Genomic DNA, 228947 nt, shown 5'->3' on the forward strand with positions numbered 1-228947 from the left:
ACGAGGCGACCGGGATCGCGGCGAACGGGCGGCGGTGACTCCGCCTCCGCGAGATGGCGGCGTACGCGTGCAGCTCGCGGCCGGACGGCGGCTCACGGCCCGAGGTGGTCACGACGGCGACCAGCGGTCCCTGTCCCGGAGGCATCTCCACCTCGATGGCCCACCCCAGCACCCGGACAGCCAGCTCGAGGTTCTCCAAGGCCGCTCCGCAGGAGATGAGCCGGTCGCGACCGGTCGGGTCGTGCTCGGGCAAGGAGAGATCGGTCCGTTCGCTCAGTTCCGCGCGCATACCGGGCAGGTTCAGCGACCATGGCTGGATGTTGTGCACCGACGGCGCACGGATGACGGCTCGTGCCAGGATCTCGACCTCGCTGTCGGACCACACGCGCTCATCCTGGTTCGGCATGTGCCTTCCCTTTCTCACGGAACGCGTCGACGACGCTGGGCAGCGTCGGGTACAGCGAGCCGGAACCGATGAGCCCGAGAAGGTCCGCGGCTTCCAGATCTTCGCGTAGCTCCTGTTTCACTCTGGCGAGCGCGAACGTGATCCCGCGGTGGCGCAGCTCGTCACAGATCCCCCGCAAGGCGTCAGCCGCGGTGATGTCAAGCTCGACGTTGGCTTCGGCGTTGAGGACGAACCACTCGACCTGCTTTTCGCCGTCCAGGACCGCGAGCGCTCGCCGCCGGAAGTCGTCGGCGTTGGCGAAGCACAAGGGCGCGTCGTACCGGTAGATCACCAGGCCCGGCTCGGTCGTCGCGTCGGGATAGTCGCCGACATCGTGCATCCCGGGCACGCCCGGAACAAAACCGAGCACCGCGCCGTGTGGCCGCGCCAGCCGGCGCAGAAGATCCAAAATGGACAACCCGACCGCGGCCAGCACACCGTACAGGACACCCAGTCCGACGACAGCGAGCAAGGTCGACAGGGACAGGACGAACTCGCTGCGGCGGAACCGCGCGATGCGCCGGAATTCCCGGGGATCGATCAGCTTCAACGCCGCGTAGACGACGATCGCCGCCAACGCCGCCTTGGGAAAGCCTTCCAACAACGGTCCCACGAAAAGAACCGTCAGCACGACCGTCGCGAGCGCGGTCAGGGAGTACAGCTGGGTCCGGGCACCCATCGCGGATGCCAGCGCGGTCCGGCTGCCGCTCGAACTGACCGGGAATCCGTGAAGGAGTCCCGACGAGAGATTCGACGCGGCCAGCGCGCGCAACTCGCGATTGGAATCGACCCGCTCGCCGTATCTGCCCGCGAAGGCGCGGGCGGTCAGGACATTGTCGGAGAAGCCGACAAGGGCGATCCCGAGCGCGGGCAGCAGCAGGTTCGCGAGATCCGCACCGTTCACCGCAGGGACCCCAGGTACCGGCAGTGAATCCGGGACCGGTCCGATCACTCGGATTCCTTTTTCGGTCAGGGAAAAGCCGGCGACGACGGCGGCCGCCACCAGCATGACGGCCAACGGTCCGGGAAACCGCGGCAGCCAGTGCTGTGACGCCAGCAGGCCGGCCAGCACGAGACCGCCGAGGGCCAAGGTCGGCCAGTGCGGGTGCCCGATGTTCATGACGAACGAACCCAGTTCCGCGAGCATGCCGTCGCCTGTGACGGGGACACCGGTCAGCTTGCCCAGCTGGCTCACGATCATCAGGACCGCGATCCCGGCCATGTAGCCGGTCAATACCGGCTTCGACAGCAGGTCCGCCAGCACGCCGAGCCGGGCCAGGCCGCCCAGCAGGCACAGGCCCCCGACCATGAGCGCCAGTATGGCCGCGAGCGCACCGTAGCGGGCGGGGTCTCCGGCGGCGAGCGGGCCGAGCGCGACGGCCGTCATCAAAGCCGTCGTCGATTCCGGGCCCACCGAAAGCAGCTTCGAGGAGCCCAGTACCGCGTAGACCGCCAAAGGCCCGATCACCGCCCACAGACCGGCCTCCGCGGGCAGTCCCGCGACCTCCGCGTACGCCATCACCTGCGGCACCAGATACGCGGCGACGGTCACCCCGGCCAAGAGATCACCTCGTAGCCAAGCCCGCCGATAGCGGGTGAAGGAGAGCTTCATCGATGCCTCCGGCTCACCGCTGAGTACAACGAAGGCGGCAAGCCCGCGAACAGCTTCCCCTCCTGCGGGAGGGAGCTTTCCTCGTCGAGAAAGCGCAGTACCGGCTCGGCCGAGGACCGGTCGAACAATGCCGCGAAGACCCGTTCGAGCTGAGCCGGGTCCCGGGCCACGACGCCGAGGAGCGTGGCGTCGAACAACAGGTGCCTCGCTTTGGGTTTCGGCAGATCGAAAGGATGACCGTGGACCGCCAATGACCTCGCGATCGCCGCGCTGTCGGCTTGGATGCGTTGGAAGGCGTAGCCGGTCGACGCCTTGACCAGGCCGGCTTTGGTCCCGATGGCGAGGATCGAGCCGCGTCTGCGGTCGACGGCGGAAGCGGAGAGCGGCAGGGAGGCAGACTCCTCACGGGTGACCGTGTACTCCCGCACGCCGAGAATCGTGGCGAGGTATTCACGCAAAGCGCTTCGCTGCTCCATGGGATACGCCACTCCCCGTGATCGGGGCGGCGCGAAGGACGTGTACTCGACCAGAGCTTCTTGCGGACCTCGTGGCAAGACATAGACGAAGCTTGCGGCGTGGCCCTGGGACGTACGGAAGTCGAAGAAGGTGGGCACGGCCGAGTCGAACGCCGGGGCGGCCGTGCGCACGTGCCAACCGCGGAAGATCAGCCAGCCGTCCACCCGGGCCGGGCCGGGTCCGAAAACGCTGTCGAACACCCAATCCGCACGGAGGGATTCTCCGTCCACAAGGGCTTCCGCACCCTGACCCGCCTGCCGGATCTCGGAGATCCGCCCGCGGCGGAAGACGACATCACCACGCCTCTCCGCGGCCTTGCCGACCGCCGCCGCCAGATCATCGCCACGGACGAAGCGGTACTTGTACCGGCCGAGGCCGACGATCCGGCTACGTCCGGCCGCGTGCACGCGGAACCGATCAAAGGTTCGCGACACCGCCTCGTCGAGAAGTCCCGGCTCAGCGGACCAGAACGCCCAACCCGCGGTCGCGAGCTGACGGCGGCCGTCGTCCACGACGACGATCGGGCCCACGGATTCCGGTCGTGCCACCAGATGTGCCACGAGGCTGAGGCCGCTGAGTCCTCCGCCGGCGATGAGGATCGTCATCGATCGAGTGAACCGGCTCCGCGCGCACACGCACCAGTGACCTGAGGCGCACCCGAGGTCCCCGGAATCCGGGACCAACGGCACCGGACCGCGCACGCCCGGCCGCTTAGCTTTGGCCGCGTAGGGCCGTAGCGAGTGGAAGGGCCGATGATGAACCGAACCCTCCGGCCGGCCGGGCCGATCGTGGTCGGCGCCGACGGATCCACCGGCGCCCGTGCCGCCGCCACCTGGGGCATGCAGGCCGCCGACCGTCACGAAACCTCCCTCGAACTCTGGCACGCGCTCGGAATTCCGGACTACTACCTCGGTAGTGTGCCGCCGTCCGATGAGCTCCTGCGCAAGATCAAGAACCGCGGAGAAACGATCCTTCGCGAAGCAGCGGACACTGTGGAACACGCATCCGGCCCAGCCGTCACGACACATATCGCGGACGACTCCGCAGCCCCGGCGCTGATCGAGGCTTCCGGCACCGCCCGGCTGATCGTCCTCGGTTCCACCGAGCACAGCCGCTTCACCGCCCTGTTCGGCGGATCGGTGACGACCACGCTCGTCGGGCACGCGCACTGTCCTGTCGTGTCGGTACGAGGCCGTACCTGGGACCTGCCCGTGGCGTGGAAACAACCTGTCGTGGTCGGTGTCGACGGAAGCCCCGCGGCCGAGATCGCGCTCGCCGTCGCCTTCGACGAGGCTCACGCCCGGGGAGCGGATCTGATCGCGGTGCACGCCTGGGAGGACGTCTCGGCTTCCCGCTCCTTCGGTGATCCCGCGGGCAACTACGGCTGGAGTGCCTTCACCGAGTCCGCTCGACGGATGCTCAGCCAGCAGGTCTCGAAGGTTCGCGACAGCTATCCCGACGTCGAAGTCCAGCAGGTCGTCGTGCACGACGAACCCCGCCAGGAACTCCTGCGCTGGAGCGTCAAGGCGCAACTGGTCGTGGTCGGCAGCCGGGGCCGCGGCGGGTTCCGCGGTCTCCTGCTCGGCTCGACCGGGCAGAGCCTGATCCATCACGCCGCCTGTCCGGTGCTGATCGCCCGCACCGCGGATCACTGAGAACGAAGGAGCGACCCATGTGCACCACTGTTTCCGAGGTCATGACCATCGACCCGTTCGCGGTCGCGCCGGACGCGGGCTACAAGCAGGTCGCCGCGCTGATGGCGAGGCGGCGGATCAGCGCGGTGCCCGTCGTCGACGACTCCGGTGCGCCGATCGGCGTGGTCTCCGAGGCTGATCTCCTTGCCCGGTTTCGTGATCCCCGGCCTGTCTTGTTCGCCGGTCACCACGCCAAGGACGAGTCACGCAAAGCGAAAGCCTTGCTCGCCAAGGACCTGATGACCGCACCCGTCGTGACGATCGAAGCAGGCGCCTCACTCGCCGCCGCGGCGATCCGGCTGGCCAGGAAGAACGTGCGCCGGCTGTTCGTCGTCGAGGACGCGAAGTTGGTCGGTGTCGTGTCGCGCCGGGATCTGCTGTCCACGTTCCGGCGTCCCGACGAGGATATCCGTGGTGAGATCGAACGCGACATCCTCGCCGGCACCCTGCGGGTGGCACCCGGACAGGCATCGGTCACGGTCGCCGACGGTGTGGTGACGCTTCTCGGCAGGCTGGACAACCGCGGCGCGGTCGAACGCGCGGGCACCCTCGCGGGCGAGGTCCCCGGCGTGGTCGACGTCCGGAACCGGCTCGATTTCGTTTGGGACGACGACGTCATCCGGCCCGCTTCCCTCGGCATCTGAGCGGCGGGGCCTTCGGCCTTCTTCCGAAGGGATCCGAGCGGACCGAAGGGCCACCTCGCCCGGGGCGTCCGCCTCTCTTACGTCGCCGACGGGCCGAGCACGATGGGTGTACAGGTCAGCAACCCGCGGATCGGAAGCGAGGGCCCTCCCATGTCGGCCACGCACACCCAGCAGGAGCACACTCCCCTCGCTCGCTACGCGGATCTGAAGGATCGGCGGCTCGCGATCACCTTGGCGCGGGAAGATCTCGAAGAAGACAACGATCGTGATCCTCTCGAGCGGATCACGTGCCGGACCCATCGACGCTGGCTGCACCAATGCGTGTCCTCGCCGCTCCACGTCATCATCGTGACCGGCCACCGCTGGTGCCGCTCCTGCTCTCTCGCGCTCTCTGTCGCGGTCGACGAACTGGCTGGGGACGTCGCCTTCTCTTGCCCGGGATGCGGGCGAGCAGCGCCGACCCGGGCGACCCGCCAGCTGATTCGCGCATGCCGCGCGAGTCTCGCCGCGGCGCATGACGATGGCCTCGTGTACCCGGGCCTTTCGGCCCCAGAGCCGGCGTGCCGTGTCGTAACACACTCGAATCGACCGTGAACTGCCGACCAGAGGAGAATTCCATGGCCACCACCGAAAGCGGACACCGGCACAACGTTCCCGTCCAGCATCAGGAAGACCATGCCGTCCGGTCGGCCGGTGCCATGAGCCTCGCCGTGCTCCGTATCGCCACCGGTCTGCTGTTCCTGTGGGCGTTCGTCGACAAGACCTTCGGCCTCGGCTACGCCACCGCTTCCGGCAACGCCTGGATCAACGGCGGCTCGCCGACGAAGGGCTTCTTGAGCCGGGTCGACGTCGGCCCGTTCGCCGAAACCCTGCGCTCCTGGGGCGGAACCTGGTGGGCGGACTGGCTGTTCATGGCGGGCCTGCTCGGCATCGGTCTCGCCGTCACCCTGGGGGTCGGGATGCGGATCTCCGCCATCACCGGCACCCTGATGATGGTGCTGATGTGGGTCGCCGAATGGCCGCTCGACCGGACGAACGCCGCGGGCGAGCCGACCATGTCGACGAACCCGATCATCGAGTACCACGTGATCTACGCCCTCGTGCTCATCGCGCTCGCCGCGACCGCCGCCGGGAACACCTGGGGGCTCGGAGAGCGCTGGACTCGACTGTCCATCGTGGACCGGAACCCTTGGCTCCGGTGACCGTCCGGACACCGAAGCCCCGGCACCGTTTTCCGGTGCCGGGACTTCGTCCTTCTCACAGCCGTCGAAGGTAGTGATCGGCCCACGGCCGCTGCCGGACGAGCACCCGGACGGCGCCCGCGGCAGCCCCTTCCGCCGACACGAAGACCGGGTCGAGGTCGACATCGACGACCTCCGGCACCAGCTCCATGATCCGGTCCGTTCGCAGGAGCAGTTCAGCGAGCGCGGATCGGTCGAGAGCGCTGTTCCCGCCGAACAGCGCCTTGCTCGCGCGCAGGCTGTCGATGAGCGCTTCGGCGTCGTTGGCGCTGAGTGGCCCCAGCCCGGTCGATCTGTCGTCGAGCAAGGCTCCGTCGATACCGCCGCGCCCCAGGACGACGACCGGACCGAACACGTCGTCGGATTGGCCGCGTACCAACAGCTCGCGATCACCGAATCGGCGCCGGGTCACCCGTATCCCGAAACAGGCGAGCAGATCCTCACTGTCCTTCCTGGACAACCAGCCACCGCTCGGATGCGACGAGAGGTACTCGCCCACGAGCCGGGTCGCCGTCGCGAGATCGATACCGGAGAGATCGGGCAGGCCGCCCTTCCCCGCCTCGAGCCAGTGGGTTCGCTCGGACAGTTTCGCCATGACGGCCGCGGCCTCCTCGACATCGGCGTAGCAAGGAATCCCGTGATACGCGGCGACCGACTCCAACTGGCCGAGACGCACGGCGAGGACGGTCTTGCTCTCCGGCGCCGCGGCCAGCCCGGCCAGCGGATCGCCGACACCGGTAGGTACGCCGGCGGCGATCACCGCGTCCACCCCTTCATCAGCCAGGACCTCGGTCACGCACGAGGCGAAAGTGTCCGCCGTGATCGCGGCGCTCGTGTCGAGCGGGTTGCCCACGCTCGCGTGCTCGGGCAACAGCCGCCGGAGTGTGTCCTGGGTCTTCCGGCTCAGCTCGGGCAGGAGCAGACCGTTGCGAACACAGGCCTCCGCCCCCAGGACCGCGGCGCCCCCTGCGTTGCTCACGACGACCACCCGTGACCCCGCCGGCAGCGGCTGCCACGAGAGCGCGGCGAGCAGGCCCAGGACTTCGGTCACCGTGTCGACGACGAGGACACCCGCTTGGCCGAACAACGCGAGTTTGGTCGCGGCCGGGACCGGCTGTGCGGCGGTGTGCGCGGCCGCGGCCCGCTGCGCCGCCGGGGCGGAGGCCCCGCGGATGGCCACAACCGGCTTCTCCGTCGCGAGAGCGCGGGCGAGCCTGCTGAACTTCCGCGGGTTGCCGAAGGACTCCAGGTACAGCACTGCGATGTCGGTCTCCCCGTCGCCGCGCCACCACCGCAGGAGATCATTGCCGCTCACATCGTACTTGTCACCGGTGGACACCAACGTGGACAGACCGAGCCCCAGCCCGGCGAGTGCGTCCATCAGCGCGATCCCGAAACCACCGGACTGGGTCACCACCCCGATCCGGCCTGCCCGGGCGGCGCGGCGAGCGAACGTCGTGTCGAGACGGGTCGCCGGAGCGCTGTTGACGACGCCGAAGCAATTGGGGCCGACCAGCCGGATCCCGTATCTGGCGACGAGTTCGCGGACACGATGCTCCAGCGGCGTCGTGGTCAGCCCCGCCGTGACGAGCACGATCGAGCGCACACCCGCCCGTCCGCAGTCTTCGACGACGTCGGGTACGGATTCCGCGGGCACGCAGATCACGGCCAGCTCGACCGCGGCGTCCAAAGAGGACACCGAGGGAGCACAGGGGACGCCGAGAATCTCCGTGGCGTTCGGGTTGACGGCGTACGCGACGCCGGTATAGCCCGCGTCGAGAAGGTTCCGCAGGATCGCCCTGCCCACCGAGTCGTCACGCCTGCCGGCCCCCACGACGGCCACCGAGGCCGGGGCCAGCACCGTGCGGAGACTCGCCACGTCGGCGAGCCGTTCCCGCTCCTCGATGCGCTCGAGGTACCGGTCGGGCTCACCGAGTTCGATCTCGACGTCGAGCTCCGGCCCTCCCCTGCCGATGACGCAGGGAAGGCCGAGGTCGGAGAACACCTTGATCATCCGAGTGTTCTCCGCGAGCACCAGCGCGACGAAACGGTGGATTCCCTGCGCCAAGGCCAAGGACACGAGATGTTCGAGCAACAGGGTGCCGACCCCGTGGGCCTGAGCCGCGTGGTCGACGACCAGGGCGACTTCGGCCGCGTCGTCCGCCGACCATGGGCGATAGTGCGCGATCCCGATGAGTTCGTCCCCTCGAAAAGCTCCGATCCCCGGGCCTTCGATCGCCAACCGGCTCAGCAGATCCAGCCTCCCCGGATGAGCGGTGAAGAAGCGCAGATAGCGGTCACGCTCGTCCAGCCGCTGATGCAGTCCCAGGACAGCGTCGAAGTCCTCCGCACGCAAGCGGCGGACGGTGACCATGTCGCCGTCCGCCAGCAAGGCGCTCGTCCCGGCCGTCATGTCGCCGCCGGATTCCCGGTGACCAGTACGACGGCGACCACGCCCGGCACCGTCCGGGCGAGCGCGTCGAGCACCCGCTGTTCGGCCTCGTCCCGGAACTCACCAGCGATGTTCACGTAGCCGCCATCGACCTTGACTGTCCATATCGGACGATGTCCGGCGTAGTCACTGATCAGGCCGTGCACCTGTGCGGCGATCGCGTCGTCGGGCCGGACGAGCGGGCGGAGCAGATCGCGCCTGCTCACCACACCGACCAGGACGCCCTCCTCGACGACCGGCAGGCACCGCAGCCGGTCGGCCAGCATCCGCCTGCCGATCTCCGTGACGTCGGTGGACGGCGAGATCACCTCCACCGGCGTGGACATCAACGCGCCGACCGTGATCCCGTCACCGCCCGCCCGGATTCCCCGCAGCGCGTCGAATTCGGTGAACGTCCCCAGCACCCGACCATCGTGGTCGACGACCGGAAGACCGGCGAATCCCTTCTCTGTCAGCACTGCCACCGCCTCGCGAAGGGATGTCGCGGGCGTGGTCGCCACCGCCGGACTGGTCATGATCTCCGAAGCACGCATCGGAGCCTCCTTGTGATCGTTCTCGGTCAAGCGCGTGTGCGCAGGAAGCCCCTGCACGCTTCGAAGAGATCCTCCGGCGGACAAGCCGTGACACGGTCTTCGAGTCCCGGTGGGACGGCGGGGCCACTCGTGTCCCCCGCCGTGGTCATCACGACCGGAACCCTCTCCCGGAGCGCGCACACCACACCGAATTCGCGTGATGTCAACCCGGGCTCGGTGCAGCGGACGTCGACGGCGAGATCCGGCCGGTCCTCCTCGTCCAGCGGACAGGTCCCACCTGGCGCGAGAGCTCGGCACACGCCAGCCCGGACATGACACGGGCTGACCCGGCAACCCAGGTCCCGCAACGCGACCGCGATCTCTCGGGACTCGTCGAAGGTGGCCTCTGTCAACAGGATTCTCATCTTTTCTCCTTCCAGGCCAGCTGTTCCCATTCGCGCGCCCACTCGGCGGCACGGCTGCGGCCGAGCGCCGCACGGCACGCCAGGAAGACCGTCGCGACCAAAGTGAGCCAGCCCAGCCACAGCCCCGTGCCGACACCGATGGCCTGGCTCAGGGCATCGGTATCGGTGACCGGCGCCTCGACGGGATGGCCGCGCGCGTCGAGCCAGATCCGCACCTCGTTCCCGGTCACCATCCCGGTGTCGACGGTCACCACGCCTTCACGAATCAGGCCGCCAGGCCCCGTCCAACGAGCGGCGACCTCGGCCTTCTCCTCAAGCGGCACACCGTCGAGGCGCACGTGTACGGGCGGGGCGTCGGCGAGCAGCACGGCGGTCGTCTCCTGACGATTCGCCGCCTGTTCCGCCGCGCGCTCCCGTCCTTCGGCGTAGGCCCCGGATCCGGCGGCCGCGGCGAACGGGATCGCCAGCAGTGCCAGCAGGACGGCGCCGATCATCAGCGCGGCTTCGAGCCGGTCGGACCACCGGACGAGTGGATTCCGCCGCGTGAACGAGAGTCCGGGCCGCGCTTTCATCGGCTGTCTCCTGTCCGGCTTCGCTCAGAGAATCGGACCGGGCTCGTACGCGACAGAGTTCAGCAGCCGGCCGAGCCTGCCTTCCGGAGCCGCGGCGGGCGGCGGGATCACCACCACCGGGCAGGTCGCGTGCCGTAGTGCCGTCTTGCACACCGAGCCGACCAGCAGTTCACGGATCTTGCCGGTGCCATGGCTGCCCAGCACGAGGAGCGCGGCACCTTTCGAACGCTCGACCAGCGTTTCGCCGGGATCTCCCTGGGGCACGTCGTAGGTGATGTCGAGCCCTTCATGGGCATCGAGGACTTTGGCGGTAGCGGCTTCCAGCGCCTTCAAATGGACGTCTCTCGCCTGGGCCACGGTCCTGCCTGCCGACGCGTCGTCCAGCATCTCGTCGTGGACCCACACGGTGACCACCTGCAAGGCGGCGCCCTGCCTGACCGCTTGGTCGGCTGCCCAGCGCACGGCCGCGGCAGAACCCGCCGAACCGTCCATGCCGACGACGATCCGGTTCTCCGTCGCACTTTCCGTCATGGTGTTCTTCCCTTCTGTGCCGGTGTTTTCCGAGGTTCTTCGACCACGACGACCGCCTGAGGGAACCCGGGGACATCGTCGGTACCGACGAGCGCCCCGCGAACAGCCGGGGCGTCGAACGGCTCAGTGAAAGCGGTGCCCGCCAGGCCGTACTCGGTGGACGCGAGCAACAATCGCTGTGCGACCACGCCGGCCCGGACGAGCTGTTCCCGGCTTTCGGTCGCGGTGGTGACGAGGAACGCGATCCAGGAGACGTCCCGGGTCGCCTTCCTGGTGATCTGCCCGCCGACCTTGGGCAGATCGACGACATGGGACGGCATGAGCAGCCGGACCCGGATGCCGTCGCCCTCGTTCGCCTCGGCGATGTCTCGTCCCCACGTCGCCTCCGAGGACGGAGCCGGCTTGGTCCGTCGCCCGGACAGAGCGGCGAAACGAGCGAAATCGACCGCCACGGGGCGGGCCCGACGCCGCGCTGCGAGCTTGGCCACCCGATCCAAGGCGAGGGCGTCACAGGTCAGGTCGGCCAGCGGCGCCCAGCCCAGCATCCTGATCCCACAGTCGAGATTCGCCAGTACCGCGCCGCAGACGATCAGTCGCGCACGTCCACCCCGGTCCCGCACCCAATGGTTGTTCGCGAGACGTTCGTACAAGTCGAGCGAGTCGTCATTGACCGACAGCGTCCAGACATCGTCGATCCATCGCTTCGGGACCTGTCGTGCGGCCGCCACGAGGATTCGCTTCTCCTCAGTCGACCAGACATGCGCGGGAATCCCGGTGAACGTCGTCATGGCCGCTCCCCCGTGTCCCTGTCGCGGGCGACCTCTTCGATCGGGCGGCGTGGCGTCTTCACGCCCGGATAGCCGTAACCGAGCCTGAATACGGTCTGGGGATGGACGGTGCCCCCGAGCAGGTCACGCAGTTCGGCGCGGATGGCAGTGATCTCGACCGGCTGGGAATAGAACGAAGCGCTCAGGCCGGCGTCCGTGGCGGTGAGCAGGACCCGCTGCATCGCGCATCCCGCGCGGACCTGGGAGATCGGCGCGTCGTTCGGCGTGGTCAGCACCGCGACCAGCGGGTCCTGCTCGAAGACGCGGGGAGCACCGCCCTCGTTGACGTACCGCCCCGCGAGCAGCCCGCCCGCTGAACGAGGCCCGCCCGCGTAGGTGGGTACACCGTCGTCCTCGGCGGTCTGCCGGGTCCACGCCCGGAGTTCTCGTTGGAAGGCCGTGTCCAGACCTTGGACGTGGTCGGCGCGGCGGATGAGTCCCGCGGTCGCCTCCAGCAGACCGGCTTCGTCGACCAGGACCAGCCGTGCTCCCTCCTCACGAGCTGCCTCGCGGACGGCGGTCCGGAGGCGAAGTGGCACCGGCTCGTCCGTGAAAGGGTGGCGATTGCTGTATCGCCGAGGAATCGCGGCAGCGAGCCGTCGTTCGGCTGCGGTGGGGCGGTGACGGGGACCAAGCGTGACCCGCGCAAGCAAGGAAGGCCTCGCCCTTTCAGGCGCTAGCTCGACTTCGCTGACTCGACCCGCGGCGGCGATGGCGAGCCGCAGGTTCAGCAACGCCGCGCCACAGGCCAGCCGCGCCTCACGCGCGTCCGGATCGCAGGCGTCGAGGATCCGGCTTTCGTCGAGCACGACATCGACCGTGTCCGGCCCCAGCTCGAAGATCCACGGCTGGGAGTTGTGCGGTGACGGCGCGCGCACCGCGGCGCGCAGCGCCTCCGTGACGACCGGCGAACGAGTGAGGACCATCGTGCTGCACCTGCCTTTCGACGATCTCAGCGTCTCGCGTGGCGAGCGAGGACGGCAGTGGCCGTGGGCCCGGTCTGCCGGGACCTTCGGCACCGCTAGTGCGACGCGAACTCGCGCCATTCCTCCTGCCATCGCGCCCATCGAGCCCTGTCGAGCAGCACTCGGCCACAGCCGTAGCCGGCCAGCACGACCACGATGAAGGCCAGCCAAAGGCCGACTCCTGTCCCGGTACCGAGGAGGCGGGCGTCGAGAACGGTGAGAGGTGCGGCAACCGGGGACCCCGACTCGTCGAGCCAGACTGGGACCTTCGCGCCGGCTCGGCTCCCGCGCGTCGCCTGGACCTCGCCGACGCGGCTGTCCCCGTCACGAGTGACCCACGTCGCCTCGGCAGGCGAGGTGTCATCGACGACACCCGACCGGCCTCCGATGGCGATGGGCGCGCCGTCTTCGAGCAGGGTCGCTTCCGCGCGATATCTGGTGGCCTGCTCGGTCGCCGCCTGGTCGGCGCGGGCCGCGAACACACCGGAAGCCACCGCCGCGGCGACCGGCAGGGCGAGGACCACGAGGGCGACCGCGAGAAGCACCGTGAACGCTTCGATGCGATCTTCGCGGCGAGCGAGCGGGTTTCGCCCTGGATGGAGCATGTGCCAGGCTCGCGACCAGCGAGACGACGTGTTCATGACCTGGACCTCCGCTGCGGATCGCCGGAACGTGTTGTCGCCACCATCACTCGGCAGTACCGCCTGGCAAGAGAGGCGACGGTCCCGCCAGGCCGGGACCTCCAGCCGTATTCCAGGCTCACCGGTGGATCGAGACTGGATTCATGCGAGTACGTGATGTCATGACCACCCCGGTCATCGCGGTGACGCCAGCGGCCACGATCAGCGAGGCGATCGCCGTGCTGACCGGCAAGGGAATCACCTCGCTCCCGGTCGTCGGCGACACCGGCGAGCTGCTCGGCGTGCTGGTCGAAGAGGACCTGCTCCGGGCGCGTTACCTTTCCGACGGCGATCCGGACAGCGGTGTGATGCTCAGCGGGCGTACCAAAGTGAGCGCGCTGATGCGGCGACCGGCGGCCGGTGCCCATCCCGATGGCGACCTGACCGATCTGACGGCGAAGATGCTGGAGCGCCGGCTCCGATCCGTCCCGGTCCTCGAACACGGCCGCGTGATCGGCGTCATCACCTGGCAGGACCTTCTCCGTGCCGGGCCATCCGCGCAAAGGAATCAGCCATGAACACGAATCCCGACACCACCCGCCACCTTCTCGTGGGCGCCGACGGCTCGGCCGAGAGCGAAGAAGCGATCCGGTGGGCCATCACCGAAGCCACCGCCGTCGGCGACAAGGTCGAGGTCCTGATGGTTCTGCCGAGGGAAGAACTTCTGCCCGGCACGTCGTTCGCCCTCCAGCCACACGGCAGGGTTCCGGTGAGGAAGAACTACTCGCTCGACGACGCGGTCGCACGGATCCAGAGCGAGCTTCACGCGGACATCGAGGTGAAAACCTTGCTGCGGCAAGGGAACCCAACGTCGGAACTGCTCGCGGCGGCGCGCGACGCAGACCTGCTCGTGCTCGGCACGGGCAGGAAGAGCGCGGTCGGCAGACTCGTCTTCGGCAGTGTGTCCACGGCCTGTATCAGGCACGCGACATGTCCCGTCGCGCTGGTGTCGACGCAGGCGGTTCATCGGTTCAGCCCGACCGCTTCCTGATCTTTTGGGCGGGTCCGCCCTATACGTGTTCCACCGAGAGAACCGCCTCGGCATCCCGCGCCAGTTCGACGTCCTCACCTGTTCCCATGGCGAACACGGTCACTGGCGCGTCGTCCGGGCTGATGACCCGGTCACCGTCCCCGAGGCAACGGGCCGGATCGACAGAGATCCCGAAGACGCCCAGCCGCCCGGCGAGTCGCGCGATCAGCTCCGGCTGATGCTCGGTGACCCCGCCGGTGAACACGACGGCGTCGATCCGGTCGAGGCTCGCCGCCATCGCGCCGATCTCTCGGCGGATCCGGTGCAGGTAAACGGCGACAGCCGACATCGCGTCAGGATCCCCGGCCGCTTCGCGGGCCAGGACGGCGCGAAGGTCCCCGTCCGTCCCGGTCATCCCGGCGAGACCGGAACGGTGATACAGCGCGTCTTCCATCGCTTCGACCGACATCGGCGCCGTTCGCATGACGTGCAGCACCAGCCCGGGATCCACCGAGCCGGACCTTGTCGCCATCGCCGGCCCTTCCAACGGGGTGAAGCCCATACTCGTGTCCACGCTCCGGTCACCACGGATCGCGGTCACCGAGACACCGGCGCCAAGGTGGCAGCACAGGAGCCGCGGCTCCTCGACACCGAAGAGTTCCGTCACACGGCGCGCCGCGTGACGGCACGAAAGGCCGTGGAAACCGTAGCGCCGCAAGCGCCCTTGACTGGTCCATTCCCGTGGTAGCGCGTACCTCGACGCTTCTTCGGGGAGGCGCGAGTGGAAGGCCGTGTCGAACGACGCGATCACCGGCAGGCCAGGACGCAGCCGGAACACCTCCCGCGCGAGGCGGACGGCCTGTGGCTGGTGAAGCGGCGCGAACGGGCTGAGCTTTTCGAGCGCGTCGACGACGTCCGGGGTGAGCCGGACCGGACCGGTCCTGGAACCCCCGTGCACGAACCTGACGGCCACGGTGTCCACGGTGGACCACCGATCGAGAGCCTGTCGCGCCGCGTCGTGTGCGTCGTCCAGGCTCACGGCGGCCCAGCCGACCGGCCTGCCGTCGGCGACCAAGGACGATTTGAGGCTCGAAGAGCCGGGATTCAACGACAGGACACGCATGAAGACTCCTTCGGGCACAAGGTTGCCGGGCGGGTGCGCGCTGGGGGTCGGCGCGCCCGCCCGGCCGGGGATGGTCAGCCCTTGCCGACCTCGATCTTGACCTGCTTCTCGTGCGGCTTGTCCTCGACCGGCATGGAGACTTCGAGGATTCCGTCCTTGTAGGACGCGGTGACCTTCGCCGTCTTCGCACCGGAAGGCAGGGAGACGGTCCGGCTGAACTTGCCGTAGTAGAACTCACTGCGGCCGTGCTCCGCGGTCGTCGCCTCGCGTTCGGCGGTGATCGTCAGCAGACCCTCGTGCGCGGTGACCGAGATGTTCTTCTCCGGGTCGAATCCGGGAAGCTCGGCCCGGACGAGATACTTGCCGTCTCCGACGGACTCTTCGATCCGCACTGGGTTGTGTTCGGCGAACGGCCACGGGTTCTCCAGCCAGGCCGCGATACTGGGCAGGGTCATGCGCGAACCGGGTACGAGAGTTGTCATATCCGTACTTCCTTCCTTGTCATGCTTCCCAAGTCCAGTCACGGATTTCGGGAAGATCCTCACCGTGTTCGACGATCCACCTGTGGTGCCTTTCACGCGCGTCCGTCATCCGTTGCCGTACAGCGCCGGCACGGGCGACCAGGCCGGGCACCCGGTCGATCACGTCGGTCACGAGCTGGAAGCGGTCCATGTCGTTGCGCACCAGCATGTCGAACGGTGTCGTCGTGGTTCCGTGCTCGATATAGCCACGCACGTGCATGTCGTCATGGTTCGCCCGCCGGTAGGCCAGCCGGTGGATCAGCCAGGGATAGCCGTGATAGGCGAAAATCACCGGCCGGTCGGTGGTGAACAACGCGTCGAATTCGCGGTCGGTCATGCCGTGCGGGTGTTCCGCGGTGGGCTGCAGGCGCATGAGATCGACCACGTTCACCACCCGGACCGCCAGTTCGGGCAGGTACTCCCGCAGCAGCTTCGCCACCGCGAGCACCTCGACCGTCGGTGCGTCGCCGGCACAAGCGAGTACCACGTCGGGTTCCCGATCCGGATGCGTGCCCGCCCACTCCCAGATCCCGGCACCTCGTGCACAGTGCACTGCCGCCTCTTCGCCGTCGAGCCAGACGGGGCTGTCGTTCTTCCCCGCGACGATCACGTTGACGTAGTCCCGGCTGCGCAGGCAGTGGTCCGCGACCCACAGCAGGGTGTTCGCGTCCGGCGGCAGGTATACCCGGACGACCTCCGGGCTCTTGTTGGCGACATGGTCGACGAACCCCGGATCCTGGTGGGAGAACCCGTTGTGATCCTGCCGCCAGACGTGCGAAGTCAGCAGATACGTCAGCGAAGCGACCGGCCGCCGCCACGGGATCTCCCGATGCACCTTGAGCCACTTGACATGCTGGTTGAGCATCGAGTCGACGATGTGCACGAACGCCTCATAGCAGGAGAAAAGCCCGTGCCTGCCCGAGAGCAGGTAGCCTTCGAGCCAGCCCTGGCAGAGGTGTTCCGAGAGCACCTCCATGACCCGGCCGTCCGCGGCGAGATGCTCGTCGACGGGTTCGATCTCGCACAGCCAGGTCTTGGCCGTCACGTCGAACACCGCTTCGAGCCGGTTGGAGGCGGTCTCGTCCGGTCCGAACAACCGGAAGTTCGCCGCCTTCCGGTTCAACGCGAACACGTCCCGCAGCCAGCGACCGAGCACGCGCGTCGGTTCCGCGGTCGCGCCGCCCGGCCGGACGAGCGGGATCGTGTGCGGCGGCACCGCCGGCAGCTCCAAGGGCCGAAGCACGAGGCCGCCGTTGGCGTGCGGTGACGAGCCCATCCGGAGATCGCCGCGCGGGATCAGCGCGGTGACCTCGGACGTCGGCCTGCCGTCCTCGTCGAAAAGCAGCTCCGGCCGATAGGAACGCAGCCATTCCTCCAGCTGCCGGAGATGCTCGGGGTTTCCGCGTGCGTCCGGGATCGGCACCTGGTGCGAACGCCAGGTGCCTTCGACCAGCACTCCGTCCACAAGGGATGGTCCGGTCCAGCCCTTGGGGCTGCGCAGCACGATCATCGGCCAGCTCGCCGAACCGGTCGGCCCGCCCGCGGACCGGGCCCGCACCTGGATTCCGTCGATCTCGTCCAGCACGCCGTCCACCGCCGCGGCCATGACCTGGTGCATGACAGCCGGATCATCGCCCTCGACGTAACGCGGGGCATACCCGTACCCGCGCAGCAGCTCGTCGAGCTCGGTTCCACTGATTCGCGAGAGCACGGTGGGATTGGCGATCTTGTAGCCGTTCAGGTGCAGGATGGGCAGCACCGCGCCATCGCGGGCCGGATTGAGGAACTTGCCCGAGTGCCAGCTGGTGGCCAGCGGCCCGGTTTCCGCCTCACCGTCGCCGACGACGCAGCCGACGACGAGGTGCGGATTGTCGAAAGCGGCACCGAAAGCGTGCGCGAGGGAGTAGCCGAGTTCGCCACCCTCGTGAATCGAGCCCGGAACCTGTGGAGCGACGTGACTGGGCACCCCACCAGGGAAGGAGAACTGCCGGAACAGCGTACGCAGACCGCTCTTGTCGTAGGGAACCTCCGGCCACGCCTCCGAGTAGCTGCCTTCGAGCCACGTGTTCGCGTAAAGAGCCGGGCCACCGTGACCGGGTCCGGTCACGAACATCGCGTTCAGGTTCCGCCGCACGATGGCCCGGTTCAGGTGGGCGTAGACGAAATTCAGTCCTGGAGAGGTACCCCAGTGTCCGAGCAGACGTGGTTTGACGTGCTCGGCCTTCAGCGGGGATTCCAGCAGCGGATTGTCCGTGAGGTAGATCTGGCAGGCGGCGAGATAGTTCGCCGCCCGCCACTGAGCGTCCACTTGGGACAACTCGGTCGGGGTCAGCACCGCGGGCGCGGCGGGAGCTCCGAGAACTGTCACCGCGACTTCTCCGGCCGGACCACCATCACCGGGCACTCCGCGTGGTGCGCGAGCGCCTGGCTGGTCGAGCCGAGCAACTGCCCGGTGAATCCGCCCCGGCCCCGGCTGCCCACGACCACCAGCTGCGCTCGGGCACTCCACTCCAGCAGGGCATGCCGCGGCCGGTCCTGGACGAGAACCGGCTCGATCTTGACGTCGGGATACTTCTCCTGCCAGCCGGCGAGCCGCTGCGCCAGCAGACGGCGTTCCTCGTCCTCGATCGACTCCCACTGCACGACAAGGCGTGCCATACCGTAGGCGTCGTCATAGGTGACGTCCCGCCACGCGTGGACCACGACCAGGTCGGCCTTCCGCCACGCGGCCTCTTCGAAGGCGATCTCCAGTGCGCGCTCGCTCAGCGGGCTGCCGTCGATGCCGACCACGATCGGCCCCTCGGCCGGATACGCGGTGGTGTTCTTCCTGCCCCGCATGACCACCACGGGACAGTGGGCGTGGGCGACGACCGCCGACGCCGTCGAACCGATCGTCATCTCGCCGAAGAAGCCCTTCCCGGTACCGCCGACGACCACCATCGCCGCCGACTCCGACGCGTCGATCAAGGTGGGCACCGGGGAGTCCGGCGGCATTCGCGTGTCCACGTCCACCCCGGGTGCCACCGAATGCGCTTGCCCGACGGCCTCCTCGAGAACTCGCTGACCTTCCTCGGCGAGGAGGTCGTACCAGGGCGTGGGGCCCGCCAATCCGGCTCCGTAAGCCAGCTTGTCGACGCGCAGCGCGTGCACGATGAGCATCTTCAGCAGTCGTTCTTCGGCGACGGCGGCGGCCCACCGTACGGCCGCCCTTCCCGGCTCCGTCCCGTCCACTCCGACGACGATCTTCCGGTCCGCCGCGTTCATCGTTCGTCCTCCTGGTAGGTGACTTTCGCTTCCACGACACCGGGAACCGCCTCGGCCAGCAGTTTGGCCACGTGGCGATCGGTGTCGCTGTCGTAGGCATCGCCCACCCGGACGACGCCGTCTCGTACTTCGACCGTCCATCGGCCCGGTCCGCCGTAGATCGCCAAGTGATGGCGGACGTCCGCCGCGATCGCCTCGTCGGAACGGGCGAAGGCACGCACGAAGTCACCTCGCGTGAGGATTCCGACCACCTTCGCGCCGTCCACGATGGGCATCGCACGGATCCGTCCGTCCAGCAGAGCCCTGCCGACGTCGGCCGCGTCCGCGCCGGTGCTCATTCCCGTGGCCGGCGTCGTCATCACCTGAGCCACGGTCAGCCCCGGCCTCGGCCTCGCCTCGTGATCCGGGCCCGAGCGAACGTCGTGCGGGAACCGGTTCCTGATCAGATCGGCCTCGGTCACGATGCCGATCAGCCGATCGTCCTCGTCGATCACCGGCAACGCGGTGAATCCCTTTTCCGCCAGCAGCTCGGCGGCGTGTTTCGCGGTGGTCCCCGGCGTCACCGTGACGACCGGGGCGGACATCAGGTCCCGTGCTCGCATGCTGAGCTCCTCACTCGTTTTCCCGTCCGGTCAAAGCCGGACGAACGACCGCCACCGGGCATTCCGAGTGCGCGACGAGTGCCTGGCTCGTGGAACCGAGCAACATCCCCCGGAACCCGCCGCGGCCTCGCGACCCGACGACGAGCAGCTGGGCGTGCCCGCCGAATCCGAGCAGCGCGCGGACCGGTCGCCCGCGGGCGACCACCGTCTCCACGCGCAGGTCCGGGAACTTGGCCCGCCAAGGCGCGAGTTGTTCGTCCAACGCCTGTCGCTCCGCCGACTCGATCGTGTCCGGGTCGACCGTCAAGGCGTGCGCCCTGGCCGATTCGTGGTCGGTGACCTCGTTCCACACCCTGACCACGATCAGCTCCGTGCCGCGCAGCGACGCTTCGTCGAAAGCGAAGGCCAAGGCCACTTCGCTCGACTCGGAACCGTCCGTGCCCACCACGACGGGCCCGGTCTCCGGTGGAACGTCTTCCGGGTGCTTCCCCCTCGCGACGACGATCGGGCAATGCCCGTGCTGCGCCAACGCCACCGCCGTCGAACCGACCAGCAGACCGGTGAAACCACCGAGGCCGCGGGAACCCAGCACGACCAGGCTCGCCGCCTGCGATTCCTGGATCAGTGCGGCCACCGGGGCCCATTCCCGCGCGGCGGTCTCGACGACCAGATCCGGGTAGCGCTCGGCCACGGCGTCACAGGCTTCGGCGAGCCACCGCGCCCCTTGAGCCTCGAACGCCGACCGGACCGCCTCGGCCGACGGCAGTACGCCGGGCATCCTCACCTGAGGAACCGTGTACACGTGGACCAGCCGGAGCCGCTTCCCCCTCTTGACGGCCTCGGCCGCCGCCCATACCCCCGCCCGCCGGGCGGATCCCGAACCGTCGATCCCCACGACGACCGCGCCTTCAGCCACGCTCGGCATGACCGCTCACCTCCTCCGTCCGAGCAGTGGTCACAGTGGCGGCGATTTCGCCCGCCCAAGCCCGCACTGTTGGCCAATCCCGGAAGTCCCCGTCCTTGACCCGGAGTGCCGTCACGACCGCCCGTTCGGCGAACCGCAGCAGACTCCGGTCGATCCGGCCCGGGAACACGACGTGCCCGCGTGCCCCCGACGACACCATCAGCCGAGCGACGTCCACGGAGTCCTCCGCTGGCTTCGGCGGTGTCCCCACCGGGCCGCTGGAGAACAACCACACGTTCTTGGTCCTGAGGACGTCGGCATGCTCGCCGACGAGGTCTCTGGCCTGCTCGATCCATTGCCCCAGATACACACCGCTGCCCACCAGCACGACGTCGAACTCGTCGACCGACGTGACGTCCTCGGCCCGTGACACCCGCACGGTCGCGTGACCGGCAAGCTCCGATGCGAGGGCTCGGCCGATCTCCTCCGCGATCTCCCAGGTCCCGCCGTGGCGGCTGGCCGCCGCTACGAGGATCTTCATTTCGTTCTCCCGTCTGGTCTCTTCCCAGCTTCGACCAGTGAGGAGTTCAGGAGGAGAGACGGAAGTCCCGGCGGGCCGGGCCCACAGTCCCGGCTTGATCGCCCAAGCAGCCCGGCGGTCATTCGCCGGGCAGGCGAAGGACCTTCGTCTCTACGGGCCCCTCGTCGCCGAGCAGATCATCGGTGGACCGAAGGACGACAAGGGAGACGATCATGACGGTACGGCTCGGGATCAACGGCTTCGGCAGGATCGGGCGGGACATCCTCCGCTGCGTACTGGAGTCGCCGGACAGTCCGATCGAGGTGGTGGCGGTCAACGACATCACCTCACCCGAGATGCTGGCGCACCTCCTGGTCCACGATTCCACTTACGGCAGGCTCCGGACACCGGTCGACATCATCGACGGCGAGGCACTCCGCGTCGGCGACCACCTGATCCAGGTGACCGCGGAGGCCGATCCGGCTCGACTGCCGTGGGACGAGCACGGCGTCGACGTCGTCATCGAGGCCACCGGCAAGTTCCGGACTCGTGAAGCCGCCGGCGTGCACCTCGCCGCCGGCGCCAGGAAGGTCGTGATCTCCGCGCCGGGCAAGGACGTCGACGCGACCATCGTGCTGGGTGTCAACGAAGGCGACTACGACGCCGCGAACCACCACATCATTTCCAACGCGTCGTGCACGACCAACTGTGTCGCGCCAATGGTGAAGGTGCTGCACTCGGCTTTCGGTCTCCGGCGTGGCCTGCTCACCACCATCCACAGTTACACCGGCGATCAAGCCTTGCTGGATCGTCCGCACAAGGATCCGCGCCGGGCCCGGTCCGCGGCGGTCAACGTGGTGCCCACCAGCACCGGCGCCGCCAAGGCGATCGGGCTGGTGATCCCCGAGCTGGTGGGCAAGCTCGACGGGGTCGCCGTGCGCGTGCCGGTCGAGGACGGCTCGCTGACCGACCTGACCGTCGAACTCGAGCACCCGGTGACCGCGGAGCAGGTCAAGCACGCGTTCGCCGAGGCCTCGGACGGTGTGCTCAGGGGGATTCTGCGCTACTCCGAAGCGCCCATCGTGTCCCGCGACATCATCGGAGACCCCGCCTCGTGCGTGTTCGACGCTCCGCTGACCAAGGCCGACTCGCATTTGGCGAAGGTCTTCGGCTGGTATGACAACGAATGGGGTTACGCGACCCGAACGGTGGAACTGGTCGAGCTGATCGCGCGAAGCTTGCCGCCGCGATGAAGCGGCTGGGTGCCGGCCCAGTTGCGGCCCGGTGGCCGCGCTGATGTGCTGGTTCTCGATGAGGTCATCCGGCTCCCACCGGGGAACACTGGTCGATCGTCAGGCGCCGGCGTCGAGCCGGACGAAGGAAAGAGGCCGATCCTCGTGAAGAAGTCCTGGTGGATCCCGTCGACGGCAGGGGCAGTGGTGCTCGTCGTCGCAGTTGTCCTGGTCGCGCGAGAACTGTCCGGCCCGACGAACGGGACCGACCTGGATCCGGCTCCGTCGTCCAGCGAGGCCGCCGCGCCTGATCGCCGGTCGGTACTGGCGGTCAAGATCGACAACGTGGCTGCCGCCCGCCCGCAGACCGGTCTGAGCGCCGCGGACCTCGTGTACGTGGAACCTGTCGAGGGCGGCCTGACCAGGCTGCTCGCGCTCTACCAGGGCCGCCCGCCGGGGGTGATCGGACCGGTGCGCAGCGCGCGAGCCACCGACCTCGGCCTGCTGGCCCAATTCGGACGACCCGCTCTCGCCTACTCCGGCGCCGCGCCGGAGCTGCTGCCAGCTCTGCGTTCGGCATCGCTGACGAGCGCCTCGCCCACGGAAATCCCGGACGCGTACTTCCGCGACGACTCCCGGCCGTCACCGCACAACCTCTACCTTCGCCCGAGTCAGGTCCCTGACGGTGAGGTCGTGCCAGAAGGCGCGTTTCCCGCGGCGGGAGCCGCACCGGGATCCGGCGCGGCGGCCGCCACCGCGGCGATCCGCTATCCGGCGGCCGCTTTCACGTTCACCTGGTCGGTGGAAATCGGCAGCTACCTGATCGGTCTGGACGGCTCGCCACTCACCTCGGTGGACGGCGGACAGGCCGCCGCGGCGACGATCGTCGAACAGCGGGTCGCCGTCCGGCTCGGTGAGCGTGGGGAGACCGGCACGGTGCCCGACTCCCCTATCGCCCAGACGGTCGGCACCGGGAAGGCGACGATGTGGCGGGACGGGCAGCGGTTCGCGGCAACCTGGGCCCGTGCGACGGCAACGGCGCCGACCCGGTTCACGACCACGTCCGGACAGCCACTTCCGGTGTCCGGCGGTCCTTTGTGGATCCTGCTCGTTCCCGCGTGAACGCCGCGGTGGTCAGCTCACCCGCAGCACGGCCGCGCCGTTGACCCGGTCCGCCGCCAGATCCGTGAGCGCCCGATCCGCCCCGTCCAGCGGGTACGGCACCGTGCTCACCTCGAGGTGGTGGGTCCCCGCGAAGGCCAGGAACTCCCGCGCCTCGGCGCGCGTGTTCGCCGTGACGCTGCGCAGCTGACGTTCCTGGAAGAGGTGCCGTTGATAGTTCAGTGACGGGATGTCGGAGAGATGGATCCCGGCGAGTGCCAGTGTCCCGCCACGATCGAGAGCCTCGAGGGCGGGTGGAACCAGTTCTCCGGCAGGCGCGAACAGGATCGCCGAGTCCAGAGGTTCAGGCGGCGGCTCGGCGGCCGCGACAGCCGAGGCCGCTCCGAGAGCCAAAGCCAGCTTCCTGGCTTCCTCGCTGCGGGTCATCACGTGCACGGTGGCGCCACGCGCGATCGCCACCTGAGCGGTCAGGTGGGCACTTCCGCCGAACCCGTAAATCCCCAGCCGACCACCCTCGGGTACCTGCGCCCGCTCCAGCGCGTGGTAGCCGATCAGCCCGGCGCACAACAAGGGCGCGAGCTCGTCGTCGGTGTACCCCTCGGGCAGCGGAAGAGCGTAGTCGGCCGGTACGACCGCGAATTCGGCGTATCCCCCGTCTTCGTCCCAACCGGTGTAACGCGACTCCGGACACAGGTTCTCCCGGCCTCGAAAGCAGTATCGGCACCGGCCGCAGGTTTCCCGTAACCAAGCGATTCCGACCCGGTCGCCCGTCCTCAAGCCGGAGACGCCGTCCCCCACGGCGACCACCTCGCCGACCACCTCGTGGCCCGGAATCACCCCCGCCCGATGTACCGGCAGGTCACCCTCGGCGACGTGCAGATCGGTGCGGCAGACCCCGCACACCAGCACTTTGACCAGCACTTCGTCGGCGGTCGGCCGCGAGACCGGGACCTCCACCCACTCGAGCGGGCACGAAGCCATCGGCCCGGGCCGGGTGACCCGCCATGCGCGCATCTTCACGAACGGCCTCCTCCGTCGGAAAGTCCTCCGTCCAGGATCGTGCGCCTTTCGGCCACGGGGAAGGACCGAAGGTCACTGCCGCGCGGCGGGTCGAGGCCTCACCGTGGAAGCGGAAGGGAGAGGAAACCATGACTGTGCAGAAAGAAGATCAGCAAGTGACCGAATCCGCGGCGCCGAAGAAGCCGAGCGAAGTGTTCACTGAGAAGGTGCACCGGCTCGTCCGCGAGGGCAACGTCCGGCGCATCGTCGTCAAGGACACCCAGGAGCGGGTGATCATCGATGTCCCCGTGAACGCCGGCCTCGTCGCCGCGGTTTTCGCCCCGGTCGTGACCGCGGCCGGCGCGATCACCGCGCTCGCGGGCCCCTGGTCCATCGCGGTAGAACGCCGCGGCGACCCGGCGCCGGAAGAGAAACCGTCGTGAAACCCGTTCGCTTCTGGGTCGGGCTGGTCCTGGTCGCCCTGGGCGTGCTGGGAATCCTCGACGCGACCGGTGTCCTCGAAACCGGCGGCTTGCTCAGCGCGTGGTGGCCGGCCTCCTTGGTCGGCCTCGGCATCGTCGCGATGCTGTCCCAGCGGCGGATGTCGATCGGACCGGCCGCCGTGACGGTGATCGGGCTCATCCTGCTCGCGGGCACCCTGGACCTGGCGGAAGGCGGCCTGTGGTGGCCTGCCCTGCTGGCGGCGGCGGGATTCGCCGTGCTCGCCGGACTGCGCCGGGAGCACGGCACCAGGACACCGCTCGTGATGTTCGGTGGAGCGACCACCAGGGAACAGTCCCGCCACCTGCGGCACACCGACGTCTCGGCGATCTTCGGCGGTTCGACGCTCGACCTTCGTCAAGCCAGGATCGACGAGGGAGCGACGGTGGACGCCTTCGCCTTGTTCGGCGGTGTCAAGGTGCTGGTGCCGCGGGGCTGGCGGGTCTCGCTCGGCGGTCTGCCGTTCATGGGCGGACTGGAGGACAAGACCGACGGGACCGGTGATCTCCCGGCGGACGCTCCCGTGCTCGCCGTGAACGGGACCGCGATCTTCGGAGGCGTTGAGGTCACGAACACACCGGAGAAATGACGAAGTGACTGCGCGGTGCCGTCGCGGCCCAGATGTCGCGCCGGTACCGCAGCAGCCGAGCCCTCACATCGTCGCGATCGGCTCGCGGCTCCGGCGGGACAGGGCTGGTGGACGCGCCACCGGCGGCTTGGACCGCGGTCACGAACCGGCCGACCGTGTCCGGCGAGGGCACGAGTTCGCCCCCGAGGTAGGCGAGCACCAGCAGGTCCTCTCCGGAATGTGTCTCCATGGCGAAAGCCCAGCCGTGGCGCTCGTCCCACAGCAAGGCTGTGTCCCGCCGCGGCTGGCGGGGCAACCGCTGGTCCAGGGCGATGTAGGCCGATGTGGGGTGATCGAGATCCATGGCGCAGGACTCTTCCCCCACGCCCACCGCGGCGCTCACCGCGACCAGGTAGCCCGCCAGCCCACACCGCAGGTCGTGATCGAGTTCGATTCCGGTCAGCAGGGAAATCACCCTCCGTCGAGTCTGAGCTTCACCGGCCACTTCGGACCGGCCTCGCCAGACCGTACGAGTTCGCCTCGTTCGAGGGATGGCGGCATTAGGCCCCTCGGCGAAGGACTTTCGTCCCTCGCGACGTCGGCGCTAAGTCCATAACGGACGAAGGGCACGGCGGAGATCACGCCAGGCATCCGGCAGCGCGTCGACGCATCGATCGGCGTTGGCCGTCTCCTGCGCCCGCACCGCCGCCAAGGTACCGTCCGCGACCTCCAAGGCACTCACGAGCTCGCGGGCGACGACCGCGTCTTGGAATTCCCCGAGAAGGTCCTGGAAGGCACGCACTGTCTGCTTGGCGTCGACCGGCAGCGCCTCGGCTCCGGCCTCCAGCGCGTACCGCAGCCGCTTGGCCGCTTTCCGTACACCGTGAACGGCGCGGTCACGTTCCGGACCAACCGGCCGCGCGGCGACCCCGGACACGCGAGCGTCGACTTTCTCGGCCGCCGCACGAGCCAGGTGAGGAAGTACCCGTGTGGCAGGACGCCGGGCCACTTTGGGCCACTGCTGCCGGGGCTTCTCGCTCAGCACCACCTCGAGGACGTCCAAGGCGGTCAGCAACTGCAGATACCGACGGCCGTCGAGCGCGCACCGCGCCCGCTCACGCGCCTCCTCCGAGAGAACGGCGAAGCAGGCATCCGTCCGCTCTCCGGCCCAAGGCCGTGAACGTGCCCACTGGACCTCGATGTCCCGCGCCGGGCCGAGTTCCCCACCGAGCCAGCGCAACTCGTCACCCAGTGCCTTGAGGAGTCTCCGGCCGCCCAGCACTGGGGCATAGGCGGAGAAGACACCTCGCAGCCGCCGGGTGGCCACCCGCATCCGATGCACCGCGTCCGGCTTGTCCTGCCGCGCGGCCAGATCCGCGGCGGCGAGGGCCGCGATCTGCGTACACACGTAGCGAAGGACGACTCCTCGTGCGGAGTCGTCGGGAGGTCGAGGCGATCGCGCGATCCGGTGATCGAGCACCGCGTGAAGTTCGGTCGTCCCGCCGTCGCCGACGCGCGCGACGGCCACCAGGTCGTCATCACGGGTATACGCACGAACCAGCCGGGAAAGGGTCGGTGGGACGGTCAGGTCCGAACCGGCGAAGTGGATCGGACCGTCCGGCGTTTCGAGGCACCACGATCCGTTGTCGACACTCAACGTCAGGTCATTTCTGAGCAGGCGCAGCGAAGCCGTGTCGAAGTACACGGTATCGGGTGCGGTCGCGACGGTCGCGCTCATGGACTTGCCTCCTTCAAGGTCGCCGCGTGGTCCGGGACGTAGGTCTGCAGCAGCCGGTCGGGGCGGCAGTAGCCGTTTGATTCCGGACGCGAGGGGAGCGAAACCGCCTCATGGACGACGTCGTGGTAGGGCACGCTGGAGAGAAGGTGCGCGATCATGTTGAGCCGCCCGCGCCGTTTCTCCTCGCTTTCGACCACGTACCAAGGAGATTCGGCGGTATCGGTATGCACGAACATGTCGTCCTTCGCCCGCGAGTACTCCTCCCATTGCGTCACGGACCGCAGGTCCATCGCGGAGAGTTTCCAGCGGCGCATCGGATCGTCGATCCGGCTTCGGAACCTCCGCTCCTGTTCGTCCCTGCTGACCGAGAACCAGTACTTGCGCAAAAGGATGCCGTCGTCGACGAGCAGCCGCTCGAAGATGGGGCACTGCTGAAGGAACCGCCTGTGCTCTTCGGGAGTGCAGAAACCCATCACCCGCTCGACGCCGGCACGGTTGTACCAGCTGCGGTCGAACAGCACGATCTCACCGGCCGCGGGTAAGCACTCGATATAGCGCTGGAAATACCACTGTGTCCGTTCACGGTCGGTGGGCCTCGGCAGAGCCGCGATCCGCACGACGCGCGGGTTCAGATGTTCAATCACCCGCTTGATCGTGCTGCCCTTCCCCGCCGCGTCCCTGCCCTCGAACACCACCACCAGCCGGGCGCCCTCGTGCCGCACCCACTCCTGAAGCTTGACCAGCTCGGCTTGCAGGCGCAGCAGTTCCCGTTCGTACACCACGCGCGGGATCCGCGCCTTGCCCTTGCCTGCCATGCCCTCGACGGTACGAATCCAGGCGGCATCGGGATTCGGCCGTACGTCCACGGCGGAGAGGTCTTTGGTCATGAGCGACCAGAGACAGCGGGAGGGTCGAAGGACCCTCGGCTCCGTCACGCCCAGTGGGGCCGTTCGCCCCTGTGACCGCGACTCGGAGACGGCGAGCATGAGACCGGTCCGATCCGAGGAGGAAAAGCGATGGACCAGAACCTGCCCGACGCGTACACGGTGAGGGCGGCCATCGCACTGGCTGTACGCGCACCTTCGGTGCACAACAGCCAACCTTGGGACTGGCGGTTCCGCGGTCGCACGATCGAGCTGCGCGCGGACACGGGCCGCAGGTTGCGGCAGGCCGACCCCGAGGGCCGCGATCTGCTCATCAGCTGCGGGTGCGTGCTCCATCACTTCACGATCGCGGCCGCCGCGCTCGGCTGGGCCACCCGTGTCGACCGGATGCCCGATCCTGGCGTGCTGGCCCGGATCGAACTCTTTCCTCGTGAGCCGCGTGAAGAGGACATCGCGCTGGCCACGGCGATACCTCGACGCCGATCGGATCGCCGCCGGTTTGCCACTCGGCCATTGACGGCCTGGGAGGAGAACCGTCTCGTAAGAAGCGCGACAGACCACGACGCGACGTTGCGCTTCGTGGACGGTGCCCCACAGCGTTCGGCGTTGACGGCGGCGGCGGTGGAGGCTCGGGGCCTGCACCGGGCCGACCCGGACTACGGGATCGAACTCGCGTCCTGGAGCGGACGGCGGTACGCGGCAGACGGCGTACCCGCACGAAACGCCGTCCTGACCACCGCGGCACCGCTGGTACGAGACTTCTCCGACGCCCTGCTCGCCGACACCGACGCCCAGGATGGCGCCGCGCTGACCATCCTGTCGACCGCGGACGACACTCCGCTCGACAGGCTACGGGCAGGCGAAGCCGCCAGCGCCGTGGCGCTGACGGCGACCCGGCTGAACCTCGCGTCCTGCCTGGTCACGGAGCCACTGGAGCTGACCTGCACCCGTGGGCTGGTCCGCGATTGCGTCGTCACCGAGGGAGCCGAGCCTCAGCTCGTCGTGCGAATCGGCCACCTACCCGACGGCACTCCCCCGCTCCCCCACGACGGCCGATCGCGGAAGTCCTGCGGCCACTCGGCCACTACGGGATCGGCCTGCCGATACCTCCACGAACCCGTGGACCGCGTTGAGCGGGCTCCAGACGGAAGCGAGACCAAGGAACGGCGAATGCATGCCTTTGCAAGCGGCCCAGAATCTCCCCAAGGATCCACTATGGACGTTTGCGACAGCTAACGCAGCAGGTAACGGTGACACCGAGGCGACGGCCTGCGCCCAACTTCGCTCTGTGCGACATGATCCCCAACGCCGAACACTGGCGGGTCTCCGTGCACGAGGCGCAAGAACTCCAGCACGCGATCATGGGCTACCTGCCCGGCTACGCCACTCCGCGGATCGTCTGCGACGTGCCCTACGTCGGGAAGCGGTGGGTCCACCAGCTCGCCGAGTACGACCGTGAGCTCGGCATCTCCTACTGGACCAAGAACTACCGTACCGGGATCGAGCACGAGGACCCGGAGGCCTTGCAGCGCAAATACCCGTACTACGACCCGATCTCCACGCTGCCGGAAGCCGGCCAGCGCTGGTGGCGCGACCAGCCCCGGACGGACTGACCGGCCGGCCCGTCAGATACGTCCCGAGGGGGCGTTCAGGCTCGTGTGCGAGCTTTGAACGCCCCCTCCGTCGTACCGGCTGTTTGTGCCGGTCAGGACCGGACGTCGACCGGCCCGGAAGTTGACCGGAGTGATCCCCGGGAGGGTGATCGCGACCGACGAGGCCGGCGTGGCGGGCACACCGTCCTCATGGTTAGAGATCACTAACAGGTGCGTCTACCGTTGTGACCATTGTTCTTCGGCTGCGCCGCAACTGATGGTTTTCGCTCCACCGAAAACATCTAGTCCCGGTCCCGGCAGACTCATATTCTCCGATTGCACGGCACCGGACCAATTCGGGTGCCAGATCAACTGGAGGAATCGTATGATCAGCAAGACCGCTATACGCCTGACCACAATGGCCGCCGCTCTCGGGATCGCCGTTTTCGCTCCGGCGACGGCCTCGGCGGCGTCATCCGTAAAGGATGAGACAATCAGGGCATATATGCACGATGGGCACGCCACGTTCAAGGGACACGGGGAACACCTTTACGCCTGCGACGAAGCGTTTGATGGTGACACCATCGTCGCCAAGCTGTGGGTCGATGGAAAGCTTCGCGCCAAGGTCGAAGACGAAAACGGGGCGGCTGCAGGTTGCGGGCATTTCGACGACGCGATCAAGGACGGCACCAAGGTGGCTGTCCAGGTATGCCACAAGGAAGACGGCAGCTGCTCTGGCCGCGTATATGGAACAGCGTGATTTGATCACATAACCGGAAGCCGGTTTTCTTGCGGTTCGAGTTGGCGTGCCCGGATTTCGGGCACGCCGACTTCCGCGAAAGAGCGCTGGTCAATTTCGTCAGCTCTGTCCCGCCGGAGTTCTAGTGGCGGTGCCACCGGGTGGGGGTGCGCTTGACTGAACCGGAGCCATGGTCTGCCTCGGCGGAGTCGGCAGCCTCGTCGCCGAACCGCTCGCGCGGCTCGGCGTTGGCCATCTCGTCCTATCGGAGCCGACCAAGGCGACAGCTGAACGTCAATCGGTTCACGCGAACGAGTGAAAGCTCGTCAGGCTCTGTGCGGCTGCCTGGAGTATGGCGGCATCTTTGGCTGAGTGACGTGATCTGGGGAGGTTTCGTGTCGCCTGATGCGCTGCATCGCACTGTTCTGGTTGTGGACGTGGAGCGATTCAGCGGCCGGAAGAACCCGGAACAAAGGAATGTGCGCTCCGGCGTCTACACGGCCTTGGCTCATGCGCTCGGCTCGCACTGGAGCGCCTGCCATCGCGAAGACCGGGGTGACGGTGTGCTTCTTCTGGTGCCGGCGGATGTCCCGAAGCAGCTGTTCGTCGAGCAGGTACCCGGTCGCCTGGTGAAAGCGTTGAACAGGCACAACCGGGCGCACAGGACCGGCGAGCAGATCCGATTGAGGATGGCGGTGCACGCCGGGGAGGTTCTGCTCGACGCGCACGGCGCGGCCGGCGTCGCGATCAACCACACGTTCCGGTTGCTCGACGCGGCGCCGTTGAAGGACGCCCTCGCCGGGTCGGCCGGTGTGCTCGCGGTGATCACCTCCGACTGGCTGTTCCGTGAAGTGGTGTGGCACAGCGCTGCCGATGAGACCTGCTATCGGCCCAAGCGCATCCGGGTCAAGGAAACGGAGACGGTGGGGTGGATCTGCCTGCCGGACGACCCGTACCCGCCCGACGTCAGCCAGGCGGAGTGGCCGGAGGACGTCTGCCCCTATCCGGGGCTACGGGCGTTTCAACCTGACCAAGCGCGGTGGTTCTTCGGCCGCGAGGAGACCTTGTCGGTGTTGATGGACAAGATCCATCACCGCAGCGGGCCGGTCTTCGTCGTCGCACCGTCCGGTGCAGGCAAGTCGTCGCTGCTTCGAGCAGGCGTGATAGCCGCGGTCGCCGACAGCGGACGCCCATGGCTGTTGCTCACGCCGGGAAAGGAGCCCTGCGAGACACTGGCGCAGCAGGTCGCGCAGCTCATCGACGGCAGCGTGGACGACGTGCTCTCAGCAGTCGGCTCGGATCTTGCCCTGCTGGCAAGCATGGTGCCTGACGGGACCGTCATCGTGGTGGACCAGTTCGAAGAGGTGTTCACCCTGTGTGCCGGCGAGGCCGAGCGGCGGCGTTTCATCGCCGCACTGATCGCGATGCGCGCGGTTCTCGGGGTGCGGGGCGACTTCTACGACCACTGCCTCGCTGACGATCAGCTCGCGACGTTCCTGCCGGCGAGCCAGTTCAACCTCCAGGCGATGACTCCGGCCGGGTTGCGAGCGGCCATCGAGCGGCCGGCTCGGCAGATCGGGGTCGACGTCGAGCCGAGTCTGGTCGAGGTCCTCCTGCACGAGATCGGGACGGATGCGGGAGGGCTCCCACTGCTGGCCCATGCATTGGCCGCCACCTGGCAGCGGCGCACGGGCGACAAGCTGACCTTGGCGGATTATGACCGGACCGGGCGGATCCAAGGCGCGATCGCGGCTACCGCGGACGAGGCCTACGCGCGTTGTTCCACGGCCGAGCAGCGCATGATTTTCCGGCACATCCTCCTGCACTTGGTCGTGGTCAGGCACGACGCGCCGCCTGCCAGGCGGCGCGCGGATCCGGCCGACCTCGTCAAGGGTTTCGAAGCACCGCGGACCGCTGAGACGGTTCTCGGCTGGCTGATCGAGAAACGTCTGGTCACGCTGGACGACAACGCCGTCGAGCTTTCCCACGAAGTGTTGCTGCGGGCGTGGCCGCAGCTCGGCGCCTGGATCGAGGCGGGCCGCAACGATCAGGTCGTCCGGCAGCAGTTGATCGAGGCCGCCGAACAGTGGGAGAGAGAAGGGAAACCGGTCGGATCGCTCTATCGTGGCGATCGGCTGGCCATCGCAAGGGGGTGGCAGTCCAGGAGTGAGCACCGCGCCGACCTCACGCCGCTCGGAGCGGCCTTCCTCAGCGCGTCGATCCGGCACGAAAGCCGGCGGGCCAGAGTTCGCCGGACCGCGGTCACCATGCTGGCCGTTCTCGGCCTTGTCGCGTCCAGTGCCGCTGTCTACGCCTTCCAGCAACGCGACATCGCCCAGGAACAACGTGACGCCGCGATCTTCAACAAGGTCACCGCCGAGGCGAACCGGATACGGACCATCGACGTGTCGCTGGCGGCCCAGCTCGATCTCGTCGCCCACCGCATGCGCCCGGCCGATCCGGACACGCGCACCCACTTGCTCGTCGACGCGAACGCGCCGCTGTCCGCCACGTTGCCCTCGGGCGCCAAGGACGTCAGCGTGGTGGCGTTCAGTCCCGATGGGCGAACGCTGGCCACCGGCAGCGGCAGCGGTGACAGACTCGTGCGATTGTGGAACGTCGCTGATCTGGCCCGCCCGGTGCTCCTGAACGAAACCATCAGTCACGGCGAAGCGACTCGTGCGCTGGCGTTCAGCCCGGACGGACGCACTCTGGGCACTGGCGGCGCAGACAACACAGTGCGGCTGTGGAACGTCACCGACCCCGCCCGCCCTGAGGCGTTCGGCCTGCCGATCACGGGGCACACCAAGACGATCCGGTCGTTGGCGTTCAGTCCTGACGGGCGGACGTTGGCCGGCGCGGGCGAGGATCGGACCGTACGGCTGTGGAACGTCACCGACCTCGCTCAGCCCACGGCACTCGGCCCACCGATGGTCATGCACACCGACACCATCCACTCCGTGGCGTTCAGTCCTGATGGCCGGACGCTGGCCACCGGCGGCGATGACTACACCGTGCGGCTGTGGGACATCGCCGCGCCGGACCGAGCCAAACCCTTCGGGCCACCGTTGACCGGACACACCGGGGCCGTCCATTCGGTGGCGTTCAGTCCCGATGGACGGACGCTGGCCAGTGCGAGCAACGACCGGACAGTACGGCTGTGGGGCGTTGCCGACCCGGCTCGTCCGGTGGCGCTGGGCCGGCCGATCACGGGGCATGCCAGCGCAATCCGGACATTGGCGTTCGGGCCAGACGGGCGGACGCTGGCCACCGGCGGCGATGACCACACCGTGCGGCTGTGGAACGTCACCGATCCGGCCCGCCCCACGCGCATCGGCGCGCCGATCACCGGGCACGCCGACGCGGTCCGTTCGATGGCGTTCAGCCCGGATGGCCGCGTCCTGGCCACCGCCAGTGGCGACCGGGCGGTAAGGCTGTGGAACATACCCGACACTGTCCTAACTGGACATACGGGGGAAGTCAACGCGGTGGCGTTCAGCCCTGACGGCCGCATCCTGGCCACCGGCGGCGGCGACCGGACCGTCCGGTTGTGGACGCCGGCCGATCGGCGGCAGCTGGGCCGGCCGCTCACCGGCCACCAAGACGACATCAAGGCCTTGGCGTTCAGTCCGGACGGCCGCGTGCTGGCCACCGGCGGCGGCGACCAGACCGTGCGACTGTGGAACGTCACCGATCCGACCCGCCCGGCGCCCATCGGCGCGCCGATCACCGGGCACGCCGACGCGGTCCGTTCGCTGGCGTTCAGCCCGGATGGCCGCATCCTGGTCACTGGCGGCGATGTGAAGGACGAGAACACCGCGCGGCTGTGGAACGTCACCGACCCGGCCAAACCCGTGCTGCTGGCCCAGATCGTGATCGGACCGGACGCCAACGCCTTGGCGGTGGCGTTCAGCCCGGACGGAAGAACTCTGGCGACGGGCACCGAATACAGCGACGTCGCGGTGTGGCTGTGGAACATTTCCGATCCGGCCAAGCCCACGTTGCTGGCCGGCCCCCTCAAAGGGCACCAGGACGATATACGCCAGGTCGCGTTCAGCCCGGATGGGCGGACATTGGCCAGCGGCAGCGACGACGAGCAGTTGCGGCTGTGGGACGTCACCGATCCTGCTCACGCCACACCGCTCGGCGAACCCCTTGCCGGCCACACCAACCCCGTCTCGGGGGTGGCGTTCAGCCCAGATGGGCACACGGTGGCCAGCAGCAGCGGCGACAACACCGTGCGGCTCTGGCGGACTGCCGACCGGACGCAGTCGGGTCAGCCGCTCACCGGCCACCAGGCCGACGTCAACACGGTGGCGTTCAGCCCCGATGGCGCCACCCTCGCCACCGGCAGCCATGACCACACCGTGCGGCTGTGGGATCTGACCGTGCCCCAAGCCATGCACAGGATCTGCGCCATCACGGGGAACTCCCTCACTCGCGAGATGTGGGACGAGTTCGTGTCGGCTGAGCTGCCGTACAGTCCTCCGTGTTCTTGAGATGGGGTTGGGATCCCGCGTGCGTCACGGGATTGCGCAGGTCAACGATGGTCACGATGCCGGTTTGTCCGCCAGCTGCTCGAGGCGGGCCATCTCCACGTCGAGGGCGGTTTGCGCCCGGCTCAACGTCTCCGAGCTGTATCCGCCGCTCGACCGGGCTCGCTGAAGGCGTTCGGACTGTTCGGTGAGGACACGTAAGCGCAGCCGCAGGTAGTGGTGCACGTCTTCGACCTGTTCCGGGGCGGGACGATCCGGGACACGTATGTCCGAGCGCACCCGGTCCAGGACCGCCTGGCTGAACGGCTCGTTGCCGGGATCGTCCAAAACGGACTTCGCCGCGTCGGCGAGTTCGGTCTTGAGCCGGATGTACTCCTGGCGCGCCCGGTCCGGATCCTCCGCGGGCACACGCGCCGCGCGGATGACCGCCGGGAGGGTCATTCCTTGGACGAGCAGCGTCGTGGTCGCCACCACATAGGCGATCAGGACCAGCAGGGCGCGGTCCGGGGTGTCCTGCGGGAGGGTCTGCGCCGCCGCGAGGGTGATCGCGCCGCGCATCCCGGCCCAGCCGAGCACCACACCGCCGCGCCAGCCCAGGGTCTCGGTGAGCCGGAACTCGACGTCGGCGGCGGCGCGGTCGAGCCGTTTCCGGAAATGTGCCACCCGTCTCGGTGACGCTTTGTCCAGTCGTTCGGTGACGGCGGGGTTCGACTCGTCGCCCCGCAGTACCGCCTGTGTCGTTTCCAGCCGCGGTTTGAATCGCGCGGCTTTTCGCTGCTCGCGGTACAGGCCGGCGACCAGCGGTCCGACGAAGATGACGCGCGCGACGATGACGAGCGCCGACGCGGCAAGGCCGATGGCGAGCGCGCGCCAGACGCTCGAACCGTCCTCGTGCGCCTCGTCGATGAGGGTTTTCACGCTGAGTCCCATGAGCAGGAACATCCCGCTCTCCAGCAGGAACGCCGCGGTGCGCCAGTTGACGGTCTCGGCGAGGCGGTCCGTCGCGCGCAGGTGCCGTGGGGCGAGATGACCGGTCACCAGGCCGGCGACGACGACGGCGAGCACGCCCGAGGCGCCGGCCTCTTCCGCGGGCAGGAAGGCGATGAACGGGACCACGAACGAGATGGCGGTGTTGAGCACGGCGTTGCCCAGCAGGGCGCGCACCCGGACGTTGACGATCCCGACCAGGATCCCGATCCCGACCGCCACGACGACCGAGAAGGCGAACTCGCCCACGACGCCCCAGACGGACACCGACCCGGCGACCGCGGCGACGGCGGACCGCAACAGCACCAGCGCCGAGGCGTCGTTGACCAGACCTTCGCCTTCGAGGACGGTCAGCAGCCGCGGTGGCAGACCGAGCCGCCGTCCCACGGACGTCGCCGCGACCGCGTCGGTGGGGCTGATGACCGCGCCGAGCGCGAACGCGGCAGGCCACCCGATCCCCGGCACCAGCCAGTGGAACAGCCAGCCCGCACCGAGGGTCGTCCCCACCACGAGCAGGACCGCCAGGCCGGTGATCGGCCGGATGTTCCGCCGGAAGTCGACCATCGGCATGTTCACCGCCGCCGAATACAGCAGCGGAGGGAGCACCCCGGCGAGGATCAGCTCGGGTTCGATCTCCGGATGTGGGACGCCCGGCAGAAAGCTCAGCCCGATACCGGCCACCACGAGGCTCAGTGGAGCGGCCAGGTTCAGCCGTTCCGAGAACGCGGCCACCAGCACGATGATGACGACGCCGAGCACGGCGACAAGAGTCAGGTTCACAGGCTGCACGAGTCCTCTCGCCGTTCGCGGCACTCCGAACGTGTCCATTCGTGACACGACGGCGCCGGACCCGCAAGTCGGAGCCTCAGTTCCCGAAGAGCTCGGTCAGCCAGTCGTGCAACGCGGTCGCGGCCGCCTCCGCGTGTTCGGTGAGCAGCGTGTAGTGGTTGCCCGGCAGGTCGACGGTCCGTGCGCAGAGCGCGGTCGGGAACTGTTCGTCCGCGGTGAAGGACGGCAACCCGGGTAGGGACTCCGCGGCCCGCAGATGCAGGGTCGGCGTGCGGATCGGGACCGGCTCCCAGGTGTCGAAGAGCGTGACGTACCGGCCCATCGCGCCGAGCTGGCTCGCCATCGAACCCGTTTTCCCGCCGGCGAACAGTTCCTGTCGTCCGGCCTGTTCCTGCATGAAGCGCCCGCGTACCTCGTTGCGGTCCGAAGCGGGCAGGTAGATGTCCACCAGCACGACGGCGTCCGCGGGGCGGTTCCGTTCCTCCAGGTACTCGGCGAACGCGCGGGCGACCCAGCCGCCCGCGGAGTAGCCGACGAGCACCAGCGGTCCGGTGCCCACGTGCTCGTCGAGGGCGCGGCGCTGGGCTTCGAACAGGCTGGGCAGGTCCGGTGGCAACGGCTGGCCGTCGGTGAACCCCGGCGGCCACATCGTCCACAGGTCACGGGGCCGCTGCATCGCGGGCGCGATGAACGAATACGCGGCGTCGGTGATCGGCGAGACCGGCGGCACCGCGCAGACCAGCGCTGGACCGCCCGAACCGACGGAAAGCCGCGAGATCCCCACCAAGGAAGCCGCGTCCGTCGAGTCGTCGAAGGACGCCCTCAACAGTCCGGCCATCCTGGCCAGGCCCATCGCGTCGTGCGGTCGTCCCTGCTCGACACCCCGCAGGTACAGCGAGACCAGGCTGTCCGAATCGGACTCGTCCGTCGTGGCCCCGCCGGATCCGTTCTCGGGTACCTCGTCCGACAGGAATTCCGCCAGCTCCTCGACCGTCGGATAGTTGAGCACGTCGGTCAGCTGGAGGTCGACGCCGGTCGCACCCGCGATCCGGTTGCGCAGTTCCACGGCGGTGAGTGATTCGAAGCCGAGGTCGCGGAAGGTGTCGTCCAGCGGGACTTCACGCCCTCGCGGGTACTTCAGCACCGCGGCGACGTGTCCACGGACCAGCCGGACCAGCCGTTCCCGCCGCTCTGCCGGCGACAGGGCGGCCAGGTCGGTGTCCGGCCCTGCGTGCTCCTCCCCCGCCGTTCCGCCGTCGCCGAATTCCGGCAGGATCGGGTCGAGCCAGTACCGGTCGCGTTGGAACCGGTAGGGCGGAAGATCCACCCGGCGTGCCCCGCTGCCTTCGAAAACGACCTGCCAGTCCACTTCGACCCCGGCGACGTGGGCTTCGGCGAGGGCGCGCAGGAACCGGTCCGGGCCGCCTTCGCCCCGATGCAGCGTCCCGAGCACGGAGGCGGTCGCACCACTCGCGTCCAGGGTCTCGCGCATCGCGCCGGCCAGCACCGGATGCGGGCTCACCTCGAGCAGCACGCGGTGACCGTCGCGCAGCAGCGTGCTGGTCACCTCGTCGAACCGGACCGTTTCCCGCAGGCCGCGGTACCAGTACCCGGCGTCCAGCGGTTCGCCGTCGAGCCACCGGCCGGTCCGGCCGGAAACGAACGGCAGTACCGGGTCGGCGGGCACCAGCGGCGCCAGCTCGCGCAGGACGGTGTCCCGGATCCGTTCGACGTGGGCCGAATGTGACGCGTAGTCGACCGGGACGCGGCGCGCCCGCAGGCCTCGCTTCCCGCATTCGTCGAGCAGTTCCGTCAGCGCGGCCGGGATACCGGAGACCACTGTGGACAGTGCGCCGTTGACCGCGGCGACGGTGAGGTCACCAGCCACGCCGTCGAGGAGTTCGGCCGTCGCCTCGGCGCCGAGGGCGACCGAGATCATCCCGCCGGTTCCCGACAGCGCCGTAAGCGCACGGCTGCGCAGTGCGGCCACCCGCATGGCGTCGGAAAGGCTCAGTCCACCGGCGATCCAGGCCGCCGGGATCTCGCCCTGCGAGTGACCGGCGACGGCGGCCGGCTCCACCCCGTGATGCCGCCAGAGCCGCGCGAGCGAGATCATCACGGCGGCCAGCACGGGCTGGACCACGTCGACGCGTTCGAGCGAAGGTGAGCCCTCGGTCCGGCGCAGGACGTCGACCAGGGACCAGTCGACGAACGGGGTCAACGCCTTCTCGCACTCGACGATCTGCTCGGCGAACACGGGCGACGTGTCCAGCAGGTCCACCGCCATTCCCTGCCATTGCGCGCCCTGCCCCGGGCAGATGAACACCGCACCGGCGTCCGGGATCGCGGTGCCTTCGACCACGAACGGCGACGGTTCCCCGGAGGCGAGCGCGGAAAGGCCGGAGACGAGTTCCTCGCGATCGGCGCCCAGCACCACGGCGCGGTGTCGGTGGTGGGTTCGTGTCGTGGCGAGCGAATACGCGATGTCGGCCGGGTCGGCGTCACCGAGTTCGTCGAGCAGCTTCTGCGCCTGGGCCGCCACGCCGGCCGCCGTGGCCGCGGAAATCGCCCACGGCAGCAGCGGCAGCGGGGTGCCGGCTTCGGCCTCCGCCGGTGGCTCGCCCTGCTCGAGGACGAGGTGCGCGTTCGTTCCGCTCATCCCGAACGAGGACACGGCGGCGCGGCGGGGGCGGCCGGTCTCCGGCCAGGGAACGGTTTCGGTGGTCAGGCCGATCCCGCCGCCGTCCCAGTCGACGTGCGGCGTCGGCCGGTCGAGATGCGGCGTCAGGGGCACGAGTCCGTGGCGCATCGCCATGAGCATCTTCAGCACCCCGGCGATCCCGGCGGCGGCCTGGGTGTGCCCCACGTTGGCCTTGGCCGAACCGACGAGCACCGGCTCGGCCCGACCCTTCCCGTAGGTGGCCTGCAGCGCCTGCGCCTCGATCGGATCGCCCAGTTTCGTGCCCGTGCCGTGGGCTTCGACCACGTCGATGTCCTGTGTGGACAGTTTGGCGTCGGCGAGCGCGTCGGTGATCACCCGCTGCTGCGCCCGCCCGCTGGGCGCGGTGAGACCGTTGGAGGCCCCGTCCTGGTTGACCGCCGACCCCTTGAGCACGGCGAGCACCCGGTGCCCGTTGCGTCGCGCGTCGGAGAGCTTCTCCAGGACGACGATCCCGGCGCCTTCCGCCCAGGCGGTGCCGTCCGCGGCTGCGGCGAAGGGTTTGCACCGGCCGTCCGGCGCGAGGCCGCGCTGCTGGGAGAACTCGATGAACCGGATGGGGCTGGGGATGAGGGTCGCGCCACCGGCGAGCGCGAGGTCGCATTCGCCGTTCCGCAGCGATCGGGCGGCCAGGTGCATCGCGACGAGCGAGGACGAACACGCCGTGTCCAGCGTGATCGCCGGGCCTTCGAACCCGAAGAGGTACGACACCCGCCCGGAGGCGACGCTGGCCGCGTTGGCGATCGAGACCTGCCCGACCAGGTCGACCGGCACCTCCTCCACCCGGGAGGCGTAGTCGCCGCCGACCAGCCCGGTGAACACCCCGGTCCGGCTGCCGCGGAGGCGGGCCGGGTCGACCCCGGCGGACTCGAGCGCGTGCCAGGAGACCTCCAGCAGCAGCCGGTGCTGCGGGTCCATCACCAGCGCTTCCCGCGGCGAGACACCGAAGAATCCCGCGTCGAACTCCGTCGCCGATTCGATGAAACCGCCATGGCGGACATACGACTTACCCGGTGCCTCGGGGTCGGGATCGTAGATCTCCGCCAGGTTCCAGCCCCGCTCGTCGGGGAACTCCGAGATCAGGTCCCGCCCCTGGACGAATACGTCCCACAGCTGGTCGACCGATTCGACGCCGCCCGGGAACCGGCAGCCGGCGCCCACGATCACCACCGGGTCGGCGTCGGCGTTTTCGAGGCGGTTCAACCGCTTCTTGGTCTCGTACAGCTCCGCCGTCACCCGCTTGAAGTACTCGACGAGCTTCGGGTCATCGGACATGGCTGGGCCCCCACGGTTTCGTCGTCACTGGCACGGCAGGTTCACGCACGGCCGAACTCCCGGTCGACGAAGTCGTAGAGCTCGTCGACGGAGGCGGACCGCAACGTGTCCTCCGCGTCGTCGGAACTGTCGCCTTCCAGCTGCGTCAGCAGGGCTCGCACACGAGCCTCCAGCGTCGCGCGCACTTCGGCGTCCTCGTCCAGTTCGGCGACCGTCCGTTCGAGGGCGGTCAACTGAGCCAATGCGGGCGAAGGCGCCGGAGCGGCGGGAGCACCGGAATCGGCGATCTCCGTGCCGAGGTACCCGGCCAGGGCGTTCGCCGTCGGGTGGTCGAAAACGAGGGTCGGCGGCAGCCTGAGGCCCGTGGCCGCGGTGAGCCGGTTGCGGAGCTCGACCGAGGTCAGGGAGTCGAAACCCAGTTCACGGAAGGGGGTTTCGGTGGGCACCTCGTCACCCGACGCGTAGCCGAGGACGGCCGCCAGGTGACTTCGCACGAGCGACACCAGCTGTCGTTCGCGCTGGGCCTCCGGCAACGAACCCAGTCTCCGCATGAGCGCGTCCGGCGCTTCGGTGGGCGTGTCCTGACGGCGACCGGCCGCCACCCGCCGGGCGGAGCCGCGCACGATGTCCCGAAGCAACGGCGGGATGCCTTCGCCCAGCCCGGAGATCGTGCCGAGGTCGAGACCGAGCGGGGCGAGCAGCGCCCGGTCGGACTCCTGCGCGGCGTCCCAGAGGGCGAGGCCCTGCGTCGCGGTCAGCCCGCGGACACCGGTTCGCCCCATCCGGGCCCAGTCCGCGGCGCTGAGGCCGCCGGCCATCCCGCCGCGCTCGGCGGACTCGTCGCCTGGCGCCCAGAGCCCCCACGCGAGCGACGTGCCGGGCAGTCCGGCGTCGCGCCGCCACTTCATCAACGCGTCGGCGAAGGAGTTCGCGGCGGCGTAGGCGCCCTGCCCCGCGGCCCCGAAGATGCCCGCCGCGGACGAGAAGCAGACGAAAGCGGCGAGGTCGAGGTCCTTGGTGAGTTCGTGCAGATGCCAGGTCCCGTCGAGTTTCGGCCGGAGGGTGGCGTCGAGTTGCTCTTCGGTCAGCGTGGCGACGACGCCGTCCGCGAGCACCCCGGCCGCGTGCACGACCGCGGTCAGCGGGTGTTCCGGTGCCGCGGCGGCCAGCGCGGCTTCGACGTCACCGCGGTCCGCGACGTCACCCTTGACGACCGTGACCTCGGCGCCGAGACCGGACAGCTTGTCGATCAGATCGCCGACACCGGGGGTGTCGTCACCGCGACGGCTGAGCAGCATCAGGTGCCGCGCGCCCCGGCGGGCGAGGTGCTCGGCGATCAGGCCGCCGAGCCAGCCCGTACCGCCGGTGATCAGGATAGTTCCGTCAGACTCGGGTTTCCGGGGAACGGTGAGGACCACCTTGCCGACGTGCTTCGCCTGGCTGACGTGCCGGAGCGCCTCTCCCGCGCGCCGGAGGTCGTAGTCGCGGCGCGGCGGCGTGGTGAGGACGCCGTGGCCGAACAGCACGGAGACCTCGGTCAGCATCTCGCGGACCCGGTCTTCGCCGGCGGACGCGACGAGGTCGTACGAGTGGTAGCGGACGCCGGGATGGGCCGTGGCCACCGCTTCGGGATCGCGGACGTCGGCCTTGCCGATCTCCAGGAACCGTCCTCCCGGAGCGAGCAGGCGCAACGAGGCCTCCAGGAACTCGCCGGTCAGCGAATTCAGCACCACGTCGACGCCGCGGCCGCCGGTCGTCTCCCGGAACCGGGTTTCGAAGTCGACCGTCCGCGAGGAAGCGATGTGCGCGTCGTCCAGCCCGAGCCCCCGGAGCGTGTCCCACTTGCCTTCGCTGGCCGTGGCGAACACCTCCGCCCCGAGATGCTTCGCGAGCTGGATCGCCGCGATGCCGACACCGCCCGCGCCGGAGTGGATCAGCACGGACTCGCCCCGCCGGAGTCCGGCGAGATCGGTGAGGCCGTAGTACGCGGTGAGGAACGTGATCGGGACGGAAGCCGCGGCTTCGTACGACCAGTCCGGGGGAATCGGTGCGAGCAGCCGGTGATCGGTGACCGCCACCGGACCCATCGCACCGGTGAACACGCCGAACACGGCGTCACCGGGACTGAGATCGGACACGCCGTCGCCCGTTTCCAGGACCACCCCGGCGGCTTCCGCTCCCGGTACCGCCTTCCCGGGGTACATGCCGAGTGCGACCAAGACGTCGCGGAAGTTGACCCCCGCTGCCCGGATCTCGACCCGGACGTCGAGCGGCCCGAGTGGGCCGAGCACCTCCGGACAAGGCAGGAGGGCCAGGTTGTCGAGCGTGCCGTGCCCGGTGCTGTCGAGGCGCCAAGCCGGTTCGGCCGGGACCGGCAGGAGCCCGTCCGCCGCGACCGGATGCAACCGCGGGATCAGCGCCGTCCCGGCCCGGACGGCGATCTGTGCCTCACCGGTCGCGAGCGCGGCCGGGATCGCGCCGGCCACCGGTCCGTCGGTGTCGAGCAGCACGATCCGGCCGGGATGTTCCGCTTGGGCCGACCGCGCCACTCCCCAGACACCGGCGACCGTCAGGTCGATCCGGTCCCCGGCCACCGCGGCGACGGCCCCGCGAGTGGAAAGCACCAGTTTCGCGTCCGCGAACCGTTCCGCGGCGAGCCAGACGCGCAGGACTTCGGCGACCTCGGCCAGCGCCGCCCGTGCCGACGGCACCACCGAATCGTCCTTTGTGGACACCGGGACTACCACGGTCTCGGGGACCGGCCCGCCCGCGGCGATCAGCGTGGAGAGCCCGGCGGATCCCGAATCGAGCAGGACGTGTCCGCCGACGCCCGCCGCAGCCGGTCCGCGGGCGGGCACCCAGTCCAGCCCGTACAGGGAGTCGTCGACATCCGGGGCGCCGAGGGCCGACCGTTCGGCGACCGGCCGCCACGCGAGGTTTTCGATCGAGGCCACCGGTGCGCCCGCACCGTCGGCGAGGGTCAGCGCCACGTGCCCGTCGGCGCCGGTGACGCGCACCCGGAGCATCGACGCGCCCGCCGCGTGCAGGGTCAGCCCGGACCAGGCGAACGGCATGCTGCCGGAGCCTTGGTTGATCGAATCCAGGAACGGGCCGAGCCCGACGGCCTGGAGCGCGGCGTCGAGCAACGCCGGATGCAGACCGTAGCCGTCGGTCAGCGACCGGTCTCCGGGCAGTTCGATCTCCGCGAACAGCTCCGCGTCTCCGCGCAACCAGACCTTGCGAAGGCCGCGGAACACCCCTTCGTACCCGAACGCCAGGACGACCTCCGGGTCGTCGTAATAGCTGCCGTCGAACGGAATCGGCTCCGCACCGGCAGGAGGCCATTCGGTCAGCCCGTCGCTGTCGGGCGCGGTGCGGGCGCCCAGCAACCCGGTGGCATGGGACCGCCAGCCTCCGATATCGGCGCCGTCGGGCCGGGAGAACACCCGGACCGGACGGCTACCGGAATCCAGCGGCTCACCGACCAGCACCTGGATCCGCACCCCGCCTTCGTCCGGCAGGGTCAGCGGGGTCTCCATCGTGAGTTCTTCGAGCACGTCGCAGCCGACCTGTTCGCCGGCCGACAGCGCGAGTTCCACGAACGCCGTACCCGGCAGGATCACGGTGTCGTGGGCGCGGTGCCCGGCCAGCCAGGGCTGTGCCCGCAACGAGATCCGGCCGGTGAGCACGACTCCGCCGCCGTCGGCGAGGGTGAGGGCGGCGCCCAGCAGCGGATGTCCCGACGGGAGCAGGCCCGCCGCCTGGACGTCGGCGGTGTCCGCCTCCGGCGCGATCCAGTAGTGCTCGCGCTGGAAGGCGTAGGTCGGCAGTTCGACGGGCGAAGGTGCGACGGGGGCGAGGATCGCTGTCCAGTCCACCGATACGCCTCGGGCGTGCAGTGCGCCCACCGCGCGCAGGACGGATTCGGCCTCGTCCCGGTCGGTGCGCACGGCCGGGATCGCGATCATTCCGGGTTCACCGTCGGCGGGCACCATCGCGGAAAGCACCGCGGCCGGGCCGAGTTCCAGCAGGGTGGTGATCTTCGCTTCCCGCAACGTGGCAAGGCCATCGTGGAACCGGACCGCCGCCCTCGCGTGCTCGACCCAGTACCGGGGCGAACGCAGCAGTTCGGCCGTCGCCGGTTCCCCGGTCACGTCGGACACGATCGGGATGGACGGCGGGTGGTACACGAGTTCACCGAGCAGGGCTTCGAATTCGGCGAGCATCGGCTCCATGAGCGGCGAATGGAAGGCATGGCTGACGCGAAGCCGCTTGGATCGGCGACCGCGGTGTTCCCAGAGTCGTTCGAGACCGGCCAGCGCGTCCTCGTCCCCGGACAGCACCACGGACTCCGCGGTATTGATCGCCGCGATCGAAACCCGGTCCTCGAGACCGGCCAGCTCGGGCAGCACCTCCGACTCGGTCGCCTCCACCGAGACCATCGCCCCACCCTCGGGCAACGCCTGCATCAGACGTCCTCTGGCGGCGATCACCCGGCACGCGTCGGGCAGTGACCAGACACCGGCGACGTGCGCGGCGGCGATCTCCCCCACCGAATGCCCGAGCAGGTGATCCGGGCGCACTCCCCACGACTCGACGAGCCGGAACAGGGCGACTTCGAAGGCGAACAACGCGGGCTGGGTGAATTCGGTGCGGTACAGCAGTTCCGCTTCCGCCGAGCCGGTTTCGGCGAACATGATCTCGCGCAGTGGCCCGGGCAGATGCTGGTCGAGTTCGGCGCAGACGGCGTCGAGCGCGGCGGCGAACGCGGGATACTCGGCCGCGAGCCGGCGTCCCATCCCCGGCCGCTGCGCGCCCTGACCGGTGAACACGAAGGCGAGCGAACCGTTGCCGGTCACGTCTTCGACGACGGCGCCGGTCGCCGCGCCGTCCGCGTAGGCCTTCAGCGCCGTGGCGAAATCTTCGGCGGTCCTGCCGAACGCCACCGCGCGATGCCGGAATCCGACCCGTGTGCCGGCCAGCGCGCCCGCGACGTCGGCGGGAGCGTGGTCTTCGGCGAAGGACGCCAGCCGGGCCGCCTGGCCGCGCAGGGCCGCCCCGGTCTTGGCGGAGATCACCCACGGCAGCACCGGAAGCGACCCGGTCGCCGCAGCCTGAGGCACCTCCTGGGCGGGTGCTTCCTCGATCAGCAGATGGGCGTTGGTGCCGCTGATACCGAAGGACGACACGCCACCTCGCCGCGGTGACGTCGTCTCAGGCCACGGGGTCGCTTCGGTGAGGAGCTCGACCGCACCCTTCGTCCAGTCCACTTTGGACGAGGGAGCGTCCACGTGCAGGGTCTTGGGCAGTTCACCGTGCCGCATGGCCATGATCAGCTTGATCGCACCGGCGACCCCCGCCGCGCCCTGGGTGTGCCCGATGTTCGACTTCAGCGAACCGAGCCGCAGCGGGCGGTCCGGAGACCGGTCCTTGCCGTAGGTCGCGATCAGCGCGTTGGCCTCGATCGGATCACCCAAGGTGGTGCCGGTGCCGTGCGCGTCCACCACGTCGACGTCCTGCGCGGACAGTCCGGCGTCGGCGAGCGCGGCCCGGATCACCCGCTGCTGCGCGGGTCCGCTGGGGGCCGAGAGACCATTGCTCGTCCCGTCCTGGTTCACCGCGGAACCCCGCAGCAGTGCCAGCACCGGATGCCCGGCACGACGGGCGTCGGACAGCCGTTCGAGCAGGAGGAGACCGGCGCCTTCGGCCCAGATCGCCCCGTCCGCCCCGTCGGCGAAGGATTTGCACCTGGCGTCGATCGAGGTCACGCCCTGTCCGCAGAACTCGGTGAAGGTGTCCGGCGTGGCCATCACGGTGATCCCGCCCGCCAGCGCCATCCCGCACGCACCCTCACGCAGCGCGCGAATCGCTTCGTGAATCGCCACCAGCGAGGAGGAACAGGCGGTGTCGACGGTCACCGCGGGGCCTTCCAGCCCGAAGCAGTAGGAGATCCGGCCCGAGATGACACTCGAACTGTTGCCGGTGATGCCGTGCGGGGAGTACTCCTTCGAGCCCTTCCACACCAGCTCGTAGTCGTTACCGGTGGAGCCGACGTAGACACCGGTCCGGCTGCCGCGCAGCTCGTCCGGGTCGATCCCGGCGGACTCAAAGGTCGCCCACGCGACTTCCAGCAGCACCCTCTGCTGGGGATCCATCACGAGCGCTTCACGAGGGGAAATACCGAAGAAGCCGGCGTCGAAGAGCGCCGCGTCGTGCAGGAAACCGCCTTCGCGGACATAGGAGCGGCCCGATCTTCCCGCGTCCGGATCCGGGTCGTAGAGCTCCTCGAGATCCCAGTGACGATCGTCCGGGAACGGCGTGATCGCGTCACCCCCGTCCCGGACGAGTTCCCACAACCCGGACGGGGAGTCGATACCACCGGGAAGGCGGCAACCCATCCCGACCACGGCGATGGGCTCGTGCGCCCGGCCCTCCACCTCGCGAAGCCTGTCCTGGGTACGCCGCAGTTCGGCCGTGACCTTCTTCAGGTACTGGCGGGTCTTGTCCTCTGTAGACATCAAAGCTCCAGGTTTCGGCGCGAGACGCGGACGGTCATCTTCCGCAGGCCGCGGACGACCACGTGGCGGCGGTACTCCAGCGAACCCTCGTCGACCTCGAAATCGGCGAACCGTTCGGCGACGGCACGGAAGGCGAGCTCGGCTTCGAGCTTGGTGAGACTGGAACCGATGCAGAAATGCGGGCCGGCGCCGAAGGCCAGTTGCATACGCTTGGTGGTACGGGAGATCAGGAACCGGTCCGCCTCGGCGAACTCGGCCTCGTCCCGGTTGGCGGCGGCGAGCAGGAGGATCACCACGGTTCCGGCGTCGACGTCGAGTCCGGCGACCGTGGTCGGGCTCAGCGCGACCCTGGCGGTCAGCTGAACGGGAGCGTCGTAGCGGAGCACCTCGTCGGCCATCGGCGCGGCCAGCGACGGGTCGGCCCGCAGCAGCGCCAGCTGGTCGCGGTTGCGGTGCAGGGCGAGGATCCCGTTCGTGATCAGGTTCGTGACCGACTCGTGCGCCGCGGCGAACAACGTGACGAGCACGTTCGTCACCTCGTGCCGGGCGAGGGTCTGCCCGCGATCCTCCGTGCGGATGAGGCTGGACACGAGGTCCTCGCCGGGAGCGCGGCGGCGTTTGAAGATCAGGTCGGCGAAGTAGGCGTGCATCGACGCGCACGTGCGGTCGACCACGGCCAGTTCCTCCGGTGACAGCAGGCCCAGCCGCCGGAACCCGGCGACCAGCGTCGGGAGTTCGGTCGCGAGCGCGAGGTCGTCCGACCACTCCTTGAGAATGTCCACATCGGACATCGGGACGTCGAGCAGCTCACAGATGATCCGGATGGACAGCAGATTGGCGAATTCACCGACCGCGTCGAATTCGTCCGCACCGGCGATTTCCGCGAACAATTCGTCGACGATGTTCTCGATCCACGGGCGATAGCGCGCGGTGATCCTCGGGGTGAAGGCCTTGGAGATCAGCCGCCGCTGCCTGCCGTGGTCGCCGCCGTCCATGAAGAAGATCGAGTCGAGAACCTGTTTCGCGCCGCTGTTCGGCACCAGCCCACGCAGGCCGGGCGAGTCGAGGGTGTCGTTGCCCATCGCCGGATTCCGCATCACGTCGAGACAACTCGCGTAGTCCCCGACGACCACCGTGCCGTCCGGCGTGACGAGCGGACTCGCGGCCCGCAGCCTGGCCAGGGTCGGATGCGGGTCGATCCGCATGGCGGGGTCGAGCAGGACGTGGAGCGGATTCCCCGGTTCCGCCACCCGTTCGCGTTCGTCGAGCGAAGTCATTCTCAGCCCCCGTGGTCGAGTCGATGGACGCCACTCTGCCCGCCGCGCCGCCGGCCGCACACCTCCGTGTTTGCTCCGCTCTCATGCTCATGACCTGGTAATACATCTGTTCTTCCGATGTGCCCGATGCACTCGGCGACCTGGCTCGCGCTTCGGCGGCGGCCGTAGTTTCGGAGCCATGTCTGGTGGGGAAGATTTCGCGCGGTCCGGATCGGTCGCGATCGTCGGCATGGCCTGCCGGGTCGCGGGAGCGGCGGACGTTTCCGAGTTCTGGGACGTCCTGCGCGCGGCGAGGGACATGGTCACCGAGGTCCCGGACGACCGCTGGGATTCCGGCGGTGACGCCGGTTCGCGGTACGGGTCGTTCGTGGCCGACGTCGAAGGTTTCGACGCGGCTTTCTTCGGCGTGTCACCGCGCGAGGCGGCGGTACTCGACCCGCAGCAACGGCTCGCGCTCGAACTGGCGTGGGAGGCGATGGAAGACGCCCGCCTGGTCCCCGCGACCCTGCGCGGCCAGGACTGCGGCATGTTCCTCGGCGCGATGCGGGACGACTACGCCCGGCTGGCCCAGGAACTCGGCGTCACCACGCAGCACAGTTTCACCGGCCTCCAACGCGGTCTGATCGCCAACCGGGTGTCCTACTTCTGCGGACTGCGCGGCCCGAGTATCACTGTCGACAGTGGACAGTCCTCCTCGCTGGTCGCCGTCCACCTGGCCGCGCGGAGCCTGCTCTGCGGCGAATCCACCATCGCGCTCGCGGGCGGCGTGAACCTGAATCTGGTCCCGGCGAGCGCGCGCGAAGCCGAGAAATTCGGTGGCCTGTCCGCCGGCGGACGTTGCCGCACCTTCGACGCGGCGGCGGACGGTTTCGTGCGGGGCGAAGGCGGCGGCATCGTCGTGCTCAAACCGCTGGACGCCGCGATCGCCGACGGCGACCGGATCTACGCGGTGATCACGGGCAGCGCGGTCAACAACGACGGCGGCGGCGCCGGTCTCACCGTGCCGGATCGGGCAGCGCAGGAACAGGTCCTGACCCAGGCCCTCGAAGGCGGCGGCATCTCTCCGGCCGACGTCGGCTACGTCGAACTTCACGGGACCGGGACCAAGGTCGGCGACCCGATCGAGGCCGCGGCGCTGGGTGCCGTGTACGGCCGTCACCGGTCGGCGCCGTTGCCCGTGGGCTCGGTGAAGACGAACCTCGGGCATCTCGAAGCCGCGGCCGGGGTGGTCGGGCTGATCAAAGCCACCCTCGCCGTCCACCACGGGGAAATCCCGCCCAGCCTGCACTTCCGCGAGCCGAATCCGCGGATTCCGCTGGAAGAACTGAAGTTGCGCGTCTGTTCCGAGGGGACGGTCTGGGACGAAGCCGAACGCGCCGCCGGTGTCACCTCGCTCGGGATGGGCGGCACGAACTGCCACGTCGTGCTCACCACGGCTCCAGAGCCCGCACCGTGCGCCGCCGTCGCGGCACCGCCGTCCGCGGCTTGCGTGATCTCCGGCCGGACGCCGTCCGCGCTGCGCGCCCAGGCCGACCGGCTGCGAGCCCATCTCATCGCGCGTCCAGAACAGGCTTTCGCGGAGATCGCCTGGTCCCTCGCCACCACGCGGACCGCGTTCGAGTACCGGGCCGCCGTCGTCGCGGGTGATCGGGCCGAACTGCTGGCCGCGCTGGACGAAGTGAGCACCGAGGTACCGGAAGCCGTCCCCGGCTGGTCCGCGGAACTGCGGTTCGGATCGGCACCCGGGGACTTCGGCGACTTGCGCGACGCGTTCCCTTCGTTCGGCACGGCGTTCGCCGAAGCGCTCGCGCTCTTCGGCGAAGGAAACGACAACGCGGCGGCGCGGACGTTCGCCGCCCAGGTCGCGATCCACCGCCTGCTGAGCGCTTCGGGGATCGCGCCGGAAACGGTTTCCGGGGAAGGGATCGGCGAGTTCGCGGCGGCGTATGTGACCCGGACGATCCCGGCGGGTGAGCTGATCGAGGCGGTGCTCGCCGCCCCGGCGGCGGAACACGCTGGAGAAACCGCCGCGCTCCTGTCGTCGAACGGACAGGAGACCCCGCTTCGGTCCGGCGTCAGGGACTTCCTCGCCGCCGTGGCTTCCGCGTACGTCGAAGGTGCCTCCGTCGACTGGAACGCGCTTTTCCCGGGCGGGCGGCCGTCGACAGTGGACCTTCCCGGGTACGCCTTCCAGCGCGAACGCCACTGGCTCGACACCCTCCCGGCCGCCGAGGCACCGTCCACAGCGGACACCGAGCGCACGATCACCGGAGCCGTCCTCGGCCACGCGGCGGCGGTACTCGGGCTCGACGACGCGCCGCCCGGCCGCCTGTTCACCGAACTGGGTTTCGACTCGATCATGGGCGCGGAACTGGCCAGGCGGCTCACCGAGGCGCTGGGCGTGACCGTGCCCGAAACCGTGATCTTCGACCACCCCACCCCCGAAGACCTCATCCGCCACCTGAGTTCACTGTTGTCCGGCGAGGAGCCGGAGCGCCGTCCCCCCGCGACAGTGTCGGAACCCGCCGAGGCGCACGAGCCGATCGCGATCATCGGCATGGCCTGCACCTTCCCCGGCGGGGTCAGCGATCCGGAAGGGCTCTGGCGGCTGGCTGCCGACGGCATCGACGCGATCGGGGAACTCCCCCGCGACCGCGGGTGGGACATCGACTCGCTCTACGACCCCGACCCGGGCAGGCAAGGGCATTCCGTCACCCGCAACGGCGGCTTCCTTCATGACGCGGCCGAATTCGACGCGGGGTTCTTCGGCATCTCACCGCGGGAGGCGCTGACCACCGACCCGCAGCAGCGTCTGTTGCTGTCCGCGGCGTGGGAGGCGTTCGAGGACGCGGGCATCGTCCCGGCGAGCCTGCGCGGCAGCCGGACCGCGGTGTTCGCAGGCGTCATGCACCACGACTACGCGCCGCGGGTGCACACCGTGCCGGACGGTCTCGAAGGGCACATGATCACCGGGAACACCTCCAGCGTGGTCTCCGGGCGACTGTCCTATGTGTTCGGGCTGCACGGTCCTTCGGTGACGGTGGACACCGCCTGCTCCTCGTCGCTCACCGCACTTCACCTCGCGGCGCGGTCACTCCGCTCGGGGGACAGCGATCTGGCGCTCGCCGGCGGTGTCACCGTGATGGCGACGCCGGAGATGTTCGTCGAATTCTCCCGGCTGCGGGGCCTCGCCCCGGACGGCCGCTGCAAGTCCTTCGCCGCGTCGGCGGACGGCACGGCGTGGGCGGAAGGCGTCGGCGTGCTCGTGGTCGAGCGGCTGTCCGACGCACGGCGGAACGGGCACCGGGTACTGGCCCTGCTGCGGGGCTCGGCGGTCAACTCCGACGGCGCGTCGAACGGGCTCTCCGCTCCGAGCGGACCGGCGCAGGAACGGGTGATCCTGGACGCGCTCGCCGACGCCGGTCTTCGCGCCTCGGACGTGGACGCCGTCGAGGCGCACGGCACGGGTACCACCCTCGGCGACCCGATCGAGGCGCAGGCGCTGCTCGCCACCTACGGCCAGGCACGGCCGGCGGACCATCCGCTGCTGCTCGGTTCGCTCAAGTCGAACCTCGGCCACGCCCAGGCCGCGGCCGGGGTCGGCGGCGTGATCAAGATGGTCCAGGCGATGCGGTACGGAATGCTGCCGAAGCTGCTGCACCTGGACGAACCGTCCCGGCACGTGGACTGGTCGACCGGCCGGGTCGAGCTGCTCGCGGAGCACACGCCCTGGCCGGACACCGGCCGCAAACGCCGCGCGGCGGTGTCGTCGTTCGGGATCAGCGGGACCAACGCCCACGTCGTACTCGAAGAGGCCCCGGACGAGCCCGAAACGGTCCCGGAAACCGCTCCGGTCGTGCCGCTGATCCTCTCGGCGAACAGCGAAGAAGCGCTGAGGGACCAAGCGGATCGGCTGCGCGAGCGCATCGAGTCCGACCCCGCGCTCGACGTCCACGACGCCGGCTTCACCTTGGCGAGCGCGAGGACCCGCTTCGCCCATCGGGCGGCCGTGCTGGGAGGCGATCGCGAGGAACTCCTCCACGGTCTCGCCGCGCTCGCCGCCGGGGAGTCGGCGGCGGAGGTCCTCGCCGGTGAGGACAAGGCGGATCCGCACCCGGTGTTCGTCTTCCCGGGCCAGGGCAGCCAATGGGTCGGTATGGCCAAGGAACTGCTGGACACCAGCCCGGTGTTCGCCGAACGCATGGCCGACTGCGGACGGGCGCTCGAACCACACGTGGACTGGCTCCTGCCGGAGGCCCTGGCCGACAAGGAGGCGCTGGAGCGGGTCGACGTCGTCCAGCCGGTGCTGTGGGCGGTGATGGTCTCGATCGCCGCGCTGTGGGAGTCGCACGGGGTGCGGCCCGCCGCCGTCGTCGGCCATTCGCAGGGCGAGATCGCGGCGGCGACCGCGGCGGGCGCGTTGTCCCTGGAGGACGGCGCGCGAGTGGTCGCGTTGCGCAGCAAGGCGATCCGCGCGATCTCCGGCCGAGGCGGGATGCTCTCGGTCGCGCTGCCCAGAGCGGAGGCCGGGCGTCGGATCGAACGCTGGAACGGCAGGGTCTCGATCGCGGCGGCGAACGGGCCGTCGGCGACGGTGCTGTCGGGTGATCCAGCGGCGCTGGACGAACTGACCGCGGAACTCCGGGACACGGGCGTCCGGACCAGGCGGCTTCCGGTCGATTACGCGTCCCACTCGGCCCATGTCGAGGAGCTCCACGCTCCCCTGCTCGAACTGCTGGCCGAATTGGCTCCCCGGACAAGCGAAGTACCGTTCCTTTCGACGCTCACCGGCGGCCTGATCGACACCGCCTGCCTGGACGCCGAGTACTGGTACCGGAACCTCCGGAACCCGGTCGAATTCGACCGCGTGATCCGGCGGCTGGCGGACGACGGACACGCGCTGTTCGTCGAATGCAGCCCCCACCCCGTGCTCACCGTGGGGCTGCAGGAGATCCTGGACGAGTCCGCACGTGAGGGCGTCGCGCTCGGCACGTTGAGGCGAGGCGAAGGCGGCCTCCCCCGGTTCCGGCGCTCGCTCGCCGAAGCCGCCGTGCACGGGGCCGGAGTCGAGTGGGACACCGTCTTCCCCGGCGGCAGGCTCGTCTCGCTGCCCACCTATCCCTTCCAGACCGAGCGTTTCTGGCTCACGCCGTCCACGGGCGCCGCCGGGTCGGCGTCACTGGGCCTGCGAGACGCCGGCCATCCTCTGCTAGGCGCGATGGTCACCCTCGCGGACGGCGACGGATCACTGTGGACCGGCAGGCTTTCGCTGTCGACCCATCCCTGGCTGGCCGACCACGCCGTCAATGGCACGGTCCTCCTGCCCGGAGCGGCCTTCGCGGAGCTGGCCCTGCACGCCGGTGACCGGATCGGCTGCCGACGGGTGGACGAGCTGGCCCTGGAGAACCCCCTGATCATCCCGGCCGACGGCGCCGTCGAACTGCAGCTCACGGTCACCGCGGGCGAACCGGGACGGCGAGGTTTCACCGTCCACTCACGACCCGCGGATTCCGACGGCGAATCCGGCTGGAACCGCCACGCGACCGGATCCCTCACCACGCCCGCCGCACCAGGCCGGGGACTACGGGAGTGGCCACCCTCGGGCGCGGAAGCCGTCGACCTCGACGGCTCCTACGCGCGTCTCGCCGACATCGGTTACGAATACGGTCCCGCCTTCCAGGGACTTCGCGCCTTGTGGCGGCTCGGCGAGGAGTTGTACGCGGAGGTCGCGCTGCCCGCGGAAGCGGATGGAACGGGTTTCGGCATCCATCCCGCGTTGCTCGACGCAGCACTGCACGCGATCCTCGCCGGGAGAACCGGAGACGACACCGTACGGCTTCCCTTCGCCTGGACGTCGATCGATCTTCACTCGACCGGGTCGACAGTCCTCCGGGTGCACGTCGCTCCGGCGGGCGACGACGCGGTCGCCCTGACCCTGTCCGACGGAGCGGGCGAACCCGTCGCGACGATCGACTCCCTCACCCTCCGGCAGGTCGACCTCACCAAGCTCGCCGGACGGCGGGTGAACCGCACCCTGCAGCACGTGGACTGGATCCCGGCGGCGCCGGCCGAAACGCCGTCGTTCGCCGTCTTCGACGATCTGGCCGCGCTGCGCGCGTCGCTCGGCGAGGGCGGACAGCTGCCCGATCTCGTCGGCGTCCCTTGTGGACCGGAGGACGGCTCGGCCGATCCCCGCGCGGTCACGATCGAGGCGCTGGAACTGGTGCGGGACTGGATCACCGACGAGACCTTCGCCGCCGCGAAGCTCGTCGTGCTCACCCGGCGGGCGATCGCGACCACGGTGGACGACGATTCGCCCGAAACCGCCGGTTCCCCGGTGTGGGGGCTGGTCCGCGCCGCGCAGTCGGAAGCACCGGACCGCGTGCTGATCGCCGACCTCGATCACGAAAGCACACCGGAGCAGGCATTCGCCGCGGGCGAACCACAGTCGGCGGTCCGCGGCGGCCGGGTGCTCGTGCCCCGGCTCGTCAGGGTGACCGAACCCGCCGACCGGCGGGAAAAGGCGCTCGATCCGGACGGGACGGTGCTCGTCACCGGCGGTGTCGGCAGCCTTGGCGGACTGATCGCCCGGCATCTCGTCGCCGAACACGGCGCCCGTCACCTGCTGCTCACCGGCCGACGGGGCATGGAGACCGAGGGCGCCGGTGAACTGGTCGCCGAGCTGACCAGGGCGGGCGCGCGGGTGACGGTGACCGCTTGTGACGTCGCCGACCGGGACCGGCTGGCCGAGGTGCTCGACGCCGTCCCCGCCGAACACCCGTTGACCGCGGTCGTCCACGCCGCCGGTGTACTCGACGACGGCACGGTCGAATCGCTCACCGAGTCCAATGTGGACACCGTCTTCCGGTCGAAGGTCGACGGCGCGCGGAATCTGCACGAGCTCACCGACGGACTGGACCTCGCGGCGTTCGTGCTGTTCTCCTCGATCGCGGGCATCATCGGCAACGCGGGCCAGGCGAACTACGCGGCGGCCAACAGTTACCTCGACGCCCTCGCCCACCATCGCCGCGCGCTCGGTCTGCCCGCGACGTCGCTCGCCTGGGGACTGTGGGCGCTCGACACGGGGATGACCGGGCATCTGTCCGAGACCGACGTCGCCAGGATGGCCCGCCGCGGCCTGCTGCCCCTGTCCACCGAGCAAGGGCTCGCGGCGTTCGACGCCGCGCTCGTCGGCGCTCCCGCCCTGCTGGTACCCGCGCGCCTCGACGTCACCGCGCTGCGCGACCAGCGTTCGCCACTGTTCTCCGCGCTGGCCGCACCGTCGCGGCGTGTCGCGGCCGCCGTGCGGGAAGCGAGCGCGGCCGGGCCCTCGTTGCCGCCAGAACGGGACGAGGCGGCGATGATCGAACTCGTCCGGCGTACCGTCGCGGCGGTACTCGGCCACACCACGAAGGATTCGGTCGTGAGCGACCGGGCGTTCCAGGACCTCGGTTTCGACTCCCTCACCGGCCTGGAACTGCGCAACCGGCTCGGAGAGGCGGTCGGGCTGCGCCTGCCGGCGACCCTGGTCTTCGACCATCCGACCCCCGGCGCGCTGGCCGAGTACCTCGCGGACAGGTTCTGGGGAGACCTGGCACCGCGAGCAGCCGCAAACACTCCCGCGCCGGTCCGCGCCGTCGACGACGACCCCATCGTGATCGTCGGTGCAGGATGCCGTTATCCGGGCGGCGTGGAATCGGCGCGGGACTTGTGGGAGGTCTTCGCCCAGGGACGCGACGTCGTTTCGGAGTTCCCCACCGACCGGGGCTGGGATCTGGCCGGGATCTACGACCCGGATCCCGAGACACCGGGCAAGTCCTACGTCCGGCACGGCGGTTTCCTCACCACGGCCACGGAATTCGACGCGGAGTTCTTCGGGTTGTCACCGCGCGAGGCCCTCGTGATGGATCCTCAGCAGCGGTTGCTCCTGGAGGTCTCCTGGCACGCGCTGGAATCGGCGGGGATCGATCCGGCCACGCTGCGCGGCAGCAGGACCGGTGTCTTCACGGGCATCATGGGCGGGGACTACGCGCTCCCGCTCGCCGAGCTGCCCGAGGACCTCGTCGGCCAGGTGTCGGTGGCCAACGCCGGCAGTGTCGCCTCCGGCCGGGTGTCGTATGTGTTCGGTTTCGAGGGACCGGCGATCACGCTGGACACGGCCTGTTCCTCGTCGCTGGTGGCGATGCACCTGGCCGCGCAGTCCCTGCGTAACGGCGAAAGCGAACTCGCCCTCGCCGGTGGCGCCACGGTGATGGCCACCCCGAAGCTGTTCGTGGAGTTCTCCGAGCAACGCGGCCTCGCGCCGGACGGACGCTGCAAGCCCTTCTCCGCCGACGCCGACGGCACCGCCTGGGCCGAGGGCGCCGGGATCGTCGTCATGGAGAAGCTGTCCGACGCCCGGCGCAACGGCCACCCTGTCCTGGCGATCCTCAAGGGCTCCGCGATCAATTCCGACGGCGCCTCGAATGGTCTCACCGCGCCCAGCGGACGGGCACAGCAACGTGTCATCACCGGCGCCCTCGCCGACGCCGGACTGTCCACACAGGACATCGACGTGGTCGAAGCGCACGGCACCGGGACCACCCTCGGCGACCCCATCGAGGCGGGAGCGCTGCAAGCCGCCTACGGAAAGGACAGGCGCCACCCGCTGCTCGTCGGGTCCGCGAAGGCCAATCTCGGCCACGCCCAGGCCGCCGCGGGAATCGCGGGTGTGCTCAAGATGATCGAGGCGATGCGCCACGGCACCCTGCCCGGGCTGCTCCACGACCGGCCCAGCGCCCACCTCGACTGGAACGACGGCGGCATCGCGCTGATCACCGAACCGACGCCCTGGCCGGAGACGGACCGGCCGCGCCGCGCCGCCGTGTCCGCGTTCGGGATCAGCGGCACCAACGCGCACGTCATCCTGGAACGACCAGAGCCGGAAACCCCCGAACCCGCCCCAGCGCGAGGAGGTCCGCTGGTCCCGTGGATCTTCTCCGCGGCCTCACCCGGCGCGCTGACGGAGCAGGCCCGGCGGTTGGCGCGGCACATCACGCCTGGCAGCGATCCGCTCGATTTGGCGTACTCCTTGGCCACGACGCGTGCCCGGCACCGGTACCGCGCGGTGGTGCTCGGCCGCGACACCGACGACCTGACGACCGCGCTTGCCGACGCCGCCCTCGTCACCGGCGAGGTCACCGACGGACCGGTCGCGGTGGTCTTCCCCGGGCAAGGCAGCCAGTACCCGGGGATGGCCGGGCGGCTGCGCGAGGATCTGCCCGGCTTCGCCGAGGCTTTCGACGAGGTGTGCGCGGAACTGGACCCGCACCTGGAACGCCCGCTAGCGGACGTCGTGTTCGCCGCGCCGGGTACACCGGAGGCGGCACTGCTGGATCGCACCGACTTCACCCAGCCCGCCGTCTTCGCCGTCGAAGTGGCCGTGTTCCGGGTTCTCACCGGTTTCGGGGTACGGCCGGGGCTGCTCGCCGGGCATTCGGTCGGCGAGATCGCCGCCGCGTACGCCGCGGGAGTGCTCTCGCTTTCCGACGCCGCAGCGCTGGTGGCCGCGCGAGGAAGGCTCATGCAGGCACTGCCCGGCGGCGCGATGGTCGCCTTGCGTGCGGGAGAGCACGAACTCGAAGACCTGCTCGCGGAGTATCCCGGCCGGGTCGGGATCGCGGCCGTGAACGGGCCCGGTTCCGTAGTGATCTCCGGTGACGAGGACGCCGTTCTGGCGCTCTCGGCGACCGTCACCGCCGCCGGTGGCCGGGTGACACGGCTCGCGGTGAGCCACGCGTTCCACTCGCCGCATATGGATCCGATGCTGGCCGGTTTCCGGCGGGTTCTGGACACGCTGGACTTCCGCCCGGCGGAGGTGCCGATCGTCTCGTGCGTGACCGGGGAACGGCTCGAACCGTCGGAAGCGAGCACCCCGGAGTACTGGGTACGGCACGCCAGGGACACCGTCCGGTTCGGCGACGCCCTGCGCACGATCGCCGCCCAAGGCGCTCGCACCATCGTCGAAACCGGACCCGGCAACGCCCTCACCACGCTGGGGCAGCAGGCCCTCGCCGACCACGCGATCGAACTCGTGTCCTGTCTCCGGCGTGGCAGGCACGAGACCGAGACGCTGGGCGCGGCGCTCGCGACGCTGTACACGCGCGGGTCCGACGTGGACTTCTCGCCGTGGTACGAGGGCGGCCGCCGGGTGGACCTGCCCGGCTACGCCTTCCAGCGCAGGCGCTACTGGATCCACCGGCGACAGTCCACAAAGGATCCGGTCGCGACCGAACCCGCCTGGCGGCTCAGGAATCCCCGGGTGCACCCCCTGCCGACCGGGAACTGGCTGGTGATCGCCCCGCCGGAGACCGGCCTCGACGAACGGGTCACCAAGGCGGAGCGGGCCTTGAGCGAACGCGGCTGCACGGTGCGGCTCGTCCGGCACACCGGCTCCGACGGCTGGGCGGAACGGCTCACGGAGACCGCTCCCGACGGCATCCTCTGGCTGGCGGGCACGACGGCGGACGTGCTCGCGCTCGTCCAGGCCTTGGAGCGGACCTCGATCGCAGCACCGGTCTGGGCGGTGACCACCGGCGCGGTCGCGACCGGGCCCGCCGACGCGCCGCCGGATCCCTGCCAGGCGGCCGTTTGGGGGCTCGGCCGGGTGGTCGCGCTCGAAGCCCCGCACCGCTGGGGCGGCCTCGTCGACCTGCCACCGGAACCCGGCGACACCGACTGGGCCCACGTCTGCGAGGCACTGACCTGCGACGACGGTGAAGACCACTTCGCGGTGCGGGCGAGCGGGCTCCACGTGCGACGGCTGAGGACGCTCGAGTTCCCGGAGACCGGGGCGGGCTGGCGGCCGTCGGGCCCGGTCCTGGTCACCGGCGGGCTCGGCGCGCTGGGTAAGCGGGTCGCTCGATGGCTGGCCGCCCGCGGCGCACCACATCTGATCCTCGCCGGCCGTCGTGGCGCGGAGACGCCTGGAGCCGAAGAACTGCGCGCCGAACTGACCGCGCTGGGTACCGCCGTGACGATCTCAGCCTGCGACGTCGCCGACCGGGAAGCGCTGCGAGCCCTGCTCGCCGAGCATCCGGTGACCGGTGTGGTGCACGCGGCCGGACTCCTCGACGACGGCGTACTGGACGCCCAATCCGCGCGACGGCTGGAGACCGTGTTCGAGGTGAAGGCAGGCGCCGCCTGGCGGCTGCACGAGCTGACCAGGGACCTGCCGCTCGAACAGTTCGTCCTGTTCTCCTCGATGGCGGGCACTTTCGGCGCTCCCGGCCAGGCCAACTACGCCGCGGCGAACGCCGCCGTCGACGCGATCGCCCAGCATCGGGCGGCGCTCGGGCTGCCCGCCACCGCGGTGGCCTGGGGGCCGTGGGCGGACGAAGGCATGGGGACCGCGGTCCCCGGCCAGAGCCAGCACGAAGGTGTGTCGGGTATGAGCACGGAGACCGCGCTGGCGGCGCTGGACCGCGCGCTCGCCCGCCCGGTGGCCGTGCAGGCGCTCGGTGACGTCGATTGGACCCGGTTCGCCCCTGCCCACACCGCGACCCGGGCCAGCCGGATGTTCGACGAGCTGGTGGAAGGACCGCAGGTGGTCACGACGGCCGAGACATCGCTGAGTGACCGGCTCGCCGGGGTATCGGCCGAGGAACGCCGGACCGTCCTGCTCGACCTGGTGGTGCGCGCGGTCTCCGCGGTCTCCGGTCACGACGACGACGTGATCGGCGTGCACCAGCCGTTCCGCGACCTCGGGATGGACTCGCTCGCCGCCATCCAGCTCCGCAACCGGCTCAACGCCGAGACCGGGCTCCGGCTCGCCACCACCGTCGTCTACGAACAGCCGACCCCGGCCGGTCTCGCCGGGCACCTCGACGAGTGCCTGGGCGACGACCGGGCTGACGCGACACGGGCCGTGCTCGCGAAACTCCGTGAACTCGAAACCACCCTGTCCACTGTGGACATCGATGCCGAGATCGCCGAGAGACTCGAAGCGATGGCGCTCAAGGCGCGCCCGGCACTTCCCGGCGACGACGACCTCGACTCGGCGTCGGAAGACGAACTGTTCGACATCATCGACGACGTCCTCGCCTTCGACGACGACGCGTCGGCCGCCTGAGAGAAGGAAAGCAGGGAAAATGAGCGCTGGTATCCGAGAACCGCTGAAGGCAGGCCGCCCGCACATGCCCGGTTACGGCACCGAACAGGATGAATCCGGGCTGCTGCCCTGGTCGTGGGCCGACGACAAACTGCGCGCCACGATGAACTACTGGGTCGCGACCGTCCGGCCCGACGGCAGGCCGCACGTGATGCCGGTGTGGGCGGCCTGGGACGGTGAGGCGCTCTGGTTCGGCAGCACCCACACTTCGCGCAAAATGCGCAACCTGCGCGCGGATCCCCGCTGCACCGTCACCATCGACGACGCGCTCGACCCGGTCGTCCTCGACGGCGTCGCGGAGTTCGTCACGGATCCCGAAGCCATCGCCACGTTCGTCGAAACGGCCAACGCGAAGTACTCGTCGGCCTACAGCTACGACCCGGACGTCAACGCCGTCGTGGCGATCCAGCCGGCGTGGGCGTTCGGCATGCGGGCCGAGAACTTCACCGGGACGCCCACCCGGTGGCAGTGGTAGCCGGCTTGCCAACGCGTAGTGAAGGCCTCCTTCCCTACCTTCAGAGTAAGGAAGGAGGCCTTCACTACCGCCTGGGCCGCAACCCTGCCACCTTTGCTGTTCAGCGCAGGTTCAGCAGTAGCCGGGACGGCCGCTTGAAGGCGCTGTCGGTCCACTCGACCTCATCCGGGTTCTCCGCGAGCGAGAGCCGCGGATGCCGGTCGACGAAGGCGGCGATCAGCTCCTGCATCTCCATCCGCGCCAGGTTCGCCCCGAGGCAGAAGTGCACCCCGCGGCCGAAGGTCAGATGGGCCTTCTCGTCACGGTCGAGGCGCAGCTCCCGCGGGGCGTCGTAGATCGACGGGTCGTAGTTCGGGCCGACGAAGGACGCGACGACCGCTTCGCCCTTGCGGATCGTCCCAGACGCCAGCTCGACGTCTTCCAGCGCGACCCGGAGCGGGGCACCGTCCCCCGGTACCTCGACGCGCAGCAGTTCCTCGACCGCGCCGGGGATCAGGCCGGGCTCGGCGACCAGGCGGTCGTAATGCTCACGCGGGGCCAAAAGCCGCAGGAACGCACGGGAGAGCACCGATCCGGTCGTCTCGTGCCCGGCGAGGAACATCCCGATCGTGTTGCGCACCAGCTCGTCGTCGGTGAGCCGGTCGCCTTCGTACCGCGCTTGGATCATCGTCTGGAGCACGCCGTCACCCGGCAGGTGGCGGACCTGTTCGATCAGTTCGACGCAGTACGCCGCGAACTCCATCAGCGCCGCGGTCTGCTCTTCGATCCCGAGGCCGCCGGACGGGAGCAGGAGATCCGACCAGTGCCGGATCCGCTCGGCGTCGATCCCCGGTACCCCCATCACCTCGCTGATCACCTCGACGGCGAACGGGAACGCGATCGTGCTCACCACGTCGACGACGGGGCCTTCGAGTCCGTCGATCATCTTGTTGGCCATGGTGCGCACCCTGGGCCGCCACTCCTCGACCTTGCGCGGGGTCAGGGTTCCCGCCAGCAGGCGGCGCAGCCGGGTGTGGCGGGGCGGGTCCATGTTCATGATGATGTCGGGGTCGACGGTGAAATCGAGACCGTCGGCCTGCCTCGGCGCCCCCTCGTACGTGAGGTTCCGGCTGAACCGCTGGTCGCTGAGCACCTTGACGACGTCGTCGTAGCGGACCGCGAGCCTGGCCACGTCGCCGCTCTGCAGCCGTACGTTGCCGAGCGGGCATTCCCGCAAACGGCGTTCGTAGTCGTCGACAGGACGACCACGCGGGCCCAGGGGGAACGGGAAACTTTCGAGTTCTTCAGCCATGGTCTTCCATCCTCACCGTGGGTTCCGGTGCCGCGGCCTTCGCGGAAGCCGGTTCTTGCCGATACAGAACGAGTTTCGGTCTGCGCCGTAGGGAGAACCGCCGCATGACGGGTCGTTCCACGCCCGCGTGGAGCAGCCACGCCAAAGCGAGCGTCACGCCGAACAGCAGGGCGGCCACTCCCAACGCCGCCGGTGTGCCCCACTGGTCTCCGAGCCAGCGCACGCCGAAGGTGAGCACCAGCCAATGCACCATGTAGAAGGCAAAGGAGACTTCACCGAGCCACACCATCCGGGGGCCGGCCAAGAAGGTTCGCCGTCCTTCACGGTCGGCCACCGCGCCCGCCGCGATGAGCAGGCCGAGGGGCACCACCGTGACCGCCGTCAGCTTGTAAGTCATCGGGAACAACGGCGCCACCGCGTAGGCGGCCACCGAAAGGACCGCGGCCCAGCCGAGCCCCATCGGCAGGCGGCGCCCTTCCAGCACGACACGGGCCAGCAGGATCCCGAACACGAAATCGAGCAGCCGTACAGGAGCGAACGCGTAGACGAACCAGAACCGCGGCACCGAGGTCTCGGCGTACCAGAGGTAGGGCTCGTTCGGCAGCGAGGTCGCGGCGAGCGGGACCAGCAGGATCACCGCGACGACCACGCCGGTCCAAAGCCACAGCCGGTCCGGCCGGATCCGGCGGATGTACCGGAACAGCAAGGGGAACGACAGGTAGAACAGCACTTCGCAGGAGAGGGACCACGAGACGATGTTGAAGCCGCCGTCGACCGGCGCCCAGGCCTGCAACAGCGACAGGTTCAGCGCCGCCGTCCCGAGGTCGAAGGTCTCGTTCGCGACGAACCCCAGCAGCAACGCCGCCGCGACGAAGGTGACGACGTGGTTCGGGTAGATCTTGAAGAACCGCCGTCGCCAGAAGGTCCGCGCGGTGTCCTTCTCCCGCGCGGACCAGGCCAGCACGAAACCGCTGAGCACGAAGAAGAATCCGACCCCGGTGAAGCCGCCTTGGATGAACGTCGCCGTCATCGATCTCTGGACGCCGTCGTCGGCGAACAGGTCCTCCAGGGTGAGATGGGAGAGAAAGACCGTGAACGCGGCGACGAAGCGCATCCCTGTCAGCGACGGCAGGCGCGGGACCCGCGCGTTTCGCGCCGCCCGACGGCCCGAAACGGCCGCGGACGCGGGGGGAATGTCCATGTCCCCATCGTCAGCGGCCGCTCCTCGGCAGGGCATCTCCGCCGGTGCGGACCTGATCTAGGGCTTTCGCAACGTCGGTGGAGGTGGACGATTCCGGTGCTGTCGGGACACGTCGCGAAAGCCACTTTCGCGACGTCAGACGTCTCGAAAGTGGCTTTCGCGGCATGCGGACCCGCCCCGCTCACGAGCGACGTGCCACCGGCAACCGATCAGGACGACGACACCGAGTAGCTGTTCGCCGAGAAGTTCATGCCGCCGCTGGAAGACGTGATCTCGAAGCCGAACTGCACTTCGCCGACCGTCACGTCGCCGTACCAGCCGCGGTTCTTGATCCAGTTCAGCACGGCGAGCACGTCGACCGAACCCGCGTTCGTGTTGGAGGTGCGCAGGAAGGAGAACACCGCGTTGGCGCCGTTGCTCCCCCGGTAGACGTCCCAGGTGTGGCCGCCGACGGACACCGTGGTCTCCTTCGACCCGATCGCGCCCACGGCACCCTGCTTGTTCATCCACAGCATGATCTCGTAGGCGTTGTTGTTCGCCCAGATGTCGTACGCCGTCGCGTAGGCGCCACCACCCGGCCGGGAGACGGTGAAACTGCTGGAAAGGCTCCGCAGTCCGCTCAACTGGCGGCCGACGTTCTTCGCCGAATGCGGATATGACTTCACTCCGCCGGTGTTCGGGTGGTTCGCCCAGACACCGAAATTGCTGTAGGAATTCGCCCAGATCGACTGCGGGCCTGCACCGCCGCCCCAGACGTTGTTGCGGACGGTGTAGCCGCCGTTCGACCAGCTCCCCCATTTGTCCGAAGAGCTCCAGGTGGCGGCCTGCGCTGTCCCTCCTATCACCAGGGTGGCGATCAGCGCCAGGACGACACCGCTCGTCAAGGATCGTGCTTGCCTACGCATAGCCGGGTTCCTTCCGTGTCATTTCACCAATGGACCGCTACCGCAGAGAAAACGTGCTGATTCTCGAGTCGGAGGTGAAGACGAGGTAGACGTCGTGCCGCCCGCTCACTCCGGACAACGTCGCGGTGGTCGTCGAGTACGTGTACTTGTCGCCGGTGCTGGCGATCTTGGCGGTTCCGGCCAGCCTGCCGCGTGGGCCGCCGAGCCGGATTTCCACAGTGGACGTCCCCGGTTCGGCGCGGGCCGTTCTCGCGGCGAATGTCCTTGCCCCGGAACGGAAATCCACGTCGCCGAAGCGCAGCCAGTCTCCCGCGCCGACGCCGACCGCGTCACCGCGGACCTTGCTTTCGTCGACCAGCTCGACGCCCGAGTAGTCGTCGAAGTCGATCGCCCTGGTGTCCCGCGTCAGATCGCGCGGCGGGATCTGCTCGCCACGCACGGGCAGCGCCGAGCGCAGCCGGATGTCGGCAGCGGACGCACCGACCATCACCTCGTGGACGGAAGATTCCAACACCCACTTGCCCCGGGTGACGTCCCAATGCCGGAGGTCGGGCACGGACAGGCGCACCGTCTTGGTCTGCCCCGGCTCCAGGTGCACTCGCTCGAAGTCTCGGAGCAGCTTGTTCGGCTGCTTGTCGCGGGAGACCAGCTGATGGGTGTAGAGCTGCACCACCTCGTCACCGGCACGTTTCCCGGTGTTGGTCACCTTCACCGTCGCTTCGAACGTCCCTTGTGGACCCGGCTTGCCGAGGCGCAGGTCGCTGTAGCGGAAGTTCGTGTAGGACAGGCCGTGTCCGAAGGCGTAGAGCGGATCACCGGTGAAGTACTGGTAGGTGCTGCCGCGTTTCATGATGTCGTAGTCGAGGATGTCCGGGAGCTCGGCGTCCGAGCGGTACCAGGTCTGGGTTAGCCGGCCCGCCGGGTTCACGTCGCCGTACAGCACGTCGGCGAGCGCGTTGCCGGTCTCCTGGCCGGCATGTGATGTCCACACGATCGCCGGGATGTTCTCCTGCTCCCAGTTCAAGGTCGTGGGATAACTGTTCTCGACCACGACGACGGTGTTCGGATTCGCCGCGCGCACGGCCTTGATCAGCTCGCTCTGGCTCCCCGCCAGCGCCGTCGAAGTGCGGTCGTGGTCTTCCCGGCCGTTGATGAACGGCATGCTGCCCACGACCACGACCGCCGTTTCGGCCGAGCGTGCCGCCTTCACCGCGCTGTCGATCCCCGAGATGATCTGCTCCTTGCGGAACTTGGTCGCTCTCGCCGCGTTCGGCGAGCCCAAGGTCAGCGTGCCGTCGGCGGCGACGGTCAGGTAGCTGTTCGGCCCGTCCCAGTCGTTCGGGAGCTCGTAACCGGCGTACCTGATCACGACCGTGCCGTCACCCGCGTCCTCGAGCTTGAATTGCTGGTGGACGAACCAGTCCCGCGGCTGCGGTGCCTGGTTGAGGAACGGGCTTGTGGCGTCGGCGAGGTTCTGCCGCTCGACGTACTTCCCGTTCGCGACGCTGCGCAAGGTCAGCACGCCGTCGCCCCACTCGAACGCGTCGAACTGTTCCGTGGCCCCGACGCTGGTGGCGCCGGTCTTGAGCACCGCGCCCGCATCGCCCGCACCACCGCTGAGGTACTTGCCGGTGGCGGCATCGCGCAAGGCGATCCGGTCGACGGCCTCGGTGTCGGTGACCTGTGCCCCGCCGCCGAGCCGCGCGCGGATCCCGTCGACCGGGGTCACCTTGTACGGCAATCCGCCGGAGTACCAGTCGGTGTACAGGGTCTTCTCCAGCGGACCGATGACCGCGACACCGCGCTTCGGATCCAGCGGCAGGGCGCCGCGGTCGTTCTTCAGCAGCACCATGGCCTCGCCCGCCGACTTGCGGGCGAGTTGCCGGTGCGCCGGGCTGTTGACCACGTCCTTGCCGATCTTGGCGTACGGGCCGCCGTCCGGATCGAAGTCGCCGAGTCGGAAGCGCACGCTCAGGACGTGCTTCACCGCCCGGTCGATGTCGGCCTCGGCGAGCAGCCCCTTGGCCAGCGCGGATGTGATGATCTTGATGGTCGGACCGGGGTTCTGGTTGTCGACGGTGAAGCCGTCCAGACCGGCTTTGAGAGTGGCCGCGAAACCCTCTTCGTTGGTCGCGTAGTACTTCTCGGAGCCTGTCAGGTTGTACGGGGCGGAGGCGTCGCTGACGTTGTAGAGCGTCTTGCCGGTCCACGTCCGCACGACGTCGTGAAGGTCGGGGTTGACCGTCGCGGGCCGTCCGTTGACGAGGTTGTACGACCCCATCACGCCGGTCGCCGCGTCGGCCGCGATAGCCGGTTTGAACGCCTGTTCGTCGTATTCGCGCAGCACTCGCGGGCGCAGGTTGGACGACGTGGTGTCGCGGCGGATCTCGTTGTTGTTGGCCAGGTAGTGCTTCAGTACCGGAGCGGTCTTGAGGTACTCGGGATGGTCGCCGGTCATCCCCTTGCCGTACGCCGTCGAGATCGCCCCGGTCAGGAAGGGATCTTCGGAGTAACCCTCCTCGTTGCGTCCCCATCGCGGATCACGCAGCAGGTTCACCACCGGCGCCCACAACTGGAGTCCCCAGAAGCCGGGATCCTGCGAGTGGTAGCCCCGCGCCTCGTCACCGACGACCGCGCCGACCTGCTTGATCAACGCCGGGTCCCACGTCGATGCGAGCCCGATCGCCTGCGGGAAGACGGTGGCGTTCGCGGTCACGACGGCGCCGTTGTTGCGCTCGGTCGTCCAGCCGAGACCGTGCAATGCCTCGGTTCCCGTTTTGAACTCGGGAATGCCCAGCCGCGGGATCGCCGGCTGGAACTGGTGCAGCAACGACACCTTCTCCGCGAGGGTCAGCCGCCGCACGAGATCGTCCACGCGCGTGGTCAACGGGAGGCCCGGATCGCGAAACGGATGAGCGTTCAGCTCGTCCGCGACCGCGGGTGAGGCGAGGCCCAGCACCAGGGTGATCGTCGTGGCGACCATGCCGAGCCGGCGGAGGCGGGCGGGGAGAGCTGCTCTGCTCATGAAGACTCCATCGCGAGTAATCGAAGCGCTTCGACGAAACGGGCGGCGATATTCAGCGAGTTTCGAGCGGTGGTGATCGGGTGGCGATCGAGCGGGAGATCCGAGTGTCGAAACGATTCGACAGTCGCGTTACGGCGATGTTAGCGGACAGGACACGACGAGACAATGCTCTTCGGCGGCGCCGTGCCACCGGTGTATCCGTCTGGCACTCTCGAACACAGTGGACAGTTGCCGGCCGGAAGGAATCCCGTTGACCTCCCAGATCGAACCCGTCGGCCTCACGCTCGAACAGAAGGCGTCGCTGCTGTCCGGCCGCGACTTCTGGCACACCGAGCCGATCGAGGCCGCGGGAATCCCGTCGATCCTGTTCTCCGACGGCCCGCACGGCCTGCGACGGCAGGACGACGAGGCCGACAATCTCGGCGTGCACGACAGCGTGTCCGCCACCTGTTTCCCGCCGTCGGTCGCGGTGGGATCCAGCTGGGATCCCGAGGTCGCCGCGCGGATCGGCGCGGCCATCGGCAGGGAGGCCCGCGCGGCAGGGGTCTCGGTGGTACTCGGCCCTGGCGTGAACATCAAGCGTTCCCCGTTGTGCGGTCGCAACTTCGAGTACTACTCGGAGGACCCGTTGCTGAGCGGCGTCCTCGCCAGTGCCTATGTGCGGGCCATGCAGTCCGAAGGCGTGGGCGCGTCGGTGAAGCATTTCGCGGCCAACAACCAGGAGACCGACCGGATGCGGGTCAGCGTGGAGGTCGACGAACGGACCCTGCGCGAGATCTACTTCCCGGCGTTCGAACGTGTCGTGACCGAAGCACACCCCGCGACAGTGATGTGCTCGTACAACCGCGTCAACGGTGTCTACGCCTCTCAGAACCGCCGCCTGCTCACCGACGTCCTGCGGGACGAATGGGGTTTCGACGGTCTGGTCGTCTCGGACTGGGGCGCGGTGAACGACCGGGTCGCCGCGCTCGCGGCCGGGCTGGACCTCGAGATGCCGGGCACCGGCGGCAGCGGCGACGCCGAGATCGTGGCGGCGGTCCGGAGCGGGGAATTGGACGAAGCCGTCGTCGACAGGAGTGTCCGCCGCGTCCTCGACCTCATCGGCCGGGCGTTGCCGCCGAGTGGCGACGTGGATCCCGACGAGCAGCACCGGGTGGCGAAGGAGGTCGCCGCCGACTGCGCCGTCCTGCTGAAGAACGACCGGGACACGTTGCCCCTGACCTCGCGATCGGCGGTCGCGGTCATCGGTGAGTTCGCCGCGAACCCCCGCTTTCAGGGCGGCGGCAGCTCCCACGTCAATCCCACCAGGGTCGATACCGCGCTCGACGCGATCCGCGAACTCGGTGAATCCGTGACCTACGCGAGCGGCCTGGCCGACAACGCCGTCGAGATCGCCCGTGAGGCCGACGTCGCGGTGGTGTTCACCGGTCTGGGCGAAAAGGACGAATCCGAAGGCTTCGACCGGGACACCATCGACCTGCCCGCGGCACAGGTCGAACTCATCAAGGCGGTCGCGGCGGCGAGCAGGCGCACCGTGGTCGTCCTCTCCCACGGCGGCGTGGTGTCGCTGGAGAGCTGGCACGACGACGTCGACGCCATTCTCGACGGCTGGCTGCTCGGTCAGGCCGGCGGCAGCGCGCTCGCCGACCTCCTCTTCGGCGTCACCAACCCGTCGGGTCACCTCGCCGAGAGCATTCCGCTTCGTTTGCAGGACAACCCCAGCTATCTCAACTTCCCCGGCGAGTCGGGCCGCGTCCGATACGGCGAGGGAGTAATGGCCGGCTACCGGTACTACGAAACCGCCGAGGTCGCGGTCCGCTATCCGTTCGGCCACGGCCTGTCCTACACGACCTTCGAGACCGGCGACCTGACGGTCACGGCGACGGGCGACGACTCCGCCACCGTCGCGGTGAACGTCACCAACACCGGAACCCGCGCCGGCAAACACGTCGTTCAGGTCTACGTCGCCACCAACGCCGCTCCCGTTCGCAGCCCGGCCCGGGAACTCCGCGCGTTCGCCAAGATCTCGCTCGAACCGGGCGAGACCCGCCGCGTCGAGCTCACCCTCGATCGCCGAGCTTTCGCCTGGTACGACGTCGAACTGAGCCGTTGGGTGGTCTCGCCCGGCGACTACATCGTCCAGATCGGCCGGAGCGCCGCGCAGATCGTCGCCGAAGCGCCGGTCACGCTCGCCGGCGACGTCATCATCCCGGTCCTGTCGATCGACTCGACGGTCGAGGAGTGGTTCGGTCACCCGATCGTGGGTCCGGAGCTCGGCAAGTTGCTCGCCGGCCAGAGCAATCGGGCAGAGAGTGGCGTGGACTGGATGCGCATGGTCGCTTCGATGCCGATGCGCCAGTTCACCAAACTCATGGCCTACCGGGGTGTCGAGCTGCCCACCGACGCGTTGCCCAGGTTGATCGAACTGAGCAAGGGCTGAGCCCGTCGAATCGATTCGACTCCCTCTATCATCGGCTGATGGTCACCATCGCAGATGTCGCCCGGGCGGCCGGGGTCTCCCCGAGCACCGTGTCCTACGTGCTGTCCGGACGGCGTTCGATCTCGGAGGACACCCGCCGCCGCGTCCAGCACAGCATCAGCGAACTCGGTTACCACCCGAACGCGGGCGCCCGCGCGCTGGCCAGCAGCCGCACCAACGTGCTCGCGCTCGTCGTCCCGCTGCGGACGGACCTGAACGTCCCGGTGGTCATGCAGTTCGTCGCGGCCACCGTCACCGAGGCACGCACCTACGACCACGACGTCCTCCTGCTGACCAAGAACGAAGGCCCGGACGGCCTGCGCCGGATCGCCGCGTCCGCCATCGCGGACGCGCTGATCGTGATGGACGTCGAAACCTCCGAGCCGCGTCTCCCGGTGCTGAGATCCCTGCACCGGCCGGTGGTACTGATCGGAGTTCCCGCCGACCCCGGCGACCTGACCTGCGTCGATCTCGACTTCACCGCGGCAGGCGCCGCGAGCGTCACGCATCTGGCCGACCTCGGCCATCGCGAGGTCGCGCTGATCGGCCCCTCTCCCGCGGTCTACAAACGCGGCACGAGCTACGCGGGCCGCTTCCTGCGCGGATTCCGTCAGACGGCCACGAAACGCAAGATGCGCGCCGGTTCGTTCCCGTGCGCGCCTTCCTACGACGCCCTGCGCGCCTGCCTCGACGACGTGTTCGCCGAACACCCCGGCGTCACCGGGCTGGTCGTGCACAACGAGGCCATCCTCGGCCCGCTGCTGTCCGAGCTGAACCGTCGCGGCAAGCAGGTTCCCCAGGACATCTCGGTACTGGCCGTCTGCCCGGAGGACATGGCCGAGGCGCAGTCGGTCCAGCTCACGTCGATCGCCATCCCCGCCGCCGAACTCGGCAGCCTCGCCGTCGAGATGGCGATGCGCCGCCTCGACGACGGAGGCCAGGCCGAGGTCCGGCTGCTTTCACCCCGCCTGACCGAACGGGGCAGCACGGGCCTCGCGCCTTCCTAGGCCCGACCGGCTCGACACCTGAGTACATGAAGGCCCCCTTCCTGTACCTAGGCGCAAGGATGGGGGCCTTCATGTACTCAGGAAGGTGTGAAGGCCCCCTTCCCTCGGCTGAGCCGAGGGAAGGGGGCCTTCACGCGCAGCCGTTGCGCCTGCTGATGCACATGGGGTGCACGTGGGGATTGCCGTGGCCTGGGACCAACTGCGCCCGGAATCCACGGAGTCTTGGCGGCGCTCAGGCTGGCGACCCAGCACCGCGAATCGTCAACGCGCTTCCCGTCGCCACGATCGTCTCGTCACCCCCCGCGAACTCCACCCGCCAGCCATCAGGCGCGGAGTCGACCTCGATGTGGACGTCGTCGCCCTCCCGGCGCGTGCGGAACGTCGAGCCGTCGACGGCAGTGGTGATCCGGGTGCCGTCCTCCAGCCGGTACAGCCGCAGCGTGACTCCGTCGGCGTAGTCGTAGTCCGGTCGGTCGTCGACGGCGCCCAGCGGCAGAACGGTGTCGGGACGCACCAGCAGCGGGACGGTGAGCATGTCGCAGACGGTGGTCACCCATCGCGGACCCTGGATCTCGTCGCCGGTGAAGAAGTCGGTCCACACGCCGTCCGGCACGTAGTAGGTCACTTCGCCTTCGTCTGAGAAAACCGGCGCCACCAGGAGCGAGTCGCCGAGCATGTACTGCCGCTCCAGGTGGGCGCACGCCGGATCCGCCGGGAACTCCAGCGCCATCGCCCGCATCATCGGTGTGCCCTCGGCCGCCGCCTGTGCCGCCGCTTGCCACAGGTATGGCATCAGCCGAGCCTTGAGCTTGGAGAACACCCGCAGGACGTCGACGGCCTCCTCGTCGAACAGCCACGGCACCCGGTAGGACGAACTGCCGTGCAACCTGCTGTGCGACGACAACATCCCGAACGCGATCCACCGTTTGAACAGCGCCGGATCCGGAGTGCCTTCGAAGCCGCCGATGTCGTGGCTCCAATACCCGAAACCGGACAGGCCGAGGGAAAGGCCGCCCCGCAGGCTCTCGGCCATCGACTCGTACGTCGACTCGCAGTCGCCGCCCCAGTGCACCGGGAACTGCTGCGACCCCGCGGTCGCGGAGCGCGCGAACACCACGGCTTCGCCCTCCCCGCGCCGTTTGCGGAGCACGTCGAAGACGGTCTGGTTGTAGAGGTAGGTGTAGTAGTTGTGCATCCGCTCGGGATCGGATCCGTCGAAGTAGACGACGTCCGTCGGCACCCGCTCGCCGAAGTCGGTCTTGAAACAGTCCACGCCTTGTGCGAGCAGGGCGTCCAGTTTGGCCGCGTACCACTCACGCGCGGCCGGGTTGGTGAAGTCGACCAGCGCCATCCCCGGCTGCCAGAGATCCCACTGCCACACGTCACCGTTCGGCTTCCGCAGCAGGTACCCGCCGGCGACGCCCTCGGCGAACAACGGTGACCGTTGCGCCACATACGGGTTGATCCACACCGAGATACGCAGGTCCCGCGCTTTGAGCCGCTCCAGCATGCCGACGGGGTCCGGGAACGTCCGCGGATCCCATTCGAAGTCGCACCAGTTGAACTCGCGCATCCAGAAGCAGTCGAAATGGAACACGCTCAGCGGCAGGTCACGTTCGATCATGCCGTCGACGAATCCCGAGACGGTCTTCTCGTCGTAGGACGTGGTGAACGACGTCGACAGCCACAGCCCGAAGGACCACGCGGGCGGGAGCGCCGGTCTGCCGGTCAGCGCCGTGTATTTGCGCAGGATCTCCTTCGGGCTCGGGCCGTAGATGACGAAGTACTCCAGCGACTGGCCCACGACGCTGAACTGCACCCGCGACACCGCCTCCGAGGCGACCTCGAAGGACACGTGCCCCGGATGGTTGACGAACACGCCGTAACCGGCATTGGTCAGGTAGAACGGCACGTTCTTGTAGGCCTGTTCGCTGCTCGTGCCGGCGTCGGCGTTCCAGATGTCGACGACCTGCCCGTTGCGCACCAGCGGCCCGAATCGCTCGCCGAGCCCGTAGACCTGGGCTCCCACGCCGAGGTCCAGCTGGTCGCGGACATGGTGCTCGCCGTCGAGGCTCATGAAGCCCATACCCTTGGCGCCGCTGGTGGTGAGCACCTTGCCGCCCGCGACGAAGTCGACCTTCCACCCTTCGCCGCGGTGGAGCCGGACCGACAACGCGCCGGCGGTGAGCGTGTGCCCGTCCTCGGAGACTTTCGCCTCGTCATCGGCGGCCGACAGCTCGAAGCGGGGTTCTCGCGGCAGCCCGCCCTCGAAATGCGTGACGCTCACCTTGATCACGTCCGGCATCGGCGAGGAGAACCCGACCGTCGCCACCGGTCCCTTCAACAGGTCGCCGCGGTGGCGGATGCGATGGGTCGGCGCGTGGACCACGATCCGGCCGCCCCCCGCGGTGAGGTCGTACACCTCCACCGGATGCGCCGCCTGCACTCCGTCGCGCAACAGCCAGTATCCGTTGCTGAACTTCATTTGACCGCCCCTGCCGTGATGCCACGTGTCAACGTCCGCTGGAAGATCAGGAAGAAGGCGATCGCCGGGATGACCCCGAGCAACGCCGAGGCACTGGTCATGGTCGCGTCCATCATCCGCTGGCCCTGCAGCACACCCAGTGCGACCGGGACGGTCTGGGTGTCGTTGGAGATCAGCAGGATCAGCGGCAGGAAGAACTCGTTCCACGTCCAGATGAAGAAGAACACGAACAGCACACCCAGCGTCGGCCTGCTGATCGGCACCACGATCCGCACCAGGGTCTGCCATTTGTTCGCGCCGTCGAGATAGGCGGCCTCGAGCAGCTCGTGCGGGAATCCGACGAAGGTCGAGGACAGCAGATAGGTGCCGAACGCGGCCTGGATGATCGTGAAGATGATGATCACGCCGAGCTGGGTGTCGTAGAGGCCGGTTTCGTTGGCGAGGAAGTACAGCGGGTACGCCAGTGCTTCCTGCGGCAGCGTGTTCGCGATGAGGAACGCGACCAGGATCCACGTCCTGCCGCGGATCCGGCCGATGCCCAGCGCGTAGGCGTTCAGCACCGAGATCACCACCGCGAGGACCGCGACCGACCCGCTGATCACGACGCTGTTGAGCAGTTTCTGCCCGAACCCGACCCGGACCCAGAAGTCGATCAGCCCCTGCAGGTACACGCCGTCCGGAAAGGACAGCGGGCCGTCGGCCGCGTATTCGGCCGGGGACTTCAGCGCGTTCAGCGCCACGACCAGGAACGGCGCCAGCATCACGATCGCGAGAACGATCAACGACCAGAGCGTCACGTGCCGTTTCACGCGTGCTCACCCCGCCTCTGGATACGGAGGAACACCGTGGTGAGCACGAGGATCAGGACCGTGAGCACGGTCGCGATCGCCGCGCCGTAGCCGACCTGCGTCTTCTCGAAGAAGTTCTGGAACGAGTAGTACGACGGCACGTTGGTGGACCCTCCCGGGCCTCCCCTGGTCAGCACGTAGATCGGCCCGAAAACCTTCAGCGCGGCGATGGTGCAGGTCAGCAGGACCACGAAGACTTCGGGCCGCAGCTGAGGCACCGTCACATGCCAGAACCGGCCCCACCACGACGCGCCGTCCAGCTCCGCCGCCTCGTGCAGCGACGGGTCGGCACGCTGCATCCCGGCCATGAAGATGACCACCGGATAGCCGACCTGGATCCACACCATCACGCCCATCACGCTCCACAGCGCGACGTCCGGATCGCCAAGCCAGTTCTGGGCGAGCGAGCCGAGCCCGACGGCGGAGAGGAGTTCGTTGACCGCGCCCTCGGGCGCCAGGATCCAGCTCCACACGATGCCGGCGACCGCGATCGGCAGCACCTGCGGCAGGTAGACACAGGCCCGCAACACACTGGCCGCCCGCGTCCCGAATCGTTTGGCCACGAAATCGAACAGCGCGGCCGCGATCACCAGTCCCACCACGGTCGGCACGATGGCCATCGCCACCACGAGCCCGAGGTTGTGGCGGAACGACGCCCAGAAGACGTCGTCCGCGAACAACCGCCGGTAGTTGTCCAGCCCTGTCCACTTCGGATCACCGGCACCGGACCACTGGGTGAAGCTGATGCCGATGTTCATCGCGAACGGCACCAGGATCACCGCGATCAGCAGCACCGCGCCGGGGATCAGGAAGAGCAGGTAGTTTCCCCGTCCCCTGGTCATTTGCCGACGTTCGCCAGATTCTCTTCGTAGGGCTTGGCGAGTTCGTCGAGCACCTGCGACGGCTGGGCGCTCGAGGTGATGAGCTTCTGCGTCGCCGAGACGTGGACGTCGTAGTACCCGGGAGCGGGCCAGTCGGGGTAGAACGCCAGCTTGTCCTGTGTGGACAGAGTGGTGAAGTCCTCCACCAGATCCTTCAGCCGCGGCTCGGCCGGTGGCGTGGGGCCGTTCACCACCGGGACACCGCCTGCCTCACGCAGCTTGTCCTGGATGGGCTGGGACATCGTGATCGCGATGAAGTCGAGCGCGAGGTCGCGGTTCTTCGCCCCCTTGGGGATGACCCACATGTTGCCCGCGGATCCCGAGGTCATCCCCGGCCACGGGACCGAACCCCACTGGAAGTCCTTGATGCTCCGCACCAGCCTGCCGTACCACCAGCTGCCGCTGATCATGATCGGGTACTTGCCCTGCATGAACGACATGCCCATGCCCTCGGCGTCGACTCCCGCGGAATCCTTGCTGATGTAGCCCTTTCGCACCCAGTCGGCGAAGGTCGTCGCGCCGTAGGTCCACGCGGCGTCGTGGAAGTCCACCTTGCCGGTGTAGCGCTGGTAGCGGTCCACCCAGCCGCGGTCGGCCTTGGTGAGCGCGAGCTGGTACAGGACCTGGTGCGCCGGGTACTCCGAACCACCGACGGCCAGCGGGGTGACCCCGGCACCGGCGAACTTGGCCATGGCCGCGGTCAGCTGCTCGAAGGTCCTCGGCTCTTCGAGGCCCTGCTGCGCGAACATGTCCTTGTTGTAGAAGATCTTCACGTACTCGGCGTAGTTCGGGACGCCGTACCAGTTCCCGGATCCCATCACGCCGTTCTCGTCGTAACGGGCGGTGGTCTGGAGCGCCGGGGTGAGCTGCTTGTCCCAGCCGCGTTTGGCGACCTCTTCGCTGATGTCGGTCAGAAGTCCCTGCTTCGACAGCAGTCCCGCGGTGGCGTTGCCCTTGTTGTACTCCAGGACGTCCGGCGCGTCGCCCGAATTGAGCACCATCGGTGCCGTCTTCTGGATCTGCTCGAAGCCCTTCTCCTCGAAGGCGACCTTGACGCCGGGATGGCTCGCTTCGAACTGCTTGATCGCCTCGGCCCAGGCCACGCCCATCGCGCTGTCCGGCGGCTCGTAGTGCCACAGCTTCAGGGTCTTCGGGTCGCCGCTGCCGGATCCGGACCCGCAGCCCGCGATGGCCAGCATGGCGACCATCGCGGCGGCCAGTACACGCTTCGACATCAAGGGTTCCCTCCAGAGAAGTCGGTGATACTCCCCGGCCATCGTGGCTCTCTCGGAATCCGCGGTGACCCGAACTGTCGAAGCGCTTCGATGGACACGATAGGACCGCGCGCCCGGTCAGCACAACGTCTTGACCGGACGCGCTCCCACCTCTACTGTCAGGCTCTTTTCGCCTGAGCCTTCACGGAATGTCGGGACCGAAGCGGATGGGGTGGCTCGCGACGGGAGTGGCGTCGACGATGCCGGTGCGGGCGAAGGTCGCCCAGACGGCGCGGAGGGCGACGCCGAAGGCATCGACCTCGGGCCATGGGACCTTGCCGAGCATCGGGCTGTCCTGCCAGGCTCGCTCGGTGCCGAGCAGCAGCGGCAGCTCGACACAGTGGGTGGCGCCGAACTCGGACCCCTCGGGCCGCCAGTCCAGGCGATATGAGAAGACACCGGCCCCGGCCGAGCGCAGCCCGTCACCGAAAGCGGCCAGCGGTTCGACGTAGATCTCGTCGGTGCCGGCGGCGCCGGGGAACGCGGTCATGTCGTCGGCGTTCCAGCCGTACAGCACGTCGAGATCACGCACGTTGTCCGCGAAGAACGCCTTGTCCGACGTGTCTACCGGAAGGAACGCGGGCTCCATCGGGTCGCCACTGAGCCGGAGGTTGGTCAGCGCGGTTTCCCTCTGCGCCGCAAGGATCTCCGAGATTCCGGCGGTACGCGGGTCGGCGCCGAGCGCGTCGGCGAACACCTGGCCCAGTTTCTCCGCCTGCCCGGGCGGCCGGGCGCCGAGGCCGAGCGGCGCGCTCTGCAGGATCGCCCGCCGGAACAGCCCGCGTGCCTCCGGCAGATCCATCAGCAGCCGGATGGAGATGCCGCCCGCCGACTGCCCGGCGACCGTCACGTTGTCCGGGTCACCGCCGTAGGCCGCGATGTTGGCCCGCACCCAGCGCAGCGCCTCCAGCTGGTCGGCCAGCCCGAGGTTGCCTGGGCTGACGCCGTCCAGATACAGGTAACCGAGCGCGCCGAGCCGGTAGTTGACGCCGACCACCACCAAGTCGCCTTCGGCCGCCAGCGCACCGCCGTCGTACCAGTCCAGCAACCCGCCGCCGCTGGAGAATCCGCCGCCGTGCAGCCACACGAGCACCGGCCTGCGTCCGTCATCGAGGCCTGGGGTGCTGATCGTCAGGTTGAGACAGTCCTCGCCCTGCGGCAGGCGATCGCGCGGCGGCCCCATCACCCGGTCCAGCCGGGACGGCGGTTGCGGGCTGATCTGCCCGCTGGACGGCGTCCGCTCCGAAACGGCGACCGGCGGCGCGAACCGCGCCGCTGTGGCATAGCGAATCGGTCCGGTTCGGACAATCGTGGTCATACACACCTCGCGGGTAGGATCGGCTGGTGATCTTGCCTCGCCTGCTGGACGGCCGACTGAAGTTCCGCCATCTCGTCCTGCTCGACGCGCTGGCCAGGCAGGGCACCGTGGTCGGGGCCGCCGCCGAGTTGCACGTGACGCAGCCGGTGGCGACCCGAAGTCTGCACGAACTCGAAGAGATCCTCGACGTGCGGTTGTTCGAACGCGGCCCGCGCGGTATCACCCCGACCGTGTTCGGCGAGGCGTTCACCGGCCACGCCCGCGCGGTGCTCGCCCAGCTCGAGCAGGCCGGGCGGCACGTCGCCGAACTGGCCGACGCCGAACGCGGCACGGTGGTGGTCGGCACCCATCTCGCGGGGTCGAACATGCTGCTGCCGCGTGCCATCGCGGCGATCAAGACCGAGCGGCCGTACCTGACCATCGTGGTCCGGGAGGGTTCTCCGGAAGCACTGCTGGTCGAACTGGAGGCGGGCCGGGTCGACCTGATCATCGGCAGGCTGACCGCGCCGTCGGACGAGCGGATCGAGCGGCGCAAGCTGTACGACGAGTCGGTGGACCTGGTGGTCCGCACCGCGCATCCGCTGGCGGGCGCGACCGGCGTCGAGCTGGCCGACCTCGCGGAGTATCCGTGGATACTGCCCGGAGCGGAAACCGCGTTGCGCCGTGAGCTGGAGCAGTTGTTCACCCGCAACGGCTTCCCGCTGCCCGCGAACCGGGTGGAGACCACCTCGTTCCTCACGGTGCGGCAACTGCTGCTGGAGACCGACGTGATCGCCGCGCTGCCCAGCCTGATCACCAAGGACGACCCGAGGATCACCAGGGTCGCGCTGGCACTGGAGCCCATCGGGCACAGCGTCGGACTCACCCTGCCCGCCCAGCGCACCCTCAGCCCGTCGGTGGACGCGCTGATCCGCAGCCTCACCGACGTCGCCACTGGAATGTCCCCTTAGGACGGTCACGACAAGGACAGGAAGCGTTCGGCGTTTCCGCTGGTGATCAGCTGCCGGTCGGTCTCGCTCAGGAAACCGCTCTTGCGCACCACCTCGCCGACCGGACGTTCGCCGAGCGGGTACGGGTAGTCGCTGCCGACCATCACCCGTTCGGCGCCGAGCGTGTCCACGAGCAGTCGCAGTGCCCGCTCGTCGAAGACCACCGAGTCGACGTGGAAACGGTCGAGGTAGTGCGACGGCGGGAACTCCGAGGTGCCGATGACGTCGTTCCGCCGATGCCAGGCGTTCTCCATCCGGCCGAGCCAGAACGCGAACGACCCGCCGCCGTGGGCGAAGCAGATCTTCAGGCTCGCGTCGATCCGGTCGAAGACCCCGCCGAGCACCAGCGCCAGGATCGACAGATGCGTTTCCGCGGGCATCGCGGTCAGCCACCGCGCCATCCACCGGTCCAGCCGGGGCGAATCGGCCATGTCCCACGGGTGCACGAACACCGGAACCCCGAGTGACGCGCAGTGCTGCAGGAAGGTCTCCACCCCGGCGCTGTCCAGATCCTGGTCGCCGACGTGGTTGCCGATCTCGACCCCGCGATGCCCCGCCGCCAGGCAGCGTTCCAATTCACGGCATGCCGCGTCGGTGTCCTGCAACGGAACCTGGCAGAACGGGATCAGGCGATCCGGCGCCGGTGCGACGATCTCCAGCGCCAGGTCGTTGAAGATCCGGGCGATCCGGCCCGCCTGCTCGCCGGTCCGGCCGTAGTTGAAGAACGCGGGCGTCGGGGAGACCACCTGGGTGCGCACACCGTCGGCGTCCATGTCCAGCAGCCGGGTCTCCGCGTTCCAGCAGTCCGCGGCGATCCGGCGGAACTCCTTGTCCCCCATCATGATCATCGCCTCGGACTCGGTTTCCGCGCGCAGCCACGGCGCGTCCGGTCCGGCGTCCGCGCGCAGATCCGGCCAGCCGTTCGGCACGTAATGCGTGTGGATGTCGATCAGGCCGGTCATCTCAGCCCTTCCCGGGGTGAAGGGCTCCGCAGTTCCCGCAAGTGCGGGCCTGCTCGTCGCCGTAGAAGGCGGTGAAGACCGGCGGCAGGTCCTCGACGATGTCGCGCACCTGGAGTTCCACCTCGTGCACCAGCGCGGCGCATTCGAGGCAGTACCACTGGAACTTCTCCAGCGTTCCCTCTTCACGGACACGCTCGATGACCAGGCCGATCGAGTCGGCCTCCGGGCGCTGCGGCGAGTGTGGGATATCGCCCGGCAGCAACCAGGTGTCGCCTTCGGAGATGCGGATGGTCTTCTGGCCTTCGTCGGTCATGATGTTCACGTGCATGTTGCCCTTGAGCTGGTAGAACCATTCCTCGTAGGGGTCGACGTGGAAGTCGGTGCGCTGGTTCGGCCCGCCGACGATCTGCACGATGAAATCGTTGCCGAGCGCCATGGTCCGGTTGTTCACCGGCGGCTTGAGCAGATGCTCGTGCTCGGCGATCCAGGCCTGGAAATTGACGACGTCGGGAATGCGGGTCATCGCGGGACCTCCGTGTCTTTCGGTAGATGAGCGATCGCCTGGATTTCGATCAGCAGATGCGGATGCGGCAGCTGATGCACGGCGACCGTGGTGCGGGCAGGGCCGGTTTCGTCGAAGTATTCGCCGTAGATCTCGTTGTAGCCGCCGAAATCGTTCATCGAAACCAGGAAGGTGGTGATCTGGGTGATGTCGGTGAGGTCGGCGCCGACCTCGTGCAGGATGCCGCGGATGTTCTCGATCACCGCACGGGTCTGCGCCCGGATGTCCAGGTTCGTGGTGCCGAGTTCGTCCACCTCGACGCCGGCGAACGTGTTGTCCGGGCGGCGGGAACTCGTCCCGGACACGAAGATCAGGTCTCCCGCGACCTTCACATGCGGGAACCGGCCCCTCGGCTTGGCCAGCCCGGAGATCACTCGTCCGCTCATGCCAGCCCCCGCACCGAAACTCGGCCGAGTCCGGCGATGTCCGCCTCGGCGACGCCGGGCGCGAACGGCACCGCTTCGGTCGCCGCCCCGGCCAGCACCACCTGCCCGGCCCGCAACGGGATGTCCCGTTTCCGGCACAGCTCGACCAGCGCGTGGAGCGCGCGCACCGGATCGCCGAGGATCGCCGCCGTCGAGCCGATCACCTCGCGGTCCCCGGAGCGCAGCCGCACCGCCCGGTTCGCCACCTCGCCGAACGCGCGCCACGGGCCGAGCACGAACCCGGCGGCGGAAGTGTTGTCCGCGACCACGTCGGTGTGGGTGAACCGGAAATCCCGGTACCGGGAGTCGATGATCTCGATCGCGGGCGCCATCGCGTCCACAGCGGACTCCACGTCGAACGCGGGGTCGGCGAGGTCGATGTCCCTGGCCAGGCGGTAGGCGACCTCCGGCTCCACCTTGGGGTGGATGAAGCCCGCCAGCGAGACCTCGCCGCCGTCGGCGACCCGCATCGCGTCGGTGAGCCTGCCCACGATCACTTCGGACACGCCCATCTGAGCCATCTTCGCCTTGCTGGTCAGCCCCAGCTTGACCCCGAGCACCCGCTCGCCACGCGCTTCGCGGCGGGCGACCAGCGCGGCCTGGATCGCGTACGCGTCGGCGATGTCGAACGCGTGGTCGTCGGCGAGGCTGGGGGTGTCCGCGCACGTGGTCTGCGCGGCGTCCAGCCGATCGGCGAGCGCCGAGATCTCCTCGGTGGTCATCATGTGCTGCTCCGTACCAGGTCGAGTGCGATGTCCACGATCATGTCCTCCTGCCCGCCGACCAGCTTCCGCCTGCCGACCTCGGTGAGAATCCGCCGGGTGTCCAGCCCGTAGCGGGCGGCCGCGCGCTCGGCGTGCAGCAGGAAACTCGAGTACACCCCGGCGTAACCGAGGGTCAGCGTCTCGCGGTCCACCTGGACCGGCCGTTCCCGCAACGGGCGGACCAGGTCGTCCGCCGCGTCCTGCAACGCGAACAGGTCCGCGCCGTGCTCCCAGCCGAGCAGGTCGGCGACCGCGACGAACGGCTCGGCCGGGCAGTTGCCCGCCCCCGCGCCCTGTCCGGCCAGCGCGACGTCCACCCGGTACGCGCCGTGCTCGACCGCGGTCACGCTGTTCGCCACCGAAAGGGAAAGGTTCTCGTGCGCGTGGATGCCGATTTCGGTCTGTGGGTCGAGCACCTGCCGGTACGCGTCGATCCGCTCGGCGACCCCGTTCATCGTCAACCGCCCGCCGGAATCGGTGACGTACACGCAGTGCGCGCCGTAGGACTCCATCAGCCGGGCTTGTTCGGCGAGCGCGGCGGGCGGGGAAAGGTGGCTCATCATCAGGAATCCGGACACGTCCATGCCCTGCTCGCGGGCCCAGGCGATGTGCTGCGCGGCCACGTCGGCCTCGGTGCAGTGCGTGGCGATCCGCACACTGCGCACCCCGAGGTCGCGGGCGCGACGCAGCTGTCCGATGGTGCCGATACCGGGCAGCAGCAACGTGGTCAGCGTGGCGTTCTCGATCACCTCCGCGGCCGCGGTGATCCACTCTTCGTCGGTGTGCGCGCCGAATCCGTACGTTGCGCTGGACCCGCCGATCCCGTCGCCGTGCGCGACCTCGATCGCCGCCACCCCGGCCTTGTCCACAGCGGACACGATCCGCCGGACCTGGTCCACTGTGTACGCGTGCCCCATCGCGTGCATGCCGTCGCGCAAGGTCACGTCCTGAAGGTAGACCTTCATCCGAGCCACCCCCTCAGTTCGGCGATCCGCTCGGCCGTGCGCAGCGCCGCCGAGGTCATGATGTCGAGATTTCCCGCGTAGTCAGGCAGATAGTGGGCCGCGCCGAGCACTTCGAGGAACACCGAGACCTTGAGCCCGGTGATCTCCCGGCCGAGTTCGGGCACCCACTGCCGGCGCACCGGGTCGAACTGCACTTCCTGTTTCAGGGTGTAACCGGGCACGTACTCGCGCACCCGCTCGGCCATCTGGCGGACCGACGCCGCGATCTTCTCCTGGTCCGGCTCGCCCTCGACCAGGCAGTACACCGTGTCCCGCATGACGATCGGCGGGTCGGCCGGGTTCAACACGATGATCGCCTTGCCCAGCGCGGCGCCGCCGACCTCGCGGATCGCGGCCGCGGTGGTCTCGGTGAATTCGTCGATGTTCGCCCTGGTCCCGGGTCCGGCCGAGCGGGACGAAATCGACGCGACGATCTCCGCGTACGCGACCGGGACGACCGAGGACACCGCGGCCACGATCGGGATCGTGGCCTGTCCGCCGCAGGTCACCATGTTCACGTTCGGCGCGGCGAGATGCTCGTCCAGGTTCACCGGCGGCACCACGAACGGGCCGAGCGCGGCCGGGGTCAGGTCGATCATCAGCTTGCCGTGCGCTTCGGCCACCTCGGCGTGCCGACGGTGCGCACCGGCCGACGTCGCATCAAAGATCACCCGCACATCGGCGAACTCCGGCAGCGCGGCGAGGCCGTCGATACCGTCATGGGTGGTGGCCACCTTGAGCCTGGCCGCCCTGGCCAGCCCGTCCGAGGCCGGGTCGATACCCGCCATCGCGGCCATCCGCAGGGTCTTCGACAACCGCAGCACCTTGATCATCAGATCGGTACCGATGTTGCCGGAGCCGATGACGGCGACCGGAACCGTTGCTGTCACTGAGTTTCCTCCTCGATCACCGCGTCGACCTCGCCGAGTCCGTCGAGCCGCAGCCGGAACCGGCCCGCTCCCGTGACCGGCACCATCGGGCCGAGCGCCCCGGACATCACCACATCGCCCGCGCGCAACGGCTGCTCGCGGGCTGCCAGCTCGCGAGCCAGCCACGCGACCGCGACCACCGGCGAGCCGAGGCAGGCGTGGCCCGCACCGAACGACACCGGTTCCCCGTCCAGTTCCAACGTCATCCCCGTCGCGGCGAGATCCCGGCCGGTCAACGAGAGCGGGGTGCATCCCAGCACCACCGCGCCACTGGACGCGTTGTCCGCGACCGTGTCCACGATGGACAGATCCCAGGCGTCGATCCGGGAGTCCACGATCTCGATCGCCGGCAGAACAAACTCCGTCGCCCGCAACACGTCCGCGACCGAGGCGCCCGGCTCGTCCAGATCGCGGCCGAGCACGAACGCGATCTCGCCCTCGGCGCGGGGTTGCAGGAACCGCCGGTACGGAACGGGTTCGGTGTGCGCGTACAACATGTCGTCGAAGAGCACGCCGAAGTCCGGCTGGTAGACGCCGAACTGCCGCTGCACCGAGGGTGCGGTCAGCCCGATCTTCGCCCCGGCCACCCTGGCGCCCGCCGCGAGCCGCTCGTCACGCAGCCTGCGCTGCACCGCGTAGGCCGCGTCGACATCTTGCGTGCCCAGAAATTCCCGCACCGGCGGGCAGGTGGTCGCGGTGCTCGCCGCGGTCGTGAGCCGGGCGGCTGCCGCCTCGATCGCCGCGGTCACAGCCGCACGCACACATTCGTCGGCTCGGTGTAGAAGTGCAGCGAAGACGCGCCACCCTCCCTGCCGATGCCGGAAAGCCCCATCCCGCCGAACGGCGAGCGCAGGTCGCGCAGGAACCAGGTGTTCACCCAGGACATGCCGACGTGCATGGCCTGCGCGACACGGTGTCCCCGGCGCAGGTCTTGTGTCCACACAGAGGACGCGAGCCCGTACTCGGTGTCGTTGGCCAACGCGATCGCCTCGTCCTCGGTGTCGAACGGGATCAGCGCGGCGACCGGGCCGAAGATCTCCTCTCGCACCGGCCGGTCCTTGTTGGTCAGGCCGGTCCACAAGGTCGGCTCCAGCCACGAGCCGCCGTCGAGTTCCGGGCCGAGCTCGGGAATCCCGCCGCCGGTCAGGGTTTTGGCGCCGGCCTCCTCGGCCAGCGCGAGGTAGTCCAGCACCTTGCGGCGGTGCTCCGGCGAGATCAGCGGGCCGGTGGTGGTCCGCTCCGCCGACGGGTCGCCGAGCCGCAACCCGCGCGCCCGCTCCACCAGCCCGGCCGCCACGTCGTCGAATACCGAGCGCTGCACGTACACCCGCTCGGTGCACAGGCACACCTGCCCGGTGTTCGCGAACACCGACCGGGCCAGCCCGGCGAGCGTCTCGTCGAGATCGGCGTCCTCGAACACGATGGCGGCGTTCTTCCCACCGAGTTCGAACGACACCGGCCGGACCCGGGGCGCGACCGTGCGCATCACCTGGGTTCCGGTGGCCGACGAGCCGGTGAACGTCACCCCGTCGATACCGGGATGCTCGGTCAGGTACTGCCCCGCCGAATCTCCACCGAACCCGTGCACCACGTTGTAGGCGCCCGCGGGCAAGCCGACCTCGGTCAGCACCTCGGCCAGCAGGGTCGCGGTGGACGGCGTCTGGTCGCTCGGCTTGACCACGACCGCGTTGCCGCAGCCCAGAGCGGGCGCGACCTTCCAGGTCAGCAACAGCAGCGGCAGGTTCCACGGCACGATCACCGCGACCACACCGAGCGGCTTGCGCACCGCGTAGTTCAGCGCCTGCGCCCCACCGGGCAGATCGGTGACGAACGACTCCTGGCCGGCGGCCGCGATCACGTCGGCGAAGGTGCGGAAGTTCGCCACCGCGCGGGCCACGTCGAGTTCGCGGGCCTGGGTGATCGGCTTTCCGGTGTCCGCGACCTCGGCCGCGACGAACTCCTCGAACCGGGCCTCGATCCGGTCGGCCGCGCGGCGCAGCAACGCGGTCCGCTCCCGTACCGGAGTGTCGGCCCAGCCGTTGTGCAACGCGGCGCGTGCGCCGGTGACCGCGCGGTGCACCAGCTCCCGGTCGGCCTCGTGCACGCGGGCGAACTCCGCGCCGGTCGCCGGATCGACCGCCGGGAACCCCGGCCCGTCCGGCTCGGCGAACTCACCGTCCACGAAGTTGCGGATCCACCGCACTGACTGCGTCATGCCGTTCACTCTGGCGGGCGCTGCCATGCGGAACAAATGCGTATCTGCTCGTTAGCTATACCTTCACGGACATACCGCAGCGTTGGGTTCCAGGGGGATGGACGACACACGAACGTCACCCCGGGCCTGGTCCGTGAAGGCCCCCTTCCCTCGGCTCAGCCGAGGGAACTCGACCTTCACACCTTGCCCAGTACATAAAGGCCCCCTTCCTTGCGCCTAGGTACAGGAAGGGGGCCTTCACGTACTTCGGGCGGGCACGGGTACCGAGCCCGCCGAACACACCGGTCCAGCGAGCGTGTTGCGGGACCGGCCTCCAGAGCTATACCAGTCCAGGCATGGCAGACCGACAATTCGGCATTTGTGGCCTATGCCTCACGGTGTCAGGCTTCTGCCCAATCGCCAGCAGCCGCGCTCGGCTGTCGCCCGAGTCGATTGGGTTTTCGCAGATGAACACACCCGCGCCCCGCAGAATCGCCGCCGCCACGCTCGCCGGGACCACCCTCGAGTGGTACGACTTCTTCCTCTACGGCACCGCGTCCGCACTGATCTTCAACAAGCAGTTCTTCCCCTCGCTGAGCCCCACGGTCGGCACCCTTGCCGCGTTCAGCACCTTCGCCGTCGGCTTCATCGCCCGCCCGCTCGGCGGCCTCGTGTTCGGCCACTTCGGCGACCGGATCGGCCGCAAGTCCACGCTGGTGGTATCGCTGATGTTGATGGGCGTCGGCTCCACGTTGATCGGCTTGATCCCGAACTACGAGGCGATCGGCATCTGGGCGCCGATCCTGCTGGTCGCGATGCGGATCGTGCAGGGCATCGGGCTCGGCGGCGAAGGCGCGGGAGCGACGCTGATGTCGATGGAACACGCGCCCGCCGATCGACGGAACCGGTACGCCGGGTTCCCGCAGATGGGCACGCCTGCCGGTCTGGTGCTGGCGAATCTCCTGTTCCTCGGCAGCAGTGCGCTGATGCCCGCGAGCGCGTTCGCCTCGTGGGGCTGGCGGATCCCGTTCCTCCTGAGCTTCGTGCTGGTCGCGATCGGCCTGATGATCCGGCTGCGGATCACCGAATCACCGTCGTTCACCCGGGCGGCTCAGAACGACAAGGTGGTCCGGTTCCCGCTCGGTGCGGCGCTCAAGGTCGGCTTCGGCAGGCTCGCGCTGACCCTGCTGGTCGGCGTCGCGAACTCGGCGGTCGCCTACGTGTTCATGGTCTTCACCCTGTCCTACGGAACCCAGAGCCTCCACTACGACCGGCAGTTCCTGATCCTGTCGGTGACCGGATCGGCCGTGCTGTGGTTCGCCACCATCCCGATCTGGACGCGGATCGCCGACCGTCACGGCAGGCGCACCATGTTCGTCGCCGGCTCGGCCGCGCTCCTGTTGTGGTGCCTCGCGTTCTTCCCGTTGCTGAACACCGGGAACACCGTGCTCGCGATGCTCGCGCTGGCCGGCATGGGCCTGGTCGTCCCGATCACCCACTGTGTGCAGGGCGCGATCATCGCGGACACGTTCCCGGTCAACGTCCGGTTCTCCGGGATGTCGCTGCTGCTGCAGGGCGGCGCGATCCTCGGCGGCGGGCTCGCCCCGATGATCGCCACCGCGGTGCTCAACGCCACCGGTTCGACCACCGGCATCACCTGGTACCTGGCGGCGATCTGCGGGGTCAGCATGGTCAGCGCGATGGCCTTGTTCCGGCTGATTCCGTCCCTGCCCGTGGAATCCACAGTGGACGGACCGCGCGACGCGGTTCCGCTGTCCGTGAACACCCGCCCGGCCGGTCTCGACGATCATTAGAGTCCGGTTCATGCCGGTCACCACACGCACGGTCGAGTACCCCGCCGACGGACTGACGATGGTCGGGCACCTCGCGCTCCCCGAAGGTGCCGACCGCCGTCCCGCGGTCCTGATCGGGCCGGAAGGGCCGGGACTGAACGATTTCCAGCGACGCCGGGCCGACGCCCTCGCCGAGCTGGGGTACGTGGCGCTGGCCTTCGACATCAACGGCGGGCGCTGGTACTCGGACCCCGACGAGATGCTGGCGTACGCGATGCCCCTGCTCGCCGACCCGGACCGGATGCGGGAGATCGGTCACGCGGCCCTCGACGTACTGCGCGGCGAGCCGCGGACCGACCCGGACCGGATCGGTGCCATCGGCTACGGCACCGGCGGCGCGATCGCGCTGGAACTCGGCCGGGACGGCGTCGACCTGCGCGTGATCGGCACGATCAACGCGCTGACCACGGGCCGTCCAGGCGAAGCGGCGCGTATCCGCTGCCCGGTCTGGGCCGGCGTCGGGTCCGAAGACCCGATCATGCCGCCCGAGCAGCGAGAGGCGTTCACCGCCGAAATGCAGCAGGCCGGCGTCGACTGGCGGCTCGTGGTCTACGGCGGCGCCCAGCACGCCTTCCATCACCCCACGGTCGACCATACCGTGCTCCCGGGCGTCGCCTACCACGCGCGGCACGCGGAACGGGCGTGGCGCGACGTCGTCGACCTGCTCGACGAATGCCTTCCCGTGGTCAGCCCAGTTTGAGCCAGCCCAGCGCCAGCGCGACGACGAACCCGCTCGCCAGGACGACGAGAACGCCGATGAGGATCAGCCAGGCGACTGGCATCGCCTTGGACGGCATCGGTTGCGGGTGCGAAAGCCCGGACGTCTGAGCCGAGTCGGGCGGCGTGGCACCCGGCGAAACACCACCTCCTGGTTCGCGGCGGGTTTTCTCGGGTTCCGGGTCGGGTGGCTGGGCTGTCATCGCCGGTGCTCCTTCGGTCGGTCTCACCGTCCGGATACCCGAACGCCGACGACGAAACCCTGTCAGCCGAGTTGCGGAACGTCGTCCGGGAATCCGATGGGCAGCTGGTACATCCCACGGGCGGTGCGGCCACCCCCGAGCCAGCCGTGGAAGTGGATCCGGCCGTCGACGACGTCGGCCCCACCCGGTGCGTCGACCTTGCCGCCGAGCAGATCGGTGGACAGGAACGGGGTACCGGCTTTCACGAACGGCCCGCTCAGCGCGGGCGCGGAGGCATATCCCGTGTGGTAGCCGGAACTCTGGAACGTGTCGGCGGAGTAGAACAGGAAGTACCGGCTCGCCGTCTTCACCACCGACGGCGCCTCGACGACCGCGTTCTCCGACGCGAGATCGGCGCGCAGGAGCTCGATCCGCGGGCCGTCCGGTGTCCGCCCGTCGGCGAGCAGCTTCTGCGACCAGATCGCGGCCGGAGGCCCCACCGCCGCGCCGTCGCTCTTGTAGATCAGGTACCGCGAACCGTCCGAGTCCACAAAGGTCTGCGGGTCGATGTCACCGCCGTCGCCGGGGACGCAGATCAGTGGACCGTCTCCGGCAGGCGTGTACGGCCCTTCGACCTTCGCGGCGGTCGCGACGCCGATGCACATCTCTCCGCCGGGCGCCACCGCCGCCGAAAAGTAGAGCAGGAACGTGCCGTCGGAAAGCCGGGTCACGTCGGGGGCCCAGAACCCCCCGTCCGGTTTAGCCCACTTCGGTGCGGCCGCGAGAGCGTCGCCCGCCACCCGCCATGGACCTTCCGGCGCCGGAGCGTGCGCATAGGGCACTTTCACCGCGCCGGTGCTCGTCGAGAAGGCGAAGTAGCCGGAGTCGGTCTTGACGATGTCGGGGTCCGGGAAGTCCTGCCCGATGAGCAGCCTCGGGGTACCGATGGCGGAGGCCGGAGGCGAGGTCATGAGTGTCGTGGCCATGACCACGGCGAGCGTCATGAGGCGGTGCATGAATTTCATGACCGATGATGTCGACGGGACGACGCGGTCGGCAGCGTCACCGGGGCCCTGCCACCGGGAAGCGTGTACTTGGCCGTTCACCCGGTCCCGAGGGATTCATCCGCGCGTCTTCGGGTAGTCGACACAATCGTAAGCATGTGCGTATCATAAGCGCACGTGATCAAAAGTAAGTGGATCCCCGGCCAGGACGCGGACTTCTCCGGAGACGTGCTGGTCAGCGTCACCGCGTTGCCCCTCGACGACTTCCTGAGCACACCGGGCGCCTACCGGGCGGGTTACCTGCTCAGCCGCGAGTGGCCCCGGCTACCCGGCGCGGTCGGCCAGTGGCTGTGGGCCGAACCGCTGCGCCGGCGGCTGGGCTCGGTCTCCGTCTGGCTCGACCACGACGGCTTGCGCGGTTTCGTCGGGTTGCCGGCACACGTCGCGATCATGCGTAAGTACCGCGAGCTCGGTACCACACGCGCCACCACCTGGAACACGACCGGCGTCGACGCTCGGCTCATCTGGCAGCGGGCCGACCGCTGGTTGAGCGCTATTCCGCGAACGGATACGTCTCCAGTTCACCGTCGGCAGGCTCCAGCCGATGGAGCGGACGGACCGCGTCGGTGTGGTCGCAGTGAATGAACACGTCGTATCGGCGACCGAGGATCGTCGGTACGTAGTTGCCTGCCCGTTCTTTGTTCGGGTGGTAGACGACGCCGATCGAAAACCGCGTCGTCGTCCGGAACAGCTTGATGCAACAAGTCCTCGACGCTCCCGTCACGGGCTTCCGGAACCGGCATACGACGTACGGGTCCGCCCCAGAAGTCCGACGCGATCACCCTCCCCCGATGGGTGCCGAACCCGATGAGCGCGACGTCTCCGGCGGGGTGCTCGTCGCGGACCAGTTGCCCGAGATTCACCATTCCCGCGGCCGCCATGTCGGTCGCCCTGGCATCACCGACATGGGTGTTGTGCGCCCACACCACGGCTTTCGCCTTCGGCCCGTAGGCGGCCATCAGGCGGTCGAGCGTGTCGGCCATATGGTGATCACGGACGTTCCAGGACCGCCCGCCCCCGCGCATCATCTCCCGGTAGTACCGCTCCGCGCCGGCGACCACTTCGGCGTTCTGCCGGGCGACGAAGGACTCGTCCAGTCCAGGCAGCGAGCTCGCGTCGAGAGCGGGACGCAACTCGGCGAGCATGCGGGCGACGTCGCGTTCACAGGTCTCGGGCACGACCCTGGTCGCGAACGCGTACTCCTGGGGGTCGGCGTACGGCTCGAAACACCGGAGCGCCGCCAACGCGGTGTCCACGCTGTCGGGTTCGTGGGCTCGCAGGTAGTCCAGCACGGCGTGCAGCGAGTCCCACAGGCTGTAGACGTCGAGACCGTGAAAGCCGGCCGGTCGCGGGCGTGAAGCGTTGAACCCGCGCAACCACCGGGCGAATCCGGCCACTTCTTCGTTCGCCCACATCCACCGGGGCCACCGCTCGAACTCCCCCACTACCTCGGCCGGATCGTCCGCGGTACCCGGTGCGCCTGCCGTGCAACAGTGCAGCCGATGACAGTCCGGCCAGTCCCCTTCCACGGCCACGAAAGAGAAATCCTGTTCGGCCAGAAGCCGTTTCGTCAGTTCGGCTCGCCACGAGTAGAACTCCGAAGTCCCGTGCGACGCCTCGCCGATCAGCACACACCGAGCTGACGAGGTCCGCTCCAAGACCACGTCCAGATCTCGCGGATCACGCAGTGGCCGCGCCGCTCGCCTTGCCTCCGACACCGGATCCATACCATTCGGCTACCCGGAAGCCGGCGCCGCGAATCGGCCCGTTTGCCCCGGGCCTCGGCGGGTAAGCGCGGTACACGACGACAAAGGAGGCATCGTGCTACGCCGAGACCGCCGCGTCCTGCAGAAGATCGAGGAAGACCTGACCGCGAGCGATCCCGACCTCGTGGCCGCGTTCGACCAGGTGAAGCCTCCCGCGAGCGTCCAGACCTGGTGGATCGTGCTCGTCGTCGCCGACATCACCGCGATCCTCATGATCATGGTGGGTCTCTTCAGCGACAGGGGTCTCGTGTTCCTGGGCGGAGTCGCCGCCGCGAGTGCGCTCGTGTGGACGCACAACACCTTCCGGGCGAAGCCGGCCGTGGATCGAAGTGGTTCCCAGACCTGACGCCGGTCTCAGCCCTTGTGGTGGCGGACCACGGCGACGGGACAGGGCGCGTGGTGGACCATGGCCCGGCTGACCGATCCGAGCAGAGCCCGGCGTAGCGGGCCGCGTCCATGACTGCCGACGACCAGCAGGGCGGCACCCTCGGCTTGCTCCGCCAGCGCATGGGCCGGCCGGTCGACGGCGATCACCCGGTGGACGGGGACGTCCGGATACCGTTCCCGATACCCGGCCAGCGATTCGTCGATCAGGGGCTTGCCCCGTTCCTCGATGATCTCCCTGTCGTGTTCGGTGGGAGTCACCGCCATCGCTTCGAGCGGAAGATCGGACCAGACGTGCAACGCCACCAGCACACACTCGTGCCGGTCGGCGAACTCGTAGGCGAACCCGATGGCTTCCCTGCTGGTCTCGGATCCGTCGACGCCGACCACGACCTTGCGATCGCCGTCCGCCGACGGTTCGTCGCCGGCGCGCACCACCACGATGGGCCGGTGGTAGTCGTGCAGGAGTTCGTTGGCCGTCGAGCCGACCAGGAGCCTGGGCAGCGCGGTGAGCCCCGACGACCCGATGACCAGCAGGTCCGCGTTTTCCGCGGCGCCGGCCAGCGCGTCGGGTGCGCGGCCGGACAACAGCCGGGTCGAAACGGCCAGATCCGGCCATTCCCGGCGGCATTCCTGCGCGATGTCGCCGAGCATGGCTTCGGCATGCCGCTGCGCTGTCTCCTGACCGGCTTCGAGAAACCCCGGCCGCGGCCACGCCCCGCCCGGGATCGCCTCGGGCACGGGCGGGAACCCGACTACGTGGGCGATGACCATGCCGCGGCCGCGGGCGGCGGCTTCTCCCGCGGCCCAGCGCACGGCCTTCCGTGCTTCTTCGGAGCCGTCATAGCCCGTAACGACGGCTCCCCTGTCCATTGTGGATTCCGGTGATGACATCACTGCTCACGTCCTGCCGGTCGCCCCGGCAAGTGCCGGTCGAACCAGTCCGTCGCCAGTCTCGCCACTTCGGCCAGCGCTCCCGGTTCTTCGAACAAATGGGTGGCCCCGGCCACGACCTCGATGCGGTTCGGCGCGACGAGTCGCCCGGCGGCGAGCCGGTTCAGCTCCAGGACCGGATGGTCGAGGCCGCCCACTATCAGCAGTGTCGGAGCCCGCACCTCGGTCAAGGCGCCGCTCGCCAGATCCGGCCTGCCACCACGGGACACCACGGCGCGAACGGACTTCTCCCTTGCCGCGGTGATCAACGCCGCCGCCGCACCCGTACTGGCACCGAACAATCCGATCGGCAGACCGCGGACCACCTCGTGGTTCCCGATCTCGTGCACCGCGGTGACCACCCGGTCGGCGAGCAGCGGGATGTCGAAGCGCAACTCCCCGGTGCTCCGGTCGGCGCGTTCCTCGTCCTCGGTCAGCAATCCCGCGGGGGTCGCCGGGGACCACCAGGTCACCGGACAACCCGACCCCGGCGGAATCGATGACGACCGGAACGGTCATGGCGTCACTCCCCAACTGCGCGGGCCTTGACAACGCCAGGACTACCACGTGCGTCGGTCGCCGAAACCTCCCAGCAGCGAGACGACTTCCTCGTCGCTTGTCTGGGAGAAATCCACGTACCACTGGCCGACGGCCCTGAACTCCTCAGGTTCGACCAAGCAGAGGACGTCGTCCGCCTCGTCGCGCAGCATCTCGGGCGCCCGTACGGCGCACACCGGAGTGGCGAACACCAACCTTCGCGGCTCCGCCTGACGCAGAGCTCGCAGCGCGGCTGTCGCCGTGACACCGGTGGCCAGCCCGTCGTCCACCAGCAGCACGTCCCGGCCGCTCGACGCGACGGGCTCCCGATCGCCGTGATAGCGACGAAGCCGTCTGCGGGCCTCCGCTCGCTCGGCTTCGCACGTCTGCTCCAGGTCGGCCGGGCTCAGCCCGAGCCTGCGCAGTGTGTCCACGTCGTAGTAGGGCGGCCCGTCCGCCGTCACCGCGCCCACCCCGAACTCCGGGTGGCCGGGTGCGCCGATCTTGCGGGACACGGCGACATCCAGCGGCGCGCCGAGTTCGCGGGCGACTTCCGCGGCGACCGGCACACCGCCCCTCGCCAGCCCGAGCACCACCGGATCGGGCCACTCCGGCCGCCCGATCAGGCGGGCCAACTGCCGACCGGCCCTACCGGTCGGCGAACGCGCGATACGTGACTGAAGACATGACTTCGCCTGCCCGCGCGACTTCGTGACGTCGATACCGGAAGTGCGGGGCCAGGCATCGAACACCTCCTCCACCAGGGCGTACCCGCGAGAGGACCGGGCAAACTCTTTCAGGCGAGTGCCGCGATCAGCCCGATCGCCAGCGCCGTCCGTTCCGGGATGTGCCGCACGAGGATGTGTTCGTCGCGTGCGTGGGCGCCGCCTCCGACGGCGCCGAGCCCGTCGAGCACCGGGCGGCCCAGCGCGGACACGAAGTTGCCGTCGCTCGCACCTCCCACGGACGTCTCCTCCAGCTCCCAGCCCTCGTCGGCGGCCACCTTGCACGCGGTCGCGAACAGCGCCCGCGACGGGTCGTTCGGTGTCATCGGCGGTCGGTTCCACTCGCCTTCGACCGAGACGGTTACGCGAGGATCGGCGGTTTCCAGCCCTGCGAACACCTTGTCGATCCGGTCCATTTCGGACGGTTCGACGACGCGGACGTCGACGCCGCAGCTCGCTCCGCCCGCGGTGACGTTGCGACCGGTACCACCGGAGATGGTGCCGACGTTGACCGTGGTCCCGAGTTCGCGCGAGCCCGCGGCCGCCAGCTGTCCGACGATCTCGGCGAGGGCGTGGATCGCGCTCGCTCCCGCGTACGGGTCCAGTCCCGCGTGCGCCTCGACGCCGGCGGCGGTCACGTCGAACAGGCCGACCCCCTTGCGCGCGGTCTTCAGCTTGCCGTCCAGCGAGGCCTCGAAGACGAGGGTGGCCAGCGCGCCTTCACTGGCCGCTTCGATGTACGGCCGTGAGTGGGGGCTGCCGATCTCCTCGTCGCCGTTGAAGAGGAACTTGACCGACGGATGCGGAAGGCCGAGTTCACGGAGGCCTCGCAGCGCCCAGACCGACTGCACCAGACCGAGTTTCATGTCGAACGCGCCCGGCCCGGTGACGCGGCCGTCCTCGTCGGTGTAGGGCCAGCCGGCGAGCGTGCCGGTCGGCCAGACGGTGTCGTAGTGGCTCAGCAGCAGCACCGTTCCCGGCGCCGTCCCCGCATAGCTCAGTTCCAGCACGTCGCCACGAACCGCGTCGGTGTGCCGGGCCTCGGTGTCGGGGGTGCCGAGGCGGTCGAAGACCCAGGCCCGGAGGGTGTCGAGGCCTTTGTCCAGCATCGGCTTGTCGTAGCTGTGCGTCTCCAGTTCGACGATGGTCCGCAGATCGTCGAGCATGGCGGGCAGTACCTGCCGGGACCAATCCGTGTGTGACAAGAGAATTCCTTCCTAGCGAACGGGGGCACCGGGGCCGAGCGGGATGCCGAACACCCAGAACACGAAGAACAGCAACGTCCACACCACCAGCAGGCTGAACGCGAGCGGGACCGTCATCGAGAACAGCGTGCCGATCCCCGCCGAACGCCGGTAGCGCTGCAGGAAACCCAGCGCCATCACGAAGTACGGGCTCATCGGGGTGATCGCGTTCGTGCACGAGTCCGCGATGCGGTACAGCGCCTGTGTGGTCTCCGGCGGAATGTCCAGCAGCATCAGCATCGGCACGAACACCGGACCGATCAGGGCCCATTGGGCGGAGCCGCTGGTGACGATCAGGTTCACCAGGGTCACCACGACGAGGATGCCCAGCATGATGACCGGCCCGGAGACGCCGGCGGATTTGAGCAGGCCGGCGCCGTTGATCGCGGTGATCTCGCCGATACCGGTCCATTTGAAGTAGGCCAGGAACTGCGAGATGGCGAAGAACAGCACCAGGATCGGCGCCATCTCGCGGAATCCGTGTGCCATGAACCCCGGGATGTCGCGGCTGCTGGTCACCGTCCCGGCGACCTTGCCGTAGGCCCAGCCCGCCGCCAGGAAGCCGAGCGCGAGGAAGATCGAGATGGAGGTCAGCAGCGGTGACTCGATGATGCTTCCGCCCTTGCCGCGTAACGGCGACGACGCGGGCAGCACCGCCAGCACCAGGGCGACCACGAAGACGGCCAGCGCGATGAGCGCGGCGAGCAGGCCCCGTCGTTCCTGACGGCTGAGCTGGAGCGAGCCGAGATCGTCCTCCTGCGCGTCGTCGTCGACGGGCATCGCCTCGGCGCGCCGCGCGAGGACCTTCTCGGTCACGAGTGTGATCACGGCGGCCAGCACGACCGACGAAGCGAGCGAGAAGAAGTAGTTGGCCAGCGGGGTGACCGAATAGGCCGGATCGATCGTCTGTGCCGCCGCCGTGGTCAGCCCGGACAGGATGGCGTCGGTCGGCGTGATCAGCGGGCTCGCGTCGTATCCGGCGGAGATGGACACGAACGCGACCACGATGCCGAGGATCGGGCTGCGCCCCACCGCGCGGAAAGCCAAGGCCCCCAACGGGATCAGCACCACATAGGCCGCGTCGGACGCGACGTGGGACACCATTCCGGTGAACGCCAGCGCGAAGGTCACCCACCGCGGCGAAACCTTCGAAACGCCGGAGCGGAGCACGGCCGCGAGCAGACCGGCCCGTTCGGCGACCGCGACCCCGAGCATCACCACGAGGATCGTGCCCAGCGGCGGGAACGACGTGTAGCTCTTGACCGCGTCGGTCACCATCATCCGCACGCCGTCGGCGGACAGCAGGTTCTTCGCCTCGACCGGTTTGCCCGTGGCGGGGTTCACCGCCGACACGTCGGCCGCGCTGAGCCCCCAGCTGGCCAGAGCCAGCACTCCGCTCAGGATGACGAAGAGCCAGAACGGATGCGGCAGCTTGTTGCCGAGCCGCTCGACACCGTCGAGCGCGCGCAGCAGGAGGTTCATCGGACGTGAGGTCGTTCTGGCCTGGCTGGAACTCACCGGCGCGGCTCCTTCCTGATCGGAGGCCCATTACAAACTCAAGCGAACGAATAGTGCAACCCTGAACTGAATTCTGCACGGATCAGTCACATGGACATCTTTGATGACTGATACATTCAGACAATGCTGACCGAACCCGACCTCGACCTGATCGCGGCGCTCCAGATCGCCCCGCGCGCCTCGGTCGCGACGCTGGCCGAGGCGCTCGACGTGTCCGCCAGCACGGTGGGACGGCGGCTGGTCCGCCTCGAGGAGCAGCGGATCCTCCGGGTGATCGGCCAGGTCGAGTGGACGGCGAGGGCGCGCGGGAACCCGCGGCATGTCTGGGTCACGACCGAACCGGGCGCGTCCGGTTCGGCGGCGAAGGCGCTCGCACGGTTTCCCGAGGTCCAGCTCGCGGCGGAGACGGCCGGCCGGTCGGACGTCTACCTGGCCGTGCACGTTCCGGACCGGGCCGAGGCGCGCGAGCTGCTCGCCGAGCGCATCCCCGGGGTGCCGGGTGTGGCGGGGACCCATTCGGAGCTGGTGCTGCGGGCGCTGACCAGGGCCGATTCCTGGCGACTGCACCGGCTGACCGAAGACCAGCAGAGGATCCTGTCCCGCGAACAGGTGGTGCCGGCCGCGCCGGACGGATTCGACGCCGACGAAGTGGGTTCGGACGAGCGGCGGCTCATCGGGATGTTGGCCGGGAACGGGCGGATCACCGCGGCCGAAGCGGGCCGGAGCCTCGGGCTCAGCCAGTCCACCGCGTACCGGCTGATCCAGTCGACGTTGCGGCGCGGCATCGTCCGGCCCCGCGTCGAGGTCGAACCCGCGCAGCTCGGCTACGAACTGGAAGCGGTCATCGCGCTGACCATCACCCCGGGTGCCATCCAGGCCGTGGCCCGGGAACTGGCGCGGCATCCGTCGGCGCGGTACGTGTCGATCGTCGCCGGCACCGCTTCGGTCATCCACCAGGGAGTGTTCCGGAACGAGGACGAAATGGCCGACTTCCTCACCAGGGACCTCGCTCCCTTACCCGGGATCACCGCCTTGCAGGTCTCCGTGGTGTTGCGCATGCTGCGCCGGTACTGGCTGTACCGGGAGGACGGGAGATTCGCCGTTATCGACGAGCCGTCGTGACCGACGGCGACGACGCCAGGGGGACCAGCAGGCGCGGCGATCCGGTGCCGTCGGCGGGCACGGACCAGATGTCGCTTTCCTTCCCGTCCGCGCGCGGCAGGCCGTAGGCGATCGTGTCGTTGTCGAGCCAGACCACCTGGTCGTCGACACTGCGTGCCTCCGCGAGCGGGATCTCCCGCATCGTGGTCAGGTCCAGCACGTGCTCCCGCCAGGGTCGGACGTCGCCGCCGGCCACGCGTTTCTTGAACGCAAGTTTCGTGCCGTCCGGGGACAACGACGGGCATTCCGCGTTCTCCCGCAGGGTGCGCGCCTTCCACGCCTCGTTGTCGCCCTGCACCAGGAAGGTCCGCCCGCCGGTGGCGACCGTGGCGAAGAACGTCCGCTCGTCGGTGGCGAACGTGACGCCCCAGTAGTTGACGTCCTCGCCGCGGTGGACCTCGTCCCCGATCCGCAGCGGGATGCCCTCGATGTTGCTCGAGAGCTCGTTCCGTTCGCGGTCCATGATGGCCGTACGCGTCGAGAAGGTGCCGGGCGTCGAGTACGAGTCACCGGTGACGAACGTGGTCCAGCTCCCCATCCGGCCACCGGGTGAGAGTTTCGCGCGGTTCGGGATGCCGGGGACGTCGACGCGCTTGACCTCGCCGAGCGCGGAGTCGACGAATTTGGCGACCGCGCCCGGCAACGGAGTCGGTTCCTTCGCCAGGCACAATCCGCCGTCCGTCGCCGTGTAGAACCGTTCGCAGCCGAGCGAACTGATCCGCCGCGGGCCCCCGGGTTCGAAAACGGGGACCGACGCGACGTTCCCGTACCCCGGACCCGGCGCGCCGTTGCGGAACAGCAGCCTCCCCGGCTCCCCCAGTACGACCGGCGCCGAGGAATCCACCGCGACCGCCGCGTCGGCCGTCCGCCGCTCAGGGCTGTTCGCCTTGGCCTGCACCACGTACACCACCGACGCGGCGGCGAGCGCGGCGACACCCGCCAGCGCCACGACGAACTTCACCGGGAGCTTCACGCCGTCCCCTTTCGTTGTCACCGGCAGGTGTACGGGCCCGCTTTGTCGAGCAGTTCCCCGTTGGTGCCGATGATCTCCCAGGAATAGGTCTTCCCCTTGAGCACCAGCTTCATCACCCCGTGCTTGCCCAGGATCTTTTCGACGCCTTCGCGGGCCTTGTAATCGAGATAGAGGCTGTCGCCGCCGATGCCGGCGATGACCGAGCGCACACCGTTGGCCTCGTCGATGTGCCCGTTGACGTCCAGCGGCTTCGTCCGCTCGTAATGATGATCGTGACCGGCGAACACGACGTCCGCCTTCGCCCTGGCCAGCTCGTTCCACAACGGCGCCACGCTCTTCGCGTCGCCGGAGTTCCCCGAGTTGAAGCGCGGGTGGTGCCAGTACCCGGCGATACAGGACTTCTTCGTTTTCGCGAGGTCCTTGCGCAGCCACGCCACCTGCTCGGCGCCGCCGCCGTTGTACACCGGGTCCGAATCGAGCGCGACGAAATGGAAGGCGCCGACGTCGAAGCTGTAGTACGGCTTGCCCTTCGGTGTCGCGATCTTCCCGAAGTACTGCTTGTATCCCGCCAGCTCGTTGTTCCACTCGTGGTTGCCCGGAGTGGGTTTGGTGATCTTCTTGAACTTGCCCCAGGTCTTGTCGTAGTAGGTCCGGAACTCCTCGATCGTGCCGTCGACGTATTGGTTGTCGCCGACCGTCAGCACGTACCTCGGGTTGATCTTGCCGACCAGCTCCGCCGTCCGCTGATGCTCGGACGGCAGTTCGGCCTTGGCGATGTCACCGGCGAGCGCGATGACGATGCCGTCGGACGCCGTCGGCCGGGTGGACGCCTTCACCGGCGCGGTCGATCCGGACAGGTTCCCCGCCGCGTCCCGTGCCCGCACCGCGTACTGGAAGTCGAAACCCGACGCCAGCGACGTGTCGGTGTAGGAGGGTGTCGCGGACCGGCCGATCACGTTGCCGTTGCGCAGGACTTCGTACTCGGTGACCCCGACGTTGTCGGTGGACGCGGTCCAGCCGAGCGTGATGCTCTCGGTGGTGGACGACGCCTGCCGGAGCCCGGTCGGCACCGAAGGCGGCTGGATGTCGCCGTCACCGGTCCGGACGCCGTAGACCTCCAGCTCCCACAGTGAGTACCCGTAGACGGTCGCCCGTGCGGTGCCGAAGATCCGGACGTGCCTGGCGGAGGTGTTCAGCCCGGCGAACTCGTCGAGGCCACCATCGCTGCCCACGACGGTTTTCACGTCCCGCCAGTTCTGGCCGTCGTCGGACGCCTGGACCTGGTAGGCCTTCGCGTGGGCCGATTCCCAGAAGACCTTGATCCGGCTGATGTCCGCCGGACCGCCGAGGTCGACCGCGATCCACTGTGGATCTCCTTCCAGACTCGCCCATCGGGTCGTCGAATCGCCGTCGACCGCGAGCGCGCCACTGAAACCCTCGCTCTCCACGGTGGAGGTCGCGGTCCGCTTGTTGACCGACAGCAAGGATTCCGCCGTGGCGCCGGAAGCCGTCACGGGCTGAGCGAGCAGGACGATCGCCGCGATCGCGGCGGTGCCCGGCTTCACCATTCGATTCACCTGTACTCCTGGATGGGCCTACGTCGTGTTCATGGTGAGGGGCAAGCAATGTGTCATGTCTTGACTAACGGCTACCGATGAGCGAGTCGGCGGCCAAACGTGTCTTGTCGGGCGGGGCGTCCTGAAGGCCACCTTGGGGAGGTTGGATGTCTCGACGTTGACCTTCAGGACATCGCTTCTGTCCAGGACCACACGGCGGCTGTGTCGCGCCACCTTTGCCTTACCTCCCAATAACCCGAATCGCCACTCACGACACCGGGTCCGGTGCCGCGTACGGCACCGGACCACGGCGGTCAGCGGCAGGTGTACGGACCCGCCTTGTCGAGCACATTCCCGTTGGTGTCGTGGATTTCCCAGGAGTAGGACTTCCCGTTCAGCATCAGCTTCATCACCCCGTGCTTGGCGAGGATCTTCTCCACCCCTTCACGCGCCTTGTAGTCCGTGTAGAGGTAGTCGCCGCCGATACCGGCGATGACCGAGCGCACGCCGTTGGCCTCGTCGATGTGCCCGTTGACGTCCAGCGGCTTCGTCCGCTCGTAATGGTGATCGTGACCGGTGATCACCATGTCCGCCTTCGCGTTGGCCATCTCGTTCCACAGCGGCGCCATCTGCTTCTTGTCCCCGGAGTTCCCCGAGTTGAAGCGCGGGTGGTGCCAGTACCCGATGACGCAGGACTTGGTGTTCTTCGCCAGGTCGTTGCGCAACCAGGTCACCTGATCGGACCCGCCGCCGGTGTAGATCGGGTTCGAGTCCATCGCGACGAAGTGGAAGTCACCGATGTCGTAGCTGTAGTACGGCAAGCCCTGCGGATACGCGATCGAGCCGAAGTACTCCTTGTAGCCCCGGAGCTGGTCGTCCCATTCGTGGTTGCCCGTCGTGGGCTTGGTGATGCTCTTGAACTTGCCCCACGTCTTGTCGTAGTGCGAGCGGTATTCGGAGATGGTGCCCTTGTGGTACTGGTTGTCGCCGACGGTCAGCACGTACTTCGGATTGATCTTGGCGACCTGGTTCGCGGTCCCCTGATGCGTGGAGAACAGCTCCGGGTTGGCGATGTCACCCGCCAGCGCGAGGGTGACGGGGCCGGTGCCGCCCGGCTGCGTCGCCGCCCTGATCACCGGGCTCGCCGCGGAGACGTTGCCCGCCGCGTCCCGTGCCCGCACGGAGTAGCCGAACTCCACTCCGGACGCCAAGCCGGTGTCGGTGTAGGTGGTGGTCGCCGAGGTCCCGACGACGTTCCCGTCGCGGAGCACCTCGTACTCGGTGACCCCGACGTTGTCGGTGGACGCGGTCCAGCCGAGGGTGACGCTGTCCGTCGTGGTGGCGTTCGCGGTGAGACCCGTGGGCGCCGTCGGCGCCTGCGTGTCACCACCGCCGACGCGGTCACCGTAGATTTCCAGCTCCCACAACGAGTAGCCGTAGGCCGTCCCGCGAGCCGTGCCGTGGACGCGGATATGGCGTGCGGTGGCGTTGAGGCCGAGATGCTCGTCGATGCCGCCGTCGCCGCCGACGACGGACTTGATGTCGGTCCAGGTCCTGCCGTCGGCCGAGCCCTGGATCTTGTAGGTCTTGGCGTAGGCGACTTCCCAGTTCAGTTTGACCTTGGTGACGGTCGCGGCGGCGCCGAGGTCGACGGCGATCCACTGTGGATCGACCATCTCCTCGCTCGCCCACCGGGTCGTGGCGTTGCCGTCGACGGCGTTGGCGCCGCCGAACTCGGCGCTCTCGACCGACGAGGTCGTGGTCGGTTTGCCCGCCGAGAGCAGTGATTCGGCTTGCGCGGCGGGACCCGAAGCGATCAAGGTCTGCCCCAGCAGGGCCAGCGTCGCCACCGCGACACCGGCCAGGGGTGTTCTCCGTTTCATGCGAACTCCTCGACGTTGCGGAGTCGGCGAGTACCGGCGGTGGGCGGCGACTTGGCAGCCGGAGTCGCTTTAGTTAAGTAAGTTTCCTAACGATGCGCAGTGTAAAAGGTTCTTAAACTCACAGTCAACGGGTGAACGCGTCGTGCCCGGCATCATTTGATGGCAGGGTCGCGGCCATGGTGACGTTGGATCGGCTCGTGAACGTCCTTGGCGGATACGGGGCGCGGCTGTGGTGCTGCCCGGTGTCGCGCGAGGTGGCCTTGCGCGACGTGGTGATGCACGACGCCGCGGATGCCCGCGACCTGCGCGGGGACGTGTATCTCGCCGTGGGGACGGACTCCGTCGCGGCGGCCGTCGATCTGGCAACGGCGGCGCGGGCGTCGGTCGTCCTGGTCCGCGGGTCGGCGCCTGATCCGGCGGCGGCCGAACGTGCGGAGCGCGGCGGTGTCGCGGTACTGCTGGTGGAGCCGGACGTGTCCTGGGGCCAGCTCGCCGGCGTGGTCTACGGGCTCGTCCTGGAAGGCCGCGAGACCGAGTCGGGCCGCGGTCCGACCGACCTGTTCGCGCTGGCCGACAGCCTGGCGGACGCGCTCGGCAGCGCGGTGACCATCGAGGACCGGCTCTCCCGGGTCCTGGCCTACTCCAGCAGGCAGCACCTGGCCGACCGGGCGCGGCTGGAGACGATCCTCGGCAGGCGTGTCCCGGAGCCGGTCCGCGAACTGTTCGAACGCCGGGGCGTGTTCGAGCACCTCGCGGAATCCGACGAACCGCTGTTCGTCGATGCCGATCCCGAACACGGGCTGACCGGGCGCATGGTCGTCGCCGTCCGCGCGGGCCGGGAGCTGCTGGGCTCGATCTGGGTGGAATGCGACCGGCCGCTGACCGACGCCCGGCGCGCGGTCCTGCGGGACAGTTCACGCACGGTCGGCCTGCACCTCCTGCGTTCCCGGGCGAGCGCGGACCTGGAGCGGCAGGTCGAATCCGACCTGGTGATCCGGCTGGTGGAGGGAACACCGGACGCGGCGGCCGTGCTCAGCAGGCTCGGCCTGCCGCCCGGCCGGTTCCGGGTGATCGCGCTCCAGGCCCATATCGGCGACGAGCGCCACGCCGCGCTCCTGCTCGCGTTCGAGCGGGCGACGACCGGTTTCGGCTGGTCACGGCCGGGTCGCAGCACGTTGTTCAGCAACACCGTCTACACCGTCCTGCCCGGGGACGACGTCGAGGCGGCCAGGGCGTGGGTGCGTTCGATCCGTGAGGCGCTGCCCCGGCAGGTGACGATGCTGGCCGGGATCGGCGCGGGCGCGGCGTCGGCGGAACTGCCGGCCAGCAGGCTGGAAGCCGACGAATGCCTCGCGTTGCACGCCGTGCGACCGGGCACCGAATCCGCGATCGCCTACGACGAAGCCTGGGACGACATCCTCGTGCAACGGCTGCGGGCCGCCGCGGCGTCCGGCAGGGCGCCGGCCCGCGGCCCGATCACCGAGTTGCGGCGGCACGACAGCGCCAACGCCACCAGTTACGTCGCGACGTTGCGCGCCTGGCTCGAGGCGCAGGGGGATCTCGCGGAGGCCGCCGAGCGGCTGGAAGTGCACCCCAACACGATCCGGTACCGGCTCCGGAAGATGGCGGAGGTGACCGAACTCCGCCTCGACCAGCCCGCGAAACGGCTGGCGATGATCATCGAGCTGGCCGTGTCCGAACCGGCCCCTTGACCGTTCCGACCAAAACGATCCGCCCGGATTGTCGGATCCGGACAATCTCCGCCGCCCGGATTCGAGCCATCCTGACCGCGACAGCACCACTCGTGCAGCGGAGGAATTCATGGGCGAGCTCGACCGGATCGACGGCGGCCCGCGTTCGGCGATCGTGATCGGAGCCGGCGTGGTCGGCCTGTCGACCGCGTGGTTCCTGCAGGAACGCGGCGTCGGCGTCACAGTGCTGGACCGCGAAGGCATCGCGGCGGGAGCGTCGTGGGGCAACGCGGGCTGGCTCTCCCCCGGCCTCTCGATCCCGCTCAACGAACCCGGTGTCCTGCGCTACGGACTGCGGACACTGCTCGACCGGCAGGCACCGCTGCACGTCCCGCCGTCCCCCGATCCGCGGCTGTGGTCGTTCCTCGCCCGCTTCGCCGCGAACTGCACGGGACGTTCGTGGACCCGTGCGGTCGAGGCGAACTCGCCGCTGAACGAAGAGTGCCTGGAAGCCTTCGACGTCCTCACCGCGAACGGGGTGGACGCGCCGACCATCGAAGCGCCGATCACGGCGGCGTTCGAGACCGCGGACCAGGCCGCGGCGCTGATCTCCGAACTCCGGCGCATCGGGGAGACCGGACAGGACATCTCCTGGACACGCCTCACCGCTGCCGATCTCGCCGAGCGCTTTCCCCAGGCCACGGCCCGGCTCGGCGCCGCCGTCCGGATCGACGGGCAGCGCTATGTGGACCCTGGCCGGTTCGTCGAGTCGCTGGCACGGGCGGTGGTCGGCCGGGGCGGCACGATCCGCCACAAGTTCGACGTCGCTTCCCTGCGCGCGTACCGGCACGCGCTGAGTGTGCGCTCGAAGACCGGCCAGACGGTGAACGCCAACGCGGTCGTGCTGGCCACCGGTGCCTGGCTGGGTGACCTGGGCCGGAAGTGGGGAGTCAAGGCCCCCGTCCGCGCCGGACGCGGCTATTCCTTCACCGTGCCGACCGACCGTCCGGTGCCCGGCCCGCTCTACCTGCCGGACATCCGCGTGGCGTGCACGCCGTACCGAGGAGGCCTTCGCGTGGCCGGGACCATGGAGTTCCGGAAGCCGGACGCGCCGCTGGATCCGGCCCGGATCGCCTCGATCATCGCCTCGGCACGGCCCTTCCTCACCGGACTGGACTGGGAGGGACGCACCGACGAATGGGTCGGCTCCCGCCCGGTCACCACCGACGGACGGCACGTGATCGGCGCGACGAGCACACCCGGGCTCTACGTCGCGGGCGGGCACGGGATGTGGGGACTGACCCACGGCCCGATCACCGGACGGCTCCTCGCCGAGCACATCACCACCGGCAAACAGCCGGAGGCCCTGCGCCCGTTCGACCCGCTTCGCCGATGACTCCGGACAACGAAATCTCCGTCGAACAGTCCGAAGTGGACCGGCTCCGCGCCGAAAACGCCCTCCTGCGCGCCGAAAAGGACCTTCTGTTGAAGGCCGCGATCGGGTTCGCCACCGACGCGGGCGTCTTCCGGCACCGGTCACCCGAACCCGAGGCCCGCTGACCGACGCGGGCCTCACCGAAGGTCTGTGGGGGTCGGGTCCTTTCCGCGCCCGGCCCCCGCAGACGTATCCACCGAAAGGCGATCACCACCATGTCCACCGTCTCGTCAGGCCCTTGGCTGACCCCGGAAGCGCACGCGCGCCTGGTTCGGGAGCTCGCGACGCTGCGGCGCCCCGGCACCGGCGACCGGTACGGCGACGACGACGAAATCGCGCACAACATCCACCGGCAGGCCCGGATCCGGCAGATCGAGGACATGCTGCGCGGCGCCGTCGTCGGACAGGATCCGCCCGACGACGGGATCGCCGAGCCCGGCATGGTGCTCACCGTCCGGTACGACGACGGCGACACCGAGACCTTCCTGCTCGGCACGCGGGACGAGGCGGGCCACAGCACACTCGAGGTCTACTCCCCCGACTCCCCGCTCGGCCGCGCGCTTCACGGCGCGAAGCCGGGCGAGAGGCGGGAGTATCGCGTGCCCAGCGGCGGGGCGGTGCGCGTCACGCTTCTCGACGCCAAGCCCTACGGGCGCCATCGGGAGACCGCACACTGACCCGCTCCTCAGCTCGGCAACCGGGAGTCCGAGTCCTGAACCCCGATCTCCTAGGACTCCTCGAGGAGGTCCTCGATCAGGATGGGGATGTGCCGGACCCGGATGCCGGTGGCGTTGTGGACGGCGTTCGCGACGGCCGCCGCCATCCCGACGATGCCGATCTCGCCCAGTCCCTTCGCGCCGACCGAGTTGTGCAGGGTGTCCGGGTACTCGACGAAGTGAACGTCGACCTCGGGGATGTCCGCGTTCACCGGGATCAGGTAACTCGCGAAGTCACCGTTGGCGAATCGCCCGTTCTCCTCGACCTCCAACCCCTCGTGCAGGGCGGCCGAAACACCCCAGATCATGCCTCCGAGGATCTGGCTGCGCGCCGCCGCGGGGTTGATGATCCGGCCGGCGTCGAACACCCCGAGCATGCGGGACACCCGGATCTCGCGGGTCCACTTGTGCACGCGGACTTCGCAGAACTGCGCGCCGAACGAGCTGAACGAATGTTTCGTCAGCTCCTCGCCGGGCGCCGAGGAACCGGTCACGGCCAACGAGGGGCGGTCCAGTGCCCGCAACAGTTCCCCGAAGGACATCGTCCGGTCTCCCGCCAGCACCTGGCCGTCCGCGTAGGAGACGTCCATGCCGTCGAACGGCGCGCCGGGTGCGGACGCCAGCGCGAGCAGCTCGTCGATCGCCTTGGCCGCGGCGATCATGATGGCCGTGCCCGCGCTCGCGGTCGCCGTGGAACCGCCGGACATGCCTCCGGGTGGCAGGGTCGAGTCGCCGAGCCGCGGTACCACCCGGTCCGACGGGATGTCCAGCGACTCCCCGCCCACCAGGGAAAGCACGGTCAGCAGACCCGTGCCGGGGTCCGCGCCGCTGGTCGCGACGACGGCCGTGTCGTCGGGCAGCAGGGTGATCCCGACGGTTGCCGGGAACCGCAGCGCGGGGAACATCGCGGTGGCCGTGCCCATGCCCACGAGCCAGTCGCCGTCCGCGCGCCCTTGGGGTGCGCGATCCGCCCAGCCGAATCGCGCCGCGCCGACGCGGAAGCATTCGTCGAGGTGTTTGCTCGACCACTGCAGATCGTTGCCGGGCGGGGCGGTCGAATTGTTCCGCTGCCGCAGCTCGATCGGGTCCATGTTCAGCGCGACCGCGAGTTCGTCGATCGCGCTCTCCAGCGCGAAGGATCCCGGTGCCTCCCCCGGCGCCCGCATGAAGGTGGTCGGCGGGATGTTGAGCGGCACCATCTTCTGGCTGATGGCGAGGTTCCGGGTGGCGTACCACTCGCGCGACGTGCCGTGCGACGTCGGCTCGACGAACGACCGGTCCATGGGCGTGCTGCACCACGAATCGTGCCGCAACGCGTTCAGCGTGCCGTCGTGCTCCGCGCCGAGGGCGATCTTCTGCACCGTCGCGGCGCGGCCGGCGGTCGCGGTGAAGACCTGTTCCCGGCTGAGCACGGCTTTCACCGGCCTGCCCAGCACCCTGGCCGCCGCCGCGGCGAGGAACGCCGGGGTGGACGTGCGGCCCTTGCCGCCGAACGCACCGCCGACGAAGGGATTCACCGCGTGCACCTCGGACGGCTCCGTGCCCAGCGCCATCGCCAGTTCCGCCGCCTGGAGGTCGGATCCCTGGTTGCCGCTGTGGATCGTCAGGCCGTCGGGCCCCCACACCGCGACCGCGGAATGCGGTTCCATCGGGGCGTGATGCTGGGTCGCGGTGGTGTACGTGTTCTCGACGACCACCGGACTCTCGGCGAGCGCGTCTTCGATGGACTCGACACCGTCGGCGAGGATCGCGAGTGACGATGGGCCGCCCCTCCCGTCAGGCGCTTCTTCAGCCGAGGCGAGGCCGTCCTGCAGCGAAGTCAGTGCAGGCCGGGTCAGGTAGGAGACCTCGACCAGCATGGCCGCGTCGCGCGCCTGCTCGTAGGTCTCGGCGACCACGAACCCGATCGGCTGGCCGTAGTAGGTGACTTCCTTGTCCTGCAACGGAACCCAGGTCTCACCCATGAACGGCGTGGTCGGAGTGCGCAGTTCCAGCGGATCGAAGGGCGTGTACACGCCGATCACGCCGGGCGCGCCCTTCGCCGCCGTGACGTCCATCGTGTCGATCTCGCCATGGGCGATCGTGCTGAGCACGACGTAACCGTGGACCAGTCCGGGGAAGGTGTGATCCGCCCCGTACTCGGCCCGGCCGGTGACCTTCAGCGGCCCGTCCACCCGGCTGGTCATGCGCGGCTCCCCTCGGTCAGTTCGAGCAGCGCGCGGACGATGGTCCGCCGCAGCAACGACGTCTTGAATCCGTTCGCGGCCAACGGGCGCGCTCCCTCGGCGGCGAGCGCCGCGGCCTCTTCGAAAGCGGCGACCGTCGCGGGCGCACCCCGCAAGGCCTCCTCGACCGCGGGCAGCCGCCACGGCACGGTGGCCACGCCGCCTGCCGCGACCCGGGCGTCGACGACGCGCGAGCCTTCCACTCGCAGGGCGACCGCCGCGGAGCACAGCGCGAACTCGTAGGACTGCCTGTCCCGCACCTTGACGTAGGTGGAGTTCGACGCCCAGTCCAGCCGCGGGACCACGACCTCGGCGATCAGTTCGCCGGGCCGCAGGTCGTTCTCGACCTCGGGAGTGTCGCCGGGCAGGCGATAGAAGGAGCCCAGCTCGACGGTGCGGCTCCCGGCCTCGCTGACCAGGCGGAGCCGCGCGTCGAGGGCGACCAGTGCGACGGCGACGTCGCTGGCGTGGGTCGCCACGCACGAATCGCTCGTGCCCAGCACCGCGTGCATCCGGTTGGCGCCCGAGATCGCCGGGCAGCCGCTGCCGGGAACTCGCCGGTTGCAGGGCATGGCGACGTCGCGGAAGTACGAGCAGCGCGTGCGCTGCATGAGGTTTCCGCCGATGCTGGCCATGTTCCGGATCTGCTGGGAGGCGCTGAGCAGCAGCGCACGGGAGATCGCCGGGTACACCCCGGGATGTCCGGCGATGTCCGCCATCCGCTCCAGCGCGCCGAAACGGAGCCCGTCGACGGTGTCGATGCCGCGCAGCGGTACCGCGTTGATGTCCAAAACCTGCTGCGGTGTCAGGACATTGAGTTTCATCAGGTCGACGAGAGTGGTCCCGCCCGCCAGGAACGTGCCGGACGAGCCGACCGCGTCTTCGACGGTCTCGGGTGCGAGCAGCTCAAAGGGACGCATCGGCCCTCCTCGCCTGCTCGACCGCGGCGACGATGTTCGGGTACGCCGCGCATCGGCAGAGATTGCCGGACATGAACTCCCGGACGTCCTCGACGTCTTGCTCGACGGCGGCGACGGCCGACATGATCTGCCCGGATGTGCAGAATCCGCACTGCAGGGCGTCCTGATCGACGAACGCCCGCTGAACCGGATGCAGACCGTCCTCTGTGGACAGTGCTTCGACCGTGGTCACCGGCTGCTTCACGGTGGCGGCCAGGGTCAAGCAGGAGAGCACCGGCCGTCCGCCGACGTGCACCGTGCAGGCGCCGCACTGCCCTCTGTCACAGCCCTTCTTCGGGCCCGTGACGGCGAGCCGCTCCCGCAGGGCGTCCAGCAGGGTCACCCCGGGTTCGACTCCGAGATGTTCCGTCCTGCCATTGACTTCGAGTGAGATGTCCACTGGATCTCTTTCCGCAGATCGTCCGGGCCGGGGGGCCCGACGGCGTAGGTTGAGGTGGTGGGGAGTCCGTTCGCGAAGTGAAACGGATATTCATCCGCTTCGATTTTCAAGTTAGCGGAATACAATCCGCTCGGCAAGGTCGATGCTCCCCCTGGAGTCGCTCCAGGTCCGACGGGTTCCTCGGCTACATTCACCGGACAACGGGTCGGCGGACAGGAGGGGCCATGACGACGGGATCGGTCAATCCCCGGCGCGCGGACACCCGCCGCAACCACGAGCGCATCCTCGCCACCGCGGCGAAGTCGCTGGCCTGTTCCGGCGAAGTCTCCTTCAACGCCATAGCGAAGCAGGCCGAGGTCGGCGTCGGCACGGTGTACCGGCACTTCCCCACGCCGGAGGCCCTCATCCTGGCGGTGTACCGGCGCGAGGTGCGCCAGCTCGTCGAGATCGTGCCGAGCCTGCTCGAAAAATACCCGCCGGAGCAGGCGTTCCGCGTGTGGACGACCGACCACCTGGCGCACTACATGATGACCAAACGCGGCCTGGCCGACGCTCTGCGCGCCACGACCGCCTCGCGGGGCGAGCTGCCCGCGGGGGCCTACCAGGACATGGTCGGCGCGGTTTCCACCTTGCTGCAGGCCAACGTCGACGCCGGCACCGTCCGGGCGGGCCTGGAGCCCGAGACCGTCCTACGTGGACTGGGCGGACTGCTGTACCTCGACCCGAAAGGCGAATGGCGGCGCGACGTCGCGAACCTGCTCGACCTGCTGTGGCACGGAATGGGCACCGGCAGGCCCTGACACGCGCGTCACGGCCGGGGAATGTTCCGGAGGTTGGCCCGGGCGAGGTCGATCATCCGCCCGACCCCGCCTTCGAGGACGACCTTGCTCGCGGCCAAGGCGAACCCACCGAGCTGACCGGCGGTGATATGCGGCGGGACGGACAGCGCGTTCGGGTCGGTCACGACGTCCACCAGCGCCGGTCCGTCGTGGGCCAGCGCTTCCTTGAGGGCCGCGCGCAGCCGGGTCGGATCGGTCACCCGCTCGGCGCGCAGACCCGCACCACTGGCGATGGCGGCGAAATCGACCTGGCGGTGGTCGGTCTGATAGTCGGGCAAGCCGTCCACCAGCATCTCCAGCTTCACCATGCCCAGCGAGGAATTGTTGAACGTCACGATCTTGACCGGGAGGTCGTGCAGGGCAACGGTGAGCAGTTCGCCGAGCAGCATGCCCAGCCCGCCGTCGCCGGACATCGACACGACCTGCCGTCCCGGATAGGCGAACTGCGCGCCGATGGCGTGCGGCAGGGCGTTGGCCATCGTGCCGTGCAGGAACGACCCGATGACCCGGCGGCGCCCGTTGGGGGTGAGATACCTGGCCGCCCACACGTTGCACATACCGGTGTCGACGGTGAAGATCGCGTCGTCCGCGGCGAGCTCGTCGAGGAGATCTGCGGCGAACTCGGGGTGGATGGGCACGTGCCGCTCGACGTTGCGGGTGTAGGCGTCGACGACCTGTTCCAGCGTTTTGCAGTGATCACGCAGCATGCGGTCCAGGAACGTCCGGTCGGTCTTGCGCCGCAGGAGCGGCTGCAGGGCCCGCAGGGTCTCCCGCACATCGCCGTGTACCGCCAGTTCGAGCGGGGTGCGACGGCCGAGGCGGGTCGCGTCGTGGTCGACCTGCACGGTCCGTGCCTGAGGAAGGAAGGAGTCGTAAGGGAAATCGGTGCCCAGCAAGACCAGCAGATCCGCGTCGTGCATGGCCCGGTAGCAGGCGCCGTAGCCGAGCAGGCCGCTCATCCCGACGTCGTAGGGATTGTCGTACTGGATCCATTCCTTGCCGCGCAGACTGTGGCCGACCGGCGCCTGCACGGTCTCAGCCAGCTCCATCACCTCCGCGTGCGCGCCGCGCACCCCGGCGCCGGCGAACAAAGTGACGGTCTCGGCGTCGTTGATCAACTCGGCGAGCCGCGCCACCTGGGCCTCGGGTGGCACGATCGTTCCGTGCTCGGTGACCGGCGCTCCGGACCCGGTGGGCGCGACAGCGTCGAGGTGCGCGACGTCGCCGGGCAGCACCAGCACCGAAACCTCGCCGCGGGACACCGCGTGCTGCATGGCGATCCGCAGAACCCTCGGCATCTGAGCGGGCCCGCTGATCTGTTCGCAATAGCCGCTGCAGTCGACGAACAGCCGTTCGGGATGGGTCTCCTGGAAGAAGCCGGTCCCGATCTGCCCGGACGGAATGTGCGACGCGAGCGCGAGCACCGGGGCGCCGGTGCGGTGCGCGTCGTACAGCCCTTGCACCAGATGGGTGTTGCCGGGCCCGCAGCTACCCGCGCACACCGCGAGCCGCCCGGTCAGCTGGGCCTCGGCGGCCGCGGCGAAAGCGCCCGCCTCCTCGTTACGCACATGGACCCACTCGATCCCCGGGGTGCGGCGGATCGCGTCGACGACGGGGTTCAGGCTGTCCCCGACAACGCCGTAGATCCGTTCCACCCCGGCCTGCACCAGGACTTGGACGAACTGCTCGGCGACGTTGGGCTTGGCCATGACGACCCCTTCGATGCTTCGGCGGCGGGACACCCCCATGATCCACGTGCGCGCCCCGCCTCGCAGGTCCTAGCGAGAGATGGCCTGATCGAGTCAGCAGCGGGAGCGGGCTCTGCGCGGGTAGCGGTTTCGCGTGTCTGGATGGACGACACACGTGCGTGGAAGGACGACTCGCGTGATCAGACGGACGACTCGCCGCGGAGCCACGGCCACGGGCGTGTCGTCCATCCAGACACGCGAGTCGTCCGCCGGATCACGCGAGTCGTCCGGTCGATCACGTGAGATCGTCCGCCCTAGCCGAGTTCGGCCGAGGACCCGACGACGACGGCGTAAAGGTCACCGATCGTGGCGAGCGCCGCGCGGTGCTGGTCCGCGGCGGTCACCGGACCGACAGCGGAGGGAAGTGCGCGTGTGGCGCAGGCCCCGGCCACCACGGTCGGGGTGTTCCCGCGCAGGAACGCGCCCTCAGCGGTGAACGTGACGCACATATGCGTCATGAACCCGGCCACGACGACGTCCTGATGCCCGGCGGCATCGACAAGCTCGCCCAGCCGGGTCCCGACGAACGAGTTCGGCGCGGTCTTCACCACGACCTCCTCACCCGGGCCGGGGGCGACACGCTCGTGGATCCGGCCGATGTCCTGGCCGAGGTCGTACGGGCTGCCCTCGCCGCCGTCGTGCATGACGTGGATGACCGTCGCACCCTCGGCACGGGCGCGCGCCAGCAAGGTGGCCGCCTCGTCGAGCGCCGCTTCCCAGCCGTCGAGTTCCATCACGCCGCCCGTGTAGGTGTTCTGGTAGTCGACGAGGATCACGGTCGCGTCCGAGAGTGTCGCGGGGGTCGTCGGCAAGGTGCTGATTTCGCGGAGGGTGGTGCTGGTCATCGTGTGTTCCTTCGCTTTCCGGTCGGTACGGCTACCATGGTCGCTGACCCGATCCGATAGTGAGATACGAATTCGGGTCAGCTGTGGTCGGCATCGGCCGACATCCGCGGGAAGGGATCGATGAGCGCTCCGAGTGTGGCCGTCCTGGCGTTCGAGGGGATCAGCCCGTTCCATCTGGCCGTGCCGTCACTGGTGTGGGGAGCCGAATCCCCGGCGGGCGACATGGAACCGTGGCCGATCACGGTCGCCGCCGTTGCCCCGGGCAGGCTCGCCACGAGTGCCGGCTACTCGATCGACGTTCCCGCCGGACTGGACGTGCTCGCGGAGGCCGACATCGTCGTCGTGCCGTGGTGGTCCGACCCGGAATCCTCGACAACCTCGCCCGTGGCAGATGCACTGCGAGCCGCGCACGAACGCGGAGCACTCGTCGTCGGGCTCTGCCTGGGCGTCTTCGCCCTCGCGGACGCCGGCATCCTCGACGGGCGTGCCGCGACCACCCACTGGAAATGGGTCGAAACCTTCCGGAGGCGCTTCCCTTCGGTGGAGCTGCGCCCCGAAGAGCTGTACGTCGACGAAGGCGACATCGTGACCGGCGCCGGCGCGACCGCGGGGATCGACACCTGTCTCCACCTGCTCGCCCGCACGGCCGGGCAGGTCGTCGCCAACCGCGTCGCCCGCAGGATCGTCGCCGCGCCGCACCGCCCCGGCGGCCAGGCGCAGTTCATCGAGCTTCCCGTACCGGCCGCGGACGAGGACCCGCTCACCACCGTGATGAGCTGGGCACGGTCGCATCCGGACATGCCGCACAGCATCGACGACCTCGCCGCCCGGGCTCATATGAGCCGGAGCACCTTCACCCGCTCGTTCCGCGCCCGCACCGGGACCACCGTCCACGGCTGGCTCGTCGCACAACGGCTCGCGCGGGCACGCCACCTTCTCGAGACGACCGCGCTCGGCGTCGACGCGGTCGCCGCGCGGTCGGGGTTCGGCACGCCTGCCCGTCTTCGCGAGCACTTCGCCACCGCGCTGGGCACGACGCCGACGCGCTACCGCCTCGAGTTCTCCGCGGGGAAATCCTTTTCCCGCAGCTGACGGGAAAGTGGAATCATTATTTCCGCAAACCGGCGGGGCTGACTGTGAGCACGGAAAGCGCCATGTCCTACACTCTTGTTTTCACCCCGGTGAATAGCTCACCCCGGAGGGTGAGCTCTATCGAGTGCATTGCCCGGCGGAACTGGATCGAAGAAGCCGTTCCGGGGCAAGATGGCCCGGGCACGAAGACCGGCGTGACGGAGGACCATGTGGAGCTGTGCGGAACCCCCATCTTCGACTCTCTGGTCGAGGAGACGAGGAAGGCGGCCGCCGGAAATGGCACGCTCCCCCGCGATGACAATTCCGAATCGAGCGAGCCGCGTACCGATGACGGCAAGGAAAGCAAATGACGATCACCGGACGCGATGAACGAACGAAATAGCCTGTTGTCGATTTTCAGTCTGTTTCCGGTGAATGCGCTTCGCCGGAAACACCGGCGGAATTCTGCAGATCGTCGAGCAACCCCAACTGGCCGGCGATGACCCCGGTCAGGATCCCGCGAGCGACCGCGAGGAGTTCGGCGACCGACGGGCTGGTCAACGAGTAGGAGACGGTCGTGCCCTCCTTGCGTGGCACCACCAGGTTGGCGCGACGCAGGACGGCGAGCTGCTGGGACAGGTTGGCGGGCTCGATACCGAGGTCGGCGAGCAACTCCGAGACGTGGTGGTCCCGCTCGCTGAGCAGTTCGAGCACGCGGATCCGGACGGGATGCCCCAGCGTCTTGAAGAATTCCGCCGTCGCCTGATAAAGGGGGCTGTTCATCGGCATCCCTTCCCCGCCGGCCCGGCGGTCCACACGAGCTGATCGTGCCCGATTCGCGGAGCCGCCGAACCTCACCTCGCGCGGATCCGGCACGACCACACCCGATCAGGGCACAAAATCGCGTTACTTCGACACCGGCACACGCCCATGAATTGCATATTTATGCAAGTCTGCATATCAAAGAAGGTGAGAACACCTGTGAGTCACGGCATGCGGGATTCCGCGAGCCTCCTGTCGACCCTCCGGCCCACCACGAGGAGTGGACGGTGACCACACGCCACTCCCTCCCGACCGCCGCCACCCGGGCTCACCTGGCCCTCGCCGCGCACGCGGCGGAGCTGGCCGATCTCGCCGCGAACGCCGCCCGGGTGGACACCACAGGGGAACAGGACGCGTGCTCGACGCGGGATCATTCCGGCCTGATCGGGATGGCGCAGCAGATCCTCGAAGCGGCGGTGGTTGCCGCGCGGCTCGACGGTAAGACGTGGCAGGAGATCGCGTGCGGACTCGACGGGGCGACACCGCAGTCCGTTCGGACCCGGTACTGGCCCTCGGTCGTGCGATTCCGGGCGGATCCTTTCCCAACGCAGGACGCACGCCATGAAGCCGCACCGGGACACACCGAGCAGACGGCCTTCCGCCTACGCCGGCTGCCGACCCCGGACCTGCGACCCGACGCCGCGCCCGAGACCGCGACGGCGCCGACCGGCCACCTCGCCTTGGTCACCATCCCTGCCGAACAGGGCGAAGGCGAAGCGACGCGTGAACCGGCGGCCGCGGACGCCCGGCTGAAGATCGCGGAAAGGCTGGTCGCCGCCTACGAGCGGATCGCGACCAACGACCGCCAGCCCCCGCAATGGATCCTCGACGGTCTGGCCCACGCCCGACGCACGGCCGCGGAACTCCGTGCCCACGCGGGCACGCCGCCTGAATGACTCTCGGCTGGAAGCTACACCGGGGTCGCGAGACCGGCTTCGCGGTCGAAGTCGTGCTCGTCCTCGGTCTTCGTCCGCGCCACCATCTTCGCGACCAGGTCGAAGATCGGCGTGGCTTCCTGCGGGAAGGTCACGCTCTGCTGGTTCGCGCTCTCGGCGATCATGAACCGCTACTCCTCAGGGGTGATGACTACAGCGACCGTTCACTCTAACGGTCGCGCCGATGGTGACGGGCCGTATTCGGAGTTTTCGGTCGAACTTCCCCGGAGGCGACTCGCAAGGGACTCAGGAATCCCTTGTGGGCACACGATCGGCGACCAGCTCGTGCTCGCGCCTGGTCAGCACCAGCGGATCGCCTTCGGTGATGGCCACCGTGTGCTCGGAATGGGCCGTGCGTGAGCCGTCGGCCGAGCGGATGGTCCAGCCGTCGTCGTCGAAGACGATCCGGTCGGTCGTACGGGCGAACCAGGGCTCGAGGGCGACGGTGAGTCCAGGCTGGAGCTTCAGGCCCCGGCCCGCCTTGCCCTTGTTGGGAATGTGGAGTTCCTCGTGCATGGTGCGGCCGATGCCGTGGCCGCCGAACTCGGTGTTCACCGGATAGCCGTGGGCACGGGCCACCGCCCAGATGGCCGCGGAGATGTCGCCGAGGCGGTTGCCCGGACGCGCGGCCTCGATCGCGGCTTCCAAGGCCTCCTCGGTGGCGCGGACGATCCGCAGGTCCTCCTCGGCGGGCGTCCCGACGATGACCGTGCGCGCCGAGTCGGCCGCCCAGCCGTCGATCTTCACCGCGAGGTCCGCGGTGAGCACGTCCCCGTCGCGCAGCGTGTAGTCGTGGGGCAGGCCGTGCAGGACGGCGTCGTTGACCGCCAGACAGATGACGTTGCGGAACGGGCCTTTACCGAAGGACGGCGCATAGTCCCAGTAGCACGACTCCGCGCCGCGGCGTTCGATCATGCCGCGTACGTGATGTTCGAGGTCCATCAGGTTGACGCCCACGTCCGCGAGATCGCCGACCTCGGCGAGCACTTCGGCGACGAAACGCCCGGTCACGTGCATGCGCTCGATCTCGGCGGGCGTCTTCAGTTCGATCATGGGACCCTCTGCCACTGGTTGGTATTATTATACCGGCACCTTAACAGAAGCCGGTATAATAATACCAACCAGTGGCGTTCTACCGTGGCGGGCCGCAGCGCTCGATCGCGTCGAGCAGGATCCCGCACGCGAGCTCGATCTCCTCGGCGGTCACGGTGAGCGGGGGCATCAACCGGATCACGCTGTCGTCGCGGCCGCCGAGTTCGACGATCAGGCCATGCTGCAGCGCGTGAGCCTGCACGGCGCGGGCGTATCCGCCCGCCGGGCGGCCATCGCGCGGATCGGCCAGCTCGATCCCCCACATCAGGCCGAGGCCGCGAACCTCACGGACCCAGAGGTGGTCGTGGAGGATGCCGAGTCGTCGCGAGAGCTGTCGCCCGCGCTGCCGGACATTGCCCAGCACGTCGTCCCGCCGGACGACGTCGACCGCCGCCGCACCGGCGGCGAACGCCGCCTGGTTGCCCCGGAACGTGCCGCTGTGCGCACCGGGCGCCCAGCCGTCGAGTCGCTGGTCGTAGAAGATCACCGCCACCGGAAGCCCCATCCCGCTCAAGGCCTTCGAAGCGATGATCACGTCGGGCTCGATGTCATAGTGCTCGAACGCGAACCAGGTTCCGGTGCGGCCGCACCCCGTCTGCACCTCGTCGACCACGAGCGGGATGTCCAGTTCCGCGGTCAGCGCGCGGACACGCCGCACGAAATCGCGGTCCGCCGGAATGATCCCGCCTTCGCCTTGCACCATTTCCAGGATCACCGCGGCGGGAAGGGGGATGCCGCCGTTGGGATCTCGCAGCGATCGTTCCAGCAGGCCCACGCAGTTGGTCTCGCAGGTGTCCGGCGAAAGCCCCACCGGGCACCGAGCGCAGTAGGAGTACGGGAAGAAGTGCACTCCGGGTACGCCGTTCGCGATCGGCCGTTTCTGGGCGACGAGACCGGTCAACGCCATCGCGGCGTGGCTGGAGCCGTGGAATCCGCCCTGGAAGGACACCAGGTCGCCACGGCCGGTCGCGGTCTTGCAGAGTTTGATCGCGGCGTCCACGGCGTTGGCCCCGCCGGGACCGCAGAAGTGCATCCGCGTCCGCGAGCGCAGGCCGGGCGGCAGCATCGACAGCTGAGCGTCGACGAAGTCGCGTTTCGCCGGCGTCGGGAAGTCCAGGCCGTGAGTGAGCACGTGGAGTTGTTCGGTGGCCGCGTGCACCAGTTCGGGATGGTTGTGGCCGAGGGAGAGCACCCCCGCGCCCGCCAGGAAGTCGAGGAAGACGTTCCCGTCCACGTCCCACAGGTAGCTTCCCGCCGCGCCCGCGATCGCGATCGGCAGGTTGCGTGGATAGGCCCGCGCAGTGGATTCCCACTGGCGCTGGTGTTCGAGGTACTCCGCGGAGCGCGGCCCCGGCAGGGCACCCTCGACGTGAGGCGTCCGTTTCGTCGTGGAAATGTGGGTCATGGCAGTCTCCTTGCCGCGGCGATCTCCTCGGCCGTGTCGAGTTCGACCGCCGGGTTGGCGTGCCAGCGGGTTCGTGCCGGGGCCACGGTGCCCTTCATCAGGAACGCGTCGGCCTCGACGATCGCTCCTTCCGCCATCGTCACTCCATAGTGGACGAAGGCGCCGACGCCGAGCGTGCATCCCGCGCCGATGGCGATGTGGTCGGATTTGAAGGTCCCGTCTTCGAGCGAATGTCCTTGCACGACGGTGTGCAGGTTGAGCACACAGTCGTCGCCGACGCTCACCAGGGAGCGTTCCGGGATCGCGCACCCGTCGTCGAAGACACGGCGGCCGATCCGGACGCCGAGACGGCGCAAGAGGAACGGCTTGAACGGTGTCCCGTCGAACAACGCGAGGTAGCGGGCGGGGCTGAGCTTCCAGAATCGTTCGTGCCGCCAGAAGGCCGGGTCGTAGATCGAGCAGAACAGCGGCCGCATCGCCCGGAAGCCCTGTACGGCCAGTTCCGCCAGCATGAGGAACGCGACCGAGAACACCAGTGTCGCGACGATGCCGCCGCCGACGGCCAGTGAGCCGATCCGGTCGTGCAGGGCGCCGGCGGCCGCGCCGATCAGCAGGACTCCGAACAGGTGGAGCCAGTGCACGAGCAGGTAGACGCCGATGGTGACGGTGTTGTGCCGGTTCTTCGCCCGCAAACCCTGGCGCAGCGCGTCCCCCGTGCCGAGGTGCTCGAACCCGGTGTCGCGGCGGACGGTGCGGGGGATCTCGAACGCGGGCGATCCCAGCAGGCCGACGTTCTCCCGGACCGGTCCGTCCAGGGGAACGAGAACCTTGGTGGCCAGCAGGCAGTTCCGGCCGATCCTCGCGTCCGGCGGGAAGGCGATCTCGTTGCCGAGGAACGCCTGCGGCGCGACGGACGTCCTGCGCAGCCGGAACGACGATGCCGAGAAATCGGCGTTGAGCAGTGAAAGGCCGTCCGAGACCATCGTCCCGGTGCCGACCGTGCTGAGGAACGGTGTCTCGTGTTTGACCTCGACCCCGAAGTTGGATCCGGTCTGCTGGACCTTCGACAGGTCGTATCCCAGCGCGCGCAGGTAGTACACGATGTAGCTGCTGTCGCCGAACAGGTACGTGTACGCGCGCAGGTTGGTCAGCCGCGCGATCAGCCGCTGGATCGCGAAATGCCTGCCGTAGAGCGGGTAGACGCGGTCTGGCTGGAGGAACAGGCCGAGCAGGCGCGGGAGCACGAGGACGACCGCCAGTCCGGCGAGCAACGCACCGAAGTACAGCAGCGCCGAGTCGGCGATCCGGCCGAGGTAGAAGGCCCAGCTCGTGAAGTCCACCGTCGTCGTGAACCACTGTTCGACGAGCACACCGGCACCGCCCAGGGTCAGTGGCAGTGTGCCGAGCAGCAGAAGCAGCAGGCTGGACGCGCAGAAGGCGATCGGCCTGAGCCTGCCGCGCGCGACCGTACCCAACGCCCGGTAGTCCACGGTGGACAGGCGGGCAGGAGACCCGTGCCAGCTCTCGCCGTCAGGGACGGACTGTCCGGAGTTCAAGGAAGACGAGTGGCCGAGCTGCGCGTCGTCTCCGAGAGCTGTGCCGATGTCGAGCACGGTCATTTCACCGACGAAGGCGTTGGCGCCGAGCGTGACCGTGCCGGTCTGGATCCGGCCCGCCCTGGCGCGGTAGCACGAGAAGAAGGCGTCCTTCCGGATGACAGCGCCGGCACCGACGCGGAGCAGATCGGTGCAGACCGGCGGGTTCCGGGACAGGATCAGGGCGCCCTTGCCGATGTCCGCCCCGAGCGCCCGCAGATACCACGAGTACAGCGGAGTGCCGACGAACAGCATCAGCGGGCTGAACCTGACCAGGGTCTTGACCGTCCAGAAACGCAGATAGCCGACGCTCCACAGCGGGATCTCACCCGGTTTCCACCGGCCCACGATCATCCACTTCGCCACGATCGGCACCACGGAGAGAACGACGAACACGACGAGCCCGAGCCCGGCGGCGCGCGCGTAGCTCTCGGCGAACCCTGTCGCGGCGTCGATCCAGAGGAATCCCGTGTCCAGGAGCCAGCCCGAACCGGCGGCGTAGGCAAGGAAGGCCAGGAGCTGGAACACTCCACAAAGGACATAGGACACGGTGGACGCCCGGCGTGGCTCCTCGGCGCGGGCGATCGTGACCTCGGCCGCGGAGGCGGTCGCGTCGGCGAGGGCGCGAATGGTGGGATTGAGGTACACGTCCCTGGCCGACAGCGGCGCGACCTCGCCCCGTTCCCGGACCACGGCACAGAACTTGGCCAGCAGCAGGGAGTCGGCGCCATAGTCGTCGAAGAAGTGCCCCGTCACCGAGATCGGCTCGATCCCGAGGACACCGCTCAGAGCCTCGGCCAAACGCAGTTCGGTCTTCGTCGTGGGCGCCACGTAGTCGACGTCGTTGCCCGCTCTTCGTGGGCTCGAGGGTGCCGGGAGATGCTTGCGGTCGGCTTTGCCCGCCGGTGTCAACGGGATGTGGTCGAGCCGTTCGAGGTAGGCGGGCACCATGTAGCCCGGCAGCAGTTCCGCCAGGCGGCGGCGTAGTTCTCCGGGATCGACGTCCTCGTTGTCGCGCCGCAGGCTGTAGTAGGCGACCAGTTCCGTGGTGCCCGCTTCCGGATGGTGGGTTTCGACCACCGCCTGGGCGATTCCGGGGATCCGCAGGAGGACCGACTCGATCTCGGTGAGTTCGACGCGGTAGCCGCGGATCTTCACCTGGGTATCGGCGCGGCCGTGGTATTCGATCTCGCCGTCGGGGGTGATCCGGCCCAGATCGCCGGTGCGGTAGATCCGGCGGGACGGGTTGTGCCCGATGCCGAGGAAGTCCGGGATGAACGCGCGCTCGGTCAGGTCCGGCCGGTTCAGGTAACCGCCGGCGAGCCCGATCCCCGCGATGCCGATCTCCCCCAGTTCGCCCGCGGCCAGCGCCCTCGGCTCGTCCGGATCGAGGATGACGACCGAATAGGTGGGCAGGGGCACCCCGATGGTCACCGGCCGGTCGGGCCGCAGCACCGACCAGGTCGCGGTGACCGTGGCCTCGGTCGGGCCGTAGACGTTGAGGAACCGCCGGTCCGCGCGATACCAGCGGCGCACGAGGTCTTCGGGGCACGCTTCGCCGGACACCAGGAGGAACCGCAGCAGCGGCAGGTCCTCGTCGAGGCTGGCCAGCAGGGTCGGGACACAGCACAACGCGGTGACCCGGTTCTCCCGCAGGAATTCGAGGAGGTCGTGCCCGACCAGAGCGGTCCCGCCGGGTTTCGGCACGAGCGTCGCGCCGCTCAGCAACGGCACCCAGATCTCCTCGACCGAGAAGTCGAACGCGATCGTCATGCCCTGGTAGACCCGGTCGGTTTCCTGGATGCCGTAGACGTCGGCGGCGACCGTGACGAAGTTGCAGATCGAGGCGTGGTCGATCGTCACGCCTTTCGGGCGTCCGGTCGACCCGGAGGTGTAGACGACGTAACAGAGTTCGTCGGCCGGCGCGCCCTTCTCGGCCCGGCTGAGCCGGGTTCCCGGCAGTGCGGCGATCCGGTCCGAGTCGTCGTCGAGGCAGACCACGTCGACACCGCCCGGCTCGAACCGATCCCGCAGCCCGGAAATCGAGATCACGAGCCGGACGCCTGCGTCCTGGACGATGTAGGCCAGGCGGTCGTCCGGAAAGCCCGCGTCCAGCGGCACATACGCCGCGTTGACCTTGAGCACCGCGAGCATCGCGACGTAGGGATGCACCGGTTCGGTGAACAGCAGCCCGATCCGGTCACCGGGCCGCACCCCTCGCGTCAGCAGGTGCCGCGCGAGCCGATTGGCCCGCTCGTCCAGCCCGTCGAACGTGACCTTCACGTCTCCCGCGTCCACCGCGAGGCGGTTCCCGAGACCGTCGGCGCGCAACCGGTCGCAGAGCCGCTCGTACAGCAGCTCCAGCCGATCACCGGTGCGCCATCGAACCCGCTGGTCGTGGCCGTCGCAGGTCAGTACCAGGCCGTCGGTGGTGAACTGCCCCGACGGCTGTCCGTACGGGCTCATGCCCTGTCCTCCGCCAAGCCGAAGGAGTCGTGCAGGGCTCGGACGGTGGTGTCGACGACGTCGGCGGGGATCACCGCGGTGAGGCGCGACCGCGACGTCGTCATCGCCGGCACCGCGACCCGGTGCCCGGCGAGGACCCGCAGCAACTCGGGCAGGAAACCGGGCGGATCGAGCAGCGCCGTGCCGACCACGGATACCGAGCCGAGCTCCTCGAAGACCGTGGAGCGGGCGTCCAGCTCCGTCGCGAGCCGGGTGATCGGCGGGCCGAGTGGCTCCGTACCCCGGACCGTGAACCTGAGTTCGCCGGGATCGGGCCAGCTCAGGTTGTCCGGTCTCACTCCGCAGCCCGCCAGCATCGCGAGTACGCGTGCGTAATGGTCGGGGTCCGAGGCCGAAACCTCGACCCGGACCAGACGTACGTCGCGTTCGTGTGCGATACCGATGACGCGGGGCGTGTCTTCCAGCGGTTCTTCTTCCGCCTTGACGACGGTGGACGGACCGGGATCCGACGAGTGCTTCACCCGCACCGCCACCCCGTGACGGCGCGCGAGCTCGACGGATCTGGGATGCAGCACGCGGGCGCCGAGCCCGGCGAGCTCGACCATGGCGTCGTAGGAGATCGTCCGGACCGGCCGGGTGTCCCGCACGATCCGGGGGTCGGCCGTGCGCACGCCGTGGACGTCGGTGCGGATCTCGCATTCGGCACCACCGAGCGCGGCCGCCAGTGCCACCGCGGTGGTGTCGGAGCCACCTCTGCCCAGGGTCAGGAGTTCACCGTCGGCGGTCCGTCCTTGGAACCCGGCGACCACGACGACCTGCGCGTCCCGCAGCCGCGCGACGATCTTGCCGGGATCGATCCGCACGATGGTGCCCGCTCCCGGTTCGCCTGCGACCTCGATCCCCGCCTGGTCGCCCGACAGCGAGACGGCTTCGACCCCGCGCTCGGTCAGCGCCATGGCGAGCACCGCCGCGGAGACCTGCTCACCGGTCGCCATCAACTGGTCGAGTTCACGGGGAGCGGGCGGTTCGGCGAACTCGCCCGCCAAGGCGATCAGCCGGTCGGTGCTGTCCCCCATCGCCGACACGACGAGGACCACCCGATCCCCCGCTTCGGCGATCGCGGCCACCTCGGTGGCCACTTCGTTCACCATTGCCGGTGTGGCCAGCGACGAGCCACCGTATTTTCGTATGACCAGTCCTTCGCTTCGCGAATTCCGTAAATCCGTATCCGGGCTGACATCGAGTTCTGGGGAGAAATTCACCATTTTCCTTCATGAGGGCGCCGCAAATGGCCGCATTCGCGGCTGGGCATACGACAGGGTCCGGGACTCCCTGCCCGGTAAGACGACTCGGCAGGGACGACAGGTTTGGAAAGTAGTGCGGGACACATTCCACGGGTACCTCCATAAGTACGAAAGCTCGGCCGCCCGTTTCTCGCAGGCCATAACCCTGCGACAGCGGGTAACGCTATGACGGCAAACGGCCGAGTTCGATGGAATTAGGACAGAAGAATGACAAATTCGTAGCTGCTTCGAAATTCGGGAAAACATCGTCGTGACAAAACGGAACGAATTTCCCCACTCGCCGGGCATTACGAGATCCTTTTACCTCTCCGGCGCCGGGGAGGAAAACGTCATTCTTCCCGTTGACCGGAAAGCGGACACGCGGATACGCACGTCCGTCCTTTGTGGAGAATCGTCAGCCGACCGGCGAGGGGCTGCCCAGCCGTCCGTCGTGCACTTCGACGATCCGTTCCACCGCGGCGAGATGGACACGGTCGTGCGTGACCAGGACGGTGGCGGTGGCCCGCTCGCGCGTCAGGCAGGCGAGCAGATCGACGACCGCCGCGCCGCGCTCGTGATCGAGAGCGCTCGTCGGTTCGTCGATCAGCAGCACAGTCGGTTCGTTCATCAACGCGCGGGCGATGTTCACCCGCTGCCGTTGGCCGCCGGAGAGCTGGTGCGGGCGGCGTCCGGCCTGCGCTGCGAGCCCGACGGCGTCCAGCAGGTCCATGGCCACACCCCGTGCCCCGGCCGGGGAGCGGCCGTCGATCCGGGCCATGACCTGAAGCTGCTCGGCGGCCGTGAGGGCGGGCAGCAGATTCGGCTGCTGGAAGACGATCCCGATCTTGCGGCGGCGAAGTTCGGCGAGTTCGCCGCGGGTCAGTCCGGTGGTCGTGGTGCCGTCGACGGTGACGGTCCCCTCGTCCGGGGTGATGAGGGTGGCCGCGACGGCGAGCAGGCTGGACTTGCCGGAGCCGGAGGGTCCGGCGACCGCGGTGAGCGTGCCCGCCGGGACGTCCAGCGTGACGTCGTCCAGTGCGGTGAGGCGGGTGTCGCCGTCGGGATAGGTCAAGGTGACGCCGGTCAGGTTCAGGCTCATCGGGCACTCCCCAGTGCGGTCAGCGGGTCGACGGAAGTGATGCGGCGGACGGAAAGCGCCGCGCCCAGCGCGCCGAGCAGGATCATCACGGCGGACGGCACGAGCACGGTGGCCGGAGTCAGCAGGAAGGGCACGGCGGAGCCGGCGACCACCGCGCCGAGCCCGACGGCCAAGCCGGTACCGATGGCGGTGCCGCCGACGAGAAGGACGACGGCCTGGCCGAGCGCGTCCTTCAGCAGGAAGGCGGTACTCGCCCCCAACGCCTTGAGGACGGCGATGTCACCGCTGCGCTGGATGGTCCACACGGTGAAGAAGGCGCCGATCACGAGGGCGGAGATCGCGAACAGGAAGCCACGCATCAGCTGCAGGGAACCGTTTTCCGAGGTGTAGGAGCCGATCGCGGACAGCGAGTCGCCTTTAGAGACCGTCTTCGTGCCGGCGGCGACGTCGGTGGCCGCGAGATCGGCGCCGGCCGTCGTGGTCAGCGCGAGCACTGTCGCGCTCGGCTCACCGCCGGCGGGTGGCGCTGTCTTCGCCCAGACGTCGAGGCCTGCCCAGATCACCGGCGTGTGGCTGAACCAGGCGTCTCCCGTCACGGCGGCGACCGTCAGCGGACGCCCGGCCACGGCGACGGTGTCCCCGCTCCGGACGCCCAGCTCGTCGGCGGCGGACGTCGACAGCACCACCGAGTCGCCGGTGATCTTTTCGGCGTCCGGGGCGAGCGCGGATCCGGTCCGGACACCGAAAACGGAGATCCCGGCGCTGCGGTCGCCCGCGGTGGCCTTGGTGGTGGCGATGCCCAGCGGTTCGGCCGCGGTGACACCCGGGGTCTCGGCCCACTGCCGCCGCTGTGTATCGGTGACAGCGGAATTGGCGTAGGAGAGGCTCTGTCCGGGACCGGGGGCGGCGAAGACGATCTTGTCCGCGGGCAAACCGGTGATCGCGGAGATGTTCTGCTCACCCAGGCCCGCGGTGAGCCCGGACAACAGGCCGACCAGCAGGGTGATCAGGACGACGACGGCACCCATCAGGGCGAACCGTCCTTTGGCGAATCTCAGATCTCTCCAGGCGACGAACACGGCTCGGGTCTGTCCTCTCTGGCGGGTGGGCTGGTTACCTCTCCACGATCGCCGCCGGTGACCGCGCAGGCATCCGGCCGGAGATGGCACTTCGCCCGCCGGAAGACGGCACGCCGCCTCTACCTTTGGATAGAGGCGGCCGCGGATCCCGCTCCGTAATCTGGACGCACTGTGACCGCCGTGCCCGCTTTGACCCCGACCAGCCGGGTGCTGACCTGGTGTCTGCACCTGCTGCTCATCGCCCTGCTCACGCTGGCGGCCGCGCGGGCGGTGGCGGACGGCTCGCCCGAAGCGGGAGCGGTCGTCGCGGCGGCGGCGACGTGCGCCGTGGTGTACGCGGTCGGCCCGCTTCTGCCCCGCGTCAGGACGTCCCGGCGGGCGGCCCTGTGGTGGCTGATCGCGGTGGGCGTCGTGTGGCTGGTCCTGCTGGTGCTGACCGCCGACGGCGTCTGGGTCGCCTTTCCGCTGTACTTCCTGCAGTTGCACCTGCTGCCGCGCCGCCAAGGCCTGGTCGCGGTGATCGCGACCGCGCTGGCGGCGATCACCGCGTTCGCCGCCCACCAGGGTTCCTTCGTCCCGGCGGCGGCGATCGGCCCGGCACTCGGCGCCGCCGTCGCGGTCGCCGTCGTCTGGGGCTATCAGGCGCTGTACCGCGAAAGCGAACGGCGCCGGAACCTGATCGAGGAGCTCACCGCCACCCGCGCCGACCTCGCCGAGGCCCAGCACGAGGCGGGAGTGCTCGCCGAACGGGAGCGGCTGGCCCGCGAGATCCACGACACCCTCGCGCAGGGCCTGTCGAGTATTCAACTTCTGTTGCGTGCGGCGGAAAGGACACTGCCCGATACCGCGGGGAACGCCGCCCGCTACGTCGAACAGGCTCGTCAGGCCGCCGCGGACAACCTCGCCGAAGCCCGCCGGTTCGTCATAGCACTGTCTCCTCCGGCGCTCGACGACACCACACTGGCCGACGCGCTGGCCCGGCTGTGCGCCACCACCAGTTCGCGGCACCGGATCACCGCGCGCTTCCAGCTCGACGGCGACCCCGTTCCGCTGCCGACCGCGCACGAGGTGGCGTTGCTGCGCATCGGTCAAGCGGCACTGGCGAACACCGTCCGGCACGCCGAGGCGTCCACCGCCGACGTCACGTTGAGCTACCGCGGCGAGTACGTCACCCTCGCCGTCGTCGACGACGGCGTCGGCTTCGACCCGGACCACAGCGGCTTCGGGCTCACCGCGATGCGCACCCGGACCGAAGCGCTGGACGGGATCTTCACCGTCGAGTCCTCCCCCTGCCGCGGCACCACCGTGTCCGCGCGACTGCCCAAGGAATGCCCGTGACCGAACCCCCGATCCGGCTCCTGCTGGCCGACGACCACCCCATCGTCCGGGCCGGGCTGCGTGCCGTGCTGGAAACCGAACCGGGCCTCGTGGTCTCGGCCGAAGCCGCGACCGCGGAAGAAGCGGTGGTCCGGGCCGCCGAAGGCGACATCGACGTCGTGCTGATGGACCTGCGTTTCGGCTCCGGCATGACCGGCGCCGAGGCCACCGCGGCGATCACGGCGCGGCCGGACGCTCCGCGGGTCCTGATCGTCACCACCTACGACACCGACGCCGACACCCTGCCCGCCATCGAAGCGGGCGCCACCGGCTATCTCCTCAAGGACGCCCCGCCCGAGGATCTGGCGGCGGCGGTGCGCACCGCCGCCGCCGGCCGCACCACGCTCGCCCCGACCGTCGCCGACCGGCTGATGAACCGGATGCGGATGCCCGCCACCGCACTGACGCTGCGCGAGATCGAAGTCCTGGTCCTGGTCGCCGACGGCCTGTCCAACCGGGCCATCGCGGACCGGCTCCACCTGACCGAGGGCACGGTGAAATCCCATCTTGCCCGCAGCTACACCAAACTCGGCGTCGATTCGCGTACCGCCGCCGTCGCCACCGCGACCGACCTCGGCCTGATCCGGCGCTGAGCGGCAGGGATGACCGGCTGTCCGTGAAGGCCTCCTTGCCTACCCTGAAGGTAGGTAAGGAGGCCTTCACGGACTTGCCAATCGCCACGTTCGTCTCCTGTGCATCAGCAGTCACAGCGGCTGCGCGTGTGCTCCTTCCCTCGGCTCAGCCGAAGAAACTCGACCTTCACACCTTCACCAGTACATGAAGGCCCCCTTCCTTGCGCCAGGCGCAAGGAAGGGGGCCTTCATGTACTTGAGGCGAAATCAGAGCGGATCAGTGGGCGAGCACGCCGCTGACCTCGTTCGGCGTTCCCGAAATCGTCCCGGTCGCGGTCTTCGTCCCGGTCGCGAGGTCCACGGAGTGGATCTCCTTCTTGCCGGGATCGGTGACGTAGGCGGTTCCGCCCCTGACGAAGATCGCCGGCCGCGGCTGCTGCCACTCGATCGGCTCCTGCCAGGTGCCGAGGACGGCGATCTTTCGCGTCACCGCACCGCTCACCGGGTCGATCACGTGGATCTGCCCGTCGGTGCCCAGCACCAGGGCCTCACCCTGAGGTCCGCGGGCCAGCGACCGGAAGGTGTAGCTCGTCCCGATGTCGACGTGCTTGAGCGTGGCCTTCTCGGTGTCGATCAGGGAGATCCGGGTCGGGCGTTCGAGTTCGGCCGCTTCGTCGACCTTGTAGTCGCCCAGGGTGATCGGTGAGACGTCCGAGCCCGCCTGGTTGCCGATGCGCCCGTAGGGGTCCGGGCTGGTCACCTTGGTGATGACGCCGTTGCGGTAGATCAGCGCACCGGTCTGGCAGCCGACCACGACCGCTTCGCCGCGCGCGGCGGCTTCACCGTGCACGCCGGGGCACTGCTCGTTGCGTGCGATCTCCTTCTTGTCCTTGTCCAGCACCACGATCCCGGACCGCTTGTCCTCGTTGCCGACGGTGGTGAGGAGTTCGCCGTTCGCGAGTTCGACGGCCACGCCGTGATGCGCCTCGGGCGTCTTGTGCTTCGGCGCGGGGATCGCCGCGGTGCCGATCGTCTTCGGGTCGAAGACGGTCACTTCACCGGTCCCGTCGGCGAACAGCACCGTTTTGCCGGCGTGCCGGACGACGTGCCCCGGCTTCGTCGCCTTCACCTCGTTGTCCGTGAGCACGGCACCGACGGCGTCGAGGACCCGGAATCCGGTGGAGGTCGAGACCAGGAGGTGCCGGTCGTTCCCGGCGGGGTTGAGCCGGTTGAAGCCCTCCAGCGGAAGCTTCTTCGCTTCCTTCAAGGTCTTGCCGTCGAGCAGGACGATTCCGCCGTCATAGGTGACGGCCACCGGATCGGCGACGACCGGTGCCGGGGCCGCGTCCTTGCCGGGCTCCGCGGCCGGCTGTTCGGTCCCGCAGGCGGCGAGCGCGAGCGTGCTCGCCGTCGTCGCCATCAGCGCGAGATATCGGGCTTTCCGTGCCATTTTCGTGTGCCTTTCGTCTGTTCCGGTCAGGAACGGGTCAAACCGGTGGTGATCGATTCGGTGTTGGCGCACATCATTTCCAGATAGGTGGCCGCGCCCTGGCCTGGTTCGCTGAGCGATTCCGAGAACAACGGGGCGACCTGGACGTGCAGCCCGGCCTGCTCGGCCAGGACCCGCGCGAGCCGGTCCGGTTGCGAGGAATCGGCGAAGATCACCGGAACTCCGGCCGCGCGAACGGTGTCGGCGAGTGCTTTCAGATCCGAGGAACTGGGTGAGGCGAGCGTGGTCCCGCCGGGGATCACCGCGCCGACGACCTGGAAGCCGAACCGCTGGGCCAGGTAGCCGAAGACGTGGTGATTCGTGACCAGCTTCCGGCGCTCGGGCGGGATCCCGCCGAACTTCTCGGTCATCGTCTTGTCGAGCGCCTCGATCTCCCCGCGATAGCGTTCGGCGTTGGCGCGGATCACCGCTTCGTCGACGCCGTCGACATGGGCGACGACCTCGTCGACGATCGTCTTCACCGCGTCGCGCACCCGCGCCGGATCCGTCCAGAAGTGGGGATCGGGCTTGTTGTCGGCGTAACTGATCGGATTCACCCGCTCCCCGGCGGGCAGCGCCGGTACGCCGCTTTCCTCGGCCGTGCGGACGGTCCGCAGGATCCCCTCTTCGAGCCCGAGTCCGTTGTAGACGATCAGCCCGGCGCGCTCGACCTGAGCCGCCTGCTGCGCGGAGATACCGAAGGAATGCGGGTCGGCGTTGGGTTTCATCAGCACCGTCACCTCGGCCTGATCGCCGACGACGGCGCGGGTGATGTCGCCGAGGATGTTCGTCGTGACGACGACCGACTTGCCACCTCCGCCGGTCCCGGAGCAGCCGGCCGCCGCCAGCAGCGCCACGACGACCAGCGCGAGTACGCGGCGCCTCATCGGCCGGTCTCCACGATGTGCGCCGCCTTGCCGCCGACCTTCAGTGTCCTGGCACGGCGAAGGTTGTCGTTGTAGTCGATTTCGTACACCTCGGCGGAGAGCGGGTTGTTCAGGTAGGCGCGGGTCGAATCGACCTGGATCGACGGGACGCCGGTGGCGGTCGCTTCCGGCGCCAGGAGCGGGATGGCCGTCTGTTCCTTTCCGGCGGCGTCGAAGGAGCGCAGCTTTCCGTCCCGGGTGAGGACCAGCAGCGGGCCACCCTCTCCGACGGCGTTCACCGCGGCGACCGGGCCGGTCTCGACGTGCTGCCAGCTGCGACGGCCGACGTCCAGCGACCACACCGCGGACTCCCCCGCCCGCGCCGCGAGCGTGGAACCGCCGGGCCGGTGGAAGAAGGCGGTGGCGCGTTCCTGCGCGCCGACGTCGCGCGGGTACGGGATCTTGACCCCGGCGAACACACCGTCCTTTTCGGTCACCAGCAGGGCCCCGTCCGCGCAGCCGAAGACGGCTCCGCGCCTGGTCACGGCCTGGCCCTGCAAATCCGGGCACGGCTGGGCTACCTCCGCCACGACCTTGCCCTGACGGTCATGGACGCGCACTCCGCGGGCGAGCGGCTTTCCCGTGTCCGCCACCGAGGCGATGATGTGCTCGCGGTAAGGGATCGCGACCCCCGCGTGCGGCTCGCGCGTGATCTTCCCCAGTTCGGTCACGGTGCCCTTGTCGAGCGCGGCCCGGTCCAGCAACGTCGCCGTACCGTCCGAATAGGACAGTGCGGTGACCGCCGGATCGCTGTAGGCCGCCAAGGGCTGTTTGCCGGGCGCCACGCCGACTTCCTTGACCTTCGCCCGGTAGTAGTGGACGTGGTCACCGTGGTCGACCATCCACGAGCCGCTGTCGATCACCCGGATCGTGCCGTCGCCGGCGGTCAGATAACCGAAGCGGCCGTCACCCGTCACGGCTCGCACGCCATCGACCCGGCCGACCTCGTGCACCTCCTCGGTGATCAGGTCGACGACGCGTACGGCGCCGGTGTCCGTGTCGGCGACGATCAGCCGCGACTGGGCCTCGGCCGCCTCCTCGGCGCCTTCGACGTAGCCGTGCGGGACTTCCGCGGTCACCTCCTTCGGCTGCTCCGAGCCGCACGCCGCCAGGGTCAGCGCCGCGACGACCGCCGTCACTGCTTTCAGTTTCATCGTGAGCTCTCGATCGCCGGTGTCAGGAAACGGAATCGCTGTCGTGCAAAGGACAGGAACGCGGAAAGGAAGAACAGGAGGACCGCGCCGGCGGCGATGGTCGCGCCCGCCGCGGTGCCCCAATGCCACGACACGAGCAGGCCGCCGACCGTGGCGGCGATGCCGAGCAACGCCGCGATGAGCATGATCGTGGTGATCCGCCGCGACCAGAAGAGCGCCGCCGCGGCGGGGGCGATGAGCAGTCCGAACACCAGCAACGTCCCCACGACACGGAACGACGCGACGATCGTCAGCGTGACCAGCCCGAGCAGCACCGCGTTCGCCAGGCGTGGACGAAGCCCCAGTGTGTGCGCTTTGCGGACGTCGAAGGTGAGCGCGGTGAACGAACGATGCCCCGCCAGCGCCACCGCCCCCACGACGAGCAGGGTGATCGCGAGACCCACCAGGTCACCCGATCCGACGGCGAGCACGTCACCGAACAGGAACCCGGTGAGATCGACCGCGAACGACCGCGAGTGGGACACGATGATCACCCCGGTCGCGAGCATGCCGACGAAGAGCAGCCCGATCGTGGTGTCCTCGGACAGCCGCCGCGAACGGCCGAGGGCCGTCACGCCGATCGCCATCACCCCGGCGCTGATAGCCGCGCCGATCAGCAGGTTCACACCGGTCAGCGAGGCGATCGCCACGCCGGGCAACATGCCGTGCGACATCGCGTCGCCGATGAAGGCCATGCCGCGCAACACCACCCAGGTGCCCACGACGGCGCACACCGCCGAGACGAGCACGCCCGCCACGAGCGCACGCTGCACGAACGACACCTCGAAGGGGATCAGCAACCATTCCACGCGTCACACTATAGTGGTAATGATTGTCATTATCTGAAAGAGGTGTGATGACCCCGGACACAGCGGCGCTCACGATCGACCGCGTGCACGCCCACTACGGCTCCCGCGAGGTGCTGCGCGGGATCACCGCCCAGGTACCGTCGGCGCGGCTCACCGCGATCGCCGGCGCGAACGGCGCGGGTAAGTCGTCACTGCTGAACCTCGTCGCGGGCGTGCTCCCGCCGACCACCGGTTCGGTGATCCGGCGGGATCAGGGACGTGTCGCCTACGTGACCCAGCAGAGCGAGGTGTCGCGGTCACTGCCGATCACCGTCCGCGCCACCGTCACGATGGGCCGCTGGGCGCACCGCGGTCACTGGCGCCGACTGTCCAAGATGGACCGGAAGATCGTCGGGGAATGCTTGGAGCTACTGGAGATCACGTCGATCGCCGACCGGTTGATCGGCACGCTGTCCGGCGGGCAACGCCAGCGGGCGCTGGTGGCGCAGGGGTTGGCTCAGCAGGCCGGGCTGCTGCTGCTCGACGAGCCATCGGCCGGGCTCGACCTGCACGCCCGCGGCCTGATCGACGAAGCCTTGCGCACCACGGTCGCCGAAGGCACGACGGTCTTGCGCGTCACGCACGACCTCGAAGTGGCGGGCCGGGCCGATCACTGCCTGCTGCTCCAGGACGGCCAGCTGGTCGGCGAGGGCGCGCCGGTGTCGGTGCTGACCCCGGCGCGCGTGGCGGAGGCCTGGGGCCTGCCGGTGATCGCCTGATCCGGCCGGTTCAGTACCATCCCGGTATGCCATCACCATTCGAGGGGGCAGCCTCATGTCCTCCGCGATAAGCAAGCGCTTAGTCACCCTTGGTGATTCATTCACCGAGGGTGTCGGCGACGAGGACCCGTCGTCGCCCAACGGCGTCCGCGGCTGGGCCGACCGCGTCGCGGGCACCCTCGCGGCCAACCACCAGGACTTCCGCTACGCCAACCTCGCGATCCGCGGCAAGCTCCTCGGACAGGTCCTCGCGGAGCAGCTCGACCCGGCGCTCGCGCTGAAGCCGGACCTCGTGACGCTGTACGCCGGCGGCAACGATCTGATGCGCCCGAAGGTCGATATCGATGCTCTGATCGACGACTACGACGCCGCTGTCGGCAAGGTCGTGGCCACGGGCGCGCGGGTCGTCCTCTTCACCGGTGTCGACGGGGTCGAAGACGCGCTGTTCCGCAGGATCCGGGGCCGCGTGGCGATCTACAACGAGCACGTCCGCGGTATCGCCGCGCGGCATGGGACGCTGCTGGTGGACATGTGGGCGATGCGGCAACTGCGGGACAGGCGGCTGTGGGCGCCGGACCGGCTGCACCTGAACTCGTTGGGACACAACGAGATCGCCATCGCCGTACTCGACGCGCTCGGCGAACCGCACAAGCTGACTCCCGCCGAACTCGGACCGCGACCGCTGCTGAGCCCGCGGGCGCGGCGCACCGAGAACCTCCAGTGGGGCAAGGAGCACGCTGTGCCGTGGATCAAGCGCAGGTTGCGTGGCGAATCGTCGGGCGACGAGCTCGCGCCGAAGCGGCCGACGATGGATCCCTACGCCTGACGCGGCCGAAGCCCGTCGAAGAGGATGCAGATCGTCCGGGCCCGGAACTCGGGTCCGGCATGCTCCGCCGCCTTCGCCGTTCCGATGATCACCGGGATCAGTTCGTCGACGCCGAGATCCTTGCGGACGTCGCCGGTGTCCTGCGCGCGGCTGAGCAGAACGCCGAGCGCGTCCTTCAGGCGGACACCGATGACCGAACCGGCCGAGGGAACGCTGACGCCGGCCGCCGACAGGGCTTCGAAGTAGGCGTTCTTGGCACCCGACATCTCGATCCAGCCGGTCAGGAACCCGAAGAACGCGGCGCCCGGGTCGGGTGAGTCGGCGGCCACCGTGGCCTCCGCTTCGTCGACGAAGCGGTGAAGGCGCGCGAAGAGCACCGCCTCCAGAAGCGCCTCTTTCGTGGGAAAGTGCCGGAACACGGTGCCGACTCCGACGCCTGCTTCACGGGCGACTTCTTCGGTCGGCGCGCTGGTGCCTTTGGCCGTGAAGACGCGCTCCGCGGCCTCCAACACCCGTGTGCGGTTACGGCGGGCATCGGCTCGGAGCGGTTTCTCGTCCGTCACAGCGGGGATCCTAGACCCGCTGTCGAGGGCTTGTCCCGCGGCTCACCTACGTCCTCTGGTCCGGCATCTCGTCCAGCACGCGCGCCAGCGCCTTCGGGACCGCGGTGCGCCAGCCGCCGCCCATGATCCGGCGCGACATCCGCTGGAATTCGTCGTCGGGATCGAAGCCCTCGTGGCTGAGGAACAGCCTGGTCCCCCGGCCCTCCGGCACGAGCCGCCAGGTGACCGTCCACTCTGGACCCCAGCTGATGCTCAGCAATCGTTCCGGCTCGACGGCCAGCACCTCGCAGGCGACCGGCCCGCCCTCGAATCCGGCGGCGGGAACAGGGTCCGCGAGCAGCTCGAACCGGTGCCCCACAACGGGTTTGATATCGTTCGGCATCCGGAGCCAGCGTTCCAGCAGCTGCGGTTCGGTCAGCGCGCGCCACACCTTGCGCGGCGGATGCGCCAGGAACTGATCGACGTGAACGGCCGTCGGATCCTCGTCGTTCAGAACTCCTCCTCGTCCAGCAGGTCGCGCAGGTTGCCCAGCTTCCCGCGCCAGTAGCGCTCGTAGGGCGAAAGCCAGTCGGAGACCTCCTGCAGCGGCGCGGCCTCGAGGAAGTAGACGCGATTGCGGCCCTGCCGCTCTTCCCGGACGAGTCCGGCCTCACGCAGCACCCGAAGGTGTTCCGACAGGCTGGGCCGCCGCATGTCGAAGCGTTCGGCGATCTCCCCCGCTGCCCGCGGGCCGTCGAGAAGGATGCCCAGCACCTCGCGGCGGGCCGGGTTGGCGAGCGCGGCGAAGACGTCGTCGTTGACCGGCACTAGCGCGGCCAGTTGCCGTAGCCGGACGGTTCGAGCAACCCCATCGCGTTGCCGTCGGGATCCTGCACCGAGGTCACACGACCCCACGGCATCTCCTCCGCATCGTCGACCTCGATGCCCTGGGCACGAAGCTCCGCGATGTCGGCATCGACGTCGGCGGTGCTCAGCTGGAAATGCACACGCGTCTGGTGGTCGAGCCCGCCGACGGCGCGGTCGACCAGGACGATGCCGGTCTCCGCCCCCTTGGGGCCGACCATGACGAACGGGCCGTGCGGGCCACTGACGTCGACGAGCAGGTCGAAACCGAGCTTGCCGACGTAGAAGTCCCGCGCCTTGGCCTGATCGGCAACCGGCACGGTGAGGAACTGGATGCGGTCGATGTTCATACCGACACCATACGTAGGATTTTTCCTACATGTCAATCGTCGACGGAAAGGAACATTTGCACCCCCAGAGCGTCGGAGGTTGCGTTCGGGTCGTCCAACACCTCTGGCCGCCGAATGAAGCCGGCTGTCTCCAGGGCGCCCATGAGGTCCCAGATCAACTCGTGGGTCGCCAGGACCACGCCATCGTCACGAAGGTCCTTCGGCAGCGCGGAAACGATCTTCGCTGCGATCCGGAGGCCGATCTCGTGAAGGGGATCCGCGGCCGTCCGCCTGATGATCGGAATCGCCGGCTTCCCGCTCTCGCCGATGAGCGTCCACACATGCCCGTCCTTCGTCACGAGGGGTTCGCGCGGGGCACCGCCCCGAGAAACCGCGCGCAGCGACGGCCGCAGAGCGTCCGACTCGGCCAGCCGATTCAAGGCCCGCACCGTCGGCTCAGTCCAGACCATCGTCAACCTGACTCCGGATTCCTCCACTTCGTTGGTACCCATCGCACTCGCACGTGGTGGATGAACCGCCCAGAAGGCACCATTCCAGTAGGGACGCTCGATACTCAGCTCCGTGGAAGGAAGCAAGCCGTCCGCCCGGAGACGATCCCAGACGAGCCCATCGATCACGTGGCCGAAGAGCACCCCGTAGCCGCACTGTGCCAGCCCCCGGCCTGCCAGGACGTCGGTGAGCGCGGAGACATCGCCCGCGATTCCCGGCACGATCGCGTCGGCGAGCTCTGCCGTTCGGGCGCGCAATCCGGCCGTCTCCTCGGAGCCGAGTACCGGAAACGTGGTCACCAGGCGGTCGCCCTCGACGGAAATGAGGCGGTACGCCTGCAATAGCGCAAGCTGACTGTCCAGCGGATCGATGCCCTCTGTTCGCAGTTCCGCACGACTGACGCCCAGGCGTGCGCGAAAAAGCAGACGGCCGTTGTCGTCCATCCTCACAACGTGATGCGGAGTGCTTCGCGCGCCGAGGCAGAAGCAGTGCAGTCCCCATTCGGCCAGGTCATCCGGGTCATCGCCGAAGTCGTCCATGTCTGAAGGCTTACCACAAAACCCACCCCTACAACCTCTACTTAAATAGAGGTCTAGGGTTCGTGACCAGGGCCGCAAGAGCTTGAGTTCACCTATGGACGAGCTTTTAGCGTCTTCGGCATGACCTCAGAAAACACCACCCGGCCCCTTCGCCTCGCCGTGATCATCGGCAGTGTCCGGCACGAACGCTTCGCCGACGCCATCACGGGCTGGCTGCTGACCGAACTCGCCACGATCGACGGGCTGGAGGTCGATCCCATCGACCTCGCCGACATCGATCTGCCCTTGCAGGGAACGCAGCCCGGCGGCACCGAGACGGTGATCAGCGACAGGCTGCGCGCGGCCGACGCCTACCTCGTCGTCACCCCGGAGTACAACCACAGTTTCCCGGCGGCACTGAAGAACGCGATCGACTGGCACTTCACCGAGTGGGCGTACAAGCCTGTCGCGTTCGTCGGCTACGGCGCCGGTTCGGGCGGTATCCGCGCGATCGAGCAGCTGCGGCTGATCTTCCCCGAACTGCGGGCCACCACGATCCGGGACGCGGTGCTGCTGAACGCTCCGTGGACCCGCCTGGGCCCGAACGGGTACGAAGGCACCGAGGGCGAGCGCGGCGCGCTGGCCGCGACGATGACCGAACTGGGCTGGTGGGCCCGCACCCTGCGCGCCGGACGCGTCGCGACTCAGGCGAGTGCGGCATGAACCGCCTGACCGGACAAGAACTGCGCATCGCCTCGGTGATCGCGCTCGGCGGGTTGATGGCCGTTCTCGACACCACGATCGTCGCCGTCGCGCTGCCGCGGTTCATGACGACGTTCTCCGCGTCGCTCACCACGATCCAGTGGATCGCGACCGCTTACGCGCTCGGCATGGTCGCGGCGATGCCGCTGGCGGCGACCTTCGCGCAACGCTGGGGAGCGCGCCGGGTGTACCTGGCCGCGCTGCTCGTGTTCGCGGTGGCGTCCGCGGCCGCCGGCGCCGCCGGTGATCTGGGCTGGCTGATCGCCGCACGGGCGGTGCAGGGCCTCGCCGGCGGGCTCATCAATCCGCTGGGGATGACCATCGGTTTCGGCTCGGTGGCCCCGGAACGCCGGAGCCGGATGACCACGATCACCGGTCTGCCCTTGCTGATCGGGCCGATCCTCGGCCCGATGCTCGGCGGGCTCCTGCTGGACAGCCTGTCGTGGCGGGCGCTGTTCTTCATCACCGTTCCGCCCGCCCTGCTCGGCGTCATCGGAGTGCTGCGCTGGGTGCCCGCCGACGTCCCGTCGGCCGAACGCGCTCCGATCGATTTCGCCGGTGGACTGCTGCTCGTCCCCGGTGTGGTCGCGGTGGCGTACGGATTCAGCGAAGAGACGCTCGGCATGGACGTCCGGGCGATCATCGTCGCCGCCGGACTGGCGCTCATGGCCGTGTTCATCCGAAGGTCGTGGCATCATCACGCGCCGCTGCTGAACGTCCGGCTTCTGCGCGACCGCACGTTCGGGCGTAACGCCGCGATCCTCGTCCTGTACGCCGGGCCGTACTTCGGCTCGATGCTGCTGATGCCCGCCTACATTCAGGTGATGCGCGGCGATTCGGCCATGGTCAGCGCGCTGATGATGGTGCCGAGCACGATCGGGATGGGCCTCACCATCCAATTCGCAGCCCGCGTACTGGAACGCTTCGGCCCAAGGATCGTCGTCGGGACCGGGCTGAGCCTGGCGATCATCTCGACCGCTCTGACCGTCCTCGTCCTCACGCCGGACACGCCCTACACGGTGCTGGCGCTCTTGGGAGTGCTCCAAGGTGCGGGCACGGGAGCGATCATGCTGCCCACCATCGTGAGCGCGGGCCGGCACCTGAACGGCCCGGACCTCGCGTCCGGTTCCGCGATCCTTCCCTTGTCCAGCACCATCGCGAGCGCGGTCGGCACGGCGGTGGTGAGCGGGGTGTTCACCGGCCTGATCGCGGCCGCCACCGCGGGGCAGGGACTCGCCGCGCTGAGCGATCCGGCGGCGGGCTCGGGGCTCACCGGGGAGATCGTCGACGCGTATCGCCTGACTCTCGTCGGAGTCCTCGCGGTCATGGTGCTCGCCCTGGTGGTCAGGCTCAGGACGAAACCCGCCCCGGCAGCGGAACCCATCACGGTAGGGAGCTCGGCATGACGACGTCGACACGATCCCAGCTGACCGTCAGCGAGGTCGCGAACAGGGCCGGGGTCTCGGCGAACGCCGTCCGATACTACGAGCGCTACCGCATCATCACCGCCGAACGCACCGCCGGCAACGCGCGCCGGTTCACCATCGACGCCATCTGCCGGATCCGGCTCGCGGTCGCCGCCCAGCGGGTCGGGCTCAGCCTCGCCGAAAGCGCGGAGATCCTGGCCGAGATCCCGCCGATGTCCGCCGATCTCGAAAAGTGGACCCGCGCGGGACAACGGCTGATCGACGCCGGGCAGGCCCGGATCGCCAAGCTCACCTCGGTGGTCGACGAATACCGGACGCTCGCGTTCATCAGGGGCTGAACGGCCCGTCCGCCGCGTTCGACCAGCGGAACACGGGACGGTTCTCGAGACCGGGGTAGGCCACGGCCATACCCCGGTCAGGGGACATCGACCACATCCGCGCGTCAGGCGACGCGGCGTGCTCCGCCCATTCCGCCGACCAGGCGGGGATGTAGCGCTCGTAGATGCGGCGGATGCGGGACACATCCTTGACTTCCAGTCTCGCCGGGCCGGTCATCCGGACCTGACGGACGTCGTCGGGCGGATCGAAGGTCGCGACCATGACCGCGACCTCGCGATTGCCGCGGGCCGCGGCCAAGAACGGCGACGGCCGTCCGTCGGACACCGGGGTGTGGAACCACAACCGGCTCTCCTCGGCCACGAACCACATCATCGCCAAGGCCGGATTCCCGCGGCCGGTGGTGGTGGCGACGCTGGCCGCCAGGCGCGGTTCGTCGAGAAAATCCTGTATCGCGAAACCGGATGAGTCCATGACGTCACCCTGCACTCTCGACCGCGATCGAGGTCCAGCGAACAAAGAGGGCCGCCCCGAACGGGACGGCCCTCTCTCGCTTCTCCGGTCAGCGCTGCGGCGGCGGACCACCCTGCGGACCACCGAACGGCCCCTGCTGCGGGAACGGGCCACTGCCCGGCCCCTGCGACGGCGGCCCCTGGTACGGGCCACCCTGCGGACCGGCGGGCGGCTGCGCCTGCGGCAACCGCGAGGCCGGCGGCGGCTCCGGGGCGGCCTCCGGCTCGGCCTTGGGGACCTGGCGCGGAGCGGGCGGCTCCTGTCGCGGCGTCGCGACACCCAGCGCCGGGACCTCCTTGCGCGCCACGGCTTCCGCGGCCGCGACGGCCTCGGCGACCTTCGGGTCGCTGGAGGTGTCGAACCAGCCCTGGACCTCTTCGTCCTCCAGGTCCGGCTTCTCGACCGGGTCTTCCTTCGGCGGCTCGTAGCGGAACACGCCGTCGTCGCCGGGTGCGCCGAGCGCACGTGCGAAGCCCTCCAGGGCCTTGCCGTAGTCGCTCGGGATCATCCAGACCTTGTTCGCGTCGCCCTGCGCCAGCTGCGGCAGGGTCTGCAGGTACTGGTATGCCAGGACCTCGGGCGTGGGACGCCCGGCCTTGATCGCCGCGAAGACCTTCTCGATGGCCTTCGCCTGCCCCTGCGCCTGCAGGTACCGGGCGGCACGTTCACCCTGCGCCCGCAGGATCCGCGACTGCCGCTCGGCCTCCGCGCCCAGGATCGCGGCCTGCTTGGCGCCTTCGGCCGCGAGGATCTGGCTCTGCTTCTGACCTTCCGCGGTCTTGATCGCCGATTCACGCTGACCTTCGGCGGTCAGGATCATCGCGCGCTTCTCACGGTCGGCGCGCATCTGCTTCTCCATCGAGTCCTGGATGGAGGGCGGCGGGTCGATCGCCTTCAGCTCGACACGCGCGACGCGGATACCCCAGCGGCCGGTGGCCTCGTCGAGCACGCCACGCAGCTGGCTGTTGATCGAGTCACGCGAGGTCAGCGTCTGTTCGAGGCTCATGCCACCGACGACGTTACGCAGGGTCGTGGTGGTCAGCTGCTCGACACCGACGATGTAGTTCGAGATCTCGTAGACCGCGGCCCGCGAGTCGGTGACCTGGAAGTACACGACCGTGTCGATGGACACCGTCAGGTTGTCCTCGGTGATCACGGGTTGGGGCGGGAACGACACGACCTGCTCGCGGAGGTCGATCCGCGCCCGGACCTTGTCCAGGAAGGGCACCAGAAACGTCAGGCCGGGAGAAGCCACCGTCCGGAACCGGCCCAGCCGTTCGATCACAGCGGACTGCGCCTGCGGCACCACCATGATCGCCTTGACCACGACGACGACCACGAACAACGCGAGCAGTCCGACGACGATGAACACCACTGTCTCTGACAACTACCTTCCCCTTACGTAGAAACCCTGTTGCGGTGCGGCCGTCCGGCTCACAGCTCGGCCGAGACGACCGCCGTGGCGCCCGAGATCTCGACGACCGTCACCGATGTCCCCGGGGCGATCGATTCCCCGTCGGTCATGCACCGTGCCGACCAGACGTCACCGGCCAGCTTCACCTGGCCCGCATCGCCGTCCACTGTGGACAGTACTACCGCCCGCGCGCCGATCAGCGCGTCGGTGTTGGTCTTGATGTCCGGCCCCGCGAGGAACCGGCGTTTGAGGGTCGGCCGGACGAGGACGAGCATCCCGACCGAGGCGACGGCGAACACCGCGACGTCGATGAACGGGTTCCCGGTCAAGGCGGCCGAGCCCGCCCCGAACAGGGCTCCGACCCCGACCATGAGCAGGAACAGATCACCCGAGAGGAGCTCGGCGATGATCAAGAGGATGCCGGCGATCAGCCAGATGAGAGCGCCTGTCATGCGTTCATGCTCCCAGATCGCGCCGATTCATACCGAAGAAGCGAAACCGACGTGACCGACGCGTGACCTTGAGTGACCTCTCGCAAACCGGGCATTCAGGACTCTTCGCCCGGGTCCGAGACGAAGTCGATGAGCCGCTCCACCGCTCCGATCAGCGGCGTTTCCAGATCCCGGTAGCTGCCGACCGCCGCCAGGATCCGCTGCCAGCCCTCCCACGGCTCGCCCCAGCCGAGCGCGTCGCAGACGCCCTGTTTCCACTCCGTGCCACGCGGGATCTTCGGCCAGGCGCGAATACCGACGACCGACGGCTTCACGGCTTCCCAGATGTCGATGTACGGATGCCCGGTGATCAGCACGTTCTCGTCGCGGATCGCGTCGACGATCCGCGACTCCTTGCTGCCCGCGACCAGGTGGTCGACCAGCACCCCGAGGCGGCGGCCGGGCCCGGTGCCGAACTCGTCGATGCGGTCGGACAGAACGTCCACCCCATCGAGTGGTTCGACCACCACGCCTTCGACCCGCAGGTCGTGACCCCAGACCCGTTCGACGAGTTCGGCGTCGTGCTTGCCCTCCACCCAAATGCGCGAATCGCGGGCGACCCGCGCCTTGAGCCCCTGGACCTGGACCGACCCGGACGCGGAGATCCGCCGTGCCGGGGCTTTCGGGGCGACCTTCGACGGCACCAGCGTGACCGGTTTGCCCTCGAGCAGGAAACCCGCGGGATTCAGCGGGAAGACACGGTGCTTGCCGTGCCGGTCTTCGAGGACGACGTTGCCGTACTCGATCTTCACCACGGCACCGCAGTAGCCGCTGGCCGGGTCTTCGACCACGAGCCCCGGCTCCGCGGGCACCTCGGGGATCTTCCGCTTGCGCGGGCCGGACAGCACGTCGTCGTACGAATGGGAGCGCACGGCCGACGACGCTATCGGTGCCCGGGGCCGTCGTCTCTCCGCCACGCCGGTCAGGCGGCCATGAGCAGCATCGCCTCGACGAACGGAGTCCGCTCGCCCCGCTCCAGCGGGCGCATCACGAACAGCGGCGCGAGCGCGACACACCACGCGCGCACCCGTCCGGCGTCGAAACCCGGCAGATGCGGCGCGATCGCGTCGAAGCCGTCTTCGAGCGTTCCGCCGTCGCGCATCGGCAACGTGACCCAGTCGGCCAGATCGAAGGACGGATCGCCGACACTCGGCCGCGGGTCGATCGCGACCGCTCCCCGCCCGGGACCGCCGTCGAGGACATTGCCCGGATGCAGGTCCCCGTGCACGATCGCGTGCCCTCCCCCGCCGGTCGCGAGTTCGAGTGCCCGCAGCCGCGCGCGATCGAGGGTCTCCAGCGACAGCGTGGCCTCGGCCACCGAGCCGCGCAGCCCGCGCTCGGCGAGCCGGTACATGAAGACGACTCGGTCTTCCAGCGGCGGGAAATCCGGAGGCGGGTTCACCGAGTGGATCTGGTCCAGCAGATCGCCGACCTCTGCCCACGGGACGTTCGCCCCCGCCTCCAGCAGCTGCGTGCCCGGCTCGATGCCCTCCAGCAGAATCGCCCCGGCGGCGAGTTCCGTGTCGAGCACCTGCACGACCCGCGAACAGCCGTCCCACGCCCGCAATGCCGCGGCTTCCGATGCGGCGATCGTGTGATCCGGGGTCAGCTTGAGGACCTTCGTCAGGCCGTCGTCCCCCTCGCAGATCAGGGTCCGGCCGGTGTTGCCCGGTTTCGCGTCGACGACGGTGAGACCCCACCGAGCGGCCAGCCGCTCCACCAGAGCGGGCAGCTCGTCACACCACGTCGCGACGTCCTCGCCGAATCGCGCGATCAGGCGCGCACGCGCCTCGTCGTCGATCAGAACAGCGGCCACGGGATGGCGCGCCAGTCGTCGCCAGGCTCCGGAAAGACACCTTCGGCCAGAAGCAGTTCAGTACGCTCGGCCAGCGCGCGGATCTCGAAGCCGGTGAGGTGCTCTCCGAGCGCGTCCCCGAGTTCCCCGTCCAGCCGCTCGCGAAGACCGCGCAGCTTGCCGACCTCGGCATCGGTCAGCCGCTCGCCGATCCAGCCCCAGAGCACCGTCCGCAACTTCGGATCGGTGTGCAGGCAGATCCCGTGATCCACCCCGTAGACCCGGCCGTCCGCACCGGCGAGCACATGGCCGCCCTTACGGTCGGTGTTGTTGACCACGATGTCGAGCACGGCCAGCTCCCGCATGCCCTGCCGGTCCGCGTGCGCGAGCACCGCGGGTTCGCCGTCGCGATCGTGCGCGTGCAGCACCACACGCCAGTCCTCCGGCAGGCTCTCCGGTGACCGGACGTCGACGAGTTCCTCTTCGGTGGTCTCGATCCACAGCTGCACCATGCCGGGCCCGAACGGCCCGTCGCGCAGCACCGTGGGCGGGATCGCGCCCAGCCCCGACGCATCGGCGACCATGGCCGTCGCGACCTCGCGGCCCGCTAGCGTCCCGTCCGGGAAGTCCCACAGCGGCCGCTCACCGGAAACCGGCTTGTACACGACGTTCCCGGTGACGCCGTCGAGCTCGATCGTGCAGAAGAGCGTGACGTTGGAGGCGTCGACGAGCCTGCCTTCGACGTCGATCTTGCCGCGCGTCACCAGCTCCCGCGAAGACTCCTCCACCGCGTCAGTCCTCGAGGACGTCGACGTCGCGCCGGTACCCGTTCTGGCGCGGGCAGATGTGACCCGCCGGGTCGAGCGGCTCCGCGCACAGCGGGCACGGCTTGCGGCCGGCGTTGACCACGCGGTCCGCTCGCTCCGCGAACGCGCGCGCCGCGCCAGGGCTCAGGAAGACGCGCACGGCGTCCGGCCCCTCTTCGGTGTCGTCCAGAACGACCGTTTCGTCCACCTCACCCTCCGTCATCGCGAGCAGCTCGATGACGACGGCACTGCTCTCGGCGTCCCAGCCGAGACCCATCGTGCCGACGCGGAACTCCTCCTCGACCGGAACGGTCAGGGGGTCGACGTCGAGCAACTCGTCGGGCGCGTCGTCCGGTACGTCCGCGCCGAATCGGCTGGCGACCTCTTCCAGCAGCGAGCCGAGCCTCTCGGCCAAGACCACCACCTGCTGTTTTTCGATCGTCACACTGATCGTGCGGACGTCCTCGGACGCCTGGAGATAGAACGTGCGGTCGCCGGGCTCACCGACGGTTCCTGCGACGAACCGGTCGGGCTGGCGGAAGACGTGGATTACGCGAGACATGGCACCTTTGACACTAGGCCACGGCCCCATGATCGGCATCCGCCGCCCCAAGGTTCAGCCCAGGGCGAAACCGCCGCGCCCCGGGCCGTCATGGGCAAAGGGCCGAACCTAGTCTTCAACCGTGGTTGAGATCGCCCCTTACGGCACCTGGACGTCTCCCCTGTCGGCCGCCGCTGTCGCGGCCTCGGGAGTCAGCGCGCAATGGCTCGATACCGTGGACGACGAGGTCTGGTGGGCCGAAGCGAGAACCGGTGAAGGCGGCCGCGTGACCCTCGTGCGGTCCCGCGCCGACGGCACGGTCGAAGACGTCCTTCCCGCTCCGTGGAGCGTCCGGAACCGGGTCCACGAATACGGCGGCCGCCCCTGGCTCGTCCTCGGCGACGTCCTGGTCTTCACCCACTGGGCGGATCAGCGCGTCTACCGCCGCGACCTGACCACCGGCGAGACGACCCCGCTGACCCCGGAACCGGCGACCCGGCACCAGATCCGCTACAGCGACCTCCGGCCCGGCCGCACCGGCGAAGTGTGGCTGGTCCGCGAGCGCAGCACCGGCCCCCGCCGCGTCGACATCGCCCGGGATCTCATCGCGGTTCCCCTCGACGGCGGCCAGGAACGGGTCCTGACGGCGAGCCATCACTTCCTCACCGCGCCGCAGCTTTCCCCCGACGGCACGCACGCGGCGTGGATCGGCTGGAACCACCCCGCGATGCCTTGGGACGGCACCGAACTGTGCGTCGCCGAACTCGACGAGGACGGGAAATTCGGACCCCACCGGGTGCTCGCCGGCGCGGCCGACATCTCCGTCTGCCAGGTCGAATGGGAGACGGCGGACAGCCTCCTGGCGTTGCTCGACCCGGACGGCTGGTGGAACCTGCACCGCGTCGGACTCGACGGCGGCATCACGAACCTGGCCCCGGCCGAACAGGAGATCGGCGGCGCGCAGTGGAAACTCGGCACGCGCTGGTTCACCCCGCTCGGCGACGGCAGGTTCGCCGTCATCGCGTCGGGCAGGCTCGCCGTCCTCGACGAAGCGAAGCGGGAAGTGACCCCGGTGGCGGCCGCCACCGACCTGACCGCGTGGTCCACCAACGGTTTCGCCGTCCACGAAGGCGCCATCGTCGGCGTCGCGGCGGGCCCTAAGCGAGAAGGTGCCGTCGTGAAAGTCGGCCTCGACGACGGGACGGTGACCGAACTCGCTTCGGCACCTGAACCTCCGTCGGTCGCCTACCTCTCGACGCCCGTCGAACGGACCTTCAAAACCGACGAGGGCGACCGGATCCCGGCCTTCGTCTACCTTCCCGCGAACGCCGACTTCGCCGCGCCGGACGGGGAACTGCCGCCGCTGCTCGTCTACCCGCACGGCGGGCCGACGGGCCGGGACAGCGCGGTGCTCGACTACGAGATCGCCTACTTCACCAGCCGCGGCATCGCCGTCGTCACGGTCAACTACGGCGGCTCCACCGGCTACGGACGGGCCTATCGCGAACGACTGCGGGAACAGTGGGGCATCGTCGACGTCGCCGACTGTGTCACCGTCGCCGAAGCCCTCGCCGCCGAAGGCACCGTCGACGGCGACAGGCTCGCCATCCGCGGCGGCAGCGCCGGCGGGTACACCTCCGCCGCCTCGCTGACCACCACCACGACCTACCGCGCGGGCACCGTGATGTACCCGATCCTCGACCTCACGCAGTGGACCGGCGACGGCGGCGAGACGCACGACTTCGAGTCCCGCTACCTCGACGGGCTGATCGGCCCGCTGCCGGAGACCGCGCAGCGCTACCGGGACCGGTCGCCGATCAACAACGCGGGCACCCTCGCCGGCCCGCTGCTGTTCCTGCAGGGGCTGGAGGACGAAATCTGCCCGCCCGAGCAGGCGGACCGGTTCGTGGCCGGGCTCGAAGGGCGCGGCATCGAGCACGCCTACCTGAGGTTCGAGGGCGAGCAGCACGGTTTCCGGAAGGCGGAGACGATCGTGGCCGCGCTCGAAGCGGAGTTGTCGTTCTACGGTCAGGTCCTCGGCTTCGAGACACCCGGCGTGCCGAAGCTCCGGCTGAGCCGATGAGGCCACCGAAGACGCGCCCGGGTGACACGATCGCCCTGGTCGCCCCGGCGGGGCCTGTCCCACCGGACCTCGTCGAGAAGGCACTGCCGGTGCTTCGCGGCTGGGGCGTCGAAGTCCACGTCGGTGACTGCGTCCGCGCGACCGCCGCCGGTTATCTGTCCGCTTCCGACGAGGCGCGGGCCGCCGAGTTCACCCGAGCCTGGCTGGACCCGGGAGTCACCTGCGTCCTCGCCGCCCGGGGCGGCTACGGATCGCAGCGGATGCTCGACCTGCTCGACTGGACGGCCCTGAAGGCGGCCGGGCCCAAGACGTTCGCCGGATCGAGCGACGTCACGGCGCTGCACCGGGCCGTGAACGTCCACTTGGGACTGGAGACGCTCTTCTCCCCCATGCCCGCGACCACCCTGTTCGACGCGGTGGCCGCCGAACACCTGCGGCTGTCGTTGTTCGAACCGGACAGTGTGCGGCTGATCGCCTCACCGACGGCGTCGCCACTGGTGCCCGGCACCGCGACCGGGACGCTCATCGGCGGCAACCTCGCCCTCCTGACATCGGGCCTCGGCACACCGGAGCAAGGCTCGGCACGTGAGGCGCTCGTGCTGCTGGAGGACGTCACCGAGAGCCCCTACCGGATCGACCGGATGCTGACCCAGCTGCTGCGTTCGGGCTGGCTCGACGGGGTTGGAGGGTTCGTGCTGGGTTCGTGGAAATCCTGCGGTGATCCGGAGGCGCTCCGAGCCCTGATGCTCGACCGCCTCGGCCCGCTCGGCGTGCCGATCGTCTGGGACTTCGGCGTCGGGCACGTCCCGGCCTCGCCGACCATCCCCCTCGGCGCACGGGCCACCCTCGACACCGACGCGGGCACCCTCCTGATTTTGCCATAACGGCAACGGGACTTGCGGAACCGGTCGAGGCGGAGGCATCTTGCGGTCATGGATTCCACACAGCGGTTCTGGGAAGACTTCTATCGGGACAAGGATCAGGTCTGGAGCGGGAAGGCGAACCCGATCCTGGTGAACGAGGTCGCCGCGCTCACGCCGGGGACGGCGCTCGATCTCGGCTGCGGCGAGGGCGGCGACGCCATCTGGCTCACCCAACAGGGTTGGCGCGTCACCGCCGTCGACATCTCGGAGGTCGCGCTCGAACGCGCCGCCGGGCACGCGGCCGAGGCCGGCGCCGAGGGCATCGTCTGGGAGCGCCACGACCTGGCGAAGTCGTTCCCCGAGGGGCGCTTCGACCTCGTCTCGGCACAGTTCTTCCACTCCCCCGTCGCGGAGGACGGCGAGCGGGACAAGGCACTCCGCCGCGCCGCGGAAGCCGTCGCCCCAGGCGGCACTCTGGTGGTCGCCGGCCACGCGGGCTGGCCGACATGGATGGAAGAGCCGCCACACAAGGACGTCCACTTCCCGACGACGGCCGAAGTCCTCGAAACGCTGGCACTGGCCGACGGCGAATGGACCGTGGAGCGGCAGGATCTGATCACCCACGACTTCCCCGGACCCGAAGGACAGCACGGAACCCGTTCGGACAACGTGCTCCGCGTGCGACGCTCGGGCTAGGTACCGTCACGGGCATGCGGATGACGCCTGCCGAAGCACGGTCACGGTTCGAAGGCGAGCGGATAGCGAGGTTGGCGACGACGGGTTCGGACGGCGTGCCTCATGTGGTGCCGGTGACGTTCGTTCTCGAAGGCGACTCGATGGCGTTCGCGATCGACCACAAACCCAAGAGCACGACGGCGTTGCGACGGCTGAAGAACATCGCGGAGAACCCGGTGGTCAGTTTCCTGACCGACCATTACGACGAGGACTGGGCCGAGCTGTGGTGGGCTCGGGCCGACGGCGTCGCCCGGGTGCTGACCGATCCCGACGAGCAGACGCTGCCCATTCGGCTTCTGCGGGAGAAGTATCCGCAGTACGAGGCGCAGCCTCCCCCGCATGCCGTGGTGACCACGCTCGTTCATTCGTGGAGCGGGTGGCGCTCTTCTTGAGCTTTTTTGGCCTTGTTGCCGTTTTACGGCAACAAGGCCGTCGCCATGCTGTATAGGTCGTTATACACTTTGATGGCCGGACTGGAACGCTGGGCCTAGCCGCAGCGAGCCCCTCACGCCCAAGTACATGAAGGCCCCCTTCCTTGCGCTAGCGTCCCGACAAAAGTCGCATATCCGCTGGTCAGGTGGGTTTCAAGTGATGACTCGGGTGACGGCGACGGGCCCGTCACCGTGGCCTGACACCTTTTCGACTGTCCACAGGGGACACTTTCCAGGTAGTGGTGCCTGATTCGGACGTTTTGTGAAGGGGTCGTGAGTGGCAATGATCGTTCTAACCGTCCTGACCACTCACGAGGCGTGCGGTGACGCCGCACTCGCGTGCTTGAAGGCGTAACTCGCGTGATCAGCGGCGTAACTCGCGAGTGTCGCCTCCAGACACGCGAGTTACGCGCCTGATCACGCGAATTACACCTTGACGCACGCCGCATACTTTGAGTTCCCAGTCCGTGAAGGCCTCCTTGAGGGACCCAGAGTCCCTCAAGGACGCCTTCACGGACACCAAATCAGGAGGAGCGAGGAGCCTCGGCAGGCAGGAACTGCTCCACCGGCTTCCCCCGCCAAGCGGCGACGATCCCCAGCGGATCCGGCCGCAGCAGCGAAGCGGCGGCGTACACGCTCGCCGCGACGACGCCGGCCATGAACCACCAGTCGTACAGCGCCTGCTCCCCCGTCGGGTAGTAGACCAGCGTCACGAACACCGACACCGCGACGACGACCGCGAGGTTCCGGCGGCGCCATTCGAACGCGGAAAGAACGACGAAACCCCAGGTCAGGTACCACGGCAGCGAGGGCGGCGGGACGATCGCGCCGGCCAGGAGCACGATCGCCATCCGGTGGATCGCCGGGTAGCCGCCGTCGCGGGCGAGCCACCACTGCCAGCCGGCGAAGACGAACAGGCCGACCATCGCGATCGCCCGGAACACGGTGACGAACGGCGAGACCTCGACGTCGATCACCAGGTTCACCAGTGAGTAGAAGATCTCGCCGATCCCGGTCGGGAAGTTCATCCAGTTCGCGATCAGCGTCGGCGCCTTGAGACCGGTCAGCCAGCCGAGGTTGACCGAGCCGAGCGACAGCCAGGTCCCCGCGACGAACACCGGCAGGAAGATCCCGACCGACGCGGCGCCCGCGCGGAAGAAGTTGACCACCTTCCGGTCGCCGGGCAGGTGGTTCGCCCACACCCAGACCAGGAACGGCAGGGCCCACGCCGCGGTGGGTTTGATCAGCATGCCGATGGTGACCAGGACGATCGCGACGACGTGCTTGCGCTCCAGCGCGGCCAGCACGCCGACGGTGAGGAAGCCCAGCATCAGGAGGTCGTTGTGCGGTCCGCCGACGAGGTGGATCACCGTCATCGGGCTGGCGATGGCGAGCCACAACGTGATCGGCAGCTTGCCGCCGAGGTGCTTGACCAGCCGCGGCAGCGACCACAGCATCCCGACCAGGCCGATCATCAGCACGAGCCGGGTCGCGATGACACCGGCGATCATGTCGTTGCCGGTGACCGAGACGATCCCCTTGGCGACCAGCAGGAACAGCGGGCCGTACGGCGCGGGCGTGGTCTGCCACAGCGGGTGGACGTTCTGCACGACGTCCGGCAGCACGGCCAGCTCGGCCGGGCCGTTGGCGTACGGGTCGAGCCCGTTGAGCAGCTGCGCGCCCTGCGCGAGGTAGGAGAAGACGTCGCGGGTGAACAGCGGCGGCGAGACCAGCAGCGGCGCCATCCAGCAGGCGGCGGCGATGACGATCGGACGGCTGCCGATCCGGCCCGCGAGCGCGTAGCGGCCAAGGCGGACCCACGCCCAGATGATCAGCGCGAAGCCCGTGTAGAGCATCACGTTGGCCAGGATGCGGCCATGGCCGTAGCGGATCCACGACAGCGGCCCGTGCCCCAGGATCGGGTCACGGATGAGGATTCCCCCGGCGCCGAGCGCCGCCAGCATCAGCAGCGTGCTGCCGATGGTTCCCATCGCGATGGTGCGGTACGGGAACCGGGAAGGCACCCGGAGCCGCTCACCGAGGGAGCCGGCCGAGGGCGTCTGCTGGGGGTCTGTAGTGGTCGCCATTTCGAGATTGGAGGTTACACACCGCGCCTGTGCGAGTGCGCGGCAATGGGTGTTTCCCGCGCGGTGCCACCGGGCAGCGCGGCGAGCAACGACTTCGTGTAGTCGTGTTTCGGGTCCAGCAGGACCTCCTCCACGGTACCCACTTCCACCAGCTCCCCGCGATACATCACGGCGACCCGGTCGGCGATGTTCCAGGCCAGCCCGAGGTCGTGGGTGATCACCAGCCCGGCGAGACCCAGTTCACGCCGCAGGCGCAGCAACAGCGCGAGGATCTCCCCTCGCACCGACGCGTCGAGCGAGGCCACCGGTTCGTCGGCGACGATCACGCCGGGATCCAGCGCGAGCGCGCCCGCGATGACGACCCGCTGCCGCTGTCCGCCGGACAGCTCGTGCGGGAGCCGGTCGAGGAACTTCCCCGCGGGCCGTAGTTCGGCCGCTTCGAGGGCCTTCGTGACGATCTCGTGCTCGTTCGCGCCCATCCCGTGGATGCGGGGGCCTTCCGCGACGGCCTCGTACACCGTGTGGTTGGGGTTCAGGGCACTCGTCGGGTCCTGCAGCACCAGCTGGACCTGCCGCCGGTACGCCTTGAGCCCGGCACCACCGAGCGGGACCGGTTTGCCGTCGTACCGCACCGCTCCGGAGTCGGGTTTCTGCAGCCCCAGCAGCGTCCGGGCGAGTGTCGTCTTGCCAGAACCGGACTGGCCGACGAGCGCGACGATCTCGTCCTTCCGCACCTGGAGGCTCACCCCGGCGACGGCGTTGATCCGCTTGCCGGTGCGGTCGCGGAAGCTGACGCGCAGGTCCTCGGCTTCCAGAAGCGCCGGCTGGTCGCCACTGCGTTCGGGCTCCGGTGGCAACGGCGTGCTGGTCGCGGGCGCGAAGCGGGACACCGGGTCGCCGACGGTCGGGAACGCGGCCGCCAGCGCCTTGCTGTGCTCGTGCTGCGGCGCGCTCATGAGCTCGGCGCTCGGCCGTTCCTCGACGATCTCGCCGTCGTACATCACCGCGATCCGGCGGCAGGTCGCGGCGAGCACCGACAGGTCGTGGCTGATCATGATCAGCCCGATCCCCTGTTCGGAGACCAGCCTGCCCAGCAGGTCGAGCACCTGCGCCTGGACGACGACGTCGAGCGCGGTGGTCGGCTCGTCCGCGATGATCAGCCGCGGCGAACAGGCCAGCGCCATCGCGATCATGACGCGTTGCTTCTGGCCACCGGACAGTTCGTGCGGATACGCGTCGGCGCGACCGGGCGGAAGGTCGACCTGTTCGAGCAGTTCCTTGACCTTGGCCTGGATCTCGCCGTCCGACAGGGCCTTGCCGCCGGGCGGGTGCAGGCGGAGGGGTTCGGCGATCTGCTCGCCGATCCGGCGGACCGGGTTGAGCGCATGCATCGCGCCCTGGAACACGACCGAGGCCTCGGCCCAGCGCACCGCGCGCAGCCTGCCCCACTTCATGGTCGTGACATCCTCGCCGTCCAGCAGGATCTCCCCGCTGACCTTCGCCGACCGCGGGAGCAGCCGCAGCACACTCATCGCGACCGTCGACTTCCCCGACCCCGACTCCCCCGCGACCCCGAGGGTGTCGCCGGGTTCGAGGACCAGGTCGACGCCGCGGACGGCGGCGACCTCACCGCTTCCGGTGGCGTAGGTGACGCCGAGGTTCTTCAGTTCCAGCAAGGGGCTCATGAGTGCTGTCCCTTCAGGCGCGGGTTCAGCACGGTCTCCAGCGCGCGTCCGACGAGGGTGAAGGCGAGGACGACCACGACGATCGCGACACCCGGCGGCAGCAGGTTCCACCAGGCGCCCTTGCTGATCGCGCCGTTGTTCAAGGCGGTCTGCAGCATGGCTCCCCAGGAGACGGTGTTCGGGTTGCCGACGCCGAGGAACGCCAGCGTCGCGTCGGCGATGACGGCGTTGCCCACGACGAGCGTGGTGTTGGCCAGTACGAGGGGCATGACGCCGGGTAGGACGTGCTTGCCGACGATGTGCAGGTGACCGCCGCCGAGTGCTTTCGCGCGCTCGATGTACGGGCGGCCTTCGATCGTGAGGGTCTGGGCGCGGACCAGGCGGGCGGTACTGGGCCAGGCGGTGACACCGATGGCGATGATCACCGTCATCGTGCCCTGATCCAGCACCGAGGCGAGCGCCACGGCGAGGACGAGCGACGGCAGCACCAGGAAGAAGTCCGTGAACCGCAGCAGCAGCCCGGACAGCCAGCCGCCGAAATGCGCGGCCGCGATCCCGATGAGAGTGCCGATCAGCACCGAAAGGAACGCCGCCGAAAAGCCGGTGAGCAGCGAGATCCGCGCTCCCCAGAACGTCATCAGCAGCACCGAACGGCCGTCGATGTCGGTACCGAGCCAGAACTCCCCGCTAGGCGGGTCCAGCGAAGTGCCCTCGGCCTTGGTGACGTCGAGGCCGGACTCGTCCGAGACCACCGGCGCGAGAATCGCCAGCAGCGTGATGACACCGAGGAAGGCCAGCCCGAAGACGCCCGCCTTGTTCGTCGTGAACTCGTGCCAGCGCTTCGCCACCGACTCGCGGCGGCGGCGCCAGACGATCGAACCGGGTTTTTCCGCTGTCGTCATGCCGTCCGCACCCTGGGGTCGAGCACGCGGTAGAGCAACTCCGCGAGCAGGTTCATCAGCACCACCGCACCCGCGAGGGTGACGAAGACGCCTTGCAGGACAGGCAGATCAGGTCCGCGGAGCGCTTCGTAGAGCAGTTGCCCGAGCCCCGGCCAGCTGAACACGGCCTCGACCGAGACCGCGCCGGAGACGACCATCCCGAACTGCATGAAGACCAGCGTCACCGTCGGGAGCAGGGCGTTGGGCACGGCGTGCCGCTTGCGGACGAGGTCGTCGCGCAGGCCCTTGGCCCGCGCGGTGGTGAGGTAGTCCGAGTTCATCTCGCCGATCAGCGACGAACGCATGACCAGCATGTACTGCGCGTAGAACACCACCAGCAGGGTCACGCACGGCAGCACCAGATGGTGGAGCACGTCGAGGCCTTCGCTGAAGAAGCCCGGCTCGACATCCGGGGAATGCATGCCACGGCTGGGAAAGAGGCCGTTGGTGGCCACCAGCAGCATGAGCCCGAGCCAGAACTGCGGGACCGACCACAGGGTCAGCGCGATCCCGGTCTGGACCTTGTCGAACCTGCTCCCCCGGCGCCAGCCCGCACGGATGCCGAGCCACAGGCCGAGCGCGACCGCGAGCACCGTCGCACTGCCGACGAGCAGGATCGTCGGCCACAACCGCTCACTGACCATGTCGAAGACGGGGCGCCGCTGCAGGTACGAGATCCCCATGTCGCCCTGGAGCAGGCCGGTGAGGTAGTCCCAGAACTGTTGCAGCAGCGGCTTGTCCACGCCCATCTGAGCGCGGAGCTCGGCCATCATCTTCGGATCGGTCGGCCGGTCGCGGACCATGAACCGCACGGGATCGCCGGGCAGCGTCCGGAACAGGAAGAACCCCAGCACGACGACGAGCGCGAGGCTCGCCAGCGCGCCACCGATCTTGGAGAGCACGAACCGGGCGGTGCCGGTCCCGCCCCGGCGCTCGTCGGGATCGCCGAGCGCCGGGGTCTTTTCGAGGGAACTGAGTGCTTCGGTCAACGCGCTCTTACTCCCGGTCGTCCGCCGACTTGCCGCGCCGCCCGAGCAGCACGCCGCCGCCGACGAGCACCACGAGCACGACCGCGCCGATGCCGATCCACAATCCGGTGTTGCTGCTCTCCTCGGCACCCGACGCGGCCGCGTCGGCCGGAGTGGCGCCGTAGACGCCCCAGTAGCCGGACTGCTCGAGGATCGCGCCGTCGGGCTGCGGCTGCTTGGTGAACGACGAGAACTTGTCCGACCGGTAGGCCTCGAGCACGTTGTCGTAGTCGAGGACGACGTCGACGTACTCCCCCGCCAGCACGGCCTGCGCCTGCTTGACGAGCTCGGCACGCTTCGCCGGGTCGAACTCGGTCAGCTGCCTCTTGTACAGGTCTTCGTAGCGCGGGTCGCAGAAGAACGTCGACGAGCTGCCGCCGTTGCCCTCCGCGTTCGGCCGGCCGGCGCAGGTGTTCAGGCTGAGGGCGTAGTCCGGGTCGGGAGAGGTGCCGTAGCCGGAGATCGCGAGGTCGTAGTTGCCTGCGGTGGTGCGGTCGTCCATCTCGTCGTCGGAGACGAGTTCCTGTTTGACACCGATGCCGATGTCCTTGAGCCAGCCGCTGACGAACTGCGCGACACGCTGGTCGAACGGCCGGTTCGCGTGACCGGCAAGCCGGAACTCCAGCTTCGCGCCGCCGGGTGCGACGCGGATGCCGTCCGCGCCCTTGGCGTAGCCGGCCTGGTCGAGGGTGGCGTTCGCGGCCGCGATGTCGAACTTGGTCTTCTCAGCGTCCGACGGGGTCCAGGTATAGGCCTTGTAGATCGCCGGGACGACACCGGCGCCGGGCTGGCCGTACCCGTTCATCACCTTCTGAACGATGGTCTCGGTGTCGATGGCCTGAGCGATCGCCTTGCGGACGCGGACGTCCTTCAGGATCGGGTTGCCGTCACCGATCGGCTGGTCGAGGACGTTCTTGACGCCGAAGTTGATGATGAGCTCGTTGTACCGGCGGCCCGGCGCCTTGTTCGTCGTGATGTTCTTTTCGCCCTTGAGCGCGTCGAACTGCGTCGGCGTGAGCCGGTTGATGACGTCGACCTCGCCCTGCTTCAGCGCGTTGACCGCGGCCTCGGCGTCCTTGAACTGCAGCAGCTGCAGTTCGTCGACCTTCGGCGCCCCGCGCCAGTAGTCCTTGTTCGCCTTGAACTTCACGAACTCGTTCTTCTTGTACTCGGTCAGCAGATACGGCCCGCTGCCGACGCCGACCACGGCCATCTCGTCGGTCGAGGGGGCGTTGAGATCCTTGATCGGCTCCCAGATGTGCTTGGGCACGATCGGGACGTCGAGCGCGGTCATGGTCGCCTGCGGGGCCTTGGTCTTGATGACCAGCGTCTTGTCGTCCGGCGCCGACACCGAGGCGAAGTTGGTGACGTAGCTGCCGTTCGCGGTGCGGGCGTTCTCGTCGTCGAGCATCCGCTGGAAGGTGAACGCGGGGTCCTGCGCGGTGATCGGCTTGCCGTCGGACCACTTCATCCCCTGGCGGATGGCGAAGGTCCAGGTGAGCTTGTCGTCCGAGGTCTTCCACGACTCCGCGATCCCGCCCGTGGGCTGCGTGTCCTCGGCGGAGGGAAGGGTCAGGAACTCGTAGTTGAACCGGCCGACCTGTGTCGACGCCGCCAGCTGCGCGGTGAAGGGGTTCAGGTGGTCGATGCCGGTCGTGAGCGCCACCCGGAGCACCTTGCCCTGCTGCTGCGCCGCCGCGGCGGGCACGAAAGGCACCGTCGCGACCGCCGAAGCGGCAAGGACCGCGACCACGCGAAGACCGCGCCGTCGCCTGGGAAAACGCTCTGTGCGCACGAAGACCACCCCATCGAAACTCGCTGTAACCCAACCCCCGAGGCGGAAAAGTAACCACATGTCGCGGTAACCGCGCAATGACTCGCCAATACCGATCGTGCACAGCGGATGCCGTCGCGTGGTCGACAGCTACTTTACGTCTCGCGGGCGTTGCATTGTGTCACCGTTTCGGCGCGCGAACCGGCCCCACGTGCAGTGTCCTGGGTATTCAAGGGAAGCGGGCTTGCAGAAGCCTTGCGCGCGATGATGCCCAATCGATACGTGCGACGAAGTGCGAGCAAAGCGTTTCGCGGGTCAGCCGACCGAGACCTCACGCCGGCGCGCGGTGGCCGCGGCCGCGTAGAGCCACGCGAACAGTGCCCACATACCGGCGAAGATGAGCCCCACGGTCACGTACGCGACCGTCCAGAGCACGGCGGGCGTGTCCGACTTCCGTTCCCGTTGCAGGAACTCGATCTCCGACATGAACGGACGCGTCCCGGACGTCGCGTCGATCGACGGCGCGTTCGCGGCCGGGTCGGCAGGCGCGTAGATCGGGGCGAGCCCCATCACCCGGTTCGGGACGTGTACGCGGATCCCGGTCTTCCACTGGCCGAACACCGGCAACGGCTGGGCGGTGCGGTACACCCCGTCGCCGATCTTCTCCAGCGGCGCGGTGAAGAAGTCGCCGCCCTGCCAAGCGAAACCGGTGAGCCACACGGCGTCGTCGGCCAGGTCCGGCCGCGAGATCGTGACGGTCGCGTCGACCCAGCGGGGTGTGCCGCCGCCGTGCGGATTCGAGATCGGCAGGCCGGTCGCGGCCTCGGTCAGCCGGACGTCGGCGGTGAACCCCGGTTCCGGATCCTGCGGGACGGCGACCGCCGACATCAGGGCGACCGCGCCCAGCGCGCCGACGAGCCCGACCGCGTGCCGGGGCCCCGCCGCGGGCACCCGCGTCGCCGTCTCCTCCACCCGCTGGTACTGCCAGACACCGATGAACGCGCCCGCGAGGGCGGCGCCGGTCCCGAACAGGACGAACAGCGGCAGATGGGCGGCAGGCCACGGGTTCGGCATCAACCATTGGGTGAACGCCGCTTCGGCGAGCATCCCGGCCGTCCCCACGAGCAAGCCGGCGACAACGGCGAACGTGTAGCCCTTCCGGTTTCGCATCGCGAGGGCGACGATCTCGATGATCAGCGCTTCGGCGACGTACGGCAGCAGCGAGGCCACGTGCAGGTCGGCGAACAGCGGGATGACGGCGAACGAAGCACGGGACGCGAGGAAGACCGCGAGCACGATCAGCGCGCCGCCCGGCCCCCAGGACAGCCGCCCGTAGGTCAGGGTCCAGGCGCCGATCAGACCGACGAGCACGACCTGCGACAGCATCGGGAACTGCGGGACGCCGAGGTCGAACTCCATGAGGAACGCCGAAGCACCCATCATCCAGGCACCGGCGAGCACCGGGCCGAGCAGGCGCACGACCGGTCCGGTCGCGCCGACCTGGCGGGCCTCGCCGAGCAGGAGTTGCAGGCCCAGCACGACACAGACACCGCCGCCGATCATCAGGACGTGCGTCGGTCCCCATTCGGTGACGTCCTGGCCGAACAGGCGGTGCCAGACGTCGTCGAGCGGGAACCCGGCGATACCGACCAGGCCGGTCGCCATCATCTGGATGGACCCCATCGGCGCCCGCCAGTGCGGGCCGATCTTGAACGTGCGCTTGGGCAGATCCTTCGTCGCGAGGGTCGCGCTGAGCACGCCGCTGGCGAAGATGCCCATCAGTCCGAAGTAGATCGGGTAGTGCGACGGGTTCGCGAGCGGACCTTCGTCGCGGCCGAGCTCCATGTGGATCGGCACGTCCCAGTAGACGCCGATCAGCGCCGACATCCCGGAGAGGAAGGCGACGAACATCGGCAGCGCCGCCCAGCGCGGCAGACCGCTGAATTCACCCATCCAGTCGGCGACGCGGCCGAAGACCGTCCGCTTCCCCGCGCGCTCGCGGAGCACGAAGAGGGCCAAGGGCAGGAAGACCGCGGTGAACATCAGGCCCGCGATGACGATCTGCCCGAATTGCGCGCCGCCGGCAGGCGGGCTCTCCTGAGCCATGAACACCGTGCTCGCCTTCCTGCTAACCTAAGTAACTGTTACCTTGGGGTAACACGATAGGGGCAAGGTCCCGGCCGGGCAAGCCGGGGCGTACGACTTGGAGGCACCTCGATGCGGAGGATCGGCGCGATCCGCGGGATCACCGTGGCCGCACTGCTGGCCGTGACCGGCTGTTCGGGATCGACCGGCTCCGAGCAGGCGCCGGGCACCGGCACCCGGACCGTCAAGTTCTCGATCACCGAGGGCAAGCGCACGGCGGGACCGGAGGAGGTCGCGGTGCGCACCGGCGAGAACGTCGCACTCGAAGTCACCTCGGACCAGCCGGACGAACTACACGTCCACGGCTACGACAAGGCCGCCCAGCTGTCGCCCGGGGTTCCGGGGACGGTCGCCTTCACCGCGAACATCGACGGGATCTTCGAGGTGGAACTGCACAAGAGCGGCGCGGCGGTGACCAAGCTCCGGGTGAGCGGATGATCCTGGCGCACGGTCTCGGCGGCCGGTCCGATCTGCCGGTCCCGCTGTGGCTCGCGCTCTACGCGGGAGCGGCCGCCGTCGTGGCCTCCTTCTTCGCGCTCACCGTGCTTTGGAAGGAGCCGAAACTCCGCGGCGCCGACGCCGGCCGCCCCCTCCCCCTCGCCTTGCAACGGTTCATCGACGGCGTGTTCTCACGGATCGCGGCGCGCGCGCTCGGCGTGGCGCTGTTCGCGGGCTTTCTCGCGATGGCATGGGCGGGCCCGGACAACTCGGCCGACAACCCGGCACCGGCGTGGTTCTACGTCTGGTTCTGGGTCGGACTCGTTCCGCTCTCGCTCCTGTTCGGCCCGGTCTGGCGGCGACTGAATCCACTGAGGACGGTCGCGGGGCTGATCCCCGCGCGACAGCGCGAACTCCCGGACCGGCTGGGTTACCTGCCCGCGATCGCCGGCCTCCTGGCGTTTCTATGGCTGGAACTGGTGTTCCCGCACTCGGACTCGCCCAGGGCGATCGCCCTTTTCGCCACCGTATATGCCGTTATACACATTGCTCTCGGCGTGGTGTTCGGTCCGCGCTGGCTCGACCGCGGTGATGCCTTCGAGGTCTACGCACGCCTGATCGCGGCCCTCTCCCCTTTCGGCAGGCGGGCGGATGGGCGCCTGGTGATCCGGAATCCGCTGGACGGCCTGCTCACCATCTCCCCCGCGCCTTGGCTGACCGCGCTGGTGCTGGTGGTGCTCGGCTCGACGGCGTTCGACGGTCTCACCCGGCTTCCGTTCTGGACGTCGCTGGACGCCGGTGTCCTCGGCGGCACCGCCGGGCTCGGGGCCTGTATCGCGCTCACCTACGGCGCCTACGCCGGCGCCATCAGCCTGACCAGGCCGTATCTGCGCCGAGGGTTCGACCCCTATCCGGCGTTCGCGCCGTCGTTGATCCCGATCATGGTCGGCTACACCGTCGCGCATTACTTCTCGTTCGCCGTGTTCTCCGGACAGCAGGGATTCGGCCGCGCGATCGACTACACGGTCGTCTCGGCAAGCGTGATCGCGCTGGTGCAGATCGCCGGGATCGTCGCCGGGCACGTGCTGGCCGTAACCTCGGCGCATGACCGTTCCGTCGGCGTGCTGCGCGCGAACTACGTCAAGGTGGGCCAGTACCCCATGCTGGCGCTGATGATCGGCTACACCGCGCTCGGGATCGCGCTGGTCTCGGGCTCATGACCATCGCGGCGCGGGTGGTGATGATGCACCAGGGCGGCTGGGACGAGATCCTCATCTTCGTCGGCCCCGTGGTGATCATCGGGCTGCTCATCTACGTCGCGCGCAAGCAGGTCCCGACCACGCCTGAGGATGAGGACGACTGAGGGGGACGTAGTCACCACCGGCCAGCGCGGCGGCGAGATCAGGGTACGTGGACGCGCTGCCGATGAAGCTCCCCTGCACGACGCGAACATAGGAGCCGTCCAGAGGGAAGACGAGCACGAACTTCGCTCCGTCGTTCCCGCGCAGGACGGCACCCTTTCTCAGGTTGTCGAGGAACTCGATGATGTCGCGCTCGATCTCCTCCGCGAACTCGCGCTGCCTGTCCTGCGAGAGGTCGTAGAGATCGGTGTCGATGTCGTAGGTGGCACGCTTGCCCGTCACGGGGTCCAGCGCCTCGAACGCCAGCGCGAGCCAGCGGCGCGGCACGACGTCCACCGCCGCTTCCCACTCCGGGCCGCCGAACTCCCACGTCGAATCCGCGACCTTCACCGCCTGAAGCTCGCGCAGGAAAGCCAGGAGCCGGTGGCCCGCCTCAGCCGTCATGACCGGGCCGCCCGCCGAGGAGCAGCGCTCCGGCCAGCTCGGTGACCTCGTCCCGAGTGCGGCCACCGTGGTCGGCGGCCATGAAGTGCTTGCCGATCAGGAGCGAGAACGCGAGCAGGCAGCGGGCCTCGACCTCGTCTTCGTCGGCGAAGATCTCGCGCATGAGGGAACGCAGGTAGTCCATTCGCTGGTTGTCGACCCGCCGGAGCCGCTCGGCCACCGCCGGGTCGCGCCGGGCCCAATCCCGGATGGCGAGGTCGATCGGCAGGAGACGATCACCGGCGAGCAGACCCGCGCGCCGGATCTTCGCCCTGGCGTCGCCGCCTTCACTCTCGACGCTCTCGAAGAGCAGATCCGTGCTCATCCGCTCCCAGGTGGCGAGCATTCCCTCCAGCAGCGCGCCCCGATCGGCGAAATGGCCGTAGAACCCGCCTTTGGTGACACCCAAGGCTTTCGCGAGCGCCTCGACGCGCACGGCGTCGGGACCTCCGGCGGCGAGGGCGCGCAGCCCCGCGTCGATCCAGGCGCTCGGCGGGGTCCGGGTTTCGGCGGCCATGGGATCACCGTATCTCTCGTCACTCCGGCACCACGAGGACGATATATACGCTACCGTATAGATGGCGGAAGTTCACTGGGAGGAACAACGACGATGACTGTCGGATTCGTGGCCACGCATTACCCGCACACCGATCATCACGACGAATTCGTCTCGCGCGTCCGGCGAGTCGCCGACGTCTTGCGCTCCACTCCGGGCTGCCTCGCCGCCGAATGCTGGGTCACCGCCGCGGGCGACGCCGTGGTGTCGATCGTGCGCTGGGAATCCGCGGCGGCACAAGCGGCCTCGATGCGGGCTCTGGGCTCGGCGGACGTGGACGTCGCCTTCGACGACCGCGAAGTCCGCCCGCGCGAGATCGTCCAGCTGGTGTCGGCATGAAACTCGCGAACACGGCCCACACCGTCCGCCCGTGGCGGATCCACGAAATCGCCGGGGACTTCGACCTCGAAGACGTCTGGGCGCTCGGGACACCCGGCGGGCCGGACGATTTCGGCAAGCTGGTGCAGCAGTTCTCGTCAGGCAATTTCCCCGATGGGGCACCGCTCCCCGTCCGGGCACTGTGGGCGCTGCGCTGGAAGCTCGGCGGCCTCTTCGGGCTGGACGAACGGAATTCCGGCCTCGACACCCGGGTGGGATCGCTCCGCGGCAGGCTGCCGGAAGACCTCCGCGACACACCCACCGGCCCGGACGAGGATTGGCTGCCGTTCACCCCGCTCTACCGGCTCGACGACGAATTCGCCGCCGAAATGGCGAACCGGACCATGCACGGCGTCCTGCACATCGCCTGGGTCGAGGACGGGCAGGGCGGGTATCGCGGCCAGATGGCGGTCCTGGTCAAACCCAACGGGCTGTTCGGCCGGGTGTACATGGGCTTCATCAAGCCGTTCCGGTACCTGATCATCTATCCGGCGCTCATGCGGATGATCGCCCGGGAGTGGACGAGCCGCTCCTGAACTCGACCCCGTAGGTGGTGAGGACGGTTAGAGCCAACCGTGTCTCAGGTACCTACTGCCGATGTGCCGGTGGCGTTTTCGCGTGACTGGATGGACGACACACGTGTCGGGATGGACGACACGCGTGTTCAGGCAGACGACTCGCGATGAAACCGGGCCGCGCGTCGTGTCGTCCATCCAGTCACGAGGACGTGGCGCGACGGCTGCTCCGCACTAGTGTCATGTCCTTCTCCCGCACCGGTTCCCGGCAATGCGCGCAGACGGTCTCCGGCGCGAGGACTTCGCCGCACGAATGCCGCCACACCGTCGGCGGCGGCCCCTCCGTGACGTACGCGTCGCCCCACGCCATGAGGTTCAGCAGCACATGGTTGAGCGCGTGCCCGGCCTCGGTGAGCACGTACTCGTAGCGCGGCGGATGCTCCTCGTAGAGCCGTTTCTCGAGGATCCCGGTCTCGACGAGTTTCCGCAGCCGCGCGGTCAGGATGTCCCGGCTCGCCCCCGTGTTGCGGACGATCTGGTCGAACCGCCGCGCACCGAAGAACACTTCGCGCAGCGCGAGCAGGCTCCAGCGCTCCCCGATCACCTCCATCGCGTTGGCGATCGAGCAGTCCCTCGGTCCTTCGGTCATGCGACCAGCGTAAACCCAGTGAGTCTTGATTTCCAACCCACTCGGTGCCAGAGTGAGTTGGAGAAACCAACTCACCAGTGGAGGCAGCCGTGCACGACGCGGTCATCGTCGACGCCGTCCGTACCCCGATCGGCAAGGGCAAACCGGGTGGTGCCCTGCACGGGGTCCATCCGGTCCAGCTGCTCGCCCATACGCTGCAGGCTCTCGTCCGACGCAACGGCCTCGATCCGGAGCTGATCGACGACGTCATCGGCGGCGCGGTCGACCAGGTCGGCGAACAGGCCCAGAACGTCACGCGGTGGGCGGCGCTCGCGGCCGGGCTGCCGGAAACCGTGCCGGCGACCACCGTCGACAGGCAGTGCGGAAGCAGTCAGCAGGCCGTGCACTTCGCCGCGCAGGGCGTGATGGCCGGAGCGTACGACGTCGTCATCGCCTGCGGCGTCGAGTCCATGAGCCGCGTCCCGATGTGGTCGAACGTCCTGCCGGGCACCGATCCGCTCGGCCCCGGCGTCGCCGCCCGCTACCCGGAAGGCCTGGTGCCCCAAGGGATCAGTGCCGAACTCATCGCCGCGAAGTGGTCGCTCGGCCGCCAGGCGATGGACGAGTTCGCGATGTCCTCGCACCGGAAGGCGGCGCGGGCGCACGAACTCGGGCGGTTCGCGAGCCAGATCGTGCCGATCGAGACACCGTCCGGCCGGGTGGCCACCGACGAGTCCGTCCGGCCGGGGACCGATCTCGAAACGCTCGCCAAGCTGCGCCCGGCGTTCCGGGATCCGGCCGTCGCCGCGCGATTCCCGCAGATCGACTGGTCGGTGACCGCGGGCAACAGCAGCCCGATCAACGACGGCGCCTCCGCCCTGCTCATCACCTCCAGCGAGACCGCCGCCCGGCTGGGCCTCCGTCCGCGCGCCCGCCTGCACAGTTTCGCCGTCACGGGATCAGACCCGCTGCTCATGCTCACCGGGGTCATCCCGGCGACGGAGAAGGTGCTGCGGCGCGCGGGTCTGCGCCTGGCGGACATCGACCTCTTCGAGATCAACGAGGCGTTCGCCAGTGTCGTGCTGGCGTGGCAGCAGGAAACCGGGGCCGACCCGGCCAAGGTCAACGTCCACGGCGGCGCGATCGCGCTGGGCCATCCGCTCGGCGCGAGCGGGACCCGCCTGATGGGCACGCTGGTCAACGCGCTGCACCACCACGGCGCCCGCTACGGCCTGCAGGCGATGTGCGAAGGCGGCGGCCAGGCCAACGCGACCATCTTGGAGGCGTTGTGACCGGCAGGCTCCCCAAGAAACTGGCGGACCATCCGTCGGTGCGGGCGGTACTCGCCAAACCGCGCGACAAGCCGTCCCCGGTGATCGACGCCACCTGGCTCAAGGAGATCTGCCTCGCCGCCGGCGCCGACGACGCGGCCGCCGTCTCGCTCGACCATCCGGATCTGGCGGGCGAACGCGAGCACGTCCAACACGCGCTGCCCGGTACCAAGACCCTTGTGTCGCTCGTGGTGCGGATGAACCGTGACGACGTCCGCTCCCCCGCCCGCAGCGTCGCCAACCAGGAGTTCCACCGCGGCGGCGAGATCATCAACGAGGCCGGGCACACGATCGTCCGGACGCTGCAAGACGCCGGATACCGCGCGATCAACCCGTCCGCGACGTTCCCGATGGAGATGGAGCACTATCCCGGCCGGATCTGGGTCGTCGCGCACAAGACGGTCGCCGTCGCGGCCGGTCTCGGCGCCATGGGGCTGCATCGCAACGTCATCCACCCGAAGTTCGGCAACTTCGTGCTCCTGGCGACGTTGCTCGTCGACGCCGAGGTGTCCACCTACGGCGAAGCCCTCGACTACAACCCTTGCCTGGAATGCAAGTTGTGCGTCGCCGCCTGCCCCATCGGCGCGATCTCGAAGACCGGCGAGTTCGACTTCCTCGCCTGTTCGACGCACAACTACCGCGAGTTCATGAGCGGCTTCACCGACTGGGCCCAGACCGTGGCCGACAGCGAGGACGCCGCCGACTTCCGGTCCAGGGTGACCGACGCGGAGAACGTGTCGATGTGGCAGAGCCTCGCGTTCAAGCCGAACTACAAGGCCGCGTACTGCATGGCGGTCTGCCCGGCGGGCGATGACGTGCTCGGCCCGTACCTCGAAGACCGTCGCGGCTTTCTCGGAACCGTCTTGAAACCGTTGCAGGACAAGGTGGAGACGTTGTACGTGCGAGAAGGATCGGCGGCGAAGGCCTACGCCGAACGTCGTTTCCCCCACAAGCCGGTGAAGGAGGTCGACGGCGGCTATCCGGCACGGCCTTGAGCCACGCTGTCACATCTTCGATCCCCCACGCGTCAGGGTTACGACTGATCGATGAAGGATGGGGACCGTGGACGAACACGACTGGCTGGCGCGGCGTTTCGAAGGACACCGGACGCATCTGCGGGCGGTGGCGTACCGGATGCTCGGTTCGCTGAGCGAAGCCGACGACGCCGTGCAGGAGGCGTGGCTGCGGCTGAGCCGGTCGGACTCCGGCGACGTGGACAACCTCGGCGGCTGGCTGACCACCGTCGTCGGCCGGATCTGTCTCGACATGCTGCGCTCTCGCAAGTCGCGGCCGGAAGAGCCGGTCGGCGCGCAGCTGCCCGACCCGATCATCGGCCGTGAGGGCGGGGTCGACCCGGAACACCAAGCTCTGCTGGCGGACTCGGTCGGCCTGGCGCTCCTGGTCGTGCTCGACACCCTGGACCCCGCCGAGCGGCTGGCGTTCGTCCTGCACGACATGTTCGCCCTGCCGTTCGACGAGATCGCGCCGATCGTGGGCCGGTCTTCCGCGGCGACCCGGCAGCTCGCCAGCCGCGCGCGCCGCCGTCTGCAGGGTTCGCCGACGGTCCCTGACGCGGATCTGAGCCGTCAGCGGGAAGTCGTCGACGCGTTCTTCGCCGCCGCCCGGGGCGGCGACTTCGACGCGCTGGTTTCGGTGCTCGACCCGGATGTCATCCTGCGTGCCGAGGGCGGCGCGGCTCCGGCGGGGACCACGCGTTTCGTGCGCGGTGCGGCCAAGATCGCGAGCCAGGCGCTCATGTTCCGGTCTGCGGGCGAGGGCGGGGAGCTGCGGCCCGCGCTGGTCAACGGCGCGGCCGGGATGGTCGTCACCAAGGACGGCGTACCGACGACGGTCTTCGCGTTCACCGTCGTGGGCGGGAAGATCGCGGCGATCGACATCCTCGCCGATCCGGACCGGCTCGCCGCGCTGGACTTCGAACCCCTCGGCTGAAATGTCAGGAAAGGGTCGTTCAGGACGAAAAACGTCCTGAACGACCCTTTCCTGACGTGCGCGCTGCCGGGATCAGGAGGTCGGGAAGTTGTCCGCGGTGCGGATGCGGTCCCGGATCCAGACACCGGCGGGCTTCAGCGGAGCCGTGCCGGTGAACGAGCTGCCCGAGCAGGTGCCCGGCTTGAACACCGCGCCCGAACGGCTGTCGTCGGAGAAGTTCCAGTTGGTCCAGCTGATCTTCTTCGACGCGAGGAAGTCGAGGTACTTCTGCGAGTTGGTGAAGTCGTTCCCGCCGTCACCGCTGGCGGTCTGGGTGCCGAACTCGGTCACGAACAGCGGGATCTTGCTCGCCGCGCGGCTCAGCGCGTTGAAGTACTCGGTTTTGTGCGACGCCGCGTAGAAGTGGAAGGTGTACATGAAATTGCTGGCGCGCACCGGGTTGTTGATGATGTCGGTCTCGTTGCGGCCGTCGGAGATGCCGAGCGAGCCCCAGCCGTGCGTGCCCACGAGCACGACGCCGTCGGAGTCCTGGGCGCGGATGACCGGGATCATCTGCTCCGCGTAGCTGCGGACCCGATCCCAGCTGACGTTGTTGGGCTCGTTCGCGATGTCGTAGATGATGTTGGTCTTGTCCTTGTGCCGCTGGGCGATCTCGGTGAAGAACGTCTTGGCGCGGCTGAGGTTCGCGTTCGGGTCGCCGGGGGTGAGCTGGTGCCAGTCGACCAGGGCGTACATCCCGCGTTTGGTGGCCTCTTCGATGTACCCGTGCACCATGTCGGTGAACTTGCGCGGGTCGGTCTCGTAGCCGCCTTCCTGGATGTACATCGAGATCCGGAGGACGTCGGCCTTCCAGTCGTTGGCCAGCGCGTCGAGCGAAGCGGTCTTCACGCACTGGCTGTACCACTGGATCCCGTGGGTGCTCATGCCACGGAGCTGGATCGGCTTGCCGGCGGAGTTGCAGAGCTGGAGGCCGCAGACCTTCAGCTGTCCGTTGACCGCCGCCGGGCTCCCCGGCGGCAGCGCGGCGGCTGCCTGCGTTGCGGGCTCTGCCGCGGTCTCGGTCGCCATCGACGTGCTCGCGGCCGCGACCGGGGCCAGCAGTCCGGCGGCCAGTGCGGCCGTCACCCGGAGACGGATCTTGTCCCAACGCATTCGGCTTCTCCTCTCGCGTCGACGGCACCGACGGTGGCGCGCCGACGGTCAGGGCGGCGGAGTTAAATAGGAAACTTTCCTTACTATTGGAAAGTAAAGGGAAGATTACCCACAGGGTCGACGGACGGTCAAGAGTCCACCACCCACCGTTTCGACGACCACTGGCATGCTCGGAGTGTGACGACCATCGTGGCCTTCCACGCCCATCCGGACGACGAAGCCCTGCTGACCGGCGGCACCCTCGCCCGCGCCGCCGCGGACGGCCACCGTGTCGTCCTCGTCGTCGCCACGATCGGCATGCAGGGTGCGGACGCACCGCGCTGGGCCGAACTCGAGGCGAGCGCGAAGGTGCTGGGCGTCGCACGCGTCGTCCATCTCGGTTACGCCGGCAGCGGCCACGGCGCGATCCTCTATCCGGACCCGCCGGGCTGGGTCCGTTTCGTCCGCGCGAGCACCGACGAAGCGGCGGCCCGGCTCGTGGCGATCCTTCGCGAAGAGGGCGCTTCGGTTCTGCTGAGCTACGACCGCAACGGCGGCTACGGTCACCGCGACCACGTCAAGGTGCACGAGGTCGGCAAGCGGGCAGCGGAACTGGCCGGCGATGTCCGGCTGCTGGAGGCCACGATTCCCCGCGACGTCGTCGCGCGCCTGGTGCGGATCGTGCGCCTGTCACGGATCCCGTTCCGCTACGACGTCGACGCGCTTCTCCGCGCCTACAGCGCCAAGTCCGAGATCACGCACACCTTCGACGTCCGCCGCTTCGCCAGCCAGAAGCAGGCCGCGATCGCCGCCCACTCCTCGCAGGTGAAGGGGAACGGCAGGCTCGCCCCGCTGATGCGCGTGATCACCCGGCTTCCGGCGCCACTCTTCGGACTCGTGTTCAACCGCGAGTGGTACGTCGACGCGACACCGCGAGGCTCACGATCCTGAGCGGCGGGCGCGGTACGCGGCGGCCTTCACCCGGTTCTGGCAGGCCAGGCCGCAGAACCGCTTGATCTGCGCCTGGCTCGCGTCGAGGTACACCTCGTCGCACCGCGGCGCCGCGCACAACCCGACGCGATGCGGGACGTCGTCGCCGAGCGCCGCGGCCACGGACACCGCGAGACCCGCCGCCCACTGCTGGACGAGGTCGGCTTCAGGACCGTGGAAATGCAGATGCCACGACTGTTCGCCGTGGCGATGCAGGGACGGCCGCGCCTTGCTGTCGACGAGCATCCGGTTGAGCAGCCCGGCCGCCCGGTCCGGGTCCCGCCGGGACAGCGACTCGATGATCTCCCGCAGGCGCGAGGCGAGATTCCGCAGCCGTTCCGCGGTCAAAAGATCGACCTGACCGTTCCCGGTTCCGAGCACTTCAGTGGCGGCGTGGATCAGGTCTTGGCCCTGAAGGGTGGGTTTCGGCCTGCCGTGGACATGCTCCCCGGACAACGCGTTGACCAGCGTGACCCCGGTTTCCAGCCGCATCGCATGCATTCCGCCCCTCCCCCGAGCGTCACTGGTTCGCAGGACGCCGCGGTGACGCTATCAAAGGCGTGCGGTGCCGCAAGGGCGATGAAGGCTTTTGGCGCAACGTAATCCGGCGGACGGCGGATCATAAGTCCACTGTGGACAGAGCGCTGCGGGCCAGCCTCTTCACGGACGTATCACCACCGAGGCGGGCCGGCGTCCACGATCTTCTGCGAAAGCTCCAGCGGGTCGAGATGCATCAGCGACTCCATCCACCACGTCATCCCGGCCTGCCCCAGCGCGGGCAGGTCGACCTTGATCGGCTCCTCCCACGCCGGGCTCGCGTTCCCGGCGACCGCGACGTCGAAGGGACGGCCCGGCTCCAGCCCGGCGAGACCGAGCGCACGGTGGGTCTCCGCGATCTCCTCGGCGGTCGGCGTGTGGTCCTCCGGATTCGGGAATATCCCGTCGCACAACGCCGCCCGCCGGACGACGCGCGGATTGTCGGTGGAGCTCGCCACCCAGATCGGGATCGGGAACGGCTCGGGCGGGGCCTCGGCGAGCGCGACCTGGTAGTGCGCGCCGTCGTGGTCGAAGCGCTTGCCGGACCAGATCGCGCGGATGACGTCCAGGCCCTCGTCGAACATCGCCGATCGGGTCAGCAGATCGGTCTGCTCACCGAACCGGCTGAAGTCACCGGATTCGTCGGAACCGAGCCCGGTGCCGAGGATCAGCCGCCCGCCGGAAAGCCTGCTGACCGTCGACGCGTGCCGGGCGACCACCCACGGGCGGCGCCGGGCGGGCGGGGTGATCATCGGGCCGAACAGCAGCCGGTCGGTGGCGTGCGCGATGGCGCCGAGCGTCGTCCACGGATCCGCGATGGGCATGGTGTCCGCGACCACGTGGTCCCACAGGAAGAACCCGTCCCAGCCCGCGGCCTCGGCGCGCACGGCGAGGTCGACGAGCACTCCCGGCTCACCGAACGGGCCGAAAGGCGGCAGATAGACGGCGTGTCGGACCGTGCTGCCGGTCAAGTCGATCATCTCCCCAACGTCATCGTCGAAGTCCCCGGACGGCCGCTTGTTTACGCCGTTCACCCACGTTAGCGTCCCGTGGATGGCGGACACTGGTGAACGATCGACGAAGTGGCCGGAGCATCGGGGAAGGTTACGCCGGGTGCTGTCCTCGGTGGTCGCCGTCTCACTATGCGCGACACTTTCGGCGGTGAACGCGTCCGCATCGCAGGACGACGGCTGGTCCCGCGACTTCTACTGGGGTGTCGCGTCGTCGGGCTATCAGTCCGAGGGCAGCGCTCCGGACAGCAACTGGAAGCGGTTCGTGGACCGTTCCGCGGGCAAGGACGGCGTCGACGAATACCGCGACTCCGTGGACTTCCGGCACCGCTACGCCGACGACATCCGCCTCGCGGCGGGGCTCGGCGTCAACACCTACCGGTTCGGCATCGAGTGGGCTCGCGTCGAACCCTCGCCCGGACGGTGGGACGAGACCGAACTGGCCTTCTACGACGACGTGTTCCGGCAGGTCCGGGCCGCGGGCATGACCCCGATAATCACGCTCAACCACTGGGTCTACCCGGGCTGGGCGCTCGATCAGGGCGGCTGGGCGGAGACGCGGACCGCCGACGCGTGGCTGGAGTTCAGCCGGAAGATCGTCCAGCGCTACGCCGGGCAGGACGTCCTCTGGGTGACGTTCAACGAGCCGCTCATCTTCCTCAAGAACGAACAGAAGGTCGGCGCGCTGAACGCGACGCGGTACTTCGCGGCGCAGTCCACCATCGTCCAGGCGCACCGGCGGGCCTACGACCTGATCCACGAACTCGACCCGACCTCGAAGGTCACCAGCAACCAGGCCTACATCACCGGCGTCAACGGGATGGCCGACTGGTTCTTCCTCGACCAGGTCAAGGACAAGCTCGACTTCATCGGGATCGACTACTACTACGGCCTGAGCATCGACAACTGGACGGTGTTCGCCGCGGCGACCGACAAGTTCTGGGACGTGAAGCTCCAGCCCGAAGGCATCTACTACGCGCTTCGCAGCTACCACAACCGGTTTCCGCGGCTGCCGCTCTACATCGTCGAAAACGGCATGGCGACCGACAACGGGAAACTCCGCGACGCGGACTACACCCGCGGCGACCACGTCCGCGACACGGCGTACTGGCTCCAGCGAGCCAAGGCCGACGGGATGAACCTCATCGGCTACAACTACTGGAGCCTCACCGACAACTACGAATGGGGCAGCTATCGCGCCCGGTTCGGACTGTACACAGTGGACGCTCTCACCGATCCCGCGCTGACCCGGCGCCCCACGGACGCCGTCCCCGCGTACCAGGCTCTGGTGACGGCGGGTGGCGTGCCGCAGGGCTTCCGGCTCAAACGCGGTCCGGGGACCTGTTCCCTCGTGGACGGGCTGAACAGCTGCCTCAATCCGGCCGAAGTGGACGGACCGCTCATGCCGCTGAAGTGACCAGTTCCAGCCGTCTGCCCTCGAAGGTCCGCCGCATCCGCCGGTCGTGCGTGACGACCACGAGCGCGCCGGAGTACTCCGCGAGTGCCTGCTCCATCTCCTCCACGAGATCCGGGGCGAGATGGTTGGTCGGCTCGTCGAGGAGCAGCAGATCGGTCTTGGCCGTCACGAGCCTGGCCAGTTCGAGCCTGCGCCGCTGCCCGATGGACAGGTCGCGGACCGGTTTGCGCAGATCCGGCGCCCGGAACAGGCCCAGCGACAGCAACCTCTCGGCCGCCTCGTCCTCGTCACCGTCCCCGGCGAAGACCGCCAGAACGGTTCGGGCATCGGCGGCGAGTCCGCCGTTCTGGTGCAGGAACCCGATCCGGCCCGTCCGCTCCGCCGACCCCGTCGACGGCGTCAGCTCACCGGCGAGCACCCGCATCAGGGTCGTCTTGCCAGCCCCGTTGGGCCCGGTGACGAGGACCCGTTCGCCGGGCAGCACGCTGAGCGACGTCCGCGGCAGACGACCGTCGACCGACACGTCGTCCACCTTCACCACGTACCGATCGGCCTCGGTCTCCCCCGCGGCGATCCGTGCGGTGAACCGGAGCGGCTCGGGCGGCGGCGGAACGCGGTCCGCCTCGAGCCGCTGGATCCGCTCGCGAGCCGATCGGATCCGGCTCATCGCCCCGTGCGCCCGGGACCGGGCCCGGAACGCGCCGGCGCCGCTGAAGGCTGCCGGAGCCTTGCGCGGGATCGCCGAGAACCGGTCGATGTTGACGTCCGCCATCCGTTCGTACCGGGCCTTCTCCAACCTCCACTCCTCGTACTCGCGGACCCACCGGGCCCGCGCGGCCTCCTTCGCCGCGAGGTAACCCGCGTAACCGTTGCCGTGCCGCTGCACGGTCCGGCGATCCGCGTCGACCTCGAGGATCGTGCCGGTGACCCGGCTGAGGAACATCCGGTCGTGGGTGATCGCGACGATCCTGCCGCGATGCCCGCGAAGGTGGTCCTCCAGCCAGGCGACGGCTTCGTCGTCGAGATCGTTGGTCGGCTCGTCCAGCAACAGCAGTTCGGGTGACGCGGCCAGGGTGGCCGCGAGCGCCAGCCGGGACCGCTGACCGCCGGACAGGCTGCCCAGCGCCCGGCCGCGATCGAGGCCCGGCTGCCCGAGTCCGTGCAGGGCGACCTCCACCCTGGCATCGGCCTCGTAACCGCCACGGGCTTCGTAGGCGGCCATGAGGTCGCCGTACGCGGCCAGGTCTTCGGCGGTTTCGAGCGCTGTTTCGGCTGCCCGCAGCCGTGACTCGAGGTCCCGGATGTCGGCCAGCGCGAGGTCGATCGCGTCGCCGACCGTGGCGGTGTCGGGCAGTTCCAGCGTCTGCGGGAGATAGCCGACGCCGCCGGGCGCGGTGACGGTCACCGTGCCGTTGTCCGCCCGGTCCCGGCCGGCGATCAGCCTCAGCAACGTGGACTTGCCCGAGCCGTTGTCGCCGATGACGCCCGCCTTCTCCCCCGGTTTGACGGTGAAGGAAACCTGGTCGAGTACGACGTGGTCGTCGAAACGCTTGGTGACGCCGGAGAGCACGAGTTGTGTTCCGGGATTTCGATGCGGGGTACGCACAGGGGCGTCCTCCTGATTCTCGCAAGGGAAGAAGAGAACATGCGGAAGGACGCGGCCCGGCGGAGCGAAAGGCTCTACGCCAGGGCCGCGTCGAAGGCGAGAATCACAGAGTGAAGAAAATCCCCATGCCGAAGACGGTAGCGGGGGAACGCGGACGGGTAAAACGAATTAAAGGTTGTGTACGGGTTCACAGAGTGGTCTGTGTCCCCATACCGCGACAGCGGCGCCCCGGTGACCGAGAATCGAAGCCGGAGGTTTTCGCGGTCTGAGGGAATGGGGTTCCTCGTGCACGGGTCCAGCGGTCCGATCGCCCGGTTCGGACGACGGCTCTTCCCTGGTCGTAACTCGCTGGCCCGCGGCTCCGACCGGTTCGAAGCCCTGGTGCTCAAGCTCGTCATCCTCGCGGCATTGCTCGCCATCCCGGTCGCGGCGGCCGCCGGCTCGGCCAACCACGGCAGGCAGGTCGCCGCGGCCGCCGCCGACGCCTCTGGACGTCAAGCCGCCACCGCGTATCTGCTTACGGCCGCGCCCGTCCGCATCGTCGACAGCGAGAGCGTCGGGACCGACAACTCCACCACCCAGGCGACCTGGGCCGACTCGCGCGGAGCGCGGCACACCGGTGGTGTCCTCGCGACACCGGGCAGCCCCGCCGGATCGGCCGTGCCGATCTGGATCGACGCCCGCGGTCAGCTCACTTCAGCGCCGAGGAACGCGTCGACGGCGGTGTTCGATTCCGTGCTCGTCGGCCTCTGGCTCTGGTTCGCCGTGGTCGCCGCGCTCGTTCTGGTCCACCGGGTCGTCCGGCTGGTGCTCGACCGGCAGCGCGCGGCGGCTTGGGAGCGTGCCTGGGCGGTGTACCCGCGTTCCGGTTCCTGGCCCTGATCCCGGCGGCGAAGGCACAGAGCCTCGGCTAAGGTGCCCCGCATGCGCATCATGATCTCGGCGGACATGGAGGGCGCCACCGGCGTCACCTGGACCGAGGACGTCATCCCCGGTACCGAGCAGTGGCAACGATTCCGCCGCCTGTTCACCGGTGACGTCAACGCCACCATCGCGGGCCTGTTCGACGCCGGCGCCACCGACGTGCTGGTCAACGAAGCGCATTCCTCCCAGCGGAATCTCCTGCTAGAAGACCTCGACGGCCGGGCGCGCATGCTCACCGGCAGGCACAAGCCGCTCTCGATGATGCAAGGCATCGACACCGGCGTGGACGGCGTCGTCTTCCTCGGCTACCACGCCGGCGCGGGCTTCGACGGCGTCCTGTCCCACACGTACCTCGAGAACCAGATCACCGGCGTGTGGCTCGACGACGTACCCGCCAGCGAAGGCAGGCTGAACGCCGCGATGGCCGCCGAGTACGGCGTTCCGGTGCTCGTCGTTTCCGGTGACGACAAGGCCTGCGACGACGCCCAGGACTACGCGCCGGAGGCCGAACTGGTCACGGTGAAGGAATGCGTCAGCCGGTACGCCGCGATCTGCCTGCCGCCCGCCAGGACGGCCGAGCTGCTGAGCTCGGCCGCGGCGGACGCGATGAACCGGGCAGGCCGGGTCGAGCGATTCACCACGCCGCACCGCATCGAGGTCGAGTTCGACGCGAGCCACCTCGCGCAGGCCGCGGCGGTGATCCCGACGGTGGAACAGATCGGCGTGCGGCGGGTCGGCTTCGACGCGCCGGACATGACCGAAGCGATGAAGGCGTTCAAGATCGTCACGGCGATCGCGGCCGGGGCGGTGCAGGGTATCTATGGCTGAGTTGGATGTCGTCGACGTTTGTTCGCGGCTGATCCGGTTCGACACCACGAACCGCGGCGACGGGGACTCCGAAGGCGAGCGCGAGGCGGCCGAGTACGTCGCGTCGCTGCTTTCGGGGCTCGGGATCGGCTCGAAGATCATCGAGTCCGCACCCCGCCGCGCGAACGTGATCGCCCGGGTGCCCGGCACCGACCCGAGTCTGCCCGCGCTGCTCGTGCAGGGGCACCTCGACGTCGTCCCGGCCGACGCCGCCGACTGGTCGGTGGATCCGTTCTCGGGCGAGGTCCGCGACGGCTTCCTCTGGGGCCGCGGCGCGGTCGACATGAAGGACTTCTGCGCGATGGTGCTCGCCGCCCTCGCCACGGGTGTCCGGCCGCGGCGGGACATCGTCCTGGCTTTCGTGGCCGACGAGGAGGACAAGGGCGAGTACGGGGCGCACTGGCTCGCCGCGACGCACCGGGACCTGTTCGACGGTTGCGCGGCCGCGATCAGCGAGTCGGGCGCGTACACCTACCACGTCCCCGCCGCCGACGGCCGGTCCGTGCGGCTCTATCCGGTGGCGACGGCCGAACGCGGAACGGCGCACCTGCGCCTGACCGCCAAGGGCCGCGCGGGACACGGATCGCGCCCCAACGACGAGAACGCCGTCATCCGGCTGGTCACCGCGCTCGGCAAGATCGCCGCGCACCGCTGGCCGATCCAGCTGACCCCGACGGTGCAAGCGTTCCTGGAACGCACCGGGGAAGCGCTCGGCGTCCCGATCGATCTGTCCGATGTGGACGGAACGATCGCCCGCCTCGGGCCCGCCGGTGCACTGGTGGTGCCGACCGTCCGCAACAGCACGACGCCGACCATGCTCGACGCCGGCTACAAGGTGAACGTGATCCCGACTTCGGCCGAGGCCCAGGTGGACGTCCGCGTCCTCCCGGGCACCGAACCAGACCTGTTCGCCGAGCTCGACGCGATGCTCGGCGAGGGCGTCACGCGCGAATTCGTCGCGCACCAGCCGCCGGTCCAGGCTCCCGTGGATTCACCGTGGTTCGACGCGATGGCTGAGGCGCTGCGCTCAGAAGACCCCGAAGCCGTCGTCGTGCCCTACTGCATGGGCGGCGGTACGGACGCGAAGGCGTTCAGCCCGTTGGGGATCGACTGCTACGGCTTCGCGCCGTTGTGGCTGCCGGAAGGCTTCCCGTATCGCGCGATGGCGCACGGTGTGGACGAGCGTGTCCCGGTGGAGGGCCTGCGGTTCGGCACCCGGGTGCTGCGGCACTTCCTGGAGAACTGCTGAGGGACCACAGTCCTCCGAGACCTCTTTCAGCGGCGAACTCGCGGGTGACGTCGTCTATTCCTGGTATGTCGAGCGGAACGAGGACACGAACTACTACGTTTGCGGATGGCTCGACCACGAGTGAGCAGGAGGCCACCAGTGGACACCGTCGCGCGACTCGCCCGGGACGAACGGGCGGACTTCGCCGCGTTCCTGCGAACGCTGTCCCCCGAACACTGGGACGCGCCCACGTTGTGTTCGGAGTGGACGGTCCGGCAGGTCGTCGCCCACGTCGTCGACTACGACGCCCAGCGGTTCCGTGATCTGCTCGGCCAGGCCGTCCGCGGCAGGCTGCGGCTGAACCGGATGAACGCGCTCGGTGTCGCACGGAAACCCGGCCGGACACCGGAGGAACTGATTGCGCGATTCGAGGAGTACCTCGAACCGCACGGCCTGACCTCGGCGTTCGGTGGACGGGTGGCGCTGCTCGACGGGATCCTCCATCACCAGGACATCCGGCGCCCGCTGGGGTTTCCCCGCGAGGTACCGCCGGAACGGCTGCGTCACGCCCTGACTTTCGCCCGATACGCCCCGCCGATCAAGGCGCGCAAGCGGGCGCGCGGTCTTCGGCTCGTCGCCACGGACCTCGACTGGTCGTCCGGGGCCGGGCCGGAAGTCAGCGGGCCCGGGGAAGCGCTCTTGCTGTCGATCGCCGGCCGGGCCGTGGCACTGGACGAACTTTCCGGACCCGGCGCGGTGATTCTCGCGTCCAGAGTGGACGGTCGTTGAGGCCGAAGGCTCAGAGCGCGGTGGAGCGGCTCAAGGACTCCCAAGCCGCCAGCTCCGCCGCCCTGGCCTCGTGCACGGCTCGCAGCCCGTCGACAGCGTCGTCGCCGAGCGCGAGCCGGAGCGGCGGGGCGTCGCTTTCGAGCACCTTCAAGATCGCCGCCGCGGCCTTCGCCGGGTCTCCGGGCTGCGAGCCGTCCATCCCCTCGACGAAGTCCCGGATCGCGCCGGTCGATTCGCGGTAGGCCTCGATCACCCGCGAGCGCTGCAACCGGCTGCCGCCGAACTCCGTTCGGAAGGCGCCGGGCTCCACGATCAGCACCTGCACGCCGAACGGCGCGACCTCGGCGGCCAAGGACTCCGACATCGCCTCCAGGGCGAACTTCGCCGAGCAGTAGGCCCCGAAACCCGGCGGGCTCTGCTGCCCGCCCATCGAGCTCATCTGCACGAGGGCGCCGCTACCCTGTTCGCGCAGGTGGGGCAGCACCGCCTTCGTCACCTCGACGGCGCCGAAGAACATCACGTCCATCAGGGATCGCAGCTCGGTCATGGTCAGTTCTTCGACCGCTCCCACCGAACCATGACCGGCGTTGTTGACCACGACGTCGATCCGGCCGAATTCGTCGAGAGTCGCCTGCACGGCGGCTTCGACCTGTGCCGGGTCGGTGACGTCGAGCGCGGCGGTGCGCACCCGGCCCTGGCCGAACTCTTCCAGTTCGGCCAGTGTCTCCGGACGGCGTGCCGTGGCCATCACGCGGTCACCGGCGTCGAGCGCGGCCAGCACGAGATGCCTGCCGAACCCGGCCGAGCAGCCCGTGATCAGCCAGACGCGGCCCTCGGTTTCCTTCGTCATTCCTGTTTCCTCCAGTGAAGTTCCTGGCATCCATCGTGCGAAGATCGCGCCCCGGTCGCCAACACCGGCTTCCTGGTGCGGCTACAGTCGGAGCCTGTGACCCCCGAGTTGCGGCAGTTGCGCTATTTCGTCGCCGTCGCCGAGGACGCGAGCTTCACCAAGGCCGCGCGGCGTCTGCACATCGCCCAGCAGTCCCTTTCACAGCAGATCACCGTGCTGGAGCGGCTCCTCCGCGCGAAGCTGCTGCAACGCGACACCCGCGGGACCCGGCTCACCGAAGTCGGGTCACTGTTCCTGCCGGAGGCCCGCGCCGTACTGGCGCGCAACGACGAGGCGCTGTCGGTGCTGAACCGGGCGGTGCGCGGCGAGATCGGCACACTGCACCTCGGTTTCCTCACCACCACGGCCAACTATCTGCTCCCGCCGGTGGTTCGCGCGGTCCGTGAGCGGCTTCCCGACCTCACCCTCACCACGGACGACACCCAGATCGCACCCCTCGTCGACGGGCTCACCGGCGGTCGTTACGACCTGATCTTCACCCGGCCTCCGCTCGTCGACGGGTTCGAGACCCGCACCCTGATCACCGAGGAGGTCTGCGCCGTCCTGCCGGAGGGGCACCGGCTCGCGTCCGCGACCGAACTGAAGCTCGCGGATCTGGCCGGCGAATCCTGGGTGCTCACACCGCGAACCTCGTGGGAGCCCTGGCATCGCCGCTATGACGACGAATTCGAGGCGGCCGGATTCACGCCGCGCGTCGTGCAGCGGGCGGCGACCGTCCAGGGCCTGCTCGGTCTGGTCGCCGCCGGCGTCGGGGTCACGAGATTGGCCCGGTCTTCGCACAGCCTGCGCCGGAGCGGCGTGGTGTTCGTGCCGCTGGTGGGCGACACCGCCCGGACGGTGGTCGCCTGGTCGCCGGCGAACGACAAGCCCGCACTGCCCGGTGTGCTCGACATCGTGACGGAACTGGCCTCCGGGACGGACCTGACGGCGGCGGGCTGACCGGGCATCGCGACCGTCACACCGCCATGATCACCCTGTCGGGCCACGTGTCCGTAGAATCCGGTGACGATGCGACGTTTCCGGTGGTGGTGGGGTGCTCTGGCGCTCACGTTCGTGGTGGTTCTCGTCGGGTTCATTGCCTTTACCGGGTCGGAAAGCCGCCCAGGGCAGCCGTCCCCGCGCCAAGGCCCACCGGGGACGGGGCCGCTGACGGTCGTCTCCATCGGCGACAGCACCGTGTCCGGCGAGGGCGCGGGCGACTACACACCCACGACCAACGGGCAGGGCGGCAACTGGTGCCACCGCTCCCCCAACGCCTTCGTCGAACAGGTCAAGATCCCCGACGTCACCGCGCGCGTGAACCTCGCGTGTTCGGGGGCGCCCTCGGAGCAGGTCGCCCTCGGCGACGCCAAGCAGTGGACCGAGCCGTCACAGGCTCAACAGCTCGCGAACCTGATCAAGGACCATCGGGTCGCCGCGGTGGTGATCGCGATCGGCGCGAACGACGAGCCGAAGTTCTCCGCTCAGGTCAACGAATGCTTCAAGGCTTGGTTCTCCCCGCAGAATCCGCCGTGCAGTGCGGCGCTTCGCACCACCTGGAAGTCCAAAGTGGACGCCATGGTGCCGAAGGTGACCAACGCCGTCGCCGACGTCAAGAAGGTGTTGGCACAGGCCGGCTATGTCCCGACGGACTATCAGCTCGTGCTGATGTCGTACGCCTCGCCTGTCGGCCCCCAGATCCCGGAGGCCCTCCGCAGCCTCAACGGCTGCCCGTTCCGCACCGAGGACCTCGAATGGATGCGCCGTGACGGCGTCTCCGTCCTGTCGGACGGGCTCAAGCAGGCGTCGAGGGCGACCAGCGCGCGCTTCCTCGACCTTTCGCGCGCGGGCGCCGGGCACGAGGCGTGCAGCAGCGACCCGGCGAACGAGTGGTTCAGCAGGCTGACGCTACAGCTGCGTGACCTCGGCCAGGTGGACCGCGCGAGCCACGCGTTGCAGGAGTCGTTCCATCCCAACGCGAACGGACACGCGCAGATCGCGAACTGCCTCAACGAGTTCCTCGCCGCCCGCGGCGGCAACGCGTCGTGCCTCTCCGGCCCCGACGGCAAACTGCACGCCGCGCCCGAGGTGATCGCGCGCTAGAGGTCGAGTGCGGCGCGCAACGCGATGTCGATGCGCTCCTGGACCTCTTGGTCGATCTCCGCGATCTTCTCGTCGAACCACGGCCGGTACAGGCGCGTGAGGTTCAGCGTGGAGACCCAATACCGCGCGTCGACGGCGACGCCGAGGATGTCCTGCGGATCACGGTCCAGCAGTTCGGTGCCGAGCAGCCACGGCCGCTCGGATTCGTTCACCCCGTCCGAGGACAGCAGGACGACGGTGCGCTGCCGTGCCGGTTCGGTCGGGGGGTGGTACGTCCAGACTTCACCCCTGTGCACGCAGATCCTTCTCCGCGGCGGTCAGCTCGGCCTCGTCCGATTCGGCGGACGGTTCGACCGGGGCGCGCTGCGGGGTGTATCCGGTGCGGACGGCCTCCCTGCGGGCCGCTTTGGACAACCACGACGAGACCGAGATCCCGTGTGCCTTCGCGGCCCGCTCGGCGAACTCGAGCGCACCACTGTCGAGTGAGAGAGTGACCTTACGTGTTGCCATACCTTTTATCGTACCAGCGTCGCGCAAGCCCACCGGTTTTCCGCTCTCACAGGGTGGGCGAACGGCCCTCGAACGGCGTCGACAGCACCACCGTGGTCCGGGTCGAGACCTTGGCGGACTCCCGGATCCGGCGGAGCAGGTCCTCCAGGCCGAGCGGCGAAGCCACCCGGACCAGGAGGATGTACGACTCGTCCCCCGCGACCGAGTAGCAGGACTCGATCTCCTTGATGTGCTCGAGACGCTGCGGGTAGTCGTCCGGAGCGGCCGGATCGTTCGGCGTCAGCGAGATCAGCGCCGTGAGCGGCAGGCCGATCTGCTCGCCGTCGAGCCGCGCAGTGTACCCGAGGATGACCCCGCGCTGCTCCAGGCGGCGCACCCGCTGGTGCACCGCCGAAACCGAAAGCCCGACCCGCTCCGCCAGATCGGTGAAACTGCGCCGTCCGTCCGCGGCCAGTTCCTGCACGATGGCCTGATCCAGCGGCTCCAGGGAACCGGTCATGCGTCGAGCACGATCAGGTCGTGCGGGCGCTGGTTGACCGATTCGACGCCGTTCTCGGTGACCACGACGATGTCCTCGATACGGGCGCCCCAGCGGCCGGGCTGGTAGATGCCGGGTTCGACGCTGAAGGCCATGCCCGGTTCGAGCGGCAGCGCGTTGCCCTTGATGATGTAGGGCTCCTCGTGCACGTCGAGGCCGATGCCGTGACCGGTGCGGTGGATGAAGTACTCGCCGTACCCCGCCTCGGCGATGATGTCGCGCGCGGCGGCGTCGATCGACTCAGCGGTGACGCCTGGGCGGACGGCGTCGACGGCGGCCTTCTGCGCCCGCTGCAGGACCGCGTAGGTCTCGGCGACGTCGGCGTCACGCGGCTCGCCCACCGCGTACGTGCGGGTGGAGTCGGAGTTGTAGCCCTCGGCGATCGGGCCGCCGATGTCGACCACGACGACGTCGCCGCGCTCGATGACCCGCTCGGAGACGTCGTGGTGCGGGCTGGCGCCGTTGGGGCCCGAGCCGACGATCACGAAGTCCGCGTGGGTGTGGCCCTCCTCGACGATGGCGGCGGTGATGTCCGCACCGACCTCGGCCTCGGTGCGGCCGGGGCGCAGCCATTCGTGCACGCGGGCGTGGACGCGGTCGATGGCGGCACCCGCGTCGCGCAGCGCCTGGATCTCGGCGGCGTCCTTGCGCATCCGCAGTTCGCGCACGATCGGGCCGGCCAGCGTCTGCTCCGCGTCGCCGAGCGCGCCACGGAAGGCGAGCACGTGCAGCGCCGGGGTGAAGTCGCTGACCGCCACGCGGCCCGGCTTGCCCAGCCGGTCGGCGACCAGTTCGTACGCGTTGTCGCCGTCGACCCAGGTGACGATCTCGATACCGAGTTCGTCGGCGGGGACGTCCGCGTAACCAGGGGCCTCAAGTTTCGGCAGCACCAGGGCCGGGACGCCATCGGCCGGGATCACCAGCGTGGTCAGCCGTTCGAAGGAGCCCCCGGCCTGGCCGATGAGGTAGCGCAGGTCCGAGCCGGGTGCGATCAGCAGGGCGTCGGTGTCGGCGGCGGCCGCGGCGGCGCGGGCCCGGTCGAGGCGGGCGCGGAGGCTGGCGGCGTCGGGGGCTGGGTTGTGAAGGGAACGGCGCGACATGATGGCGAGCCTAGTCGGTCCGCGCCCCTTGGCTCACCGGCCGGTCACCCCCGATCGGGGCGGGATCGTCGAGCCCGCGCCACACCCGGAAGATCGCCGGGAAGGTGCCGGCGATCAGGTACAGGCCGCCGAAGACGGCGAGCGCGCCGACGAGGCCGATCCCGTCCAGCAACAGCCCGGCCGCCATCGAACCGAGCGGCGCCACGGCGAGCACCCCGCCGACGAGGAGGCTGAGCACGCGACCCCGCACGGCCTCCGGGACCCGTTCGTAGACCACCGGGAGCACGATCGGGTTGAGCGCGCCCGCCCCGATCCCGGCCACCACCAGTCCGGCGAGCAGCACGGGCGGCGCCGGTTCCAGCGCGAGCAAGGCGAATCTCGGCGCACCTTCGATCGCGACGGCGACGAGGATCGCCGTCCGCCGGGAAATCCGGTGCCCCACCCAGCCGTAGAGCGCCGAGCCGAGGAGCGCGCCCGCCGCGACGGCGGTGATCATCGCGCCGATGAGCGCGGTGCTGTGCAGGACCTGATCCCCATACGCCGGATACAGGACACCGAGCAGCCCGAAGTCGAGACTGCTGGTGAGCATCAGCATGCCGACGATCGCGCGCAGCACCGCGTCGCGTTTGACGTAGCCGAATCCTTCGCGCAGTTGCTTGAGGTACCCGCCCGACGGCGGCCTCGGCGGGCCGGCCGCGGCCGGGATCAGCGCGAACACCAGCGCGGCGGACAGCAGGAGCGCGCCCGCGTCGACGAACAGCACCGGCATCGGGCCGATCAGCGCGATCAGCGCGCCGGCGGCGGGTCCGCCCGCCATCCGGCCGGTTCTCATCGCCGCTTCGACGGCGCTCGCCGCCCGGCTCACACCGACACCGCCGAGTTCGGCGACGCCGGGGAGCAGCACCTGCTTCGCCGTGTCGGCGGGACCGCGGGAAACCCCCATCACGAACGACAGTGCGATCAGCCCGGGCAGGCTCAGTCCTGTCGTGCCCATCGCGAGCGGAATCAGGAGCACCGTGACGGTGGTCAGCAGGTCCGCGCCCACGCTGGCCCGGCGGGTGCCGAGCCGGTCCACGATCGGCCCGCCCAGCATCGCGGCGACCATCAGGCCCAGCACCTCGGCCGCGGTGACGAGGCCGGTCTTGGTGCCGCTGCCCGTGCTCTGCAGCACGAACCAGGGAATCGCGAGCAACGTCATCATCACCCCGGCCGAGGAGATCCCCGAAGCCACGACCAGAGCCCCCAGTGGCATCCGGCTCATGGCGTCTCCGGCCGGGACTTCCTCGGGAAGGCCGCCCAGTGCACGCGGACCTGGGTGTCGCCGTCCTTCTCCGGACGGCGGTAGCGGCCGATCACGTCGAGGATCTCGTCGCTCAACGCGGCGGCCTCGTCCGGTGTCAGCGAGAGCGGCGAATCGTGGAAGCTGACCTTGTCGATCCACTCGTCGGCCCAGTCCCGCACCTCGGCGACGAACTGCGCTTCGGCGGCGTAGCGACGCTCGATCATCGTGTGCGCGTAGGCGTTGAACGGGCCCGCGAGGTCTGGATCGTCGATGAAGTCCCTGGCCTGCATCTGATCCCCCTCGTGCACGGCCTTCCACCACCGGTCGCGCCTGCTGCCGCGTTCGGCGTCCTCTCCGATCAGCCCGCACTCGGCCAGCTGGCGCAGATGCCAGCTCGTGGTCCCGGAACTCTCCCCCACCCGTTTCGCCAGTCCGGACGCCGTCGCCGGACCGTCCTCTCGCAGCAACTCCAGGATCTTGACGCGCAGTGGATGCGACAGCGCCCGCAGAACGCGGCCGTCGACCCGCGCGAGATACCTCTCGCTCTTCCCCATGCCGTCGACCCTACAACCGCAGAGAATTCTCTGCAAAGAGTTCTCTGCGATTAGGCCCCGATATTCGGCGATTCTGGAGTTTGACTTCAAGTTAGGTTCAGGTTTTACGGTCTTGGGCATGACAACGAACTCGCCTTACCAGCTCGCCGTCGTGATCAGCAGCGTCCGCGAGGGCCGCTTCGCTCCCGTCGTCGCGAACTGGTTCCTCGACCGCGCCAAACAGCGCGACGACGTCACCCTGTCCGTCATCGATCTGGCCGAAGCCCCCGGAGATCTCTCCCCCGGCGTCGCCGCGGCGGACGCCGTCGTCGTGATCGTCCCCGAGTACAACCACAGCTACCCCGGCCCGCTCAAGACCGCGCTCGACGCCACCGGCCCCGAATGGCACGGGAAACCGGTCGCCTTCGTTTCCTATGGCGGTATCTCCGGCGGCCTGCGCGCGGTGGAACACCTGCGCCCGGTCTTCGCCGAACTCCACGCCGCGACGATCCGCGAGACCGTGAGCTTCCCCTACGCCTGGAACCACTTCGGCCCGGACGGTGAGCACGACGACTTCGAAGGCGCCTCCGTCGCGGCCACCACGCTGCTGAATCAGCTGAACTGGTGGGCCAACGCGCTGCGCGACGCGCGTCAGGTGCGGCCCTACGCGGCCTGACCGGTGTCCGTGGAGGACCCGGCTGGGGGTCGGGTCCTTCACGGACATCCGGGGCGGGACATGGCAGGCTGTCCGCGTGACCGGACCACTCGCTCTCCTCGATTCCGCGAGCCTCTACTTCCGCTCGTTCTACGCACTGCCCGATTCGATGACCGCCCCCGACGGGACACCGGTCAACGCGGTGCGCGGGTTCACCGACACCATCGCGCGGATCCTCGTCGACCGGCGGCCTTCCCGGCTCGTCGCGTGCCTCGACGCGGACTGGCGGCCGAAGTTCCGCACCGATCTGCTGCCCAGCTACAAGGCGCACCGGGTGGCCGAAGAGGTCCCGGAAGGCAGCGACGTCGAAGAGGTGCCGGACACCCTGACCCCCCAGGTGCCGATCATCCTGGAACTGCTGGAGGCCTTCGGGATCGCGACGGCCGAGGCGGCCGGGTACGAGGCCGACGACGTCATCGGCGCGCTCGCGATCCGCGAGCAGCGCTCGCCCGTCGAGGTCATCACCGGTGACCGCGACCTGTTCCAGCTGGTCCGCCATGAACCGACGTCCACGGTGGTCATCTACGTCGGCAAGGGCTGGAACAAGGCCGAAGTCCTCGGCCCGGAGGAGATCGCGGAGAAGTACGGCATCCCGGCCGGGAACGCCGGGCCCGGCTACGCCGACATGGCGGCGCTGCGCGGAGACCCGTCGGACGGCCTGCCCGGCGTCGCCGGGATCGGCGAGAAGACGGCCGCGAAGCTGATCACCCAGTTCGGTTCGCTGCAGGAGCTGATCGAGGCGTCCAACGCCGGCGACTCGCGGGTGCCGCTCAAGACCCGGCTCCGGCTGACCGACGCCGCCGACTATCTCGCGGTCGCCCCCACCGTCGTCCGAGTCGCCGCCGACGCCCCGGTCGACCAGTCCCGCCCGGATCTCGTCCCGTCCGAGCCCGCCGACCCGGACAAGGTCGCCGAACTCGCGGAACGCTGGAATCTCGGCCGTTCGGTGGAGCGCCTGCTGGCCGCGCTCCCGAAGTCATGAGCAACACCGAGGCCGACCCGGCCGAGCTGCTGTGCCGGGAACGGCCGGGTGAGGGCGTCACCGTGCTGACCCCGCGCGACGTCCCGCTCGGCGGTCCGCGCGCCATCCGGGTCCGGCGGACACTCCCGCAGCGCCAACGATCCCTGATCGGCGCCTGGTGTTTCGCCGACCACTACGGTCCGCAGGACGTTTCGGAGTCCGGAGGGATGGACGTCGCGCCGCATCCGCACACCGGATTGCAGACCGCGAGCTGGCTGTTCAGCGGCGAGATCGAGCACCGCGACAGCATCGGCACCCGGGCCATGGTGCGACCCGGCGAGCTGAACCTGATGACCGCCGGGTACGGCATCGCGCATTCCGAAATGTCCACACCGGACACCTCGATGCTGCACGGCGTCCAACTCTGGATCGCGCTGCCGGACACACATCGCGACACGACACGGGACTTCCGGCACTACGCGCCGCCGCTGCTCGAACTGCCCGGCGCGACCGCCCGCGTCTTTCTCGGGAGTCTCGCCGGGACCACGTCACCGGTCCCGGCGTTCACTCCACTGTTGGGCGCCGAACTCACCGTGGAGCCCGGGGCGATCCTGGCCCTCGACATCGACCCGGCCTTCGAACACGGTGTCCTGCAGGACATCGGCTCCGTCACCGTCGCCGGCGCCGCATTGGCCACCGGCGAACTCGCCTACCTCGCACCGGGCGACGGACGGCTCGAACTGGAGAACTCCGGCGCCGAACCGGCTCGGGTGCTCCTGCTCGGCGGGACCCCGTTCACCGAGGAACTCGTCATGTGGTGGAACTTCGTGGGCCGAAGCCATGAGGAAATCGCCGAGTACCGCGAGGCGTGGCAGGCACAGGCGGACCGGTTCGGTCAGGTGGAGGGCTACCAGGGCAGCACGGCGTGGTTGCCCGCGCCCACGCTGCCGCAGGTGCGGATCAAACCTCGCCGCAATCCGGCTTAGCGGCGCTGCCACCTCCGTGGATTCCGGCTTCGGCCGATCCCACGCCCGGTCCGTCCCCAGTACATGAAGGCCCCCATCCTTGCGCCTAGGTACAGGATGGGGGCCTTCATGTACTGGGGAGCTAAAAGAAGGTCCCGCACCACGGCGTGCGCGCGGTGTGGAACAGCGCGTCGGCACGGGCGACCGCGGCCTCGTCCAGCACCTCCACCCGGCCGGACAAGGCCAGATCGCCGAACAGGCCGTGGCCGAGGTACAGCGACGACAAGATGGCGACGTCCAGCCGCAGATCGGCCTCGGCGGTCGTGCGGTCCACGCCGTCCGGGCCGACGACGTAACGGCCGTCGTTGTCCGGAAGCTGCTTGTCGTGCACTTCGAGCACCACGGGCTCGGCGGTGCCGTAGGACCGTGCCCGCAGCGCCGCGAGCACATCGACGAGCCGCAGCCACAGGTCGTCGATGACCTCGGTGGTGTTCACCGCACGCGGGTCGGTGACCAGTTCGGCGAGCGGGTCGTCCAGCGGGAAACCCCGGCCGGCGACGGCCGAGACGAGGTCGATCGACAGCAGGAAGCGCCACAGTCCCGCCCAGGCCTGCGGCGTGGCGGCATGGAGTTCACGGACGTCGAGGAGCGCGCCGCGCTCCGGCGCCTGCCGGTCCCGAGTGTCGATGGTCTGGTAGACGACGAAACCGTCGTCCCCATCCGGTCCAGTGTGGACGGCCACGCGATAGCCGTCGTTTCCGGTGACCACCCGCTCGAAGAAGCCCGGCCACCAGTTGGCAGGCCGAGAGACGAAACCCGGCCGCGTTCCCTCGAAACGGTGGTACAACGCGGGAACACGCTCCACGGCTTCGGCCGGGGTGACGAACCTGACCACGCCCTCGCGTCCCACGCCGTCGCGAAGCCGGGCGCGCGGGCGTTCCACGGAAACACCCCGGCAGAAAGTGGCCGCACCGTAACCGAAGCGACCGTAGATCACCGCTTCCGACGCGTGCAGCGCGGCGAGCGGAACGCCACGCGCCGCGAAGTCTTCCAGCTGTACGGCCATCATGGCGGTCAGGATCCCGCGGCGGGTCCAGTCGGCACGGACGCCGACACCGTCGACGGCGGCCGTGACGAGCTTCCGTCCACCCGGGACGGTCAGCTCCACCTCGAAGGAACTGGTGATCCCCACCGGGGTTCCGTGGTCGTCGAACGCGGCGAATTTCCCTGCCGCGGGCCAGGACGGAGCCATCTTCGCCCAGACCTCGTCCGAAGCAGGCTTGCCGTGCAAGGACTCCGCCAGGACTCCGAGACAGGCCCTCTGTTCGCCTTCGGCCACGGCACGCACATGGAATTCGCTCATACCGCCGATCCTGCCCCGCGGGCCGGGCGAACCCAACCCGTTTTCAGGCGGGCGCGCCGACCTCGTAGCGGCCGTCGTCCCCGGTGACGGTGATCGTGACGGTCTTGCCCTCCCCGCCGACCTGCACGGTGCAGGTGAACGTGCTGCCGTCCTTGACCGTCTGGTTCGCCGGGCAGAGGACGTCGCCGACTTCTCTCACCTGATAGGTCTCGGTGAGGATCTTCCGCACGTCCGCCTGCATGGTCCGCGGGTCGAAGACTCTGCCCGGAGCGGCGGAGGACGAACCGCCCGACGTGCTCGACGAAGCGCTCGTCGTCGGCGGGACCGTGACGGTCTTCGTCGCCGGTGCGGGCGCCGGGGTGTCCGAACACGCCGCCAGCATCGCGAAAGCGGCACAACACAGACCGACCGTCGCGACGGCTCGCCTGCTCAAGCTTCTCCACCCCCACCGGTGTGATCATCCAACGTCAGAAGAAGGTACCGCACCAGGGATTGACCCGCGTGCCGAACAGCAGGTCCGCGCGTTCCAGGGCGGCCGTGCCGGTGGCACGGACCCGTCCGACGGCCGCGAGATCCGAGGGACGCCAGCCGCCGAGGTACACCATCGAAAGGGTGTCGGCGTGCAGTTCGAGATCCGCCGGGTCGGTGGTGCGGACGGCGCCGTCCTCGGACAGGCGGTAGCGGCCGGAGTTGTGCTCCAGGAAGGGATCCGTGACCTCGATGACGACCGGCTCGCCCAGATACGTGCGTGCGCCGAGCATCCTCTCGACGTCGACCAGCCGGAGCCAGCCTTCGTCCTGGATCTTCTGGACCGTCACGTGCCGCGGATCGGTGAACAGCAACTCGACCGGCTCGTCGAGCGGCCGCTTCTCCGCGGTGATGCGGTCGACCAGATCCACGGACAGCAGGTAGCGCCACAACCCGGCGAACGCGTCAGGACTCGCGTAGTGGAACGACTGGATCTTCAGCAGCGTCGGAGCACCGAAATGAGCCCTCTCGACGGTGTAGGTGACATAGCCGTCGACCCCGTCCTGGCCGCGGTGCACCGCGGTCGTGACCGGCGTGGTCGCCCGGCGCAGTTCCCGTTCGTAGCCCGGCCACAGATGCGGGCTCCGCGCGATCATGCCCGGCCGGGTGCGCGGGAGCGCGTCGAAGAGCGACGGCCATTGTTCGACGGTGCTTTCCAGATCCAGCAAGGAGATCTGCCCACCCGCAGGCGCCTCGGGCCGGAAGCGAGCGCGGTGCCTGTCGACCTCGATCGACTTCGCCCGCACGGCGACGCCGTAGCCGAACCTGCCGTAAATGGCGCCCTCGGACGCGTGCAGCATCGCCGCGGGAACGCCGCGAGCGGCGAAATCCTCGAACTGAGCGCGCATCAAGCCGGTCAGCACGCCGCGGCGGGTCCGGTCGGCGCGCACGCCGACCAGGCTGACCGCGGCGAGCGGTGTGACGCCGCCGCCGGGCAGGGTCACTTCCGAGTCGAAGGACCGGAGGGTGCCGATCAGCTCGTGGTCGAACGCGCCGAACCCGCGGTCGGGCTGCATCGACGGGGCGATGGCCGACCATTCCTCGTCGGTCATCTCCTTGGCGTGCAACGCGCGCCTGAACAAATCGGTCGCGGCCCGTTCCTCGTCGGACCGCAGCCGCCGCACTGAGAAGTCGCTCATGACTCGATCATGCAGGATCGACCGCGCCAGGCGCCCGCCGTTTATTTGGTGGCGGGCGGCGAAACCTCGTAGTTGCCGGTGTCACCCTTCACGGTGATCGGCACCTCCTGCGGCTTGCCCTCGATCGTGGCGGTGCAGGTGAACTTCACACCGTCCTTGACCTCCTGGCCGGAGGGGCAGGTGACCGCGCTGATCTCCTTGATCCCGTAGGTCTCGGTGAGCAGCTTCTGCACGTCGGTCTGCATCTGCGTGTTGTTGAACACCTGGGTGTTGAACCAGCCCGGCGTGACGAACCCGAGGATGCCGACCGCGGCGATGATCACCACGAGCGCGCCGATCCCGATGAACAGGCCCTTCTTGGACTTCGGCTTGTCCTGCGCCTCGCCCTGGGTGCCCGGGAACTGGCTCTGGCCGTAGTCGTATTGGCCGGGCTGCTGCTGCCCGTACTGCGGCTGCTGCTGCGGGCCGCTCTGGGGGTAGCCCGGCTGCTGCTGGGGCCCGCTCTGCGGATATCCCGGCTGCTGGCCGTACTGCGGTTGCTGGCCCCACTGCGGCTGCTGTTGCTGCGTCTGCGACGGGTCCTGCTGCTGCGGGTACCCCGGCTGCTGCTGGGACGGGTCGTAGGGTGCGGGCTGCTGGCCCCACTGCGGCTGTTGCTGCTGGGTCTGCGACGGGTCGTACTGCGGCTGCTGACCCCACTGCGGTTGCTGCTGCGGGCCGCTCGGCGGTTGAGTGCCGCCCGGCTGCTGCCCGTAGCCCGGCTGCTGCCCCCATTGGGGCTGCTGCTGCGGGTCGTTGCCGCCATACGGCGTGCTCATCGTTTCGCCTCCGCCTGTTCCGCCATCGTCACCGGCCGACCTGCATGGCCGTCGTGGGCGATCCAACCACAGGTCGGCGCCCCTGCCCACTGTTCTCGGCCGGTGTCGGGGCAACTCGCCGCCACCGTGCTCACACCGGCGGCGTGGCGCTCCGCCGGTCAGCCCAACGTCTCGGCGCCGGTGTCCCTGCTCGCCGGAGTACATGAAGGCCCCCTTCCTGTACCTAGGCGCAAGGAAGGGGGCCTTCATGTACTGGGCAAGGTGTGAAGGTCGAGTTTCCTCGGCTGAGCCGAGTGAAGGGGGCCTTCACGCGCAGCCGTTGCGCCTGCTGGTGCATGTGGGGTGCACGTGGCGATGTCCGATTCCGTGAAGGCCTTCTTGAGGGACTCTGGGTCCCTCAAGAAGGCCTTCACGGACCGGTCGCCTTACCGGACCGGTCACGCGCCGCCGGCCGCCACGACGCCGCGCCGCAAGGCCTTCACGGCGTCCGAGGCCGCCGCTCCGACCGGATCCGCCTTCCCGAGGACGTCGCGGATCTGGTCCAGCAGGTCGATGACCTGCCGCGACCACCGCACGAAGTCACCGGCCGACAGCTCCTGGCCGTTCGCTTCGGCGGCGGTGAGGACCTTCTCCAGCGACTCGCCACGCGCCCACCGGTAGATGGGCCAGGCGAAGCCGGCGTCGGGTTCGCGGGTGCGGTCCAGCTTGTGGCGCCGCTCGTCCTCGGTGAGTTCGATCCACAGCCGCGTGGTCGCCTGCCAGGCGTCGACCACCTTGCCCAGGGGCAGCCGAGGCTCCCCCGCGGTGTCCCGGCGCGCCTCGAAGACCAGCGTCGAGACGACCGCGGCGAGTTCGGGCGGGGTTAAGCCCTTCCAGACGCCGTGCCGGATGCACTCGGCGGCGAGCAGATCGGACTCGCTGTAGAGCCGGGTGAGCCGCTTGCCGTGTTCGGTGACGCGGTCCTCGCCGTCGCCCTTCGACTCGGGCCCGAGGTACCCGCGCTCGCCGAGCAGCCGCAGGATGCGGTCGAAGGCCCGCGCGAGCGAGTGCGTGGTCGCGGCGACCTTGCGTTCCAGTTGCTCGGTCTCGGCCGTGAGCCGCTGGTACCGCTCGACCCAGCGCAGGTTCGCCTCGCGTTCGGCGAGGCCGTGGCACGGATGCGCGCGCAGCGCCCGCCGGAGTGCGGCCAGCTCACCGTCCTCATTGGCCCCCGCGCGGCGCTTTTGCCTGCCGGGCAAGGAGATTCCCGCGTTGCGCAGGCTCGAAGCGATATCCCGGCGGGTCTTGGGCGAGCGCAGCTCGATGTGCTTCGGCAGCTTGATGTTCCCCAGCGCCTCGACCGGCGACGGGAAGTCGGACACCGAGAGCGGCCCGGACCAGCGGTCCTCGGTGACCACCACGGGCCGCGGTTCGCGGATCGGGTCGAGCCCCGGATCGACGACGACCGCCAGCCCCGCGCGCCGCCCCGCGGGCACGGCGATGACGTCGCCCTTCCGGAGCTTCTCCAGCGATTCGGCGGTTCCCGCACGGCGGGCGGAGGTGTTCTGCCGCGAGAGTGCCTTCTCCCTGGCGGAGATCTTCGCGCGCAGATCGACGTACTCCAGCATCTGGTCGAAATCGCCGGTGATGGCCGAGGTGTAGCCCCGCAGGGCCTCCTTGTTCCGCTCGATCCGCCGCGCCGTCCCGACCACCGACCGGTCGGCCTGGAACTGCGCGAACGACTGTTCCAGCAGGTCACGTGCCTCTTCGGCGCCGACCTGGGCGACCAGGTTCACCGCCATGTTGTAGCCGGGCCGGAAGGACGACCGCAGCGGGTACGTCCTGGTCGAGGCCAGCCCGCCGACCTGCTTCGGGTCGATCCCCGGCTGCCAGGCGACGACGGCGTGGCCTTCGACGTCGATCCCGCGCCGTCCGGCCCGCCCGGTGAGCTGTGTGTACTCCCCCGGTGTCAGGTCGACGTGCGCCTCGCCGTTGTACTTCACGAGCCGTTCCAGCACGACGGTCCGCGCGGGCATGTTGATGCCGAGGGCGAGCGTCTCGGTGGCGAAGACGACCTTCACGAGGCCCTGGACGAACAGCTCCTCGACCGTCTCCTTGAACGCCGGGAGCAGTCCGGCGTGGTGCCCGGCGATACCGCGCTCGAGCGCCTCACGCCATTCCCAGAAGCCGAGGACGCCGAGGTCGCCTTCGGGGAGGTCCTTGGTGCGCTCGGCGACGATGCGGCGGACCTTCTCGACCTCCTCGGGGCCGTTGAGCCGCAGGCCCGACCGGACGCACTGACCGACGGCGGCGTCACAGCCGGCGCGGGAGAAGATGAACACGATGGCGGGGAGCAGGCCGGCGTTGTCCAGCCGCTCGACCGTCTCGGTGCGGGACGGCGGCCGGTACCGCGGCATCCGCGACGGCGCCCCTCGCCGTCCCCTCGGCCCGCGCAGCCCCGCCGGGGCGAAACGGCCGCCGATCTCCTCGGTACGGCGAAGCAGGCTGGGGTTGATCCGCAGTTCGGCGCCCGGCGCGTTCTCCTCCTGACCGGCGAACAGGTCCATCAGCCGGTTGCCGACCAGCATGTGCTGCCACAGCGGCACCGGGCGGTGCTCGTCGACGACGACGGTGGTGTCGCCGCGGACCTCGACGAGCCACTCGCCGAACTCCTCGGCGTTGCTCACCGTGGCCGAGAGGCCGACGACCCGGACGTGTTCGGGCAGGTGGAGGATGACCTCTTCCCAGACGGCGCCGCGGAACCGGTCGGCGAGGTAGTGGACCTCGTCCATCACCACGTACGCGAGTTCGCCGATGGTCGAGGATCCGGCGTAGAGCATGTTGCGGAGGACCTCGGTGGTCATGACCACGACCTGCGCGTTGCCGTTGATCGAAGTGTCGCCGGTCAGCAGGCCGACGGCGTCGGCGCCGTAGCGGCCGACGAGGTCGGCGTACTTCTGGTTCGACAACGCCTTGATGGGTGTCGTGTAGAAGCATTTGCGGCCTTCGGCGAGGGCGAGATGCACCGCGAACTCGCCGACCACGGTCTTGCCGGCGCCGGTCGGTGCGCAGACGAGCACCCCGTGACCGTCTTCGAGCGCCTCGCAGCCGCGGACCTGGAAGTCGTCGAACTCGAACGACGATTCCGCCGCGAAGCGGGTCAGCTGGGGATATCGAGCGCGGCGCTGGGAGGCCGCGTAGGCCTCGGCCGGGGTCTGAGAAGGGCTATTGACCACTTCGTCAGGGTTCCATACCCCACCGACAGTTCGCACTCGGTGTGACGATCTCGGGAACGGCCGCCACCTTCGTGTCATCCAAGGGCCGGATCCGAGATCGAGAGGGGACCTCATGGAGATCGCTTGCCCGCAATGCGCGCAGGTGGACCAGGTGCAGAGTGTGCCGGCGGTGTTCCAGAGCGGGCAGACGACCTACCGGGTGCAGGGCGGCATGACGGCCATCCCGGCCGGCGACGGCGTGGTCTACACCGCGACGACGCACACCGGCGTTTCGGTGACCGCCACCGCGGCCTCCCTCAATCCGTACCCGGTGCTCCGGGGCGGCGGCTGTTTCCTGGCGCTCGCGCTGGTCATGCTGATCCCCGCGTTCGTGTTCGTCGCGTTCGCCACCGACGTGCTCGCCGAGAACCCCGCTCCGACCGCGAGCGGCCGGGTCGGCGCGGCCATCGGCGCCTGGATCTTCCCGTTCGGCGCCTTCGCGCTGGTCGCGCTGTTCGCCGTGCTGTTCGTGCTCAGGCTGCGGCGCAACGCGCGGATCCGGCGGGGCATCCCCGACGCGCTGGAGTACTGGCGGCAGGGGTGGTTCTGCCACCGCTGCGGCGGCGTGTTCTTCCCGCGCGGCGAACTGATGTCGGCCGGGACGTTCCGCGGCCTGGTGTGGCGCGCGGGTGACTACGCCGGGCTCACCCGACGACGGTGAGCGCGCCGGGGACGCAGGTGACGTCGATCGGCAGCCTGCCCAGCGGCTCGCCGTCGGCGTAGACGGGCAGGTCGCTGCCCGCCAGGTGGAGCTGACTGGCTTTGAGGGTCCGGACCGCCGGATGCGCGGTGTGCTGCCCGGACCGGACGCCGGGCAGCATGCGGAGCAGGTCGCGCCGGGTCGCGTTGCCGACGACGGTGACGTCGAACAGGCCGTCTTCGGGGTCCGCGCCGGGGCAGACCGGCATGCCGCCACCGTAGAACGGGGTGTTGCCGACGGCGATCATGGTGGCGTCGAGTTCGATCGTCTCGACGTCGGTGCGGAGCACGACCGGCCGGGGCCGGAAGGCGGCGAGTTCGGCGAGGATCGCGACGTCGTAGCGGCGCGGGCCGCGAGGCCAGGTCAGCCGGTTGGCTCGTTCGGTCACCAGGGCGTCGAAGCCCGAGCACAGCACCGTGGCGAACCATTCGCCACCCGCCCGGCCGAGGTCGATCCTCCGTCGTTTCCCCTCCGCGATCCGCTTCGCGACGAGATCGGCGGCGGCGTGCGGCCGTTCGGGGATGCCGAGCGCCCTGGCGAAGTCGTTGCCGGTGCCCGCGGGGACGAGCCCGAGTGCGACGCCGGATTCGGCGCAGAACTGCACGCCTTGGTGCGCCGCGCCGTCACCGCCGAGAACGACGAGGACGTCCAGCCCGGCCGCGCGCGAGTCGGTCATCAGCGCACGGGATTCCTCGACCGTGTGGGCGACGAGGACGTCGAGCCGGTCGACGACGGGCCGCAGCCGCGCCGCGACCGACTCCATCAGCCGTCCCGCGGCCCCGTTACCCGAGGCGGGGTGGACGGCCAGCGCCGCGTGCATCCGCGGCTCAGGTGACGTCGTCGGTGTTGGTGCGCTTGCCGTTCGTGGCGGCCGACGGCTCCTCGTCGATCTTGCTCGGCGTGTAGTCGAACGGTGCGGCCTCGTCGTCGGCGAGCTGATCCCAGCCCTCGGTGCCGCGTTCCTTGTCGAGCTTGCGGTCGTGGAAGCGCGCGATCTGGATCGAGAGCTCCAGGAGCACCACCAGCGCGCCGGCCAGGGCGAGCATCGAGAACGGATCCGAACCGGGCGTCGCGAAGGCGGCGAAGACGAACACGACCATGATCAGGCCGCGGCGCCACTTCTTCAGCGTCTGGTACTTGAGTACGCCGACGCGGTTCAGCATCACCACGAGCAGCGGGAGTTCGAAACTGACGCCGAAGATCACCAGCAGCGACAAGATGAACGAGACGTACTTGTCCGCCGTGAGCGCGGTGATGAACTGGTCGCCACCGAAGTTCATCAGCAGTTCGAGAGCGTGCGGGACGAGGAGGTACGCCAGCACTGCGCCCGCGGCGAAGAGCGCCGACGCGAACGCGACGAAGGTGAGCGCGTACTTGCGCTCCTTCGAGTAGAGGCCGGGCGCGATGAACGCCCAGATTTGATAGAGCCACACCGGCGAAAGCAGGACCGCGCCACCCGCGAGACCGACCTTCAACTGCGTCATGAACGCTTCGAAGGGCACGGTCTGCAGAAGCTTGCACTCGCCTTCGCTCCCGCCGAACCGGCGGTCCGCGGGAATGGCGCAGTAAGGATCGACCAGCAACTTGCCCAGCGATGGAACAGGACCCAGCGTCGTCTGGAACCAGATGAAACCGAAGATCCCGCCGGCGACGAGAGCGAGCAGCGCGAAGCCTAGACGGCGCCGGAACTCGTAGATGTGCTCGATGAGCGTCATCGTGCCGTCGGGGTTGGCCCGACGGCTGCGCTTGCGCCGCTTCGTGCCGCGGCGCTCCTCACCGGAGGCGGAATCCGCCACTGGACAGTCCGTTCTCGTCAGGGTCCACCATGAGCGCGCCGGTACTTCGGCGCGCTCATCCGCGAACAGGCTCCGCTTGGCTAACTAAGACCGCTCAGCTGGCGTTCTTCTGCGCCTGCTCGGCCGGAGCGGGCGCGGCGGCCTGCTGCTTCTTGAGCTCGTCGAGCTGGCGCTGGAGGTCGGCGACCTGCTTGTCCTGCGCGGTCGCGGCGGGCGCGGGCGTGGTGGCCTGCGGCAGCTGCTTGGTCTCGACCTCTTCGGCCTCGGCGGCCTTGTCCTTGTCTCCGGCCATGTCCTTGGTCTCGGCCTTGAAGATCTTCATGGACTTGCCGATGGACCGCGCGGCGTCCGGAAGCCTCTTGGCGCCGAACAGCAGAACAACGACGAGCACCAGGATGATGATGTGCCACGGCTGCAGCGCGTTCATCGTTTGCGGCCTCCTTCTCGAGTCTCTCAGGTGTGATGTTACCGGTCTTCGAGCCCACGTCGTTGCGCGATCGCCACGCGCAGCGCGGCCGACCGGGCGCGAAGGAGCCCTGTCCGTTTTCGGGTGTTCGTAGCCACCATGCTCATCGTATGGGTGAGTACGCGCAAGACTCTGCGTAATTTGATGAGCAGAACAAAGAGCAGGATCAGCCCGGCGACGGCGAGCGCGATGCTCGGCAGGTACGACACGGCGTCACCCTACTGCTCGTAGGTTGACGTTAGGTGACGAGCCCGGGCCAGCGCGTCGGCCGCCCGGCGACGAACAGCCTCTCCGAGCGCGACCGGGCTTTCGACCTGCGCGTCTCCGCCCAGCCCCAGGATGAGGCGGACCATCCACGACTCGTCGGCGTACCGCATCCGGATGCGCAGCCGCCCGCCGTCGAGCTCGTCGAGCTCCTCGCAGGGGTAGTACTCGGCTACCCAGCGTTTGTCGGGGTCGAGGACGAGAACGGCTTCCTGCTGATCGGGACGCGGGCGGAAAACACCATCGGAAATGTCAGTGGGCCGCGCGTGCGCCGGTGGGACGGCGGGTTCGTCGAGCACGGTGAGTTCGTCGATCCGGTCGAGCCGGAACAGCCGGACGTCCTCGGCGCGGCGGCACCACGCTTCGAGGTAGCCGACCGCCTGCACGATGAGCAGCCGCATCGGATCGACGGTGCGTTCGGTGATCTCGTCCTTCGACGCGGTGTAGTACCGGATCCGCAACGCGCGCTTCGCGGTGAGCGCGGCCCGGACGGCTTCGCGAGTGCCTGCGGTCTTCTTGCCTTCCCGCACTCCCCCGCCGACGACGATTCCCGACGGCTGAGCCTGCCCCGCTGCGACCTCGATCTTCGCGATGGCGCGGCGGACCGCGTCGGCGTCGACCACTCCGGGCGTCTCGGCCAGCGCGCGCAGTGCGACGAGCATGGCCGTCGCCTCGCCGCCGGTGAGCCGCAGCGGGCGGTTCATGCCTGCGTCGTGCGTGACGACGATCGTGTCGCCCTCGAAGGACAGGTCGATCAGGTCACCGGGGCCGTAGCCGGGCAACCCGCACATCCACAGCAGTTCGAGGTCCTTGCGCAGCTGCTTGGGCGTGACGTCGAAGTCGTGGGCGGCGTCGTCGATCTTGATCCCGGGCCGCGCGAGCAGATACGGCACGAGCGCGAGCAACCGCGGCATCCGTCCGGTGGTGCTCATCGGGCACCGCCGGCGTGTGCGATGGCTTCGAGGCGGCTGAAGACCGACTTCGCGAGCACCTCGGGTTCGAGGACGAGGACGTCCGGCCCGTGCGCGGTGAGCCAGTCGGCGGCGGATTCGGGGTAGTACAGCTCGATCTCCACGAGGTCGCCTTCTTCTCCCCCGGCGTCGCTGCGGCCGACGACCCGGCCTCGGCGGCGGACCCCGGCGGCCCTGCCGTCGGCGACCCAGACACTGGCGGTGGTCGGCGCGGACGGGTCCTCGCCACTGCTGGCGGAGACCATCCGCAGCAGGTTGACCCCTTCCGGGCGTTCGACGACGCCGGTTTCCCCGAAGGCAGCGACTTTCCCGGTCACGCGCGAGAGGCGGAAACACCGGGACGCGCCCCGGTCCCTGTCATGCCCGACGACGTACCAGCGGCCGCGCCACGACACCACGCCCCACGGTTCGAGAGTGCGGATCTTGCGTTCGGCCGAACCACTGCGGCGGTACTCGAAACGCACCGCCTGCCCGGCCTGGACGGCGGCGAGCAACGGGCCGAACGCCGGTTCGGCGCGGACGCGCGGTTCGACGACGGTCGGGGCGTGGTCGTCGACCTCGACCCCGGCGGCGCGGAGTTTCACCAGCGCGCCTTGCGCCTCACCGGTCAGTTCCGGGGAATCCCAGAGCCGGACGGCGAGGCCGACCGCGGTCGCCTCGTCGGGCGCCAGGTCGATCTCGCCGAGTTCGTAGTCGCGGCGCGCGATGCGGTACCCGTCGATCGCGTCGAACGCGTCGAACGCGGAGTTGCGGCCGGTCTCCAGCGGGATGCCGAGTTCGCGCAGTTCGGTCTTGTCGCGCTCGAACATGCGGAAGTACGCCTCGTCGCTGGCCGCGTCGGCGTACCCGGGCACGATGCCCCGGATCCGCTCGGCGGTGAGGTACTGCCGGGTGGACAGGAGGGCCAGAACCAGGTTGACCAGACGTTCGGCGCGTGCGGTGGACACCCGGCTACCCTAGCCCGCTCCGCCGGACCCGATGGTGACAGCCGTCGATCGCGCGTCGTAACGATCCCTGGCGGTCTCGACCTCGTCGAACCTCGTCTCGGCCCACTCCTTGATCCCGGCCAGCAACTGCCGGAGGCTCCGGCCGAGTCCGGTCAGTTCGTAGTCCACGCGGACCGGCACGCACGGGGTGACCGTGCGGGTCAGGAGGCCGTCCCGCTCAAGGGTCCGCAGGGTCTGCGTGAGCATCTTCTGGCTGACGCCGGCGATCCGGCGCGAGAGGTCGCTGTAGCGCTGGGGCCCGTCGCCGAGGGCGACGAGGACGAGGCTGACCCATTTGCCCGAGACCTCGTCGAGCAGCTTCCGGGCGGGACAGGCCGCGAGGTAGGCGTCGTAGGCCCGTTTCTGTTCGTCCCGGCGTTCCTGTGCCGTGCGCGTGACCACGGTGCGCGTACCTCCGCGTGGGTTGGGCACCTCGAGGTGCGTACTTCCCGAAAGAGAGTAACTCCCCATACGTTCGCCGGGGAACGATCCCCTGGAGGAGAACGATGCGTGCAGTGGTGGTCCGCCGGTTCGGCGGCCCGGAAGTCCTGGAGTTCGCCGAAGTCCCGGTGCCGGTGCCGGGGCCCGGTCAGGTGCGAGTGAAGGTGGCCGCGGCCGGGGTCAACCCGGTCGACGCCGGGACCCGGACGGGGTTCCTGACCGAGGCGGGGATCATCCCGCCGCGTGAGCGGATCGGGATCGGCTGGGACGTGGCCGGAACCGTCGACGCCCTGGGCGACGGCGTGACCGGATTCGCCGCGGGTGACAGCGTGATCGGTCTGCTGGACCGGCCGTCGGCGGCGCTCGGCACGTACGCCGATTTCGTGGTCCTCGACGCCGACGTGGTCGCCGCCGCCCCGCGGACGGTGTCCCTCGTGGAGGCCGCGACCTTGCCGCTGAACGGTCTCACCGCGGTCCAGGCCCTCGATCTGCTCGACCTGCCACCGGGTGCGACGGTTCTGGTGACCGGCGCGGCGGGAGCCGTCGGCGGTTACGCGGTCGCCTTGGCCAAGGCGAGGGGATTCCGCGTGGTGGCGGTCGCCGGCGCGGCCGACGAGGCGCTGGTTCGCGGGTTCGGCGCGGAGGTTTTCGTGCCCCGTGGCGATTTCCTCGCCGATCGCGTGCGGGCGGTGATCCCCGGCGGCGTCGACGCCGTACTCGACACTGCGCTGCTCGGGCTCGAAGCGTTGGACGCGGTGGCGAACCGCGGCCGGTTCGTCGTCTTCGCCGCCGGAGCCGCCCCGATTCCGTTGCGGGGCATCAAGGTCGAGCACGTCTGGATAGCCGCCGACGGAGCGGCGCTCGCCGGGCTGGTGACCTTGGTCGACGACGGCGCGCTCACCCTCCGGGTAGCGGACACCATGCCCTTGGCCGAGGCGGCGAAGGCGCACGAACGCCTGGCGGAGGGCGGGCTTCGCGGGAGGCTGGTCCTGACCAACGAATAAGTTGACGCTTAATTAAGCCTACGGTTATCTTCGCATCATGGACAACGAGGAGACCCGGATCGAGCTCCGGCGCGAGTACCCGGACCCCATCGAGGACGTCTGGTCGGCGCTCACCGAATCCGAGCGCGCGGCCCGCTGGATCGGTACCTGGACGGGCGAAGCCGGGGTCGGCAACACGATCATGCTGTCGATGACCGCCGAAGAGGGCTCCGAACCGGGTCCCGCCGTCATCCGCGAATGCGATCCGCCGAAACGGCTGGTCGTGGATCTGCACAACACCGGCGAGCCGACCTGGCGAGTGGAGCTGACCCTCACCCCGCACGGCGAGGGAACGGTGCTTGACTTCGTCCATCGGATGCCCCGGCCCGACTGGGACACCTCGGATATCGCCAAGGGCTGGCATTTCTACCTCGACCGGCTGGGCGCCGCGCTCGCCGGCGAACCGGTGCCCGGATGGGACACCTACACGCCACCTAGTTTGGAGGCATGAACGATCGAGTACTGCTGATCACCGGCGCTTCCCGCGGCCTCGGCGAGGCCACCGCGCGCCGGGCCGCGGCCGCCGGATTCCGGCTGGCGTTGCTCTCCCGCGACCGCGAGGCGCTGCTGCCGCTCGTCGCCGAGTTCGGCGAGGATCGCGCTCTCGCGGTCGCGGCGGACGTCACCGAGTGGGAATCGCTGTCCGCGGCCGTCGAGAAGGTGAAGAACACCTTCGGCAGGCTGGACGCGGTGTTCGCCAACGCGGGACAAAGCGTCGTCGTCTCGTTCTTCGGCGACGGCGGCGCGGACCCCGAGCAGTGGCGGGACATGGTGCTGACCAACGTCTACGGCACCGCTCTCACCGCGCGGGCGACCCTTCCGTCACTGGCGGAATCGAAGGGACACCTCGTGCTCACCGGTTCCGTCGCCGGGCGCTACCACCGGCCGGGGAACCTCTACTCGGCGACGAAATGGGCGGTGACCGGGCTCGCCGGGTCCATCCGCGAGGAGGCCGTCGGCACCGGCGTGCGGGTCACCGTCGTGCAGCCGGGCCTGGTCGACACCTCGATGATCCCCGAGGACTCGAAGTCGAAGCCGAAACTGGAACCCGACGACATCGCGAGGGCGGTGCTCTACGCGCTGGAGCAGCCGCCCTCGGTCGACGTCAACGAGATCGTGGTCCGCCCGACCGGCCAGGTCCGCTAGCACCACCGTGCATCCGGAGGTGAAGGCTTCTTTCACCGCATCAGACGCGACGAAGGGAGCCTTCACCTCACCACCGACCACGCACCTAGCGCGGCAGCAGCGAATCGGCCAGCCGCCGCCAGTGCGGCATGGCCGATTCGCCGGGTTCGATACCGATGACCTGGACGCCGACGTGGTCGGCGCCCGCGTCGAGGTGCCCGTGTAGTTTCGCGGTGACGGTGTCGAGGTCGCCCCAGAACACGAGATCGTCGACGAGCCGGTCGCTGCCGCGGCCGCCGTCGATATCGGCTTCGGTGTAGCCGAGGCGGAGGAACTTGGCCACGTTGTACTCCGAAGTCAGGTAGCCGTGCAGATGCTCGCGGGCGATCTCACGCGCCTTGCCCGGGTCGGTTTCGAACAGCACGGCGTGCTCGACGCCGAGGAACGCCTTCTCCCCCAGCACTTCCCTCGCCTGGACGGTATGCGACACCGGCACGTGATAGGTGTGCGCGCCCTCGGATCGGTCACGGGCGAGGCCGAGCATCTTCGGCCCGTACGCCGCCAGCAGCCGCCGGACCGGCTCGGCGGGCAGCGGATTCGCGCTGGTCACCGTGTCGAGTTCGTCGAGGTAGGCGTTCATCGCTTCCAGCGGCTTGACGCCGGGCTGCGCGCCTCCGAAGCCGAGTCCCAGCACGTGCCTGCCCGGATAGGCGTCGGCGAGCAGGAGCGCGGCGCCGTGGGCTCACCGCGCTCCACGGGAGCCGATACGCGCGATCCCGTTGACCACCGCCATACGTTCGGTGGACGCGAGCAGGAATCCGGCGTGGGTCAGCGCCTCGCGGCCGTCCCGTTCCGGGATCCAGATCGCGGGCCAGCCGAGTTCTTCCAGTTCCCGCACCGAATCCCGGAGCATGCTCGCGGGCTGATCCTCGAAGTCGAACGTCCAGATCCCGAAACGCCCCAGTTCCATCTGTTTCTCCTCAAGTCGGGTCCAACGTATCGAAGTATCGCAGATTTTCGATACGTTATTCCCGGTCGGGCTCAGATGGAACGTCCCAGCAGGTCGACGAGCTGCGCGATCCGCTGCTCGTCACGGCGGTAGTGCGTCCACTTGCCCACCCTGGTGGACCGCACGAGCCCGGCACGCTGCAACAGCGCCATGTACGCCGACACCGTGGATTGCGCGAGCCCCAGCTTCGCCTGGAGATGGCTGACGCAGACCCCGACCTCGTTCTGGTCGGCGATCGCGTTCTCCGGCGGGAAGTGCCGGTCCGGTTCGCGCAGCCACCCGAGCACCTGGAGCCGGATCGGATTGGCCAGCGCCTTCAACACCTCGACCAGATGATCGGTGGTCTCCGGGACTGGTTCGGCTTGTGCGGTCATAGTCCTTCGAGCTTAGGCCGTGCCGAGCCGCGCGGCCCTGCCGTTGGCCCCGCTCGCCCAGCACGCGCCGCGAGCGCAGTCGACCGAATCGAACGATCCCGTGTCGAACGACTTCCAGTGCCGCCCGCCGTCCGGGCTCAGATCGCTCCCGCCGGGGCCGACGGCGATCACGGTGTTCCCCAGCCACGCCAGGCCGGAGCGGTAGCCGACCGGGGCCTCGGACGGTGTCCGCCAGGTGCGCCCCCGGTCCGCACTGAGCGCCACCGCCGGACCAGGCGCGTTCGGCGCCGCGTAGTCGCCGCCGATGGCCACGCCGTGCCGCGGATCCCGGAACGTCACCGAAAAGACCCCGGCCGAGGCGCCGCTGGGCAACGGGGTGTCCGCGGCTTCCCACGTCATCCCGCCGTCGCCGGAGTGCAGGACCCGCGCGCGGGCCCCGCCGCCGGTGGCGATCCACGCGTCGCGCGGGCCCGCCGTGGTGAGGCACTGCCCGCTGGCGGCGAACCCGAACTCGCCGTCGAGCGCCGGGACCATGCCTTCGGCGGGAACGGGCTTCCAGGTCCGGCCGCCGTCCGAAGTGGACTGCAACCGGAACTTGCCGTCCACCGGATCGCTCATCGCGAGACCGCGCCGGTGGTCGAAGAACGCGACGCAGTCGTAGAAAGCGGCGGGGTCACTGTTCCGGAAGGACAGTCGCCAGCTCTTGCCGCCGTCGTCGGTGCGGTAGATCCGGGACGCGTCCCCGGGCCCGATCGACAACGCGACGGCGTGATCGGCGTCGAAGGCCTCGATGTCCCGGAAGTCGAGCGCCTCGGTGCCGGCCGGGGCGACGGGCTTCCAGGTACGGCCGCGGTCGGTGGTGCGCAGGATGGTGCCCCTGCTGCCGCTGACCCACGCCGTCCGGGAATCCACCGCGGACAGGCCGCGCAGCTGGGCGTTCGTGCCTGTCGGAGTCTCCGTCCACGCGGGCTCCGGACAGTCCGGCGCGGCGTGCGCGACGCCGGTGAACGCCAGCGGGACGACCGCACCCAGCAGGACCAGCAGCGCACGGCGCATCGGCGCACCTCTCCCTCGATCGAAGAACCGCGCCGGCAACCCTAGCCTGGCTGACGGCGACGTGGCGAGACCCGAGTCAGCCGGACTCTCGCGCAAGGTGCTTCTGGACCTTTTCGACCGTCGGGAAGAGCAACCGGTGAGCGACGACGGCGTTGAGGACCGTAAGAATCAGGGCGAGAACCGGCAGGAGCGTGTACAGCACGATGCCAGGTGTCACCTCGATCCTGTCCTGAGGGTCGTATCGACCGGACGCAGCGACACCCGAGAGATAGAAGACCAGGAAAATCACCGTCGCGAAAAGAGCACCACCGCACAACCCCGCCTCGACTCCTCGCACGAGGATGGCGCCTTTTGTCTTGACAGAGCCGGTTTTCACGAGCGTCCGGGAAACCACCATGGCGATTCCCGACAACAGCAGCGCACCGGCCGCGAAAGTGGCCATTCCCATGGTGACGACATTGGCGCCGTCACTCGACGTCGGAAGAATCCGCCCCGTGATCTGAATGACCACCACCATGGCCAGGCCGACGGCACCCGTTCCGACCCCGAGACTGGTGGTGACCTCGCGGATCGTGCCGATCATCGCGGGCGGGAGACGACGATAGGGATCCGTCGGCCACGCGGTCGGGTAGCTCACGGTTGCCGCTTCCAGTCTGTCGGGTGCGACATCGATTCCGTGTCGGTCTTGGGCCACGTGGCACCGAGAGAATTCACCTTGTCCTGAATCGCGGTTTGTTCCACTCCGATACTGTTGGTGAGTGAATCCACTGCGCTGATGGTGGTGAAGATCGACGCGATGCCGGCGCCGATCGCGCCGATCAGGATCACGATCGCAGCCGGGATTCCGACCACGCTCATGGTACTGACGACGGCCGCCGCGACAGCGATGCCCAACGCGGCGAGAGTTCCATAAATCTGTGTCCAGAAACTCTCGAGGCCATTGGCGAGGTTGACGAGCGAGTTCCGGATCTGCAGCCCCAGATCCTTGAGCGAGTTCAGCCCCGCGACCTGGGCGGGCACCGTCACCTTGTACGTCTCGGCCGCCTTGCCACTCCATTCGATGTTCGTTTTGAGCTTGTCCAGCGATACCGAACCGGCGATCTCGCCGATACTGCTACCGATCCGATCGGACCACTCGGCGGCCACTTGCCTCAGCCTGGCGGGATCTCCACGGTCCGTGACGAAATTCTTGGTCGCTTCCCATAATTCGGTCACCTTCTGGTCGAGCTCGTTCATGACCCGGCGAACAGGTTCGATCAGATCCGAGAGGACGTCCGGTACCCAGCTCATCACGCTGTTCACCTGGTCGAACAGCTTACGGATCTTGTCTTCGATTTCCCGAAGCTTGTCCATCGACCGGTCGATGACCGGATTCGCTCCAGCGGCCGTCATGGTGGATTCCCCTCGAATGTGTCGCTAGCCGCGGCCGGCGCGATCGATGTCGAGCACGTGCTGGTCCTCGTCGCGGGCATACCGATCGGCGGCCGCGCGCAAGGAGGTGGACAGTGTGCGGAAGTTGCTTCCGGCCTGGTCGATCATGTTCTGGATGAGGGCGAGAGCCTGGTTGTACTGCTTGTCGAGTCCCTTCGCCGCCGCGTAGGACATGACGTCACGTGGCGTCAAGCCGAGCGGCTCGATCGCCGCACGAGGAGCGGCGAGATCGTCCGCGGCCCTGTCCCACACGTCCGCGTCCGACCGCAGGGCATCCAGCGCCAGCGCGATGTCGTAGGCGTCCGCCATTACGGCTGCTCCGTACTGATCGACGGTTCGAGACCGACCCGACGCGCCATCCGGTGCGGGTCGAAGAGCAGCCCCATGATCTCGGCGATCGCAGGACCTTGTGGGCCCTCGACTAGGTCCGGCGAGGTACTAGCCCCGTGAAGCTGACGGAGCACGTCGAGGAGTTCACTCTCGATCTCCCCTGTCCGCACTCGCGTCACCCAAGACTGGTCGATTTCCACGTCGACGATCTGCCCACTGACCACCGAGCCGCGGACATGGCCGCCACCGCTCTCCGCGGTGATGCGGCGGTCGACGACCTCGGCGGCTCGCTGAGTGAACTGTGCCAACTCGGCGGTCGCGGCGTCGACAAGGCGAAGCATGTCTTGTGCGCTGAGGGGCGACTCGTCGGCAATGGACGCGGGAGTCGCGCCGAAGGTGGGCATGGCAGGCGGATTCTCGGCCACGTCGTTCACTTGCCGAGCCAGGGCACTGATGGTGGCGGCGTTCGCCGCCGCGGTCACGGCGCTGGGAAGTCCGCGGGGGTCGACCGCCTGCTTCCAATCCGTTGAGAGCTCCACTGACAGCACGTCCGCGGCCGGTGACACGACCACGATGACGACACCGTCCTGATCCCGCCCCGAGATCCGGTCTGCCGCTGGAACCGGTTCAGCGGCAGACGACCTCGGTGGATCATCGTCCTGTTCCAGTTCCTCCTCGAACGCCCATCTCTCGTCGCCCATCTTCGCCCTCCCCGGCTCAGAACCCACAGCGATCTCCACCGTACCCGGAGTGAGGATCACGTGACGTGTGGGTTCTGAGGCGGGGAGTAATCAGAGCGAGGAGATGAGCCTCTCGACGCGTTCGTCCACCGAACGGAACGGGTCCTTGCACAGCACGGTCCGCTGTGCCTGGTCGTTGAGCTTGAGGTGCACCCAGTCCACGGTGAAGTCACGCCCGGCGGCCTGTGCGGCGGCGATGAAGTCACCGCGCAGCTTCGCCCGCGTGGTCTGCGGCGGGGTGTCCTTGGCCAGCTCGATCTCGCCGTCGTCGGTGACCCGCCGCACGAGCCCCTTCCGCTGCAGCAGGTCGAAGATGCCCCGCCCGCGCCGGATGTCGTGGTAGGCCAGGTCGAGCTGCGCGATCCGCGGGCTCGACAGGTCGAGGTCGTGCTTGTTGCGGTAGCGCTCGACAAGGCGGTGCTTGATCGCCCAGTCGATCTCGGTGTCGATCTTGCTGAAGTCCTGCTGCTCGACCGCCTCCAGCGCCCGGCCCCACAGCTCGACGACACGCTCGGACTGCGGAGACGAACCGGTCTCCTTGACGTGCTGGACGGCGCGGGCGTGGTACTCGCGCTGGATGTCCAGCGCGGACGCCTCGCGGCCGCCGGCGAGCCGCACCTGGCGGCGGCCGGTGAGGTCGTGGCTGATCTCGCGGATGGCCCTTATCGGGTTGTCCAGCGTGAAGTCGCGGAACTGGACGCCCGCTTCGATCATCTCCAGCACCAGGTTCGCCGATCCGACCTTGAGCATCGTGGTCGGCTCTGCCATGTTCGAGTCGCCGACGATCACGTGCAGGCGCCGGTAGCGTTCGGCGTCGGCGTGCGGCTCGTCGCGGGTGTTGATGATCGGCCGCGAGCGCGTGGTGGCGCTGGAGACGCCTTCCCAGATGTGTTCCGCTCGCTGGGACAGGCAGTACACGGCGCCGCGGGGCGTCTGCAGCACCTTGCCGGCACCGCAGATGAGCTGCCGGGTCACCAGGAACGGCAGCAGCACGTCGGCGATCCGGGAGAACTCACCCGCCCGGGTCACCAGGTAGTTCTCGTGGCAGCCGTAGGAGTTGCCCGCCGAGTCGGTGTTGTTCTTGAACAGGAAGATGTCGCCGCCGATGCCCTCGTCCGCCAGCCGACGCTCGGCGTCGACCAGGAGGTCCTCGAGGATCCGCTCCCCCGCCTTGTCGTGCGTGACGAGCTGGACGAGGTCGTCGCATTCGGCCGTCGCGTACTCGGGGTGGGAACCCACGTCGAGGTAGAGCCGCGAGCCGTTCGACAGGAAGACGTTCGACGAACGCCCCCAGGACACGACACGCCGAAACAGGTAACGCGCCACTTCGTCCGGGGAGAGCCTGCGTTGCCCGTGAAAGGTGCACGTGACCCCGAACTCGGTCTCGATGCCAAAGATCCGCCGCTGCATCCCACCAGAGTAGGCGGTGAAGACCCACTGAAGGTGCGCCGTTCGGGCGGCGACACGCGGTCGGTACGTTGCATTCGGTGAAAGGTGTGCGTGACGTCCCGATCGGGTCTCACGCGCATGACGTTCCGGGCCGGAAGTGGGGAACCCGTGTTAAAGCAGCTCAAGCGCCCTTTCCGCAAGGTCGGGCGGACCGATCGGCGGCTGATGGCACGGAGTGCGGCCCTGCCGAGGACCAGGGCCGACGACGTGATCACCTCGCTCTCCAAAAGTGCGGACAAATCCAAGCTTTGGTGGTGTGTCGCGGTCCTGCTCGCGACGAAGAAGGGACCGACGCGCCGGGGCGCGCTTCGCGGAGTGGCCGCCATCGCCGGGGCCAGCGCGGCGGCGAACCTGATCGGCAAGCCGCTGTTCCCCCGCCGCCGCCCGGCGGCCGAAGAGGTGCCGATGCATCGGAGGCTCGTCCGGCGGCCGACCTCGTCGTCGTTCCCGTCCGGGCACTCGGCGTCCGCGGCCGCCTTCGTCACGGCCGTCGCGATGGAATCGCCCAAGGCAGGCGCCGCCCTCGTGCCGCTGGCCGCCGCCGTGGCCTATTCCCGGGTCCACACCGGCGTCCACTGGCCCAGTGACGTCGGGGTGGGGATCGGGATCGGTGTGGGCGCCGGCCTGCTGACGCGGCACTGGTGGCCGCTGAACGACGACGTCCCCGGCCGCACCGCGCATACCGCCGAGGCGCCGGAGATGCGCGACGGCGAGGACATGCTCGTCCTGGTCAACCCGCATTCGGGCGTCGACGGCCAGGATCCGACCGAGGAAGCCCGGTTCGCCTGGCCCAAGGCCACCATCCTGTATCCCGACGCGAAACGTGACCTGCGCGATCAGCTCTGTGACGAGATCGCCGCCCGGGACAACACCGTGCGCGCGCTCGGCGTCGCCGGCGGTGACGGGACGGTCGCCGCCGTGGCCGCCGTCGCGGCCGACCACGACCTGCCGCTCGCGCTCATCCCGGCGGGCACCCTCAACCACTTCGCCCGGGACGTGGGCATGCGCTCGATGCCCGACGCGGACGCCGCCACCGAAGCGGGCAACGCCGTCGGCGTCGACCTCGGCGAGGTCGAGATCAACCACGACGACGACCACCGCTACTTCGTCAACACCGCCAGCCTCGGCGGCTACCCGGAAATGGTCCGGATCCGGGAAAGGCTGCAGAAGCGGCACCCGAAGTGGCCGTCGGCGGCGATCGCGCTCGCCCGCACCCTCCGGCGCGCGAAGCCGCTGGAAGTGACCCTCAACGGCAAGCACACCAGCATCTGGCTGCTGTTCGTCGGCAACGGCACCTACTCGCCGAAGGGATTCGCGCCCTCACGCCGCCCGGCGCTCGACACCGGCCTTCTCGACGTCCGGTACCTGCGCGCCGACGTGCCGTACTCGCGGGCGCGGTTCATCCTCGCCACCATCACGAACAGCCTCAACGCCAGCCACGTCTACCAGGAACTCGACGTTCCGGAGCTGCACGTCCGGCTGCTGAACGGCAACCGCCGCGTCGCCACCGACGGCGAGGTCGGCCCGCTCGGCAACGACTTCCGCTTCCGGTCGCGGCCCAGCGCGCTCACCATCTACCGGCTGTAGGCACTGTCCTGGTGGGCCGCGTCCACTGTGTATTGAGGGGTAAGGCAAAGGTGGCAGGTTGCGAAAGCCACTTTCGCAACGTTGGCGGGGATGGCGGCCGCGAGAGGTCGGCCCAGGCGGCAGTGAAGGCCTCCTTCCCTACGCGTTGGTGAGCCTCACGGCCTGGGCATAAGTCGCGAAAGGCGCCCACCGCACCCGACACCTTTGCCTTACCGCTCAATACAACACAGCTCGAAGTACGTGAAGGCCCCCTTCCTTGCGCTAGACGCAAGGAAGGGGGCCTTCACGTACTTCGAGAGGCTCAGTCCTTCTTGGACTCACCGTCGGGCTTGTCGCCCTCGGCGTCGTCCTTCTCCGGCTCCTCCTCGGCGGGCAGCAGCGCGTCCAGCGCGGCGCCGGCGACCCGGCGGAACTTGCGGCCGCGCCGCTCCCGCTCCAGGACGGCGACCTCGAGCTTCACCGGGTCCGAGTCGCCGTTCGCGGGTGTGGGGGTGTTGGCGCGCAACGCCTTCACCGCGACGCCGAGCGCCGCTTCCAGCTCCATGTCCGACTCGAAGCTCTCCTTGAGCTTCGTGGTGAGCGTGTCGGCCTGACCGCCCATCACGACGAACTTCGGCTCGTCGAAGATCGAGCCGTCGTAGGTCAGCCGGTACAGCTGGTCCTCGGCGGCGGTCGCGCCGACCTCGGCGACACAGACCTCCACCTCGAACGGCTTCAGCTGCTCGGTGAAGATGCTGCCCAGCGTCGCGGCGTACGCGTTCGCCAGCGCACGCGCGCTGACGTCCCGCCGGTCGTACTGGTAGCCCTTCAGGTCCGCGTGCCGGATACCGGCGACGCGGAGGTTCTCGAACTCGCTGTAGCGGCCCACGGCCGCGAAACCGATCCGGTCGTAGATCTCCGACACCTTGTGCAACGTCGCCGAGGGGTTCTCGGCCACGAACAGCACGCCACCGCGGTACTTGAGCACGACCACGCTCCGGCCGCGCGCGATGCCCTTGCGCGCGATCTCGGAACGCTCCCGCATCAGCTGCTCGGGAGAGGCGTACAACGGCATCGTCACTGTGGTGCTCCGCTCTTTCGGGCTCTCATCGGGAAGGGACAGGGAAGGACGGCTAGCGCCCGCGCTCGGCTCGTGCTGCCACGACGGCCTCGGCCACCGCCGTGGTCTGCTCGAGCGGCAACGCCACCGCACCCTGCTCCGCGGTGACCGTCACGATCGTCGGGAAGATCCGGCGCACCAGATCCGGCCCGCCGGTCGCGGTGTCGTCGTCCGCCGCGTCGTACAACGCCTCCACCGCCGTCCGGATCGCGGCTTCGGCGTCCGCGTCCGGGTCGTACAGCTTCTTCAGCGAGCCCTTCGCGAACAGCGAACCCGAACCGATGGCGTGGTAGCCCGCGTTCTCCTCGTAGCGGCCGCCCGTCGCGTCGTACGAGACGATCCGGCCCGCGTGCTTCGCGTCCTCGGCGTCGAGGTCGTACCCGACGAACAGCGGCAGCACGGCCAGCCCCGCCATCGCCATCTCGAGGTTGGACTTCACCAGCCCCGCGAGCTTGTTCGTCTTACCGTCGAGCGAGAGCGAAACACCCTCGATCTTCTCGTAGTGCGCCAGTTCGACCGCGTACAGCCGCACCATCTCGATCGCCAGCCCGGCCGAACCCGCGATGCCCACGGCCGAGTACTCGTCGGTGACGTGGACCTTCTCCATGTCGCGCGAAGCGATCAGGTTTCCCGACGTCGCCCGCCGGTCACCGGCGATCAGCACCCCGCCCGCGAACTTGACCGCGACGATCGTCGTCCCGTGCGGGGCGTCCAGCCCGCCGGCCCCGGCCGAGACCCGGCGCTCCGGGAGCAGTTCGGGCGCCTGCGCCCGAAGGAAGTCCGAGAACGACGAGGTCGCCGACGAGAAGTACGCGGCGGGCAGCGCCGACTTACCCGAGGTGTGTTCCATACGTGCTCAAAGTTCCAATCTGTGTGATCCGCCGGCTCCGCACAGGCGGCCCCGGCCCGGGGCCGCCGGAAGACGAGCTACTCGCCGCCCTTTTGCACGTAGGCGCGGACGAAGTCCTCGGCGTTCTCCTCGAGCACGTCGTCGATCTCGTCGAGGATCGTGTCGACGTCCTCGCCGAGCTTCTCGCGCCGTTCCTGACCCGCCGGACCGCCGTCCTCGAACTCTTCGTCCGAGTCGCCGCCGCCGTGCTTTTCGATCTTTTCCTGAGCCATCTCGCCTCCCGGTGTGGCCGATGTTTCCTAGCCTACCCAGCGGTCCCGACAATCCGCGGGATCCGTGATCGCTTAACCCCGATGAAAGGAAATCCCGCTAGTCCGAACCGGTGAGCGCCTCCACCAGCTCCTCGGCGGTCGCGGAGTCGTCCAGCAACTTCCCCACGTGGGCCTTCGTGCCCCGCAACGGCTCCAACGTCGGGATCCGCACCAGCGATTCCCTGCCGACGTCGAAGATGACCGAATCCCACGACGCCGCGGCGATGGAGTTGGCGTACTTCTCCAGCGTGCGGCCCCGGAAGTAGGCCCTGGTGTCCGACGGCGGGGTCGTGACCGCCTCCAGCACCTCCTCCTCGGTCACCAGGCGCTTCATCGAACCCCTGGTGACGAGCCTGTTGTACAGGCCCTTGTCCAGCCGGACATCCGAGTACTGCAGGTCGACCAGCCGCAACCGCGGCGCGCCCCAGGCCAGCTGGTCGCGCGCGCGGTAGCCCTCGAGCAACCGCAGCTTCGCCGGCCAGTCCAGCCTGTCCGCGCATTCCTGGGGATCCCGCGCCAGCGCGTCCAGGATCTCGCCCCAGACCCGCAGGACCTCCTTGGAGGCCTCGTCCGCGCCGGTGCGCTCCAGGTTCGCCGACGCGATCTCGTGGTAGGCGAACTGGAGGTCCAGCCCGGTGTACTTGCGCCCGTTGGCCAGCGAGACCTTCGCCTTCAGCGTCGGGTCGTGGCTGATCTGGTGGACGGCCCGCACCGGTTCGTCCAGTTTCAGGTCGTCGAACCGGATGCCCGCCTCGATCAGGTCCAGCACCAGCGCCGTCGTGCCGACCTTCAGATACGTCGAGTACTCCGCCAGGTTCGCGTCGCCGATGATGACGTGCAGACGGCGGTACTTGTCCGCGTCGGCGTGCGGCTCGTCGCGGGTGTTGATGATCCCGCGTTTGAGCGTGGTCTCCAGGCCGACCTCGACCTCGATGTAGTCCGAGCGCTGCGAAAGCTGGAAACCCGCTTCTTCGCTCTGCTGCCCGACTCCGACGCGACCCGAGCCCGTGATCACCTGACGGGACGCGAAGAACGGCGTCAGCCCCGCGATCACCGCGGTGAACGGGGTCGACCGCTGCATCAGGTAGTTCTCGTGCGTGCCGTAGCTCGCGCCCTTGCCGTCGACGTTGTTCTTGTACAACTGCAACGGCGGCTGCCCGGGCACGGTGGCGGCCTTGCGCGCCGCCTCCTCCATGACCCGTTCGCCCGCCTTGTCCCAGATGACCGCGTCGCGCGCGTTCGTCACCTCGGGCGCCGAGTACTCAGGGTGGGCGTGGTCGACGTACAGCCGCGCTCCGTTGGTCAGGATCACGTTCGCCGCGCCGAGGTCCTCGACGTCCGGGTCGTGTCCCGGGCCGCTCGGGCCGGTCAGGTCGAACCCGCGCGCGTCGCGCAGGGGCGATTCCACTTCGTAGTCCCATCGCGCCCGCCTCGCCCGCGGAACGTCCGCCGCGGCCGCGTAGGCGAGCACGACCTGGGTCGAGGTGAGTACCGGGTTCGCCGTCGCGTCGCCCGGCACCGCGATGCCGTACTCGACTTCGGTTCCCATGATCCGCCGCATACCCACCACCCTACGGGGTCGGGGCCGTGCGACGATGCCCCCCATGTCAGGCAGTGACGAACTCGTTGCGCTCTATGACCTCGGCGGAACCGTGGTGGGAGCGGCCACGCGCTCCCGGGTCCGCGCGGAAGGACTCTGGCACGCGGCGGGCGTGGTGTTGGTCCGTTCGAGTGACGGGGGCTCCGTTTACGTGCACCTGCGCACTCCCACGAAAGACGTCTATCCCTCCACTTGGGACTGCTGGGCGGGCGGCATCGTCGCGGCGGGTGAGACACCGGAAGAGTGCGCGCGCCGGGAACTCGCTGAAGAACTGGGTGTTCACGGAGCGGAACTACGGCCGCTTTTCGTCCATGTCACCGACGACGACACGATCCGCTGCCACAACTTCGCGTTCGAGACACGGTGGGACGGCCCCTTCGTCCATCAGCCGTCCGAAGTCGTCGAAGGACGCTGGCTGACGCTGACCGAGTTGCGTTCGTGGCTCGACGATCCGGAGAGCCGGTTCATCCCCGACGGCCGTCTCGGCGCGCTGGAGTGGTTCCGCCGGGAAAACGCCGGCTAGGCCGAACGGAGGCGCTGCGCGACGATCGGCAACAACCGCTTCGCCGCTTCCGTTGCCCTTGCCTCGGTCCCGGCCGTGACACTGAGGGCGGAGACGAGTTTCCCCTTGGCGAGCAACACCGTGCACGTCGTGCCGTCGCACCAGGCACGTTGGACCGCTATGCCGGTTTGCTTCGCGAGAGTGACCTTCTTGCCGTCACAGTCCGCCCGGACGACGACGTCCGAAGCGTCACGATCGGCGTACTCGGTGACCTGATGTTCCAGCGTCGAGCCACTGGGGTACGACCACGCGGCCGAGCGGCTCGTGTCCCGGGTGAGACCGGTCAGACAGCCGGACATCCTGCTCTCACCGGGAACGACCTCTTCCTCGGCGACGTCCTCGTCGGTCAGCAACGCGGCGGAAACGGCCGCGGGGACGGGAGCCCTGGTCGACGACGGCGGCACCGGGTTGGCCTGCGGCTTGACCGAAGGCTGCGACGGCTCGGCCGCGGGCGTCGGTGCCGGATCGTCGTAGTAGGTGTCGAGGTCATTGGGACGGTCGGCGCATCCCGACAGACCGAACAGCGCGACCGTCGCCACCGCGAGCACCTGCCGATGACGCACCCCGAGCCCTCCCCGGCTTCCGCCTGACGTTTGCCGCGAGACTAGTCCAGCCCCTCAATGCCAGCCGAGGCAGGATCGGTGCCGCCAGTAGGCGACCGGTTCCTCCGCGAGCGCGGCCAGCTCCGCGAGTTCCTCCTCGGCGAGTTTCACCTTGGCGGCACCGAGATTCTCCGCGAGCTGGGCGGTGCTCGACGGTCCGATGACCGCGATCGGACGCCAGTCCTGCGCCAGCACCGCCGCGACGGCCACCGCGTCCGGGCCCGTCCCGTGTTCCCGCGCGATCCGCGCGAGCGGCGACGGCGGCTCGACCACCAGCCGTCCGTTCGCGACGGTTTCCTTGACCAGCACCCGTTTCCCGGCGGCGCGCGCTTCCGCGAGCGCCGGGCCGGCGGAGGGTTCGAGCAGGTTCCAGGTCGACTGCACGGCACTGAAGACCGGCGTTCCGGACACCTCCAGCTCGAACGCCCGGCGGACCGCGTCCGCCTGCGACGGTCCGGACGTCGAGAACCCCACCGGCACCCCGTCCGCGGCGAGTTCCGCCAACGCGCCGATCAGGCGGTCGTCGGTGAACAGTGGACTGTCCACAGTGAGCGAGTGGACCTGGTAGAGCGAGATCGCCTTCCCCAGCAGCCCAACGGATTCGGTCCATTGTCCGGCGAACCGCGCCGCGGTGTGCTCCTTGACCTCGTGCACCTCCGCGTCGAGCTTCCACTCCCCCACGTAGCGGTAGCCCCATTTACTCGACACGGTGACGTCCGGGTGGCCGCGGTCGGCGAGCCAGCCGGCGAGGAACTCCTCCGACGAACCATACGAACGGGCGACGTCGATCCATCGGACGCCCGCGCGGTACGCGTCGTCCAGCACGTCGTAGGTCGCCGCGCGCATCGCCTCGAACCCGCGTCCGGGCGGCAGCGCCTCGACCCGGCCGAGGTTGATGTACGCGGGCCTGCCGAGCGCCGCCAGTCCGACGGCGATCCGGTCGCCGACGGGGATTTCCGAGTCCGTCACCGCGCTCCTTCGTTCTTGTGGCGGAGGATCGCGAGCCACTGGCTCGAGTTCTGCGCCTGCCGATGGAGCTTTTCGAGGCGAGCCGCCGGAGCCCGAACGTAACCTTTACCGAAGACGGGCGCGATCTGACGAAGGCTGGCGCCCTCTTCCCTGGCGGCGAGCAGCGCCCAGTCCGACGCGTCGGCGCAGGCCGCGGAGGCACGACGCAACTCGCCCAGTATCTCGATGAGCTCGGGGGCACTCACCTCCCCCGCCCGCACGGCCGCGGCCGTCGTTTCCAGCCATGCCAGGACATCGGCTTCGGTGATCGGCGCGCGCGGGCGCCCGGAAGATTCGCTCACAGCCCGGAAGTATAGGTCGTTATACAGATGGTTCGGGGGAACGCCACGCGCGAGTCTTCGGACACATCGTCCGAAAACCGCTGGAGCGCAAGGGGGTTCCGGGATTCACTGAGTCCTGACTTGAGGATTCAGGAGAAGGACAATTGGGACGTTTCGGTATCGCGATCCGGTTCGCGGCACTCGCGGTCGTCTGGGGTGCGAGTTTTCTGTTCATCAAGGTCGGCCTCACCGGCCTCTCGCCGGCCCAGGTGGCGCTTTCCCGCATCTGCCTCGGCGCCCTGGCGCTGATCGCCATCGCCACGTGGCGCCGTAAGCCACTCCCCCGCGATCCGGCGCTCTGGGGCCATCTCGCGGTCGTCTCCGTGCTGCTGTGCGTCATCCCGTTCCTGCTGTTCTCCTGGGCCGAGCAGTACATCTCGTCCGGGCTCGCCAGCATCTTCAACGCGACGACCCCGCTGATCACCATGCTCATCGCCGCCGCGGCCCTGCCGTCGGAACGGTTCACGAAGGCCCGCACGACGGGCCTGATCCTCGGCTTCCTCGGCGTGCTCACCATCGTCGGGGTCTGGCAAGGGATCGACGTCTCCCACGAACTGACCGCGCAACTGGCGTGCCTCGGCGCGACGACCTGCTACGGCATCTCGTTCGTCTACGTGCGACGGTTCATCTCCTGGCGGAACCTCGACGCACCCACCGTCGCACTCGGACAGGTCTGCTGCGGTGCCGTCGTGATGCTGGTGCTCGCGCCGTTCATCGCGACGACGCCGGTGCGTCTCGACACGCCGATCGTCCTCAGCATGATCGCGCTCGGGGCGCTGGGCACCGGGCTCGCCTACGCCTGGAACGCGTCGATCATCGCGGCGTGGGGCGCGTCGAACGCATCTGCCGTGACCTACCTCACACCGGTCGTCGGTGTACTGCTCGGCGTTCTCGTCCTCGACGAACCCTTGGCGTGGAACCAGCCGGTCGGCGCACTGCTCGTCGTCCTCGGCATCCTCGCCGCGCACGGACGGCTGAGCGTGCGCAAGAAAGTCCGGGAACCCGCACCCGTGTGACGCGAAAGGGCCCTTCGCCGCAGGTGCTGCGGCGAAGGGCCCTTTCGGCTTGCCCTACAGGTACTGACCGGTGTTCGTGGCGGTGTCGATCGCCCGCCCCGAATCCTGGTTCTTGCCGGTGACGAGCGTGCGGATGTACACGATCCGCTCGCCCTTCTTGCCGGAGATCCGGGCCCAGTCGTCCGGGTTGGTGGTGTTGGGCAGGTCCTCGTTCTCCGCGAACTCGTCGACGATCGCGTCCAGCAGGTGCTGCACGCGCAGGCCGGGCTGCTGGGTCTCCAGCACCGACTTGATCGCCGACTTCTTCGCCCGGTCCACGATGTTCTGGATCATCGCGCCCGAGTTGAAGTCGCGGAAGTACAGGACTTCCTTGTCACCGTTGGCGTAGGTGACCTCGAGGAACCGGTTTTCGTCCGTCTCCTCGTACATCCGCTCGACCGTGTGCTGGATCATCGCGTCGAACGTCGCCCTGCGGTCCCCGCCGAACTCGGCGAGGTCGTCCGCGTGGATCGGCAGGCCATCGGACAGGTACTTGGAGAAGATGTCCTTCGCGCCTTCGGCGTCCGGACGCTCGATCTTGATCTTGACGTCGAGCCGGCCCGGCCGCAGGATCGCCGGGTCGATCATGTCCTCGCGGTTGGAGGCGCCGATGACGATGACGTTCTCCAGGCCTTCCACACCATCGATCTCCGAAAGCAGCTGCGGGACGATCGTGGTCTCCACGTCGGAGGACACGCCCGAGCCGCGGGTGCGGAAGATCGAGTCCATCTCGTCGAAGAACACGATCACCGGGGTGCCTTCGGAGGCCTTTTCCCGAGCCCGCTGGAAGATCAGGCGGATATGCCGCTCGGTCTCCCCGACGAACTTGTTCAGCAGTTCCGGACCCTTGATGTTCAGGAAGTAGGACTTCCCGTCCGCCTTGTCGCCGCGGGCTTCCGCGACCTTCTTGGCGAGCGAGTTGGCCACCGCCTTGGCGATGAGGGTCTTACCGCAGCCAGGAGGCCCGTAGAGCAGCACGCCCTTCGGCGGGCGCAGCTGGTACTCCTGGTAGAGATCAGCGTGCAGGAACGGAAGCTCGACGGCGTCGCGGATCTGCTCGATCTGCCGGGTGAGGCCACCGATGTCCTCGTAGCGGACGTCGGGCACCTCCTCCAGCACGAGATCCTCGACCTCCGCCTTCGGCACGCGCTCGTAGGCGTAACCGGCTTTCGAGTCCACCAGCAGGGAATCGCCCGGCTTGAGGGGCTGTTCGGACAGCGGATCGGAGAGCAGGACGACCCGCTCCTCGTCCGCGTGCCCGACCACGAGCGCACGGGGGCTGCCGCCCTCGACGTCCGGGGCCAGCACCTCGCGCAGCGCGCAGACCTCGCCGATCCGCTCGAAGTCACCGCCCTCGACGACGGTCAGTGCCTCGTTGAGCCGCAACGCCTGTCCGCGCTGAAGCGACGAGACCTCGACCGCGGGTGAGACCGAAACCCGCATTTTGCGGCCCGCGGTGAACACGTCCACCGTGTTGTCCTCGTACGCGGTGACGAACACGCCGTAACCGCTCGGAGGCTGGGCCAGCCTGTCGACCTCCTCTCGCAACGCGAGCAACTGGCCACGCGCCTCGCGGAGCGTCTCGACCAGTTTCGTGTTGCGTTCCGTGAGTTGGCTCACTCGTTCCGCCGCCTCGGCGAGTCGCTGCTCCAGCACTCGGTTCTGGCGTGGCGAATCGGTGAGCTTCCGGCGCAGCAGGGCGACTTCCTCCTCGAGGAAGCGGACTTGACGTGCCTGCTCGTCGGACGTGGTTCCAGCTCCGGTCGTTTCTGAAGGGTCGGCCTCCTCGCGCCGACCTCCGGGAAGGTCATGATGCATCGGGCACCTCCTCGGAGTGCTTTTCATTCCACGGTACCGGCGATCACCGACAATAAAAGGCCTTTCCGCATCACAAGATCGGCGCGTCGCGTTCCGGACGACCCGCCAGCACGTACCTTCGCGACGCGCAAGGGGCCATCCCGGTGCCGGGTCCGGCACTCCCATGGTCACAATCCGTCCACCTGGCCTGACCTGCGGCGGAATACCCGGCTCCGTCCGGGTGCAAACGGGATTCCGGTATCAGTTCGGCCCTAATCGAGCGGCGATCCGGCTCGATGGCTAGCATCGGGCGACGTTCGCCGGGGAGGCGGACCCGCAGGTCATGTTGAGCATTTTCGCAGAACAGCTAGGGGGCACCAGCCATGACTTACCCGCCGCAGCAGCCCGGCGGCTACGGACAAGATCCGTACGGCCAACAGGGCGGGTACCCGCAGAGCGGCCCCCAGCCGCAACAGGGATACCCCGGTGGCGGCCAGTACGGACAGGACCCGTACGGCCAGCAGCAAGGCGGCTACCCGCAGAGCGGTCCTCAGCCCCAGCAGGGATACCCCGGCGGCACGCAGCAGTTCGGCCAGCCGGATCCGTATGGGCAGCAGGGCGGCTACAACGCCTACCCGCAGGAAGGCGGGTTCGGCGGCGGAGAGCCACCCAAGAAAAAGAAGACCGGCCTGATCGTCGGCATCGCGATCGGCGCGGTCGTCCTGGTCGGTGGCGGTGTCACCGCCCTGGTCATCGCGCTGAACTCGGGTGACGACAACCCGACCGCCGCGCCGCCCACCAGCAGCGCCGCCCCGTCGGAGGCCCCGTCCTCGTCGTCGCAGAAGCCGAGCTCGACCCGCACCAGGTCCAGCTCGCCGAGCACGTCGTCGACCAGGAGCTCAGGTCCGGCGCCCGGCGGGAAGGCCACGCCGCAGGAAGTCTTCGAAAGCGCCGCGACCTCCTACAGCGCGGGTGACAAGAAGACGTTCCTCGATCTGATCTGCCGCAGCGAGAACACCAAGGACGAGGGCAAGCCGCTCGACCCCATCAAGCTCGAGATCACCGAGCCCGCCAAGGAAAGCGGCGACCGGGCGACCGGCCGTTACCGCGCCACCCAGGGCACCAAGATGGCGGAAGGCACGATCACGGCGGCCAAGGAATCGAACCTGTGGTGCCTCAAGGACATCAAGGCCGACAAGAAGTGACCTGTCCGTGACGGTGAGCCACAAGCTGACCGCCGTGGCGGTGGTTTGTGGCGCGGTCGTGGCCGGGGTCGTGGTGGGGCTGCTGCTGGTGGCCCCCTCCGGCTCCGACCCGGCCGCGTCGAGTACCGGCACGCCCACGCCGCCGCCCGCTTCGTCCCGTCCGGTTCCGGTGGATCCGGACGTGGCCGCGGTCGAGGTGGTCGGCAAGGCGATCGCCGCGGCCATCGTCAACCACGACGCGACGGCGTTCGGGAAACTCACCTGCGTCCAGCAGTCGTCGGCCGATCTGGCCGAACTCGGCCGGAAATGGGCGGCGGCGGGCAAGGTGACCGCGACCGTCCCGGATCCGCCGGTGGTCAGCGGCGACTCCGCCACCGTGACCGTCCACGTCGAAGGCGTCGGCGGGCAGAAGGACACGCCGTTCCCGCTCAAGAAGCAGGGCGGCAAGTGGTGCGTGCCCTGACGTTTCGGGGTTCTCTCGGGTCCCTGCTGAGGGCGCCGAGCCTGGCCGGGCGTTGCGAAAGCCACCTTCGCAACGTTGAGGGTTGCGAAAGTGGCTTTCGCAACGTCGGGCGTGGCGGTCCGGCACCGCCCCGGAAGCCGACAGGAACCCAAGACACCCTCGGCTTGAGCCCGAAACGCCGCTGAAGACCAGCTCTACCGATCAGCCCTTGCCGGAGCGGCGGTGCACCCGCGGCGAAACGGTGCCGTCCGCCAGGCGGCGCGCCGTCAGCAGGAACGCGGTGTGCGCGACCATCCGGTGGTCCGGCCGCACCGCGAGGCTCACGACGTGCCAAGGCCGCATGAGGGTCTCCCACGATTCCGGCTCGGTCCAGCACTGCTGGTCCCGCAAGGCTTCCGTGATCCGCGACAGCTGTGTGACCGTCGCCACATAGACGGTGAGCACGCCACCCGGCACCAGATGCGCGGCGACCGTCTCCAGCTGGTCCCAGGGCGCCAGCATGTCGAGGACGACGCGGTCGACCTCGCCGGTGTGCGTCGACAGGTCCGCGACCGTCAGCGACCAGTTGTCCGGCTTGTGGCCGAAGAACTTCTCGACGTTCCGCTCGGCGTGTTCGGCGTGGTCGTCCCGGATCTCGTAGGACTGCACGGTCCCTTCCGAACCGACCGCCCGCAGCAGCGAACAGGTCAGCGCGCCGGAGCCGGCACCAGCCTCCAGTACTCGCGCGCCCGGGAAGATGTCGCCCCACATCACGATCTGCGCGGCGTCCTTCGGGTAGATCACCTGCGCGCCACGCGGCATCGACAACACGTAGTCCGGCAACAGCGGGCGAAGCGCCAGATAGTGGCTGCCGCCGGCCGAAGTGACGACCGAACCCTCCTGCGCACCGATCACGTCGTCATGCGCCAGCGCGCCGCGATGGGTGTGATACTGCTGTCCCTCGGCGAGGACCATGGTGTAGTGCCGCCCCTTGGAGTCGGTCAGCTGAACCCGGTCACCAACACGAAACGGCCCTCGGACCGACACTGAACCTCCATACGCGCGAACACAGATCGACGACCGATCCTCGCAGGTGGCCGGACCGCGCTACGCCGGGGGTCGGCTCCGGGTCATCGCGGCGCGCAGGTCTTCACGCCTGAGCACCCCCGCGGGCCTGCCTTCGTCGTCCACCACGAGGAACTGCCAAGCGGCCGTTTCCCGGACGCGCTCGGCGATCTCCTCCCCCGACTCCGACGAAAGCAGCACGGTGTCGGCACGGATCGGCTCCGCGGCCATCTCCGCGGGCGCGTGCGGCGACGTTCCCGCGAGCTGCGCCGCGGCCGTCTCGTCGAGCAGGCCCGCCGCGACGCCGTCGGCACGTACCAGGACCACCCCGCGGCCAGCCGAAGCGGCCAGCGCGTCCGAGACGGGGCTTTCCGCCGGAAGCTGGAGAACGGGACGGACGAGTTCGCTCAGCCGCACACCTTCCGGCCAGCCGCGGCGGGTTTCGGCGGCGAGTTCGCTTCGGGCGCCGAGGATCACGAACCACGCCGTCACGACGCAGACACCGAGCCGGAGCCAGCGGTCCTCGCTGCCCGCGGCCAGCCCCCACAGCGCCCAGACGACCAGCCCGGCGGCGACGACACCGCCGCCGACGACCGCCGCCCGCGTGCCCTTCTCACGGCGGCCGGTCGCCGCCCAGACCCCGGCACGGACCAAACGGCCGCCGTCGAGCGGAAGCCCGGGAAGGAGGTTGAAGACCCCGACGGCGAAGTTCGCGACGGCGCATTCGGCGATGAGCAGCCAAGCCGCGCTTTCCGACGGGACGGCGAACATGAGCAGACCGCAGAAACCGCCCAGCAGCAGCGAAACGATCGGCCCGGCGGCGGCGACGAGGCCTTCCTGCCTCGGCTCGCGGGGTGTCCTGGCGACCTCGGAGAGACCGCCGAGCAGGAACAGCCGCAGGCGCCGGACCGGGATGCCGAGCCGCAGCGCGACCAGGCAGTGCCCGAGTTCGTGCGCGAGCACCGAGAGTCCGAGAAGGACCGCGAACGCGGCCGCCAGCAGCCAGGAGGTCAGCGTCGTCGCGCCGGGCAGGAACCGCTCGACCAGTGGTGTGTAGAGCACCACGATGATCAGGGAGCCGATCCACCACGAAGGGGCCAGCAGCACGGGGATCCCGGAGACGCGGAACAGCAGGAGCCCGCCCTCTGGTGCCACGCCTCGTCGAGGCGGGCCCTGCTCACCCGTCACCGCCATGTGTCAGAGCGTAGATGCCCAGGTGTGGGGTGCCGGTAACCCGCCCTTCCCGTCCGGGTGGTGTCGGTCATGCCGCTCCGGTGCGTTGCGGTCCCGAAACTGTCGGTGCCCGGCGATACGCTCCTCCCATGCCCGACACCGACACGGTCACCGCCGATCCGCCGCCCGGCGCCGAAGTCCCGCGCCGTCGGCCGGCCCTGTCCCCGTCGCGTGCCAGCGACTTCAAGCAGTGCCCGCTGCTCTACCGCTTCCGCGCGGTGGACAGATTGCCCGAGATCCCGACGAAGGCCCAGCTGCGCGGCACGCTGGTGCATTCCGTGCTGGAGCGCCTGTTCTCCCTTCCCCAAGCCGATCGCACCCCTCCGCAGGCCAAGGAGCTGCTCGCGCCGGCGTGGGAGGATCTGTCCGCGGAACGTCCGGAGTGGATCGAGCTGTTCGACCAGGACGATCCCGAGGCCGTCACCTCGTGGCTCTCGTCGGCCGAGCAGCTCGTCGACACCTACTTCGGCCTCGAAGACCCGCGCCGGCTGGAACCCGAGGCGTGCGAGCTGCACGTCGAGATCGAACTGGGCTCCGGAGTGCTGCTTCGGGGCTACGTCGACAGGCTGGACGTCGCGCCGACCGGCGAGATCCGCGTCGTCGACTACAAGACCGGCGCCGCGCCCCGCGAGATCGGCGAGGCCAAGGCGATGTTCCAGATGAAGTTCTACGCCGTGGTCCTCTGGCGGCTTCGCGGTGTCGTGCCGCGCCAGCTGAAACTGATGTACCTCACCGACGGGCAGTCCCTGGCCTACACGCCCGACGAAGGTGAGCTGATCCGCTTCGAGCGCACGCTGGAGGCGATCTGGCAGGCGATCCTCAAAGCGGGCAAGACCGGCGATTTCCGCCCCAATCCGAGCAAACTCTGCGCGTGGTGCGATCACCAGGCGCTTTGTCCGCAGTACGGCGGCACTCCCCCGCCGTATCCCGGCTGGCCGGAGCCGGATCCCGGCGAAGAGTCCGTATTGGACCGTGCGGATTAGGGTGCTGTTGTGACAGAAGCCTTCTACGTGCCGTCGGGTGACGGCGTCTTCCTCCCGACCCCGCACACCGCCGGCCCTTGGACCCCGGACGCGCAGCACTTCGGACCGCCCTCGGCGTTGCTGGTCCGCGCGCTCGAAGAGGTCGAGGCGCCGCACGCGAGCCAGCTGGCACGAGTGACGGTCGAGATCCTCGGCCCCGCGCCGCTGAAGGAGCTTTCGGTGCGGGCGTGGGTGGAGCGGCCGGGCCGGTCGGTCGAATGGCTGGTGGCCGAACTCGCCCATGGTGAGCGGGTCGTCGCCCGTGCGTCGGCGTGGCGGATCGCGACCTCGGACACCACGGCGGTGGCCACCGCGGAAGGACCGGCGTTGCCCTCGCCGGAGGGGTTGCCGACGTCCTCCTGGCCGGAGAGCTGGCACGGCGGGTACCTCGACGCCGTCGAGTGGCGGCGGGTCAAGGGCGCGCTGGACGCGGCGGGGCCGGCGACCGTCTGGGGCCGTCAGCGCGTCGCCCTCGTCGACGGGGAGAAGCCGAGCCCGCTGCAGCGGCTGTTCGTCCTCGCGGACTCGGGCAACGGGATCTCGAACTTCCTGGATCCGCGTGAGTGGTGGTTCATCAACTCGGAGCTGACGGTGCACCTCCGCCGTCCGCCGCTGGGCGACTGGATCGGCGTCGACGCGGCCACCCTGGTCGGCCCGAACGGCATCGGGACGGCGACCACCACGCTGCACGACGCCTCGGGCCCGATCGCCTCCGGCGCTCAGGCTCTCCTGGTGCGACCGCGACAGGCGGGCCGATAGGCGCGCTTTCTCGGCGGGTTTCCAATAGCCTTCCCGGAACAACAGACACAGGGAGCGCTTCGGCATGCAGATCACCTCGGTGGTCAACCAGAAAGGCGGGGTCGGCAAGACCTCACTCAGCGTGGGCGCGGCGGCCGCACTGGCCGAACGCGGCCGCCGGGTGCTGCTGATCGACCTCGACCCCCAAGGCCACGCGACCACCGAACTCCTCGGGCTGGACGAGGTGGCGCACGACATGCCCAGCCTGGCGAAAGCCCTGACCAAGGTGTGGAAGGGGCCGATCGAGGAACTCGCCGTGCGGCATCCGCGCAGCAACCTCGGCCGGGGCGGCGCGTTCGACGTCATCCCGACCTCGCCGGGCATGTTCGACCTGATCCGGCGGCTGGACCAGTTCCGCGTACCCGGCTGGCAGCTGGCCAGGGTCATCCAGTTCGCGAACTACGACCACGTCATCATCGACTGCCCGCCCGCGCTCGACGTCCTGACCAACAACGCGCTCGCCGCTTCGCACGGCATCCTCGTGCCGGTGCAGCCGGACCGGACGAGCATCCGCGCGCTGCGCCTGCTCGCGGACCAGGTGCGTTACGTCGAACAGACCGTCGGCCGTCCGCCGATCGCCTACTACGGCCTCGTCCCCGGTCTGTACCGCCGCCCGATCTCGCACTACGCGGCGGCCGCGTTGCAGGAGTTGTACGCGTTCGGGATCCCGATGCTGTCGCACGTCCCGCTCGGCGTCGTGATGAACGAGGCCGCCGCGCACGGTGTGCCGGTGACGACCTACGCGCCGGAAACCCTGCAGGCGCTGTCGTTCCGGGAGATCGCGGCGACACTGGACGGCTACCTGCAGAACCATCCGGCCGCGGCGATCGTGCCCGCGGACGAGGACTTCGTCTTCGAGGACTTCATCACCGAGGTGTCGGTGACCCGCAGCGCGAAGGACAACGGGGCGCGCAAGAAGCTCTACGACCTCATGCCCAAGAAGCCCAACCGGCCCCGCTGACGAACGCCATGAAAGGTCCTTTCCTTGCGAAATTCGCAAGGAAAGGACCTTTCATGGCGTCTGTGACCGGTCTCAGAGGCGGCAGGCCCGGATGTCCGAAGCCAGGACGGCCTTGGCGCCGGTCTCGGCGAGTTCGTCCATGATCCGGTTGACCTCCTTGCGCGGCACCATCGCCCGCACGGCCACCCAGTCTTCGTCCGCCAGCGGCGCGACGGTCGGCGATTCGAGCCCCGGCGTGATCGCGATGGCCGCGTCCAGCAGGGACCGCGGGCAGTCGTAGTCCAGCATCATGTAGTGCTGAGCGAAGACGACTCCCTGCAACCGTGCCTTCAGCTGGTCCTTCGGCCGCGTGTGCTCGGTGCCTGCCCGCTGCAGCAGCACCGCCTCCGACACGCAGATCGGATCCCCGAAGGCCACGAGGTTGTGCTGGCGCAACGAACGTCCGGACTCGACGACGTCCGCGATGGCGTCGGCCACGCCGAGCTGGATCGAGATCTCGACGGCGCCGTCGAGGCGGATGACCTCCGCCTCCACCCCGTGCTGCTTCAGGTTCTCGCGTACGAGGCGCGGGTACGACGTCGCGAGCCGCTTGCCGTGCAGGTCTTCGGCCTTCCACTCCCGGCCCGCGGGCGCGGCGTACCGGAAGGTGGAACCGCCGAAACCGAGGCCGAGGATCTCCTCGACCGGGGCGCCGGAGTCGAGCGCGAGGTCGCGGCCGGTGATGCCGAGATCCAGCTCGCCGGACCCGACGTAGATCGCGATGTCCTTGGGGCGCAAGAAGAAGAACTCGACCTCGTTGACCGTGTCGAGCACGGTCAGGTCGCGGGCCTCATGTCGCCTGCGGTAGCCGGCCTCTCCGAGCATCTCCGACGCGGCGGCGGCGAGGGCTCCCTTGTTCGGCACGGCGACACGCAGCATTGCTTCTCCTTGGTTCTCCGGACGCGAAGGCGTCACAGGTACCGGTACACGTCCTCTGTCGACAGTCCTCGGCCGAGCATGAGCACCTGTACGCGGTACAGCAGCTGTGAGATCTCCTCGGCGAGCCTGTCGTCGGATTCGTGCTCGGCGGCGATCCACACCTCGCCCGCCTCTTCGAGCACCTTCTTGCCCTGCGCGTGCACTCCCGCGTCGAGCGCGGCGACGGTGCCGGAACCGTCGGGCCGCGTGCGGGCGCGGTCGGCAAGCTCGGCGAACAGCTCATCGAAGGTCTTCACAGTCTGGAGATCCTTCCATCCGCGCCCGCGCCGCGCTGCCCCGGGCCGGTGTGGTGCCGGTCGCGTCACACTTCAGAACAGCGCCGCGCCGCCTCGCTCGAAGTCGAGCAGCTGCCGCTTCCGTTCGACGCCGCCGCCGTAACCGGTGAGATCGCCGGTGGAACCGATCACCCGATGGCACGGCACGATGATGCTGATCGGGTTCTTCCCGTTCGCGAGCCCGACCGCGCGCGACGCGGTGGGCCTGCCGAGCCGGTCGGCGAGCTGGCCGTAGGAGACCGTCTCGCCATACGGGATCCCGAGCAGTCCTTCCCAGACCATCCGCTGGAACGCGGTGCCGCCGAAGCTCAGCGGAAGATCGAACTCCTTCCGCTGACCGGCGAAGTACTCCTTCAGCTGTTGCTCGGTGTCCACGAAGATCGGCGAACCCGGGTCCGGATGGCCGAACGTCTCCTCGGCCGGGCGGTGCCGCTGCTGGACCATGTACACCCCGCAGAGGCTTTCGCCGTCCGCGACCAGGGTCAGCTTGTCGTACGGGCTGTCGATGACGGTGTGCGTGCGCATGGCGCTCCTCGGAACTCAGGCGGCGGGCAGCCGGTTGATCGGGTGATCTCCGGTCGCCCAGAGGTGTTGGACGGCGTAGGCGCGCCATGGCCGCCAGCGTTCGGCGTGCGCGGCGAACGCGGCCGGGCCCAGCCCGAGGCCCTTCGCGGCGACCTTGACGCCGAGATCGGTCGGCAGGAAGGCGTCCGGATCGCCGAGCGAGCGCATCGCGATGCTCTCGACGGTCCACGGGCCGAAACCGGGCAACGCGTGCAACCGCTCGCGGGCACGCTGCCAGTCACTTCCCGCACCGAGGTCGAGATCGCCGTCGTTCAGTTCGGCCACGAGACCGAGCAGGGTCCGCTTGCGGCTCTGCGGCATCGCGAGGCTTTCCGGGTCGAGGTCCGCGAGCGCGGCGGCGTCCGGGAAGACGTGCGTGAGGCCGCCGTCAGGGTCGTCGACGGGGGCTCCGTGCGCGAGGACCAGCCGGGCGGCGTGGGTGCGGGCCGCGGCGGTGGACACCTGCTGGCCCAGCACGGCGCGGACGGCGAACTCGCCACCGTCGACCGTCCTCGGCACCCGCCTGCCCGGCGCGGCCGCCACGAGCGGCGCGAGCAGCGGGTCCGCCGCCAGTGCCTCGTCGACCGCGACCGGATCCGCGTCGAGGTCCAGCAGTCGGCGGCAGCGGCTGATCGCGGTCGAGAGGTCACGCAGGTCCGAGAGCGTGAGCCGGCAGCCGATGTGGCCGTCCTCCGGCTTGAGCGCGACGACGGCGGGGCCGTGCGGGAGCCGCAGCGTCCGGCGGTACGCGCCGTCGCGCCATTCTTCGACGCCGGGGACGCCTGTCGCGACCAGATGCCCGAAGAGGTTGTCCGGGAACAACGGCTTCCGGTACGGCAAACGCAGGCTCAGCGTTCCGGGCGCAGTGGCAGGCGCCGTGCGGACGCGAGCCCGCAGCTCCGTCGGAGACAGGGCGAAGACCTCTCGCACGGTGTCGTTGAAGGTCCGGACGCTGCCGAAGCCGGCGGCGAGGGCGACGTCGATCATCGACAGACCGGTCGTCTCGATCAGCAGCCGCGCCGTCTGCGCCCGCTGGGCGCGGGCGAGGCTGAGCGGGCCGGCGCCGAGTTCGGCGCGCACATGGCGCTCCACCTGCCGGACGCTGTAGCCCAGCCGGGCCGCCAGCCCGCTCACGCCGTGGGTGTCGACGACGCCGTCGGCGATCAGCCGCATCGCCCTGGCCACCACGTCCGCGCGCTCGTTCCACTGCGGCGAACCCGGGCTCGCGTCCGGACGGCATCGCTTGCAGGCGCGGAACCCGGCCTCCTGCGCGGCCGCCGCGCTCGGGTAGAACGTCATGTTCTCCGGCTTGGGCGGGACGACCGGGCAACTCGCCCGGCAGTAGATCCGCGTCGTCAGGACCGCGGTGAAGAACCAGCCGTCGAACCGCGCGTCCTTCGACTGGACCGCCCGGACGCAGCGCTCGAAATTCTCATGCACCCGGTAAGCATCACCGACCGCACGGGGCGGGGTCTAGCGGAAATGCGACATGGCGGTCAGGGCAGGAGCGCGGCCAACCCCGGCACGTCGAGACCCACCAGCGACGAGCGGAACACGCGCCGCTCACCCGGTTCGACGTCGACGTCGTTCGGGATCACCACCACGGTGCAGCCCGCGGCGGCCGCGGAAGCCGCACCCGGCGGTGAATCCTCGATCGCGACACACCGGGATGCCGGGACTCCCAGCAACTCCGCGGCCAGCTGGTACGGCCTGGCGTTCGGCTTGTTCAGACCATCGACCTCGTCGCCGCAGACCGTGGCGGCGAAGTGGTCTCGGCCGATGGTGTTGAGCGCGAGTTCGGTCAGCGACCGTTCGGTGGAGGTGACCAGCGCCATCGGCACACCGTTGGCGCGCAACAGTTCGAGCAGTTCCTGAGCGCCAGGGCGCCACGGGAGCGGGCCGTCGAACAGGTTGGCCGTGCGGCGGCGGATCCACTCCCCCATCTCCGCGATCGACTCGGGTGTGACGGGCCTGCCGCAGACTTCAAGGAGGAACGCGGCCGTGTCGTCCATATTGGACCCGACGAGACTCAGGCGCTGGGCCTCGGTCAGGCTGCCGCCGAGGCTTTCGACGGCCTCGTAGAGCGCGACGTCCCACAGCTTCTCCGAGTCGACCAGCGTGCCGTCCATGTCCCACAGCACGGCGGCGAGTCCGTCCAGTGTGGACGGTTCGGTCACGGTT

At 69.1% G+C, this 228947-nt stretch carries 208 protein-coding genes and 3 pseudogenes (1 of these 211 only partly in view); 73 read left to right on the top strand and 138 right to left on the bottom strand.

The annotated features are described in order from the left end of the window. The 3 genes in view from DMH01_RS16935 to DMH01_RS16945 are tightly spaced (each overlapping or abutting the next) and all read right to left on the bottom strand, a layout consistent with a single transcriptional unit that may run on beyond the window. On the bottom strand, nucleotides 1-406 hold the 5' portion of the coding sequence (locus DMH01_RS16935; RefSeq protein ID WP_125677840.1) for a nitroreductase family protein. The gene continues 524 nt to the left of window position 1, outside the view; only the first 406 of its 930 coding nucleotides appear in the window; its start codon is at nucleotides 404-406; the stop codon falls past the left edge of the window. Continuing rightward, nucleotides 390-2057, bottom strand: coding sequence for a SulP family inorganic anion transporter (locus DMH01_RS16940; protein ID WP_125677842.1), 1668 nt, complete (start codon nucleotides 2055-2057; stop codon nucleotides 390-392). The genes DMH01_RS16935 and DMH01_RS16940 overlap by 17 nt, the downstream gene beginning before the upstream one ends. Continuing rightward, nucleotides 2054-3178, bottom strand: a complete 1125-nt coding sequence (locus DMH01_RS16945) for a lycopene cyclase family protein (protein ID WP_125677844.1) — start codon at nucleotides 3176-3178, stop codon at nucleotides 2054-2056. The genes DMH01_RS16940 and DMH01_RS16945 overlap by 4 nt, the downstream gene beginning before the upstream one ends. 147 nt (nucleotides 3179-3325) lie before the next feature. On the opposite strand from DMH01_RS16945, the gene DMH01_RS16950 reads away from it, so the two are divergent. From DMH01_RS16950 to DMH01_RS16965, 3 genes are all read left to right on the top strand, one after another. Further along, nucleotides 3326-4228, top strand: a complete 903-nt coding sequence (locus DMH01_RS16950; RefSeq protein ID WP_125677846.1) for a universal stress protein — start codon at nucleotides 3326-3328, stop codon at nucleotides 4226-4228. A gap of 17 nt (nucleotides 4229-4245) precedes the next feature. After that, nucleotides 4246-4911, top strand: coding sequence for a CBS domain-containing protein (locus DMH01_RS16955; RefSeq protein ID WP_125677848.1), 666 nt, complete (start codon nucleotides 4246-4248; stop codon nucleotides 4909-4911). Nucleotides 4912-5528: 617 nt separating this feature from the next. Beyond that, nucleotides 5529-6113 (top strand): DoxX family membrane protein, encoded by a 585-nt coding sequence (locus DMH01_RS16965; RefSeq protein WP_125677852.1) that lies wholly within the window; start codon nucleotides 5529-5531, stop codon nucleotides 6111-6113. A 55-nt stretch (nucleotides 6114-6168) separates the two neighbouring features. Here DMH01_RS16965 and DMH01_RS16970 read toward each other — a convergent pair whose 3' ends face one another. From DMH01_RS16970 to DMH01_RS17005, 8 genes are all read right to left on the bottom strand, one after another. Then, a complete protein-coding gene (locus DMH01_RS16970) occupies nucleotides 6169-8565 on the bottom strand; it encodes a GNAT family N-acetyltransferase (RefSeq protein ID WP_125677854.1) in 2397 nt (798 codons plus the stop codon). Next, nucleotides 8562-9137, bottom strand: a complete 576-nt coding sequence (locus DMH01_RS16975; protein WP_125677856.1) for an HPP family protein — start codon at nucleotides 9135-9137, stop codon at nucleotides 8562-8564. The genes DMH01_RS16970 and DMH01_RS16975 overlap by 4 nt, the downstream gene beginning before the upstream one ends. A gap of 26 nt (nucleotides 9138-9163) precedes the next feature. Then, nucleotides 9164-9541, bottom strand: coding sequence for a hypothetical protein (locus tag DMH01_RS16980; protein WP_125677858.1), 378 nt, complete (start codon nucleotides 9539-9541; stop codon nucleotides 9164-9166). After that, nucleotides 9538-10113, bottom strand: coding sequence for a hypothetical protein (locus tag DMH01_RS16985; protein ID WP_125677860.1), 576 nt, complete (start codon nucleotides 10111-10113; stop codon nucleotides 9538-9540). Before DMH01_RS16985 ends, DMH01_RS16980 begins: the two co-directional genes overlap by 4 nt. 24 nt (nucleotides 10114-10137) lie before the next feature. Continuing rightward, on the bottom strand, nucleotides 10138-10644 hold the full coding sequence (locus DMH01_RS16990; RefSeq protein ID WP_125677861.1) for a universal stress protein: 507 nt from the start codon (nucleotides 10642-10644) through the stop codon (nucleotides 10138-10140). Next, nucleotides 10641-11432, bottom strand: coding sequence for a hypothetical protein (locus tag DMH01_RS16995; RefSeq protein WP_125677863.1), 792 nt, complete (start codon nucleotides 11430-11432; stop codon nucleotides 10641-10643). Before DMH01_RS16995 ends, DMH01_RS16990 begins: the two co-directional genes overlap by 4 nt. After that, on the bottom strand, nucleotides 11429-12397 hold the full coding sequence (locus DMH01_RS17000) for a nitroreductase family protein (RefSeq protein ID WP_125677864.1): 969 nt from the start codon (nucleotides 12395-12397) through the stop codon (nucleotides 11429-11431). The genes DMH01_RS16995 and DMH01_RS17000 overlap by 4 nt, the downstream gene beginning before the upstream one ends. 95 nt (nucleotides 12398-12492) lie before the next feature. After that, nucleotides 12493-13077, bottom strand: coding sequence for a hypothetical protein (locus tag DMH01_RS17005; RefSeq protein ID WP_125677866.1), 585 nt, complete (start codon nucleotides 13075-13077; stop codon nucleotides 12493-12495). A gap of 143 nt (nucleotides 13078-13220) precedes the next feature. Between DMH01_RS17005 and DMH01_RS17010 the strand changes: the two genes are divergently transcribed. Continuing rightward, nucleotides 13221-13634: an HPP family protein gene (locus DMH01_RS17010; protein WP_233621564.1), complete on the top strand. Its 414-nt coding sequence runs from the start codon at nucleotides 13221-13223 to the stop codon at nucleotides 13632-13634. Next, a complete protein-coding gene (locus DMH01_RS17015) occupies nucleotides 13631-14107 on the top strand; it encodes a universal stress protein (protein WP_125677868.1) in 477 nt (158 codons plus the stop codon). Before DMH01_RS17010 ends, DMH01_RS17015 begins: the two co-directional genes overlap by 4 nt. 19 nt (nucleotides 14108-14126) lie before the next feature. Here the strand turns inward: DMH01_RS17015 and DMH01_RS17020 are convergent, their stop codons facing one another. The 7 genes from DMH01_RS17020 to DMH01_RS17050 form a co-directional block, all read right to left on the bottom strand. Then, entirely contained in the window at nucleotides 14127-15209 is a 1083-nt protein-coding gene (locus DMH01_RS17020; protein WP_125677870.1) for an acetate/propionate family kinase, read from the bottom strand. A 74-nt stretch (nucleotides 15210-15283) separates the two neighbouring features. Beyond that, nucleotides 15284-15691 carry an Hsp20/alpha crystallin family protein gene (locus DMH01_RS17025; protein ID WP_125677872.1) on the bottom strand — a complete coding sequence of 136 codons (408 nt, stop codon included), beginning with the start codon at nucleotides 15689-15691 and terminating at the stop codon, nucleotides 15284-15286. A 19-nt stretch (nucleotides 15692-15710) separates the two neighbouring features. Next, nucleotides 15711-18098: a phosphoketolase gene (locus DMH01_RS17030; RefSeq protein WP_125677874.1), complete on the bottom strand. Its 2388-nt coding sequence runs from the start codon at nucleotides 18096-18098 to the stop codon at nucleotides 15711-15713. Next, nucleotides 18095-18994, bottom strand: coding sequence for a universal stress protein (locus tag DMH01_RS17035; protein ID WP_125677876.1), 900 nt, complete (start codon nucleotides 18992-18994; stop codon nucleotides 18095-18097). The genes DMH01_RS17030 and DMH01_RS17035 overlap by 4 nt, the downstream gene beginning before the upstream one ends. Continuing rightward, nucleotides 18991-19596, bottom strand: coding sequence for an HPP family protein (locus tag DMH01_RS17040; protein WP_125677878.1), 606 nt, complete (start codon nucleotides 19594-19596; stop codon nucleotides 18991-18993). Before DMH01_RS17040 ends, DMH01_RS17035 begins: the two co-directional genes overlap by 4 nt. 10 nt (nucleotides 19597-19606) lie before the next feature. After that, nucleotides 19607-20521, bottom strand: a complete 915-nt coding sequence (locus DMH01_RS17045) for a universal stress protein (RefSeq protein ID WP_125677880.1) — start codon at nucleotides 20519-20521, stop codon at nucleotides 19607-19609. After that, entirely contained in the window at nucleotides 20505-21041 is a 537-nt protein-coding gene (locus DMH01_RS17050; RefSeq protein WP_125677882.1) for a flavodoxin domain-containing protein, read from the bottom strand. The genes DMH01_RS17045 and DMH01_RS17050 overlap by 17 nt, the downstream gene beginning before the upstream one ends. A gap of 212 nt (nucleotides 21042-21253) precedes the next feature. Between DMH01_RS17050 and gap the strand changes: the two genes are divergently transcribed. After that, the gene (gap, locus tag DMH01_RS17055) at nucleotides 21254-22273 is read left to right on the top strand and encodes a type I glyceraldehyde-3-phosphate dehydrogenase (RefSeq protein ID WP_125677884.1); all 1020 of its coding nucleotides are present in this window, start codon (nucleotides 21254-21256) and stop codon (nucleotides 22271-22273) included. 144 nt (nucleotides 22274-22417) lie between these two features. Beyond that, nucleotides 22418-23374: a DUF3048 domain-containing protein gene (locus tag DMH01_RS17060; RefSeq protein WP_125677886.1), complete on the top strand. Its 957-nt coding sequence runs from the start codon at nucleotides 22418-22420 to the stop codon at nucleotides 23372-23374. A gap of 12 nt (nucleotides 23375-23386) precedes the next feature. On the opposite strand, the gene DMH01_RS17065 is transcribed toward DMH01_RS17060, so the two are convergent. Then, entirely contained in the window at nucleotides 23387-24388 is a 1002-nt protein-coding gene (locus tag DMH01_RS17065; protein ID WP_125678792.1) for a zinc-binding alcohol dehydrogenase family protein, read from the bottom strand. Nucleotides 24389-24522: 134 nt separating this feature from the next. On the opposite strand from DMH01_RS17065, the gene DMH01_RS17070 reads away from it, so the two are divergent. Both DMH01_RS17070 and DMH01_RS17075 read left to right on the top strand, forming a co-directional pair. Next, the gene (locus DMH01_RS17070; RefSeq protein ID WP_125677888.1) at nucleotides 24523-24816 is read left to right on the top strand and encodes a DUF4342 domain-containing protein; all 294 of its coding nucleotides are present in this window, start codon (nucleotides 24523-24525) and stop codon (nucleotides 24814-24816) included. Next, complete coding sequence (locus DMH01_RS17075) at nucleotides 24813-25463, top strand: LiaF domain-containing protein (RefSeq protein ID WP_125677890.1); 651 nt, start codon at nucleotides 24813-24815, stop codon at nucleotides 25461-25463. The genes DMH01_RS17070 and DMH01_RS17075 overlap by 4 nt, the downstream gene beginning before the upstream one ends. On the opposite strand, the gene DMH01_RS17080 is transcribed toward DMH01_RS17075, so the two are convergent. From DMH01_RS17080 to ppk2, 3 genes are all read right to left on the bottom strand, one after another. Next, on the bottom strand, nucleotides 25441-25917 hold the full coding sequence (locus DMH01_RS17080; protein WP_125677892.1) for a DUF6292 family protein: 477 nt from the start codon (nucleotides 25915-25917) through the stop codon (nucleotides 25441-25443). The two genes, DMH01_RS17075 and DMH01_RS17080, sit on opposite strands and share 23 nt — an antisense overlap. 129 nt (nucleotides 25918-26046) lie before the next feature. After that, a complete protein-coding gene (locus DMH01_RS17085) occupies nucleotides 26047-27180 on the bottom strand; it encodes a CHAD domain-containing protein (RefSeq protein ID WP_125677894.1) in 1134 nt (377 codons plus the stop codon). After that, complete coding sequence (ppk2, locus tag DMH01_RS17090; protein ID WP_125678793.1) at nucleotides 27177-27995, bottom strand: polyphosphate kinase 2; 819 nt, start codon at nucleotides 27993-27995, stop codon at nucleotides 27177-27179. Before ppk2 ends, DMH01_RS17085 begins: the two co-directional genes overlap by 4 nt. A 201-nt stretch (nucleotides 27996-28196) precedes the next feature. Here ppk2 and DMH01_RS17095 point away from each other — a divergent pair, with 201 nt between their 5' ends. From DMH01_RS17095 to DMH01_RS17115, 4 genes and pseudogenes are all read left to right on the top strand, one after another. Further along, a complete protein-coding gene (locus DMH01_RS17095) occupies nucleotides 28197-29300 on the top strand; it encodes a hypothetical protein (RefSeq protein WP_233621565.1) in 1104 nt (367 codons plus the stop codon). Between the two features lie 44 nt (nucleotides 29301-29344). Next, nucleotides 29345-29677: pseudogene (locus tag DMH01_RS17100) on the top strand (lysine 2,3-aminomutase); the annotation flags it as partial. Nucleotides 29678-30041: 364 nt separating this feature from the next. Continuing rightward, a complete protein-coding gene (locus DMH01_RS17105) occupies nucleotides 30042-30416 on the top strand; it encodes a hypothetical protein (RefSeq protein WP_125677898.1) in 375 nt (124 codons plus the stop codon). Between the two features lie 356 nt (nucleotides 30417-30772). Continuing rightward, nucleotides 30773-34894 (top strand): WD40 repeat domain-containing protein, encoded by a 4122-nt coding sequence (locus tag DMH01_RS17115; protein ID WP_125677900.1) that lies wholly within the window; start codon nucleotides 30773-30775, stop codon nucleotides 34892-34894. A 51-nt stretch (nucleotides 34895-34945) separates the two neighbouring features. Here the strand turns inward: DMH01_RS17115 and DMH01_RS17120 are convergent, their stop codons facing one another. The 4 genes from DMH01_RS17120 to DMH01_RS17135 all read right to left on the bottom strand — a co-directional run bounded on the left by DMH01_RS17120 (nucleotide 34946) and on the right by DMH01_RS17135 (nucleotide 48456). Further along, on the bottom strand, nucleotides 34946-36658 hold the full coding sequence (locus DMH01_RS17120) for a sodium:proton antiporter (protein ID WP_125677902.1): 1713 nt from the start codon (nucleotides 36656-36658) through the stop codon (nucleotides 34946-34948). An 85-nt stretch (nucleotides 36659-36743) separates the two neighbouring features. After that, nucleotides 36744-40661, bottom strand: a complete 3918-nt coding sequence (locus DMH01_RS17125; protein WP_125677904.1) for a type I polyketide synthase — start codon at nucleotides 40659-40661, stop codon at nucleotides 36744-36746. A 41-nt stretch (nucleotides 40662-40702) separates the two neighbouring features. After that, a complete protein-coding gene (locus DMH01_RS17130) occupies nucleotides 40703-47179 on the bottom strand; it encodes a type I polyketide synthase (protein ID WP_125677906.1) in 6477 nt (2158 codons plus the stop codon). Further along, a complete protein-coding gene (locus DMH01_RS17135) occupies nucleotides 47179-48456 on the bottom strand; it encodes a cytochrome P450 (protein ID WP_125677908.1) in 1278 nt (425 codons plus the stop codon). The genes DMH01_RS17130 and DMH01_RS17135 overlap by 1 nt, the downstream gene beginning before the upstream one ends. Before the next feature lie 178 nt (nucleotides 48457-48634). Between DMH01_RS17135 and DMH01_RS17140 the strand changes: the two genes are divergently transcribed. Together DMH01_RS17140 and DMH01_RS17145 are read left to right on the top strand one after the other, a co-directional pair. Next, nucleotides 48635-60565, top strand: coding sequence for a type I polyketide synthase (locus DMH01_RS17140; protein ID WP_158633237.1), 11931 nt, complete (start codon nucleotides 48635-48637; stop codon nucleotides 60563-60565). Nucleotides 60566-60584: 19 nt separating this feature from the next. After that, nucleotides 60585-61079 (top strand): TIGR03618 family F420-dependent PPOX class oxidoreductase, encoded by a 495-nt coding sequence (locus DMH01_RS17145; protein WP_233621566.1) that lies wholly within the window; start codon nucleotides 60585-60587, stop codon nucleotides 61077-61079. Nucleotides 61080-61179: 100 nt separating this feature from the next. Here DMH01_RS17145 and DMH01_RS17150 read toward each other — a convergent pair whose 3' ends face one another. The 4 genes from DMH01_RS17150 to DMH01_RS17165 all read right to left on the bottom strand — a co-directional run bounded on the left by DMH01_RS17150 (nucleotide 61180) and on the right by DMH01_RS17165 (nucleotide 67501). Then, nucleotides 61180-62370 (bottom strand): cytochrome P450, encoded by a 1191-nt coding sequence (locus tag DMH01_RS17150; RefSeq protein ID WP_125677912.1) that lies wholly within the window; start codon nucleotides 62368-62370, stop codon nucleotides 61180-61182. Beyond that, complete coding sequence (locus DMH01_RS17155; RefSeq protein WP_125677914.1) at nucleotides 62363-63571, bottom strand: acyltransferase; 1209 nt, start codon at nucleotides 63569-63571, stop codon at nucleotides 62363-62365. Before DMH01_RS17155 ends, DMH01_RS17150 begins: the two co-directional genes overlap by 8 nt. 209 nt (nucleotides 63572-63780) lie before the next feature. Then, nucleotides 63781-64476: a hypothetical protein gene (locus tag DMH01_RS17160; RefSeq protein WP_125677915.1), complete on the bottom strand. Its 696-nt coding sequence runs from the start codon at nucleotides 64474-64476 to the stop codon at nucleotides 63781-63783. Between the two features lie 37 nt (nucleotides 64477-64513). Continuing rightward, nucleotides 64514-67501: a glycoside hydrolase family 3 protein gene (locus DMH01_RS17165; RefSeq protein ID WP_199745516.1), complete on the bottom strand. Its 2988-nt coding sequence runs from the start codon at nucleotides 67499-67501 to the stop codon at nucleotides 64514-64516. A 250-nt stretch (nucleotides 67502-67751) separates the two neighbouring features. Here DMH01_RS17165 and DMH01_RS17170 point away from each other — a divergent pair, with 250 nt between their 5' ends. Next, nucleotides 67752-69941, top strand: coding sequence for a glycoside hydrolase family 3 C-terminal domain-containing protein (locus DMH01_RS17170; protein WP_125677917.1), 2190 nt, complete (start codon nucleotides 67752-67754; stop codon nucleotides 69939-69941). A gap of 38 nt (nucleotides 69942-69979) precedes the next feature. Next, nucleotides 69980-70987: a LacI family DNA-binding transcriptional regulator gene (locus DMH01_RS17175; RefSeq protein ID WP_125677919.1), complete on the top strand. Its 1008-nt coding sequence runs from the start codon at nucleotides 69980-69982 to the stop codon at nucleotides 70985-70987. Nucleotides 70988-71219: 232 nt separating this feature from the next. Here DMH01_RS17175 and yicI read toward each other — a convergent pair whose 3' ends face one another. The 5 genes from yicI to DMH01_RS17200 form a co-directional block, all read right to left on the bottom strand. Beyond that, nucleotides 71220-73472 carry an alpha-xylosidase gene (gene yicI, locus DMH01_RS17180; RefSeq protein ID WP_125677921.1) on the bottom strand — a complete coding sequence of 751 codons (2253 nt, stop codon included), beginning with the start codon at nucleotides 73470-73472 and terminating at the stop codon, nucleotides 71220-71222. After that, the gene (locus DMH01_RS17185; RefSeq protein WP_199745517.1) at nucleotides 73469-74281 is read right to left on the bottom strand and encodes a carbohydrate ABC transporter permease; all 813 of its coding nucleotides are present in this window, start codon (nucleotides 74279-74281) and stop codon (nucleotides 73469-73471) included. Before DMH01_RS17185 ends, yicI begins: the two co-directional genes overlap by 4 nt. Continuing rightward, nucleotides 74278-75162 carry a carbohydrate ABC transporter permease gene (locus DMH01_RS17190; RefSeq protein ID WP_125677923.1) on the bottom strand — a complete coding sequence of 295 codons (885 nt, stop codon included), beginning with the start codon at nucleotides 75160-75162 and terminating at the stop codon, nucleotides 74278-74280. Before DMH01_RS17190 ends, DMH01_RS17185 begins: the two co-directional genes overlap by 4 nt. After that, nucleotides 75159-76436, bottom strand: coding sequence for an ABC transporter substrate-binding protein (locus DMH01_RS17195; RefSeq protein ID WP_125677925.1), 1278 nt, complete (start codon nucleotides 76434-76436; stop codon nucleotides 75159-75161). Before DMH01_RS17195 ends, DMH01_RS17190 begins: the two co-directional genes overlap by 4 nt. Before the next feature lie 181 nt (nucleotides 76437-76617). Beyond that, a complete protein-coding gene (locus DMH01_RS17200; RefSeq protein ID WP_125677927.1) occupies nucleotides 76618-77793 on the bottom strand; it encodes a carboxylesterase family protein in 1176 nt (391 codons plus the stop codon). Between the two features lie 26 nt (nucleotides 77794-77819). Here DMH01_RS17200 and DMH01_RS17205 point away from each other — a divergent pair, with 26 nt between their 5' ends. Further along, nucleotides 77820-78743 (top strand): LysR substrate-binding domain-containing protein, encoded by a 924-nt coding sequence (locus DMH01_RS17205; protein ID WP_125677929.1) that lies wholly within the window; start codon nucleotides 77820-77822, stop codon nucleotides 78741-78743. A 5-nt stretch (nucleotides 78744-78748) separates the two neighbouring features. Here the strand turns inward: DMH01_RS17205 and DMH01_RS17210 are convergent, their stop codons facing one another. The 8 genes from DMH01_RS17210 to DMH01_RS17245 are packed head-to-tail and all read right to left on the bottom strand — an operon-like array spanning nucleotide 78749 to nucleotide 85643. Then, nucleotides 78749-79744 (bottom strand): amidohydrolase family protein, encoded by a 996-nt coding sequence (locus DMH01_RS17210; RefSeq protein ID WP_125677931.1) that lies wholly within the window; start codon nucleotides 79742-79744, stop codon nucleotides 78749-78751. 1 nt (nucleotide 79745) lies between these two features. Continuing rightward, nucleotides 79746-80267: a 3-hydroxyanthranilate 3,4-dioxygenase gene (locus DMH01_RS17215; RefSeq protein WP_125677933.1), complete on the bottom strand. Its 522-nt coding sequence runs from the start codon at nucleotides 80265-80267 to the stop codon at nucleotides 79746-79748. Continuing rightward, nucleotides 80264-80692: a RidA family protein gene (locus tag DMH01_RS17220; RefSeq protein ID WP_125677935.1), complete on the bottom strand. Its 429-nt coding sequence runs from the start codon at nucleotides 80690-80692 to the stop codon at nucleotides 80264-80266. Before DMH01_RS17220 ends, DMH01_RS17215 begins: the two co-directional genes overlap by 4 nt. Further along, on the bottom strand, nucleotides 80689-81456 hold the full coding sequence (locus tag DMH01_RS17225) for a 2-keto-4-pentenoate hydratase (RefSeq protein WP_199745519.1): 768 nt from the start codon (nucleotides 81454-81456) through the stop codon (nucleotides 80689-80691). Before DMH01_RS17225 ends, DMH01_RS17220 begins: the two co-directional genes overlap by 4 nt. After that, nucleotides 81453-82460, bottom strand: a complete 1008-nt coding sequence (gene dmpG / locus DMH01_RS17230) for a 4-hydroxy-2-oxovalerate aldolase (protein ID WP_125677937.1) — start codon at nucleotides 82458-82460, stop codon at nucleotides 81453-81455. The genes DMH01_RS17225 and dmpG overlap by 4 nt, the downstream gene beginning before the upstream one ends. After that, on the bottom strand, nucleotides 82457-83389 hold the full coding sequence (locus DMH01_RS17235) for an acetaldehyde dehydrogenase (acetylating) (protein ID WP_125677939.1): 933 nt from the start codon (nucleotides 83387-83389) through the stop codon (nucleotides 82457-82459). Before DMH01_RS17235 ends, dmpG begins: the two co-directional genes overlap by 4 nt. Beyond that, a complete protein-coding gene (locus DMH01_RS17240; protein ID WP_233621567.1) occupies nucleotides 83386-84177 on the bottom strand; it encodes a 2-keto-4-pentenoate hydratase in 792 nt (263 codons plus the stop codon). The genes DMH01_RS17235 and DMH01_RS17240 overlap by 4 nt, the downstream gene beginning before the upstream one ends. After that, the gene (locus DMH01_RS17245; RefSeq protein ID WP_125677943.1) at nucleotides 84174-85643 is read right to left on the bottom strand and encodes a 2-hydroxymuconic semialdehyde dehydrogenase; all 1470 of its coding nucleotides are present in this window, start codon (nucleotides 85641-85643) and stop codon (nucleotides 84174-84176) included. The genes DMH01_RS17240 and DMH01_RS17245 overlap by 4 nt, the downstream gene beginning before the upstream one ends. 446 nt (nucleotides 85644-86089) lie before the next feature. Here DMH01_RS17245 and DMH01_RS17250 point away from each other — a divergent pair, with 446 nt between their 5' ends. Together DMH01_RS17250 and DMH01_RS17255 are read left to right on the top strand one after the other, a co-directional pair. Further along, complete coding sequence (locus tag DMH01_RS17250) at nucleotides 86090-87436, top strand: MFS transporter (protein ID WP_125677945.1); 1347 nt, start codon at nucleotides 86090-86092, stop codon at nucleotides 87434-87436. Nucleotides 87437-87446: 10 nt separating this feature from the next. Next, entirely contained in the window at nucleotides 87447-88175 is a 729-nt protein-coding gene (locus tag DMH01_RS17255; protein ID WP_125677947.1) for a dienelactone hydrolase family protein, read from the top strand. Here DMH01_RS17255 and DMH01_RS17260 read toward each other — a convergent pair. Both DMH01_RS17260 and DMH01_RS17265 read right to left on the bottom strand, forming a co-directional pair. After that, nucleotides 88162-88395 (bottom strand): DUF6480 family protein, encoded by a 234-nt coding sequence (locus DMH01_RS17260; protein WP_125677949.1) that lies wholly within the window; start codon nucleotides 88393-88395, stop codon nucleotides 88162-88164. The genes DMH01_RS17255 and DMH01_RS17260 overlap by 14 nt on opposite strands. Before the next feature lie 62 nt (nucleotides 88396-88457). Then, entirely contained in the window at nucleotides 88458-89399 is a 942-nt protein-coding gene (locus DMH01_RS17265; protein WP_125677951.1) for a glycoside hydrolase family 43 protein, read from the bottom strand. A 156-nt stretch (nucleotides 89400-89555) separates the two neighbouring features. Between DMH01_RS17265 and DMH01_RS17270 the strand changes: the two genes are divergently transcribed. Continuing rightward, nucleotides 89556-90023 carry a hypothetical protein gene (locus DMH01_RS17270; RefSeq protein ID WP_233621568.1) on the top strand — a complete coding sequence of 156 codons (468 nt, stop codon included), beginning with the start codon at nucleotides 89556-89558 and terminating at the stop codon, nucleotides 90021-90023. On the opposite strand, the pseudogene DMH01_RS17275 reads toward DMH01_RS17270, so the two are convergent. Continuing rightward, nucleotides 89932-91165: pseudogene (locus tag DMH01_RS17275) on the bottom strand (erythromycin esterase family protein). The gene DMH01_RS17270 and the pseudogene DMH01_RS17275 overlap by 92 nt on opposite strands. Before the next feature lie 94 nt (nucleotides 91166-91259). Here DMH01_RS17275 and DMH01_RS42730 point away from each other — a divergent pair. Beyond that, the gene (locus DMH01_RS42730; protein ID WP_158633238.1) at nucleotides 91260-91550 is read left to right on the top strand and encodes a DUF3040 domain-containing protein; all 291 of its coding nucleotides are present in this window, start codon (nucleotides 91260-91262) and stop codon (nucleotides 91548-91550) included. A gap of 8 nt (nucleotides 91551-91558) precedes the next feature. Here the strand turns inward: DMH01_RS42730 and DMH01_RS17285 are convergent, their stop codons facing one another. From DMH01_RS17285 to DMH01_RS17305, 5 genes are all read right to left on the bottom strand, one after another. Then, nucleotides 91559-92482 carry a universal stress protein gene (locus tag DMH01_RS17285; RefSeq protein WP_233621570.1) on the bottom strand — a complete coding sequence of 308 codons (924 nt, stop codon included), beginning with the start codon at nucleotides 92480-92482 and terminating at the stop codon, nucleotides 91559-91561. After that, the gene (locus DMH01_RS17290) at nucleotides 92482-92994 is read right to left on the bottom strand and encodes a dienelactone hydrolase family protein (RefSeq protein WP_233621571.1); all 513 of its coding nucleotides are present in this window, start codon (nucleotides 92992-92994) and stop codon (nucleotides 92482-92484) included. Before DMH01_RS17290 ends, DMH01_RS17285 begins: the two co-directional genes overlap by 1 nt. An 87-nt stretch (nucleotides 92995-93081) precedes the next feature. After that, nucleotides 93082-93693: a phosphoribosyltransferase gene (locus DMH01_RS17295; protein WP_370323381.1), complete on the bottom strand. Its 612-nt coding sequence runs from the start codon at nucleotides 93691-93693 to the stop codon at nucleotides 93082-93084. Nucleotides 93694-93854: 161 nt separating this feature from the next. After that, nucleotides 93855-94949: a M20 family metallopeptidase gene (locus DMH01_RS17300; RefSeq protein WP_125678800.1), complete on the bottom strand. Its 1095-nt coding sequence runs from the start codon at nucleotides 94947-94949 to the stop codon at nucleotides 93855-93857. Between the two features lie 51 nt (nucleotides 94950-95000). Continuing rightward, nucleotides 95001-96509, bottom strand: a complete 1509-nt coding sequence (locus DMH01_RS17305) for an AbgT family transporter (RefSeq protein WP_125678801.1) — start codon at nucleotides 96507-96509, stop codon at nucleotides 95001-95003. Between the two features lie 159 nt (nucleotides 96510-96668). Here DMH01_RS17305 and DMH01_RS17310 point away from each other — a divergent pair, with 159 nt between their 5' ends. Next, on the top strand, nucleotides 96669-97667 hold the full coding sequence (locus DMH01_RS17310) for an Lrp/AsnC family transcriptional regulator (RefSeq protein ID WP_125677955.1): 999 nt from the start codon (nucleotides 96669-96671) through the stop codon (nucleotides 97665-97667). Here DMH01_RS17310 and DMH01_RS17315 read toward each other — a convergent pair. The 3 genes from DMH01_RS17315 to DMH01_RS17325 all read right to left on the bottom strand — a co-directional run bounded on the left by DMH01_RS17315 (nucleotide 97648) and on the right by DMH01_RS17325 (nucleotide 102118). Continuing rightward, on the bottom strand, nucleotides 97648-98679 hold the full coding sequence (locus DMH01_RS17315; RefSeq protein WP_125677957.1) for a hypothetical protein: 1032 nt from the start codon (nucleotides 98677-98679) through the stop codon (nucleotides 97648-97650). The genes DMH01_RS17310 and DMH01_RS17315 overlap by 20 nt on opposite strands. Before the next feature lie 17 nt (nucleotides 98680-98696). Further along, entirely contained in the window at nucleotides 98697-100247 is a 1551-nt protein-coding gene (locus DMH01_RS17320; protein ID WP_125678802.1) for a discoidin domain-containing protein, read from the bottom strand. Nucleotides 100248-100549: 302 nt separating this feature from the next. Next, nucleotides 100550-102118, bottom strand: coding sequence for a discoidin domain-containing protein (locus tag DMH01_RS17325; RefSeq protein ID WP_125677958.1), 1569 nt, complete (start codon nucleotides 102116-102118; stop codon nucleotides 100550-100552). A 176-nt stretch (nucleotides 102119-102294) separates the two neighbouring features. Between DMH01_RS17325 and DMH01_RS17330 the strand changes: the two genes are divergently transcribed. From DMH01_RS17330 to DMH01_RS17340, 4 genes are all read left to right on the top strand, one after another. Further along, nucleotides 102295-103830 (top strand): CdaR family transcriptional regulator, encoded by a 1536-nt coding sequence (locus DMH01_RS17330; RefSeq protein ID WP_125677959.1) that lies wholly within the window; start codon nucleotides 102295-102297, stop codon nucleotides 103828-103830. A gap of 109 nt (nucleotides 103831-103939) precedes the next feature. Continuing rightward, the gene (locus tag DMH01_RS17335) at nucleotides 103940-105205 is read left to right on the top strand and encodes an FAD-binding oxidoreductase (protein WP_125677960.1); all 1266 of its coding nucleotides are present in this window, start codon (nucleotides 103940-103942) and stop codon (nucleotides 105203-105205) included. Further along, nucleotides 105202-105369 carry a hypothetical protein gene (locus tag DMH01_RS43010; RefSeq protein WP_199745521.1) on the top strand — a complete coding sequence of 56 codons (168 nt, stop codon included), beginning with the start codon at nucleotides 105202-105204 and terminating at the stop codon, nucleotides 105367-105369. The genes DMH01_RS17335 and DMH01_RS43010 overlap by 4 nt, the downstream gene beginning before the upstream one ends. 90 nt (nucleotides 105370-105459) lie before the next feature. Beyond that, nucleotides 105460-105921 carry a GreA/GreB family elongation factor gene (locus DMH01_RS17340; protein WP_125677961.1) on the top strand — a complete coding sequence of 154 codons (462 nt, stop codon included), beginning with the start codon at nucleotides 105460-105462 and terminating at the stop codon, nucleotides 105919-105921. 50 nt (nucleotides 105922-105971) lie between these two features. Here DMH01_RS17340 and DMH01_RS17345 read toward each other — a convergent pair whose 3' ends face one another. Genes DMH01_RS17345 through DMH01_RS17355 form a run of 3 tightly spaced genes read right to left on the bottom strand, consistent with a single transcriptional unit; the run spans nucleotide 105972 to nucleotide 109544 of the window. After that, entirely contained in the window at nucleotides 105972-108146 is a 2175-nt protein-coding gene (locus tag DMH01_RS17345) for a xanthine dehydrogenase family protein molybdopterin-binding subunit (RefSeq protein ID WP_125677962.1), read from the bottom strand. Then, nucleotides 108143-109105: a xanthine dehydrogenase family protein subunit M gene (locus DMH01_RS17350; RefSeq protein WP_125677963.1), complete on the bottom strand. Its 963-nt coding sequence runs from the start codon at nucleotides 109103-109105 to the stop codon at nucleotides 108143-108145. Before DMH01_RS17350 ends, DMH01_RS17345 begins: the two co-directional genes overlap by 4 nt. Beyond that, nucleotides 109092-109544 carry a (2Fe-2S)-binding protein gene (locus tag DMH01_RS17355; RefSeq protein WP_125677964.1) on the bottom strand — a complete coding sequence of 151 codons (453 nt, stop codon included), beginning with the start codon at nucleotides 109542-109544 and terminating at the stop codon, nucleotides 109092-109094. The genes DMH01_RS17350 and DMH01_RS17355 overlap by 14 nt, the downstream gene beginning before the upstream one ends. A 224-nt stretch (nucleotides 109545-109768) precedes the next feature. On the opposite strand from DMH01_RS17355, the gene DMH01_RS17360 reads away from it, so the two are divergent. After that, entirely contained in the window at nucleotides 109769-110344 is a 576-nt protein-coding gene (locus DMH01_RS17360; protein WP_125677965.1) for a TetR/AcrR family transcriptional regulator, read from the top strand. A gap of 8 nt (nucleotides 110345-110352) precedes the next feature. On the opposite strand, the gene DMH01_RS17365 is transcribed toward DMH01_RS17360, so the two are convergent. Both DMH01_RS17365 and DMH01_RS17370 read right to left on the bottom strand, forming a co-directional pair. Further along, nucleotides 110353-112092 carry a pyruvate dehydrogenase gene (locus DMH01_RS17365; protein ID WP_125677966.1) on the bottom strand — a complete coding sequence of 580 codons (1740 nt, stop codon included), beginning with the start codon at nucleotides 112090-112092 and terminating at the stop codon, nucleotides 110353-110355. Nucleotides 112093-112385: 293 nt separating this feature from the next. Beyond that, nucleotides 112386-112976: an isochorismatase family protein gene (locus tag DMH01_RS17370; protein WP_125677967.1), complete on the bottom strand. Its 591-nt coding sequence runs from the start codon at nucleotides 112974-112976 to the stop codon at nucleotides 112386-112388. Between the two features lie 120 nt (nucleotides 112977-113096). On the opposite strand from DMH01_RS17370, the gene DMH01_RS17375 reads away from it, so the two are divergent. Then, complete coding sequence (locus DMH01_RS17375; protein ID WP_125677968.1) at nucleotides 113097-114068, top strand: helix-turn-helix domain-containing protein; 972 nt, start codon at nucleotides 113097-113099, stop codon at nucleotides 114066-114068. Between the two features lie 62 nt (nucleotides 114069-114130). Beyond that, nucleotides 114131-114418 carry a hypothetical protein gene (locus DMH01_RS17380; protein WP_125677970.1) on the top strand — a complete coding sequence of 96 codons (288 nt, stop codon included), beginning with the start codon at nucleotides 114131-114133 and terminating at the stop codon, nucleotides 114416-114418. 46 nt (nucleotides 114419-114464) lie between these two features. On the opposite strand, the gene DMH01_RS17385 is transcribed toward DMH01_RS17380, so the two are convergent. Further along, nucleotides 114465-114830, bottom strand: coding sequence for a helix-turn-helix transcriptional regulator (locus DMH01_RS17385; protein ID WP_125677972.1), 366 nt, complete (start codon nucleotides 114828-114830; stop codon nucleotides 114465-114467). A 266-nt stretch (nucleotides 114831-115096) separates the two neighbouring features. Here DMH01_RS17385 and DMH01_RS17390 point away from each other — a divergent pair, with 266 nt between their 5' ends. Beyond that, entirely contained in the window at nucleotides 115097-115765 is a 669-nt protein-coding gene (locus DMH01_RS17390) for a hypothetical protein (protein ID WP_125677975.1), read from the top strand. Between the two features lie 14 nt (nucleotides 115766-115779). On the opposite strand, the gene DMH01_RS43015 is transcribed toward DMH01_RS17390, so the two are convergent. From DMH01_RS43015 to DMH01_RS17420, 7 genes are all read right to left on the bottom strand, one after another. Next, nucleotides 115780-115929, bottom strand: coding sequence for a hypothetical protein (locus DMH01_RS43015; RefSeq protein WP_167373467.1), 150 nt, complete (start codon nucleotides 115927-115929; stop codon nucleotides 115780-115782). A gap of 121 nt (nucleotides 115930-116050) precedes the next feature. After that, the gene (map, locus tag DMH01_RS17395) at nucleotides 116051-116857 is read right to left on the bottom strand and encodes a type I methionyl aminopeptidase (protein WP_125677977.1); all 807 of its coding nucleotides are present in this window, start codon (nucleotides 116855-116857) and stop codon (nucleotides 116051-116053) included. 79 nt (nucleotides 116858-116936) lie between these two features. Beyond that, on the bottom strand, nucleotides 116937-118301 hold the full coding sequence (locus DMH01_RS17400) for an aspartate aminotransferase family protein (RefSeq protein ID WP_125677979.1): 1365 nt from the start codon (nucleotides 118299-118301) through the stop codon (nucleotides 116937-116939). Further along, a complete protein-coding gene (locus tag DMH01_RS17405) occupies nucleotides 118298-122362 on the bottom strand; it encodes a Pls/PosA family non-ribosomal peptide synthetase (RefSeq protein ID WP_125677981.1) in 4065 nt (1354 codons plus the stop codon). Before DMH01_RS17405 ends, DMH01_RS17400 begins: the two co-directional genes overlap by 4 nt. After that, entirely contained in the window at nucleotides 122359-123627 is a 1269-nt protein-coding gene (locus DMH01_RS17410; protein ID WP_125677983.1) for an aspartate kinase, read from the bottom strand. The genes DMH01_RS17405 and DMH01_RS17410 overlap by 4 nt, the downstream gene beginning before the upstream one ends. Before the next feature lie 433 nt (nucleotides 123628-124060). Continuing rightward, on the bottom strand, nucleotides 124061-124744 hold the full coding sequence (locus DMH01_RS17415) for an ABC transporter ATP-binding protein (protein WP_125677985.1): 684 nt from the start codon (nucleotides 124742-124744) through the stop codon (nucleotides 124061-124063). Then, on the bottom strand, nucleotides 124741-125823 hold the full coding sequence (locus DMH01_RS17420) for an ABC transporter permease (RefSeq protein WP_125677987.1): 1083 nt from the start codon (nucleotides 125821-125823) through the stop codon (nucleotides 124741-124743). Before DMH01_RS17420 ends, DMH01_RS17415 begins: the two co-directional genes overlap by 4 nt. 171 nt (nucleotides 125824-125994) lie before the next feature. On the opposite strand from DMH01_RS17420, the gene DMH01_RS17425 reads away from it, so the two are divergent. Next, nucleotides 125995-127161 carry a sensor histidine kinase gene (locus DMH01_RS17425; protein WP_125677989.1) on the top strand — a complete coding sequence of 389 codons (1167 nt, stop codon included), beginning with the start codon at nucleotides 125995-125997 and terminating at the stop codon, nucleotides 127159-127161. Next, a complete protein-coding gene (locus DMH01_RS17430) occupies nucleotides 127158-127793 on the top strand; it encodes a response regulator transcription factor (RefSeq protein ID WP_125677991.1) in 636 nt (211 codons plus the stop codon). The genes DMH01_RS17425 and DMH01_RS17430 overlap by 4 nt, the downstream gene beginning before the upstream one ends. Nucleotides 127794-128049: 256 nt before the next feature. Here DMH01_RS17430 and aztD read toward each other — a convergent pair whose 3' ends face one another. The 4 genes from aztD to aztB are packed head-to-tail and all read right to left on the bottom strand — an operon-like array spanning nucleotide 128050 to nucleotide 132189. Further along, nucleotides 128050-129222 (bottom strand): zinc metallochaperone AztD, encoded by a 1173-nt coding sequence (aztD, locus tag DMH01_RS17435; RefSeq protein WP_125677993.1) that lies wholly within the window; start codon nucleotides 129220-129222, stop codon nucleotides 128050-128052. A gap of 26 nt (nucleotides 129223-129248) precedes the next feature. Then, entirely contained in the window at nucleotides 129249-130148 is a 900-nt protein-coding gene (gene aztC / locus DMH01_RS17440) for a zinc ABC transporter substrate-binding protein AztC (RefSeq protein WP_125677995.1), read from the bottom strand. Continuing rightward, nucleotides 130145-131341, bottom strand: a complete 1197-nt coding sequence (locus DMH01_RS17445) for a hypothetical protein (RefSeq protein ID WP_125677997.1) — start codon at nucleotides 131339-131341, stop codon at nucleotides 130145-130147. Before DMH01_RS17445 ends, aztC begins: the two co-directional genes overlap by 4 nt. Then, nucleotides 131338-132189 (bottom strand): zinc ABC transporter permease AztB, encoded by an 852-nt coding sequence (gene aztB / locus DMH01_RS17450; RefSeq protein WP_125677999.1) that lies wholly within the window; start codon nucleotides 132187-132189, stop codon nucleotides 131338-131340. Before aztB ends, DMH01_RS17445 begins: the two co-directional genes overlap by 4 nt. A 47-nt stretch (nucleotides 132190-132236) precedes the next feature. Between aztB and aztA the strand changes: the two genes are divergently transcribed. Together aztA and DMH01_RS17460 are read left to right on the top strand one after the other, a co-directional pair. Beyond that, nucleotides 132237-132947: a zinc ABC transporter ATP-binding protein AztA gene (gene aztA, locus DMH01_RS17455; RefSeq protein ID WP_125678001.1), complete on the top strand. Its 711-nt coding sequence runs from the start codon at nucleotides 132237-132239 to the stop codon at nucleotides 132945-132947. 55 nt (nucleotides 132948-133002) lie between these two features. Continuing rightward, on the top strand, nucleotides 133003-133773 hold the full coding sequence (locus DMH01_RS17460; protein WP_125678002.1) for an SGNH/GDSL hydrolase family protein: 771 nt from the start codon (nucleotides 133003-133005) through the stop codon (nucleotides 133771-133773). On the opposite strand, the gene DMH01_RS17465 is transcribed toward DMH01_RS17460, so the two are convergent. The 5 genes from DMH01_RS17465 to DMH01_RS17485 are packed head-to-tail and all read right to left on the bottom strand — an operon-like array spanning nucleotide 133764 to nucleotide 136557. Then, complete coding sequence (locus tag DMH01_RS17465; protein ID WP_125678004.1) at nucleotides 133764-134336, bottom strand: TetR/AcrR family transcriptional regulator; 573 nt, start codon at nucleotides 134334-134336, stop codon at nucleotides 133764-133766. The two genes, DMH01_RS17460 and DMH01_RS17465, sit on opposite strands and share 10 nt — an antisense overlap. Nucleotides 134337-134382: 46 nt before the next feature. Continuing rightward, a complete protein-coding gene (locus DMH01_RS17470; protein WP_370323472.1) occupies nucleotides 134383-134904 on the bottom strand; it encodes an SRPBCC domain-containing protein in 522 nt (173 codons plus the stop codon). Further along, nucleotides 134826-135143, bottom strand: a complete 318-nt coding sequence (locus DMH01_RS17475) for a metalloregulator ArsR/SmtB family transcription factor (RefSeq protein WP_125678008.1) — start codon at nucleotides 135141-135143, stop codon at nucleotides 134826-134828. The genes DMH01_RS17470 and DMH01_RS17475 overlap by 79 nt, the downstream gene beginning before the upstream one ends. Beyond that, nucleotides 135143-135529 carry a VOC family protein gene (locus tag DMH01_RS17480; RefSeq protein ID WP_125678010.1) on the bottom strand — a complete coding sequence of 129 codons (387 nt, stop codon included), beginning with the start codon at nucleotides 135527-135529 and terminating at the stop codon, nucleotides 135143-135145. Before DMH01_RS17480 ends, DMH01_RS17475 begins: the two co-directional genes overlap by 1 nt. A 32-nt stretch (nucleotides 135530-135561) precedes the next feature. Further along, nucleotides 135562-136557, bottom strand: a complete 996-nt coding sequence (locus DMH01_RS17485) for a hypothetical protein (RefSeq protein WP_125678012.1) — start codon at nucleotides 136555-136557, stop codon at nucleotides 135562-135564. 120 nt (nucleotides 136558-136677) lie between these two features. Here DMH01_RS17485 and DMH01_RS17490 point away from each other — a divergent pair, with 120 nt between their 5' ends. Genes DMH01_RS17490 through DMH01_RS17500 form a run of 3 tightly spaced genes read left to right on the top strand, consistent with a single transcriptional unit; the run spans nucleotide 136678 to nucleotide 139063 of the window. After that, nucleotides 136678-137259, top strand: a complete 582-nt coding sequence (locus tag DMH01_RS17490) for an NADPH-dependent FMN reductase (RefSeq protein WP_125678014.1) — start codon at nucleotides 136678-136680, stop codon at nucleotides 137257-137259. Next, on the top strand, nucleotides 137256-138704 hold the full coding sequence (locus DMH01_RS17495) for a DHA2 family efflux MFS transporter permease subunit (protein ID WP_125678016.1): 1449 nt from the start codon (nucleotides 137256-137258) through the stop codon (nucleotides 138702-138704). The genes DMH01_RS17490 and DMH01_RS17495 overlap by 4 nt, the downstream gene beginning before the upstream one ends. After that, nucleotides 138701-139063: a MerR family transcriptional regulator gene (locus DMH01_RS17500; RefSeq protein ID WP_125678018.1), complete on the top strand. Its 363-nt coding sequence runs from the start codon at nucleotides 138701-138703 to the stop codon at nucleotides 139061-139063. Before DMH01_RS17495 ends, DMH01_RS17500 begins: the two co-directional genes overlap by 4 nt. On the opposite strand, the gene DMH01_RS17505 is transcribed toward DMH01_RS17500, so the two are convergent. From DMH01_RS17505 to DMH01_RS17535, 7 genes are all read right to left on the bottom strand, one after another. Continuing rightward, entirely contained in the window at nucleotides 139053-139535 is a 483-nt protein-coding gene (locus DMH01_RS17505) for a pyridoxamine 5'-phosphate oxidase family protein (RefSeq protein WP_125678020.1), read from the bottom strand. The genes DMH01_RS17500 and DMH01_RS17505 overlap by 11 nt on opposite strands. Nucleotides 139536-139623: 88 nt before the next feature. Then, nucleotides 139624-140949 (bottom strand): SPFH domain-containing protein, encoded by a 1326-nt coding sequence (locus DMH01_RS17510; RefSeq protein ID WP_199745558.1) that lies wholly within the window; start codon nucleotides 140947-140949, stop codon nucleotides 139624-139626. A 59-nt stretch (nucleotides 140950-141008) separates the two neighbouring features. Beyond that, entirely contained in the window at nucleotides 141009-141440 is a 432-nt protein-coding gene (locus DMH01_RS17515; RefSeq protein WP_125678024.1) for an NfeD family protein, read from the bottom strand. A gap of 95 nt (nucleotides 141441-141535) precedes the next feature. Continuing rightward, a complete protein-coding gene (locus tag DMH01_RS17520) occupies nucleotides 141536-142351 on the bottom strand; it encodes a DUF3097 domain-containing protein (protein WP_125678026.1) in 816 nt (271 codons plus the stop codon). 50 nt (nucleotides 142352-142401) lie between these two features. Continuing rightward, nucleotides 142402-143295 (bottom strand): aminoglycoside phosphotransferase family protein, encoded by an 894-nt coding sequence (locus DMH01_RS17525; RefSeq protein WP_125678028.1) that lies wholly within the window; start codon nucleotides 143293-143295, stop codon nucleotides 142402-142404. Next, nucleotides 143280-144062, bottom strand: a complete 783-nt coding sequence (locus DMH01_RS17530; protein ID WP_125678030.1) for an SCO1664 family protein — start codon at nucleotides 144060-144062, stop codon at nucleotides 143280-143282. Before DMH01_RS17530 ends, DMH01_RS17525 begins: the two co-directional genes overlap by 16 nt. Before the next feature lie 4 nt (nucleotides 144063-144066). Continuing rightward, complete coding sequence (locus DMH01_RS17535) at nucleotides 144067-144642, bottom strand: DUF3090 domain-containing protein (RefSeq protein WP_125678033.1); 576 nt, start codon at nucleotides 144640-144642, stop codon at nucleotides 144067-144069. Between the two features lie 121 nt (nucleotides 144643-144763). Here DMH01_RS17535 and DMH01_RS17540 point away from each other — a divergent pair, with 121 nt between their 5' ends. The 4 genes from DMH01_RS17540 to DMH01_RS17555 are packed head-to-tail and all read left to right on the top strand — an operon-like array spanning nucleotide 144764 to nucleotide 148694. Continuing rightward, complete coding sequence (locus DMH01_RS17540; protein WP_125678035.1) at nucleotides 144764-146704, top strand: prolyl oligopeptidase family serine peptidase; 1941 nt, start codon at nucleotides 144764-144766, stop codon at nucleotides 146702-146704. Further along, on the top strand, nucleotides 146701-147588 hold the full coding sequence (locus DMH01_RS17545; protein ID WP_125678037.1) for an LD-carboxypeptidase: 888 nt from the start codon (nucleotides 146701-146703) through the stop codon (nucleotides 147586-147588). The genes DMH01_RS17540 and DMH01_RS17545 overlap by 4 nt, the downstream gene beginning before the upstream one ends. 48 nt (nucleotides 147589-147636) lie before the next feature. Beyond that, complete coding sequence (locus DMH01_RS17550) at nucleotides 147637-148263, top strand: bifunctional 2-polyprenyl-6-hydroxyphenol methylase/3-demethylubiquinol 3-O-methyltransferase UbiG (RefSeq protein WP_125678039.1); 627 nt, start codon at nucleotides 147637-147639, stop codon at nucleotides 148261-148263. 14 nt (nucleotides 148264-148277) lie between these two features. Then, nucleotides 148278-148694, top strand: coding sequence for a TIGR03668 family PPOX class F420-dependent oxidoreductase (locus DMH01_RS17555; RefSeq protein ID WP_125678041.1), 417 nt, complete (start codon nucleotides 148278-148280; stop codon nucleotides 148692-148694). A gap of 563 nt (nucleotides 148695-149257) precedes the next feature. Here the strand turns inward: DMH01_RS17555 and mptB are convergent. The 6 genes from mptB to DMH01_RS17585 form a co-directional block, all read right to left on the bottom strand. After that, on the bottom strand, nucleotides 149258-150820 hold the full coding sequence (gene mptB / locus DMH01_RS17560) for a polyprenol phosphomannose-dependent alpha 1,6 mannosyltransferase MptB (RefSeq protein WP_125678043.1): 1563 nt from the start codon (nucleotides 150818-150820) through the stop codon (nucleotides 149258-149260). Nucleotides 150821-150834: 14 nt separating this feature from the next. Then, on the bottom strand, nucleotides 150835-152505 hold the full coding sequence (gene nikE, locus DMH01_RS17565) for an ABC transporter ATP-binding protein (protein WP_125678045.1): 1671 nt from the start codon (nucleotides 152503-152505) through the stop codon (nucleotides 150835-150837). Continuing rightward, on the bottom strand, nucleotides 152502-153407 hold the full coding sequence (locus DMH01_RS17570; RefSeq protein ID WP_125678047.1) for an ABC transporter permease: 906 nt from the start codon (nucleotides 153405-153407) through the stop codon (nucleotides 152502-152504). The genes nikE and DMH01_RS17570 overlap by 4 nt, the downstream gene beginning before the upstream one ends. Then, nucleotides 153404-154435, bottom strand: coding sequence for an ABC transporter permease (locus tag DMH01_RS17575; protein WP_125678049.1), 1032 nt, complete (start codon nucleotides 154433-154435; stop codon nucleotides 153404-153406). The genes DMH01_RS17570 and DMH01_RS17575 overlap by 4 nt, the downstream gene beginning before the upstream one ends. A gap of 7 nt (nucleotides 154436-154442) precedes the next feature. After that, complete coding sequence (locus tag DMH01_RS17580; RefSeq protein WP_125678803.1) at nucleotides 154443-156227, bottom strand: ABC transporter substrate-binding protein; 1785 nt, start codon at nucleotides 156225-156227, stop codon at nucleotides 154443-154445. Nucleotides 156228-156563: 336 nt separating this feature from the next. Then, the gene (locus DMH01_RS17585) at nucleotides 156564-158354 is read right to left on the bottom strand and encodes a hypothetical protein (RefSeq protein ID WP_233621574.1); all 1791 of its coding nucleotides are present in this window, start codon (nucleotides 158352-158354) and stop codon (nucleotides 156564-156566) included. A gap of 111 nt (nucleotides 158355-158465) precedes the next feature. Here DMH01_RS17585 and DMH01_RS17590 point away from each other — a divergent pair, with 111 nt between their 5' ends. Genes DMH01_RS17590 through DMH01_RS43020 form a run of 3 tightly spaced genes read left to right on the top strand, consistent with a single transcriptional unit; the run spans nucleotide 158466 to nucleotide 160194 of the window. Continuing rightward, entirely contained in the window at nucleotides 158466-158831 is a 366-nt protein-coding gene (locus tag DMH01_RS17590; protein ID WP_125678053.1) for a hypothetical protein, read from the top strand. Further along, on the top strand, nucleotides 158828-160051 hold the full coding sequence (locus DMH01_RS17595) for a hypothetical protein (RefSeq protein ID WP_125678055.1): 1224 nt from the start codon (nucleotides 158828-158830) through the stop codon (nucleotides 160049-160051). The genes DMH01_RS17590 and DMH01_RS17595 overlap by 4 nt, the downstream gene beginning before the upstream one ends. Further along, on the top strand, nucleotides 160048-160194 hold the full coding sequence (locus DMH01_RS43020; RefSeq protein WP_199745523.1) for a hypothetical protein: 147 nt from the start codon (nucleotides 160048-160050) through the stop codon (nucleotides 160192-160194). Before DMH01_RS17595 ends, DMH01_RS43020 begins: the two co-directional genes overlap by 4 nt. On the opposite strand, the gene DMH01_RS17600 is transcribed toward DMH01_RS43020, so the two are convergent. Together DMH01_RS17600 and DMH01_RS17605 are read right to left on the bottom strand one after the other, a co-directional pair. Then, entirely contained in the window at nucleotides 160139-160636 is a 498-nt protein-coding gene (locus DMH01_RS17600) for a hypothetical protein (RefSeq protein WP_233621575.1), read from the bottom strand. The genes DMH01_RS43020 and DMH01_RS17600 overlap by 56 nt on opposite strands. Continuing rightward, a complete protein-coding gene (locus tag DMH01_RS17605) occupies nucleotides 160626-161192 on the bottom strand; it encodes a TetR/AcrR family transcriptional regulator (RefSeq protein WP_125678057.1) in 567 nt (188 codons plus the stop codon). The genes DMH01_RS17600 and DMH01_RS17605 overlap by 11 nt, the downstream gene beginning before the upstream one ends. A 93-nt stretch (nucleotides 161193-161285) precedes the next feature. Here DMH01_RS17605 and DMH01_RS17610 point away from each other — a divergent pair, with 93 nt between their 5' ends. Together DMH01_RS17610 and DMH01_RS17615 are read left to right on the top strand one after the other, a co-directional pair. Next, nucleotides 161286-161570, top strand: coding sequence for an antibiotic biosynthesis monooxygenase (locus DMH01_RS17610; protein ID WP_125678059.1), 285 nt, complete (start codon nucleotides 161286-161288; stop codon nucleotides 161568-161570). Further along, a complete protein-coding gene (locus DMH01_RS17615; protein WP_125678061.1) occupies nucleotides 161567-162145 on the top strand; it encodes a DUF2867 domain-containing protein in 579 nt (192 codons plus the stop codon). Before DMH01_RS17610 ends, DMH01_RS17615 begins: the two co-directional genes overlap by 4 nt. A gap of 181 nt (nucleotides 162146-162326) precedes the next feature. On the opposite strand, the gene DMH01_RS17620 is transcribed toward DMH01_RS17615, so the two are convergent. After that, the gene (locus DMH01_RS17620) at nucleotides 162327-162773 is read right to left on the bottom strand and encodes a helix-turn-helix domain-containing protein (RefSeq protein ID WP_125678063.1); all 447 of its coding nucleotides are present in this window, start codon (nucleotides 162771-162773) and stop codon (nucleotides 162327-162329) included. 89 nt (nucleotides 162774-162862) lie between these two features. Here DMH01_RS17620 and DMH01_RS17625 point away from each other — a divergent pair, with 89 nt between their 5' ends. The 3 genes from DMH01_RS17625 (at nucleotide 162863) to sigJ (ending at nucleotide 166033) form a co-directional block, all read left to right on the top strand. Beyond that, a complete protein-coding gene (locus tag DMH01_RS17625; protein WP_125678065.1) occupies nucleotides 162863-164044 on the top strand; it encodes a thiolase family protein in 1182 nt (393 codons plus the stop codon). After that, nucleotides 164041-165078, top strand: a complete 1038-nt coding sequence (locus tag DMH01_RS17630; RefSeq protein ID WP_125678067.1) for a (4Fe-4S)-binding protein — start codon at nucleotides 164041-164043, stop codon at nucleotides 165076-165078. Before DMH01_RS17625 ends, DMH01_RS17630 begins: the two co-directional genes overlap by 4 nt. A 67-nt stretch (nucleotides 165079-165145) precedes the next feature. Beyond that, nucleotides 165146-166033, top strand: coding sequence for an RNA polymerase sigma factor SigJ (gene sigJ / locus DMH01_RS17635; protein ID WP_125678069.1), 888 nt, complete (start codon nucleotides 165146-165148; stop codon nucleotides 166031-166033). 72 nt (nucleotides 166034-166105) lie between these two features. Here sigJ and DMH01_RS17640 read toward each other — a convergent pair whose 3' ends face one another. Further along, entirely contained in the window at nucleotides 166106-167185 is a 1080-nt protein-coding gene (locus DMH01_RS17640; RefSeq protein ID WP_125678071.1) for a glycoside hydrolase family 5 protein, read from the bottom strand. A 177-nt stretch (nucleotides 167186-167362) separates the two neighbouring features. Between DMH01_RS17640 and DMH01_RS17645 the strand changes: the two genes are divergently transcribed. Continuing rightward, the gene (locus tag DMH01_RS17645; protein ID WP_125678073.1) at nucleotides 167363-168115 is read left to right on the top strand and encodes a PIG-L deacetylase family protein; all 753 of its coding nucleotides are present in this window, start codon (nucleotides 167363-167365) and stop codon (nucleotides 168113-168115) included. Here the strand turns inward: DMH01_RS17645 and DMH01_RS17650 are convergent. Together DMH01_RS17650 and DMH01_RS17655 are read right to left on the bottom strand one after the other, a co-directional pair. Next, on the bottom strand, nucleotides 168104-168655 hold the full coding sequence (locus tag DMH01_RS17650) for a CGNR zinc finger domain-containing protein (protein ID WP_125678075.1): 552 nt from the start codon (nucleotides 168653-168655) through the stop codon (nucleotides 168104-168106). The genes DMH01_RS17645 and DMH01_RS17650 overlap by 12 nt on opposite strands. 170 nt (nucleotides 168656-168825) lie before the next feature. Continuing rightward, nucleotides 168826-169671 (bottom strand): LLM class flavin-dependent oxidoreductase, encoded by an 846-nt coding sequence (locus DMH01_RS17655; RefSeq protein WP_125678077.1) that lies wholly within the window; start codon nucleotides 169669-169671, stop codon nucleotides 168826-168828. 181 nt (nucleotides 169672-169852) lie between these two features. Between DMH01_RS17655 and DMH01_RS17660 the strand changes: the two genes are divergently transcribed. Then, complete coding sequence (locus DMH01_RS17660; protein ID WP_125678805.1) at nucleotides 169853-171118, top strand: family 1 glycosylhydrolase; 1266 nt, start codon at nucleotides 169853-169855, stop codon at nucleotides 171116-171118. Here DMH01_RS17660 and abc-f read toward each other — a convergent pair. Continuing rightward, complete coding sequence (gene abc-f, locus DMH01_RS17665) at nucleotides 171102-172724, bottom strand: ribosomal protection-like ABC-F family protein (protein ID WP_125678079.1); 1623 nt, start codon at nucleotides 172722-172724, stop codon at nucleotides 171102-171104. The two genes, DMH01_RS17660 and abc-f, sit on opposite strands and share 17 nt — an antisense overlap. 285 nt (nucleotides 172725-173009) lie before the next feature. Between abc-f and DMH01_RS17670 the strand changes: the two genes are divergently transcribed. The 4 genes from DMH01_RS17670 to DMH01_RS17690 all read left to right on the top strand — a co-directional run bounded on the left by DMH01_RS17670 (nucleotide 173010) and on the right by DMH01_RS17690 (nucleotide 176532). Then, the gene (locus DMH01_RS17670) at nucleotides 173010-173606 is read left to right on the top strand and encodes a hypothetical protein (protein ID WP_233621576.1); all 597 of its coding nucleotides are present in this window, start codon (nucleotides 173010-173012) and stop codon (nucleotides 173604-173606) included. 42 nt (nucleotides 173607-173648) lie between these two features. Then, entirely contained in the window at nucleotides 173649-174476 is an 828-nt protein-coding gene (locus tag DMH01_RS17675; protein WP_007035431.1) for a M55 family metallopeptidase, read from the top strand. Next, on the top strand, nucleotides 174469-175764 hold the full coding sequence (locus DMH01_RS17680; RefSeq protein ID WP_125678083.1) for a M20/M25/M40 family metallo-hydrolase: 1296 nt from the start codon (nucleotides 174469-174471) through the stop codon (nucleotides 175762-175764). Before DMH01_RS17675 ends, DMH01_RS17680 begins: the two co-directional genes overlap by 8 nt. 138 nt (nucleotides 175765-175902) lie before the next feature. Then, nucleotides 175903-176532 (top strand): maleylpyruvate isomerase family mycothiol-dependent enzyme, encoded by a 630-nt coding sequence (locus DMH01_RS17690; RefSeq protein ID WP_125678087.1) that lies wholly within the window; start codon nucleotides 175903-175905, stop codon nucleotides 176530-176532. Between the two features lie 10 nt (nucleotides 176533-176542). Here DMH01_RS17690 and DMH01_RS17695 read toward each other — a convergent pair whose 3' ends face one another. After that, complete coding sequence (locus DMH01_RS17695) at nucleotides 176543-177382, bottom strand: oxidoreductase (RefSeq protein WP_125678089.1); 840 nt, start codon at nucleotides 177380-177382, stop codon at nucleotides 176543-176545. 96 nt (nucleotides 177383-177478) lie between these two features. Here DMH01_RS17695 and DMH01_RS17700 point away from each other — a divergent pair, with 96 nt between their 5' ends. Then, complete coding sequence (locus tag DMH01_RS17700; protein WP_125678091.1) at nucleotides 177479-178381, top strand: LysR family transcriptional regulator; 903 nt, start codon at nucleotides 177479-177481, stop codon at nucleotides 178379-178381. A 69-nt stretch (nucleotides 178382-178450) separates the two neighbouring features. Continuing rightward, a complete protein-coding gene (locus DMH01_RS17705; protein ID WP_199745524.1) occupies nucleotides 178451-179524 on the top strand; it encodes a GDSL-type esterase/lipase family protein in 1074 nt (357 codons plus the stop codon). On the opposite strand, the gene DMH01_RS17710 is transcribed toward DMH01_RS17705, so the two are convergent. The 6 genes from DMH01_RS17710 to DMH01_RS17735 are packed head-to-tail and all read right to left on the bottom strand — an operon-like array spanning nucleotide 179521 to nucleotide 183508. Then, nucleotides 179521-179820 carry a hypothetical protein gene (locus tag DMH01_RS17710; RefSeq protein WP_005150941.1) on the bottom strand — a complete coding sequence of 100 codons (300 nt, stop codon included), beginning with the start codon at nucleotides 179818-179820 and terminating at the stop codon, nucleotides 179521-179523. The two genes, DMH01_RS17705 and DMH01_RS17710, sit on opposite strands and share 4 nt — an antisense overlap. Beyond that, on the bottom strand, nucleotides 179807-180034 hold the full coding sequence (locus tag DMH01_RS17715; protein ID WP_007035425.1) for a hypothetical protein: 228 nt from the start codon (nucleotides 180032-180034) through the stop codon (nucleotides 179807-179809). Before DMH01_RS17715 ends, DMH01_RS17710 begins: the two co-directional genes overlap by 14 nt. Before the next feature lie 46 nt (nucleotides 180035-180080). Beyond that, nucleotides 180081-180533: an Lrp/AsnC family transcriptional regulator gene (locus tag DMH01_RS17720; protein WP_016334198.1), complete on the bottom strand. Its 453-nt coding sequence runs from the start codon at nucleotides 180531-180533 to the stop codon at nucleotides 180081-180083. Continuing rightward, nucleotides 180530-181672: a Xaa-Pro peptidase family protein gene (locus DMH01_RS17725; protein WP_125678093.1), complete on the bottom strand. Its 1143-nt coding sequence runs from the start codon at nucleotides 181670-181672 to the stop codon at nucleotides 180530-180532. Before DMH01_RS17725 ends, DMH01_RS17720 begins: the two co-directional genes overlap by 4 nt. 10 nt (nucleotides 181673-181682) lie before the next feature. Beyond that, complete coding sequence (locus tag DMH01_RS17730; RefSeq protein ID WP_125678095.1) at nucleotides 181683-182933, bottom strand: MFS transporter; 1251 nt, start codon at nucleotides 182931-182933, stop codon at nucleotides 181683-181685. Beyond that, nucleotides 182930-183508 (bottom strand): transcriptional regulator, encoded by a 579-nt coding sequence (locus DMH01_RS17735; RefSeq protein WP_125678097.1) that lies wholly within the window; start codon nucleotides 183506-183508, stop codon nucleotides 182930-182932. The genes DMH01_RS17730 and DMH01_RS17735 overlap by 4 nt, the downstream gene beginning before the upstream one ends. Nucleotides 183509-183626: 118 nt before the next feature. Here DMH01_RS17735 and DMH01_RS17740 point away from each other — a divergent pair, with 118 nt between their 5' ends. The 3 genes from DMH01_RS17740 to DMH01_RS17750 all read left to right on the top strand — a co-directional run bounded on the left by DMH01_RS17740 (nucleotide 183627) and on the right by DMH01_RS17750 (nucleotide 186149). Then, nucleotides 183627-184163 carry an NADPH-dependent FMN reductase gene (locus tag DMH01_RS17740; protein WP_125678099.1) on the top strand — a complete coding sequence of 179 codons (537 nt, stop codon included), beginning with the start codon at nucleotides 183627-183629 and terminating at the stop codon, nucleotides 184161-184163. Between the two features lie 76 nt (nucleotides 184164-184239). Next, nucleotides 184240-185184 carry a 5'-3' exonuclease H3TH domain-containing protein gene (locus DMH01_RS17745; RefSeq protein ID WP_125678101.1) on the top strand — a complete coding sequence of 315 codons (945 nt, stop codon included), beginning with the start codon at nucleotides 184240-184242 and terminating at the stop codon, nucleotides 185182-185184. Beyond that, nucleotides 185181-186149 (top strand): pirin family protein, encoded by a 969-nt coding sequence (locus tag DMH01_RS17750; RefSeq protein ID WP_125678103.1) that lies wholly within the window; start codon nucleotides 185181-185183, stop codon nucleotides 186147-186149. Before DMH01_RS17745 ends, DMH01_RS17750 begins: the two co-directional genes overlap by 4 nt. A gap of 121 nt (nucleotides 186150-186270) precedes the next feature. Here DMH01_RS17750 and DMH01_RS17755 read toward each other — a convergent pair whose 3' ends face one another. From DMH01_RS17755 to DMH01_RS17775, 5 genes are all read right to left on the bottom strand, one after another. Next, nucleotides 186271-187491: a GNAT family N-acetyltransferase gene (locus tag DMH01_RS17755; RefSeq protein WP_125678105.1), complete on the bottom strand. Its 1221-nt coding sequence runs from the start codon at nucleotides 187489-187491 to the stop codon at nucleotides 186271-186273. 43 nt (nucleotides 187492-187534) lie between these two features. After that, complete coding sequence (locus DMH01_RS17760; RefSeq protein ID WP_125678107.1) at nucleotides 187535-187924, bottom strand: DUF4333 domain-containing protein; 390 nt, start codon at nucleotides 187922-187924, stop codon at nucleotides 187535-187537. A gap of 34 nt (nucleotides 187925-187958) precedes the next feature. Further along, nucleotides 187959-189158 carry a GNAT family N-acetyltransferase gene (locus tag DMH01_RS17765; RefSeq protein WP_125678108.1) on the bottom strand — a complete coding sequence of 400 codons (1200 nt, stop codon included), beginning with the start codon at nucleotides 189156-189158 and terminating at the stop codon, nucleotides 187959-187961. Nucleotides 189159-189199: 41 nt separating this feature from the next. Next, nucleotides 189200-189976: a DUF4333 domain-containing protein gene (locus tag DMH01_RS17770; RefSeq protein ID WP_125678110.1), complete on the bottom strand. Its 777-nt coding sequence runs from the start codon at nucleotides 189974-189976 to the stop codon at nucleotides 189200-189202. A 437-nt stretch (nucleotides 189977-190413) separates the two neighbouring features. Continuing rightward, nucleotides 190414-193191 (bottom strand): RNA helicase, encoded by a 2778-nt coding sequence (locus DMH01_RS17775; protein ID WP_125678112.1) that lies wholly within the window; start codon nucleotides 193189-193191, stop codon nucleotides 190414-190416. 112 nt (nucleotides 193192-193303) lie between these two features. On the opposite strand from DMH01_RS17775, the gene DMH01_RS17780 reads away from it, so the two are divergent. Next, nucleotides 193304-193891: a hypothetical protein gene (locus tag DMH01_RS17780; protein ID WP_125678114.1), complete on the top strand. Its 588-nt coding sequence runs from the start codon at nucleotides 193304-193306 to the stop codon at nucleotides 193889-193891. Here DMH01_RS17780 and DMH01_RS17785 read toward each other — a convergent pair. The 7 genes from DMH01_RS17785 to DMH01_RS17815 form a co-directional block, all read right to left on the bottom strand. Then, a complete protein-coding gene (locus DMH01_RS17785) occupies nucleotides 193875-194750 on the bottom strand; it encodes a diacylglycerol kinase family protein (protein ID WP_125678116.1) in 876 nt (291 codons plus the stop codon). The genes DMH01_RS17780 and DMH01_RS17785 overlap by 17 nt on opposite strands. A 7-nt stretch (nucleotides 194751-194757) precedes the next feature. Then, nucleotides 194758-195726 (bottom strand): twin-arginine translocase subunit TatC, encoded by a 969-nt coding sequence (gene tatC, locus DMH01_RS17790; protein WP_125678118.1) that lies wholly within the window; start codon nucleotides 195724-195726, stop codon nucleotides 194758-194760. A gap of 94 nt (nucleotides 195727-195820) precedes the next feature. After that, nucleotides 195821-196153 (bottom strand): Sec-independent protein translocase subunit TatA, encoded by a 333-nt coding sequence (gene tatA, locus DMH01_RS17795; RefSeq protein ID WP_034306661.1) that lies wholly within the window; start codon nucleotides 196151-196153, stop codon nucleotides 195821-195823. A gap of 38 nt (nucleotides 196154-196191) precedes the next feature. Next, nucleotides 196192-196401 (bottom strand): bacteriophage holin, encoded by a 210-nt coding sequence (locus tag DMH01_RS17800; protein ID WP_005150907.1) that lies wholly within the window; start codon nucleotides 196399-196401, stop codon nucleotides 196192-196194. A gap of 9 nt (nucleotides 196402-196410) precedes the next feature. Further along, on the bottom strand, nucleotides 196411-197388 hold the full coding sequence (locus DMH01_RS17805; RefSeq protein WP_125678120.1) for a YafY family protein: 978 nt from the start codon (nucleotides 197386-197388) through the stop codon (nucleotides 196411-196413). Continuing rightward, a complete protein-coding gene (locus tag DMH01_RS17810; protein ID WP_125678122.1) occupies nucleotides 197385-198374 on the bottom strand; it encodes a YafY family protein in 990 nt (329 codons plus the stop codon). The genes DMH01_RS17805 and DMH01_RS17810 overlap by 4 nt, the downstream gene beginning before the upstream one ends. Nucleotides 198375-198383: 9 nt before the next feature. After that, complete coding sequence (locus DMH01_RS17815; RefSeq protein ID WP_125678124.1) at nucleotides 198384-198815, bottom strand: helix-turn-helix domain-containing protein; 432 nt, start codon at nucleotides 198813-198815, stop codon at nucleotides 198384-198386. Nucleotides 198816-198919: 104 nt separating this feature from the next. Between DMH01_RS17815 and DMH01_RS17820 the strand changes: the two genes are divergently transcribed. From DMH01_RS17820 to DMH01_RS17830, 3 genes are read left to right on the top strand one after another with little or no spacing between them, the layout of a single operon-like run. Then, complete coding sequence (locus tag DMH01_RS17820) at nucleotides 198920-199858, top strand: NADP-dependent oxidoreductase (RefSeq protein WP_125678126.1); 939 nt, start codon at nucleotides 198920-198922, stop codon at nucleotides 199856-199858. 37 nt (nucleotides 199859-199895) lie between these two features. Further along, the gene (locus DMH01_RS17825; protein WP_125678128.1) at nucleotides 199896-200348 is read left to right on the top strand and encodes an SRPBCC family protein; all 453 of its coding nucleotides are present in this window, start codon (nucleotides 199896-199898) and stop codon (nucleotides 200346-200348) included. After that, nucleotides 200345-201043, top strand: coding sequence for an SDR family oxidoreductase (locus DMH01_RS17830; protein WP_125678130.1), 699 nt, complete (start codon nucleotides 200345-200347; stop codon nucleotides 201041-201043). Before DMH01_RS17825 ends, DMH01_RS17830 begins: the two co-directional genes overlap by 4 nt. Before the next feature lie 85 nt (nucleotides 201044-201128). Here DMH01_RS17830 and DMH01_RS17835 read toward each other — a convergent pair. The 8 genes and pseudogenes from DMH01_RS17835 to pafA all read right to left on the bottom strand — a co-directional run bounded on the left by DMH01_RS17835 (nucleotide 201129) and on the right by pafA (nucleotide 207372). Beyond that, a pseudogene (locus DMH01_RS17835) lies at nucleotides 201129-201992 on the bottom strand (TIGR03620 family F420-dependent LLM class oxidoreductase). Between the two features lie 71 nt (nucleotides 201993-202063). Further along, entirely contained in the window at nucleotides 202064-202405 is a 342-nt protein-coding gene (locus tag DMH01_RS17840; RefSeq protein ID WP_034306643.1) for a helix-turn-helix transcriptional regulator, read from the bottom strand. Nucleotides 202406-202417: 12 nt separating this feature from the next. Then, nucleotides 202418-203461 carry an oxidoreductase gene (locus tag DMH01_RS17845; protein ID WP_125678132.1) on the bottom strand — a complete coding sequence of 348 codons (1044 nt, stop codon included), beginning with the start codon at nucleotides 203459-203461 and terminating at the stop codon, nucleotides 202418-202420. Between the two features lie 76 nt (nucleotides 203462-203537). Beyond that, complete coding sequence (locus DMH01_RS17850; protein WP_233621579.1) at nucleotides 203538-204098, bottom strand: hypothetical protein; 561 nt, start codon at nucleotides 204096-204098, stop codon at nucleotides 203538-203540. Next, the gene (locus DMH01_RS17855) at nucleotides 204095-204853 is read right to left on the bottom strand and encodes a hypothetical protein (protein WP_125678134.1); all 759 of its coding nucleotides are present in this window, start codon (nucleotides 204851-204853) and stop codon (nucleotides 204095-204097) included. The genes DMH01_RS17850 and DMH01_RS17855 overlap by 4 nt, the downstream gene beginning before the upstream one ends. A 24-nt stretch (nucleotides 204854-204877) precedes the next feature. Then, nucleotides 204878-205201 carry a hypothetical protein gene (locus DMH01_RS17860; protein ID WP_125678136.1) on the bottom strand — a complete coding sequence of 108 codons (324 nt, stop codon included), beginning with the start codon at nucleotides 205199-205201 and terminating at the stop codon, nucleotides 204878-204880. After that, entirely contained in the window at nucleotides 205201-205983 is a 783-nt protein-coding gene (locus DMH01_RS17865; protein ID WP_125678138.1) for a hypothetical protein, read from the bottom strand. The genes DMH01_RS17860 and DMH01_RS17865 overlap by 1 nt, the downstream gene beginning before the upstream one ends. Nucleotides 205984-206013: 30 nt before the next feature. Then, a complete protein-coding gene (pafA, locus tag DMH01_RS17870; RefSeq protein ID WP_007035399.1) occupies nucleotides 206014-207372 on the bottom strand; it encodes a Pup--protein ligase in 1359 nt (452 codons plus the stop codon). Between the two features lie 147 nt (nucleotides 207373-207519). Here pafA and DMH01_RS17875 point away from each other — a divergent pair, with 147 nt between their 5' ends. After that, nucleotides 207520-208998: a bifunctional phosphatase PAP2/diacylglycerol kinase family protein gene (locus DMH01_RS17875; RefSeq protein WP_125678140.1), complete on the top strand. Its 1479-nt coding sequence runs from the start codon at nucleotides 207520-207522 to the stop codon at nucleotides 208996-208998. 301 nt (nucleotides 208999-209299) lie between these two features. On the opposite strand, the gene prcA is transcribed toward DMH01_RS17875, so the two are convergent. The 4 genes from prcA to dop all read right to left on the bottom strand — a co-directional run bounded on the left by prcA (nucleotide 209300) and on the right by dop (nucleotide 212819). Continuing rightward, nucleotides 209300-210058 carry a proteasome subunit alpha gene (prcA, locus tag DMH01_RS17880; protein WP_125678142.1) on the bottom strand — a complete coding sequence of 253 codons (759 nt, stop codon included), beginning with the start codon at nucleotides 210056-210058 and terminating at the stop codon, nucleotides 209300-209302. A 52-nt stretch (nucleotides 210059-210110) separates the two neighbouring features. Then, complete coding sequence (gene prcB / locus DMH01_RS17885; RefSeq protein WP_125678144.1) at nucleotides 210111-210947, bottom strand: proteasome subunit beta; 837 nt, start codon at nucleotides 210945-210947, stop codon at nucleotides 210111-210113. Nucleotides 210948-211024: 77 nt separating this feature from the next. Continuing rightward, nucleotides 211025-211219: a ubiquitin-like protein Pup gene (locus DMH01_RS17890; protein ID WP_037319666.1), complete on the bottom strand. Its 195-nt coding sequence runs from the start codon at nucleotides 211217-211219 to the stop codon at nucleotides 211025-211027. A 97-nt stretch (nucleotides 211220-211316) separates the two neighbouring features. After that, nucleotides 211317-212819 carry a depupylase/deamidase Dop gene (gene dop / locus DMH01_RS17895; protein ID WP_125678146.1) on the bottom strand — a complete coding sequence of 501 codons (1503 nt, stop codon included), beginning with the start codon at nucleotides 212817-212819 and terminating at the stop codon, nucleotides 211317-211319. Between the two features lie 43 nt (nucleotides 212820-212862). On the opposite strand from dop, the gene DMH01_RS17900 reads away from it, so the two are divergent. Continuing rightward, nucleotides 212863-213381, top strand: coding sequence for an NUDIX hydrolase (locus DMH01_RS17900; RefSeq protein ID WP_125678148.1), 519 nt, complete (start codon nucleotides 212863-212865; stop codon nucleotides 213379-213381). Here the strand turns inward: DMH01_RS17900 and DMH01_RS17905 are convergent. The 3 genes from DMH01_RS17905 to DMH01_RS17915 are packed head-to-tail and all read right to left on the bottom strand — an operon-like array spanning nucleotide 213378 to nucleotide 215332. Further along, nucleotides 213378-213983, bottom strand: a complete 606-nt coding sequence (locus DMH01_RS17905; protein ID WP_125678150.1) for a hypothetical protein — start codon at nucleotides 213981-213983, stop codon at nucleotides 213378-213380. The genes DMH01_RS17900 and DMH01_RS17905 overlap by 4 nt on opposite strands. 54 nt (nucleotides 213984-214037) lie before the next feature. After that, nucleotides 214038-214991, bottom strand: coding sequence for an aldo/keto reductase (locus tag DMH01_RS17910; protein ID WP_125678152.1), 954 nt, complete (start codon nucleotides 214989-214991; stop codon nucleotides 214038-214040). Next, on the bottom strand, nucleotides 214988-215332 hold the full coding sequence (locus DMH01_RS17915) for a hypothetical protein (RefSeq protein ID WP_125678154.1): 345 nt from the start codon (nucleotides 215330-215332) through the stop codon (nucleotides 214988-214990). The genes DMH01_RS17910 and DMH01_RS17915 overlap by 4 nt, the downstream gene beginning before the upstream one ends. 143 nt (nucleotides 215333-215475) lie before the next feature. On the opposite strand from DMH01_RS17915, the gene DMH01_RS17920 reads away from it, so the two are divergent. Further along, nucleotides 215476-216387: a DMT family transporter gene (locus DMH01_RS17920; RefSeq protein WP_125678156.1), complete on the top strand. Its 912-nt coding sequence runs from the start codon at nucleotides 215476-215478 to the stop codon at nucleotides 216385-216387. A 54-nt stretch (nucleotides 216388-216441) separates the two neighbouring features. On the opposite strand, the gene arc is transcribed toward DMH01_RS17920, so the two are convergent. Then, nucleotides 216442-218244, bottom strand: coding sequence for a proteasome ATPase (gene arc, locus DMH01_RS17925; RefSeq protein WP_125678158.1), 1803 nt, complete (start codon nucleotides 218242-218244; stop codon nucleotides 216442-216444). A gap of 362 nt (nucleotides 218245-218606) precedes the next feature. Here arc and DMH01_RS17930 point away from each other — a divergent pair, with 362 nt between their 5' ends. Together DMH01_RS17930 and DMH01_RS17935 are read left to right on the top strand one after the other, a co-directional pair. Then, nucleotides 218607-219428 (top strand): hypothetical protein, encoded by an 822-nt coding sequence (locus tag DMH01_RS17930; RefSeq protein ID WP_125678160.1) that lies wholly within the window; start codon nucleotides 218607-218609, stop codon nucleotides 219426-219428. A gap of 7 nt (nucleotides 219429-219435) precedes the next feature. After that, nucleotides 219436-219891: a hypothetical protein gene (locus DMH01_RS17935; protein WP_125678161.1), complete on the top strand. Its 456-nt coding sequence runs from the start codon at nucleotides 219436-219438 to the stop codon at nucleotides 219889-219891. 201 nt (nucleotides 219892-220092) lie between these two features. Here DMH01_RS17935 and DMH01_RS17945 read toward each other — a convergent pair whose 3' ends face one another. Further along, nucleotides 220093-220917 carry a tRNA (adenine-N1)-methyltransferase gene (locus DMH01_RS17945; protein ID WP_007035384.1) on the bottom strand — a complete coding sequence of 275 codons (825 nt, stop codon included), beginning with the start codon at nucleotides 220915-220917 and terminating at the stop codon, nucleotides 220093-220095. Nucleotides 220918-220977: 60 nt separating this feature from the next. Continuing rightward, the gene (locus DMH01_RS17950; protein WP_125678165.1) at nucleotides 220978-222129 is read right to left on the bottom strand and encodes a M50 family metallopeptidase; all 1152 of its coding nucleotides are present in this window, start codon (nucleotides 222127-222129) and stop codon (nucleotides 220978-220980) included. 128 nt (nucleotides 222130-222257) lie between these two features. Between DMH01_RS17950 and DMH01_RS17955 the strand changes: the two genes are divergently transcribed. The 3 genes from DMH01_RS17955 (at nucleotide 222258) to DMH01_RS17965 (ending at nucleotide 224949) form a co-directional block, all read left to right on the top strand. Beyond that, entirely contained in the window at nucleotides 222258-223151 is an 894-nt protein-coding gene (locus DMH01_RS17955; protein ID WP_005150226.1) for a RecB family exonuclease, read from the top strand. 9 nt (nucleotides 223152-223160) lie between these two features. Then, nucleotides 223161-223949, top strand: coding sequence for a thioesterase family protein (locus DMH01_RS17960; protein ID WP_125678167.1), 789 nt, complete (start codon nucleotides 223161-223163; stop codon nucleotides 223947-223949). Nucleotides 223950-224013: 64 nt separating this feature from the next. Next, on the top strand, nucleotides 224014-224949 hold the full coding sequence (locus DMH01_RS17965; RefSeq protein WP_125678169.1) for a ParA family protein: 936 nt from the start codon (nucleotides 224014-224016) through the stop codon (nucleotides 224947-224949). A 72-nt stretch (nucleotides 224950-225021) separates the two neighbouring features. Here DMH01_RS17965 and hisG read toward each other — a convergent pair whose 3' ends face one another. The 5 genes from hisG to DMH01_RS17990 all read right to left on the bottom strand — a co-directional run bounded on the left by hisG (nucleotide 225022) and on the right by DMH01_RS17990 (nucleotide 228943). Continuing rightward, entirely contained in the window at nucleotides 225022-225867 is an 846-nt protein-coding gene (gene hisG / locus DMH01_RS17970; RefSeq protein WP_034306613.1) for an ATP phosphoribosyltransferase, read from the bottom strand. Between the two features lie 32 nt (nucleotides 225868-225899). Next, on the bottom strand, nucleotides 225900-226163 hold the full coding sequence (locus DMH01_RS17975; RefSeq protein WP_034306611.1) for a phosphoribosyl-ATP diphosphatase: 264 nt from the start codon (nucleotides 226161-226163) through the stop codon (nucleotides 225900-225902). Between the two features lie 72 nt (nucleotides 226164-226235). Next, complete coding sequence (locus tag DMH01_RS17980; RefSeq protein ID WP_125678171.1) at nucleotides 226236-226727, bottom strand: methylated-DNA--[protein]-cysteine S-methyltransferase; 492 nt, start codon at nucleotides 226725-226727, stop codon at nucleotides 226236-226238. 15 nt (nucleotides 226728-226742) lie between these two features. Continuing rightward, the gene (locus DMH01_RS17985) at nucleotides 226743-228206 is read right to left on the bottom strand and encodes an AlkA N-terminal domain-containing protein (protein WP_125678173.1); all 1464 of its coding nucleotides are present in this window, start codon (nucleotides 228204-228206) and stop codon (nucleotides 226743-226745) included. A 56-nt stretch (nucleotides 228207-228262) separates the two neighbouring features. Continuing rightward, nucleotides 228263-228943: an HAD family phosphatase gene (locus DMH01_RS17990; RefSeq protein WP_125678175.1), complete on the bottom strand. Its 681-nt coding sequence runs from the start codon at nucleotides 228941-228943 to the stop codon at nucleotides 228263-228265. Nucleotides 228944-228947 lie beyond the last annotated feature (4 nt).

The organism is Amycolatopsis sp. WAC 04182 (genome assembly GCF_003947465.1).
In the GTDB taxonomy this organism is placed as follows: domain Bacteria; phylum Actinomycetota; class Actinomycetes; order Mycobacteriales; family Pseudonocardiaceae; genus Amycolatopsis.

Excerpts from the sequence above, each read along its gene's own strand:
- DMH01_RS16940 (WP_125677842.1), bottom strand. The coding sequence starts at position 2,057 with ATGAAGCTCTCCTTCACCCGCTATCGGCGGGCTTGGCTACGAGGTGAT.
- DMH01_RS16945 (WP_125677844.1), bottom strand. The coding sequence starts at position 3,178 with ATGACGATCCTCATCGCCGGCGGAGGACTCAGCGGCCTCAGCCTCGTG.
- DMH01_RS16950 (WP_125677846.1), top strand. The coding sequence starts at position 3,326 with ATGATGAACCGAACCCTCCGGCCGGCCGGGCCGATCGTGGTCGGCGCC.
- DMH01_RS16955 (WP_125677848.1), top strand. The coding sequence starts at position 4,246 with ATGTGCACCACTGTTTCCGAGGTCATGACCATCGACCCGTTCGCGGTC.
- DMH01_RS16965 (WP_125677852.1), top strand. The coding sequence starts at position 5,529 with ATGGCCACCACCGAAAGCGGACACCGGCACAACGTTCCCGTCCAGCAT.
- DMH01_RS16970 (WP_125677854.1), bottom strand. The coding sequence starts at position 8,565 with ATGACGGCCGGGACGAGCGCCTTGCTGGCGGACGGCGACATGGTCACC.
- DMH01_RS16975 (WP_125677856.1), bottom strand. The coding sequence starts at position 9,137 with ATGCGTGCTTCGGAGATCATGACCAGTCCGGCGGTGGCGACCACGCCC.
- DMH01_RS16980 (WP_125677858.1), bottom strand. The coding sequence starts at position 9,541 with ATGAGAATCCTGTTGACAGAGGCCACCTTCGACGAGTCCCGAGAGATC.
- DMH01_RS16985 (WP_125677860.1), bottom strand. The coding sequence starts at position 10,113 with ATGAAAGCGCGGCCCGGACTCTCGTTCACGCGGCGGAATCCACTCGTC.
- DMH01_RS16990 (WP_125677861.1), bottom strand. The coding sequence starts at position 10,644 with ATGACGGAAAGTGCGACGGAGAACCGGATCGTCGTCGGCATGGACGGT.
- DMH01_RS16995 (WP_125677863.1), bottom strand. The coding sequence starts at position 11,432 with ATGACGACGTTCACCGGGATTCCCGCGCATGTCTGGTCGACTGAGGAG.
- DMH01_RS17000 (WP_125677864.1), bottom strand. The coding sequence starts at position 12,397 with ATGGTCCTCACTCGTTCGCCGGTCGTCACGGAGGCGCTGCGCGCCGCG.
- DMH01_RS17005 (WP_125677866.1), bottom strand. The coding sequence starts at position 13,077 with ATGAACACGTCGTCTCGCTGGTCGCGAGCCTGGCACATGCTCCATCCA.
- DMH01_RS17010 (WP_233621564.1), top strand. The coding sequence starts at position 13,221 with ATGCGAGTACGTGATGTCATGACCACCCCGGTCATCGCGGTGACGCCA.
- DMH01_RS17015 (WP_125677868.1), top strand. The coding sequence starts at position 13,631 with ATGAACACGAATCCCGACACCACCCGCCACCTTCTCGTGGGCGCCGAC.
- DMH01_RS17020 (WP_125677870.1), bottom strand. The coding sequence starts at position 15,209 with ATGCGTGTCCTGTCGTTGAATCCCGGCTCTTCGAGCCTCAAATCGTCC.
- DMH01_RS17025 (WP_125677872.1), bottom strand. The coding sequence starts at position 15,691 with ATGACAACTCTCGTACCCGGTTCGCGCATGACCCTGCCCAGTATCGCG.
- DMH01_RS17035 (WP_125677876.1), bottom strand. The coding sequence starts at position 18,994 with ATGAACGCGGCGGACCGGAAGATCGTCGTCGGAGTGGACGGGACGGAG.
- DMH01_RS17040 (WP_125677878.1), bottom strand. The coding sequence starts at position 19,596 with ATGCGAGCACGGGACCTGATGTCCGCCCCGGTCGTCACGGTGACGCCG.
- DMH01_RS17045 (WP_125677880.1), bottom strand. The coding sequence starts at position 20,521 with ATGCCGAGCGTGGCTGAAGGCGCGGTCGTCGTGGGGATCGACGGTTCG.
- DMH01_RS17050 (WP_125677882.1), bottom strand. The coding sequence starts at position 21,041 with ATGAAGATCCTCGTAGCGGCGGCCAGCCGCCACGGCGGGACCTGGGAG.
- gap (WP_125677884.1), top strand. The coding sequence starts at position 21,254 with ATGACGGTACGGCTCGGGATCAACGGCTTCGGCAGGATCGGGCGGGAC.
- DMH01_RS17065 (WP_125678792.1), bottom strand. The coding sequence starts at position 24,388 with ATGCGCGCATGGCGGGTCACCCGGCCCGGGCCGATGGCTTCGTGCCCG.
- DMH01_RS17070 (WP_125677888.1), top strand. The coding sequence starts at position 24,523 with ATGACTGTGCAGAAAGAAGATCAGCAAGTGACCGAATCCGCGGCGCCG.
- DMH01_RS17085 (WP_125677894.1), bottom strand. The coding sequence starts at position 27,180 with ATGAGCGCGACCGTCGCGACCGCACCCGATACCGTGTACTTCGACACG.
- ppk2 (WP_125678793.1), bottom strand. The coding sequence starts at position 27,995 with ATGGCAGGCAAGGGCAAGGCGCGGATCCCGCGCGTGGTGTACGAACGG.
- DMH01_RS17095 (WP_233621565.1), top strand. The coding sequence starts at position 28,197 with ATGGACCAGAACCTGCCCGACGCGTACACGGTGAGGGCGGCCATCGCA.
- DMH01_RS17105 (WP_125677898.1), top strand. The coding sequence starts at position 30,042 with ATGATCAGCAAGACCGCTATACGCCTGACCACAATGGCCGCCGCTCTC.
- DMH01_RS17125 (WP_125677904.1), bottom strand. The coding sequence starts at position 40,661 with ATGTCCGATGACCCGAAGCTCGTCGAGTACTTCAAGCGGGTGACGGCG.
- DMH01_RS17130 (WP_125677906.1), bottom strand. The coding sequence starts at position 47,179 with ATGTCTACAGAGGACAAGACCCGCCAGTACCTGAAGAAGGTCACGGCC.
- DMH01_RS17135 (WP_125677908.1), bottom strand. The coding sequence starts at position 48,456 with ATGACTTCGCTCGACGAACGCGAACGGGTGGCGGAACCGGGGAATCCG.
- DMH01_RS17140 (WP_158633237.1), top strand. The coding sequence starts at position 48,635 with ATGTCTGGTGGGGAAGATTTCGCGCGGTCCGGATCGGTCGCGATCGTC.
- DMH01_RS17145 (WP_233621566.1), top strand. The coding sequence starts at position 60,585 with ATGAGCGCTGGTATCCGAGAACCGCTGAAGGCAGGCCGCCCGCACATG.
- DMH01_RS17150 (WP_125677912.1), bottom strand. The coding sequence starts at position 62,370 with ATGGCTGAAGAACTCGAAAGTTTCCCGTTCCCCCTGGGCCCGCGTGGT.
- DMH01_RS17155 (WP_125677914.1), bottom strand. The coding sequence starts at position 63,571 with ATGGACATTCCCCCCGCGTCCGCGGCCGTTTCGGGCCGTCGGGCGGCG.
- DMH01_RS17160 (WP_125677915.1), bottom strand. The coding sequence starts at position 64,476 with ATGCGTAGGCAAGCACGATCCTTGACGAGCGGTGTCGTCCTGGCGCTG.
- DMH01_RS17165 (WP_199745516.1), bottom strand. The coding sequence starts at position 67,501 with ATGAGCAGAGCAGCTCTCCCCGCCCGCCTCCGCCGGCTCGGCATGGTC.
- DMH01_RS17175 (WP_125677919.1), top strand. The coding sequence starts at position 69,980 with ATGGTCACCATCGCAGATGTCGCCCGGGCGGCCGGGGTCTCCCCGAGC.
- yicI (WP_125677921.1), bottom strand. The coding sequence starts at position 73,472 with ATGAAGTTCAGCAACGGATACTGGCTGTTGCGCGACGGAGTGCAGGCG.
- DMH01_RS17190 (WP_125677923.1), bottom strand. The coding sequence starts at position 75,162 with ATGACCAGGGGACGGGGAAACTACCTGCTCTTCCTGATCCCCGGCGCG.
- DMH01_RS17195 (WP_125677925.1), bottom strand. The coding sequence starts at position 76,436 with ATGTCGAAGCGTGTACTGGCCGCCGCGATGGTCGCCATGCTGGCCATC.
- DMH01_RS17200 (WP_125677927.1), bottom strand. The coding sequence starts at position 77,793 with ATGACCACGATTGTCCGAACCGGACCGATTCGCTATGCCACAGCGGCG.
- DMH01_RS17210 (WP_125677931.1), bottom strand. The coding sequence starts at position 79,744 with ATGACCGGCCTGATCGACATCCACACGCATTACGTGCCGAACGGCTGG.
- DMH01_RS17215 (WP_125677933.1), bottom strand. The coding sequence starts at position 80,267 with ATGACCCGCATTCCCGACGTCGTCAATTTCCAGGCCTGGATCGCCGAG.
- DMH01_RS17220 (WP_125677935.1), bottom strand. The coding sequence starts at position 80,692 with ATGAGCGGACGAGTGATCTCCGGGCTGGCCAAGCCGAGGGGCCGGTTC.
- DMH01_RS17225 (WP_199745519.1), bottom strand. The coding sequence starts at position 81,456 with ATGATGACCACCGAGGAGATCTCGGCGCTCGCCGATCGGCTGGACGCC.
- dmpG (WP_125677937.1), bottom strand. The coding sequence starts at position 82,460 with ATGAAGGTCTACCTTCAGGACGTGACCTTGCGCGACGGCATGCACGCG.
- DMH01_RS17245 (WP_125677943.1), bottom strand. The coding sequence starts at position 85,643 with ATGACGCAGTCAGTGCGGTGGATCCGCAACTTCGTGGACGGTGAGTTC.
- DMH01_RS17250 (WP_125677945.1), top strand. The coding sequence starts at position 86,090 with ATGAACACACCCGCGCCCCGCAGAATCGCCGCCGCCACGCTCGCCGGG.
- DMH01_RS17255 (WP_125677947.1), top strand. The coding sequence starts at position 87,447 with ATGCCGGTCACCACACGCACGGTCGAGTACCCCGCCGACGGACTGACG.
- DMH01_RS17260 (WP_125677949.1), bottom strand. The coding sequence starts at position 88,395 with ATGACAGCCCAGCCACCCGACCCGGAACCCGAGAAAACCCGCCGCGAA.
- DMH01_RS17265 (WP_125677951.1), bottom strand. The coding sequence starts at position 89,399 with ATGAAATTCATGCACCGCCTCATGACGCTCGCCGTGGTCATGGCCACG.
- DMH01_RS17285 (WP_233621570.1), bottom strand. The coding sequence starts at position 92,482 with ATGTCATCACCGGAATCCACAATGGACAGGGGAGCCGTCGTTACGGGC.
- DMH01_RS17300 (WP_125678800.1), bottom strand. The coding sequence starts at position 94,949 with ATGCTCGACGATCTGCGGACCATCGTCGAACTGGAGACGCACAGCTAC.
- DMH01_RS17305 (WP_125678801.1), bottom strand. The coding sequence starts at position 96,509 with ATGAACCTCCTGCTGCGCGCGCTCGACGGTGTCGAGCGGCTCGGCAAC.
- DMH01_RS17310 (WP_125677955.1), top strand. The coding sequence starts at position 96,669 with ATGCTGACCGAACCCGACCTCGACCTGATCGCGGCGCTCCAGATCGCC.
- DMH01_RS17320 (WP_125678802.1), bottom strand. The coding sequence starts at position 100,247 with ATGGTGAAGCCGGGCACCGCCGCGATCGCGGCGATCGTCCTGCTCGCT.
- DMH01_RS17325 (WP_125677958.1), bottom strand. The coding sequence starts at position 102,118 with ATGAAACGGAGAACACCCCTGGCCGGTGTCGCGGTGGCGACGCTGGCC.
- DMH01_RS17330 (WP_125677959.1), top strand. The coding sequence starts at position 102,295 with ATGGTGACGTTGGATCGGCTCGTGAACGTCCTTGGCGGATACGGGGCG.
- DMH01_RS17335 (WP_125677960.1), top strand. The coding sequence starts at position 103,940 with ATGGGCGAGCTCGACCGGATCGACGGCGGCCCGCGTTCGGCGATCGTG.
- DMH01_RS43010 (WP_199745521.1), top strand. The coding sequence starts at position 105,202 with ATGACTCCGGACAACGAAATCTCCGTCGAACAGTCCGAAGTGGACCGG.
- DMH01_RS17340 (WP_125677961.1), top strand. The coding sequence starts at position 105,460 with ATGTCCACCGTCTCGTCAGGCCCTTGGCTGACCCCGGAAGCGCACGCG.
- DMH01_RS17345 (WP_125677962.1), bottom strand. The coding sequence starts at position 108,146 with ATGACCAGCCGGGTGGACGGGCCGCTGAAGGTCACCGGCCGGGCCGAG.
- DMH01_RS17350 (WP_125677963.1), bottom strand. The coding sequence starts at position 109,105 with ATGCGTCCCTTTGAGCTGCTCGCACCCGAGACCGTCGAAGACGCGGTC.
- DMH01_RS17360 (WP_125677965.1), top strand. The coding sequence starts at position 109,769 with ATGACGACGGGATCGGTCAATCCCCGGCGCGCGGACACCCGCCGCAAC.
- DMH01_RS17365 (WP_125677966.1), bottom strand. The coding sequence starts at position 112,092 with ATGGCCAAGCCCAACGTCGCCGAGCAGTTCGTCCAAGTCCTGGTGCAG.
- DMH01_RS17370 (WP_125677967.1), bottom strand. The coding sequence starts at position 112,976 with ATGACCAGCACCACCCTCCGCGAAATCAGCACCTTGCCGACGACCCCC.
- DMH01_RS17375 (WP_125677968.1), top strand. The coding sequence starts at position 113,097 with ATGAGCGCTCCGAGTGTGGCCGTCCTGGCGTTCGAGGGGATCAGCCCG.
- DMH01_RS17380 (WP_125677970.1), top strand. The coding sequence starts at position 114,131 with ATGTCCTACACTCTTGTTTTCACCCCGGTGAATAGCTCACCCCGGAGG.
- DMH01_RS17385 (WP_125677972.1), bottom strand. The coding sequence starts at position 114,830 with ATGAACAGCCCCCTTTATCAGGCGACGGCGGAATTCTTCAAGACGCTG.
- DMH01_RS43015 (WP_167373467.1), bottom strand. The coding sequence starts at position 115,929 with ATGATCGCCGAGAGCGCGAACCAGCAGAGCGTGACCTTCCCGCAGGAA.
- map (WP_125677977.1), bottom strand. The coding sequence starts at position 116,857 with ATGATCGAACTGAAGACGCCCGCCGAGATCGAGCGCATGCACGTGACC.
- DMH01_RS17400 (WP_125677979.1), bottom strand. The coding sequence starts at position 118,301 with ATGACCCACATTTCCACGACGAAACGGACGCCTCACGTCGAGGGTGCC.
- DMH01_RS17405 (WP_125677981.1), bottom strand. The coding sequence starts at position 122,362 with ATGAGCCCGTACGGACAGCCGTCGGGGCAGTTCACCACCGACGGCCTG.
- DMH01_RS17410 (WP_125677983.1), bottom strand. The coding sequence starts at position 123,627 with ATGGTGAATTTCTCCCCAGAACTCGATGTCAGCCCGGATACGGATTTA.
- DMH01_RS17415 (WP_125677985.1), bottom strand. The coding sequence starts at position 124,744 with ATGAGCCTGAACCTGACCGGCGTCACCTTGACCTATCCCGACGGCGAC.
- aztD (WP_125677993.1), bottom strand. The coding sequence starts at position 129,222 with ATGGCACGGAAAGCCCGATATCTCGCGCTGATGGCGACGACGGCGAGC.
- aztC (WP_125677995.1), bottom strand. The coding sequence starts at position 130,148 with ATGAGGCGCCGCGTACTCGCGCTGGTCGTCGTGGCGCTGCTGGCGGCG.
- DMH01_RS17445 (WP_125677997.1), bottom strand. The coding sequence starts at position 131,341 with ATGAAACTGAAAGCAGTGACGGCGGTCGTCGCGGCGCTGACCCTGGCG.
- aztA (WP_125678001.1), top strand. The coding sequence starts at position 132,237 with ATGACCCCGGACACAGCGGCGCTCACGATCGACCGCGTGCACGCCCAC.
- DMH01_RS17460 (WP_125678002.1), top strand. The coding sequence starts at position 133,003 with ATGTCCTCCGCGATAAGCAAGCGCTTAGTCACCCTTGGTGATTCATTC.
- DMH01_RS17480 (WP_125678010.1), bottom strand. The coding sequence starts at position 135,529 with ATGAACATCGACCGCATCCAGTTCCTCACCGTGCCGGTTGCCGATCAG.
- DMH01_RS17485 (WP_125678012.1), bottom strand. The coding sequence starts at position 136,557 with ATGGACGACTTCGGCGATGACCCGGATGACCTGGCCGAATGGGGACTG.
- DMH01_RS17490 (WP_125678014.1), top strand. The coding sequence starts at position 136,678 with ATGACCTCAGAAAACACCACCCGGCCCCTTCGCCTCGCCGTGATCATC.
- DMH01_RS17495 (WP_125678016.1), top strand. The coding sequence starts at position 137,256 with ATGAACCGCCTGACCGGACAAGAACTGCGCATCGCCTCGGTGATCGCG.
- DMH01_RS17500 (WP_125678018.1), top strand. The coding sequence starts at position 138,701 with ATGACGACGTCGACACGATCCCAGCTGACCGTCAGCGAGGTCGCGAAC.
- DMH01_RS17505 (WP_125678020.1), bottom strand. The coding sequence starts at position 139,535 with ATGGACTCATCCGGTTTCGCGATACAGGATTTTCTCGACGAACCGCGC.
- DMH01_RS17515 (WP_125678024.1), bottom strand. The coding sequence starts at position 141,440 with ATGACAGGCGCTCTCATCTGGCTGATCGCCGGCATCCTCTTGATCATC.
- DMH01_RS17535 (WP_125678033.1), bottom strand. The coding sequence starts at position 144,642 with ATGTCTCGCGTAATCCACGTCTTCCGCCAGCCCGACCGGTTCGTCGCA.
- DMH01_RS17545 (WP_125678037.1), top strand. The coding sequence starts at position 146,701 with ATGAGGCCACCGAAGACGCGCCCGGGTGACACGATCGCCCTGGTCGCC.
- DMH01_RS17550 (WP_125678039.1), top strand. The coding sequence starts at position 147,637 with ATGGATTCCACACAGCGGTTCTGGGAAGACTTCTATCGGGACAAGGAT.
- DMH01_RS17555 (WP_125678041.1), top strand. The coding sequence starts at position 148,278 with ATGCGGATGACGCCTGCCGAAGCACGGTCACGGTTCGAAGGCGAGCGG.
- mptB (WP_125678043.1), bottom strand. The coding sequence starts at position 150,820 with ATGGCGACCACTACAGACCCCCAGCAGACGCCCTCGGCCGGCTCCCTC.
- nikE (WP_125678045.1), bottom strand. The coding sequence starts at position 152,505 with ATGAGCCCCTTGCTGGAACTGAAGAACCTCGGCGTCACCTACGCCACC.
- DMH01_RS17570 (WP_125678047.1), bottom strand. The coding sequence starts at position 153,407 with ATGACGACAGCGGAAAAACCCGGTTCGATCGTCTGGCGCCGCCGCCGC.
- DMH01_RS17585 (WP_233621574.1), bottom strand. The coding sequence starts at position 158,354 with ATGGCTCAGGAGAGCCCGCCTGCCGGCGGCGCGCAATTCGGGCAGATC.
- DMH01_RS17590 (WP_125678053.1), top strand. The coding sequence starts at position 158,466 with ATGCGGAGGATCGGCGCGATCCGCGGGATCACCGTGGCCGCACTGCTG.
- DMH01_RS17595 (WP_125678055.1), top strand. The coding sequence starts at position 158,828 with ATGATCCTGGCGCACGGTCTCGGCGGCCGGTCCGATCTGCCGGTCCCG.
- DMH01_RS43020 (WP_199745523.1), top strand. The coding sequence starts at position 160,048 with ATGACCATCGCGGCGCGGGTGGTGATGATGCACCAGGGCGGCTGGGAC.
- DMH01_RS17600 (WP_233621575.1), bottom strand. The coding sequence starts at position 160,636 with ATGACGGCTGAGGCGGGCCACCGGCTCCTGGCTTTCCTGCGCGAGCTT.
- DMH01_RS17605 (WP_125678057.1), bottom strand. The coding sequence starts at position 161,192 with ATGGCCGCCGAAACCCGGACCCCGCCGAGCGCCTGGATCGACGCGGGG.
- DMH01_RS17610 (WP_125678059.1), top strand. The coding sequence starts at position 161,286 with ATGACTGTCGGATTCGTGGCCACGCATTACCCGCACACCGATCATCAC.
- DMH01_RS17615 (WP_125678061.1), top strand. The coding sequence starts at position 161,567 with ATGAAACTCGCGAACACGGCCCACACCGTCCGCCCGTGGCGGATCCAC.
- DMH01_RS17620 (WP_125678063.1), bottom strand. The coding sequence starts at position 162,773 with ATGACCGAAGGACCGAGGGACTGCTCGATCGCCAACGCGATGGAGGTG.
- DMH01_RS17640 (WP_125678071.1), bottom strand. The coding sequence starts at position 167,185 with ATGCGTTGGGACAAGATCCGTCTCCGGGTGACGGCCGCACTGGCCGCC.
- DMH01_RS17650 (WP_125678075.1), bottom strand. The coding sequence starts at position 168,655 with ATGCATGCGATGCGGCTGGAAACCGGGGTCACGCTGGTCAACGCGTTG.
- DMH01_RS17655 (WP_125678077.1), bottom strand. The coding sequence starts at position 169,671 with ATGATCGACTTGACCGGCAGCACGGTCCGACACGCCGTCTATCTGCCG.
- DMH01_RS17675 (WP_007035431.1), top strand. The coding sequence starts at position 173,649 with ATGCGCATCATGATCTCGGCGGACATGGAGGGCGCCACCGGCGTCACC.
- DMH01_RS17680 (WP_125678083.1), top strand. The coding sequence starts at position 174,469 with ATGGCTGAGTTGGATGTCGTCGACGTTTGTTCGCGGCTGATCCGGTTC.
- DMH01_RS17695 (WP_125678089.1), bottom strand. The coding sequence starts at position 177,382 with ATGACGAAGGAAACCGAGGGCCGCGTCTGGCTGATCACGGGCTGCTCG.
- DMH01_RS17705 (WP_199745524.1), top strand. The coding sequence starts at position 178,451 with ATGCGACGTTTCCGGTGGTGGTGGGGTGCTCTGGCGCTCACGTTCGTG.
- DMH01_RS17715 (WP_007035425.1), bottom strand. The coding sequence starts at position 180,034 with ATGGCAACACGTAAGGTCACTCTCTCACTCGACAGTGGTGCGCTCGAG.
- DMH01_RS17720 (WP_016334198.1), bottom strand. The coding sequence starts at position 180,533 with ATGACCGGTTCCCTGGAGCCGCTGGATCAGGCCATCGTGCAGGAACTG.
- DMH01_RS17725 (WP_125678093.1), bottom strand. The coding sequence starts at position 181,672 with ATGTCGCGCCGTTCCCTTCACAACCCAGCCCCCGACGCCGCCAGCCTC.
- DMH01_RS17730 (WP_125678095.1), bottom strand. The coding sequence starts at position 182,933 with ATGAGCCGGATGCCACTGGGGGCTCTGGTCGTGGCTTCGGGGATCTCC.
- DMH01_RS17735 (WP_125678097.1), bottom strand. The coding sequence starts at position 183,508 with ATGGGGAAGAGCGAGAGGTATCTCGCGCGGGTCGACGGCCGCGTTCTG.
- DMH01_RS17740 (WP_125678099.1), top strand. The coding sequence starts at position 183,627 with ATGACAACGAACTCGCCTTACCAGCTCGCCGTCGTGATCAGCAGCGTC.
- DMH01_RS17750 (WP_125678103.1), top strand. The coding sequence starts at position 185,181 with ATGAGCAACACCGAGGCCGACCCGGCCGAGCTGCTGTGCCGGGAACGG.
- DMH01_RS17755 (WP_125678105.1), bottom strand. The coding sequence starts at position 187,491 with ATGAGCGAATTCCATGTGCGTGCCGTGGCCGAAGGCGAACAGAGGGCC.
- DMH01_RS17765 (WP_125678108.1), bottom strand. The coding sequence starts at position 189,158 with ATGAGCGACTTCTCAGTGCGGCGGCTGCGGTCCGACGAGGAACGGGCC.
- DMH01_RS17770 (WP_125678110.1), bottom strand. The coding sequence starts at position 189,976 with ATGAGCACGCCGTATGGCGGCAACGACCCGCAGCAGCAGCCCCAATGG.
- DMH01_RS17780 (WP_125678114.1), top strand. The coding sequence starts at position 193,304 with ATGGAGATCGCTTGCCCGCAATGCGCGCAGGTGGACCAGGTGCAGAGT.
- DMH01_RS17785 (WP_125678116.1), bottom strand. The coding sequence starts at position 194,750 with ATGCACGCGGCGCTGGCCGTCCACCCCGCCTCGGGTAACGGGGCCGCG.
- tatA (WP_034306661.1), bottom strand. The coding sequence starts at position 196,153 with ATGAACGCGCTGCAGCCGTGGCACATCATCATCCTGGTGCTCGTCGTT.
- DMH01_RS17805 (WP_125678120.1), bottom strand. The coding sequence starts at position 197,388 with ATGAGCACCACCGGACGGATGCCGCGGTTGCTCGCGCTCGTGCCGTAT.
- DMH01_RS17820 (WP_125678126.1), top strand. The coding sequence starts at position 198,920 with ATGCGTGCAGTGGTGGTCCGCCGGTTCGGCGGCCCGGAAGTCCTGGAG.
- DMH01_RS17825 (WP_125678128.1), top strand. The coding sequence starts at position 199,896 with ATGGACAACGAGGAGACCCGGATCGAGCTCCGGCGCGAGTACCCGGAC.
- DMH01_RS17830 (WP_125678130.1), top strand. The coding sequence starts at position 200,345 with ATGAACGATCGAGTACTGCTGATCACCGGCGCTTCCCGCGGCCTCGGC.
- DMH01_RS17840 (WP_034306643.1), bottom strand. The coding sequence starts at position 202,405 with ATGACCGCACAAGCCGAACCAGTCCCGGAGACCACCGATCATCTGGTC.
- DMH01_RS17845 (WP_125678132.1), bottom strand. The coding sequence starts at position 203,461 with ATGCGCCGTGCGCTGCTGGTCCTGCTGGGTGCGGTCGTCCCGCTGGCG.
- DMH01_RS17855 (WP_125678134.1), bottom strand. The coding sequence starts at position 204,853 with ATGACGGCCGCTGGAGCGAATCCGGTCATCGACCGGTCGATGGACAAG.
- DMH01_RS17860 (WP_125678136.1), bottom strand. The coding sequence starts at position 205,201 with ATGGCGGACGCCTACGACATCGCGCTGGCGCTGGATGCCCTGCGGTCG.
- pafA (WP_007035399.1), bottom strand. The coding sequence starts at position 207,372 with ATGCAGCGGCGGATCTTTGGCATCGAGACCGAGTTCGGGGTCACGTGC.
- prcB (WP_125678144.1), bottom strand. The coding sequence starts at position 210,947 with ATGGAACACACCTCGGGTAAGTCGGCGCTGCCCGCCGCGTACTTCTCG.
- DMH01_RS17890 (WP_037319666.1), bottom strand. The coding sequence starts at position 211,219 with ATGGCTCAGGAAAAGATCGAAAAGCACGGCGGCGGCGACTCGGACGAA.
- dop (WP_125678146.1), bottom strand. The coding sequence starts at position 212,819 with ATGCGGCGGATCATGGGAACCGAAGTCGAGTACGGCATCGCGGTGCCG.
- DMH01_RS17900 (WP_125678148.1), top strand. The coding sequence starts at position 212,863 with ATGTCAGGCAGTGACGAACTCGTTGCGCTCTATGACCTCGGCGGAACC.
- arc (WP_125678158.1), bottom strand. The coding sequence starts at position 218,244 with ATGCATCATGACCTTCCCGGAGGTCGGCGCGAGGAGGCCGACCCTTCA.
- DMH01_RS17930 (WP_125678160.1), top strand. The coding sequence starts at position 218,607 with ATGACTTACCCGCCGCAGCAGCCCGGCGGCTACGGACAAGATCCGTAC.
- DMH01_RS17950 (WP_125678165.1), bottom strand. The coding sequence starts at position 222,129 with ATGGCGGTGACGGGTGAGCAGGGCCCGCCTCGACGAGGCGTGGCACCA.
- DMH01_RS17955 (WP_005150226.1), top strand. The coding sequence starts at position 222,258 with ATGCCCGACACCGACACGGTCACCGCCGATCCGCCGCCCGGCGCCGAA.
- DMH01_RS17965 (WP_125678169.1), top strand. The coding sequence starts at position 224,014 with ATGCAGATCACCTCGGTGGTCAACCAGAAAGGCGGGGTCGGCAAGACC.
- hisG (WP_034306613.1), bottom strand. The coding sequence starts at position 225,867 with ATGCTGCGTGTCGCCGTGCCGAACAAGGGAGCCCTCGCCGCCGCCGCG.
- DMH01_RS17980 (WP_125678171.1), bottom strand. The coding sequence starts at position 226,727 with ATGCGCACGCACACCGTCATCGACAGCCCGTACGACAAGCTGACCCTG.